Origin of the sequence: Magnetofaba australis IT-1 (assembly GCF_002109495.1) — a bacterium.
Lineage (GTDB): Bacteria > Pseudomonadota > Magnetococcia > Magnetococcales > Magnetococcaceae > Magnetofaba > Magnetofaba australis.
This window is the reverse complement of sequence record NZ_LVJN01000019.1, coordinates 230,687-461,372: the sequence shown is the minus strand read 5'-3', so window position 1 is coordinate 461,372 and position 230,686 is coordinate 230,687. Positions and strand designations below refer to the sequence as shown.

182 protein-coding genes, 1 tRNA gene, 1 other RNA gene and 7 pseudogenes (2 of these 191 cut by a window edge) are annotated in these 230,686 nt (G+C 61.3%); 114 read left to right on the top strand and 77 right to left on the bottom strand.

The features are described from left to right. Positions 1 to 2,034, top strand: partial view of an ATP-binding protein gene (locus MAIT1_RS11325; RefSeq protein ID WP_085442378.1) — the 3' portion only. 678 nt of this gene lie to the left of the window's left edge; the window shows 2,034 of its 2,712 coding nt (coding positions 679–2,712); its start codon lies beyond the left edge, outside the window; its stop codon occupies positions 2,032 to 2,034. 115 nt (positions 2,035 to 2,149) lie between these two features. On the opposite strand, the gene fur is transcribed toward MAIT1_RS11325, so the two are convergent. The 8 genes from fur to recA form a co-directional block, all read right to left on the bottom strand. Next, on the bottom strand, positions 2,150 to 2,584 hold the full coding sequence (gene fur / locus MAIT1_RS11320; protein ID WP_085442377.1) for a ferric iron uptake transcriptional regulator: 435 nt from the start codon (positions 2,582 to 2,584) through the stop codon (positions 2,150 to 2,152). Positions 2,585 to 2,729: 145 nt separating this feature from the next. Then, positions 2,730 to 4,118: a TRAP transporter large permease gene (locus tag MAIT1_RS11315; protein WP_085442376.1), complete on the bottom strand. Its 1,389-nt coding sequence runs from the start codon at positions 4,116 to 4,118 to the stop codon at positions 2,730 to 2,732. After that, complete coding sequence (locus MAIT1_RS11310) at positions 4,118 to 4,657, bottom strand: TRAP transporter small permease subunit (RefSeq protein ID WP_241893458.1); 540 nt, start codon at positions 4,655 to 4,657, stop codon at positions 4,118 to 4,120. The genes MAIT1_RS11315 and MAIT1_RS11310 overlap by 1 nt, the downstream gene beginning before the upstream one ends. 50 nt (positions 4,658 to 4,707) lie before the next feature. After that, complete coding sequence (locus tag MAIT1_RS11305; protein WP_158089445.1) at positions 4,708 to 8,154, bottom strand: SLBB domain-containing protein; 3,447 nt, start codon at positions 8,152 to 8,154, stop codon at positions 4,708 to 4,710. Positions 8,155 to 8,522: 368 nt separating this feature from the next. Then, a complete protein-coding gene (locus MAIT1_RS11300) occupies positions 8,523 to 9,632 on the bottom strand; it encodes a hypothetical protein (RefSeq protein ID WP_085442374.1) in 1,110 nt (369 codons plus the stop codon). 163 nt (positions 9,633 to 9,795) lie between these two features. After that, positions 9,796 to 11,652 carry a hypothetical protein gene (locus tag MAIT1_RS11295; RefSeq protein WP_085442373.1) on the bottom strand — a complete coding sequence of 619 codons (1,857 nt, stop codon included), beginning with the start codon at positions 11,650 to 11,652 and terminating at the stop codon, positions 9,796 to 9,798. A gap of 292 nt (positions 11,653 to 11,944) precedes the next feature. Further along, positions 11,945 to 14,215: a DNA topoisomerase IV subunit A gene (gene parC / locus MAIT1_RS11290; protein ID WP_085442372.1), complete on the bottom strand. Its 2,271-nt coding sequence runs from the start codon at positions 14,213 to 14,215 to the stop codon at positions 11,945 to 11,947. A gap of 125 nt (positions 14,216 to 14,340) precedes the next feature. Then, positions 14,341 to 15,378 (bottom strand): recombinase RecA, encoded by a 1,038-nt coding sequence (gene recA / locus MAIT1_RS11285; protein WP_085442574.1) that lies wholly within the window; start codon positions 15,376 to 15,378, stop codon positions 14,341 to 14,343. A gap of 259 nt (positions 15,379 to 15,637) precedes the next feature. On the opposite strand from recA, the gene MAIT1_RS11280 reads away from it, so the two are divergent. The 5 genes from MAIT1_RS11280 (at position 15,638) to MAIT1_RS11260 (ending at position 19,821) form a co-directional block, all read left to right on the top strand. Further along, positions 15,638 to 16,675 (top strand): type IV pilus twitching motility protein PilT, encoded by a 1,038-nt coding sequence (locus tag MAIT1_RS11280; protein ID WP_085442371.1) that lies wholly within the window; start codon positions 15,638 to 15,640, stop codon positions 16,673 to 16,675. A gap of 14 nt (positions 16,676 to 16,689) precedes the next feature. After that, the gene (locus MAIT1_RS11275) at positions 16,690 to 17,367 is read left to right on the top strand and encodes a FlgO family outer membrane protein (protein ID WP_085442370.1); all 678 of its coding nucleotides are present in this window, start codon (positions 16,690 to 16,692) and stop codon (positions 17,365 to 17,367) included. Next, positions 17,367 to 18,011 carry a FlgO family outer membrane protein gene (locus MAIT1_RS11270; RefSeq protein ID WP_085442369.1) on the top strand — a complete coding sequence of 215 codons (645 nt, stop codon included), beginning with the start codon at positions 17,367 to 17,369 and terminating at the stop codon, positions 18,009 to 18,011. Before MAIT1_RS11275 ends, MAIT1_RS11270 begins: the two co-directional genes overlap by 1 nt. 227 nt (positions 18,012 to 18,238) lie before the next feature. Further along, positions 18,239 to 19,384 (top strand): PilT/PilU family type 4a pilus ATPase, encoded by a 1,146-nt coding sequence (locus tag MAIT1_RS11265; RefSeq protein WP_085442368.1) that lies wholly within the window; start codon positions 18,239 to 18,241, stop codon positions 19,382 to 19,384. Positions 19,385 to 19,407: 23 nt separating this feature from the next. Beyond that, positions 19,408 to 19,821, top strand: coding sequence for a hypothetical protein (locus tag MAIT1_RS11260; protein WP_085442367.1), 414 nt, complete (start codon positions 19,408 to 19,410; stop codon positions 19,819 to 19,821). 355 nt (positions 19,822 to 20,176) lie between these two features. Here MAIT1_RS11260 and MAIT1_RS11255 read toward each other — a convergent pair whose 3' ends face one another. Next, positions 20,177 to 20,944, bottom strand: a complete 768-nt coding sequence (locus tag MAIT1_RS11255) for a PHP domain-containing protein (RefSeq protein ID WP_085442366.1) — start codon at positions 20,942 to 20,944, stop codon at positions 20,177 to 20,179. Between the two features lie 289 nt (positions 20,945 to 21,233). Between MAIT1_RS11255 and lsrF the strand changes: the two genes are divergently transcribed. The 10 genes from lsrF (at position 21,234) to MAIT1_RS11210 (ending at position 33,932) form a co-directional block, all read left to right on the top strand. Next, positions 21,234 to 22,115, top strand: a complete 882-nt coding sequence (gene lsrF, locus MAIT1_RS11250; protein WP_085442365.1) for a 3-hydroxy-5-phosphonooxypentane-2,4-dione thiolase — start codon at positions 21,234 to 21,236, stop codon at positions 22,113 to 22,115. A gap of 19 nt (positions 22,116 to 22,134) precedes the next feature. Then, positions 22,135 to 22,857: a ribulose-phosphate 3-epimerase gene (locus MAIT1_RS11245; protein ID WP_158089444.1), complete on the top strand. Its 723-nt coding sequence runs from the start codon at positions 22,135 to 22,137 to the stop codon at positions 22,855 to 22,857. 61 nt (positions 22,858 to 22,918) lie between these two features. Next, positions 22,919 to 23,359, top strand: coding sequence for a class II aldolase/adducin family protein (locus MAIT1_RS22470; RefSeq protein ID WP_275531630.1), 441 nt, complete (start codon positions 22,919 to 22,921; stop codon positions 23,357 to 23,359). Beyond that, positions 23,284 to 24,996: a bifunctional aldolase/short-chain dehydrogenase gene (locus MAIT1_RS11240; protein ID WP_275531635.1), complete on the top strand. Its 1,713-nt coding sequence runs from the start codon at positions 23,284 to 23,286 to the stop codon at positions 24,994 to 24,996. The genes MAIT1_RS22470 and MAIT1_RS11240 overlap by 76 nt, the downstream gene beginning before the upstream one ends. A 41-nt stretch (positions 24,997 to 25,037) precedes the next feature. Then, positions 25,038 to 25,658, top strand: a complete 621-nt coding sequence (locus MAIT1_RS11235; RefSeq protein WP_085442362.1) for a Uma2 family endonuclease — start codon at positions 25,038 to 25,040, stop codon at positions 25,656 to 25,658. A 65-nt stretch (positions 25,659 to 25,723) separates the two neighbouring features. Further along, on the top strand, positions 25,724 to 29,707 hold the full coding sequence (locus MAIT1_RS11230; RefSeq protein WP_085442361.1) for a helicase associated domain-containing protein: 3,984 nt from the start codon (positions 25,724 to 25,726) through the stop codon (positions 29,705 to 29,707). Between the two features lie 225 nt (positions 29,708 to 29,932). After that, positions 29,933 to 30,400 carry an ATP-dependent zinc protease family protein gene (locus MAIT1_RS11225; RefSeq protein WP_085442360.1) on the top strand — a complete coding sequence of 156 codons (468 nt, stop codon included), beginning with the start codon at positions 29,933 to 29,935 and terminating at the stop codon, positions 30,398 to 30,400. 18 nt (positions 30,401 to 30,418) lie between these two features. Further along, positions 30,419 to 31,351, top strand: a complete 933-nt coding sequence (gene rimK / locus MAIT1_RS11220) for a 30S ribosomal protein S6--L-glutamate ligase (RefSeq protein ID WP_085442359.1) — start codon at positions 30,419 to 30,421, stop codon at positions 31,349 to 31,351. Positions 31,352 to 31,426: 75 nt separating this feature from the next. Continuing rightward, entirely contained in the window at positions 31,427 to 32,395 is a 969-nt protein-coding gene (locus tag MAIT1_RS11215) for a succinylglutamate desuccinylase/aspartoacylase family protein (protein WP_198947866.1), read from the top strand. A 427-nt stretch (positions 32,396 to 32,822) separates the two neighbouring features. Further along, the gene (locus MAIT1_RS11210) at positions 32,823 to 33,932 is read left to right on the top strand and encodes a M20 family metallopeptidase (RefSeq protein ID WP_085442357.1); all 1,110 of its coding nucleotides are present in this window, start codon (positions 32,823 to 32,825) and stop codon (positions 33,930 to 33,932) included. Here MAIT1_RS11210 and MAIT1_RS11205 read toward each other — a convergent pair. From MAIT1_RS11205 to MAIT1_RS11160, 10 genes are all read right to left on the bottom strand, one after another. Beyond that, complete coding sequence (locus MAIT1_RS11205) at positions 33,924 to 34,823, bottom strand: formylglycine-generating enzyme family protein (RefSeq protein WP_085442356.1); 900 nt, start codon at positions 34,821 to 34,823, stop codon at positions 33,924 to 33,926. The genes MAIT1_RS11210 and MAIT1_RS11205 overlap by 9 nt on opposite strands. Before the next feature lie 42 nt (positions 34,824 to 34,865). Next, positions 34,866 to 35,975 carry a redox-regulated ATPase YchF gene (gene ychF, locus MAIT1_RS11200; RefSeq protein ID WP_085442355.1) on the bottom strand — a complete coding sequence of 370 codons (1,110 nt, stop codon included), beginning with the start codon at positions 35,973 to 35,975 and terminating at the stop codon, positions 34,866 to 34,868. A 446-nt stretch (positions 35,976 to 36,421) separates the two neighbouring features. Beyond that, positions 36,422 to 37,090: an aminoacyl-tRNA hydrolase gene (gene pth, locus MAIT1_RS11195; RefSeq protein ID WP_085442354.1), complete on the bottom strand. Its 669-nt coding sequence runs from the start codon at positions 37,088 to 37,090 to the stop codon at positions 36,422 to 36,424. Positions 37,091 to 37,163: 73 nt separating this feature from the next. Continuing rightward, the gene (locus MAIT1_RS11190) at positions 37,164 to 37,775 is read right to left on the bottom strand and encodes a 50S ribosomal protein L25/general stress protein Ctc (RefSeq protein ID WP_085442353.1); all 612 of its coding nucleotides are present in this window, start codon (positions 37,773 to 37,775) and stop codon (positions 37,164 to 37,166) included. A gap of 134 nt (positions 37,776 to 37,909) precedes the next feature. Then, positions 37,910 to 38,857, bottom strand: a complete 948-nt coding sequence (locus MAIT1_RS11185; RefSeq protein WP_143814788.1) for a ribose-phosphate pyrophosphokinase — start codon at positions 38,855 to 38,857, stop codon at positions 37,910 to 37,912. Positions 38,858 to 38,998: 141 nt separating this feature from the next. Continuing rightward, a tRNA-Gln gene (locus MAIT1_RS11180) sits at positions 38,999 to 39,074 on the bottom strand. 79 nt (positions 39,075 to 39,153) lie between these two features. Beyond that, the gene (locus MAIT1_RS11175; protein WP_158089443.1) at positions 39,154 to 40,029 is read right to left on the bottom strand and encodes a 4-(cytidine 5'-diphospho)-2-C-methyl-D-erythritol kinase; all 876 of its coding nucleotides are present in this window, start codon (positions 40,027 to 40,029) and stop codon (positions 39,154 to 39,156) included. A 4-nt stretch (positions 40,030 to 40,033) separates the two neighbouring features. Continuing rightward, positions 40,034 to 40,855, bottom strand: coding sequence for a hypothetical protein (locus tag MAIT1_RS11170; RefSeq protein WP_085442351.1), 822 nt, complete (start codon positions 40,853 to 40,855; stop codon positions 40,034 to 40,036). After that, complete coding sequence (locus tag MAIT1_RS11165) at positions 40,852 to 42,666, bottom strand: tetratricopeptide repeat protein (RefSeq protein ID WP_085442350.1); 1,815 nt, start codon at positions 42,664 to 42,666, stop codon at positions 40,852 to 40,854. Before MAIT1_RS11165 ends, MAIT1_RS11170 begins: the two co-directional genes overlap by 4 nt. Positions 42,667 to 42,744: 78 nt before the next feature. After that, positions 42,745 to 42,954 carry a DUF1858 domain-containing protein gene (locus MAIT1_RS11160; RefSeq protein WP_085442349.1) on the bottom strand — a complete coding sequence of 70 codons (210 nt, stop codon included), beginning with the start codon at positions 42,952 to 42,954 and terminating at the stop codon, positions 42,745 to 42,747. Between the two features lie 193 nt (positions 42,955 to 43,147). Between MAIT1_RS11160 and rpmB the strand changes: the two genes are divergently transcribed. Further along, the gene (rpmB, locus tag MAIT1_RS11155; RefSeq protein ID WP_158089442.1) at positions 43,148 to 43,429 is read left to right on the top strand and encodes a 50S ribosomal protein L28; all 282 of its coding nucleotides are present in this window, start codon (positions 43,148 to 43,150) and stop codon (positions 43,427 to 43,429) included. 218 nt (positions 43,430 to 43,647) lie between these two features. Further along, entirely contained in the window at positions 43,648 to 44,190 is a 543-nt protein-coding gene (locus tag MAIT1_RS11150; RefSeq protein WP_085442347.1) for a hypothetical protein, read from the top strand. A 14-nt stretch (positions 44,191 to 44,204) separates the two neighbouring features. Here the strand turns inward: MAIT1_RS11150 and queG are convergent, their stop codons facing one another. Continuing rightward, positions 44,205 to 45,491: a tRNA epoxyqueuosine(34) reductase QueG gene (gene queG / locus MAIT1_RS11145; protein WP_085442346.1), complete on the bottom strand. Its 1,287-nt coding sequence runs from the start codon at positions 45,489 to 45,491 to the stop codon at positions 44,205 to 44,207. Between the two features lie 257 nt (positions 45,492 to 45,748). Between queG and nadA the strand changes: the two genes are divergently transcribed. The 4 genes from nadA (at position 45,749) to MAIT1_RS11125 (ending at position 50,315) form a co-directional block, all read left to right on the top strand. Further along, positions 45,749 to 46,840, top strand: coding sequence for a quinolinate synthase NadA (nadA, locus tag MAIT1_RS11140; RefSeq protein WP_085442345.1), 1,092 nt, complete (start codon positions 45,749 to 45,751; stop codon positions 46,838 to 46,840). A gap of 9 nt (positions 46,841 to 46,849) precedes the next feature. Continuing rightward, complete coding sequence (locus MAIT1_RS11135; RefSeq protein WP_085442344.1) at positions 46,850 to 47,299, top strand: HD domain-containing protein; 450 nt, start codon at positions 46,850 to 46,852, stop codon at positions 47,297 to 47,299. Further along, a complete protein-coding gene (locus MAIT1_RS22705) occupies positions 47,296 to 48,828 on the top strand; it encodes an HD domain-containing protein (RefSeq protein WP_085442343.1) in 1,533 nt (510 codons plus the stop codon). The genes MAIT1_RS11135 and MAIT1_RS22705 overlap by 4 nt, the downstream gene beginning before the upstream one ends. A gap of 263 nt (positions 48,829 to 49,091) precedes the next feature. Then, complete coding sequence (locus tag MAIT1_RS11125) at positions 49,092 to 50,315, top strand: ChaN family lipoprotein (RefSeq protein WP_085442342.1); 1,224 nt, start codon at positions 49,092 to 49,094, stop codon at positions 50,313 to 50,315. Positions 50,316 to 50,382: 67 nt separating this feature from the next. Here the strand turns inward: MAIT1_RS11125 and MAIT1_RS22285 are convergent. Both MAIT1_RS22285 and MAIT1_RS11110 read right to left on the bottom strand, forming a co-directional pair. Next, positions 50,383 to 50,944: pseudogene (locus MAIT1_RS22285) on the bottom strand (IS3 family transposase); the annotation flags it as partial. Positions 50,945 to 51,420: 476 nt separating this feature from the next. Then, positions 51,421 to 52,201: pseudogene (locus MAIT1_RS11110) on the bottom strand (IS110 family RNA-guided transposase). 278 nt (positions 52,202 to 52,479) lie between these two features. Between MAIT1_RS11110 and MAIT1_RS11105 the strand changes: the two are divergent. Genes MAIT1_RS11105 through MAIT1_RS11095 form a run of 3 tightly spaced genes read left to right on the top strand, consistent with a single transcriptional unit; the run spans position 52,480 to position 54,327 of the window. After that, complete coding sequence (locus tag MAIT1_RS11105; protein ID WP_085440078.1) at positions 52,480 to 52,782, top strand: transposase; 303 nt, start codon at positions 52,480 to 52,482, stop codon at positions 52,780 to 52,782. 11 nt (positions 52,783 to 52,793) lie between these two features. Beyond that, entirely contained in the window at positions 52,794 to 53,777 is a 984-nt protein-coding gene (locus MAIT1_RS11100) for an IS3 family transposase (protein WP_198947757.1), read from the top strand. Between the two features lie 49 nt (positions 53,778 to 53,826). Next, entirely contained in the window at positions 53,827 to 54,327 is a 501-nt protein-coding gene (locus MAIT1_RS11095) for an integrase core domain-containing protein (protein ID WP_338038715.1), read from the top strand. A 375-nt stretch (positions 54,328 to 54,702) separates the two neighbouring features. Here the strand turns inward: MAIT1_RS11095 and MAIT1_RS22645 are convergent. The 7 genes and pseudogenes from MAIT1_RS22645 to MAIT1_RS11060 all read right to left on the bottom strand — a co-directional run. Continuing rightward, positions 54,703 to 54,936 (bottom strand): annotated as a pseudogene (locus MAIT1_RS22645) (transposase); the annotation flags it as partial. A gap of 362 nt (positions 54,937 to 55,298) precedes the next feature. Next, entirely contained in the window at positions 55,299 to 55,760 is a 462-nt protein-coding gene (locus MAIT1_RS11085) for a DsrE family protein (RefSeq protein ID WP_085442338.1), read from the bottom strand. A gap of 209 nt (positions 55,761 to 55,969) precedes the next feature. Beyond that, positions 55,970 to 56,467, bottom strand: a complete 498-nt coding sequence (locus tag MAIT1_RS11080) for a hydrogenase maturation protease (protein ID WP_085442337.1) — start codon at positions 56,465 to 56,467, stop codon at positions 55,970 to 55,972. Between the two features lie 180 nt (positions 56,468 to 56,647). Next, a complete protein-coding gene (locus MAIT1_RS11075) occupies positions 56,648 to 57,949 on the bottom strand; it encodes a Ni/Fe hydrogenase subunit alpha (RefSeq protein WP_085442336.1) in 1,302 nt (433 codons plus the stop codon). Next, on the bottom strand, positions 57,946 to 58,821 hold the full coding sequence (locus MAIT1_RS11070; RefSeq protein ID WP_085442335.1) for an NADH-quinone oxidoreductase subunit B family protein: 876 nt from the start codon (positions 58,819 to 58,821) through the stop codon (positions 57,946 to 57,948). The genes MAIT1_RS11075 and MAIT1_RS11070 overlap by 4 nt, the downstream gene beginning before the upstream one ends. Before the next feature lie 77 nt (positions 58,822 to 58,898). Beyond that, positions 58,899 to 59,777, bottom strand: coding sequence for an FAD/NAD(P)-binding protein (locus tag MAIT1_RS11065; RefSeq protein WP_085442334.1), 879 nt, complete (start codon positions 59,775 to 59,777; stop codon positions 58,899 to 58,901). After that, positions 59,774 to 60,838 carry a 4Fe-4S dicluster domain-containing protein gene (locus MAIT1_RS11060; protein WP_085442333.1) on the bottom strand — a complete coding sequence of 355 codons (1,065 nt, stop codon included), beginning with the start codon at positions 60,836 to 60,838 and terminating at the stop codon, positions 59,774 to 59,776. Before MAIT1_RS11060 ends, MAIT1_RS11065 begins: the two co-directional genes overlap by 4 nt. A gap of 209 nt (positions 60,839 to 61,047) precedes the next feature. Here MAIT1_RS11060 and MAIT1_RS11055 point away from each other — a divergent pair, with 209 nt between their 5' ends. From MAIT1_RS11055 to MAIT1_RS11030, 6 genes are all read left to right on the top strand, one after another. Further along, complete coding sequence (locus MAIT1_RS11055; RefSeq protein WP_085442332.1) at positions 61,048 to 61,917, top strand: class II glutamine amidotransferase; 870 nt, start codon at positions 61,048 to 61,050, stop codon at positions 61,915 to 61,917. A 102-nt stretch (positions 61,918 to 62,019) separates the two neighbouring features. Further along, positions 62,020 to 64,155 (top strand): efflux RND transporter permease subunit, encoded by a 2,136-nt coding sequence (locus MAIT1_RS11050; protein ID WP_085442331.1) that lies wholly within the window; start codon positions 62,020 to 62,022, stop codon positions 64,153 to 64,155. Next, positions 64,140 to 64,853 (top strand): MMPL family transporter, encoded by a 714-nt coding sequence (locus MAIT1_RS11045; RefSeq protein WP_143814784.1) that lies wholly within the window; start codon positions 64,140 to 64,142, stop codon positions 64,851 to 64,853. Before MAIT1_RS11050 ends, MAIT1_RS11045 begins: the two co-directional genes overlap by 16 nt. A 93-nt stretch (positions 64,854 to 64,946) precedes the next feature. Continuing rightward, complete coding sequence (locus MAIT1_RS11040; RefSeq protein ID WP_085442329.1) at positions 64,947 to 66,233, top strand: ABC transporter substrate-binding protein; 1,287 nt, start codon at positions 64,947 to 64,949, stop codon at positions 66,231 to 66,233. A gap of 8 nt (positions 66,234 to 66,241) precedes the next feature. Then, positions 66,242 to 69,100 carry a response regulator gene (locus MAIT1_RS11035; RefSeq protein ID WP_085442328.1) on the top strand — a complete coding sequence of 953 codons (2,859 nt, stop codon included), beginning with the start codon at positions 66,242 to 66,244 and terminating at the stop codon, positions 69,098 to 69,100. Between the two features lie 7 nt (positions 69,101 to 69,107). Next, positions 69,108 to 71,867 (top strand): PAS domain S-box protein, encoded by a 2,760-nt coding sequence (locus MAIT1_RS11030; RefSeq protein ID WP_158089439.1) that lies wholly within the window; start codon positions 69,108 to 69,110, stop codon positions 71,865 to 71,867. On the opposite strand, the gene MAIT1_RS11025 is transcribed toward MAIT1_RS11030, so the two are convergent. Continuing rightward, a complete protein-coding gene (locus MAIT1_RS11025) occupies positions 71,857 to 73,545 on the bottom strand; it encodes a hybrid sensor histidine kinase/response regulator (protein WP_085442326.1) in 1,689 nt (562 codons plus the stop codon). The genes MAIT1_RS11030 and MAIT1_RS11025 overlap by 11 nt on opposite strands. Further along, the gene (locus tag MAIT1_RS11020) at positions 73,538 to 76,900 is read right to left on the bottom strand and encodes a chemotaxis protein CheB (protein WP_085442325.1); all 3,363 of its coding nucleotides are present in this window, start codon (positions 76,898 to 76,900) and stop codon (positions 73,538 to 73,540) included. The genes MAIT1_RS11025 and MAIT1_RS11020 overlap by 8 nt, the downstream gene beginning before the upstream one ends. A 192-nt stretch (positions 76,901 to 77,092) precedes the next feature. Here MAIT1_RS11020 and MAIT1_RS11015 point away from each other — a divergent pair, with 192 nt between their 5' ends. From MAIT1_RS11015 to MAIT1_RS10975, 9 genes are all read left to right on the top strand, one after another. Further along, positions 77,093 to 77,728 carry a response regulator transcription factor gene (locus MAIT1_RS11015; protein WP_085442324.1) on the top strand — a complete coding sequence of 212 codons (636 nt, stop codon included), beginning with the start codon at positions 77,093 to 77,095 and terminating at the stop codon, positions 77,726 to 77,728. A 216-nt stretch (positions 77,729 to 77,944) separates the two neighbouring features. Beyond that, on the top strand, positions 77,945 to 79,312 hold the full coding sequence (purB, locus tag MAIT1_RS11010; RefSeq protein WP_085442572.1) for an adenylosuccinate lyase: 1,368 nt from the start codon (positions 77,945 to 77,947) through the stop codon (positions 79,310 to 79,312). 206 nt (positions 79,313 to 79,518) lie between these two features. After that, complete coding sequence (locus tag MAIT1_RS11005) at positions 79,519 to 80,646, top strand: radical SAM protein (protein WP_085442323.1); 1,128 nt, start codon at positions 79,519 to 79,521, stop codon at positions 80,644 to 80,646. A gap of 40 nt (positions 80,647 to 80,686) precedes the next feature. Next, positions 80,687 to 81,712, top strand: coding sequence for an SDR family oxidoreductase (locus MAIT1_RS11000; protein WP_085442322.1), 1,026 nt, complete (start codon positions 80,687 to 80,689; stop codon positions 81,710 to 81,712). Next, positions 81,709 to 83,235: a PfkB family carbohydrate kinase gene (locus MAIT1_RS10995; RefSeq protein ID WP_085442321.1), complete on the top strand. Its 1,527-nt coding sequence runs from the start codon at positions 81,709 to 81,711 to the stop codon at positions 83,233 to 83,235. The genes MAIT1_RS11000 and MAIT1_RS10995 overlap by 4 nt, the downstream gene beginning before the upstream one ends. 30 nt (positions 83,236 to 83,265) lie before the next feature. Then, on the top strand, positions 83,266 to 83,883 hold the full coding sequence (locus tag MAIT1_RS10990) for an HAD family hydrolase (RefSeq protein WP_085442320.1): 618 nt from the start codon (positions 83,266 to 83,268) through the stop codon (positions 83,881 to 83,883). After that, the gene (locus tag MAIT1_RS10985) at positions 83,855 to 84,949 is read left to right on the top strand and encodes an aminoglycoside phosphotransferase family protein (protein ID WP_085442319.1); all 1,095 of its coding nucleotides are present in this window, start codon (positions 83,855 to 83,857) and stop codon (positions 84,947 to 84,949) included. The genes MAIT1_RS10990 and MAIT1_RS10985 overlap by 29 nt, the downstream gene beginning before the upstream one ends. A gap of 304 nt (positions 84,950 to 85,253) precedes the next feature. Beyond that, a complete protein-coding gene (locus tag MAIT1_RS10980; protein WP_349678495.1) occupies positions 85,254 to 86,054 on the top strand; it encodes a transketolase in 801 nt (266 codons plus the stop codon). A gap of 218 nt (positions 86,055 to 86,272) precedes the next feature. Next, complete coding sequence (locus MAIT1_RS10975; protein WP_085442317.1) at positions 86,273 to 87,205, top strand: transketolase family protein; 933 nt, start codon at positions 86,273 to 86,275, stop codon at positions 87,203 to 87,205. A gap of 104 nt (positions 87,206 to 87,309) precedes the next feature. Here MAIT1_RS10975 and MAIT1_RS10970 read toward each other — a convergent pair whose 3' ends face one another. Further along, positions 87,310 to 89,874 (bottom strand): methyl-accepting chemotaxis protein, encoded by a 2,565-nt coding sequence (locus MAIT1_RS10970; RefSeq protein ID WP_158089438.1) that lies wholly within the window; start codon positions 89,872 to 89,874, stop codon positions 87,310 to 87,312. 91 nt (positions 89,875 to 89,965) lie between these two features. Further along, positions 89,966 to 90,445: a rhodanese-like domain-containing protein gene (locus MAIT1_RS10965; protein ID WP_085442315.1), complete on the bottom strand. Its 480-nt coding sequence runs from the start codon at positions 90,443 to 90,445 to the stop codon at positions 89,966 to 89,968. Positions 90,446 to 91,153: 708 nt separating this feature from the next. Between MAIT1_RS10965 and MAIT1_RS10960 the strand changes: the two genes are divergently transcribed. The 13 genes from MAIT1_RS10960 (at position 91,154) to MAIT1_RS10895 (ending at position 107,099) form a co-directional block, all read left to right on the top strand. Continuing rightward, positions 91,154 to 92,218 carry a radical SAM/SPASM domain-containing protein gene (locus MAIT1_RS10960; protein ID WP_085442314.1) on the top strand — a complete coding sequence of 355 codons (1,065 nt, stop codon included), beginning with the start codon at positions 91,154 to 91,156 and terminating at the stop codon, positions 92,216 to 92,218. Between the two features lie 261 nt (positions 92,219 to 92,479). Next, on the top strand, positions 92,480 to 93,142 hold the full coding sequence (locus MAIT1_RS10955; protein WP_085442571.1) for a class I SAM-dependent methyltransferase: 663 nt from the start codon (positions 92,480 to 92,482) through the stop codon (positions 93,140 to 93,142). A 118-nt stretch (positions 93,143 to 93,260) separates the two neighbouring features. Beyond that, a complete protein-coding gene (locus MAIT1_RS10950) occupies positions 93,261 to 95,114 on the top strand; it encodes a B12-binding domain-containing radical SAM protein (protein ID WP_085442313.1) in 1,854 nt (617 codons plus the stop codon). 4 nt (positions 95,115 to 95,118) lie between these two features. Further along, the gene (locus MAIT1_RS10945; RefSeq protein WP_085442312.1) at positions 95,119 to 96,267 is read left to right on the top strand and encodes a class I SAM-dependent methyltransferase; all 1,149 of its coding nucleotides are present in this window, start codon (positions 95,119 to 95,121) and stop codon (positions 96,265 to 96,267) included. After that, complete coding sequence (locus MAIT1_RS10940) at positions 96,264 to 97,181, top strand: SDR family oxidoreductase (RefSeq protein WP_085442311.1); 918 nt, start codon at positions 96,264 to 96,266, stop codon at positions 97,179 to 97,181. Before MAIT1_RS10945 ends, MAIT1_RS10940 begins: the two co-directional genes overlap by 4 nt. 100 nt (positions 97,182 to 97,281) lie before the next feature. Further along, a complete protein-coding gene (locus MAIT1_RS10935; protein ID WP_085442310.1) occupies positions 97,282 to 98,343 on the top strand; it encodes a radical SAM/SPASM domain-containing protein in 1,062 nt (353 codons plus the stop codon). Beyond that, complete coding sequence (locus tag MAIT1_RS10930; protein WP_085442309.1) at positions 98,340 to 99,437, top strand: DegT/DnrJ/EryC1/StrS family aminotransferase; 1,098 nt, start codon at positions 98,340 to 98,342, stop codon at positions 99,435 to 99,437. Before MAIT1_RS10935 ends, MAIT1_RS10930 begins: the two co-directional genes overlap by 4 nt. Positions 99,438 to 99,450: 13 nt before the next feature. After that, entirely contained in the window at positions 99,451 to 100,188 is a 738-nt protein-coding gene (locus MAIT1_RS10925) for a prolipoprotein diacylglyceryl transferase (protein ID WP_198947864.1), read from the top strand. Between the two features lie 177 nt (positions 100,189 to 100,365). Next, entirely contained in the window at positions 100,366 to 101,748 is a 1,383-nt protein-coding gene (locus MAIT1_RS10920; protein ID WP_085442308.1) for a radical SAM protein, read from the top strand. Between the two features lie 11 nt (positions 101,749 to 101,759). Continuing rightward, positions 101,760 to 102,008 (top strand): hypothetical protein, encoded by a 249-nt coding sequence (locus tag MAIT1_RS10915; protein WP_085442307.1) that lies wholly within the window; start codon positions 101,760 to 101,762, stop codon positions 102,006 to 102,008. A 493-nt stretch (positions 102,009 to 102,501) separates the two neighbouring features. Then, positions 102,502 to 105,210, top strand: a complete 2,709-nt coding sequence (locus tag MAIT1_RS10905) for an ABC transporter substrate binding protein (RefSeq protein ID WP_241893472.1) — start codon at positions 102,502 to 102,504, stop codon at positions 105,208 to 105,210. Between the two features lie 319 nt (positions 105,211 to 105,529). Beyond that, positions 105,530 to 106,195, top strand: coding sequence for a hypothetical protein (locus tag MAIT1_RS10900; protein WP_143814783.1), 666 nt, complete (start codon positions 105,530 to 105,532; stop codon positions 106,193 to 106,195). 175 nt (positions 106,196 to 106,370) lie between these two features. Next, positions 106,371 to 107,099: a hypothetical protein gene (locus MAIT1_RS10895; RefSeq protein ID WP_143814782.1), complete on the top strand. Its 729-nt coding sequence runs from the start codon at positions 106,371 to 106,373 to the stop codon at positions 107,097 to 107,099. Between the two features lie 78 nt (positions 107,100 to 107,177). Here MAIT1_RS10895 and MAIT1_RS10890 read toward each other — a convergent pair. Continuing rightward, positions 107,178 to 108,342: pseudogene (locus MAIT1_RS10890) on the bottom strand (IS3 family transposase). A gap of 319 nt (positions 108,343 to 108,661) precedes the next feature. Here MAIT1_RS10890 and cbiB point away from each other — a divergent pair. Together cbiB and msrA are read left to right on the top strand one after the other, a co-directional pair. After that, a complete protein-coding gene (gene cbiB, locus MAIT1_RS10885; RefSeq protein WP_085442302.1) occupies positions 108,662 to 109,576 on the top strand; it encodes an adenosylcobinamide-phosphate synthase CbiB in 915 nt (304 codons plus the stop codon). Positions 109,577 to 109,656: 80 nt separating this feature from the next. Next, positions 109,657 to 110,295, top strand: coding sequence for a peptide-methionine (S)-S-oxide reductase MsrA (gene msrA, locus MAIT1_RS10880; RefSeq protein ID WP_085442301.1), 639 nt, complete (start codon positions 109,657 to 109,659; stop codon positions 110,293 to 110,295). A 696-nt stretch (positions 110,296 to 110,991) separates the two neighbouring features. On the opposite strand, the gene MAIT1_RS10875 is transcribed toward msrA, so the two are convergent. Beyond that, positions 110,992 to 112,035 (bottom strand): IS110 family RNA-guided transposase, encoded by a 1,044-nt coding sequence (locus MAIT1_RS10875; protein WP_085442222.1) that lies wholly within the window; start codon positions 112,033 to 112,035, stop codon positions 110,992 to 110,994. A 333-nt stretch (positions 112,036 to 112,368) separates the two neighbouring features. After that, entirely contained in the window at positions 112,369 to 113,196 is an 828-nt protein-coding gene (locus tag MAIT1_RS10870; protein WP_085442300.1) for a VIT domain-containing protein, read from the bottom strand. Between the two features lie 141 nt (positions 113,197 to 113,337). Here MAIT1_RS10870 and MAIT1_RS10865 point away from each other — a divergent pair, with 141 nt between their 5' ends. Next, the gene (locus MAIT1_RS10865; protein ID WP_085442299.1) at positions 113,338 to 113,952 is read left to right on the top strand and encodes a TetR/AcrR family transcriptional regulator; all 615 of its coding nucleotides are present in this window, start codon (positions 113,338 to 113,340) and stop codon (positions 113,950 to 113,952) included. Positions 113,953 to 114,004: 52 nt separating this feature from the next. Beyond that, on the top strand, positions 114,005 to 114,859 hold the full coding sequence (locus MAIT1_RS10860) for an ATP-grasp domain-containing protein (protein ID WP_085442298.1): 855 nt from the start codon (positions 114,005 to 114,007) through the stop codon (positions 114,857 to 114,859). Positions 114,860 to 114,943: 84 nt separating this feature from the next. On the opposite strand, the gene MAIT1_RS10855 is transcribed toward MAIT1_RS10860, so the two are convergent. From MAIT1_RS10855 to murA, 7 genes are all read right to left on the bottom strand, one after another. Then, complete coding sequence (locus MAIT1_RS10855) at positions 114,944 to 115,159, bottom strand: hypothetical protein (protein WP_085442297.1); 216 nt, start codon at positions 115,157 to 115,159, stop codon at positions 114,944 to 114,946. Positions 115,160 to 115,323: 164 nt separating this feature from the next. Next, positions 115,324 to 115,815 (bottom strand): TIGR00645 family protein, encoded by a 492-nt coding sequence (locus MAIT1_RS10850; RefSeq protein ID WP_085442569.1) that lies wholly within the window; start codon positions 115,813 to 115,815, stop codon positions 115,324 to 115,326. A gap of 65 nt (positions 115,816 to 115,880) precedes the next feature. After that, entirely contained in the window at positions 115,881 to 116,642 is a 762-nt protein-coding gene (locus MAIT1_RS10845; RefSeq protein WP_158089436.1) for a DUF4197 domain-containing protein, read from the bottom strand. A 34-nt stretch (positions 116,643 to 116,676) separates the two neighbouring features. After that, positions 116,677 to 117,048 (bottom strand): TraR/DksA family transcriptional regulator, encoded by a 372-nt coding sequence (locus tag MAIT1_RS10840; RefSeq protein ID WP_085442295.1) that lies wholly within the window; start codon positions 117,046 to 117,048, stop codon positions 116,677 to 116,679. Next, on the bottom strand, positions 117,045 to 118,355 hold the full coding sequence (locus tag MAIT1_RS10835) for a GGDEF domain-containing protein (protein WP_085442294.1): 1,311 nt from the start codon (positions 118,353 to 118,355) through the stop codon (positions 117,045 to 117,047). Before MAIT1_RS10835 ends, MAIT1_RS10840 begins: the two co-directional genes overlap by 4 nt. Before the next feature lie 142 nt (positions 118,356 to 118,497). Next, a complete protein-coding gene (gene hisD / locus MAIT1_RS10830) occupies positions 118,498 to 119,814 on the bottom strand; it encodes a histidinol dehydrogenase (protein ID WP_085442293.1) in 1,317 nt (438 codons plus the stop codon). Between the two features lie 220 nt (positions 119,815 to 120,034). Continuing rightward, positions 120,035 to 121,288 carry a UDP-N-acetylglucosamine 1-carboxyvinyltransferase gene (gene murA / locus MAIT1_RS10825; protein WP_085442292.1) on the bottom strand — a complete coding sequence of 418 codons (1,254 nt, stop codon included), beginning with the start codon at positions 121,286 to 121,288 and terminating at the stop codon, positions 120,035 to 120,037. Between the two features lie 125 nt (positions 121,289 to 121,413). Between murA and ssrA the strand changes: the two genes are divergently transcribed. The 3 genes from ssrA (at position 121,414) to MAIT1_RS10805 (ending at position 126,364) form a co-directional block, all read left to right on the top strand. Next, positions 121,414 to 121,777: a transfer-messenger RNA gene (ssrA, locus tag MAIT1_RS10820) on the top strand. A gap of 605 nt (positions 121,778 to 122,382) precedes the next feature. After that, entirely contained in the window at positions 122,383 to 123,879 is a 1,497-nt protein-coding gene (gene xrtD, locus MAIT1_RS10810; protein WP_158089435.1) for a VPLPA-CTERM-specific exosortase XrtD, read from the top strand. After that, positions 123,869 to 126,364: a tetratricopeptide repeat protein gene (locus MAIT1_RS10805; RefSeq protein ID WP_085442289.1), complete on the top strand. Its 2,496-nt coding sequence runs from the start codon at positions 123,869 to 123,871 to the stop codon at positions 126,362 to 126,364. Before xrtD ends, MAIT1_RS10805 begins: the two co-directional genes overlap by 11 nt. Positions 126,365 to 126,408: 44 nt before the next feature. On the opposite strand, the gene MAIT1_RS10800 is transcribed toward MAIT1_RS10805, so the two are convergent. The 5 genes and pseudogenes from MAIT1_RS10800 to MAIT1_RS10775 form a co-directional block, all read right to left on the bottom strand. Continuing rightward, on the bottom strand, positions 126,409 to 127,596 hold the full coding sequence (locus MAIT1_RS10800) for an HAF repeat-containing protein (protein ID WP_158089434.1): 1,188 nt from the start codon (positions 127,594 to 127,596) through the stop codon (positions 126,409 to 126,411). 273 nt (positions 127,597 to 127,869) lie between these two features. Next, positions 127,870 to 128,268 (bottom strand): hypothetical protein, encoded by a 399-nt coding sequence (locus tag MAIT1_RS10795; protein WP_085442287.1) that lies wholly within the window; start codon positions 128,266 to 128,268, stop codon positions 127,870 to 127,872. A gap of 27 nt (positions 128,269 to 128,295) precedes the next feature. Further along, positions 128,296 to 129,621, bottom strand: a complete 1,326-nt coding sequence (locus tag MAIT1_RS10790) for a recombinase family protein (protein ID WP_085442286.1) — start codon at positions 129,619 to 129,621, stop codon at positions 128,296 to 128,298. Beyond that, positions 129,618 to 130,064, bottom strand: a complete 447-nt coding sequence (locus tag MAIT1_RS10785; protein WP_085442285.1) for a DUF2924 domain-containing protein — start codon at positions 130,062 to 130,064, stop codon at positions 129,618 to 129,620. Before MAIT1_RS10785 ends, MAIT1_RS10790 begins: the two co-directional genes overlap by 4 nt. Positions 130,065 to 130,281: 217 nt before the next feature. Next, positions 130,282 to 130,683: pseudogene (locus tag MAIT1_RS10775) on the bottom strand (TSCPD domain-containing protein); the annotation flags it as partial. Between the two features lie 189 nt (positions 130,684 to 130,872). Here MAIT1_RS10775 and lexA point away from each other — a divergent pair. The 3 genes from lexA to MAIT1_RS10760 are packed head-to-tail and all read left to right on the top strand — an operon-like array spanning position 130,873 to position 133,847. Next, the gene (lexA, locus tag MAIT1_RS10770) at positions 130,873 to 131,580 is read left to right on the top strand and encodes a transcriptional repressor LexA (RefSeq protein WP_085442283.1); all 708 of its coding nucleotides are present in this window, start codon (positions 130,873 to 130,875) and stop codon (positions 131,578 to 131,580) included. Positions 131,581 to 131,617: 37 nt separating this feature from the next. Beyond that, a complete protein-coding gene (locus MAIT1_RS10765) occupies positions 131,618 to 132,814 on the top strand; it encodes a hypothetical protein (RefSeq protein ID WP_143814781.1) in 1,197 nt (398 codons plus the stop codon). After that, positions 132,780 to 133,847: a hypothetical protein gene (locus MAIT1_RS10760; protein WP_085442281.1), complete on the top strand. Its 1,068-nt coding sequence runs from the start codon at positions 132,780 to 132,782 to the stop codon at positions 133,845 to 133,847. The genes MAIT1_RS10765 and MAIT1_RS10760 overlap by 35 nt, the downstream gene beginning before the upstream one ends. A gap of 3 nt (positions 133,848 to 133,850) precedes the next feature. On the opposite strand, the gene MAIT1_RS10755 is transcribed toward MAIT1_RS10760, so the two are convergent. Continuing rightward, a complete protein-coding gene (locus MAIT1_RS10755) occupies positions 133,851 to 134,555 on the bottom strand; it encodes an SOS response-associated peptidase (protein ID WP_085442280.1) in 705 nt (234 codons plus the stop codon). A gap of 240 nt (positions 134,556 to 134,795) precedes the next feature. Between MAIT1_RS10755 and MAIT1_RS10750 the strand changes: the two genes are divergently transcribed. From MAIT1_RS10750 to MAIT1_RS10670, 18 genes are all read left to right on the top strand, one after another. Next, a complete protein-coding gene (locus tag MAIT1_RS10750) occupies positions 134,796 to 135,362 on the top strand; it encodes a sigma factor (RefSeq protein WP_085442279.1) in 567 nt (188 codons plus the stop codon). A gap of 198 nt (positions 135,363 to 135,560) precedes the next feature. Beyond that, complete coding sequence (locus MAIT1_RS10745) at positions 135,561 to 136,535, top strand: ParB/RepB/Spo0J family partition protein (protein ID WP_158089433.1); 975 nt, start codon at positions 135,561 to 135,563, stop codon at positions 136,533 to 136,535. Positions 136,536 to 136,564: 29 nt separating this feature from the next. Continuing rightward, positions 136,565 to 137,389 (top strand): hypothetical protein, encoded by an 825-nt coding sequence (locus MAIT1_RS10740; RefSeq protein ID WP_085442277.1) that lies wholly within the window; start codon positions 136,565 to 136,567, stop codon positions 137,387 to 137,389. A gap of 11 nt (positions 137,390 to 137,400) precedes the next feature. Further along, positions 137,401 to 137,793: a hypothetical protein gene (locus MAIT1_RS10735; protein WP_085442276.1), complete on the top strand. Its 393-nt coding sequence runs from the start codon at positions 137,401 to 137,403 to the stop codon at positions 137,791 to 137,793. Positions 137,794 to 137,795: 2 nt separating this feature from the next. After that, positions 137,796 to 138,599, top strand: coding sequence for an ATP-binding protein (locus MAIT1_RS10730; RefSeq protein ID WP_085442275.1), 804 nt, complete (start codon positions 137,796 to 137,798; stop codon positions 138,597 to 138,599). Positions 138,600 to 138,601: 2 nt separating this feature from the next. After that, the gene (locus MAIT1_RS10725) at positions 138,602 to 139,198 is read left to right on the top strand and encodes a DUF669 domain-containing protein (RefSeq protein ID WP_158089432.1); all 597 of its coding nucleotides are present in this window, start codon (positions 138,602 to 138,604) and stop codon (positions 139,196 to 139,198) included. A 3-nt stretch (positions 139,199 to 139,201) separates the two neighbouring features. Then, entirely contained in the window at positions 139,202 to 140,881 is a 1,680-nt protein-coding gene (locus tag MAIT1_RS10720) for a DEAD/DEAH box helicase (RefSeq protein WP_085442273.1), read from the top strand. Continuing rightward, positions 140,878 to 141,990 (top strand): hypothetical protein, encoded by a 1,113-nt coding sequence (locus MAIT1_RS10715; protein ID WP_085442272.1) that lies wholly within the window; start codon positions 140,878 to 140,880, stop codon positions 141,988 to 141,990. Before MAIT1_RS10720 ends, MAIT1_RS10715 begins: the two co-directional genes overlap by 4 nt. Next, the gene (locus MAIT1_RS10710; RefSeq protein ID WP_085442271.1) at positions 141,990 to 143,975 is read left to right on the top strand and encodes an AAA family ATPase; all 1,986 of its coding nucleotides are present in this window, start codon (positions 141,990 to 141,992) and stop codon (positions 143,973 to 143,975) included. The genes MAIT1_RS10715 and MAIT1_RS10710 overlap by 1 nt, the downstream gene beginning before the upstream one ends. A 498-nt stretch (positions 143,976 to 144,473) precedes the next feature. Continuing rightward, on the top strand, positions 144,474 to 144,977 hold the full coding sequence (locus MAIT1_RS10705) for a crossover junction endodeoxyribonuclease RuvC (RefSeq protein ID WP_085442270.1): 504 nt from the start codon (positions 144,474 to 144,476) through the stop codon (positions 144,975 to 144,977). 38 nt (positions 144,978 to 145,015) lie between these two features. Next, the gene (locus MAIT1_RS21520; RefSeq protein WP_241893456.1) at positions 145,016 to 145,189 is read left to right on the top strand and encodes a hypothetical protein; all 174 of its coding nucleotides are present in this window, start codon (positions 145,016 to 145,018) and stop codon (positions 145,187 to 145,189) included. Then, positions 145,182 to 145,655 (top strand): DUF6362 family protein, encoded by a 474-nt coding sequence (locus MAIT1_RS10700; protein ID WP_198947862.1) that lies wholly within the window; start codon positions 145,182 to 145,184, stop codon positions 145,653 to 145,655. Before MAIT1_RS21520 ends, MAIT1_RS10700 begins: the two co-directional genes overlap by 8 nt. Positions 145,656 to 145,712: 57 nt before the next feature. Next, the gene (locus tag MAIT1_RS10695; protein WP_085442269.1) at positions 145,713 to 146,108 is read left to right on the top strand and encodes a D-Ala-D-Ala carboxypeptidase family metallohydrolase; all 396 of its coding nucleotides are present in this window, start codon (positions 145,713 to 145,715) and stop codon (positions 146,106 to 146,108) included. A 100-nt stretch (positions 146,109 to 146,208) separates the two neighbouring features. Further along, positions 146,209 to 146,604 carry a 3TM-type holin gene (locus tag MAIT1_RS10690; RefSeq protein ID WP_085442268.1) on the top strand — a complete coding sequence of 132 codons (396 nt, stop codon included), beginning with the start codon at positions 146,209 to 146,211 and terminating at the stop codon, positions 146,602 to 146,604. Beyond that, on the top strand, positions 146,601 to 146,849 hold the full coding sequence (locus MAIT1_RS10685) for a hypothetical protein (protein WP_085440266.1): 249 nt from the start codon (positions 146,601 to 146,603) through the stop codon (positions 146,847 to 146,849). Before MAIT1_RS10690 ends, MAIT1_RS10685 begins: the two co-directional genes overlap by 4 nt. A gap of 199 nt (positions 146,850 to 147,048) precedes the next feature. Beyond that, the gene (locus tag MAIT1_RS10680) at positions 147,049 to 147,603 is read left to right on the top strand and encodes a helix-turn-helix domain-containing protein (RefSeq protein WP_085442267.1); all 555 of its coding nucleotides are present in this window, start codon (positions 147,049 to 147,051) and stop codon (positions 147,601 to 147,603) included. Positions 147,604 to 147,609: 6 nt separating this feature from the next. Continuing rightward, entirely contained in the window at positions 147,610 to 148,965 is a 1,356-nt protein-coding gene (locus tag MAIT1_RS10675) for a DNA modification methylase (protein ID WP_085442266.1), read from the top strand. Between the two features lie 57 nt (positions 148,966 to 149,022). Continuing rightward, entirely contained in the window at positions 149,023 to 150,009 is a 987-nt protein-coding gene (locus MAIT1_RS10670; protein ID WP_085442265.1) for an HIT domain-containing protein, read from the top strand. A 98-nt stretch (positions 150,010 to 150,107) separates the two neighbouring features. Here the strand turns inward: MAIT1_RS10670 and MAIT1_RS10665 are convergent, their stop codons facing one another. Continuing rightward, positions 150,108 to 150,779 (bottom strand): DUF3489 domain-containing protein, encoded by a 672-nt coding sequence (locus tag MAIT1_RS10665; protein ID WP_085442264.1) that lies wholly within the window; start codon positions 150,777 to 150,779, stop codon positions 150,108 to 150,110. Positions 150,780 to 150,790: 11 nt separating this feature from the next. Then, entirely contained in the window at positions 150,791 to 150,988 is a 198-nt protein-coding gene (locus MAIT1_RS10660; protein WP_085442263.1) for a hypothetical protein, read from the bottom strand. Positions 150,989 to 151,087: 99 nt separating this feature from the next. Between MAIT1_RS10660 and MAIT1_RS10655 the strand changes: the two genes are divergently transcribed. After that, entirely contained in the window at positions 151,088 to 153,040 is a 1,953-nt protein-coding gene (locus tag MAIT1_RS10655; RefSeq protein WP_085442262.1) for a phage terminase large subunit family protein, read from the top strand. A gap of 6 nt (positions 153,041 to 153,046) precedes the next feature. On the opposite strand, the gene MAIT1_RS10650 is transcribed toward MAIT1_RS10655, so the two are convergent. Then, positions 153,047 to 153,322, bottom strand: coding sequence for an HU family DNA-binding protein (locus MAIT1_RS10650; RefSeq protein ID WP_085442568.1), 276 nt, complete (start codon positions 153,320 to 153,322; stop codon positions 153,047 to 153,049). A 47-nt stretch (positions 153,323 to 153,369) separates the two neighbouring features. On the opposite strand from MAIT1_RS10650, the gene MAIT1_RS10645 reads away from it, so the two are divergent. The 9 genes and pseudogenes from MAIT1_RS10645 to MAIT1_RS10605 all read left to right on the top strand — a co-directional run bounded on the left by MAIT1_RS10645 (position 153,370) and on the right by MAIT1_RS10605 (position 159,159). Further along, positions 153,370 to 153,585 (top strand): phage head-tail joining protein, encoded by a 216-nt coding sequence (locus MAIT1_RS10645; protein WP_085442261.1) that lies wholly within the window; start codon positions 153,370 to 153,372, stop codon positions 153,583 to 153,585. Positions 153,586 to 153,587: 2 nt separating this feature from the next. Then, positions 153,588 to 153,851 (top strand): annotated as a pseudogene (locus tag MAIT1_RS22580) (BRO-N domain-containing protein); the annotation flags it as partial. Between the two features lie 100 nt (positions 153,852 to 153,951). After that, positions 153,952 to 154,401, top strand: coding sequence for a hypothetical protein (locus tag MAIT1_RS22280; RefSeq protein WP_241893455.1), 450 nt, complete (start codon positions 153,952 to 153,954; stop codon positions 154,399 to 154,401). Between the two features lie 23 nt (positions 154,402 to 154,424). After that, a complete protein-coding gene (locus tag MAIT1_RS10630) occupies positions 154,425 to 155,909 on the top strand; it encodes a phage portal protein (protein ID WP_085442258.1) in 1,485 nt (494 codons plus the stop codon). Further along, the gene (locus MAIT1_RS10625) at positions 155,857 to 156,807 is read left to right on the top strand and encodes a head maturation protease, ClpP-related (protein ID WP_085442257.1); all 951 of its coding nucleotides are present in this window, start codon (positions 155,857 to 155,859) and stop codon (positions 156,805 to 156,807) included. The genes MAIT1_RS10630 and MAIT1_RS10625 overlap by 53 nt, the downstream gene beginning before the upstream one ends. After that, positions 156,807 to 157,172 (top strand): head decoration protein, encoded by a 366-nt coding sequence (locus MAIT1_RS10620; RefSeq protein WP_085442256.1) that lies wholly within the window; start codon positions 156,807 to 156,809, stop codon positions 157,170 to 157,172. Before MAIT1_RS10625 ends, MAIT1_RS10620 begins: the two co-directional genes overlap by 1 nt. Positions 157,173 to 157,184: 12 nt before the next feature. Further along, a complete protein-coding gene (locus MAIT1_RS10615) occupies positions 157,185 to 158,201 on the top strand; it encodes a major capsid protein (protein WP_085442255.1) in 1,017 nt (338 codons plus the stop codon). After that, positions 158,201 to 158,509, top strand: coding sequence for a head-tail joining protein (locus MAIT1_RS10610; protein WP_085442254.1), 309 nt, complete (start codon positions 158,201 to 158,203; stop codon positions 158,507 to 158,509). The genes MAIT1_RS10615 and MAIT1_RS10610 overlap by 1 nt, the downstream gene beginning before the upstream one ends. Further along, the gene (locus tag MAIT1_RS10605) at positions 158,506 to 159,159 is read left to right on the top strand and encodes a DUF6441 family protein (RefSeq protein WP_143814776.1); all 654 of its coding nucleotides are present in this window, start codon (positions 158,506 to 158,508) and stop codon (positions 159,157 to 159,159) included. Before MAIT1_RS10610 ends, MAIT1_RS10605 begins: the two co-directional genes overlap by 4 nt. A 2-nt stretch (positions 159,160 to 159,161) precedes the next feature. Here MAIT1_RS10605 and MAIT1_RS10600 read toward each other — a convergent pair whose 3' ends face one another. Genes MAIT1_RS10600 through MAIT1_RS10590 form a run of 3 tightly spaced genes read right to left on the bottom strand, consistent with a single transcriptional unit; the run spans position 159,162 to position 160,362 of the window. Beyond that, positions 159,162 to 159,668 (bottom strand): hypothetical protein, encoded by a 507-nt coding sequence (locus MAIT1_RS10600; protein WP_085442252.1) that lies wholly within the window; start codon positions 159,666 to 159,668, stop codon positions 159,162 to 159,164. 33 nt (positions 159,669 to 159,701) lie between these two features. Next, positions 159,702 to 159,980, bottom strand: a complete 279-nt coding sequence (locus MAIT1_RS10595) for a hypothetical protein (protein WP_085442251.1) — start codon at positions 159,978 to 159,980, stop codon at positions 159,702 to 159,704. A gap of 34 nt (positions 159,981 to 160,014) precedes the next feature. Continuing rightward, a complete protein-coding gene (locus MAIT1_RS10590) occupies positions 160,015 to 160,362 on the bottom strand; it encodes a hypothetical protein (RefSeq protein ID WP_085442250.1) in 348 nt (115 codons plus the stop codon). Positions 160,363 to 160,506: 144 nt separating this feature from the next. Between MAIT1_RS10590 and MAIT1_RS10585 the strand changes: the two genes are divergently transcribed. Genes MAIT1_RS10585 through MAIT1_RS10570 form a run of 4 tightly spaced genes read left to right on the top strand, consistent with a single transcriptional unit; the run spans position 160,507 to position 162,650 of the window. Beyond that, the gene (locus tag MAIT1_RS10585) at positions 160,507 to 160,941 is read left to right on the top strand and encodes a hypothetical protein (RefSeq protein WP_085442249.1); all 435 of its coding nucleotides are present in this window, start codon (positions 160,507 to 160,509) and stop codon (positions 160,939 to 160,941) included. Positions 160,942 to 160,972: 31 nt separating this feature from the next. Then, positions 160,973 to 161,920 carry a phage tail tube protein gene (locus tag MAIT1_RS10580; protein ID WP_085442248.1) on the top strand — a complete coding sequence of 316 codons (948 nt, stop codon included), beginning with the start codon at positions 160,973 to 160,975 and terminating at the stop codon, positions 161,918 to 161,920. Continuing rightward, positions 161,917 to 162,390, top strand: coding sequence for a hypothetical protein (locus MAIT1_RS10575; protein WP_085442247.1), 474 nt, complete (start codon positions 161,917 to 161,919; stop codon positions 162,388 to 162,390). The genes MAIT1_RS10580 and MAIT1_RS10575 overlap by 4 nt, the downstream gene beginning before the upstream one ends. Positions 162,391 to 162,446: 56 nt before the next feature. Then, a complete protein-coding gene (locus tag MAIT1_RS10570; RefSeq protein ID WP_085442246.1) occupies positions 162,447 to 162,650 on the top strand; it encodes a DUF7697 family protein in 204 nt (67 codons plus the stop codon). Here MAIT1_RS10570 and MAIT1_RS10565 read toward each other — a convergent pair. Both MAIT1_RS10565 and MAIT1_RS10560 read right to left on the bottom strand, forming a co-directional pair. Next, on the bottom strand, positions 162,626 to 162,868 hold the full coding sequence (locus MAIT1_RS10565; RefSeq protein ID WP_085442245.1) for a hypothetical protein: 243 nt from the start codon (positions 162,866 to 162,868) through the stop codon (positions 162,626 to 162,628). The genes MAIT1_RS10570 and MAIT1_RS10565 overlap by 25 nt on opposite strands. Then, complete coding sequence (locus MAIT1_RS10560) at positions 162,865 to 163,293, bottom strand: PIN domain-containing protein (RefSeq protein ID WP_085442244.1); 429 nt, start codon at positions 163,291 to 163,293, stop codon at positions 162,865 to 162,867. Before MAIT1_RS10560 ends, MAIT1_RS10565 begins: the two co-directional genes overlap by 4 nt. A 38-nt stretch (positions 163,294 to 163,331) precedes the next feature. Here MAIT1_RS10560 and MAIT1_RS10555 point away from each other — a divergent pair, with 38 nt between their 5' ends. Genes MAIT1_RS10555 through MAIT1_RS10540 form a run of 4 tightly spaced genes read left to right on the top strand, consistent with a single transcriptional unit; the run spans position 163,332 to position 171,687 of the window. Next, positions 163,332 to 167,621: a coiled-coil domain-containing protein gene (locus MAIT1_RS10555; protein WP_085442243.1), complete on the top strand. Its 4,290-nt coding sequence runs from the start codon at positions 163,332 to 163,334 to the stop codon at positions 167,619 to 167,621. A 2-nt stretch (positions 167,622 to 167,623) separates the two neighbouring features. After that, positions 167,624 to 169,099 carry a phage tail protein gene (locus MAIT1_RS10550; protein ID WP_085442242.1) on the top strand — a complete coding sequence of 492 codons (1,476 nt, stop codon included), beginning with the start codon at positions 167,624 to 167,626 and terminating at the stop codon, positions 169,097 to 169,099. After that, positions 169,096 to 169,932, top strand: coding sequence for a hypothetical protein (locus MAIT1_RS10545; RefSeq protein ID WP_085442241.1), 837 nt, complete (start codon positions 169,096 to 169,098; stop codon positions 169,930 to 169,932). The genes MAIT1_RS10550 and MAIT1_RS10545 overlap by 4 nt, the downstream gene beginning before the upstream one ends. Before the next feature lie 3 nt (positions 169,933 to 169,935). Continuing rightward, complete coding sequence (locus MAIT1_RS10540) at positions 169,936 to 171,687, top strand: peptidase G2 autoproteolytic cleavage domain-containing protein (RefSeq protein WP_085442240.1); 1,752 nt, start codon at positions 169,936 to 169,938, stop codon at positions 171,685 to 171,687. Positions 171,688 to 171,730: 43 nt separating this feature from the next. Here the strand turns inward: MAIT1_RS10540 and MAIT1_RS10535 are convergent, their stop codons facing one another. Together MAIT1_RS10535 and MAIT1_RS10530 are read right to left on the bottom strand one after the other, a co-directional pair. Then, positions 171,731 to 173,200, bottom strand: coding sequence for an ATP-binding protein (locus MAIT1_RS10535; protein ID WP_085442239.1), 1,470 nt, complete (start codon positions 173,198 to 173,200; stop codon positions 171,731 to 171,733). Beyond that, complete coding sequence (locus tag MAIT1_RS10530) at positions 173,197 to 173,928, bottom strand: response regulator (protein ID WP_085442238.1); 732 nt, start codon at positions 173,926 to 173,928, stop codon at positions 173,197 to 173,199. Before MAIT1_RS10530 ends, MAIT1_RS10535 begins: the two co-directional genes overlap by 4 nt. A gap of 466 nt (positions 173,929 to 174,394) precedes the next feature. Between MAIT1_RS10530 and MAIT1_RS10525 the strand changes: the two genes are divergently transcribed. The 10 genes from MAIT1_RS10525 (at position 174,395) to MAIT1_RS10485 (ending at position 182,091) form a co-directional block, all read left to right on the top strand. After that, positions 174,395 to 174,970, top strand: a complete 576-nt coding sequence (locus MAIT1_RS10525; RefSeq protein ID WP_085442237.1) for a Spy/CpxP family protein refolding chaperone — start codon at positions 174,395 to 174,397, stop codon at positions 174,968 to 174,970. Between the two features lie 43 nt (positions 174,971 to 175,013). Then, positions 175,014 to 175,355, top strand: coding sequence for a heavy-metal-associated domain-containing protein (locus MAIT1_RS10520; protein WP_085442236.1), 342 nt, complete (start codon positions 175,014 to 175,016; stop codon positions 175,353 to 175,355). A 22-nt stretch (positions 175,356 to 175,377) separates the two neighbouring features. Continuing rightward, positions 175,378 to 175,815, top strand: coding sequence for a DUF302 domain-containing protein (locus MAIT1_RS10515; RefSeq protein ID WP_085442235.1), 438 nt, complete (start codon positions 175,378 to 175,380; stop codon positions 175,813 to 175,815). After that, positions 175,812 to 176,042 (top strand): hypothetical protein, encoded by a 231-nt coding sequence (locus MAIT1_RS21835; RefSeq protein ID WP_158089431.1) that lies wholly within the window; start codon positions 175,812 to 175,814, stop codon positions 176,040 to 176,042. The genes MAIT1_RS10515 and MAIT1_RS21835 overlap by 4 nt, the downstream gene beginning before the upstream one ends. A gap of 61 nt (positions 176,043 to 176,103) precedes the next feature. Next, on the top strand, positions 176,104 to 176,550 hold the full coding sequence (locus tag MAIT1_RS10510) for a SoxR reducing system RseC family protein (RefSeq protein ID WP_158089430.1): 447 nt from the start codon (positions 176,104 to 176,106) through the stop codon (positions 176,548 to 176,550). 120 nt (positions 176,551 to 176,670) lie between these two features. Next, the gene (locus MAIT1_RS10505; protein WP_085442233.1) at positions 176,671 to 179,106 is read left to right on the top strand and encodes a heavy metal translocating P-type ATPase; all 2,436 of its coding nucleotides are present in this window, start codon (positions 176,671 to 176,673) and stop codon (positions 179,104 to 179,106) included. Between the two features lie 18 nt (positions 179,107 to 179,124). Further along, positions 179,125 to 179,640: a c-type cytochrome gene (locus tag MAIT1_RS10500; RefSeq protein WP_085442232.1), complete on the top strand. Its 516-nt coding sequence runs from the start codon at positions 179,125 to 179,127 to the stop codon at positions 179,638 to 179,640. 90 nt (positions 179,641 to 179,730) lie between these two features. Next, positions 179,731 to 181,149, top strand: a complete 1,419-nt coding sequence (locus tag MAIT1_RS10495) for an HD-GYP domain-containing protein (RefSeq protein WP_158089429.1) — start codon at positions 179,731 to 179,733, stop codon at positions 181,147 to 181,149. Positions 181,150 to 181,239: 90 nt separating this feature from the next. Then, positions 181,240 to 181,899, top strand: a complete 660-nt coding sequence (locus MAIT1_RS10490; RefSeq protein ID WP_085442230.1) for a DUF2231 domain-containing protein — start codon at positions 181,240 to 181,242, stop codon at positions 181,897 to 181,899. 27 nt (positions 181,900 to 181,926) lie between these two features. Then, positions 181,927 to 182,091: an efflux RND transporter periplasmic adaptor subunit gene (locus MAIT1_RS10485; RefSeq protein WP_158089428.1), complete on the top strand. Its 165-nt coding sequence runs from the start codon at positions 181,927 to 181,929 to the stop codon at positions 182,089 to 182,091. Here MAIT1_RS10485 and MAIT1_RS10480 read toward each other — a convergent pair. Together MAIT1_RS10480 and MAIT1_RS10475 are read right to left on the bottom strand one after the other, a co-directional pair. After that, entirely contained in the window at positions 182,049 to 183,026 is a 978-nt protein-coding gene (locus MAIT1_RS10480; protein WP_198947861.1) for a VTT domain-containing protein, read from the bottom strand. The genes MAIT1_RS10485 and MAIT1_RS10480 overlap by 43 nt on opposite strands. Before the next feature lie 2 nt (positions 183,027 to 183,028). Next, positions 183,029 to 183,865 (bottom strand): sterol desaturase family protein, encoded by an 837-nt coding sequence (locus MAIT1_RS10475; RefSeq protein WP_085442227.1) that lies wholly within the window; start codon positions 183,863 to 183,865, stop codon positions 183,029 to 183,031. 373 nt (positions 183,866 to 184,238) lie between these two features. Between MAIT1_RS10475 and MAIT1_RS10470 the strand changes: the two genes are divergently transcribed. Next, a complete protein-coding gene (locus MAIT1_RS10470; protein WP_085442226.1) occupies positions 184,239 to 184,919 on the top strand; it encodes an ArsR/SmtB family transcription factor in 681 nt (226 codons plus the stop codon). A gap of 852 nt (positions 184,920 to 185,771) precedes the next feature. Here the strand turns inward: MAIT1_RS10470 and MAIT1_RS10465 are convergent. The 3 genes from MAIT1_RS10465 to MAIT1_RS10455 form a co-directional block, all read right to left on the bottom strand. Next, positions 185,772 to 186,149 (bottom strand): hypothetical protein, encoded by a 378-nt coding sequence (locus MAIT1_RS10465; protein WP_143814775.1) that lies wholly within the window; start codon positions 186,147 to 186,149, stop codon positions 185,772 to 185,774. Between the two features lie 441 nt (positions 186,150 to 186,590). After that, positions 186,591 to 187,142 carry a flavodoxin gene (locus MAIT1_RS10460; RefSeq protein WP_085442224.1) on the bottom strand — a complete coding sequence of 184 codons (552 nt, stop codon included), beginning with the start codon at positions 187,140 to 187,142 and terminating at the stop codon, positions 186,591 to 186,593. Between the two features lie 68 nt (positions 187,143 to 187,210). After that, positions 187,211 to 187,723, bottom strand: coding sequence for a DUF4116 domain-containing protein (locus tag MAIT1_RS10455; RefSeq protein ID WP_085442223.1), 513 nt, complete (start codon positions 187,721 to 187,723; stop codon positions 187,211 to 187,213). A gap of 339 nt (positions 187,724 to 188,062) precedes the next feature. Between MAIT1_RS10455 and MAIT1_RS10450 the strand changes: the two genes are divergently transcribed. Then, positions 188,063 to 189,106, top strand: coding sequence for an IS110 family RNA-guided transposase (locus MAIT1_RS10450; protein WP_085442222.1), 1,044 nt, complete (start codon positions 188,063 to 188,065; stop codon positions 189,104 to 189,106). 429 nt (positions 189,107 to 189,535) lie between these two features. Beyond that, positions 189,536 to 190,639, top strand: a complete 1,104-nt coding sequence (locus MAIT1_RS10445; RefSeq protein WP_158089427.1) for a serine hydrolase domain-containing protein — start codon at positions 189,536 to 189,538, stop codon at positions 190,637 to 190,639. 7 nt (positions 190,640 to 190,646) lie between these two features. Here MAIT1_RS10445 and MAIT1_RS10440 read toward each other — a convergent pair whose 3' ends face one another. After that, positions 190,647 to 191,141: a hypothetical protein gene (locus MAIT1_RS10440; protein WP_085442567.1), complete on the bottom strand. Its 495-nt coding sequence runs from the start codon at positions 191,139 to 191,141 to the stop codon at positions 190,647 to 190,649. A gap of 416 nt (positions 191,142 to 191,557) precedes the next feature. Between MAIT1_RS10440 and MAIT1_RS10435 the strand changes: the two genes are divergently transcribed. Further along, positions 191,558 to 191,968, top strand: a complete 411-nt coding sequence (locus MAIT1_RS10435) for an HIT family protein (RefSeq protein WP_085442220.1) — start codon at positions 191,558 to 191,560, stop codon at positions 191,966 to 191,968. A 36-nt stretch (positions 191,969 to 192,004) separates the two neighbouring features. Here MAIT1_RS10435 and MAIT1_RS10430 read toward each other — a convergent pair whose 3' ends face one another. After that, entirely contained in the window at positions 192,005 to 194,224 is a 2,220-nt protein-coding gene (locus MAIT1_RS10430) for a mechanosensitive ion channel family protein (RefSeq protein WP_158089426.1), read from the bottom strand. Between the two features lie 313 nt (positions 194,225 to 194,537). Between MAIT1_RS10430 and MAIT1_RS10425 the strand changes: the two genes are divergently transcribed. Beyond that, positions 194,538 to 197,231 (top strand): CHAT domain-containing protein, encoded by a 2,694-nt coding sequence (locus tag MAIT1_RS10425; protein WP_085442218.1) that lies wholly within the window; start codon positions 194,538 to 194,540, stop codon positions 197,229 to 197,231. 696 nt (positions 197,232 to 197,927) lie between these two features. Here the strand turns inward: MAIT1_RS10425 and MAIT1_RS10420 are convergent. From MAIT1_RS10420 to MAIT1_RS10360, 11 genes and pseudogenes are all read right to left on the bottom strand, one after another. Further along, positions 197,928 to 198,708: pseudogene (locus MAIT1_RS10420) on the bottom strand (IS110 family RNA-guided transposase). 575 nt (positions 198,709 to 199,283) lie between these two features. Continuing rightward, positions 199,284 to 199,712, bottom strand: a complete 429-nt coding sequence (locus tag MAIT1_RS21515; RefSeq protein WP_158089425.1) for a helix-hairpin-helix domain-containing protein — start codon at positions 199,710 to 199,712, stop codon at positions 199,284 to 199,286. Positions 199,713 to 200,246: 534 nt separating this feature from the next. Then, entirely contained in the window at positions 200,247 to 201,188 is a 942-nt protein-coding gene (locus tag MAIT1_RS10400; protein WP_085442565.1) for an NAD-dependent epimerase/dehydratase family protein, read from the bottom strand. A 143-nt stretch (positions 201,189 to 201,331) separates the two neighbouring features. Then, positions 201,332 to 207,550: a transporter substrate-binding domain-containing protein gene (locus MAIT1_RS10395; protein ID WP_158089424.1), complete on the bottom strand. Its 6,219-nt coding sequence runs from the start codon at positions 207,548 to 207,550 to the stop codon at positions 201,332 to 201,334. A gap of 244 nt (positions 207,551 to 207,794) precedes the next feature. Further along, positions 207,795 to 208,046, bottom strand: a complete 252-nt coding sequence (locus MAIT1_RS10390; RefSeq protein ID WP_085442214.1) for a hypothetical protein — start codon at positions 208,044 to 208,046, stop codon at positions 207,795 to 207,797. 60 nt (positions 208,047 to 208,106) lie between these two features. Next, positions 208,107 to 208,940 (bottom strand): efflux RND transporter periplasmic adaptor subunit, encoded by an 834-nt coding sequence (locus MAIT1_RS10385; RefSeq protein WP_085442213.1) that lies wholly within the window; start codon positions 208,938 to 208,940, stop codon positions 208,107 to 208,109. Next, positions 208,933 to 210,633: a TolC family protein gene (locus tag MAIT1_RS10380; protein WP_085442212.1), complete on the bottom strand. Its 1,701-nt coding sequence runs from the start codon at positions 210,631 to 210,633 to the stop codon at positions 208,933 to 208,935. Before MAIT1_RS10380 ends, MAIT1_RS10385 begins: the two co-directional genes overlap by 8 nt. Positions 210,634 to 210,679: 46 nt before the next feature. Then, positions 210,680 to 212,587: a hypothetical protein gene (locus MAIT1_RS10375; RefSeq protein WP_085442211.1), complete on the bottom strand. Its 1,908-nt coding sequence runs from the start codon at positions 212,585 to 212,587 to the stop codon at positions 210,680 to 210,682. Then, positions 212,584 to 214,749: a site-2 protease family protein gene (locus tag MAIT1_RS10370; protein ID WP_085442210.1), complete on the bottom strand. Its 2,166-nt coding sequence runs from the start codon at positions 214,747 to 214,749 to the stop codon at positions 212,584 to 212,586. The genes MAIT1_RS10375 and MAIT1_RS10370 overlap by 4 nt, the downstream gene beginning before the upstream one ends. 2 nt (positions 214,750 to 214,751) lie before the next feature. Then, positions 214,752 to 216,605, bottom strand: a complete 1,854-nt coding sequence (locus MAIT1_RS10365; protein ID WP_085442209.1) for a GAF domain-containing protein — start codon at positions 216,603 to 216,605, stop codon at positions 214,752 to 214,754. Positions 216,606 to 216,639: 34 nt separating this feature from the next. Then, a protein-coding gene (locus MAIT1_RS10360; RefSeq protein ID WP_085442208.1) for a hypothetical protein crosses the window boundary here: on the bottom strand, positions 216,640 to 230,686 show its 3' portion. The gene runs 11,138 nt beyond the window's last position; the window shows 14,047 of its 25,185 coding nt (coding positions 11,139–25,185); the start codon falls outside the window, past its right edge — the gene reads right to left on this strand; its stop codon occupies positions 216,640 to 216,642.

The window sequence follows — 230,686 nt, the reverse complement described above, 5'->3', positions numbered from 1 at the left end:
GATCCGGCCCGGGTGGTGGCCAGCAACCAGCCGCAATTGGCCCCGCCGGGCATGCTGCTCTCCAAGCTTGAAGAGCGTTTCATCATCGCCGGCAAATCGTTCCTGGAGGCGGGCTCCACCGATCTGACCCTGCAACTGGCGTCGCTGGTGGAGATTCGCGAATTCGAGAATCTCAACAGCTCGATCCTGGTCACCGAACGCCAGCAGCGCGCCATCACCGCGTTTGTGCTGATCCTCTCCAGCATCATCATGATGTTCTGGGTCACTCGCACCATTCGCGCCGTGACCCGTCGCATCACCAGCTTTGTGATGGAGAATCTGGGCGCCAAGCCGCAGGATGTAGAGGACCGTGACGAGTTAGGCATTCTGGAAGCCCAGTTCGAACATCTGATGCATGAGGTGACCCGCACCCGCGACGACCTGCAGGCGGAGATGGGCGAGCGCTCCAAGGCCGAGACCGAACTGCGCAAACTTTCCCAAGCGGTGGAGCAGAGCGCCACCGCGGTGGTGATCACCGACGTCGACGGTCGCATCAACTACGTTAATCCGGAGTTCACCCGTCTGACCGGCTATCGCGCCGACGAGGTGATCGGACGCACGCCGCGCATTCTCAAATCCGGCGAGACCCCGCGCGAGACCTTCAACGATCTGTGGGAGAACATCTCCGCCGGGCGCACCTGGCAGGGCATTCTGCGCAACCAGAAGAAAAACGGCCAACGCTATTGGGAAAAGAACACCATCTCCGTCATCCGCGACGGCGACGGCGCCATCACCCACTACCTCTCAGTCAAAGAGGATATCACCCCGCGCATTCAGATGGAGCGCGAACTGCAGCGCGCCCATGAGGCGGCGGAGGCGGCCAATCTGGTCAAGAACCGCTTCCTGGCCAATATCAGCCATGAACTGCGCACCCCCATCAACGTGATTCGCGCCAGCACGCAGCTAATTCAGCAGCAGTGCCAGGAGAGCGCCCCCGACAAGCTCAGCCATCTGCAGAACATCCAGAGCAGCGCCACACGACTGGCGAGTATGATCGATGATCTGGTCAACCTGTCGCGGGTGGAGACCAAGCAGTTCATTCTGCACAAAGCGCCGTTCGAGATTCGCCCCTTCCTGGAGTCGCTCAAACTCGCCTATGACGACACCGCCACCGAGAAGGGACTGACCCTGCATGTGGACGCCGACGGCTCGCTGCCGGTCTCGATTCTGGCCGATGAGGGGCATCTGCGTCAGGCGTTGGAGAGTCTGCTCTCCAACGCCATTCAGTTTACCGCCCAAGGCGGCGTCGCCATCACCGCCACCATGGACCCCGACCCTTCGGCGGCGCGCATCGTCCGCTTCTCCATCTCCGACACCGGCGATGGCATCCCCTCAGAAAAACTCGAAGGGATCTTCGACGCCTTCAACCAGGGCGGCGTCACCTCCCAGGAAGGCGAGCGCAACGCCATTCACGGCGGCATGGGGTTGGGGCTCACCTTCACCAAACAGTTGGTGGAGTTGATGGGCGGACGCATCAGCGTCCACAGCGAACCGGAGCGCGGCAGCGTATTCCACTTGCACATCCCCCTGGAGACCACTGACGGCATTATGGGCCCCGCCCCCGCCGACGAGGCGCCGCCGCAGCAACCCCATATGGTGGTGGCCAGCCACAACCCGGTGGTGCGCATGATCCTCAAGCGCATTCTCGACGAGCATCACATTCAGGTGGTGGAGTTGGATGGCTGTCAGGCTACCGGCGCCTTCCTCGAGAATGCTCAGGCGGCGCGGTATGTGGCGTTGGTGCTGGACTGCTCGCACCTGCCCGACGGCGGTTGCAGTGAGATCGAACGCATTCGCAGCGGCGAAACGGTCAACACCGACACCCCCATCGTACTGCTGGGCGGCCCATCGGATTCCGACGCGGTTTCACGACTCAATGCCCTGAGCGGATTGAGTATTTTGGATAAGCCGTTGCAACGTGATCAGGTGGTGGAAGCGGTAGTGGCTGCAGTGAATCAGTGGAATCGCTGGAAGCGCAGCGCCAATCAGATCTGATTCGGTCACCACGCCTTGTCATACGCAGGCGGGATCAGTCCGCTGTCGGCGACAAAAACGGAGAAGAGAGACGCAGCGGTCTGCGCCAAAGGCGCCAGTAGAGGAACTGCGCGCGTCAGGAGCGTCGATTGGGGCAGTTTTCCCGCTTGCACTCCACATACAGATAGAGTGCGTGGGCGCTCACCGTAAATCCGCGCTCACGGGCGATGGCGTCCTGCCGTTTCTCGATGGTTTCATCACAAAACTCCTCCACATGACCGCACTCCATGCACACCAGATGGTCATGGTGGCCGCCCTGTGAGAGTTCAAAAATCGCTTTGCCGCTATCGAAATGGTGCCGCGTGAGCAATCCGGCCTGCTCAAACTGGGTCAAGACGCGATACACCGTCGCCAGTCCAATATCATCGCCCTGATCCATCAAGAGCTTATAGACGTCTTCCGCGCTCATATGCGCGCCGTCCGCCAGCTCTCGGAACAGTTGCAACACGCGCAACCGCGGCGCGGTAGCCTTCAAACCGGCGTCTTTAATGTCTTGCGTCAGATTATTCATAACCCCCTGCTCAATTCAATATTGAGATCAGCTAATATTATATATACCTGACATACGCGCAGCGGTCTAACTTCTTTTGTATGAAACACAGTTTTACTCAATGCAGAGGGGACGCTATGTTAGTGCGCAGCGACATAAAATTCATTCATTGCCCATAAACGCGCATAGGCAACCAGATCGCCAATTGCGGCCAATAGGCCAATAGCGCCAGCACCAATCCTTGAATCAAGATATAGGGCATCACCCCCTGATAAATACGCCCAGTGGCAATGGATTCCGGGGCCACGCCACGCAAATAAAACAGCGAAAAACCAAACGGAGGGGTCAAGAAAGAGGTTTGCAAATTAATGGCGATCATCACCCCAAGCCACACCGGATCGAACCCCATGGCCAGCAATACAGGGCCGATAATGGGCACCACCACAAAGGTGATCTCGATAAAGTCGATAAAGAATCCCAACACGAACATCAGCAGCATCACCGCCGCCATGGCGCCCACCTTACCGCCGGGCAGATCACTGAGCAGATCCGTCACCAGCTCATCGCCGCCAAAGCCCCGAAACACCAGTGAGAAGATGGTCGCGCCAATAAAGATGAGAAACACCATACTGGTGACTTCGGTGGTGGAGCGCATGGTCTGCCGCAGCGTCTGCAACGACAGTTGGCCACGCAGCGCGGCCAGAACCATTGCGCCAACCGCGCCAACCGAAGCCGCTTCCGTCGGGGTGGCGATTCCAGCCAAAATCGAGCCCAGCACCGCCAAAATCATCGCCAACGGCGGCAACAGCACCCGCAGCGCGCGCGACCACAACTGCGTCCGCGTCAACTCGCCACGCTCAGCAGCGGGGATCGCCGGGGCGCGATGCGGCGACCAGATCGCCACGCCAATCATGTAGGCCAAATAGAACGCCACCAGGATTAAACCCGGAATCAACGCGCCGACGAACAGATCGCCCACCGACACCGTGCGCGGCTGAAACACCCCCATGTCCAACTGCGCTTGTTGGTAGGCGGAGCCGATGACATCGCCGAGCAGAATCAAAACAATCGAAGGCGGAATGATCTGGCCCAGCGTGCCCGAGGCGCAGATGGTTCCGGTGGCCAACGCCGGATCATACCCGCGGCGCATCATGGTGGGCAGAGAGAGAAGCCCCATGGTCACCACCGTGGCTCCTACAATACCGGTGCTGGCGGCCATCAACATACCCACCACAATCACCGATAGACCGAGGCCGCCACGCACCCCGCCAAATAGCAGCGCCATGGTGTCGAGCAACTCCTCAGCCACCCGCGACCGCTCCAGCATCACCCCCATAAAGATGAACAGCGGCGCCGCCACCAGGGTCTGGTTGGTCATCACGCCATAGATACGATTGGGGATAAACTCAAGGTCAGTCAGATCAAACAGATCCAGTCCGCTGCCGATGTAGGCCGCCGCCAGCGCGCTGCCCGCCAAAGAGAGCGCCACCGGATACCCGGCCAGCAGCGCCAGGCAGACCAGCACAAACAGCCACAGCGCGGCATACTCCTCCATCACGCCTCCTCCGAGTGCGCATCGGCGGAGGCGTCGGCGTCCGACTCCACCGCGCCAAACCGAATCACCCGCCACGCCTTACGCATCTGCGCCACACCTTGCAGGGCGACCAGCACAGGCATGATCAGCAACAGGGTTTTAAACGCCCACACGCCATTGAGCCCACCGGCGTCTGGAGAGCCCTCCATCACGCGCCAGGCGGCGGCGACATATTCGAAGCAGATATACAGCAGGAAGCCCATGGTGGGGAGTAGGAGCAGCAGCGTCCCCAGCAGATCGACCCAGGCGCGACCGCGTGGGCTCAGAAGGCGGTAGATCAGATCCACCCGCACATGCGCGTCCTGCTTGAGGGCGTAGGAGGCCCCCAGCATGAACAACGCGCCGTGCATGTAGATAACCGACTCCTGCAGCGCAATGGAGCCGAAATCAAACTGGTAGCGCAGCACCACGATGACAAACGCGGTCAACGTCATGCCCAACGTCAACCAGGAGGCGGCTTGTCCGATGCGTTGCGACAAACCATCCAACCAATCTGTCACACTCGCTCCCTTCCGGCCCCGGCGCGACACAGCGCGGGCCGATCCCCTCTTTACAGCGCCGAAACTGTTCGCAATGCCGCCGCGGTGACGCTGAGATTATACAAAATACTGGAGGCCTCCTTGAGGTACTCCATAATGCCCATGCGCGGTTTGGCGTCGATAGGCACCACCAAGGTATCCCCAGGGCCCAGCTCCAGGTCGCTGACCGCAAACCACGCCGAGCCGAATGCGCCAACGTGGCGCTTGGTCTGCACCTGACCATTGGCGCGCACCACATACATCGCCTTCTTGTCGGCGAAGCTGTTCAGACCGCCGGAGAGATCCAAATAATCATCTGCAGTCAGATCCTTGCGGAACTGGTGCGAGGTGGGATAGACCACTTCACCCAGAACGGTCACCTCATCGCTACGCGACGGGATAATCAGCTTATCCCCGTCCCGCAGGACAATATCCAAACTCCGGGATCCATCATCACCCAACAGGGCGTCGACAACATCGGGGCGCTCGCTGCGTTTGGCCTCAAGAATCGCGGGCAGGTCAATGGCCAGACGCCCTTGGGGCGTGGCGCCGCGCAGACGTTCGATCACGCTTTTGAGAAGTCCCAAATCGGCAATCTTATCAGACTCAGCCGCCGACAGAACCGTCTTCGTCAGCATCGACTCCAAGCGCTGGGCCATGGCTTGGATCTCCTGCGCTTCACGCGCACGCAGGGTCTCACGCAGGAATACCGCGCCTTGCGGATAGGCAAACTCGGTCATACCGCCAACACGCGCCAGCAGCTGGGTCAGCGTCTCACCTTTGCGCACGGTATAGACGCCCGGGAACATCACTTCGCCTTTCACCGAGACAAAGCGCGCCTCCTCCCAGTTGGGGATCGGCTTGATGTTCAACGTATCGTAAGGGGAGAGTTGAATGTTCGCGGCTGAATCCCCATCGAGAATCGAAGCCAGATCCACTTTGGTGTGGACCATCTCCCGCTCCGCGCCGCCTTTGGAGCTCAGACGCGTGATCTCCGCTTCCAGTGTATAGGCCGGTTCCGCCAGCCATCCGCTGGCGCGAATCAAGTCCGCCACACGCATGCCTTTTTCCAGCGGATAGCGACCGGGGAAACGCACCATACCACTGACATTGACCAATTGCGCAGGCTCGGAATAGGTCGCCTGAGCCACCAATCTTTCCAGCACGGGCGAGAGTAAGCCCTCGCGGGTTTTGTTGCTCCACTGATCGTAGTAGCGCTCCAACTCCTCGGATTTGCCGGGAATCAGCAAAAAGTTGAACTGCGCGCGATCGGGTTTGGCTAAGCGACCGGTCATAAACGCGGGCAGATCCGTCATGGAGGAGCGGAAATTCTTAAAGCGTTCCCGTTCATTATAGCGCTCAAAATCTGAAAGCACTTGACCTTCACGGCTGGCTGGAACCACACCGCCAACGCTCCCATCCCCATCTGTGTTGGTGGTTTCAGGAACCTGCTCGTTGTTGGCCGCGCTGGAGCCGAGCAAACCGGAGGTCGCCGCCACTTGAGAGAGGACTTCGGCGCTGTTGATCGTGTTGGATCCCAACTGACCTTGAGCAAAAGATTTAAAGGATTGCCGTGCGGCGTCCTCTTCAGAGGTGGGCGTGGATGCCGCTTTCACCTGAGTGGAGCCGGCGCTGGAGATGCCGAAAGCGACCTCCTGCAAAGAGGGCTGATCCTCTACTTTTTCAACTCCTGTAGACTCAATCAGAATTTTCTTCTCCGCAGAGCGGAACTGACGCAAAAACTCCTGACGCATCGCTTCGCCTTGCCCTGGGAAACTCAGACGCCGGGTATAGGTTTGGTTATCTGTTTCAAGGGCGGTGGTGTTTTCAAAGTAGGCGCTGCTGGTAAACACCAACAGGCGATCTTCGCGGCGAAGGGGAAAATCGCTGGGTGACCCAGGATTATTCATCACATCGCGCAAACGGAAGGACATCGGCTCTATCCGGCCATCCTTATCCAGCGTGCGCACCAGCAACGCATAATCGAGATCTGTGCCTGGCAGGGCCTCCACCGCAGCATCCAGTAGTTGAGACACCCGCATCCCATCGCTATAGGGATAGAGACCCGGGAAACGGACATTGCCGTGAATCGCCACAAAAGGCTCCAACTCATTGGAGCCTTTCTGTTGCAACAGCGTCTGAACGATGGGCGCGACGGATTTGGCGCGGTTCTCATTGAGGCCAAAGAGATAGATCTTGTCACGCGCTTGCAGCACAGGGTCGCTGGCGCCGCCAACATTTTTCCAGACATCCGACAAACTGTAGCTCAGCGCGCTCCAATTTTGTGACCGCTTATCCAGACGCAAAATCAAGACATAGCCAAGATCGGGATGCCCCTTCAAAAAGGAGACGTCCGGGATCAACTCGCTCAGGCGCAACCCCTCGCTCCACTGGCGGATTCCAGGGCGTTCGACATGCCCGGTAATGTCCACGGTATTGAGCGTTTTATCGAGCACTTTATGTACATGAACCGTATCGCCATTGTGCACGCGATGATTCATGTTCCGGGGATTATCCAGCGAAAAGGAGTTCAAACTCCGGCTGTTTTTATCGCCGCGAGAACGCAGAATATCCACACGCTTCTTATAGGCGTTGGGCAGGAGGCCGCCAGCCAGTGAGAGGACGTCACGAATATTGCGCTCGCCCTTGAGCTCATAGATTGCAGGCCGTTTGACAGCCCCGGACAATCCCACCGTCGGGCCGATCGGCGGGATAAAGATGACATCGCCTTCCTGAATCCGCAGATCTTTGCGCATGTCGCCTTTGAGCAACAGATCATACAGATCCAGTTTGCCAATCACCTTCCCGTCGCGCTTGAGTTGAATGTTACGCAATGAGCCCATCGATGACACGCCGCCGCAGGCAAGCAAAGCATTGGTCATCGTGGTGAGGCCGCTGACCAGATAGGAGCCTGGTTGGGTGGCGGAGCCCAGCACAAAGATGCGGACATTGCGCATTTTGCCCAAGGTGATATGCCGCACTTCAACGCCAATAAAAGAGGACTCAAAGTGGTCTTTGAGCACTTCAGAGGCTTGCGCAAAAGTCAGACCGGCGATGGGTACGGCGCCCACCCCTGCAATGTTGACCGCCCCTTCACGATCGATGCTGAGGCTTTGCGAGGTGAACTCTTTACCCGCTAGATTCACAATCAACGAATCATAGGGCCCCAGCACATAATCGGGCGGAATCGGGAAATTCGTGACGGGAGCAAACGTTGACGCCGTGCTTGAGAACACATCATAGCCGAACTGCTTCAGCAGAGAGGAGTTGGTCTGGATCAGGCGGATACGCTGGAGTTGTGACAGATCATTGGGCATCTCGCCCAAGCTAATTATGGTCTCCTCTGGGTCGCTGGGGAGCGGCGCGTGCAGATTAATAATCGATTTGGGTTGCGGAATCGCGCGGGTAGGTTGCGGTGGCGTCACATTGGAGACCGCATTGTCGCCGGTATCGAAAGCGTCCTGGGCTCCACCATTCAACAGGTTCTCTGTTGAGGGCGCGCCAGATGCTGCACTGTTATTCGCGGAGTTGACTTGATTCAGCTGGTTTAGGAGCGTAGCAGCATTCGACAGGCTCTGAAGCGTGCTGACGCCTTGCGCCCATGACATCGACGGCGCCCAAATGGCGACAAGCAGAAACAGCGCAACGCATAGGAACCGGCGCAATTGCGCGCCAGGCCAACGTTGACAGGTGGTGGTAAGGGGACTGCTGCTCAAGTTAACGCTCCGAACTTCGCATTTTTTCCAGTGGGCAAAATACCATTTCACGACCGCGGCGTCATTGGCGCATCTGATCAAACGCTGCATCCCCCTGCCCGATCAGCATGCGGCAAGGTTGCCGTCGGCGCCTAAAACCCTGTGACCAAACCAAAGCTCAACAGACCGTATTTCTTATCAAATCGGTGTGCTGTAAAAACATTATAGGCAAATGGCATTTCACCCAGCAGTTGATTTTTATAGAAGGTCGCCCGCGCAAACAGCGCCCAATAGCGACTCAGTTTAAACCCCACTTCGCTGGTGATAATGTGATTACTGCTCACCACGCTCACATCATTGGCGGCCACTTCAGCATCGACACTGCGTTGGTGACTTTGGAAGCGATAGCCCAGTCGGAAGCGCCAGTTCTCATCGAATGTTTGGTACATGCCGCCGAAGTGGAAATAGGTTCCGCTATACGCCATGCCAAACCCTTCGCCAGGATAGACAGCATCATTGCTGTTGAGATTAAAATCGAGAAGTTCACAAACCAACGGATCCCCGGAATAGAGCTGCCCTGTCAATTGATTTTTAGACGGTGATTGCAGGGAGTAGACACAATCATTGCTGAAGCTGGCCAGCAACTGATTATAACTGACGGTGCTCTTCCCATACCCAAAGAAGGCGGTAAACGACTCCATATCATCCACAAACCAGCTGCCGATGATATCGCCCTGCCACTGCTCATCGGCCGGGGATGTCACGCGCACACTACTGATATTGAAGTCTCTTAAAACGGAGTTGGTGCTCCGGTCAACATCTTCAGAGTCAGTGCCCCAGCGAGAGAGTCTCAACGACACTGCAGGCAGCCAATCCAGGTTGACTGTGGCTTGGTACTGCGCGGCCAAACTCCAGGAGGTTCCTGAGATATCTTCCTGTGTTGCCGTTAACGTACGCCACCAATAGGAGCCATCAATCCACAGACGGCGCGTTAAAGCGATTCCGCCTGAGACGTGATAGCCTGTATAGTCACCGACTTCCGTGCCAGCAAACTCGTTGTCCTGGCCTCGGATATTGAAAATATCCAGTGCGGTGTTCACCGCATCCCGGGAGAACTCAATCTCGCCGCTCCAGGGCGGGTAGCCGTGCTGAGCGATCAGGAACTCATCCATCGGAGCGCTCTGCGCCACAGTGGCGCCCTGCCAGAAGGCCGCGACTCCCAAGCCGAAAACTGCGGACCATTTGGCAACCTTGTTGAACACTGCAGAATCCCAACTTAAGACCAAAGCCCATCAAAAGGTAACCATTGATAGTATTTCCTCAACCCGATTTTGGGAAGGATCTTAAGCAGTCAAAACACCATAAAAAATGGGCGCGCCGTATGGCGCGCCCATTGAGAGCAAATCAACTTCTCAGGCGAACGTCTTACTTGACGTAGAAGGTGCCGGAGATGCTGGAGATGCTGTTGCCGCTGGTATCGGAGAGGCTGATACCGCTGAAGCTGATTTTGTAGTAGTACTGACCGATGGGCGAAGGCGAGGTCATCGCAGCGCCCAGGGTGCTGTTGATGTCAAACAGAGACGCGATGCGGAAGGCCAAAGCGTTCTTGGTGGCGGTCTCGGATTGAGTGCTGCCCTTCTTGTAGACGATCAGGCTCTCAGCCGCGGAGTTGGTCAGAGTCGCGGTGGAGGCCGAGGTATCGGTCTGCTTATAGAAGGTCACGCTCGCGGTGGAGGCGGCATCGGAGGTCAGGGTCAGCTGGCTGGAGGTAGAGCTGTAAACCAGCGGGAAGGAGACCTTGATGTAGCGCTCGGAACCAGCGGTGTGGGTCGAGTCGGAACCGTCGATCAACTCCATGGTCACCGTGGCGGTGCTGCTGCTGCTGGTGGCCGGAATGTTGTTCAGTTCAACATACAGCTCGGGCGGCATGTTGCTGCTGCTGTAGCCGGTCAGCGTGGACAGGTTGTTGGCGTACAGGTGCTCATTGGAAGGCAGAGTCACGGTCAACGCGCCGCTGCTCAGAGACGGCGTGTCGGGGGTCAGAGTGACGGTCTTCGACAGGCCGGTGTCATAGTCATAGACACGAATGGTGCTGGTGTCGACCACGTAGGTGGAGGTGGTCGCGGCGGCCGAAGAAGCGGAGCTGGCGGCGGCGGCGGCGGCGGTGTCAGTCTGCGCAGCCAGGGAGGTCAGCGCGGTGGAGACGCCAGCCTTGGCGTTGGTCAGCGCGGTGCTGTTGTTGGTGACGATGGTGGACAGCGTGCTCAGGGATTGGCCATTGAAGGCGGTGCCCAGAGTCGAGAACGCGGTGGCGGCGGTGCCGGTGGTCAACGTCGCAGCGGCGTTGAACAGGGTGGTGGCCGCAGACATGAAGGTGCTCGAAGAGCTGCTCGCCAACAGGGTGGTGGAGAGCGTGCTCGGGGTCGCACCGAAAGCGGAGAAGCTGCTGGTGCTGAAGGTGGTGCCCGCGGTGGTGCTGGTCAGGCTGCTGCCGACGGTCAGACCGCCTTGAACCACTTCCAGCATGACGCCGGCGGCGGCCACGGTCAGGGTGTTCATCAGCTGGGCGGCGCCGGTGCCGGAGGTGCTGGAGTCAACGTCCAGGTTACCGTCAGCCAGTTCGGCGGCCACGCGGGTGAAGAAGTTGCTCACCGAGGTGGGCGCCACGCCGGACACGGTGGAGGCGGACAGCGACGCATAGGAACGACGCATCGCTTCAGCGGCGGCTTCAATGCCGGTGGCGATCAGGCCGGCGTTGTCGGCGCTGGTCACGCTGGAGAAGCTGGAGGTGCGCGGATCGAAGGAGCCGGTGTCGGCGCCGAAACCAAACAGGGTCAGCACGGTGTTCAGAGCGGCGGAGACGTTGCTCGCAGAGACAGAGCTGGTGCCCGCGGCAGCGGAAGCGATGCTGGCCTGCAGGGTGGTGATGGCGTTCGTATTAACTGTGGTCTCCGTGCTCAGGAACAGCGAGCTGGTGTCCATCCACGGGGTGCCGCTGGTCACGGTGTCGGTACCGCCCGAGCAGGTGATGGTGGTGTAGGTGCTGCTCGACACGCCCGAGGCGGTGCCGGAGTAAGCGCCGGTGGAGCTGGTGGTGCCAACGGTGACGCCGCCAACCGAGCAGGTCGCGCCGCTCATGGGACCCTTGGTGGCGGTGCCGCTGACGGAACTGCTGGTGGTCGAATCGCTACCACCGCCGCAGGCGCTTACGCCAAGAGACAGGGCGCCGGCCAACGCCAACAGAGTAGTCCGTTTATTCATCATCTTCCCCCACTGCTTCATGGTTATTAACTCCTTAAACTCTTATCAGAGCGTCCTGGTGATATCCAGTTTACCGCAACACGACGCAAACATCCCGCGCGCGTTACTCCCTTGGGCTGTATTCATGAGATGTGCCACACGGTTTTCCGTGATTTGACGTGTGTTTTATTGACACAACAGCCCAACGCCAATATGGGCGCAATGGCGCCCGGGACGCGGCAAACTTTGCCAAAGGAGCCCTGTCGTGTCAAATAAAAACTGTGTTAACCCCAAAAAAAACGCCTGTTACGCGCGCCTTTTTCATAATTTGTTATCACAATTCGTCATCGAACAGTTCGCCGGTCAACCCTTTCCCGGCTCGGACTAGGGAAGCGCCTGTTCCGGTAAACACCGCGCCACTGAGAAAGCCATGTGGCAATTGCGCGCCGCGACCAGCGCGCTTGCCGCTCCACATGGTCAAATCCACAATGCGGCGCGTGCGTTTTCCCGAGTCCAACTCCACGCCATCTTCGGCTTTAAAGGTGCAAACGTCCACTAAAATCTCGCCTTTCAGCAGTTTTTGCACCCGCACGCCCTTACCGCGCGCCAATTGCGGAAACTCCTCCAGATCACACACCAACATGCGCCGCGAGTGCCCAATGGCGGCTACGCGCTCGCCCCTGACAGGCAGGATATGCAAAATGGCGTCGCCTGCGTTCAGCATCACCACCTGCTTGCCTTTTCTGAGATTGGAGAGCAGATCTTCGCCGCGAATGCGGAATCCCTGCGCCATCCGCGTGGAGACAAAGTACTCCGCCTCGGCTTCTACCGCGTTCATCCACTTCACCGTGTCGCCGCCCTCCAGATCGAAGATCACCGTCACCGGCTCGCCGAACCCTTTCCCCGGCGGCAGCTTGCCCACCAGAATGGAGAAGGTCTTGCCACTCTGGGAGAGGAACGCCACATGCTCATTGGTGTGGGTCTCCACGGTAGCGCGCAGGGTATCCTCGCCCTTGAAACGTACGCTCTCCAGATTGACATCATGGCCTTTGACCGTTTTGATCCACCCCATGCGCGAGAGGATCACCGTCACCGCTTCGCGTTCGACGAAATCCTCTGGCTTAACCTCAATCTCCTCCGGCGCGCCCGCCAGTTCGGTGCGGCGGTCGTCGGCGAACTCCTTGCGGGTGGCGCGGATCTCATCGCGAATGGCGCTCCACATGAGGGAGTCGTCGCCCAGCATCGCCTCCAGCTCGGCGGCGCGGCGCTCCTTCTCCTCCATCTCTTCGCGGATTTTCATCTCTTCGAGCTTGCGCAGATTGCGCAGCCGCATATTGAGGATCGCCTCGGCTTGAATCTCATCCAGATGGAAGCGCTGCATGAGCACCGGCGCAGGCTCGTCATACTCTTTAATTATAGCGATCACCTCATCGATGTTCAGATGGGCGATGAGAAAGGCCGCCAGCAGATGCAACCGCTCGCGGATTTTGTTGAGTTCATATCGGGCGCGCCGGGTGTGCACCTCAAAGCGATGCTCCAGCCACGCCAGCAGCAGCCCTTTCAGGTCCAGCACCTCGGGGCGATTGCCTGCGGTGATGACGTTGAGATTGACGGTGACGCGGCTCTCCAGATCGCTATTGCGATAGAGAAACGCCATGATGATTTCCGGCTCGTCATTGCGTGAGCGCGGCTCCAGCACGATGCGCAGGGATTCGTCGGACTCATCGCGCACCGTGCTGAGAAACGGGCACTTGCGATCCATGATCAGCGCGGCGATGCGTTCAATCAGCTTGGCCTTCTGCACCTGATAGGGAATTTCGGTGATCACGATGCGCCACAGACCGCGCCCCAGATCCTCCTTCTCCCAGCGCGCGCGGAGACGCAGACTGCCGCGCCCCTCCTGATACACCTCGCGAATCTCATGGGCTTCGGAGACCAGCAAACCGCCGGTGGGGAAATCGGGCCCCGGCAGCTTGGTCATCAACTCGGCCACGTCCACTTGCGGCTTGCGGATCAGCATCAAGCAGGCGTCGAGGATCTCGCCGACGTTGTGCGGCGGCACCGAGGTGGCCATACCCACGGCGATGCCGGCCGCGCCATTGGCCAACAGGTTGGGGAACCGCCCCGGCAGCACCACCGGCTCCTCGCCGGAGCCGTCGTAGGTGGGGCGGAAGTCCACCGTATCCATCTCCAGATCTTCCAGCAGCGCCCGCGCCACGGCGGTCAGACGCGCTTCGGTGTAACGCATGGCGGCGGCGCCGTCGCCGTCGATGTTGCCGAAGTTGCCCTGCCCGTCCACCAGCGGATAGCGCACGGCGAAGTCCTGCGCCAGACGCACCATGGCGTCATAGGCGGCCTGGTCGCCGTGGGGGTGGAATTTACCGATCACGTCGCCCACCACGCGGGCGGATTTCTTATATGCTGAATTGGGATCCAGCCGCAGCGCGCGCATGGCGAAGAGGATGCGCCGATGCACCGGCTTCAGGCCGTCGCGGGCGTCGGGCAGCGCGCGGCCGACGATGGTGGAGAGCGCGTAGGCCAGATAGCGTTGCTCCAGCTCCTCGCGGAGAGAGGCGTCCTGAACGGAAGGGTCGGTATCGCGCATGGGGTCTCGTGGGGACGGAGTTACAGAGCAGAAGATCGTCAAACTCACGACGCGCGCCGCCAGAGCGTTGGCGGCGCGCGTCGCATCAGCGCAGCGTCATGCTTCCTCTATATATAAGGAAGGCGTCACTCTTCGTCGGCGGCGGCGCTTTCAGCCGGAGCCGAGCCATGCTTGGGCGCCAAACCGTTCTGCACGCGGATCTGATCTTCCAACGCGTGCAGGGAGGCGGGATTCTCGGTCATATAGCGTTTGGCGTTCTCGCGCCCCTGACCGATGCGCTCGCCATTATAGGAGTACCAGGCGCCGGACTTCTCCACCAAGCCGGCGTCCACCGCCATATCCAGAATCTCGCCGGAGAGCGACACCCCCTCGCCATAGGTGATGTCGAATTCGCACTGGCGGAACGGCGGGGCCATTTTGTTCTTCACCACCTTCACCCGGGTGCGCGAGCCCACCACCTCATCCTTATCCTTAATCGCCGAGATGCGACGGATATCCAGACGCACCGAGCTGTAGAACTTCAGCGCGTTGCCGCCGGTGGTGGTCTCGGGGTTGCCGAACATCACGCCGATTTTCATGCGAATCTGGTTGATAAACAGCACGATGCCGTTGGTGCGGGAGATGCTGCCGGTGAGTTTGCGCAGCGCCTGGGACATCAGGCGCGCCTGCAGACCCACGTGGGAGTCGCCCATCTCGCCTTCGATCTCGGCGCGCGGGGTGAGCGCGGCCACCGAGTCCACCACCACCAGATCCACCGCGCCACTGCGCACCAGCATATCGGTGATCTCCAGCGCCTGCTCGCCGGTGTCGGGCTGGGAGATCAGCAGCGCGTCCACATTCACCCCCAGTTTGCGGGCGTAGGTGGGGTCGAGGGCATGCTCGGCGTCGACGAAGGCGGCCACGCCGCCCGCCTTTTGGATCTCCGCCGCCGCATGCAGCGCCAGGGTGGTCTTACCGGAGGATTCCGGGCCGAAGATCTCCACCACGCGCCCACGCGGCAGGCCGCCGATGCCCAGCGCCAGATCCAGCCCCAACGAGCCGGTGGAGACGGCGGGGGCGTCCACCACGGCGTCCTCGCTCATGCGCATGATGGAGCCCTTGCCGAACTGACGTTCGATTTGGGAGATGGCGGCGTCAAGCGCTTTGGCTTTCTCTTTATCCATGGACATGCGGACTCCTCGACAGGCGAATATCGGGTTATGTGAGACGATCAGGTTGTATGAAAAGGCGCGCGCTCGACCACAAGCGGGAGCGCGCAGCCCGCCTGTTATACCAAGCTGCGGGCCCCGACCCCAAGGGGCGTTGTTCGCAGCGCGCCATTCCGGGCGTTGCCCGCCTTGCGCCCGGCGGTATACTCTGGCCGGGCCATCGTCGATGGCGCCGGACAAATCATTGACCCATATGAGGGGATTGGATAACGCCATGGACATTTCCGAACTGCTCGCGTTTAGCGTCAACAATAAAGCCTCCGACCTGCACCTGTCCGCCGGCATGCCGCCGCTAATCCGCGTGGATGGCGACATCCGCCGCATCGACGTGCCGCCTCTGGATCACGACACCGTGCACGGCATGGTGTACGACATCATGAACGACAAGCAGCGTCGCGACTACGAGCAGGAGCTGGAGGCGGACTTCTCCTTTGAAGTGCCCAATCTGGCCCGTTTCCGCGTCAACGCCTTCGTGCAGAATCGCGGCGCCGGCGCGGTGTTCCGCACCATCCCCTCGGAGATCCTCACCCTCGAACAGCTCAATTGTCCGGAGATCTTCAAAGAGTTCGCCGCCACCCCGCGCGGCCTGGTGCTGGTGACTGGCCCCACTGGCTCGGGTAAGTCCACCACCCTGGCGGCCATGGTCGACTATAAGAACAAGACCGAGTATGGCCACATCCTCACCATTGAGGACCCCATCGAATTTGTGCACCAGTCGCAAAAGTGCCTGATGAACCAACGTGAGGTGCATCGCGACACCAAGAGCTTCAACAACGCCCTGCGCTCGGCTCTGCGCGAAGACCCCGACGTGATTCTGGTGGGCGAGATGCGCGACCTGGAGACCATCCGTTTGGCGCTGTCGGCGGCGGAGACCGGTCACTTGGTGTTCGGCACCCTGCACACCACCTCGGCGGCCAAGACCATCGACCGTATCGTCGACGTGTTCCCGGCGGCGGAGAAGGATATGATCCGCACCATGATCTCCGAATCCCTTAAAGCGGTGGTGTCGCAAACCCTGCTGAAGAAAAAAGGCGGCGGTCGCGTGGCGGCCCACGAGATTCTGATCGGCACCCCGGCGATCAAAAACCTGATCCGCGAGAACAAGGTGGCGCAGATGTATTCGGCCATGCAGACCGGCAAACAGTTCGGCATGCAAACCTTGGAACAGTCCTTGCTTAACTATGTGCAAGCCGGTCTGATCGACAAAGCTGCTGCGCACGAGAAGGCCAATATCAAGGATCAGTTTAAATAAAGGGATCCGTTCCCATGAAGAAGCGAAACATCGGCGCCACAGGCGCACTGTGCAAACGGTTCGCGCCTCGCGCGTTGGCTCTGGCCCTGGCCTCCGGCGCGCTGAGCGGCTGCATGATGGTTCCCGTGCTCGAACCGGTTCCGGCCCCCGCGCCGGAACCGGTTCCCATGCCCGCCTCGGTGGAGGTGACCATTCCGCAACCCAAAGAGGTGGACTTGGTGAGCATGAGCCACCAGATCGCCGACGCCCTGGTGATGGAGCTGCGTAAGAACCACCCCTCCTACCACCGCGCCAAACCGATCATGGTGACCAGTTTCGTCAACCGGTCCAACCTCGACAGCACCAGCGAGCTGGGGCTGCTCATCGCCGACCACGTCTCCTCGCGCATCACCCAACAGGGTTATGCGGTGATTGAGCCGCGTCTGCGCAAGAACCTAGCGGTGCGCGTGCAGGAGGGTGAATTCATCCTCTCGCGGGATATCAAGAAATTGACTGACGAATACCGCGCCTATGCGGTGGTCACCGGCAGCTACACCCGCACCAGTGACATGCTGCACTTCACCACCCGCATGATCCGCATCAACAACAAGCAGACCTTGGCCTCGGTGGACGCCAAACTGCCGCTGGGCCCCACCACCCGCGAACTGTTGGCGGAAACCGGCGGTCCCACCCTGACTCTGGTGAATCAGTGATGAACGCCGCCCAACCGCACCCCAAGGCGCGCGCCGCCGGACGCGGCGCGGTTTTGACGCCGCTCGTCGTCACGCTTTTGGCGCTGACCACTCTGACCGGCTGCGCGCCGGCCCAGACCGAAACCAGCTACCCGCTGATCTCGCAGCCCAGCGCGGCGGGTTCGGCGGCGATGCAGGGCGAGGTGCTCGGCGCTTCCTACGCCGCCGCCGACGCCATGATCGCCAACATGGGCAAGCGCTTTCCGCTCTACTCCCCCATCATCGCCTCCAGCTTCGTCAACATGGACGATCTGGCCGACACTTCGGCGCTGGGGCGACTGGTGGGACGGCAGATGTCGGCGCGTTTCACCCAAAGCGGTTTCGCCATGGTGGAGTCCAATCTGCGCACCAACATGCTGATCCAACCCGGCGTGGGTGAGTTGGCGTTGACCCGCGAGTTGGATAAGATCCGCAAAGAGCATCGCGCCGACGCCATCCTGGCTGGCAGCTATAGCTTGGCGCGCAACCGCGTCTACTTCCACGCCCAGCTGATCCGCTTCAAGGACAGCAAGGTGATGGCGGCGCAGGATTTCAGCCTGCCCATCGGCGGCAACATTCGCGAGCTGCTGCGCAAAGGCGCCGCGACACTGCCGCCGCGCACCTAATATAATAACAAGAACACGCTTTCCTGCGACGCAGCCCCCGACTCCCTGGAGTCGGGGGTTTTGCATTTTCAGGGCCTGATTTACCCCTGTGGGTTTTTGCGACTTGTCATTGCGCCCCTGAATGGCGACAATCTCAAGCGTTTAAATAAGATGACCGCGCGTGCGGGCCACGCCCTGACGCGCTGCATTTTTTTGTCCATTCCACCGGAGTTTGAAGAGGATCCTCCATGAGCGTCTCCGACCCCCAAAAGGCGATGTACGATCTGCTCTCGCAACTGCTGCGCGATGGCGGCTCTGACCTCTTCATCACCGCGGGCTTCCCTGCGGCGATGAAACAGCACGGCAAGATGACCCCCATGAACGATCAGGTCCTCACCGCCGATGACACCGCCGCCATGTGCCGCGCCATCATGAATGAGCAACAGCAGAAGGAGTTCGCCGACTCCAACGAATGCAACTGGGCCATCAGCCCCGACAACATCGGCCGCTTCCGCTGCAACGCCTTCGTTCAGCAAGGCCGGGTGGGCATGGTGCTGCGCGTCATCACCACCGAGGTGCCCGATTTTGACAAGCTCGGCCTGCCGCCGGTGCTTAAAGACGTCATCATGGCCAAAACCGGTCTGGTTCTGATGGTGGGCGGCACCGGCTCCGGTAAGTCGACCTCGCTGGCGGCGATGATCAACCATCGCAACATGAACAGCGCCGGTCACATCATCTCCATTGAAGACCCCATCGAGTATGTGCATCCGCACAAACAGTGCTTGATCACCCAGCGCGAAGTGGGCGTGGACACCAACGACTGGCACGCGGCGCTGAAGAACACCCTGCGTCAGGCCCCGGATGTGATCCTCATCGGCGAGATCCGCGACCGCGAGACCATGGAGCACGCCATCAACTTCGCCGAAACCGGCCACCTGGCGCTCTCCACCCTGCACGCCAACAACGCCAACCAGGCGCTGGACCGCATCATCAACATGTTCCCCCATGAGAAGCGCGAACAGCTGCTGATGGATCTGTCGCTGAATCTGCGCGCAGTGATCTCCCAGCGCCTGCTGCCCCGCGCCGGCGGCGGCCGCGTCGCCGCCATCGAGATTCTGCTCAAATCGCCGCTGGTCTCCGAATTGATCTTCAAGGGCGAAGTGCACCAGCTCAAAGAGGTGATGGCCAACTCCAACGAGATGGGCATGAACACCTTCGACCAAGCCCTGTTCTATCTCTACCAGCAGGACAAAATCACCTACGAAGACGCCCTGCGCTTCGCTGACTCGGCCAACGAAATCCGCTTGAAGATCAAACTGGAGGGCAAGTCCCCCGACGGCGGCGCCTCGACCGGCGGCGGCTTGAGCGGCTTGAGTCTGGTGGATAAGGACTAACCCTGACCAATCAGGAGAGACCCATGCGAATTTCCACGCTTTCCGCGCTGGCCCTGGCCGCCATGATGCTGGGCGCCTCAGTGCAATCGGCCCAAGCCGCTTGTGACAGCAGCGAATGCTATAAGACTGACGCCAACCGCTACTTCACCCGCTACAAGGCCGATCAAACCACCCTGGAGCAGGAGAAGAAGCAGTTTGAAGAGGAGTTGCAGCGCAAAACTCTGCGGCTGCAAGCTATGGAGCGCACCATCGCCCTGTTCCGCAGCGTGGCGGAGATCTATGACAAGTGCAGCGAAAAGGGCAAAGTCGATCTATTGGACATGAATAACCAGATCCGCCTTATGCGCTTCAAATCGCTGCGCGACGCACAACTGAGCCAACGCTACATCAGCAACGCCGAAGCGGCGTTCAAACGCGCCCAAGCGGAGTGCCGCTAAACGCCTCTTGAGACATGCGCAACACAACAAAAAAGCGCGCCCGAAAACTACGTCGTCGTCGTCGTACGTACGTACGTACGTACGTACGGTACGTACGGTACGGACGGTCCGGTACGGTACGGTACGTACGTACGTACGTACGTACGTACGTACGTACGTACGTACGTAACGTTACGTAGTTAGTACGTACGTACGTACGTACGTACGTAACGTACGTACGTACGTACGTACGTACGTACGTACGTACGACGACACGACGAACGAACGAACGAACGAACGAACGACCGACGACGACGCGCGCGCTTTTTTGGTTGAGAGATTCCAAACGCGCGGGCGGCCAATGGAGGAAGAGCCCTTAGCGCAGAGGCGAATCCACACTGGCCAACAGCGCTTCGCGGGCTTGACGCAAGCCTGCGCGGGCGCCGCCCATGCCTTTGGGCGCATGGGCGTTGGAGCCCGGCGCCACACGCGCATCATGCTTGGCGCACATCAGCAAAAAGCGCTCGGCGTCGTCGTGGTAGGCGGGATTCCACTCCAGCGCGATCTCATGCCGGGCCGCCTCGGCGATCACTTCGTCGAGCAACGCGTCCGGGAACGGTTTGCGATAGCGATTGCTCAATCCGCCCGGATGGGCGATGGCGTCCAGTTGCGGGTTGCGCGCCAGCCCCATCAAAGCGCGATACTCCAGTTCAATCACGCGATACGGGTCCAGCTCCAGCCCCATGTCATACAGCCAGCCCACATCAGGGAACACATGCACCGCGCCAAGAATGAAGTCACACGCCTCAGGCTGCGACTCGCCCCAATCCAGGCCGCCATCATAGTCGGCCGCCGGGACCTCCACGCCAACGCCCAGCTGCAGACGCCCGGCGCAGACCCTCTTCAGATGCGACATCTCGTCACAATAGCGCGCAAACCAACCGGGCCCAGCGGTCAGATCGGTCTCGGTGTGCTCGGTCACCGCCACGTGGGTTAAGCCAATTTGCAGCGCGCGCTCAACAATCGCCGTCAAGTCGCTCTTGCCATCGGAGTAGTCAGAGTGGACATGGCACTCCCAGTCGGGAACGCCATGACTTAACAGCTCTTCAACCGTGGGAAAACGCCATTTATGGGTGCTTTTCATAGACTGACTCGATACTGGATATTTTTCGGAATAATTCTCATTACAGTGAGTTTTTCGACCCCATCATAGAACACGCCCCGAATAATCTGAAGTTGAAAATGGAAAAATCACCCAATTGGCGCCCTGATGCTACCGGCCCGACAACGGTTTCAGGACGCTCCAACGATTGTGCGCGCTGCCGCGCTTTGCTAGGATGCGCAGCGAATGAAAAAACTGAATCGTGCGAGATAACCGCCAATCCGGCGCCGCTCGCCGCATCCCGCGTCATCATTTTCAAGGAGACCCCCCCATGGCGGATACCGATGGCATCCAGGCGAGTAAGGAGTACTATCTGGATCGTCCCCAAACCAATCCCACGTTCGGCCTGAAAGGGTGTGGCGCGCTGGATTGGGGCATGCAGAATCGCCTCTCCAACATTTTCCGCCCGGAGACCGGCCGCACGGTGATGCTGGCGGTGGACCACGGCTACTTCATGGGTCCCACCACCGGTTTGGAGCGCATCGACCAGACGATCGTTCCGCTGCTGCCCTACTCCGACACGCTGATGTGCACCCGCGGCGTGCTGCGCAGCATGACCCCTTCGACTTATAGTAAAGGCGTGGTGATGCGCGCCAGCGGCGGCCCCAGCATCCTCAAGGAGCTCTCCAACGAGCAGATCGCCGTGAATGTGGAAGACGCGCTGCGCATGAACTGCTCGGCCATGGCGGTGCAGGTGTTCATCGGCGGCGAGTTCGAGAGCCAGTCGATCCACAACCTGACCCGTCTGATCGACGAAGGCATGCGCTACGGCATGCCGGTGCTGGGCGTGACCGCAGTGGGCAAAGAGCTGACCCGCGATGCGCAATACATGCGTCTGGCCACCCGCATCATCGCCGAGCTGGGCGCCGCCTATGTGAAGACCTACTTCGTTGAGAAGGACTTCGAGTCGGTGACCGCCTCCTGCCCGGTGCCCATCGTCATCGCCGGCGGCAAGAAGCAGCCGGAAAAAGACGCCTTGGCCATGGCCGCCAAAGCGATCAAACAGGGCGCCTCGGGGGTGGACATGGGCCGCAACATCTTCCAGTCCGAAGCCCCCAAAGCGATGATCCAGGCGGTCAACAAGGTGGTGCATGAGAACATGTCCGCCAAGCACGCCTACGAGCTGTACAAAGACCTCAAAGCGCAAGGCTAACCCCAGACGGAGCGCCGTCATGCACAACAACTGGGCCTTTTCTCAATTGAAGCAGGCGGCGCCCAATATCAGCGCCGGCATCGTCTCCGCCGATTTCATGCATTTGGCGGAGGCGACGTCGGAACTGTCGGCGGCGGGCGTAGCGGCTTTGCACTTTGATGTGATGGATGGCTGCTTCACCCCGCAGATGACCGGCGGTCCGCCGTGGGTCAAAGGGATCCGTCACGAAAATATGGTCAAGGACGTCCACCTGATGATCCGCGACCCCCTCACCCGCCTGCCAGAGTATGTCGCCGCAGGCGCCGACGTCATTACCCTGCATGCAGAGATGAATGGCGACCTGGGCTCGGCGCTGGATTTCATCCACGGCGCGCAAAACGCCAACGATTCGCAGCGCGGCGTGATGTGCGGCCTGGCGCTGTTCCCGGAGACGCCGCTCACCGCGCTGGAGAAGCATCTGGACCAGTGCCAGATGCTGGTGTTGCTGGCGGTGGACCCCCGCGCCGGAGCCAAACAGCCGCCGTTGGAGATGATCGCCGAACGCGCCCGCGCAGCGCGACAGCTGCTCAACAGCGCCGACCATGAAACGCTGCTGTGCGTGGATGGCGGGGTCAAGGTGGAGAACATTGACGCCTTTGCCGCCATGCAGCCGGACCTGGTGGTCAGCGGCAGCGCCCTGTTCAAAGGCGGCGCTCCACAGCAGACCGCGCAAACCATGCTCAAAGGCTTGGCCCGCGCGTAAGCGTTTTCCATGCCTATCTTTCTTGATTGATTGATTGACTTTTTTGCCAGGACCCTCCCGTATGAAGAATCTTTGGAACGAGACCGACGCCGCTCAGGTTGTCACCGAGTATGGCGCGACCTATGGGGAGTCCCTGGCCCTGTGCGTTTACGGCAGCCGCCTGCTGGGCGCAGACCCGCAGCTGGTGCTGCATGGCGGCGGCAACACCTCCGTGAAAGGCAAGCGCGACGACCTGTTGGGACGCAGCGTGCAAACACTGTTTGTCAAAGGCTCCGGCTGCGATCTGGCCACCATCGCGCCGGCGCAAATGTCACCGCTGGAGCTGGCCCCGCTGCGCGAGTTGATTCAACTGGACGCGCTGGACGACGGCGCCATGGCGGATTTTCTGCGCAGCAAACTGCTGGACGCCAACGCCCCCGCCCCTCCATCGAGACCCTGCTACACGCCTTCATTCCGCAACCGTGCCTGTTCCACAGCCACGCCGATGCGATTCTGGCGTTGAGCAACCGCCCCGACGGCGAAGAGCAGATCCGCAAAGCCCTGGGCGACGATGTGATCATTCTGCCTTACGTGCATCCAGGTTTTGCGCTCTCCAAGGCCGCCGCCGAGGCCTTCGTCGAGCACTCCACCGCGCGCGGCATGGTGCTGCTGCGCCATGGTTTGATCACTTGGGGCCCCAGCGCCAAGGCCGCCTACAACACCCACATCGAGTTCGTCAATCTGGCCGAAGGGTATCTTGAGCGCACGCGCCCGGCAACGCCGACAGGCGCCGCCCCCAGCGTCGAACAGGCGCAAGCCGCCTACCGCGCCTGGGCCCCGACCCTGCGCGGCAAACTGGCGACGCCGTCGGGCCGTGACGACATCGCCTGGAAGCGGGCGATTCTGCGCCCGATCATCGACGACGCCACCCTGGCGCTGCTCAACAGCCCGGTCGCCCGCGAACTGCTGGTCACCCCGCCGCTGACCTCGGATCACTTGATCCGCACCAAAATGCTGCCGCTGTGGGTGGATACGCCGGATCAACTGGATGCGGCGCTGGACAACTACATCGCCGCCTATGGCGACTATTGCGACGCCAACTGGGGCCGCACCGCCGCCGATACGCCGCGCTTCGACCCTCTGCCCCGCGTCATCCTCTGCCCCAGCATCGGCGCCGTGTGCGTGGGCCCCGACGCCCCGGCGGCGGACATCGCCCGCGACATCACCGCGCAGACTCTGGCGGTGAAGGCGACCATCGGCGAACCGGCTGAGTACGAAGGTCTGAGCGCCGAGCAGTGCTTCGACATGGAGTACTTCCCGCTGCAACTGGCCAAGCTGCGCAAACAGAGCGAATCGCCGTTACGTCGCCATGTGGCGGTGATCACCGGCGCAGCGGGGGCCATTGGCGCGGGCATTTGCCGCTATCTGCTGGAGCAGGGCTGCCATGTGGCCGCCACCGATCTGCCAGGCGACGGACTGGACTCCCTCACCGCCGAATTGGCCGGACGCTTCGGCGCCCGCGCGCTGGGCGTGCCACTGGACGTGACCAGCCCCGAGGGCATCGCCGAGGCGTACGGTCAGATTATCGACGCCTGGGGCGGCATCGATCTGGTGATCATCAACGCCGGTCTGGCCCACGTCTCCACCCTCAAGGAGATGGATCTGGCGCGCTTTCAGTTATTGGAGAAGGTCAATGTGGAGGGCACGCTGAATCTGCTCACCGCCTCGGCCAAACTGTTCGAGCAGCAGAACACCGGCGGCGACGTGGTGCTGATCTCCACCAAGAACGTGTTTGCGCCGGGCGCCGGGTTTGGCGCCTACAGCGCCACCAAGGCCGCTTCGCACCAGTTGGCGCGCATTGCGGTGGTGGAGATGGCGGGCATGGACGTGCGGGTGAATATGGTGGCGCCCGACGCGGTGTTCTCCGATGGCGCGCGCAAATCGGGTCTGTGGCAGGAGGTGGGGCCGGATCGCATGAAAGCGCGCGGCTTGACCGAGGATGGGTTGGAGGAGTATTACCGCAATCGCAACCTGCTCAAAGCGCGGGTGACGGCGGACCATGTGGCCCATGGGGTGTATTACTTCGCCACCCGTCAGTCGCCCACCACGGGGGCGACGATTCCGGTGGATGGCGGCCTGCCCGACGCCACGCCGCGTTGATGGCTCAAGGCCAAGCGCTCACCGCTTAAAGGAGGCTTCCGATGGCTGTGACAAAGCGAAGAGAACACGCGCTGATCAGCGAATCGGAGTACCTGGAAGGCGAGCAGGTGAGTGACATTCGGCATGAGTATGTCGCCGGCGAGGTCTACGCCATGGTGGGCGGCAAAGTGAACCACGTGCTCATTGCCGGTAATGTATCCGGTGAGTTGCGCGCGCGGCTGAAAGATCAGGACTGTATGGTTTTCCAGTCTGATATGAAGCTGCGCACCGCAGAGGGGAGTTTTCGCTACCCGGATGTGATGGTGGTGTGTGAGGACGACACACAGAGCGATCTCTACCGCCAGGCGCCGGTGATCATCGTGGAGGTGCTCTCCAGCGCCACCCGAAAAGTAGACCAAACCAGCAAACTGCGTGAATACACGCAGATTCCCTCGCTGCAAGCGTATCTGCTCATTGAGCAGGATTGCGTGGATGTGGAGGTGATGCGGCGCAGCAACGGCTGGCGCTCGGAGCACTTCTTCCTGGGCGACGCGGTCGAGTTTCCCTCCCTGGGGGTGTCGGTCCCGGTGGAGGAGATCTATGCGCGGGTGCAAAACGCCGATGTTGACGCCTATCTCAAAGCGCAGCAGGACGCCGAACAGAGCGAGCAAGAACAAGAATAGACCATTTGGGCGCAGCGTACGCGCCATGACGCCGTGATCAATCGCGCTGAAGGAATCGCGCCTCTATGGGACCGGACATCCCACAACGCCTACGCCCCTATCTTGACCAGGGGCTCCTCCACAAACTGGGAAGCTTTTCCCAGTTCGAACAGCGCCTTGCGGCCATCGAAGACCAACGCGACCGGGATGAGTTGCTGGCGCTGATGGCGCAAGGGTGGTGGGCCACCCGCCGCCTGACCTTCTTCAAGCACTATTATCCCGCCGCCAATCTACCGGAACACGTGGCGCGCCGTTACGGGCTGGATCCGCGCGACCCGCTCCCCTGTGACGGCATCCTGGAGACCGTGGCCCACGGCGCGTTTGGCGTTCAAGTTCTGTTTCAGCCGGAGCGCAAAGCCCTGACGCCGAAGATGCTGGCGGGACGCTTCGACGCGCCCCTGCCCGGCGGCCTGCGCCCGCTGCTCATCAGCAATGCGCCAACGCCCAACAAACTGGGCGAGTTCGCCCCGGCGTGCGGCCTGCGCGCGGCGCAATTCGATGCGCTGACAGAAGCCGATTTCAACGCCCTGCGCGCCTGGATTCTCACCGGCGCGCCGCCGCCGCCCATGCGCTATCAGCCGCCTGCAGCGCTGTCGGCGGCGTGGCGCGCGGTGGGCGAGAGCCTGCCGCCGTGCGAGCAGTTCACCCTCACCCTGCCGCCGGGCGCCTGCGAAACGCTGCTGTTGCCGACGCTGATCGAAGGCGCGGGGGCGCAATCCACCGTGCTGCTCGCCGCGCCTTCGGTGGGGCGTCTGGCCAGCGCGCTGGAGCACTGGAGTCGTCACGCCAGCAGCGCCGCCTTCGGCTGCCTGCTGTTCGATGACCAACAGAGCCCCAAACCGGCGTCGGATCACCCCCAACTCCGCCCCTGGGAGCTGCCCTATCCCACCACAGGGGATGGCGAAGAGATCGCCCACTTTACCCAGTGGCGTTTCCACGGCGTCAAAGTGCTGCTCGCCGCCCACAGCGCCCTGCCTGCGCTGCTACCCCTATTGGGCGCAAGCCGCATTGATCGCGCCATCGTGCTGGAGGCGCACAAAGCTGCGGGCAAACGCGGCGAGTGGCTGCAAGCGCTGCGGGATGACGAGCTGTGGCGCCCCCGCCGCACCATTCATCTGACCCAATCGCCCACCCTCAGCGACATCGCCCGCCACGACCCGTTTGGCGACCCCAAGCCGGTGTATGACATCACCGAGGAGCCGGAGCGCTTCGGCCCGGTGCGGCCCCTGATGGAGATCAAGGACGCCGTGGCCGCCAAACTGGCGCGCAAACCGCGCATCTGCGTTGCGGTGCTGGTGGCGCCTGCGCGACAGCCGGATCAAGATCCTGACCAGCGCATTCGTCAGGGGTTGTGGCGCGCCGCGGCGCATCTGCTCAAACGCGCCGCGCCGCAGCGGACGATCAGCTATCACCCGGCGCCCAATCAGGCGCAGGCGTTCTTCAGCGACGCCGACGGCAACCCGCAGAGTCAGCGCGACGGCTTCGCCATCCATGTTGTGCAAGGGCGTTGGCCTGCGGCAAAGCGCGAAGAGAGCTGGCAAGCGTTTCACCGCTTCGCCCCGGCGCTGATGGCGGGCGCCCGCGCGCCGCTTAAGGGCGAGCCCACCCCGCCCATGGATGCGGCGCTGATTCTGCCCGACTGTCGCGGTAAGCTGGATATGCGTCACGCGCTGGGACCGCTGATGGCCCCACACCCGCTGGACCCGTCGCCGCAAGTGGTGATTCCCCTGCTGTTCCATGAAGGTTTTGGCCCCGACGGCCTGCCTGCAGGCGAACCGCTGGGGCTGATGGAGCTGGCGGAGATGATTCAATCCCTGCGCGGCCTACTGCCGGAGGTGGACGCCGCCCTGCGCGAGATTCGCCTGCGCCAGGGCTTGCGCCCCGCCGTTTCTGACAAGCCATTGGATTGCGCGCCGCTGTGGCGGGTCATCGAACTGACCGTCATCGCCCAGGAGGACGCCCCCATCCGCCAACGCATCGGCAAAATGCTGATGGATCTGTTGGGCGGCGAGTGGGATCGCCTGTTCGGCCTGCTGGCGGCCTACCGCAAACACAGCGGCAGTTGGGACCCGCCCGACGACTGGGAACCGGCGCCGGAACTGGCGGCGTGGGTGAAGAAACAGCGCAAGGCCCACGACAATGGCGTGCTGCCGCCGGAGCGCCTGCGCGCCCTGGACGCCCTGGGCTTCGATTGGGACCCCGCCGAAACGCAATGGTGGGCGCACTACGCCCAGTTGCAGGCGTTCAAAACGCAATTTGGCCATGATGAAACGCCCGATGAGTGGCCGCAAAATCCCGATCTGCCCGCCTGGGTGCGCGCCCAGCGCCGCGCCGGCATGCTGGACAAGCTGCCCGAGACGCATCGGCAAGCGCTGGACGCCATCGACTTTGTATGGGATCTGAAGGCCGCCTACTGGAACGCCAGTTGTGATCAACTGGGGCGGATTCACGCCCAGTTCGGCGCCGAAGAGCCCCCCATTTCGCCGCATCAGAACGCCGACCTGTTCGCCTGGATCACCCAGCAGCGCCGCGACTTCGCCCGTGGCAAGCTCAACCCGGAGCAGATTGCGCGCCTGGACGCCATCGGCTTCATTTGGGATCCCGAGGAGCACGCCTGGCAGAAGATGTTCGACGCCCTGGCGCGCAACGCCGCGCTGACCCGCGCCACCGAACCCGACCCACAGCGCCAGCCGCAATTGGCGCAGTGGGTGGACGCGCAGCGCAAACTGCATGACCGCGACAAACTGGCCCCGCAGCGCAAGGCGCAACTGGATCTGCTGTGCCTGGACTGGGATCCCGAAGAGACCGCCTGGCAGGGCATGTTCGAAGCGCTGGCCAAAAACGCCGCCCTCACCCGCGCCGCCGAGCCCGACCCGGAGCAACAGCCGCAACTGGCGCAGTGGGCCGAAGAGCAGCGCAAACTGCACAATCGCGGCAAACTCCCCGAGGCGCGCAAACAGCAACTGGATCTGCTCTGTTTCGATTGGGACCCCGAACAGAGCGCGTGGCGCGCCCAGTACGCCGCCGCTCAGGCTCTGGTCAACGCCACTGGCGCGCTGCTGCCCGACGCGAGCGACCCCGCACAGGCGGAACTGGCGCAGTGGCTTGACGCCCAACGCAAACTCTTTGCCCGCGGCAAACTGGCCGAGGAGCGCGCCGCCGCCCTGGGCGCCCTGGGGATCATTTGGGACGCCAAAGAGGCCGAGTGGCGCCGCCAGTTCGAGTCGCTGCGCCGCTTCCAGGCCACCCATCAGCACTGTCACGTCCCCACCGACTGGGCCGAAGACCCGGAACTGGCCAAGTGGGTCGCCGGCCAACGCCGTCTGCACAAGCGCGAGGCGCTGCCTCAGGAGCACTTTGACGCGCTCACGGCCATCGGCTTCCTGTGGGACGCCCAGGCGGTCTACTGGGAGGAGATGTTCCTGCAACTGGCTGAGTACAAACTGCGCCATGGCCACTGCAACGTCTCCGAGGAGGATCCCGACCACGGCGAACTGGGTTGGTGGGTGGAAGCCCAGCGCAAGAGCCATCGCAACGGCTCCCTCGGGGAAGATCGCGGCAAACGTCTGCACGCCATGGGCTTTGTGTGGGATCCCATGCAGGTGGTGTGGGAGGAGCGCTTCGCCGATTTGGAGCGGTTCCGCGCCCGCTTCGGACACTGCATCGTGCCCAATAACTGGGGCGAAGACGCCGAACTGGCCCGCTGGGTGCAGATTCAGCGCAACGCCGCGGCCAAGAATCTCCTCGCCCCAGCCAACCGCGAGCGATTGGCCGCCATCGGCTTTGAGTTCGACCCCCAAGCCGCCCAGGCCGAAGAGTGGTTCTTCCACCTGGCCCAGTTCCAGTTCCGCTTCGGCCACTGCAACGTGCCGGTGAACTGGCCGGAGAACCCGCAGTTGGGCTTGTGGGTGCAGTTCCAGCGCCAGACCTTCGCCCAGGGCCGTATGGAGCCGCAACGGGCGCAGCGGTTGCAAAACATGGGCTTCAATTGGCAGGATCCGGGCGCGTAAACGTCGCCTCTGCGCCCACACCGGCCCCTCATCCACCCGCTCTGCGTCAATTTCCTCTCTTGTATTCAAGCGTGCAACATGAGACCGTTTTTTCAGGGGGTTTCTGGGATGCCAGAGTGAGTCAAGCGCGCCGAGGCGCCACGACGACGCGCAAATTGAGACGCATCCCCTGGGAGTCTCCCTCTCTGCTTCAAGCGGCTGTACGGTGTGAAAACGAGGGAACCCATGGCCTCAGGCAAAAAGAAAAAGTATAGCAAACGGCTCATTATCGGTTGGCGGGAGTGGGTCACTCTGCCTGAGTTCGGCGGGCTGCAGATGAAAGCCAAAATCGACTCCGGCGCGCGCACCTCCTCCCTGCATGCGTTTCACATTCGTGAAATGCTCATCGATGGCGCGCCTTGGGTCAGTTTTGATATCCACCCCTTCCAGAATAATCGCCACCATGCCCACGCCTGTCTGGCGCAGGTGATCGACCGTCGCAAGGTGCGCAGCTCCAATGGCAAACAGGAGATGCGCTACGTCATCGAATCCACCCTCTCCCTCGGCGGCGACAGCTGGCCGGTGGAGATCACCCTGGCCAACCGGGATGAGATGGGCTTCCGCCTGCTGCTGGGGCGCACCGCCCTGCGCAAACGCTTTTTAATTCATTGCGGCCGATCCTATCTGGTCAGCGTACCACCCGCCTCTCATTGACGCCCAGGAGCCGTCGTTATGAAAATCATCATGCTCGCCCGCAATCCCAGCCTCTACAGCCACGAGCGTCTGGTGGAAGCCGCCGAGGCCCGTGGCCACACCATCGATGTGGTCAACACGCTGCGCTGCTTCGTCAATATCACCTCCCACCGCCCCACCGTCTACTTTGGCGAACGTGCGCTAACCGGGTATGACGCCGTTATTCCCCGCATTGGCGCCTCCATCACCTTCTATGGATCCGCCATTTTGCGCCAATTCGAAATGATGGGCGTGTACCCATTGAATGAATCGGTCTCCATCGGCCGCTCGCGCGACAAACTGCGCTCGCTGCAACTGATGGCGCGCGATGGCATCGGCCTGCCGGTGACCGCATTCGCCCACGACAGCAAAATGACCGAAGAGATCATCGCAAGCGTGGGCGGCGCGCCGGTGGTAATCAAGCTCCTGGAGGGCACCCAAGGCATTGGCGTGGTGCTGGGCGAGACCCATAAGTCCGCCAAATCGGTGATTGAGGCGTTCCGCGGCGCCAACGTCAACATCATGGTGCAGGAGTTCATCAAGGAGGCCGGCTCCACCGACATCCGCGCGCTGGTGATCGACGGCAAAGTGGTCGCCGCCATGAAACGCACCGGCGCAGAGGGGGAGTTCCGCTCCAATCTGCATCGCGGCGGCAGCGCCCTGCCCATCAAGATCACCCCCGAAGAGCGCAGCACCGCCATTCGCGCCGCCAAGTGCATGGGACTCAATGTCTGTGGCGTGGATATGCTGCGCTCCAATCACGGTCCGGTGGTGATGGAGGTCAACTCCTCACCCGGCCTGGAAGGCGTGGAGAAGGCGACCAATATTGATGTCGCTGGCAAAATCATAGAATTTCTCGAAAAGAAGGTAATTACCAGCGAAGACAAGAGCACCGCCAAGCGCTCGGCCACACGCACCAAAGGCAAAGGCTAACCCATGGCCGCCCCTCCGTTCCACATCAACGGACTTGACATTGCGCCTGGAACATCGCAAACCGTTGAGTTGCCAATGGGGGCCTTCTCCGACCATACCCGCGCCACATTGCCGGTGCATGTGGCCCATGGCCGCACGCCGGGCCCGGCCATGTTTCTCACCGCCGCCGTGCATGGCAATGAGATCATCGGCGTCGAGGTGATTCGCCGTGTGCTGCGCTTAAAAGGGCTCAAACGTCTGCGCGGCACGCTGCTCTGCGTGCCCATTGTGAATATCTTCGGCTTCATCAGTCAGAACCGCTATCTGCCCGACCGTCGCGATCTCAACCGCAGCTTCCCCGGCAGCCCCACAGGATCCTTGGCCGGGCAGATGGCCCACCTCCTCCTCAATGAGGTGATTACCCGCTGCGACTATGGCATCGACCTGCACTCCGCTGCGATTCATCGCTCCAACCTGCCGCAAATCCGCATGGCCGAGGGCGACCCGGAGTTGATCGAATTGGCCAAAGCGTTCTCTCCGCCTCTGATCATGCAGGCCAAATTGCGCAAAGGCTCCATGCGCGAGGCCGCCCAGGAGAAGGGGGTGAAGGTTCTGCTCTATGAGGCGGGCGAAGCGCTGCGTTTTGATGAATTCAGCGTACGGGTCGGTCTGCGCGGCGTCCTCGGCGTCATGCGCCATCTGGGCATGCTGCCGCAACAGAAAAGCGCGCCCAAGCGCACGCCCCCCCTGGTTTCTCACAAGAGCATCTGGGTGCGCGCGCCATCGGCGGGACTGCTGCGGGCGTACCGCACCCGCGGCGAGGTCATTGAGGCGGGCCAACTGCTGGGAATTATATCCGATCCTCTGGGCGACTCCGAGTGGGAGGTGATTAGCCCTCAGGCTGGAATTATCATTGGCCGCAGTGAGTTGCCAGTGATCAACCAGGGCGATGCGCTGTTCCACGTAGCCGAGATTGCGCGCCCCGTGGCCGCAGAGGGCGCGGTGGAGAATTTGGAGAGTGAAATCAGCAGCGACCCGCTGTTCGATGAGGACGAAATCCTTTAACTAGGCGCCCCCTTCCCCCCGTCAGCAAGGTGCTCTCGGCGACCAAGTTGGCCTGACTCCGAGCCTGCTTTGTGTCTCGTGCGGAAGCTGCTGGATTCGGCGCAAAGAGTCAACGCAATCCAAAATTGTACAGAGCGCCAAATGTTTGCATGACGCTGTTTGAGCGAGCGCTGACTCTTGGCCTCCGGCTGGCCGGAGGCGGGATTCTTAAGGGTCTGTGACCCTTAAGCGGGGTGTGGGGCAGCGCCCCACGATTCGGCAGGATTGCCGAATCGGACTCGCGCAGCGAGCCTGAAGGGTGAGGGCCATGGATGGCCCGAATCACGGTTTGGTTGTTGATCTGAGGGGAGTTTGAGGGCGCAGCCCTCAATATCTTCTCCCTTCAACTGTCACTTTCTATTTTGCGGCGACTATAGAGCCTTACATTATGAAATCCTGGCTTACTCTGCTGCGTGAACTGGTGCTAATCAACTCCCACAGCCATAACCCCACAGGGGTGAATCGTGTGGGCGAACGCATTCGTGAACAGCTCGCTCCTCTCGGCTACATCGAACAACGCTTCCCGCGCCAACATCTGGGCGACCACCTGCTGCTGCGGGCCCCGTCCGGTCCCGGCCAGAAGATCCTCCTGTTGGGGCATCTGGACACCGTGTTCGCACCAGGAACCTTCGAGGAGTTTGCCGAGGATGGCCCCTGGCTGCGCGGCCCCGGCGTGTGCGATATGAAAGGCGGCCTGGTGGTGGCCATCCAAGCATTAAAACAGGTCCACGCCCAGTGCGGCGGCCTGTTTGGCGTCGATCTGTTTCTCACCGCCGATGAGGAGATCAACAGCGAGGATTCGCGCCCTGTCACCACCGCTCTGGCCCATGACTATGCCGCCTGTCTGACCCTGGAGTGCGCCGGAGAGAATTTTGAATTGGTCACCGCGCGCAAAGGGGTGGCGGCGTGGACGCTGGAGATCCAAGGCGTCGCCGCCCACGCGGGCAATGACTGGGACAAAGGCGCCAGCGCGGTGTTGGAAGCGGCGCATCTGACTATTGCGTTGATGGCGTTGGCGCGGCCTGAACAGGGAACTACGGTCAATGTGGGCAAACTCTCCGGCGGCATCGGCGTCAACACCATCGCCCCCGCCGCCGAGATGCTGGTGGAGGCGCGCTTTCGCACAGTGGCCGAGCGCAACCGCGTGGTGAGCGCGCTGGAGCAGTTAATCGCCGCGCCCCGCATCAACGGCTGCGCCATTCACCCCAGCGGCGGCGTGCTGCGGGAGGTGATGGAGCCCAATGCCGACCAGGCGCGCTTGCTGGAGTCTATTCAGCGTCTTGCCCCGGAGCCACTGTCCACCGAGGCGCGTGGCGGAACCAGTGACGCCAACCATGTGCATGGCGCCGGGACGCCGACCTTGGATGGCTTCGGCCCTATCGGTTTTGATGACCATACCGCCAACGAACGCGCCCTGACCGCCAGCTTTGCCCCGCGAATCGATCTGCTCACGCGCATTCTGGCGCATCACCAAACCCACCAAGGGCGGCTATTCTGACTCTTCCTCCACCGGACGCACGATGCGCAAACCGGTCCGACGCGGGATATACCCTGCCGGTTGATGCCAGCGGGTATTGGCATGCATTTGGGTTCTCGGGTCGCCCGCTGAGGCGCCGCGAATCACCCGCTCGTTACCAACAACGCCAGAGTCGCCATAGTGTGGTCCCTGCGGGTTGTCTCGTGGACTGACTGCGTAATAGTGCGGCGCAAACCGATCCCACACCCACTCAGCGACGTTGCCACTCATGTCGAACAGCCCCAGAGCGTTCGGCTTTTTGCCGCCAACCCGCTGCACGATTCCGTGGGATTCGCCGATAGACCAAGCGACCGTATCCGCCTCGTCGCCGCCACAGTAGCGTTCATCCCGACCACCGGAGCGACAAGCGTACTCCCACTCCGACTCGGTGGGGAAGCGCGCCGACCATCCTGTCATCTTATTGAGTTTCTGAATGAATTTATATGCTTCCAGCCAGCTGACAGAAGCCGCCGGATGGTTGGGAGCGGCCAGCGCCTGCTCGGGATGCTCCCGCCCCATCACGGCGAACCATTGATGCCGCGTCACCTCATAGCGACTCATACGAAACGCAGAGACGCACACCTCATGGGCCGGCTTGGCGCTGATGACGGCGATGGTGTCTAGACCTTGAGTAAAACAGCCGCCGGGAACCGTAACGAAATCCCACGCCAGCGGTACTTCGGGCGGGTAGTGCAGGAGAAGTTCGGCATTGGGCGTGGAGAGCGCCACTCTGGGAATGGGTGGCTTTTTGTCGCGAAATTCAACCGTGATGAGCAGAAACGCCAACAGCGCCTGCGCGGGGATGGTAAACACAGCGGCGACAATGATCCCAATCCAGTTGGGCTTGTCTGGATTGGGATCATCGGCATTCATCACAAGCTCCTATGATGCCGTTGGCTGCATGGACCTCGCAGACTATACGTTGAAGCGGAAGTGCATTACGTCACCGTCGATGACGCGATACTCCTTGCCCTCCAGGCGTAGCTTGCCCGCCTCTTTGGCCCCGGATTCGCCATTACAGGCGATGAAGTCGTCGTAACCGATCACCTCGGCGCGGATGAAGCCCTTCATGAAGTCGGTATGGATCACACCGGCAGCCTGGCAGGCGTTGTCGCCGTCGTGCACGGTCCAGGCGCGCACCTCTTTGACCCCGGCGGTGAAGTAGGTGATCAGACCCAAAAGCTTGTAGGCGGCGCGAATCAGACGGTTCAAACCCGGCTCCTCCAACCCCAGATCCTCCAGGAAGGCGGCCTTCTCCTCGCCCTCCAACTCAGCGATCTCCGATTCGATGGCCCCACACAGCGCCACCACCTCGGCGCCCTCCTGGGCCGCATGTTCGCGCACTTTGTCCACCAGCGGGTGCTGACCGGGAATCTGCGCATCGGCCACCGCATCTTCGGCCACGTTGCACACATACAGCACCGGCTTGGCGGTGATCAGGAACAGATCCGCCAGCCCCTCCTGCTCCTCTTTGGTGAACTCCTGGGAGCGCAGCGGCACGCCGTTGTTGAACCCCTCAATGGCGCGCTCGTAGATGCCCGCGAGGAACTTGGCGTCCTTCTCACCGCTCTTGGCCTTCTTGGCCACCCCCGCCAGTCGCTTCTCCACACTGACCATGTCCGCCAGAATCAGCTCAGTGTCGATCACCTCGATATCGGCCAGCGGATCGATGGTCCCATGCACGTGGGTGATGTCGTCATCCTCAAAGCAGCGCACCACGTGGGTCACCGCGTCCACCTGTCGGATGTGGCCCAGGAACTGGTTACCCAACCCCTCGCCCTTGCTGGCGCCCTTCACCAATCCGGCGATGTCGAGAAACTCCATGGTGGTGGGCAGCGTCTGCTTGGGATTGACGATCTTGGCCAACGCATCCAGGCGCGGATCCGGCACCATCACCACCCCCTGATTGGGCTCGATGGTGCAGAACGGGTAGTTCGCCATCTCCGCACCGGCGGCGGTGAGCGCGTTAAAGGTGGTGGATTTGCCCACATTGGGCAGGCCGACAATGCCGCATTTGAGCGCCATGGCGTCTCTTCCTTCAGGCTGATTCTCAAATCTTTGATGGATGATTGAAGAGACTGGGGCTTCGCCCCAGACCCCATGAGGGCGCCGCCCTCAACCCGCCAGGAGGCCAACCTCCTGGACCTCTTGGACCACACGCTCCTGCGCAGTGCTTGTCACACTGTGCTGGCGTCTTCTCCTGCGCGCTCATCGTTGTGCCGCACACAGAATGACTGCTCTGCCAGATAGGATACTGGGGCTTTGCCCCAGACCCCATGAGGGCTCCGCCGATTTATACAGATGGCTTCGCCTATGGCCGCCAGGAGGCCAGCCTCCTGGACCTCTTGGACCACACGCTCCTGCGCAGTGCTTGGCACACTGTGCTGGCGTCTCTTTCTGCGCGTTCATCGTTGGGCTGAAACGCAAAACAGGCGGCTCATTGGCCGCCTGGGACACTCTTGAACGCGACGTTACGACGCGCCGTCCGCACTCTCCTGGGCGGCCTTTTCCGCCGCCAAGCGCTTTTCGCGCTTCTCTTTTTTCGACTCGCCCCGCTCCGGTTTCGGATTCAGCTTCAGGCTTAATCGATTCATCGCCCCAGGCAGATCACCCGCCAGCAACGGCGGCAAAGCATCGAAGCTCAGCGCCTCCAGCAGCGGCTCGCTAATCTTGCGTTCGTCGCTAGTGAACGGAGCCAGCACAAAGCGCTTAGGATCCCAGCGCTCCGGCGGACGCCCAATACCTAAGCGAATGCGGGTGAAATCCGCCGTGCCCAAATGCTGCTGAATGGATTTGAGTCCATTGTGGCCGCCGTTGCCGCCGCCCACTTTCATCTTCACTTTGCCCAGCGGCAGATCCATGTCGTCATGGAATACGATCACCTGCTCAGGCTCAATTTTATAAAACCGCGCCGCCTCGCCCACCGACTCACCGGAGAGATTCATATAGGTCTCCGGCAACAGCCAGTAGACCCGCTCCCCGCTGATGGAGCCATCGCCAAACAGCCCTTTGAAGCGCTGCGACGGGCCGCTCAGGTGGTGGTCTCGGGCCATGGCCTGCACTGCGTCCCACCCCAAATTGTGGCGGGTGTTGGCGTATTGGGCGCCGGGATTGCCCAGCCCCACCAGCAGAACGGCCATGACAACAAACCTCTTGAGATAAAATTCAAAAAACAAAACGGGGGACGCGCAAAGCGTCCCCCGTCCGCACCTCTTACTCGGCGGCTTCGCCTTCGTCCTCGCCCTCATCGGCGGCGGCCTCTTCACCCTTCACGCCGACCATGGCGGCGATGGTGAAGTTGGCGGTGGTGAACACCTTGACGCCCTCAGGCAGGGTGATGTCGTTGATGTGCACCGATTCGCCGATATCCAGCGCGCCCACGGAGACGTCGATGCTCTCGGGGATGCTGCCAGCGGGACACTGCACTTCCAGCTCGTGGCGCACGGTCTGTACGATACCGCCGCGCTTGAGACCCGGCGCGCCCTCTTCGTCGACGATGTGCACCGGCACCTTCACGAAGATGCGCTTAGTGGCGTTGAAGCGCAGGAAGTCCACATGCTCCCAGGCATCGGTAACAGGGTGCTTTTGCAGACCACGCACCAGCACCTTCTCGGAGGCGCCGTCGATCACCAGATCGTGGATGTGGGTCAGCAGGTTTTCCCCCTCGCCGATCAGCGTCATGGTGAAGTCTTTACGGTTGAGGATCAGATTCTTGTTCTCCTGACCCGCGCCATACACCACACCAGGGATTTCGCCGGTCACGCGCATCTTACGGGCCACCCCCTTGCCGGTTCCCGTACGCAACTGCGCTTCAAAAGTCGCCATGATAGTTCTCCATTGCAATGGCGTGAAAGATAAGACGCGAACGCCGGGTGCGGGAGCGGCCTCCAGGGGTGCCGATCTCCCAGGCGCGCGCGCCGGAAAAGACCAATTTATGCGACTAATAAACGCCGTAGGCGTTACACGAACAGCGAGCTGACCGATTCGGCGTCAGAGATGCGACGGATCGCCTCGCCGAGCAGATTGGCCACGGTGTGCTGTTCGATCTTGTTGCTGGCGGAGGCGCGCTCAGACAGGCGGATGGTGTCGGCCACCACCAGCGAGTCGAACTGCGAATCCTCGATGCGATCGATGGCCGGGCCCGACAGCACGCCATGGGTCACCGCCGCATGCACCGAATTGGCGCCCTGCTCCATCAACGCATTGGCCGCCGCGCACATGGTGCCTGCGGTGTCCACCATATCGTCGACGATGAGACAATCCTTGCCTTTGATGTCGCCGATGATGTGGTGAATCTCCGCCTTGTTGGGCTCCGGGCGGCGCTTGTCGATGATCGCCAAGTCCACATTCAGACGCTTGGCGAAACCGCGCGCGCGCACCACCCCGCCGACGTCGGGCGAGACCACAATGGTGTTATCCAGCTTCTTCTTGCGCACCGCTTCGAGCAGCACCGGCGAGGCGTAGAGGTTATCCACCGGAATATTGAAGAAGCCCTGAATCTGACCGGCGTGCAGATCCATGGTCAGCACCCGCTGGATGCCGCTGGCCTCCAGCAGATCCGCCACCAGTTTGGCGGTGATGGGGGTGCGGCCCTGCTCCTTGCGATCCTGTCGGGCGTAGCCGAAATAGGGGATCACCGCCGTAATCCGTCCCGCCGAGGCGCGCCGGAAGGCGTCGGCCATGATCAACAACTCCATGAGATTTGCGTTGGTGGGGGCGGAGGTGGGCTGGATGATGAAAACGTCGCGGCCACGCACGTTTTCGTTGATCTGCACGAAGATCTCGCCGTCGGAGAAGCGTCGCACGGTGATATCTCCCAGAGTAACCGAGAGATAGTCGGCGATGCGTTCAGACAGTTCGGGGTTGGCCGTGCCGGAGAAGAGGCGCATTTTCTGATGCAGAGTCATGGGGCGATCACCGCGTGGCAGCCGTCGACGCCGCCGGAGAGCGGCCATCGACATCGGGCGCGCTTGGTCGGGATGTCGGCGCCCAAAAAACAAAGAGAGCGTCGCCTTTATGGGGCAGACACTCCCTTAGTATTGGCAAAATGGCTGGGCCGCCAGGACTCGAACCTGGGAATGCCGGAATCAAAATCCGGTGCCTTACCAACTTGGCGACGGCCCAATAATGATATCCCGTTTCACTGAGCCCCGAAAAATGCCATAGTCCCGTTTTCAGGTCAACCCAGAACTTTCACACAGCGTCATTTTTCTTTCTTAATGGCGTTCATGCTCGTTGTGGCGCGCACCCACCACTGCGGATGACGCGCTGCAATCGCCTCAGCGGCGCGCTGCGCGGCGTCAGCGTCGGCGAACACCCCAAAGAAGGTGGCCCCACTGCCAGACATCAACGCCCCCTGCGCCCCCGCTTGCAACAGCGCCGCGCGCATCTCGGTCAATTGCGGGGCCAGTTGCAGCGCCGCAGGCTCCAGATGGTTCTCCAGCAGCCCCAGCGCCGATTCCCCGCGCCGGGCATCGGGAATCGCCAACGCCGCCGCTGTTTCCGGCGCATGCCCGCCGTGGATTTTGAACACTTCGCCAGTGGAGAGGGGGAAGCCGGGATTGACCAACACCAGGTGAACCAGCGGCAGATGCGGCAGCGGCTGCAGCTCCTCGCCGATGCCCCCCGCCAGCGCCGCTTGGCCCAGCACGAACAGCGGCACATCAGCGCCCAGGGTGACGCCGATATCGATCAGCTCCTGGATGGAGAGCCCCAGCCCCCACAGATCGTTCAGCGCGCGCAAGGTCACACCGCAATCCGACGAGCCGCCGCCCATCCCGGCGGCGCTGGGGATGCGTTTCTCGATGTGGATCTCGGCGCCCACCGAGCGTCCCGCCCGCGCGGCCAGCGCGGCGGCGGCCTGATACACCAGATTCTCCTCGGGGCGCCCGGTCACCGGCGGATCGCAGCTCACCACGATGGGGCCATAGGTGGGGGTGATATGCAACGTATCGCACAGATCGACGAAGACCATCACCGTATCGAGCAGATGATAGCCGTCGGCGCGACGCCCCAACACCCGCAGCGCCAGGTTGATCTTGGCCGGGGCCGAATAGATGTGCGCAGCCGCGTCGCTCATACGCTCAACGCCGACGCAGCGGCATGACGTGGTTGAACTTGGCCTTTTTGCCGTAGGCGGCGCGCCAGTCGGCGGGCAGATCATCGGCGTGGGGGTTCCACGATTTGGGAATCAGGGTCAGTGTGGTCTTTTCGCCCAGCTTGACCACGATGCGTTCCGGCAGAATGCCGCGCTCGGAACCCCATTCGTAGTAGGCGTGGTACTGCATGCCGGGGCGCGCCTCGCCCTGGCGTCGCAGCGGGCGCCCGGTCTCGGGAGTGACCAGCAGCATCTCGCCGGCGGCGGTCTTGAGGAACAGGCCGCCCGGTTGCTGCTGCACCTGCACCGGGTCGCGCAGATCCACCACCCCCAGCAGGATGTTGATCAGCACCCGGGGGTGCAGCTCCAGCCCCGTCAGATAGGCCAGGCCAAAGGCGTCGGCGGGGACCGAAGTGACGGTGGCGTTGCCCGCATCCACCCGATCCACCCACTGATCGCCCAGCCACACCTCCAGCGCCACCTGTCGGAATGGTCCGTAGACGATCATGCGCAGCCGCTCGGAGCTGTGGCCGTGCAACATGACGCTGTTGCGGCGACCATTCTCCGGGTGGTCGATATCCAGCACGCCCTTGAGAATCCAATATTCGGGCAGTTCGCGGTCGCGATTGACCTGCCAAGCGCGCGCCTGCTCCAACAACTGATCGGGCGAAGCGCCCGGTTTGGCAGCGCGGAAAGAGTCGTTGATGCTGGCCACCGGCGCACACGCGGCCAGCCCCAGCAGAACCATCAGCGCCAGCGCCAAACGCGCTGCGCGGGGCATGCGCACAATCCGCTTTTCACCACTCATTGGGCCGATCCATGCTGTTTGAGTTTGTCGCGCAGCGCCGCGTTATCCTCATCCAGTTCCAGCGCGCGACGCCAGGCTCCCACCGCCTCCTTGCGCCGATTGAGCGCCATCAGCACATCGCCCAGATGCTCGACGATGGCCGGATCCTGCGGCTCCAAGCGCACCGCCTCGCGCAACAGGTGCAACGACTCCTCATAGCGGTTCATACGATACAGCACCCAACCCAGGGAGTCGGTGATGTAGCCATCGCCGGGCGCCAGGGCGGCGGCGCGTTTGAGCATATCATGGGCTTCGCCCAGACGCTCGCCGCGTTCGGCCCAGGTGTAGCCCAGATAGTTGAGGGCGTGGGCGTCGTCGGGCGAAAGTTTGATATAGGCTTGCAGATCGCTCTCCGCCTCGGCCCATTTGCCCAGCTTGTCATAGGCCATGGCGCGGTTGAACAGAAAGCGCCCCTCTTCGGGCTTGACCGACAACCCCTCGGCGGAGCTCTGCAGCACCGCATCGTAGCGCTTGGCCTGCAGTTGCAGATAGTTGAGCGCAAGCAGACCGTCCAGGCGCTTGGGGTAGAGCTTATTGAGCGCGGTGATGGCGGCCAGCGCCTCTTCATGCTTCTCCTGGTCGGAGAGCATATAGGCCAAGCGGATGCGCGCCTCCGGATAGAAGGGCTGTCCCTGACTGATTTTGGCGTATTCGGCGGCGGCCTCGTCGAGGCTCTCCAGATACTCCAGCGCCTGCCCCAGATAGTAGCGAATACTGGCGCTGTCGGGCTGCATCGCCTCGGCCAGACGCAGATCCGAGAGCGCCTCCTGATACTTGCCCTGACTGAGCAGAATAAACGCAGTGGTCAAGCGCGCCTGCACGCTGTTGGGCTGCAAGCGGGTCAGTTCGCGAAACTCGGTGAGGGCGGCGTTGCGGTCGTCGCGATTGAGCAGCAGTCGGCCCAGTGAATTATGGATTACGCGATTATTGGGGTGCTCCTTGAGGAAGGCGCGATAGAGCTTCTCGGCATCCGGGCCGCGACCCAAATCCTGATACACCGCGCCCAGCGCCATCACCGGCTCGATCTGCCCTTCGCCCAGCTCCACCGCCTTCTGGAACGGTCCCACCGCCTTTTCCGCATCGCCCTGATTCACATAGGCGCGCCCCAGCGCCAGATGCGCGCCCCAGGCGGTCTCCTCATCCAGAAACAGCGGCGCCAGCGCCAGACGCGCCTCATCGGCGCGCTTGAGCTTGCCGTAGAGCTGCGCCAGCATCAGCCGCGCCTGCACGTGGCCCGGCTCAATCTCCAACAGGGCGTTGTACTCCTTGGCCGCCGCTTCATACTGCTTGGTGGCGTTGAGAATACCCGCCAGCAGCAGGCGCGCGTCGGCATGATCCGGGCTCTGCGCCACCACCGCGCGGGCGTGTTTTTCGGCTTTTTTCAGATTGCCGCGCTGAGTCGCCAACTTGGCCACCAGCAGATGCACCTCCGCCGCCGAAGGGTCGGCCTCGGCGGCGCGGGAAAGCGCCTCTTCGGCTTCGGCCCACGCGCGCTCGCGCAGCAGCAATTGGCCGATGACGTAGTAGTAGGCCGCCTGCCGATTGGCCAGGGACTCACGAATCCGCGTCAAGCGCGCCTGATCCCCCTTGGCGGGACCGATCTGCGATGCCGAGGCCAGCGTCAGGGGCACATCGCTCTTGGATTGCGCAGAGGCTTTGACGTCGTTTTGCGCCACCTGGGAGGGGGCGACATTGGCGCACCCCCCCACCGCAGCCATGGACCACAAGCCCGCCACGCCGACCGCAACCATCACTCCCAGCGATTTCATCATACTCACTTTGACCGCACTCTCTTCACTGATCGACGCCCCGCCCCGTCTCCTGATTCAGGACGGCGGCGAACCGACCACTCACTCCGCTTGATTGCGGACGCTCTCCTCTACTTCGGCAAGAAGCGCGTCCAAGTCAAGCTTATACATACGCCCCACATCGCTGAGCGTGTCCACCTGGGCGGCCAGACAGCTGGCGCACTCGATGCCGCGCCGCTCCAGAGCCACACACAGCTCCGGGTACTCCGCCAGCAACTCCTTCATGTTGCGATTGCGATCAATCACCATCATTAGTTCGACTCTCCCCAGTTGCTGCGACAAAACGGCGCTGACGAAAAACGGCGCAAGTTGACCTGTAGTTTCGATAGGGGCTTGCCAAGTTGCAAGGGAGTCCCTATAATGCCCGGCTTTCCGTGGGCTGTTTACGCCCGATATTGTGTACCGAGATTAAAGAAGTCTCAAGGAGACTCTGAGGAGAGGCGTCGTGGCCAGGAAATTTACCTTGGGGAACAAGACCCCGCAGACCGGTTTCAAAGTATCCCACTCGCACCGCAAGACGAAGCGCACCTGGATGCCCAACATCCAGCAGAAGGCCTTCTTCAGCATGGCGCTGGGCAAACATGTGCGCGTAACTCTGAGCACGTCGGAAATGCGCACCGTGGACCGCCGCGGCGGCCTCGACGAGTACCTGCTGGCCTCCAAGCCTGAAGCGCTGTCGGCCACCATGTTGAAGCTGCGTCAGCAGATCGCCGCCCGCGCCGCCTGATCATACGCGCGTCGCCACGGCATTCCGTCGCCCCTCTAACAAGTGTTTAGAGGGCTGCGAAGGCAAAACGCTCCAGCCACTTCCCCCGGCTGGAGCGTTTTTTTATTCCCGCACGACTCTTTCCCAACAAGCGTCGATCACGCGCCGACTTTTGCAAAAAAGACTTATCGTTTGTTTTTGGCGAGCCGATACGCACCCCAGGGAAGGAGTGTTTTGGGATGATTAACCCCATTCAGAACGTGCTGGTGTTTGGCGTTGCTTCGACCATCTCCAAAGATGTGACGAAGGATCGCGACCTGCGCGACATCGAAACCGACGACGGCGACGTGGAGGAGAATCACCACGTTGAGAAGAGCGGCAACGGGCGCCAACCGCGCACCGTGCGCCCCCAGGGTCGGCGTCGCGGCGGACGCCCGCGCGTGGGACATACGCCGGTGGAGGGCGTCTACGCCGGCGCCACCGAAGAGCAGCAGGAGCAGCGCGTCAAACGTCTGCGCCAGGAGATGGAGCCCGCCAACGAGGAGCGCACCGAGCCGCCGCTGCACGAAATCGCCGCCGACGCGCAGTTCCGTGGTCAACTGGCGAAAAACGATGATCCTTTGCGCGGCATGCAGGGACCGGCCCCGCGCCCGTCGCCGGACGCCCGTGACCATATGACCAACAATCAGCGTCGCAAGGCGCTGGCGCGCGCCACACACTTTCTCATGAGCGCCATGGCCAACAACCAGATGCCTGACGAAGACGTCGACGTCGAAGCCTGACCCTCGCCCCTGCGTTACGGCGCCGCCCCATCCGGGGCCGCACCATCCAGCCCCAGCTCCACCTCCACCAGCGGCTCTGACTGCATCAACGCCCGCGCGCCATTGCGCGCCGCCAGCAGATAGAGCGCCGAGCGCATCTCTTCACGGGCCTGCGCATCAGGCTCCTGCGCCAGCTTCTGACGCAGCGCGGCCATCCCCTCTTCGGCATAGGCGACACACTCACCCACCCCCCAGGCGGCGTGAGCCCGCGCCATGGGCGATTCATGATCCAGTAGCGCCAGCAGCAGGTCAAAGGCGGAGCGCTCGCCGGACTCCCGTCCCCAATTGCCCAGACCAATGGCTAAATTGCGTATAAATTTAGAGAAACCCAACCGCTTAATGGGCGTTTTCCGCAATGCTTCGCGAAAATCTGCGTCTCTCGCGAACATTAATGAGATCATCTCTCTATCTTTCAGCGCGTCCCGCGCAACAAAATCGCTCTCCCTTGTCATATCTGCGAAGCGATTGAATGGGCAGACAACGATACAGTCGTCGCAACCGTAGATTCGGTTACCCATCAAGCGACGAAACTTTTGTGGAATCACGCCACTGCTCTCAATGCTCCAATAGGCCAGGCACTGGCGCGCATCCATGCGGTAGGGATCATCCAGCGCGCCGGTGGGACAAGCCCGCTGACACCGATCACACTCCCCGCAATGGTCCTCCTCTACCTGGTCCGGCGGCAATGGCAAAGCGATAAAGTACTCCGCCAGAAACAGCCAGCAGCCAAATTTTCGCGACGCCAACATGGTGTTCTTTCCCTGCCAGCCGATGCCCGACTGCGCCGCCAGCGGGCGCTCCAGCACCGGCGCGGTATCCACGAACACGCGCCCATCCATTGGTTGCCCCAAACGCTCGGCAAGCCAGCGCGCCAACGCCTTTGTGCGTTTTTTTAGGATATCGTGGTAATCATTATTTCGCGCGTAAGCTGATATATACGCATTTTCTCCATGAGACAACTCCTCCATGAGATCGCCGTCAGGTTTGTAATTCACCCCCAGCACCATCACCACGCCGAGATTGTCCATCAGCAGGCGCGGATCGGCGCGACGTTCGGCATGATTGGCCATCCACGCCATATCGCCATGGGCGCCGCTGGCCAGCCAGGGAGCGAGATAATGCGCGGTGGGAGCCGGTTGCGGCGGCGCGAAGCCCACGGCGTCGAACCCCAGGGCGAGCGCCTGGGAGCGCAGCGCCTCTTTGAGGGCGAGCCAGTCGGATTGCGTGGGCGATTCCGGCCAATGCTGGGATTTGGAGGTCATTGTGGTATAGTAACGTGCTTTCAAACAGCTTACTGGGATGCAAACTCGCCCGGCCAAGCACAAACGTAAAGTCGAAAATCCAGACATTTATGGCCGGATTTTCGGGGGCCTGGGGGCCGCGCCCCCAGCGGGGCGTGGGGCAGAGCCCCACGGTTTGGCTGTTGAATTTCGGGAGTTTGAGGGCAGAGCCCTCAATATCTTTCACCATCCAACCCACCAAAACCCTAAAGACAAACCGCAGCAAGGAACGAGCGAAGATGAACACGCCTGTGGCCCTGGAGCCTCTGTACGAACTGGATGACGCGCAACTGGACGCCCGAATTGAAGCGGCCAAGGAGAAGCTGGGCGAGAGCTGCGTGATTCTGGGCCACCACTATCAGCGCGAAGAGGTGTACAAGTTCGCCGATCTGACCGGCGACTCGCTGAAGCTGGCGCGCCTGGCGTCACAACGCCCCAACGCCAAACACATCGTCTTCTGCGGCGTGCACTTCATGGCTGAAGTGGCGGATATTCTCTCTTCGCCGGAGCAGATCGCCATTCTGCCGGACCTCAACGCGGGCTGCTCCATGGCCGACATGGCCGACCTGCCCGCCGTGGAAGAGTGTTGGAAGCAACTGGCCACGGTGATCGACCCGGAAGCCTCCGTCACCCCCATCACCTATGTGAACTCGGCGGCGGACCTGAAGGCGTTCTGCGGCGACCACAACGGCACGGTGTGCACCTCCTCCAACGCCGAGCATATCCTCACCTGGGCTTTCGACCAACGGGAAAAGGTGCTGTTCTTCCCCGACCAACATCTGGGCCGCAACGCCAGCGCCAAACTGGGCGTTCCCCTGGAGAAAATGGTGGTGTGGGATCCCAACGAGGAGATGGGCGGGCTCACCGCCGAGCAGATCAAAGAGGCCAAAGTGATCCTGTGGCACGGCTTCTGTTCGGTGCACCAGATGTTCCAGCCGCAGCACATCGACATGTGGCGCGAGCGCATCCCCGGGGTCAATGTGATGTGCCACCCCGAGTGCAGCTACGAAGTGTGCCAGAAGGCCGATGCACTGGGCTCCACCGAGGGGATTCAAGCCGCCGTGCGCGCGGGCGCGCCGGGCTCCAAGTGGGTCATCGGCACCGAGCTGAATCTGGTTAATCGTCTCAAGCATGAGATGCCCGACAAAGAGATTCACTTCCTGTCGCCGAGCATCTGCATGTGCTCCACCATGTTCCGCATCGACCCGCAGCACCTGTGCTGGACCCTGGAGAATCTGCTGGAGGGGCATGTGGTCAACCCCATCACCGTGCCAGCGCGCGAAGCGGCTTCGGCCAAAATCGCCTTGGAGCGCATGCTGGCCATCGTCTAAGGAAGCGGAATGAGCGACCTGCAAGCCGCCATCGCCATCGCCGTGGAGGCCCATGCCGGGCAGCTGTGCAAATCCGGTCGCCCCTATATTCTGCATCCGCTGCGGGTGATGTTCGCGTTGGATCGCCCGGACGATGATGATGAGATGCGCTGCGCGGCGGTGCTGCACGATGTGGTTGAAGACACCGACGTGACGCTGGAGGATCTGCGCGAGCGCGGCTTCTCCGCCCGCGTTGTGGCGCTGCTGGATCTCCTCACCCACCGTGAGGAGGAGTCCTACAGCGCCTATATCGCCCGCCTGGCGCCGGACCCGGCGGCGCGGCGCATCAAACGCGCCGACCTGCGCGACAATATGGACATCACCCGTTTAAACGCCGCCTTAAGCGAACGCGACCATGCGCGTCTGGATCGCTACCAGCGCGCTTGGAATCAGTTGATGGAAGCGGAGCGCGGCCCATGAGCCACAAGGTGTTTCGCGACGCCATTCACGATATGATCGCGCTGCACCGCGAGCCCCACGGCCCCGCGCCGGAGTTGGCCGACTGGGGCGACGCCCTGCTGCTGGAGTTGATCAACACCCCGGAGATGCAGCGGCTGCGGCGCATTCGTCAATTGGGCACAGCCTATTGGGTCTACCCTTCGGCGGAGCACTCGCGCTTCTCCCACGCCCTGGGGGTGATGCATCTGGCCAAGCAGATCGTCGCCGCCCTGGGCCAGCGCCATCCCGGACTGCTGCGCAACCAGACCGCTCTGGCCATTCGCGTCGCCGCCCTGGTTCACGATGTCGGCCACGGCCCCTACTCCCACGCCTTTGAGAGCCTGAACGACGGCGGCCCGCGCCATGAGATCTGGAGTTGGCGCATTCTCTCGCGCCCCAACTCCGGGCTGCGTCGCGCCATCAGCGCCCACGCCAGCCGTCTGTATCTCAATGAAGAGGAGTTCCTCACCGACGTCGGCCAGATTCTCGGCGCACTGCCCGCCGAAGGGCTCAATCGCCTGGGACGGCAGATCATCGCCAGTCAACTGGACGCTGACCGCATGGACTATCTGCTGCGCGACGCCCACTTCACCGGCGTCTCCTATGGTCGCTACGATCTGGCGTGGCTGCTGCACAGCCTGCGCGCGGCGCAAGTGGAGGGGCAATGGCGGCTGTGCGTGGATCTGAGCAAGGGGCCGGCGGCGCTGGAGAGCCATATTGAAGCGCGTGACCACATGTACCGGCAGGTCTACGACCACAAGAGCGTGCGCGGCTTCGATATTCAGTTGATCCATCTGTTCCGCATTCTGCGCGCCCACATCGACCAACACGGCGCGCCGCCGCCGGAGACCCCCAGCGCATTGCAACGCTTTCTGCTGCGCGATCCCAAACAGGATGACAATGGCGCGGTGGCGGATTATCTCAATCTGGACGACAGCGTCATCGCCTGCGCCATCGGTCAATGGGCGGCATTGCCCGACGCCGACTGCGCCAGCGATCTGATGGCCGAACTGCGCCACCGCAGCCGCTCGCTGCGGGATCGCGCCGGACTCTACAAGCGACTGCATTGGCGCGAGGGCGACAGCGACGGCCTGTGGCCGGAGGATCGCCCCGCCGCCGAGGCGGTCATTCGCGACGCCGACGCCGCCTGCGCCCTGGCGCTGTTCATTCAACAGCAGGCGCACACGCCCCTCAGCGTCACCGGCAACGACGGAAAATCACGCAACTTACCGTTGGCTCTGTTGGTCTATGTGGATCAGTTGGAGCGCGCGCCCTACGCCCATCTGCGCTATCAAGCGGGCCATGCGGAGCCGGTCTACGCCATCGATGGCGCCGGACGCGCCATGGCGGCGGAACGGATCTCCGAGCGCATCGACTTTCTCGGTCGCGAGAAGCGCCGCATGGCCCGGGTGTATGTGGATCCCCGCGCGGTGAAGGCGATAACCGCGCTATTACAACGCCAATTCAGACACCCGCAATTACGTCTGGCTACGCGGGATCATGATGGATAATGGAAGATATCGAGGGCTGCCCCCTCGAGCTCCCCTGAAAATGGTGATGAAAAACACCAGCATAATGGAAGATATCGAGGGCTGCGCCCTCGAGCTCCCCAAAAGACAAAACCTTGGGGCGCCGCCCCAAACCCCGCTTAAGGGTCACGGACCCTTAAGAATCCCGACAAATTTTCTGCGAAAATTTGTCCAATAGTCAGCGCTAGCGTCTGGTTGGTCACGCAAACACTTTTGCCTCGGCGCTTGAATAAGGAGATCGCATCATGCCCGCAGCGGCCCTCATCGGCGGCGTCCTGCTCCTGGTGCAACTCATTACCATGACCCCCATCCAACTCACCCCCGAACAGACGGTGCGTCTGAATGACCGCGCCTCTTTGACCCATGACGCCCTGTTCGACGAGCTGGCGCAAAAACGCTTCGTGCTGGTGGGCGAATCCCACGACGACGCCGAACACCACCGCGTGCAACTGGCCGTCATCCAAGCCCTGCACCAACGTCGTGGCGACATCGCCATCGGCATGGAGATGTTCCCCCGCCATCTGCAACCACAACTGGATCGCTGGGTGGCGGGAGAGCTCGATGAATCGGCCTTCCTCGACGCGGTGGAGTGGTACTTCACCTGGGGCTTCGAGGCCGAACTCTACCTGCCCATTCTGCGCTACGCCCGCGACAACCACATCCCCGTCATCGCGCTGAACGTCAAACGCGAACTGATCTCCAGCGTGCGCAAACAGGGCTTGGAGAACCTCGACCCCGAGATCGCCAAACAACTTCCGCCCGTGGAGCCGCCCAACGCCGCATATCGCGCGCTGCTGAATGATTTCTTCAGCCAGCACGGACGCGCCATGGGCGGCATGCTGGCCGCGCCGCAAGCCTTCGACCGTTTCATGGAGGCGCAATCCACCTGGGACGCCGTGTTCGCCAACGGCCTCATTGGCTGGACAGAACAGCATCCCAACGGCGCCATTGTGGGCGTTATGGGCATGGGCCACCTGCGCGGCAAACAGGGGGTCACCCGGCAGCTGGATGCGCGCGGCTTCTCCGATCACGCCATCGTGCTGCCGTGGACGGTGACGGCGGAATGGATCAACCCCAACGACGCCGACTACGCCTGGGGAACCCCCGAAGCGCCCGAGGGCAAAGAGCCGGTGCGCCTGGGCATCCTGCTGGCCGAGCCCGCCGCGCCCACAGAGGGCGCCGCCGCCAAACCTGACGCCGCGCCTCCAGCGCCGCAAGCGGGCGTGGGCGTGGAGAAGGTCACCCCCTACAGCATCGCTGAACAGTCTGGTTTCAAAGATGGCGACCGCATCACAGCGATCAACGCTCAGAACGTCGCATCCCGCCATGCTTTGGTGCGGATGATTCGCGCGCTGAACTGGGGCGACGCCGCCACAATCACGATTCTGCGCGACGGCGCCGAACAGTCGTTAGCGGTCACTCTGCCCAAAGAGCCACCGCCGCCCATGGGACCTCACGGCAAAAAATAGACTGTGCGGTCATAGGGGCTTCGGGCAGAGCCCCAACTGATCCTGCCCGCCAAGATTGGACACGTCATTAAGCGACTTGTTGAGCCTCAAACGCTGTTGGGCTGAAATAGCCGTTGGCGCCATGCGGCGGACTCGGTGGTAGTCCATCTCGATGTACTCAAACACTGTTTGACGCATCTGCTCTCTGGTGTGAAATCTTTCTCTGTGAATGGCCTCAACCAACAGCGAGTGAAAGAAACTCTCTGCGCAGGCGTTGTCGTAACAGTTTCCCTTGGCGCTCATACTGCACAGCAAATCATGCTGTTTGATCAGTTTTGATGGGCTCCTGAGCAGTACTGGCTACCGCGATCTGAATACACGACGACGCCTGTCGCTATTCTTCTTTTCCACAGCGCCATTTGCAGTGCGTCACATGTGAGTTTGGCGTTGATCCGCTTGGACATGGACCACCTGATCACCGTGCGTGAGAACAGGTCGATTACTACCGCTAGGTAAAGCCAGACTTCATCTGTCCATAGATAGGTGATGTCACTGACATATTTTTGGTTGGTCGCAGTGGCCGTAAAATTCTGCTGAAGGAGGTTTTGGGGCACTGGCAACTGGTGTGTCGAACCCGTGGTGACCTTGTATAGTTGCTAGCATTCAATAGTGAACATTTGGGCGCTGGAAGATATCGAGGGCTGCGCCCTCGAGCTCCCAAGGTCAAAATCCAAACCGTGATTCGGGCCATCCATGGCCCTCACCCTTCGGGCTCGCTGCGCGAGTCCGATTCGGCAATCCTGCCGAATCGTGGGCTCCGCCCATGTATGGTCCGCTCCGCCACGGCAAGAGAAAATGTCCACTGATGTGTGAGGCTTAGTCGCGCCCATGTATCCGGCCTGTTGATGAGGGGCTTGTCGCCCTCTGGCCCTGATGGAATTTGCGCGTGGCCCTCCTCAACACACCCTCGGCCTCTATGGGCCCTTGGGCGAAACAGGTTCTTGACCACGCAGGGCTATGCCGTTTCACGCCATCAATCTCGACTCTCTCTCGCAACCTGGCTGGTGGGATCTCTTTCTCTTTCCTTATCGGCCTGTTTTTCTTTTAGAGTTGTATTGCGCTCTCTCTACACAGCGGCGCTGGCCCCATAGGCCTCCTGCTTCACCAGCATCGCCCACGCGCTGCGCGCCATGCGGTTGGCCAGCGCCACCACTGCTCTATTTGCGCCGCGACGTTCCGACACCGACACTGCCCACTGGCTGCGGCGATCCGGCTTGTTTTCACACACGCGCAACGCCGCCCGCGCCCCATGAATCAACAGGGTGCGAAGATAACCGTTTCCCCGCTTGCTGATCCCCGTCAGCCACGCCTTGCCCCCTGTGGAGTTCACTCAAAATCAGCACAATCGCCCGCCGCGCCTGTTTGATGCTCTTGGGAAAGACAATCCCATACTCGGCAAGCAGTCCGCGAATCTGGTTCACCAACGCCGTGCGGTTCTTCACCGCCAGACTGCGTATCCGATGCAGCGACAATATCTCTTGCTGGGCAACGCTTTTGATCCCCACAAAACGCATATTCGGACGCTGTACCGCTTCACATATCGCCTCAGCGTCCACGCTGTCGTTCTTGTGCCGCTTCACGTAGGGCTTCACATATTGCGGCGCCATCAAACGCACATCATGCCCATATCCCTGAAATTTCCGCGCCCAGTGATGCGCGCCGCTACTGGCTTCCATCCCCACCAGGCACGGCGGCAGTTGCGCCATGAACTCCAGTAACTTATCTCGTTTCAAGCGCTGTTTCAGAACGCTCTTGCCGCGCGCATCCACGCCATGCAACTGAAACACGCTCTTGCCCAGATCAATCCCCAGTACCCGTACCTGTCCGTTTTCGATATGATTGCTCATGGTCCGCTCCGACTCCGTTTAGATGGAAAAACACACCACCATCTTGGCCCATTGCGAGGCCGTTTGGGTAGCGGAGCGGACCATTCCATTACACCCGCTTAAGGGTCACAGCCCCTTAAGAATCCCGACAAATTTCCTGTGGAAATTTGTCACATAGTCAGCGCAAGCTGAACCAACGTCACGCAAACAATAAGCGCTTTGGATTCGTGTTGTTTCGGTTCAGATGGAAAATGACAAACCAATCGTTCATAATGTAGAGATATTGAGCGGAGGTTTGTATGGAACGGAAGAAGCGGAGATTTACGGCTGAGCAGAAGGTAGGCTATGTGCGCCGTCACCTGGTCGAGAAGGTGGTTCTCTCGGATCTGTGCGACGAGGCGGGCATTCAGCCCAGCCAGTACTATCGCTGGCAAAAGGCTTTGTTTGAGAACGGCGAAGCGGCCTTGTCTGACAAACGCGGCCAAAAGGCTTGTGACCGACAGATTGCCGAACTAGAAGCGAAGTTGGCAACCAAAAATGAAGTTATGTCCGAGCTTCTTGAGGCGCATGTTGCGCTAAAAAAAAGTCTTGGGGTGAGCTGAACGGCTGCTGGGTGGAGCCGGACATACGGGATTCGGTGGTGGATTTCGTGGCGTTTTGGTCAGACAAGAGCGAAATCGACACGAGCCGAATTATCAACTGGATAGGCGTGCAAAGGGGCAAGTTCTATTCATGGCGCAAGCGCTATGGAATGGTTAACGACCACAATGGCCGTATTCCCCGAGATTTTTGGCTGGACGATTGGGAAAGGGAAGCGATTGTCGCCTTTTTCCATGAACATCCGTCAGAGGGCTATCGGCGCCTGACCTACATGATGCTGGATGCAGGCGTGGTGGCGGTCAGCCCCTCTTCAGTGCTGCGTGTGCTCAGAACTGCCGGGCTGATGCGTCGTTGGAGCCCACCGCCCTCGCAGAAGGGCACAGGGTTCAAACAGCCTTCGGAACCGCATAAACACTGGCATGTGGACATCTCCTATCTGAATATCCAGGGGACGTTCTACTATCTGTGCAGTGTCCTGGATGGATGTAGCAGGTTTATCCTCCACTGGGAGATTCGTGAGTCGATGAAGGAAGATGAGGTTGAAGTGGTCCTGCTCCGAGCTCAGGAGGCCTATCCGGAAGCTAAGCCGCGGCTGATCTCAGACAATGGGCCGCAGTTCGTTGCCAACGATTTTAAGGCGTTCATCCGGGAATCCGGCATGACGCATGTGAGGACTTCGCCTTACTATCCGCAGAGCAACGGAAAGCTGGAGCGTTTTCACGGTAGTTTGAAGCGTGAGTGCATTCGGCCTCAGACGCCATTATCGCTGGAAGATGCCCAGCGGGTTGTGGGAAAGTACGTCGAGCATTACAACACCCGGCGGCTCCATAGCGCCATCGACTACGTCACCCCACAGGATCGCCTGGAAGGGCGGCATGTGCAGATCCTGGCCGAACGAGATCAAAAGCTTGAGGCGGCCAGAGAACGGCGTCGGACGACGTACCAAAAGCAGTCTTTTCAGCCATCCCAAAAAATGGCTGAAAAGGCGAACGGCTAACTGATATTTTGGCTTAGGCGGTTGTCATGTTTCCGCTGAACCAGCACATATCCTCCACTGGGAGATTCGTGAGTCGATGAAGGAAGATGAGGTTGAAGTGGTCCTGCTCCGAGCTCAGGAGGCCTATCCGGAAGCTAAGCCGCGGCTGATCTCAGACAATGGGCCGCAGTTCGTTGCCAACGATTTTAAGGCGTTCATCCGGGAATCCGGCATGACGCATGTGAGGACTTCGCCTTACTATACGCAGAGCAACGGAAAGCTGGAGCGTTTTCACGGTAGTTTGAAGCGTGAGTGCATTCGGCCTCAGACGCCATTATCGCTGGAAGATGCCCAGCGGGTTGTGGGAAAGTACGTCGAGCATTACAACACCCGGCGGCTCCATAGCGCCATCGACTACGTCACCCCACAGGATCGCCTGGAAGGGCGGCATGTGCAGATCCTGGCCGAACGAGATCAAAAGCTTGAGGCGGCCAGAGAACGGCGTCGGACGACGTACCAAAAGCAGTCTTTTCAGCCATCCCAAAAAATGGCTGAAAAGGCGAACGGCTAACTGATATTTTGGCTTAGGCGGTTGTCATGTTTCCGCTGAACCAGCACAGTGTCATTCTGGATTCAAGCGACTATACTTTCTGGCCGCCTTTGCACGTAAGCCCTGCCTGTGCATGCTGTTCGCCACCATTCTACGCTCATAATCGTGCCTGGCGCGATAAGTCACGCGGAAGGCGCGGTGAACCTGACCGCCCCTTACACGCCTTAAAGGCTTGCTCCACCAAATTGTCCAGATGACTCTGGCGCAACGCCCGTGGAAGAGCGCCTGCTGAACGGCGCTGCCGCCAGGCGTAATAGCCGCTCCTGGATAAACCCAGGATTCGGCACATCGCTCTTACCCCAAATGAGCCTGCATGTTGGGCCATAAACGCGTACTTCACTTCAGGCTCCTCGCAAAGTACACTGCGAACTTTTTTGCAATGGCCAACTCTTCCGCCTGTTCGGCTAACTGACGCTTAAGCCTAACAATCTCTGACTCTTTCTCCCTCTCCAATTCACTACGATTGCGCTCTGACCGCGCTTTGGCCATCCATGTATAAAGCTGCGAATCGTGCAGTCCTAACTCTTTTGCCGCTGATAGAACACCTAACTTCTCCGCCAATTTGATCGCTTCGGTCCGGACTGTTCAGAATATCTCCGGCGGCCCTTTCCGCCCTTGGTATGCACTGCCAAAGATTACCTCTGTCGCGCAGTATACTCGCTTAATAGGGTGTCCATCATCAGCGGGCAGGATCAATTTTGAAGGAGTCCGGCCACCTGCTGCCGCCAAACCTGTTTCAGAAGGTCACACAGTTTTTGCGGGAGTTTGAATTCGACTTGGCCTACAACGCGGTCACGGAGACGATTTCCAACATACAAGCTGGCCACAAAAAGATTTGAGGCCAGCCATACAAGCTTGCAGAAAAACGCCCCTCTCGCTTAGCGAAAAGGGGCGTGTAAATTCCTCCTAATCCGCGCGCATCCGGCGACGACTCAGTAACTCAGCACCACCGCGCCGGGGGCAAACAGCGGCGGCCATGTGGCGTCCGGACCGCCCAGGGTCACCCCTTCGATCAAATCATCCGCCGTCATGCCGCCCACTTGGGTCATGCACATGGGGCAGACGATCACCACGCCGCCATCTTGCATAAAAGAGCGCAACATGGCGTGAATATCGGCGCCGCCGGAGCGCGCATGGGCGGGGATATTCTTATTGAGCAGTCGCACCGCCTCAGCGTTGAAGAAGAGCGTCACCGGGATCTTCTTCATTTGCAGAACCTTATGCGGCATGCCAATGGCCATCACCGCACGATTCAGATCATCGCTGGCGATATTGACAAACAGGCTTTGCCCCGACGCCGCAGCGCCATGACCGCCATGGGATGAAGCCCAAAGCGGCGTCGCCAGCGTCAACGCCAGCAGCAGAGATTGCACCATCAACCACAATTTCTTCATCACAAATCCCCTACAATTGAGACGACCATCCCCCCACAGGTTGGTCCGCTCAGTATAGCGATGGCGGGGCGTGACGACCTATGTGTTATTTGCCCTGACGACATGGGTGCTTTGCCGCACTCTGCTGCGCCTCCCTACGCGCAGCCGCCCGCAGGGAGAGCGTAAGCGACGCAAACGGGGCGAGGAGATTTTCTTTCCAACCGCAGACCTCAGCCTCTGGGCTCAGCGAGCGCGGCTTCCGCCTCTTGACTGAGTTGCTCAATCACTCCCGCCGCCGCCGCCGCAACCGTAGGCGAGAGTTCCGTTTGCAGCCGCACCGGCTCATCGCCAACGCCGATGGCGACCAAACGCCAATCAATCGCGGCGAAATCGGCGTCGGTGGCCATCAGCAGCTTGAGCGCCTGCGCCATGCTCAGATGGTGCCCCCACCCCAACGCCGCCTCCGGCCCTTGCCGCCACTGCTCGGCGGTGAGGATCTCCACCTGACCCGCCGCCACGCCGCGCGCAGCGTCCACAATCCACAATTTGCGCGGATAGGGCGCATGGGTCTGCAGGGTCAGCAGATCGGAGCCCAGTTCGCGCACCCACGCGCCCGGCGCGCGCGCAGCCACGGCGATGGCCACCGCCACGCCGACGCCATCGTCGCCAAACAGCGGGTTGCCCAGACCAACCAGGCCCCAGGAGGGAAGAGAAGAGGAAGCGTTCATAAGGAAATTGGACAACACGCGTGGGCAAAGAGTCACAGGGGAGGAGAGTTTGCCGCGCCGCAACGCTCAGACTCTTGTGCTGGCGTCAGGGCAAGGGCGTTCAAAGCCGCACAGAGGGCGCGCGAACGCCCTCTGGGAAGCTCAAGGAATTCAAAGCTAAACGCCCACTTTTATACGCGATCAGGCGCTCCGCCGCCACGTCAAATCCACCAGATGGGTGGCGCAGGAGATACAGGGATCATAGGCGCGCGCCATGAACTCCAATCGCCCGCGCATCTCCGCCTCCTCCACCCCGCGCTGCAGACCATAGGCGGCCAGATGGTGGAAATCCTGCTCGATGTTGGCCAGATTCTGCGCCGTGGGGGTGATGACGTCGGCGTCAGCGATGAGCCCCTCAGCATTACACAAATAGGCGTGATAGAGCGTCCCGCGGGGAACCTCCAGCGCCGCCACCCCCTGATGGGTGGTCGGCTCCCGCTCAATGGGGGCATTGACGATGGGCGGCCCCTCGATCAACTCCCGCGCCAACACACAGGCGCGCTCAATGGCCCACACCAGTTCCACATACTGCGCCAGAGTGTTGTGGCTGGTGAGGATGGGACGCGGCATCCACTGGGCAAACAGCCGCCCCGCCTCGCCGGTGAGGCGCTCGCCATTGTGGAACAGACGCGCCGCCGCCCCCACCATGAAGGGGCGATTGGCGAAGCGCGACTGTTTGGCGGTGGAGTGGCGCACCACCGACTCATGCACGCGGGCGCGGAACTGCGCCACCGGCAGCTCCTCATAGCCGCGTGCGGCGATGGTTGAGCCGGTCAGGGCGAAGGCGTCGCCATCGGGACGCAGCGCCACATAGAGCGGCTCCTCCAGACCCAACTCCGGGGTCTTCCACCCCACCACCAGCGACTCCAGCGACAGCGCCTGCTCCAACGCCCCATCCAACTCATCGGCCAGAGGGCGCATCTGCTCGGCGCTGGGACGCTTGCCCAGACCGCCCACCACCACGTTCATGGGGTGGATGGCGCGCCCGCCGACGATCTCCTGAATGCGATTGCCCACCCGTTTGAGCGCCAGCCCTTTGCCCACCTCGTCGGGGAACTTCTCCAGCATCCCCAACACGCTGGCGAACCCCTCGTAGTCCGGCGCGGCCAGACAGAACAGATGCAAGGCGTGGCTCTCGATAAACTGGCCCAGATTGAGCAGTTCGCGAAAGCGCAGGGCGTCGGCGCTGGGGGTAATGCTCAGGGCGTTCTCAATGGCCCCCACCGAACACAGCGTATGTCCGGCGGCGCAGATGGCGCACACCCGACAGATGATGCCGGGAACCTCCCGCGCCGACTTGCCGCGCAGCAGTGCCTCGTAGAAACGCGCGCCTTCGAAGATATCCATCTCACAGCGCTGCACGCCGCGATCGTCCATCACCACACGGATGCCGCCATGCCCCTCCACCCGATACACATGATTGATTTCGATGGTGCGCGTCATGAGATCGACTCCGTTGTCCAGCGCGGCGGTTTCGGCTTGCGCCCCACGCCCAGATGCCGAGGATCCTCTTCAAACGCCCCCGCCAGCCGCTCGCCTGTCCAGGCTGGAGCCGAGAAGCGCTGCATGGCCGCGATGGCCTGCTCCTTACCCAACCCCTGGCTCATGAGCGACAGCGCCACGCGATCGAAGGCGGGATCGTCCACCGGTCCGCGACAACCGCGACACGCCTGCCCAAAGCCCACACAGCGCGCCCCGCAGCCGCCGCGGGTGAGCGGGCCGCAACACACATCGCCGCGCTGCGCCAGACAGACGTTCTCCGCCAAACGGCAGTCGGCGCACACCGGCGCGTCGTGACGCAGCGGCTCGCCGCCCGCCAGAATGCGCGCCAGGGCGTCGGCCAGTTCGCGGGTTTCGATAGGGCAACCGGGGATGGCGTAATCCACCATCACATAGTCGCTCAATGGCGCGGCGGGCAGGGATTCGTCCAGCGACGCCGACGGCGCATTGCCATACACCGCCAAACGACGCATGGCCAACGGGGTCTGCGCGTCCATGGCGGGCAAGCCGCCAAACAGCGCGCAACTGCCCAGCGCCATCAGGCGGGTGGCGCGGGCGCGAATGGCGCGCAGCACGCGCAGGTCGCGTTTTGAACAGACCGCGCCCTCCACAATGGCCAGATCCAGCGGCGCGTCATCCACGCCCGCCTCGGAGCTGGCCATGCCAAAATCCACAATGTGGGTCAATTGCGCCAAAGAGAGCAGCAGCGCCTCATCATTGAGAATCGCCAACTGGTCGCCTGCGCAGCCGGTGAGGCCATAGATGCCCACTCGCACCCGTCCATCGCTATTCGGCATTGGCGCCTGGGAAGCCATAACGCTCTCCTTTTTCTCCCCTCGAGGCCTGTTTTCAGAGTGTTTTTATCATCAAACAGGCGCAACTCCCGTTGCGATTATCGCAGCCCTTCGCCCAACTCCCGCGCCGCCGCGGCGGAGAAGACCGGACCATCCACGCACACATAACGCCGCCCCATGGCGCAGTGGCCGCAATGGCCCACGCCACAACTCATGCGCCGTTCAAAGGTGATGAAGATATCCTCTGCGCTCACCCCACGCGCCTCCAACCCTCGCACCACCGGCTCCAGCATCACCGGCGGGCCGCACAGCGCCACTTTCACACGGTTCGGATCCAGCGCCACTTGCGCCAGCGCCATGCCCACATGCCCTGTAATCAGCGGCTCCACCCGCGCCCCGCTGGGATCATCCAGCGCAAACAGCCGCTCCACATCCGCAGGCAGCGCCGCCAGCTCCGGCCAGAAGATCAGATCGGCCATGGTGCGGGCGCCGTCGATGAGGATCAGCCGGTCGATCTCACGCCGCCGCGTCAACGCCGCCTGCAGCACCGAGCGCAGGGGCGCCATACCCATGCCGCCAGCGATGAGCAGCAGGTCGCCGCCCACCAGATCATCCATCTCAAAACCGCTGCCCAGCGGTCCACGCAGCCCCAACAACGCCCCTTCAGGCAGGTCGAACAGACGCGCGGTGACCTCGCCCACGCGGCGGATGCACAGCTCCACCCCATCCTCATGGGTGCTGGCGGCGTGGCACAGACAGAAGGGGGCTTCGCCCACCCCCGGCGCCGACAGCATGACAAACTGTCCCGGCTGATGGTTGGCGCCCGTGGGACCGCCCATTTCAGGCTGCTCTAAAGTGACGGTGAACAGCGCCACATCGTCGCTCAGGCGCTCGCGTCGTCGCAGGCGCGCAGCCAGCGGCATTAACGGATCCAGCGGCGCGGCCTCAGGGGTCGACACTCTCAGCGGCGCGTTCATGACTCCTCTCCTCCCGGATTGGCGGCGGCGGCTTTGATCGCTTGCGCCCGTTGCAAATTCCCCGCAGCGCGCTCCAGCGCCTCACCCAGCGGCAGTTGCGCCGGGCAGTTGACCACACAGCGTCCGCAGCCGACGCACTTGACCCCCTCTTCACCCACGCCGCAGCCGAGCATTTTGTGTTCAAAGCGGTTGCGCGCGCGCTCCATGCGTTCGTTGCGGAAGTGGTGTTCGCCCGCGGCGCGGTCGTAGTTCTGGTAGAGGCAGGCCGACCAGCGCCGCACCCGCTCGCCGCTGGCGCCATCCAGACTGGGATGCTCCTCCTGTGTGGTGCACACGCAGGTGGGGCAGACCATGGCGCAGGCGCCGCAGGTGAAGCAGGCCGCGCTCCACTCCCGCCAGCTCCACTGCGCATCGCCGCGCGCCTGTCGCCGCGCGCGTCCATTCTCCAGCATGCGCGCGCGCAGTTGCTGGCGTCGTTGCAGCGCCAGGCGATCCGCCGGGCGCGGATGACGGAAGCGTTTGCGATCCAGATCGATCAACGCCGCCCCCGACTCGCCATTGACCGTCACCCAGAAGCGATCCTCCAAACTCCACAGGAACAGATCATACACGGCGTCACGGGGCTCCGAGGCCACTACCGAGTGGCAGAAGCAGGCGTCGTCAGGCAGACAGTCGGCACCGATCAGGCGGGTGGCGGCGCGGCGTTGAACATAGCGCTGGTCGGCGATGCGCGCGCCAAAGAAGCGGTCCAACAGGCTGATGGCGCGCAGATCGCACGGATGCAGCCCGAACAGCACCGTGGGCGCATCATCCACCGGCGCCGGATGGTAGCCTTCGGCGTCAAAGGTGAAGAGGGTTTCGTTGTTGGGCAGAAGCAGTTTTTTTGGCGGCAGCATGGTGCGCCGCGCCTCGGTGTCGGGCGGTCCGATGGCGCCGTTTAAGGGGCGCAATGCGCACAGCCCCTCCGCCTCCACCGCAGTGGGGGCAAACACCTGCATCTGTTCGCGCACGGTTTGCAGGAACGGTCCCAATTCAGCCTGTGGCAGAATCCACCCGCTCATGACGCCCTCCCAGGAGCCACACCCTGTTACACACACTTTTTATTATCGGCCCATCAACACAGTTTTTCAATTCAGATCGACACTCTGAATCCCGATTTCACAGAGGGTTTTCACGCACAGAGCGCGCGGTCCAAAACTTTACAATTGCGTCATAATTGTATAGCGTCTTACGACATATTTTCATTCGTTTGGAGCTGCGATACCCGACCATGTGCGAACTGTTCGGCATGTCCGCGCGCCTGCCCACCACGGTGCGCCTCTCCCTGGAGCGTTTCGCCCGGCATGGCGGCGCCGAAGGACCACACAAGGATGGCTGGGGCATCGCCTACTATGAGGATGGCGACGCCCTGCTGCTGCGCGAAGCGCAGTCGGCCAGCAGCAGCGGCTTTGCGCGTTTCGTGGAAGATTACGAAATGCACAGCGAGTTGGTGATTTCGCACATCCGCAAGGCCACCCAGGGCGGCATCGCCCTGCGCAACACCCAGCCGTTCGCCCGCGAGATGGCCGCCCATCGCCACATCTTCGCCCACAATGGCGAGTTGCCCGGCATCGAGCAGGTGGGCTGCTTCCACCTGGAGCGCTTCTTCCCGGTGGGCGACACCGACTCCGAATACGCCTTTTGCAGCTTGATGGAGCGCATGCGCAAACTGTGGCAGGGCCACGGCGACGCCCCAGGCCCCATCCCGTCGCTACAGGCCCGCCTGGATGTGGTGCGTCAGTTCGCCGAAGATATCTCCCCCCTGGGACAGGCCAATTTTCTCTACAGCGACGGTTATGTGCTGTTCGCCCACAGCCACATCCGGCGACAGGACAGCGGCGAGATCAGCGCGCCGGGACTGCACCTGCTCTGCCGGGTCTGCGATGGCCGCCCCAGCCAGCACGGCAAACAGAGCAAACTCACGGGGTTGGAGCTGGGCCCCGGGGTCAGCGGACGCCCCAACCGCATCGAAAAACAGGCCGCCGCGCTGGTCGCCAGCGTGCCGCTCAGCGACGAACGCTGGCGTCCGCTGCCTGAGGGGGAGGTGATCGCCCTCTCCAAGGGACGACTCATCGCCCGCGCCAACGCGCAACCCACCTGACTTTTGCAGCCTTCGCGCACGCACGTAAAGCCATGACCTGTCTGGCCGGAGTGTGCTAAAAAACCAGGATTTCCCGATCCTGCGTCGGCTGTGGACCTATTCATGAAAAAAACACTGCTCTCCCTCTACGACAAAGCCATTCTCGCCCGCCCCATCCTGACGCTGCTGATTATAGCCGCGTGCGTGGCTTGGCTGGGCATCCAGGCGCAAGCTTTGCGCATCGACATCTCCGCCGACTCCCTGGTGCTGGAGAACGACGCCGATCTCAACTACTACCGCTCCATGAGCGGCCGCTATGCGGGCGACGACTTCCTCATCGTCACCTACACCCCCAAAGCGGACCTGTTCACCCAGGAAACCCTCGCCGACCTCAAGCAACTGCGCGATGAACTGGCGGCCATGGAGCGGGTTTCGTCGGTGACCAGCGCGCTGGACGCGCCGCTGCTGCAGAGCCCGCCGGTGACCCTGGCTGACATCCAGAAGGAGACCCGCACCCTGCTCACCCCCGGGCTCGACCTGGAGATGGCGCGGCGCGAGCTGACCAGCAGCCCGCTCTACAGCAATCTGCTGGTGGGCAAATCAGGCAAGACCACCGCCATCCAGCTCAATTTCAAGCGCGACCCCATCTATGTGTCGCTGCTCACCGAGCGCGATCAGCTGCGCTCCAAACGTCTGGAGCCCGGCTTCAGCGCCCAGGAGCAGCAGCGCCTGGACTCGGTGACCCTGCGCTTCAAGGAGCACTCTGACGCCCTGGCCGACCAGGAGGAGCGCGACATCGCCGCCATCCGCGCCATCATGGCGCGCCACGCCGATAAAGCCACCCTGCACCTGGGCGGCGCGCCGATGATCGTCAATGACATGATCCACTTCGTGCGCCACGACATCCGCACCTTCGGGCTGGCGGTGTTGGGCATGCTGGCGCTGCTGCTGTGGATCGCCTTCCGCAGCGCGCTGTGGGTGATTCTGCCGATGATTACGGCGGTGGCCGCCAGCGTCAGCGCGGTGGGGCTGTTCGCCCTGTTCGGCTGGAAGATCACCATCGTCTCCTCCAACTTCCCGGCGCTGCTGCTGATCTTCATCCTCTCGCTGTCGATCCATCTGGCGGTGCGCCATCGTGAACTGCATCGCCTGCACCCCGACGCCGACCAACGCTTTCTGGTGCTGGAGACGGTCAAAAGCAAATTCACCGCCTGCCTGTACATGGTGCTGACCACGGCGGTGGCGTTCGGCTCGCTGGTGGTCAGCGGGGTGCGCCCGGTGATCGACTTCGGCTGGATGATGAGCGTCAGTCTGGCGGTGGCGCTGCTGCTGGCGTTCACCCTGCTGCCCGCCGCGCTGATGCTGATCAAACCCGGCAGGCCGCAGGAGGAGCGCGACTACACCGCGGTGGTGTCGGCATGGCTGCCGCGGGTGATTGAGCGTCGCGGCGGCGCCATCATGCTCGCCGCCGCGCTGTTCACCGTGCTCGGCGCGTTGGGACTGCGCCAATTAACGGTGGAGAACCGCTTCATCGACAACTTCAAGGAGTCCACCGAGATTCACCAGGGCATGCTGCTCATCGACCGCGAACTGGGCGGCACCATCTCGTTGGATGTGATCGTCAATCCACCGCCCAAACGCGCGGCGGCGCCGGTTGAAACAGCCCCTGAGGAGACTGCGAAGACTGCCCCCGCAGCGGCTAACGACCCCTTGGCGGTGGTGGGGCTGGCGCCCGCGACGACCTCTGCGCAACCCGCGCCGGAAGATCCGCTGGCGGTGGTGGGGCTCGCTCCCGCGTCCAAGCCCGCCCAGCCCGCGCTGGAAGATCCTCTGGCGGTGGTGGGACTGGCGCCCTCGACGACACCCAAACCGGCGCAATCGGCGCCGCAGGACCCTCTCGCCGTGGTCGGCCTGGCCCCGGCCCCTGCGTCGCAAGATCCGCTGGCGGTGGTCGGGCTCACCCAGCCGCCCCCCGCCGAAGCCGATCCGCTGGCGGTGGTGGGCTTGAGCGCCAAGACCCTGGCCGCCGAAGCGCCGTTGGCCACCGACCCCGGCATCACCGGCCGCAGCTACTGGTTCAACAGCTTCATGGCCGAGGACGTACGCCGCATCCATGACTACCTGGACGGCATCCCCGAGGTGGGCAAAGTGCTGTCGCTGGCCACCACCATGGAGATCCTCAAGCAGATCAATGGCGGCCAGATGCTCGACGACGTCACCTTGTCGATCCTCTACGAGCGCCTGTGCCCGCGCACATGAAGCGCACCCTGTTCAGCCCCTATCTGTCGCCCGACGGCAACCAACTGCGCTTCTCGGCGCGGGTGTTCGAGACCGACGCCAATCTCAAGCGCGACGAGCTGCTGAAAAAGATCCGCGCCGAGTTGCCCAGCGAACTGGGCTTGGCCCCGGAGCAGTTCCAATTGAGCGGCATGCTGGTGCTGTATAACAATCTTCTGCAGAGCCTGTTCCAGTCGCAGATCCTCTCTCTGGGCGCGGTGTTCGGCGCGATTCTGGTGATGTTCATCATCCTGTTCCGCTCCATCAAACTGGCTCTTGTCGCCATCGCCCCTAATCTCATCGCCGCGCCCATGGTGCTGGGGCTGATGGGCTTTTTGGGCATCCCGCTGGACATCATGACCATCACCATCGCCGCCATCAGCATCGGCATCGGGGTGGACAACACCATCCACTACGTGCTGCGCTTCCGCGATGAACTCCCCGCCGATGGCGACTACGGTAACGCCATGCATCGCGCCCACGGCGCCATCGGCCTGGCGCTCTACTACACCACCCTGACCATCGCCCTGGGCTTCTCCATCATGACCCTGTCGGAGTTCATGCCCACCATCTACTTCGGTCTACTCACCGCGCTGGCCATGACCATCGCGCTGCTGGCCAACCTGATGGTGCTGCCAATTCTACTCAAATCTTTCAAACCGTTTGGCGCGCAGGCCTAGCACAGGTGTAACAAAGAGTCAGGGTGTCGACGGATGCAGTGTAATTCGATATAATTTTCACTCTCATCTCCCTTTTGCAGCCGGAGAGGCCTTGTGAGCGAAGACGCCCCGACGTCCGGGTTATCCCGCCGTCAACTCCTCAAGCATTCAATCAGCGCCGCCGCCGCCACAGCAGCCTCTGTCTCCTGCGGCCCGTTTGTGCACGCCTCCCACAAGGCCCCGCTGCGGGTGTTGGGCACCCATGTGACCCTGCGTGAGGCGATCCGCCGCAAAGCCGAAGCCGACCTGGGCTTTCCCATCCTGTTCGAAGCCGGCGGCAGCGCGCGGGTGCAGCAGAAGGCCTCCGCCCGCCCCGAGGCGTTCGATATCTACGAGCAGTGGTCCAACAGCATCAACATCCTGTGGCGCGCCGGCTCGATTCAGCCCATCGACATCGATCGCATTCAATACTGGAACGAGATCAACAATCTCACCAAAACCGGCCGCCTCACCCAAAGCGCCAAGGTCGGCCTGGGCGACGCTCCCTACCGCCTGCTCAACGTGCAGGCCGATGGCGGACTTGGCCCGCAGCAGACCGGACGCATCAGCTTCCTGCCCTACGTGCACAATGTCGACGCCTTCGGCTACGACACCCGCGTGGTCCCCAGAGGCAAAGCCTACGACAGCGAAAGCTGGGGCTGGCTGCTGGACGAGCGCTGGCACGGCCGCGTGGCCATCGTCAACGAGCCCACCATCGGCATCTTCGACCTCGCCCTGGCGGTGGAGGCGCAGGGGCTGATGCGCTTTGAGAACATGGGCGACATGACCGAAGCGGAGGTCGACCGCCTGTTCGACATTCTCATCCCGCTCAAGCGCCAGGGCCACTTCAGCGGCTTTTGGAACTCGGTGCCGGATTCCGCGCGCATGCTGGCCAATGGACGCGCCGTGATCGCCAGCATGTTCTCGCCGGCGGTGGCGGACCTGAACGAACATGGCATCCCCGCCGTCTATGCCGCGCCCCGCGAGGGGTATCGCGCCTGGCATGGGGTGATGTGTCTCTCCTCCCAGGCCAAGGGTCATGTCAAGGATATGGCCTATGAGTTCATGAACTGGTGGCTCTCCGGCTGGGCCGGGGCGTTTGTGGCCAGACAGGGCTACTACATCTCCAACCCGGAGCGTTCGCGCCCATTCCTCAGCGAGCAGGAGTGGGACTACTGGTACGAGGGCAAACCCGCGGCCAAGGATCTGCCCGGCCCCGACGGCAAGATCTCCATCCATCGGGGCGCGGTGCGCAACGGCGGCTCCTACTGGAAACGCTTCAGCAACGTGGCGGTGTGGAACACAGTGATGCGCTCCTATGAGTACAGCCTGCCGCGCTGGCACGAATTCCTGCTCTCCTAACGCCCGCCATGACTGAACTCACCCCCCTGTTTCGCATGACCATCGGCGCCCGCATTTTCCTCGGCTTTAGCGCCATCATGGCGCTGCTCGTAGCCCAAGCCATGGTGGGCAATCTGGGGTTTGACGCCGCCGTGGAGCAGTTTGGCCAATACAACGCCGCCACCGAGCGGGTGCGCCGCATGCTGCGCATTGAACGCAACGTCATCGACTTGCAGCGCGTGGCGCTAGCCTACACCTACTCCGGTTACGACGGCGTGGCCGATCGCGCCAAAGAGTTGCAACGACGTCTGCAGCGGCAAGTCACAGAGGCCCTGGCGCAAAACAGCGATGCGCCCACCGCCGAAACCCTGGAGCAGATGCGCCACCATCTGAAGCTCTACTTTGACAACTTCGACGCCGCCATTGAGGAGCGCACCGAACAGGAGCGCATGATCAAACGCCTGAAGTCGCTCAGTGACTGGGCCGCCGGAGTGATTGACAAGGCGCGCCACGACGCCCGCGTGCGCGACAATTCCGCCGCGCAGACTCTCGCTGAACAGGCGCAAACGCAACTTCTGACCGTGCAAAAGGATGCGCTGCTGTTTCTGCGCAGTCCCACCTCAACCCTGGTGGAGCAGACCAAACTCGAGTTGAACGCGTTAACCTCGGTCCTACGCCGCTTGCAGAGCGCCCTGAACACCCATGCGCCCACAGCGCCCAGCGAAAACGCCATCCATCTGATGTCCACACAGCTGGAGCAGGCCTTTTTCGCCATGGTGCGCGCCACCCGCGCCTATATGCACTTGGTCTATGTGGTGATGGGCGGAGAAGCCGCTGAAATCGCCTACCACGCGCGTCAACTCAAAGAGTTGGCGCTGTCTGATCAGAGCCGCGTGGAAACTGCGTTGCGGACCGGCGTGGGCAAATCACAAAGCTATACCGAATTCGCCACCATCGCTGCGCTGTTGCTGGGTCTGTCGCTGGCGTGGTGGATCAGCCGCAACATCGCCGAACCCGTGCGGCGCATGACCCTGGCCCTGACCAACTTGGCGCGCGGACGTCAAGATACGCAAATTCCCGGCAAAGGCCGCAGCGATGAAATTGGCGCCATGGCCATGGCCGCCGATGTGTTCAAAGAGAAAGCCTACGCGCTGGAGAACGCCAGTCGCTATAAATCCGAGTTCCTGGCCAACATGTCCCATGAGCTGCGCACGCCGCTCAACAGCCTGCTGGTGCTCTCCAAAGCTCTGGGGGAAAACCCGCAGGGCAATCTCCACACCGATCAAGTGGAAGCCCTGAACGTTATCTACGAGAGCGGCAGCGACCTGCTGCATTTGATCAACGATATCCTTGACCTCTCCAAGGTCGAGGCCGGGCGCATGGAGCTCTATATTGAGTCCAAACCGTTTGACGACCTGACCGGCGCCTTGGAGCGCCTGTTCCGCCCCATGGCGACGCAAAAGGGGTTGTCGTTGGAGATCTCTGTGAGCGAAAACGCCCCGCCGATAATCGCCACCGACTGGGGCAAAGCTGAACAGATTGTGCGCAACTTCCTGTCCAACGCCATCAAGTTCACCTCCCACGGCGGCGTCACGGTGCGCATCGCCCGCCCGCCACGCAATCAGCTGTTCCTGAACGCGGATTTGAGCCATGCCGATTGCGTGGCCATCAGCGTCGCCGACAGCGGCATCGGCATTCCCGATGACAAACGCGAACAGATTTTCGAAGCGTGCCACCAGGCTGATGGCTCCACCAGCCGCAAATTCGGCGGCACTGGTCTGGGCCTGTCCATCTCACGCCGTTTTGCCGATCTGCTCAATGGCGAGATTCAAGTGGAAAGTCACGAGGGCAAGGGGTCAACGTTCACCCTGTTCCTGCCAATTCATTTGAAACGGAGGGAATCCACGCCCATTCGTTTGAGCAACCAACGACAGCACTCCAGGGCGTCCGAAGCGCCTCTTTTCCAAGATCTCAGCCGCACGCTGTTGCTGGTGGATGATGACCGGCGCAATCTGTTCGCCATGAAATCCCTGTTGGGCGCCCGAGTGGGGCGCATACTGAGCGCCCAAAATGGCGTGCAAGCGCTGGAACTGCTGGATGAACACCCGGATATCGACCTGGTGTTGATGGATATCATGATGCCGGAGATGAACGGCTTTGAGGCCATGGAGAGAATCCGCCGCCAGCAGCGTTTCGCCAAGCTGCCCATCATCGCCCTGACCGCCAAAGCGATGCCGGGCGACCGGGAGCTGTGCCTGGCTGCTGGGGCGACGGAGTATCTGCCCAAGCCGGTGGACAATGACGCGCTGATGCAGCTGCTTGGCGAGCTGCTGGGAAAAACCAAACCGGCGCTGCCCAGCGCGCAGTTCTCAACGTCAGGACACGCCACACTGCCCAAAATCCAAGCGCTGGTGGATCCGCCGCAAGAGGGGAGGCCGCTGGAGATTGAACCGCCGCTCTGCTCCGGCCCATTGACGGTGCTGGTGGTGGATGACGACATGCGCAACACCTTCTCCCTGGCGCACGCTTTGCAGGATAAAGCCACCTGCGTGCTGATGGCGCGAGATGGGGAAAAGGCGCTACAAGCCATCGAACAGAATCCCGATATCGACATCATTTTGATGGACGTCATGATGCCCAATATGGACGGCATCGAAGCCACACGGCGTATTCGCAGCCTGATGACGCGCCGACAGCCGCCCATCATCGCCCTGACCGCCCGCAATGAAGAGAGCGACCGACAAGCGTGTCTGCAGGCCGGGGCCAACGACTATCTCTCCAAACCAGTGGAGCTGCGCACCCTGTTCGACAAACTGCGCTTCTGGATTGGCGCCAACCAACAAAACCTCGCTGAGACCAACCAAAATGACGCCTCCAGCGACTCCTGACACTGGCATGGGCGCGACCCTCGCCCCGCCAAAGATTTTGATCGTTGACGACCAGCCCGCCAATCTGGTCGCCCTGCGGCTGCTATTGGAGCGCATCTCCGCCACCGTGCTGGAGGCGCAATCCGGTAATGAAGCGTTGGGGCTTCTCTCCGAGCATGACTTCGCCCTGATTCTGCTGGATGTGGATATGCCGGGCATGGATGGCTACGAAGTGGCCGCCATCGCGCGTTCCGTGCGCGCCACCCAAGAGATCCCCATTCTATTTCTCACCGCCGCCTATCATGACGAACGCCATCGGCTGAAAGGCTATGAGGCCGGCGCGGTCGATTACATTGAAAAACCCATCAACGACCATATTCTGCTGGCCAAAACGCGGATTTTTCTCGATCTTTACCGCGCCCATGCGCAAACGCGACAGGCCAACGCCCAACTGCGCGCGGAGATCTCCCGCCGCCAAGCCGCCGAAGCGCGTCTGCTGCTCACCCGCCACATTGTTGACCACATGGGCGACATTGGACTGCTGCTCGACGCGGCGGGACACATCCAGGACGTCAACGACACCGCCTGCGCGCAGCTGGGGATGGATCGCTATGAACTGCTGCGTCTGACCATATTCGATCTGTACGAACAACTCCTGCCCAACCTGGCGGTCAAGCTATGGCGTCTGACGCGGCGCAAACGCACGCTGGTCCTCAGAGGCGCTCTGCGCTCCCCCTTGGGAGCCAATTTCCTCAGCGAGATACAACTCAGCTTTATCACTTTCCAAGGGCAGGAATTCCTGTTTGCCTTTATCCGCAACATCTCTCAGCGCGCTGAGGTGGAGAAGCGCCTGCAGCTGCTCTCGCGCACCGTGGAGGAGAGCCCCGCCTCCATCATCATCACCGACGCCGAAGGCGTCATTCAGTACGTCAATCCGATGTTCGAGAAGATCACCGGTTACAGCAGCGACGAGGCGGTGGGTCAGAACCCGCGTCTGCTCAAATCCGGCGAAAATGATGACGCAACCTACCAGGAGCTCTGGAAGCGCATCTCCTCAGGCCACACCTGGCGCGGCGAACTGCTCAACAAACGCAAGGATGGGACCCTCTATTGGGAGCAAGCCAGCATCAGCCCTGTGGCCAACAGCGACACCGGGCGCATCACCCACTACGTTGGCGTCAAGCTGGACATCACCGAGAAGAAACAGACGGAGATGGCCATCAATCAGGAGCGCCAGCGCCTGAATAACATCCTCGAGGGGACCCAGGCGGGCGCCTGGGAGTGGCGCATTCCCGAACGCCAGATCACCTATAATGATCGTTGGGCGCAGATGATGGGCTACGCCTCCGTTGAGTTGGGAGATATCACCCCCGAAGCCTGGGAGCGGTTTATCCATCCAGATGATCTGCCTCTCTTCCAACGTCGTCTCGAGCGCCACTTTGCCGGTCAGAGTCCCGCTTTCGCCACCGAAATGCGCGTCAAGCATCGCCATGGGCAGTGGATTTGGGTCAACAATCGCGCCAAGGTGCTGGCCCGCGCCAGTGACGGCGCGCCCCTGCTGATGGCGGGCGCCATGCAGGACATCACCGCCAGCAAACGCGCCGAACAGGCGCTGCGCGAAGCCAAAGCCCAAGCGGAACAGGCGAGTCAGGCCAAAAGCGAGTTCCTGGCCAATATGAGCCATGAGATTCGCACCCCCATGAACGCTATTCTGGGCATGACCGAACTGCTGGCGGAGCGGGATCTGGATCCCAATGCGCAACGCTTTGTGGACGTAGCGCATAATGCGGGCGAAACGCTGCTCTCCATCATCAATGATATTCTGGATCTGTCCAAAATCGAGGCGGGCAAAGCCCAGGTGGAGAGTACGCCATTTGACCTGCCTGCGCTGTTATCTCACGCCATGGAGATCTTTGCCCCGCAGATCCAGGCCAAAAAGCTCAGCTTCACCCACAGCGTGGATACACATCTGCCGCAGTGGGTCAAAGGCGACCCGCTGCGGGTGCGGCAAATTCTCTTCAATTTGCTCAGCAATGCGCTCAAATTCACTGAAGTCGGCTCCATTACCTTAAGCGCCAAACTGCTGCGCGCTGGTTGGGTCTCTCTGGCCGTCGAGGACACCGGCATCGGCATCTCCCCGCAGCGGCAGAGCCAGATCTTCGAAAGCTTCTCCCAAGAGGACGCCTCCATTACCCGGCGCTATGGCGGCACCGGTTTGGGGCTGACCATCTCCAGTCGCCTGGCGCAGTTGATGGGCGGCGAATTACAGGTCTCCAGTTCAGTGGGCAACGGAAGTTGTTTTACTCTGCAGTTGCCTCTGCCACAAACCACTGCGGAGCAGGCGCCCACGCCCCAGGAGCATCCCGAACTGGATGCGCGCAAGCAGTTGCGCATCCTGATTGCGGAGGACTCTGCAGACAATCAATTGCTGCTGCGTGAATTCCTCAAGCAGTCGCCCCATACTTTGGCGTTTGCGGAAAATGGTCGTATCGCCGTGGAGATGTTCCAGCGCGAAGGACCGTTTGATCTGGTGCTGATGGACATGCAGATGCCGCAGATGGACGGCATGACCGCCACCCGCAAAATCCGCCATTGGGAGCACGCCCATGACAAGCCGCATACGCCGATCATCGCGCTGACCGCCTACGCGCTGACTGAAGAGATCCAGCGCGTTCTCCAAGCTGGCTGCGATGACCACGTCTCCAAACCGGTCAAGAAGCGTCAATTACTGGATATGATTGCGCGCTGGCGGCGCCAGGAGAGCGAGCCGCAGCCGCCTACCAGATAATCCGACGCACCCGAGGAATCAGCGCCTCCGAACTCACCGGCTTGGTCATCACGTCGAATGCGCCCAGACGCAGCAATCGCTCCTGTGTGGCCACCGTCTTATCGCACGTCACCATAATCATGGGGGTGCGCTGCAAACACGCCTCCTCACGCATGCGGCGCAGCAGATGGAAACCATCCATCACCGGCATGTAGAGATCACACAGCACCAGATCCGGCGCCTGCTCCCGAATCAGCACCATGGCGTCCTGGCCATTGTTGGCGTAGGAGAGTTGAATCCCATTGATCGGAGCAAGCGCATGACGCATCAACTCCAGGGAGCTTTCATCATCGTCCACCAACAGAATGCGCGGCTCAACAATGGGCAAAGAGAGGGTGAAACAGCTGCCAACACCCTCCTGAGACCAGGTATGGATGCGCCCGCCATGGCTTTCGATTATCTTGGCGCAGAACGGCAACGCAAACCCTGCTCCCCGCTCGCCGGCGGTTCCCAGCTCGCTGGTTTTCACCCCCGGGTCAAACAGGTGGGCCTGAACCTCCGGCGCCATGCCCACGCCGCTATCCCGGATCATCAGACTGGCCGCTTCGTCCGGCGCGCCTTCAATGCTGATCCCCCCCCCAGGATGGCTAAATTTGATGGCGTTGGAGAGGATGTTTTGCAGCACTTCACTATACAGAACCGGATCCACATACAGCCGCATGCCCGCCGCAACCAGATTGTCGATGCGCAGGCTCTTTTGGCGCCGCAGAAAATCCAACCTCGGCAGGCACTCCTCCACCAACATATGGGCGTCGACGAACTCCTGATTGAGGGTGATGGCGCCGGTGCTTAACCGGCTGATATTCAGAATCTCTTCACTCAGGCGAATCAATCCTTCGCCGCTGGAGCGCGCCGTGGCCACCAACTGTGACTGCTCTGCATCAAAGCGATGGTCCGTCTCATTGAGCAGATAGTCCAGCAAACCGACGATGGAGCTTAACGGGCTGCGCAGATCATGCGCCACCAGGGCGATGAATTTATCCTTCACCCGGGTCGCCTCTTCGGCCTCCTCCTTGGCCTGGCGCATCGCTTCGCGCATGCTCACCAGTTCAGAGATATCGTGCACCAGAATCAGCAGGTGGTCGGAATCCGCCTTGCACGCGCCAAATGCTGAGGGGCGCCAACGCGAGCGCCGCCCTTCCAGCCGCGCATGAAACGGCTCCCCATCCAGGGGTATCAGGCGCAACATCAAACTCTTGTCCTGAGGGTTTTGATAAAACCCATTATAGCGGCTGAGAAACTCCTGACGATCGCGGGAATCCACCCAGCGCTGCGCCGGCGACCCCACCAGCGCGCGCACCTCCACATTGAGCATGTCGGCGATGGTCTGGTTGCACATCTGGATCATGCCCACGCGGTCCATCACCAGATAGCCGGTGGGCGCTTCATGGAACAGACGCGAAAAGCAGTCGCGCAGATCCTCGGCGTTGCGGCGCGACTGCTCCAGATGCAGCTGCGACTCGCGCAGCTCCTCATTCTGCATCTCCAGCTCAATCTGGTAGACGCGCAGATCATGCGCCAGGGCGCGCAGATCGTGGATCTCCAGATCGTGCAGTTCGACATCTTTTTGTTCCAGCGCGATCTCCGCACGACGCTTCAAACGCGACAGATAGGCCTCCTTGTCCATATGGTCACTCATTGAAACGATCCTGCATCGCCAGTTCGGGAAATTCGCTCAGATTGGTCAAATCCAGCACCATGAAGGTCACGCCTTTGTCCAGATTGCGTTTATCCACCGGCGACGAACTCATCAGGATATCGACCACGTCGCCATCCTTGCGCAGCCAGCGGCTTTTCACCGTGCCTGTCCCATTCACGAGAACCTGCCGATATTTCTCTTTCCCAACAAACTCATACTCTTCATCAGACGGATAGAGCATGCGCGCATCCTGTCCCACCAATTCGCTCTGTTCATAGCCGCTGATGCGGCAAACCTGCGGATTGACCCACAGCAGATTGCGCTCACTGACCATGCCGATACCGATAGGCGCGGTGCGGTAGATGCTGGCCAGCAGCGCGTTTTTCTCCTGCACCTGCTCTTCGAGCTCTTTACTGGCGGAGATATCGCGGATAATGCCCACCATGCGTTGCGGTCGGCCATGCTCGTCATAGATCACCTTGCCGGTCAGCGCCATCCAGCGCACCGCCTCATCGGGAGTCATGATGCGGTGGTCGATATCAAACACGCCGTGTTCAGTAACGGCTTTATCCGCCATTTCGCTGACAAACACGCGATCATCGGAATGAAGAATCTTCAAGAACGCATCGAAATCCCCCTCCAGATCGGCGCTGCTCTGGAGACCAAACATCTCCGCCACGTTCTCCGACCAGATCATACGGCCGCTGGCGATATCCCACTCCCAACTGCCGATCTGGGCGGTATGGCGAATCAGCCCTTCAGTCAGGGAGACCCGGTTCAGCTCCTGTTGCGCGTGTTGCAAGGTGTTGATGTTGACAAAGACCACCACCACCCCCTGGTAGGCGTCGGGGGCGATGCGGTAAGGCAAAACGCGCAATTGATAGAAATCGCCGCCCACTGACCGCACCACCCGCTCCTCGCTCTTGTGGGTGCGATTGACCCGCCCAATGAGCGGAATCAGGTCCACATCCCGCAGATTGTGCGACAGATGCGCCAGAGGGCGCCCGATGTCGGAATCGAGAATGTTGAACAGCTGCGCCGCGCTGGTGGTGAAGCGGCGCACATCCAGATTGTCGTCGAGGAACAGTGAAATCACCTGGGTGCTGTTCATCAGGTTGTCCAGGTCGTTGTTAACCTCGGTCAACTCCAGGATCTTGTTCTGCAACTCAGCGTTGACGGTGTACAGCTCTTCGTTAACCGACTGCAGCTCCTCGTTGGTGGATTGCAGCTCTTCGTTACTGGCCAACAGCTCCTCGTTGGTGGCCTGCAACTCCTCGTTGGAGGTCTCCAGCTCTTCAATGGTGGCTTGCAGGTTCTCCCGCGTCAGTTGCAGCTCATGCTCCAAATCATTGATGCGCTGCAGCGTCTCCTGATTGAAATCGTAGGATTCGCCGCTCTTGACGCCCGCTCCTTCATTACTCTGCTCTTGAATGAACAGCGCCGCCAAAGGCGGTTGGTTCTTGCGCCCCTTGAGAGGCATGATGCGCACGTTCACATAGCGCGGCGAATGGGCGTCGGGGTCCTGCATGCGGATATTGCTGAAGGAGACCTCCTCGCCGCTGCGGAACACCTTGGCCACGCCGGTGGAGACCGGGATGTAGAGATCCTCCACCATGAGTTTGGAGATATCGGTAATGGGCGAACCAAACGGAATGCGCATGTAGTCGCGGGATTCGCCCAGAACCTGGAGGAGTTGCATCTGCTCGTTGACCACCAGAGCAAACGGCAAGTAGGCGCCGGAGACAGTTTCCACAAAGCGCGCCAGCACCCGCTCCTCTTCCAGCATTTTTGCTGGACTGGTCGTATCAGGCCGCCCCAATCCGCCAACGCCGCCCCAGGATTTGTGCTCGTACTTGCCCACCACGTGGCTTTCGCCCACCACCCGACGCTTGCCTTTACAGCGGTAGATCTTCCACTTGGGATGCAGCGAGGTGAAGTAGCTCTCCATCTCGCCCGGGGTTTCACTGGTGCCCAAAAACAGCAGGCCATCGGTGGTGAGGGAGAAGTTAAACCCTTCAAGCACCCGCTGCTGTAACACCGGCTGGAAGTAGATCAGCAGGTTGCGGCAGGAGACGAAATTGATGTTGGTGAACGGCGGATCCTTGATCAGATTGTGCTGGGCGAACACCACCATCTCGCGAATCTGGCGGCTGATATGGTAGTTGTCGCCCTTGTGCAGAAAGTACTTGTTGAGCAGCGCCGGGGGCACGTCGGCGACGATGCTCTTGGGATAGGCGCCCTGACTGGCGTGGAAGATGGCGTCCTGATCCACATCGGTGGCGAAGATCTTCACATCCACCGCCACGTCGTTGTTCTGAATCGCCTCCATGAACAGAATCGCCAGGGAGTAGGCCTCCTCGCCAGTGGAGCAACTGGCCACCCACACCCGCAACTGCTTGCCGCTATTGTTGCGAATCAGCTCGGGGATATATTTCTCACGCAACAACTGAAACGCTTCGGCGTCGCGAAAGAAGCTGGTGACGCCAATGAGCAACTCCCGGAATAGCACCGTCTGTTCGCGCGGCGAACTCTCCAAAAACCGCACATACTCATCCAGATCCTCATAGCGGTTGATGGTCATGCGGCGCTCGATGCGGCGCATGACGGTGGAGGTTTTGTAGAAGGTGAAGTCGATGCCGCTGTTATCACGCAACAATGAATAGATGCGGGTCAGGCCGGTGCCCTTCTCGGCCAGTTTGCGCGCGATGCCTTCGCGGGTGGCGTAGGGGTGTTTGAGAAACGCCATCAACTGCTCGGGCATCTCTTCGGGGGGCAGAACAAAGTCCGGCAGATGCGTGGAGATGGCGCTCTTTGGCATACTGTCGAACTTGGCGCTGGCCTCGGCCTGCGCCATCACCATGCCGCCCTTCTCCTTGATGCTTTTGATGCCGCGGGTGCCGTCGCTGCCCGCGCCGGAGAGGATCACCGCCACCCCTTTATCGCCTTGATCCTCAGCCAGGGAGGTGAAGAAGATGTCGATGGGCAGGTTGATGCCCAAGGCGTTATGGTCCTGGTCAGTCAGAACCAAGCGGCCATGGAAGATCTTGACGTTCTTTTTGGGCGGAATGAGATAGACCGTATCGGCCTCCACCGGGATGCCGTCAGTGATGCGCTTGACCGGCATCTGCGTCTGCTTGGAGAGCAGCTCCACCATCAAGCTTTTGTAGTCGGGCGACAGGTGCTGCACCACCACAAAGGCTGCGCCGCTGGTGGCGGGCATCTTTTGGAAAAACGACTGGATCGCCTCCAAACCGCCTGCGGAAGCGCCGATGCCCACCACATGTGTTGGCGGGTTGGCGATAGTGGGCGCCAAGCGCGCTTTCGCATCGTTGGTGGGTTGTGCGGAGTCGTTCATCTAAGACAGGCCTGTAAATTAAATGGGAGAATGTGGCGCTCACGCCAAAACCGCCTTGCGCACAGCAATCAAGAAGGGGCGCGCGACAATTGGCGGCGCAACAAAGATACGCTGCGCGCCTTGAGCCTCAAAGCGGATTTCTGCATAATTTCATTTTGAATAGGTAAAAATGCGTATAATGGATAGGTAAATATGCGTACTCTTGGCCAGCTGCACGTGTTAAACAGCGACCCCCTCTCCACCACGCTCTACAACCGCATGCTCGAGCCCAGCGGCATCACGCCAACCCCTCACAGCACCATCCAGACATTGTTCGCCTGCGAACCCACAGGCTCCCCAGCCGTCATTCTAGCGGACATGCTGTTCCCTGACTGGGCCCCTTTACGCCTACTCAGCGCCCTGCGCAGCCGCGAAATCCTGCACCCGGTCATTTTCATGTCACACCGGGTCGAAACCGAAACTTTGCAGGAGATCCTGGAAGCCAACGCCTTTGCGTTCATCAAAAAACCGATCAATCAGGTCAAACTGCTGGAGCTGACCAGCCGCGCCCTGGCTTGGGATGAACCACGCCAGGCCCACCTTTTGCGCACACAACAAACCCGACGTGCGCTGCGCGCCATGGGGGCGCGTGAGCGCGAAGCGCTGCAGATGTCCGTCGGCGGCCTCTCAGCGCGCCAGATCGCTGAACGCCTGGGCGTCAGTCCACGCACGGTGGAAAAACAGAAAACGGCGGCGCTGCGCAAGCTGGACGTCGGCTCCATGGCGGAGGCCGCCGCATTGATGGCCCAACGCGAAGTCTCCTGCGCCCTTCTGGGCGTACCCGGATGAAGGGAGTTAGACAATGACGGGAAATTCCTCGCCACGCCTCGCGCCACATTGAAGCGCCGGGCGCGCGCCGTTAGAATGTCGCGATCAGAATGAACGATGCGCAGGCGCCGCAGGATTCCGCGCGCCCGCCCGCATGCCGCCAATCGATATGGCTCCCGTCACGAACCTGCGGAGCCGCTGACCTGCAGAGCAAATTGAGGAACCCCTGTCATGCCCCTGCCCTTGTCGGAACTGACCGCCGTTTCCCCCATTGATGGCCGCTACGGCTCCAAGTCGGACGCCCTGCGCGATATCTTTTCCGAATATGGTCTGATCCGTTTCCGCGTCGAGGTTGAGGTGCGCTGGCTGCAAGCCCTGGCCGCCGAGCCCGCCATTATCGAAGTCCCCGCCTTCAGCGCCGCCGCCAATGCGCTGCTGGATGGCGTCGTGGCCAATTTCAGCGAGGCCGACGCGCGCCGGGTCAAAGAGATCGAAGCCACCACCAACCACGACGTCAAGGCGGTGGAGTATCTGCTCAAAGAGAAGGTCGCGGGCACCGAAGTGGGGCCGGTGAGCGAATTCATCCACTTCGCCTGCACCTCCGAGGATATCAACAATCTGGCCCATGCGTTGATGCTCAAGGCCGCTCGCGATGAAGTGATTCTGCCCGCCATGAACGCGGTGTGCGGCGACATCCAGGCGCTGGCGCAGACCCATCGCGACCTGCCCATGCTTTCGCGCACCCACGGTCAACCCGCCTCGCCCTCCACCCTGGGCAAGGAGATGGCCAACGTCTACGTGCGCCTGTGCGGCGCCCGCGATCAGTTCGCCGCCGTCGCCCTGCCGGGCAAGATCAACGGCGCGGTGGGCAACTTCAACGCCCACGTGGCCGCCTACCCGGAAGTGGACTGGCCCGCCTTCTCGCGCAACTTCATCGCCAGCCTGGGGCTGGAGCCCAATCTGATGACCACCCAGATCGAGCCTCACGACGGCATGGCGCAGCTGTTCCACGCCGCCATGCGCTACAACGTGGTGCTGATCGACTACTGCCGCGACGTGTGGGGCTACATCTCCTGGGGCTATTTCAAACAGAAGACCAAAGCCGGCGAAGTGGGCTCCTCCACCATGCCGCACAAGGTCAACCCCATCGACTTTGAAAACGCCGAGGGCAACATCGGTCTGGCCAACGCGGTGCTGGGCCACTTGGCCGAAAAACTGCCGGTCTCCCGCTTCCAGCGCGATCTCACCGACTCCACCGCCCTGCGCAACATGGGCGTGGGTCTGGCCTACAGCCTCATCGCCTACAGCTCGGCGCGCCGCGGCATTGGCAAGCTGGAAGCCAATCCCGAGCGTCTGGCCGCCGACCTGGACGCCAACTGGGAGGTGCTGGGCGAAGCGGTGCAGACGGTGATGCGCCGCTATGGCATTGAACAGCCGTATGAGAAGCTCAAGGAGCTGACCCGGGGCAAGCGCGTGGATGCGGCGGGCATGGCCGCCTTCATCGAGAAGCTGGAGATCCCCGCCGAGGCCAAATCGCGCCTGCTGGAGATGACCCCGGGCTCCTATGTGGGTCTGGCGCGGGAATTGACGGACGGAATCTCCTGATCGATGCGGCAAACGCTGCCGCCCGGTCGCTGACGGATGCCTGGCGCACACGCTCAAACCATTGAGTTAACTGAATAACCGGCACTGGCGCCGCGCTTGCTCAAGAGGTTGCTCAACGGATTCAACATAATGAGACGTCGGCGCAGACCGACGCCGACGCAGCGGCGCTTCACCCCGCGCCGCGCCAGCGGGAGCCAACGGGGACAATGAGCGATAAGTTCGGCATAGACAGCCACAAGCTGATGCACCACCCCGAGCGGGTGGCGCAGCTGATGGCGGCGGGCGACGACTGGGAGCTGGCCAAATCGGTCTATCCCATCTATATGGAGGTGTCGCCGGTTGGCGCGTGCAACCATCGCTGCGGCTTCTGTGCAGTGGACTACATCGGCTACCCCTCCCATAATCGCCTGGACGCAGAGGTGATGAGCAAACGGCTGGCGGAGATGGGGCGTCTGGGGGTCAAGAGCATCATGTACGCCGGCGAGGGCGAGCCGCTGCTGCACAAGCAGATGGCGCGCATCATCGGCAACACCCACGCGGCGGGCATCGATTCGGCCCTCACCACCAACGCCACCGTGCTGCCGCCGGGATTCGTCGACGAAGCGCTGCCGCTGATCTGTTGGATCAAAGCCTCCATCAATGCAGGCTCCGCCGACAACTACGCCAAAATCCATCAAACCAAAGCCGAGGACTTCGATATCGCCTTGGCCAATCTGCAACGTCTGACCGAGGCGCGCAAACGCGGCAATCTGGGCGTCACGCTGGGCGCACAGTGTCTGCTGCTGCCCGACAACGCCCATGAAGTGGCGCAACTGGCCAAGATCTGCCGCGATCAAGTCGGGCTGGACTACCTGGTGGTCAAACCCTACTCCCAGCATCTGTTCAGCGAAACGCGTCAGTATGAAGATCTGACCTACGAGGACTACCTCTCGTTGGACGCCGAACTGGCCGCGCTGAACAGCGATAGCTTCCAGGTGGTGTTCCGGCGTCAAACCATGGAGAAGTATCAGTCCGCCGAGCGCTATGACATGTGCCGCGCCACACCGTTTCTGTGGGCCTATATCATGTCCAACGGAACCGTCTCCGGGTGCAGCGCCTTCCTGCTGGACAAACGCTTTGAGTACGGCAATATCAATGAGATGGATTTCCAGCAGATCTGGGAGGGAGAAGGGCGCCGCGCCGGGTTTGAATTCGTGCGTCACGGGCTGGATATCAGCGCCTGCCGCAGCAACTGCCGTATGGATGCGGTGAATCGCTATTTAACTCAATTGGAGGCGGCCCCGGCACACCGCAGCGCCGTCGGGCGCAAGCCGCCTCATGTTAACTTTATCTAAGAACGACTGGGCGCCAGATCCAGCCTGACGGGGGAGCGTTATGATTGCATTGGTGACGGGGGGAGCCGGTTTTATCGGTAGCCATCTGTGTGAACGACTGCTGACGGCGGGCCATCAGGTGCGCTGCCTGGACAACTTCTCCACCGGGCGTCAATCCAACATCGCCACACTACAGAATAATCCTGCGTTCTCGCTGTTCGAAGGCGACATCCGCGACGCCGAAAGCCTGGAAGAGGCCTTTAACGGCGGCGTGGACTGGGTGTTCCATCTGGCGGGGCTGGCCGATATCGTACCCTCCATCGAGAGCCCGGAGACCTATTTCGAAGTCAATGTGCAGGGCACGTTGAATGTGCTGCAGCAGTCCCGCCGCGCCGGGGTCAAGCGACTGGTCTACGCCGCCTCCTCCTCCTCCTACGGCTTCCCCGAGAAGTTCCCCACCCCGGAGGAGTCGCCCATCGACCCGCAATATCCCTATGCGCTGACCAAATACATGGGCGAGGAGTTGGTTCTGCACTGGGCCAAGGTCTACAACATGCCCGCCATGTCGCTGCGCCTGTTCAATGTCTACGGCACGCGCTCGCGCACCACCGGCGCTTATGGCGCGGTGTTCGGCGTGTTTCTGGCGCAGAAGCTCAATGGCAAGCCCTACACCGTGGTGGGCGATGGTGAGCAGACCCGTGACTTCACCTACGTAACCGATGTGGCTTCCGCCTTCCACGCCGCCGCCGAATCCGGCATCGTCGGCGAGGCCCTCAACGTGGGCAGCGGCGATCATCAGAGCATCAATCGTCTGGTGCAGCTGCTGGGCGGGGAGATCACCTACATCCCCAAACGCCCCGGCGAACCCGACTGCACCTTCGCCGACACCACCAAAATTCTGGCCAAGCTGGATTGGCGCCCCACCATCTCATTCGAAGAGGGGGTGGGCAAAATGCTGGCGGCCATTGAGGATTGGCGCGACGCCCCGCTGTGGGAGCCCGCCTCCATCGCCAAGGCCACCAAAACCTGGTTCGACTGCCTGGGCGACGACGAGCAGGCCCAGTCCACTGCTGGCGACGCCTCATGAGCGCCGCCGAACATGTGGTGAGCCTTGAGCGACTGTCGGAGATTACCGAACAGGCCAAGCGCAACGGCAAACGGGTGGTGCAGTGTCACGGCACCTTCGACCTCCTGCACCCGGGCCACATGCGCCATTTGGAGCGCGCCGCCTCCGAGGGCGATATGCTGGTGGTGACCATCACCGCCGACCGCTTTGTCAACAAGGGGCCCAACCGCCCCGCCTTCCCCGAACAGCTGCGCGCCGAGAGTCTGGCGCAGCTGGCCTGTGTGGATTGGGTGGCGGTCAATCACGACTTCACCGCCGTGCCCGCCATCACCAAAGTACGGCCGGATATCTACGTCAAAGGGCAGGACTATAAAGTCGCCGAATCCGACATCACCGGCAACATTCTGCTGGAGAAGAATGCGGTGGAGGCCCACGGCGGACGCATCCTCTTCACCGAGGAGATCGTGTTCAGCTCCAGCTCCCTCATCAATGAGCATTTGAGCCTGTTTCCGCCGCGCACCAAAGCCTACCTGGACAATCTGAAAAAACTCTACAACGCCGAGCAGATCATCGAGCAGGTGCAGGCGCTGTCCGACATGCGCGTGCTGGTGGTGGGCGAAGCGATCATCGACGAGTACTGCTACGCCTCCCCCATGGGTCTGACCGGCAAGGGCGGCAACATCATCGCCGCCCGCTATGAGAGCAAGGAGCAGTTCGCCGGCGGCTCCCTGGCCATCGCCAACCACCTCTCCGGCTTCGTCAAGGAGGTAGGGCTGCTCACCGGTCTGGGGCGCAACTGCCCCCATGAAAGCTTCATCCACAAACATCTACAAGATAACATCACCCCGCACTTCTTCCACTACGAAGAGGCGCCCACGCTGGTGAAACGGCGCTATGTGGATGGCAATGTGAAGATGTTCGAGATCTACTTCTACGATCCCGAGCCCCTCACTCCCACCGTGGACGCCGCCTTCATCAGTTGGATCGAGGAGCACGCCGCCGACTACGACATGGTGATCGTGCCCGACTACGGCAACGGCCTGCTCAGCCCCGGCATCGTCGATGCGCTGTGCCGCAAATCGCGCTATCTGGCGGTCAATACGCAGATCAACAGCGGCAATCGCGGCTACCATGTGATCAATCGCTACGCCCGCGCCGATTTCGTCTCCCTCAACGAGCCGGAGGTGCGCCTGGCCGCCCACGATCGGGTACAGGATCTCGAAGCGGTGGCCGCGCAGGTGGGCCAAGGGGTCAACGCCAAGCAGATGGCCATCACCATGGGCCCCAGCGGCGCCCTGCTGCTGGATATCGAGCGCGGCGAAGCGTTCCGCACGCCCGCTTTGACCACTCAGGTGGTGGACATCATCGGCGCCGGAGACGCCTTTTTGACGCTGGCGGCGCTGGCCTCCGGGGCAAAACTCTCCCCCGACATCGCGGTGTTCCTGGGCAGCGCGGCGGCGGCGCTGGATGTGCAGATCGTCTGCAATCGCGAGCATATCACCCCGGTTTCGCTGTACAAATTCATCACCGCGCTGTTTAAATAGAGAACGCAACGACGCAAAGGGCGCGCCGCGATGCGCATCGGCATCGATTTTGATAACACACTGGCGGGCTACGACCAGTTGTTCGCTCAGTGCGCGCGCGAACGCGGCTGGATTGACCCAGCGCAGAACACGCGCTGGGACAAGAGCGCGGTGCGCGCCGCCACCCGCGCCCTGCCCGACGGCGAGGCGCTGTGGCAGACCTTGCAAGCGCAGGTCTACGCCCATCGCATGAGCGAAGCGGAGCCCATGCCCGGCTCGCGCGATTTTTTGCTCACCGCCAGAGCCGCTGGCGCCGAAATCTATGTGGTGAGCCACAAAACGCAGTTCGCCAAGCGCGATCCCCAACGGGTGGATATGCGTCGCGCCGCCTACGCTTGGCTGGCGCAGCAGGGATACTTTGAGGATCCAGCCATTGGACTGGATCCGGGACGGGTGATCTTTCGCGGAACCCGGCGCGAGAAGATCCGCATGATTGCGCATCTGGATTGCGCAGTCTTTATTGACGATCTGGAAGAGGTTTTGACCGATCCGGCGTTTCCGCAGACGACCCGCCGTCTGCTCTATACCCCGGGATCTGGCGCGCGCGCGCCTATTGGAGTGGAGCGTTTTCGGAGCTGGAATGACATTCGCCAAGCCCTCTTCGCCTGAAGCGACGCCCAGCGCCGCCGCCCCGCCAGCCGACGCCCCCGAGGCGCTGGCTGCGCGTCTGCTTGCGCGCGCGGACATCCGCATCAAACCCATCCGCGGACGTGGGCGCAATAACCGCCTGTATAAAGTCCAGACCAGCGACGGCCAGCTTTACGCCCTCAAGCGCTATCCCAGCTTGGCCGACGATCCGCGCAACCGCATGGGGCGCGAAACCTCGGCGCTGTGGTTCCTGGCCGAACATCAGCAATCCGCCTTCCCCACTCTGCTGGCCGCCGATCCGGTGGCGCGCGCGGCGCTGCTCTCCTGGGCCCCGGGCGATCCCGCCAACAACGGCGTGGCCACCGGCGCCGACATCCAGACCATGCTGGCCATCATGGAGCGCATGCACACCCTGCGCGACGCCGTCGGCGCCGACGCCCTGGTGGCGGCCTCCGATGCTGTGTTCTCGCTGGAGAGCGCGCATCGTCAGGTGACCCGCCGCATTGAGCGATTGTGGGAGGCGGCGGGGGACTACCCCGAACTGGACGACTTCATCCGCGCCCGGCTGGAGCCGCTCAGGGATCGGATTTTCAAACGCGCCGAGCAGCACATTCCACGTGAATCGGTGCTGCCGATCCGTTTTCGCACCTTGAGCCTGTCGGACTTCGGGCTGCACAACGCCATGCGCGACGCCGATGGCCGTCTGACCTTCCTCGATCTGGAGTATTTCGGCTGGGATGACCCGGTCAAAGCGCTGTCTGATCTACTGTGGCAACCGGCCATGGCGCTGCGCGGCGGTTTGCGCGCCACCCTGTGTGAAGAGGCGATCCAGCTCTATGAGGCTGGCGGCGACCAGACCTTCCTGCGCCGTTTTGCCGCCTATCACCCCATCATGGGGCTAATCTGGTCCATGATCATCCTCAATCCGTTTCTGCCCGGCGGCGCCAACGCCCTGCGTGCGGCGGGCCACACCGAGGATATCGGCAAGATCCGCCGTACGCGCCTGCTGCGCGCCAATCGCTACGCCGACGTGCTGCTCACCGGCTGCGCGGGCAATGATCACCCGGCTTTGGCCGAGTGTGATTGATCACACGAAAGTCAGTTCTGCAATGGATGAGGAAAGATACTGGGGCTTCGCCCCAGACCCCAACCAGGGCTCCGCCCTGGACCCGCAAGGGCTCTGCCCTTGACCCGGCAGGGCTTTGCCCTGCACCCACCAGGGGAATGATTCCCCTGGACCCCCGTTAGTTGGCGGCTTTTGGCGCACATTTGAAGAGCGTGTGCGTTCAACTCTGATTGTCGCGACAACAGGGAAACGACATTACCGGCAACACGGAGCCCCTATGCCGCTCAATCCCCAGATCGCCCGTCCCGTGTTCGACACCCCGCCCCTGGACGCCCGCTCCCGCGCCCTGCGCAAACTGGTGCTGCGCGCCCTGGACAAGGGCGGACGCGGCCACCCCGGCTCGGCCATGTCGCTGATGGAGATCGTGCGCGTGCTGTATGACGACGTGCTCGCCTTTCGCGCCCATGAGCCCAACTGGGACGCACGCGACCGTTGCATCCTCAGCAAAGGCCACGGCTGTCTGGCTCTCTACGCCATCCTCGCCGACAAAGGCTTCTTCCCCGCCGAGGAGTTGGACGGCTTCTGCAAAATCGACAGCCGTCTAGGCGGCCACCCGGAACATGGCCCCTGCCCCGGCGTGGAGGCCTCCACCGGCGCCCTGGGCCACGGTCTGTCCATCGGCGCAGGCATGGCCCTGGCGGCCAAAATGGCGGGCAAATCCCACCGCGTGTTCGTCATGCTGGGCGATGGCGAAATCAACGAAGGCTCGGTGTGGGAGGCGGCGCTGTTCGCCGCCAAGCACAAGCTGGACAACCTCACCGCCATCGTCGACTACAACAAGCTGCAATCCTACGCCCCGGTGGCGCAGGTGCAGGAGTTGGAGCCGCTGGCCGACAAGTGGACCGCGTTCGGCTTTGCCGCGCGCCAGTGCGATGGTCACGATGTGGCCGCGCTACGGGAGAATCTGACCGCCTTGCCGTTCACCGCCGGGCAACCCAGCGTGTTGATCGCGCATACGGTCAAAGGCAAGGGCATCCCCGAGGCCGAGGACAACCCCAAATGGCACCACAAATCCTACCTCAAGGAGGAGGAGATGCGGGTGCTGTATGCGGCCTTGGATGGGTAAGCTTGTCAAATAATAACGCTCAAAGACGCTGACAGCTCTGGGCGCTATAAGATATTGGGGCTTCGCCCCAAACCCCACAAGGGCTCTGCCCTTGACCCGCCAGGGCGCCGCCCTGGACCCGCCAGGAGGGACGCCCTCCTGGACCTCGGTGAGTTTGACACTGTGCGCGCAGGCACTCTCTTGCGTTATCTCCCGCACTGTTAGAATGGATGCTTCACATGCGCAAAACCTGCCTGAACATGGTCCACGAACTGGCTCGCGCCGATAAACGCATCGTCTTTGTCGGCTCCGACCTGGGCGCCGGGACGCTGGACGCCATGCGCGAAGAGCTGCCCGATCAGTTCTTCATGGAGGGGATCGCCGAACAGAATCTCATCGGCGTGGCCGCCGGTCTGGCGCTGGAGGGTTATATTCCCTACGTCAACACCATCGCCACCTTTCTCACCCGCCGCTGTCTGGAGCAGATCGCCATCGATCTGTGCCTGCACAAACTACCGGTGCGCCTCATCGGCAATGGCGGCGGTCTGGTCTACGCGCCATTGGGCCCCACCCACACCACCCTGGAGGATGTGGCGCTGATGTCGGCGCTGCCCAACATGGGCGTGTGCGCGGTCACCGATGCCGAGGAGATGCGCCGCATGATGCCGCAAACCGTGGATTGGACCGGCCCCCTCTACATCCGCCTGGCCAAAGGCGGCGATCCGGTGGTCTCCAGCTCGGAGGACGATTTCCAGTTGGGCAGCGCGTTGGAGCGCCGTCGCGGCGGCGATGTGCTGATTCTGGCTTACGGGGTGATGGTGGAGCGCGCCCTGCAGGTGGCGGAGATGTTGGAGCAGAGTCATAATCTGAGCGCCACGGTGCTGAATGTGCATACCATCAAACCGTTGGACAGCGCATCCATCCTCAACCATGCGCGGGGCAAACGGTTGGTGATCGCCATGGAGGAGCATGGCCCCCATGGCGGCTTGTCCGCGGCGGTTGCGCTCTTATTGGCGCAGAGCGATATGTTAGGAGGTGTGGAGGCCCCACGCTTCCGCGCCTTTGCCGCGCCGGACGCCTACGCCGAAGGGTATGGCTCACAGAATCAGCAGATCGCCCGTATGGAGCTGGATGCCGAGTCCATTACCCAGAGAATTCGTACGATGCTCTAGCGCCAGGCAAACCGCCTGCACCACACAGCATAAATGATGAAAAGCCCGGCCAAAAATGGCCGGGCTTTTCCAATTTACGAGATCGTATCCGACATCAGAAACGGCTAGCTCATCGCCTCTTCCGGCATGCGGATGCCCGCTTCGTAGAGCTTCTCCAACGCCACAAACAGCGTCTGGCGCGAGGCGTTGAGTTGATCCAGGAAGGTTCCTTTCAGCTCCGGCGCGCGGCGCGCCACCGCCATAAAAGCGCGATGGGCGGCGCGCGCGTCGTCACACTGCGCCTCATCGACTCCCCCCTGAGCGCAGGCGGGACCAATGACATGACTCTGCAACACGCTATCCAGCTGTGACAACATCCCCTCGGCATCGCCCGCAAAACGCCCTTCGCAGAGCTGCTGCAACGCCATCAGTTGATCCAGATAGGCGGCCTTGGCCGCGCGGATGTCAAACGGCGGCTGGCCGGACTCAAACCCGGACTGCGCCTCCTGCAAGGTATCGGAGACCTGTTGCGCATCCCGGGTCATCAAGGCAAAAGCGTGGGCCGAATGGCCCAGATACTCGTTGATGCTGCGCGCCCCTTGCAGGGTCTTGGCGGACTCTTCGGAGAGTTCGATGGTGTGGCTCACAGACGCCATGGCCTCGGCCACGGTTTTGATCGCCATACGGCTCTGCTCCGCCACTGAAGCGGCAAAACCGGCGGACTCTTCGGAGTTGTGCGCAATCTCGTTGGCGCCGTTGGCCGACTCCATGGTGGTGCGCGCCACCTCCTGGGCGGCGGCGTCCAGTTCGTGTGCGTTGCGCATCACCCCCTGGCTGGCCTCAGCCACCTGATCCATATGCGCCACCAACTGTTCACTGCGGCCCTGCTGCTCGGCCACGTTGTCGATGATCTCCTGAATGCTGGATTGCACCCCGATCACCTGCTCGGCCATCTCCCGCGCCGAGCGCGACGCCTCGCGGGTATTGGCCTGGATGTCGCCGATCTGTTTGGAGATCATCGCGGTGGCGTCGCCGGTCTGCTGCGCCAACCCTTTGACTTCGTTGGCCACCACCGCAAACCCTTTGCCCGCCTCGCCAGCGCCCGCCGCTTCGATGGAGGCGTTGAGCGCCAGCATATTGGTCTGGTCGGCGATATTCTTGATCACCCCCACCACCTTCCCAATCTCTTCGGCGGAGGCGTCCAAACGGCTGATCACGCTATCGGCGTTGCGCGCCCGCTCGCTGGCCTGGCCCACCTCTTCTCCCGCCATCACGCACATGTCGCGCATCTGCGTCATGCCCTCAGCCATGTGGCTCAGGTCGGTCTGCGCGCCGCCCACCGCCTCGTTGACCCGCTCCAAGTTGGCGCGCACTTCGCTCACATTGCCGTGCATCTGTTCGGAAGCGGCGGCCACGGTATTGACGCCTCCACTCACCTGCCCGGCGGCGGCGGCGATGGAGCGAATGTTCTCATGCAGCGACCCGGCGGCGTCGGCGGACTCCTGCACGGTATCGGCCACCCGCTCCATGTTGGAACGGATCTCTTCGAACGCGTTCATCATTTTGCCATTGGCGGAGGCGACATCCTCAATGCAATGATTGGCTGCCGTGGCGTCGCTCTCCAGCGCGCCGCGCACGCGCCCTAGGCCCGCCACACAGGCGCTCATGGCGTCGGACTGCTGGCCCACCACGCGGATGTTGCTGCGCAGCCCCATCACCATGCCGTTGACGCCGCCGGCCACTGAGTCCAGCTCATCGCGCCCCTCCACCGGCAACATATGCGTCACCACGCCGCGCCCCACTTCATCCAGCGCGGCGTTGATGCGGCGCACGCGGCGCACCAGATCCCGCGATAGGCGCCAGGAGATCAGCGCCGCAATCAGAATCACCAGACCCAAGGCGATGCCGATTTTACGGTTGATGGAGGAGAATTGATCATCAATGGCGGAGAAATCCTCACGCACTTTGACTGCGCCAATCACCTTCCCCGCCACGTTGCGCAGCAGCAGGTCATAGTCCAGCTCGCCGCCGTCGATCATGACGCGATCTTCACTCAAGCCCGCTTCCGGGGCGATTGGTTTGATCGACGTCACCCCCAACAGACTCTTCATCTGCGCCAGCACGGGGTCCAACTCCGCCCCGATCACCGCCATGTTATAGGGCGCTTTGCGCTTATTGTAAAAAGGGGTGACCTGCATGATGCCCAAACGACCATTGGGCATGATCTCCAGACCGAAGCCGGCGGTCTTTTTCTCGGCACCGTCGATCTGCAGCAACAAAGCGGCCTCATAATTGGGGTCTGCTGCGTTGCTGCCAGTAGAGACGTGGTGAATCAGGCGCTCTTTACGCCCGGCGTTCCAGAAAAACAGGCTGGTAATCTGCTCTTGACCGGAGAGACGATTCCAGACGCTGGTGCCCTCCTCGGCGATGGCTTTTTTATCATCGCCCTTGACCAGCTTGAGCAGTTTGCGCTGGGAGCGGAACGCCCCGGCGATGCGCTGCATCTCAGCGCCGCGCCCCTCCCACAGGCTCTGCAGGGTTTTGCCATAGGCGGCTTTGCGCGCATCGGCCAGGGTGGTCAGCGTGGTCTGTTTCAAATCGATTAAGAAGAGGGTCATCATCACGAAGATGATGAGGAGGGGGATCAAATTTGACGCGGAAAGTTTAATGCTCAGAGACAAATTACGCATGGCGCCCATCACCGTCCGTCACAGAGGATCCAACTTGCGCCGCGCCCGTTGGCGTGCAACGGGCGCGGCGATGCGACTCAATCAAGCGGGATTACTCCAGCGGCAGCGATTGCGCTTTCCAGTCGTTCATGCCCAAGCGGTACCACTTGACGTTGGTGAAGCCCAGCTTCACCAGCGCCAACGCGGCTTTGGGGCTGCGCCAGCAGTTCAGGCCATTGCAGAAGGTGACGATGGGCTTGGCTTTGTCCAAACCGCCCAGATCCGCGCACTCGGCTTTGAGCTTGTCGGCGGTGGCGGCCACTTCGGCGTCGCCCACATCGGCCTTGCCGGAGGAGACCTGACAGTTGAACGAGGTCGGCACGGCGCCATCGCTGCTCACCGCATTGGCCTTGCGGCAATCCAGGATATTGGCCGAACCGCTCTCCATGGCGTCCAGAACGAAGTCGGAGCCAACGATCTCCACCCCCGCCAGCGACTCGGGAACCGGGGGTTTGGAGCCGGCTTGCGCCGTCGCCGCCATGCCCATGCCCAACGCCACAACCGCCGTCAACGCCAATTTATGCCATTTCATGTTGCATCATCCTCCACCGGTTTGCTGAATTGGGAGTTTCCTCACCCGCAAAGGCGCCTGTCTATCGATTGCAGACGTCTTGTCACCGCAGCTCTCTGCCGACACAAGGTGGCCAGAGACAGAGTGATATGGGGAAAAGTTCCCAGAGTTTGAGCTTCTATTGTTAACGAAACCGTCACGCGATTTTCAATGTCATTCAGCATTTGCTAATGCGCTTTTTGCCAATAAAAAAACCATATAGGCCAAATATTCCCTGCATAAGTCGCCATTTCACAAGTAAACCAGGCCCTTGGTTATTCACACCTTCTGTATGGAAAATTTACACTCTTAACATGTTTGTATCATCTCCAGCTTGATCCGCCCGCGCATGCAGCTTTCTCCCTTCCCCCTTGGGGTGGAAAACCGCACACTGACGATGATCATTTGACCATTTTTGCCTGGGAGGGGGGAAAAATTGGCTGTCGGCAACAGGGCTTCACGCCCCACGGCCCCGCCCTATCGGGTCAATCCCCTTATAAAAGCCGGTGAATTTTCCTCAAACCCCAACCTGTTCCCGCAGTTGGCCGAAGGTATGCATGGGAATCATTCGCATACTCGAAAATCACCCGGCATCACACGCCGCCACCACCCGCGGCGCGATTCACACACGGCGTTCGCAATCACCCGCCGCCGCGCGGATCTGATTCCGGACGATGGAAGGAGCCCCCCGTGGCCAAGCTGTACAGCAATCTGAAATTCCTTCGCTTTCAAGATCATCTGCGGGCGCTTGAGGAGAAGACGGTGCGCGCGCCGGTGCACATGCGCATCAAGCCCACCAACGTCTGCAACCAGGACTGCTGGTACTGCGCCTATAAGGTCAGTCACCTGCAACTGGGCGAAAACATGGTCGAACGCGACCAGATCCCCGAAGCCAAGATGTTTGAGATCGTCGATGACGTGCTGGAGATGGGGGTCCGTGCGATCACCTTCTCCGGCGGCGGCGAGCCAACGGTGTACAAACCGCTGCCCGAGGTGGTGGAGAAGCTGGCCCAGGGCGGCGTCAAGGTCGCCACCCTCACCAACGGGGCCAACCTGAAGGGGCGCGTGGCCGACGCCTTTGCCGAGTACGGAACCTGGGTGCGCATCAGCATCGACGCCTGGGACGGTCCCAGTTACGTAAAGGCGCGCGGGGTCAAGGATGACGACTTTGATAAAGTGGTGCAGAACATGCGCGATTTCAGCGCGCGCAACAGCCGCTGCGTGCTGGGGATCAGCTTTATCATCACCGCCGACAACGCTGACCACATTGTCGATGCGGTCCGCACCTTCAAGAGCGCCGGGGTCAACCACGTCAAATTGTCGGGAACCGTCATCTCCAACAGCGGCGCGGAGAACAACGACTACCATCGTCCCTTGATGCAGAAGGTCACCGCGCAGATTGAGGAGGCGAAAAAGCTCGCCAGCGCCGACTTTGCCGTCATCGACCACTATCACGAGCTGGAAGAGCGCTTTAACAAGAGCTACACCACCTGCCCCTTCCTGCAATTTCTCACCGTGATCGGCGGTGATCAGAAGGTCTACACCTGCCAGGACAAGGCCTATACCGACCTGGGGCTGTTGGGGGATATCTCCAACCAACGCTTCAAGGATTTCTGGTTCTCCGAGGCCAACCGTCAGCGCCTGTTCGCGTTCGACCCATCGCAGAACTGCGCCCACCACTGTGTGGCGCATACGAAAAATCTGGCCATCCTCGACTATTTGGCCATGGACAAAGAGCATGGGATGTTCGTCTAATCGATCTCAGCGTCATCGCGAGCGATCATCCGATTGGTTTTGTGAGATGTAAGATATTGGGGCTTCGCCCCAAACCCCACCAGGGCTTTGCCCTGGACCCGCAGGGCTCCGCCCTCAACCCGCTGGGGGCAGCGGCCCCCAGACCCCGGAAAAGTCGGCCATGAATGTCCGACTTTTCCCCCTGTGTAGACTGTGCAGCCGATCAACTTGGGCGCTGGCTTCAAGTTAACGGACGATAATAAAAAAAATGGGAACAATACCATGGCGCGATTGGATTTTCTGGCCGAACTGCACACCCGCACCAAGCGCAACTACGTGCAGCGGGTCATCGACCACGATAAAGCGCAGTGCGCCGACATCGCCAAACAGTGGGGTTACGACTACTGGGATGGCGAACGCCAATACGGTTACGGCGGCTATAAATACGATGGCCGCTGGCTGGTGCTGGCCGACAAACTGGCCAAACAGTACAACCTCCAACCCGGCGACAAGATTCTTGACGTCGGCTGCGGCAAAGGCTTTCTGATGCACGAGTTCACCCGCGCCGTTCCCGGCGTGGAGGTGCAGGGGCTCGACATCTCCAGCTACGCCATCGAACACGCCAAAGAGGAGGTCAAACCCTTCTTGGTTGAAGGCAACGCCACCTCTCTGCCCTTTCCCGACGACCACTTTGACCTGGTGGTCTCCATCACCACGCTGCACAACCTGCGCTTGCCTGAACTGCACCAGGCGGTCAAGGAGATCCAGCGCGTGGGGAAAAAACACCGCTTCATCAGCGTGGAGTCCTATCGCAACGAAGCGGAAAAGGTCAATCTGCTCTATTGGCAGCTAACTTGCGAATCGTTCTTCACGCCCGAAGAGTGGGTGTGGATTTATCAACAGTGCGGCTATGAGGGCGACTGGGATTTCATCTTTTTCGAATGATCGAGGCGCATTTCTGGGAACAATTCGTCAACATAACCCGGAAAAATTCGCCGCTCTTCAGAAAAACCTGCCCGCCCCGGCTCAGGACAAACGCATTTTCTCCCAATGAGGTCATCGCATGAATGCGCCGATCCCGCAAAAACAGTTTATTCCCATCAGCGCCAAGAACCCGCCCGGCCAAAGCGGCGGCGGCTGTAGCGGCGGCAACCCCGCCCCGCCCCTGAACCTGACCCTGGAGGACCATGAGCCTCTCAAAGGGCTGCCGATCCCCGAGTTCGCCATGATCAACGTGGTGCTGGATGGCGACTACCAGTATGAACAGGAGATCCCCCTGGGGGTGGGCTATCTGGTGTCGTTCCTGCGCTCGCGCGGGGCGCCGGTGCAGCTGCAGCAGTGCATTGGCGAGCGCGATGAGGATATCGCCGCCGCCATGGAGGTGGACGCCGATCTCTACGGCTTCCAGCTCAACATGGTCAACTACCTGAAAGTCCGTGAAGTGGCGCGGGGCATCAAAGCGCGCCGCCCGCAGGCGCAGATTATTCTGGGCGGGCCGTTCCTCTCCTCCCTGGCCGAAGGGATTATTGAAGGCGAGCCCTGCTTCGACGCCATCGTCATCGGCGAAGGCGAGTTGACCCTGCTGGGCATTATCAAAGCCTACGCCGAAGGCGACCTAAACTACGCCCGCCTGCCCGGCGTGGTGTTTCGCGACGCCGAGGGGCGCGCGGTCAAAAACGCGCCGCCGCCGCTGATTCCCGACCTGGACCTGCTGCCGCCGCCGGCGCGGGACAATCTGGAGACCCTGCACCGCGATCCCGGCGATGGCGGTCTGCTGGGCTCGGTGCGCATCATCTCCTCGCGCGGCTGCATCGCCAACTGCACCTTCTGCTCGGTAAACTTCTACACCAAGTTGCAAAAGGGCAAGATCTGGCGCGGCCACTCCGCCAAGCACATGGTGGATGAGCTGGAGACGCTGAACAAAGAGTACGGCGCCAAGATCTTCAACTTCTCCGACAGCTCGTTTGAGGACCCGGGCAACAAGGGCAAGCGCCGCACCCGCGAGATGTGCAACGACATCATCGATCGCGGCCTGGAGCTCTCCATCAAGGTCTACATGCGCGGCGACACCATGCTGGCCGATGATGACGACGAGCTGCTGCGCCTGTGGAAACAGGCCGGCGTGGACGTGGTGATTGTGGGCGTGGAGGCCGGTTCCGACCACGAGTTGGACTACTACGGCAAACGCGCCTCGGTGCAGCAGAATATCGACACCATCCGCCGTCTGCAGAAGCTCGACCTGTTCTACATCGTCATGGGTTATCTGATGTTCGGACCCAACTCCACCCTGGAGACCCTGCGCACCAACATCGACCTGCTCAAGGAGTTGGATATCGTCGACAACCCCAACCAGGTCAGCAACGTGCTGATGCTGGTGCAGGATTCGGCGCTCTACGACACCCTGCGCCAAGAGGGCCGGGTGATTGAGCCGGAGAACTGCTGGGAGCTGCCCAAATACACCTTCCTCGACCCCCGCGCCGAGCGCGCCGCCAAGCACTGGGACGGCCTGTTTGGCAAATTCCCGGCGACGCTGCAGGTGAACAACAATCAGATCAATTTCGAGAACCTCATCTCGCGCATGAAGAACCCCATGAACGCCGCCATGCGCGAACGCATCGGCGACTGGTTCGATGCGCGCACCGCCGAGTATCTCGACATCAAAAAGCAGTTCGGAACCCTGCAACACGCCTACTTCCACCGCGTGCTGGACGCCATCGAACGCGACTGCGCCGACAGCGAACTCGAAGAGATGGCGCAGGGCTACTTCGGCGACGTATATGACGAGTACCTGCCCAAATACCGTGATCTGTATGAGGGCGCGGTGAGCAAAATGGAGGAGACCGGTCTGGGGCTGTCGGGACTGATGTTCCGTAACTTCTACTCCCACGCCGTCAACAAGGGCATCAAACGGACCTGATCCCATGAACGAAGGGCATTGTCGACTGTGCGGCCACGAGCGTTTGACGCTGCTGGAGGATTTTCCCCGCACCCATCGGGTCACCTCCGACTGCCGCCCCTGGAGTCCGGGCGGTCAGTTGGGGGTCTGCCCCCACTGCGGAACCGTGCAGAAGCCAGACGATCCGCAGTGGCGCGCCGACTCCCAGGCGATCTACGAAAGCTATCACATCTACGCCGCCAGCGGCGGCCGCGAGCAGGGCATGGCCAATGCCGACGGCGCCACCGTGGCGCGCTCGTCCCTGGTCATTGAACGGCTGCTCAAAACCCTCAAACTGCCGGAATCGGCCCGCCTGCTGGACATCGGCTGCGGCAACGGCGCGTTTTTACGCGTGTTCAACGACAAGCGCCCCGGCTGGGATCTGACCGGCTCGGAGTTTGATGATCGTCATCAACCGGCGGTGCTGGCCATTGGCGACAACGTCGCCTTCACCACCGAGCCGGTGGCGCGCATCGCGGGCGAATTCGACCTGGTGACCCTCAACCATGTGTTTGAACACGCCCCGGATCCGATTCTGTTTCTCACCGCGCTGAAGATGCGCATCGCCCCGGGCGGGGTGGTGATGATTCAGGTGCCAGACCTGGAGCACAGCCCGTTTGACCTGCTGGTGGCCGACCACGGCGCGCACTATCATCGCGAAGCCCTGCTCTACGCCCTGCGCCGAGCGGGCTATGAGATTCTCTATTGCGAACAGGGGTGGTACCCCAAGGAGATGACCCTCATCGCCCGCCCCCGCGATGAGCGCGTCAACGCCCCCACCCCCGCGCCGGAGTGGGGCGCGCAGCTGCTCAATGACCAGTGGCGCTGGCTGTCGCTCACGGCGCAGCAGTTCAGCCAATACGCCGAGCGCGAACTCTATCTGTTCGGCACCGCCATCGCCGCCACCTGGCTCTATGCGCAACTGGGCGAAACCGCGCGCGGCTTTGTGGTGGACGACCCGGCGCAGATCGGCGGCAGCCACTGCGGCAAACCGGTGCTGGCGGCCAAGGATCTGCCCGCCCGCGCGGTGCTGCTGATGGCGTTTCCGCCCGGCGTGGGCGAAACCATCGCCGCGCGCATCGTCCGTCCCGACATCCTCATTGTCCAAGCCCCGCAAGCGGAAAGGGCCTCATGAACAATCGCTACTTGATCATCGGCGGCTCCGGCTTTATCGGGCGTCATCTGGCGGCCCATCTGGGGCCGGAACGCTGTGTGGCCACCTACTACAATCGCGCCCACGAGGGGATGTTCCAGTTTGCGCCGCCGCTGGACCAGTTGGACGACTTCATCGATGAGCACGGGCCCTTCACCCACGCCTATGTGCTCATGGCCATGAGCAATCTGCTGCGCTGCATTCAGGACAAATTGGGCTCCAATCTCATCAATGTCATCACCACCAAGGAGCTGATCGACACCCTGCTGGCGCGGGGCATTACGCCGATCTTCAGCTCCTCGGACTCCATCTTCGACGGCGAAAAGGGCGACTATGTGGAGAGCGACGCGCCCAACCCGCTGGTCACCTATGGTCAGCAGAAGTTGGCGGTGGAGGAGTATCTGCGCGACAAAGCGCCGGACAACCACATCATCGTGCGGCTCTCCAAGACCTACGGCACAGACCCACTCAAATCCACCTTGATCACCGCCTGGCTGTTCGATTGGTACAAAGGCAGTCAAATCAACTGCGCCACCGACCAGCGCTTCTGCCCCATCCATGTGGATGACGCCGCCCAAGGGTTGGCGCTGCTGGCCGACAACGGGCTCACCGGCACGTTCCATCTGGGCGGCCCCAAGCCGTGGACCCGCGCGCAGCTGCTGGAGGGGCTCAAACAGGCCTATGAAGCGAACATCGGCCCGGTTCCCAGTTGGAACGTCAACTTCTGCCACATCAATGATTTCGGCTTCACCGAGCGCTGGCCGGTGGATATCACCATGAAGATCGACAAATTCGTGCAGGCCACAGGCTTTACCCCACGGGATGCGGATGGCGCCATCGACGAGATCATTCAGCGGCTGGCGCAAGCCATCGCGCAAGAAGAGCAGGCAAACTAAGCGAGGTCCGGGAGCAGCGCCCTGACCGGGGTTGCGCCACAGACCAGCCTCTTTCATCGCCCACGACGCCTCCAGGCGCTGGCGAGCAGGAGCAAACACCATGTCGGTGATGCAGAAGATCAAGATCGGCGGCGGCAAGCTGGCCGACCACCCGGAGCGGGTGCAGACCTGGCTGGCGGGCGGCAACCCCGGCCCGCTGGCCATCGAAGTGGCCATCGTACATGGCTGCAACCACAACTGCGCCCACTGCGGCCCGCAGCAGTTCGACCCGTACGATCCCAAGAAAACCTTCATGGATCGCGACGTATTCCTGAAATTCCTGGAGGATTTCCGCGCCGAAGGCGGCGCCGAAGTCTACTTCGCCGGCTCCGGCGAGCCGACGCTGCACCCGGATTTCCCCGAATTCGTCCAGCGCGGCCATGAACTGGGGCTGGCCATGACCCTGAGCAGCAACGGTCTGCCGCTGGTCCCCAAGCGGGCGGAGAAGATCCTGCCCTATCTCACCTGGGCGCGTTTCTCCATCAATGGCGGCAACGCCCCAGCCCATGCGCGGGTGCACCAGGTTCCTGAACGCGACTTCCACAAACTGGTGGAGAATCTCACCTTCATGGATCAGTTGCGGCGCGCGCAGGATCTGCCGTTTCAACTGGCCATGCAGATGGTCACCTATGACCTGAACTGGGACTCCCTGCCCGACATGACCGATCTGTTCCAGCGCGTGGGCGGAGATCGTTTGATCATCCGCAACAAGATCAACAAGGATGGCCAGCTCAACGCCGCGCCCGCCGAACTCTTCCCGCTGCTGGAAGCCGCCGACCGAATCCCGGGCGTGGAGATTCGCTGGCCCAGCTTCCCGCGTCCCGGCGAGTCGCTGGAGGCCCCGCCCGCCGACTGGCGCACCTGCCACGGCGTGCGTTTTCGCACCAACATGGATTTCCAGGGCAATCTCCACGCCTGCTTCCGCCACTGGTACAAAGCCAGCGATTTCGGCAATATCTATCAACAGTCGTTTACCGACATCTGGCGCAGCGAACGCAAACGCGCGCTGTTTGATGAGATCGCCTCCGGCGCGGACATCCCCCTGTGCGCCAAGTGGTGCCAGGTGTCGTTCGACAATCGTGAATTGGACCGGATTCTGGCCCAGCAGGAGAGCCATTCATGAGCACAAAGCCTGAGCCGGTGAACGTCTGGCGCATCGATGTGGGCGAAGAGGAGATCGCTCGCATCGCTGAAGCCATGCGCAACGGACGCATCAGCCAGGGCGCCATCACCGACGATTTCGAACGCGAACTCTCCGCGCGTCTGGACGTCCCCCACGCCGTATGCGTGCCCAACGGCACCAGCGCCTTGATGATGGCCTATCTCTGCTTGGGCATCGGCCCCGGCGATGAGGTGATTCTGCCTGCGCGCACCTGGGTGGCCACCGCCAACGCCGCGCTGCTGCTGGGCGCCACCGTGCGTCTGGTGGACCTGGAAGAGAAGCGCCCGGTGCTGGATCCGGCCAAGCTGGAGCGCGCCATCAGCGAACGCACCCGCGCCATTGTGCCGGTGCACCTGAACGGCATCGCCGCCGATATGGAGGCGATCCTCGCCATCGCCGAACAGCGTGATATCCCGGTGGTGGAGGACGCCTGCCAAGCGCTCTTCTCCCGCCACAAAGGACAATACCTCGGCGGGTTTGGCCGCTTTGGAGCCTTCAGCTTAGGGCTGGCCAAACTGCTCACCACCGGCCAGGGCGGCGTGCTGGTTTGCCAAAATGACCGTGACGCCGAGATCGCCCGCCAGATGCGCAATCAGGGGCAAGTGGGCGGCGTCATGGGCGAGAAGATCGCCCGCCTGGGCGGCAACTTTAAATTCACCGACATGCAGGCGGCCATGGGGTTGGCGCAGTTGGATCGCATCCCCGCCCGGCTGGAGCGCCAGCGGGCGATTCAGCGCGCCTATCTGGCGGGTCTGGGCGACTTCCCCGGCCTGACGCCATTGGCGGCCAATCTGGACGCAGGCGAGATCCCCCTGCGCGCCGAGTGGCTGGCCGACGACCGCAATGCGCTGATCGCCAAACTGGCGGAAAAGAACATTCAGTGCGCCGCGCAGGGCGTCGGACTGCATCGCCTGCCGCACATCGCCAACGATCCCAACGCCTACCCCATTGCCGACCACATCGATGGTCGATTGGTCACCCTGCCGTCGGGTCCGGAGCAGCCATTGATCAACGTTGAACGCGCCATCTCCGCCATCACCGGACGCTACGTCTGACCCACTTGACGCCATGACGCTCCCCCTGCCGATCAACGGCGTACACACGCTGTTCGACCTGTTGGCGCTCAGTGTCGCTGCGGCTTCCGGGTATGGCGTCTATCGCTGGCGCTTTGTCGCCGCCTATGCCCAGACCTCGCAGCGAGCGGGGAAACACTATCTGCTGGCGCTGCTCATCGGCAGCAGCTTCGGCGCGCATCTCTTCGGCACGTGGAATCTGATCCTCTCCGACATTCCCGGCGTGGGACGCAGCATCCTGGGCGCCCTGGTGGGCGCCATCCTCACCGTGGAGCTATATAAGCTCATGCGCGGCGTGCGCGGCTCCACCGGCTACATCTACGCCCTGCCCTTCTGCGTGGTGGTCGCCCTGGGTCGGCTCGGCTGCTTCCTCTCCGGCCTGGATGACCACACCCACGGCCTGCCCACCGATCTGCCCTGGGGCTGGGATTATGGCGACGGGACTCCCCGCCATCCGGTGCAACTCTACGAGTCCGCCGCCATGGCGGCTACCGCGCTGTTTCTGCTGTGGCGTCTTTGGCGCGCGCCGGAGTGGGTCATTCACTATGGGTTTTATGGCGTGGTAGGCATCTACGGCGCGCAACGTTTTGTGTGGGAGTTCCACAAACCCTATGGCCCACTGGCGGGGGGGCTGAACCTGTTCCACTGGCTCTGTCTGGGGCTGATGGCGTACAGTTTGTGGATGGTCTGGCGACAAGCAAAAAATACTGTACGGGAAGATGAAAGATATTGAGGGCTGCGCCCTCAAACTCCCCTAACGGCCACACCGTGGGCTCCGCCCACACCCGCTGGGGCCACAGGCCCCAGACCCCGCCGCCGACCAGTCGGCGGCCAATAGTCAGCGCAAGCCAGGCCTATGGCACACAAACATTTTTACATTTGAGCTTATTGGAAACATTCGGAGAGCTTTGTGGCGCTTGATTCCACCCCTTATGTCTACTACGGCCAGACCACCGCCCTGTGCGAAACCTGTCTGCAACTGATCCCCGCCAAAATTCTCTTCGAAGATGACGCGGTCTATCACCTCAAACGCTGCCCCGAGCATGGCGCGCAGAAAACCCGCGTCGCCGCCGACATCGACTTCTTTCATCAGAGTAAACAACTGATCAAGCCCGGTGACAAACCCCTCACCCGGCAGACGGAAATCGTCCACGGCTGCCCCCACGACTGCGGCCTCTGCCCCGACCACGAACAGCACAGCTGCGTCGCCCTCATCGAGATCAACGACGCCTGCGCCTGGAACTGCCCGGTCTGCTTCGCCGACGCCTCGCCCAGCAAGCGCACCCATCTTCCGCTGGCGCAGGTAGAGGCGATGATAGACGCCCTCATCGACAGCGAGGGCGAGCCCGACGTGGTGCAGATCACCGGCGGCGAACCCACTGAACACCCGAATATTTTAGAGATTCTGCGCCTTGCCAAGCGCAAACCCATTCGCCACCTGATGCTCAACACCAACGGCGCGCGCATCGCCGGGGACGCCGACTTCGTGGCGCAACTGGCCGAATTGCGCCCGGGGTTTGAGGTCTACTTGCAATTCGATGCGGTGAGCCCCGCCGCCGTGGCCGCGCTGCGCGGCTCGGACGTCACCGACGTGCGCCAGCGGGCGCTGGAGAACCTGGAGCACGCAGGGATCTCCACCACCCTGGTGGCGACGGTGAAGAACGGCGTCAACTCAGACGAACTGGGGGCCATCATCGACCATGCGCTGTCCTGGCGCTGTGTGCGCGGAGTCACCTTTCAGCCGATCCAGGACGCCGGACGCAACCCCAATTTCGATAAACAGCGCGACCGCATGCTGTTGGGAGACATCCGCAACGGCATCGCCCAGCAGTCGCGCCATTTTGAGAAGGCCGACATCATCCCGCTGCCGTGCAACCCCGAGGGGATCGCCATCGCCTACGGCCTGCGCAACGGCGATGAATTGGTCCCGGTGACACGCATGATCCCGTTGCAGGAGTTGGTCGCCGCCGCCCCCAACAGCATCTCATTCGAAAAGAACGCCGAGTTGCGCGCGCGCCTAATGCAGACCTGCTCGCTGTCCAGCGAGGAGCTCAACGCCGCCGAGCGCATGGAGTCGCTGCTGTGCTGCCTGCCGCGCATCCCCGCGCCGGAGAACCTGGGCTATGCGGACATCTTCCGCATCGCCATCGTGCAGTTCCTCGACCGCTACAACTTCTGCCTGGGGGCGGTCAAACGCTCCTGCATCCACTTCGTGACGCCGGATTTGAAGATCGTCCCGTTCGACACCTATAATCTGTTCCATCGCCAGCCTCTCACTCCTGGCAACGCGTAGAGGAATCCGCCATGCAACGCTTCCTAATCCTCACCGGACTCTACCTGCTGGGCCTGCTGCTGCTCCTGCTGGCGCTGATTCTGCTGTTTGTCGGCGGTTGCTTCGCCTTTATTGGTTTCCATGAGCGCTTCGATATTCAAGTGGCGCTGTTGGTGACAGGCGGCATCGCCCTGGGCATCGGAGCGTTCTACTTGGCCATCCGGGTGTTCAAAATCGCCCGCAGACGGCAAAAGGGCGATAACGCCGTCTCAGCAACCTAACACATTCCCCGCGCGCACTTGACGGACCTGGTACATGATCAGGATTCTCTTTTACCTCCTTGGCGTGGCGTGCGCCATCGCATGTCTCGAAGTTTTGTTTAGCGGGGGATGTACGATTCTCACCAGCCTCATCGGGAAAGATCTGAAAGAGGCTGTGATCTCCCTGATTCTCACTCTTGGCGGCGGTATTGGCCTTTTCCTCCTAGGCTCATACTTCTTATAAACCGCTGACAAACTCAAGCCGCCCCCAGCTCGCAAAAAGCCGCCAGCGAACGCCTCAGAACCAACCGATGACAATTCGCCACAGCAAACGACCGACACACGTGAGCACAACAACGAACGTGCGTGACGCCCCCCTACAAACATGTTAATTTCACTGGGACAATAGCCTGTATTTGCAGTTTTTATGGGGATCGCGCCCATGAGATGCGGCGCACGTGCTTTCGATCATAACGTCTTTTATATCGCCGCAGGGTGGACGCTCCGCCTTGTGATGCTGACCTGCGCCCTGCTGATAGGCCTGCAAATCGCTCCCGTCAGGGCGGCGGAAAAACATCGCATTCTCTATTTGAACTCCTATCATCCCGGCTACTTCTGGTCCGATAACATCACCACCGGCATTCGCGAACTCCTGGACGAGCGCTCCGACGTGGAGCTGTTTGTGGAGTACATGGACACCAAGCGCCACGCCAACCCGGCGCACATGGCGCGGTTGGCGGAGCTGTATATCGCCAAATATCGCCACCTGAATATCGATTACGTCATCACCTCCGATGACAATGCATTCGACTTCTTCAAAGCCTATCGCGCGCAGATTGCGCCGGACGCGCCGTGGGTCTTCTGCGGCCTGGACAATGTCCAACCCACCCGCATCGCCGGATTGGAAAACGTCTATGGCGTGGAGGAGAACCTTGGGGTGGAGGACACCCTGAAACTGGCCATGCGCCTGCACCCGGACCTCAAGGAGGTGTTTTTCATCTCCGACGCCACCAAATCCGGCCTCTCCTACGCGGAAAAAGCGCATCGGCTGGAACAGAAATACAAACACAAACTGCGCTTTTTTCACCTCAACATCTTGAGCATCGAAGAGCTCAAAACCGCCCTGGCCAACATGCCGGAAAACGCAGTGGTGATCTATATGAGCTTCATCCGTGACCGCAACGGAGAGGTGCTCACCCTCAAAGAGAGCCATACGCTGGCGGCCACCCACGCCGCGCTCCCCGTCTATGTCACCTGGGGCTTCCGCCCGGGTTTGGGCATCGTCGGCGGCGCCGTCACCAGCGGCCAGACCCAGGGAGAACGCGCAGCAAAGATCGTCGAAGCTTTGCTCAATGGCGTAAACGCGGACGCCATCCCCAAGCTGCAGAAAGCGCCCCACGTCACCCAACTGGACAGTCAGGCGCTCAAACGCTTCAATATTTCCATCAAAAACCTGCCCAAACCGCATCAACTGTACAACCAGCCCCACTCGCCAATGCATCAGTTCCCGCTGCAAAGCGCTCTTGTCCTGCTCATCATCACTCTGCTGCTCATCGCCGTGGGTTTCCTGATCGTCTACGTGCGCAGACTGAGCGCCGCGCGCAATAAACTGCTGGAGAGCGAGCGCTACAACCGCATGCTGTTTGAACACTCCCCCACCGGTTTGGCGTTGTGCCGCATGAATGGGGAGTTGGTGGACGTCAACCCAGCCTATGGCAAGATCATCGGACAAAGCGTGGAAGAGGCCAAGTCCCTCAGCTATTGGGAGATCACCCCGCAGGAGTACGCCGAACAGGAGGCCGAACAGCTCAAAGCGTTGGAGCGCACCGGTCAATATGGTCCCTACGAAAAAGAGTATCTGCACAAATCCGGCGAACGCATTCCAGTCAGTCTGTCGGGCCGGTTGGTGGAGTTGGGCGGGGAGAAGTTCATCTGGTCCAGCGTCGAGGACACCAGCCTGCGGCGTCAGGCTGAGACCTTGCGCCTGCAGTACCAGCAGCAGTTGGAGTTGAAGGTGCAGGAGCGCACCCGCGAGTTGGTGCGCGCCAAAGAGGCCGCGCAGCGCGCCGATCAGGCCAAAAGCGAGTTCCTCGCCGTGATGAGCCACGAGGTCCGCACGCCCATCAACACCATTCTGGGTATGGGCGAACTCCTGGCCGAGTCCAAGCTCAATGAGGCGCAGCGGGAGGATTTGAACATTCTGCGCCTGGCCAGCGAGAACCTGCTCTCTCTCATCAACAACGTGCTGGACCTCTCCAAAATAGAAGCCAAACAGTTGGCCCTGGAGGAAGCGCCCACCAATTTGCAAGAGACTATTGAGGACGTCATTCAGATGTTTGCGCCGCAATCGGCCAGCAAAGGGGTCGCGTTGACCAGCCGCATCGCCCCGCAACTGACTCAGCCTGTTCTCATTGACGTGCAGCGGCTCAAGCAGGTGCTGATCAATCTCACCGGCAACGCCATCAAATTCACCGACCATGGCGAAGTGACCATTACCGCCTCCACGCCGAACCCAGAGCAACTCCTGCTCGAGGTCGCTGATAGCGGAATCGGCATCAGCAGCGACCACTTGGATTCGATCTTTCAGCCATTTCAGCAGTGTGACGGCTCTGTCACCCGGCGCTATGGCGGCACCGGCCTGGGTTTAACCATCTGCCGACAACTGCTGCACGCCATGGATGGCTCCATTGAAGCGCGCAGCGAACTGGGCAAAGGCTCCAGCTTCCTGTGTACGCTACCCTTAAGACCCGCGCCCATAAGCCTTGCGCCCCCCTCTTCTGAACCGAGCCCCTCATCGACTCGCACACACGCCCTCGGCGCGCCGAAGCGCATCCTTCTGGTGGACGATGCGCCGGACAATCTCCGATTGGCGCACGCCTTTCTCCATAGTGACGCCTATGAAACCAGCGAGGCGTTCAATGGCGCCGAGGCGCTGGAGCGTTTCACCCATGAGCGCTTCGATCTGGTGGTGATGGATATCCAGATGCCGGTGATGGATGGCGTCACCGCCACGCGGGAGATTCGCCGTTGGGAAGCGCGTAACAGACCTGGTCAACCGCCGACGCCCATCATCGCGCTGACCGCCCACGCCATGCGCGAAGACGCAGAGCGCTCCCAAAAAGCCGGATGCAATATGCATCTGACCAAACCCGTGCGCAAAGCGCGTCTGCTGGAGGTGGTGGAGCAGTTCCTCTACCCGCAACCTCTGGCAAAAGAGAGCTGACCGGGCGCCCAACACACGCCATGCGCCACACCGATGCAATAACATTAATAATTCACAGAACAACAACAAACAGACAGAACGCCCCCTCTCCAATAGATGATAAAAACGATTCCCTTCTGCATTTTACGTATGAAATAAAATCATATTAACAATAATTATCTTATATCACCTCAAAACATGAGCATACATTGATATTTTTTACCCTTAATATTATATTTGTTGAACTCTCCAGTTCTGTGGGTTAGATTTTTCTCAGCCCAGACTTTATTACCAGAAGGAGCAAACCATGGGGAAACCCGCAATTTCATTGACAGCATCCATGCTTTTGGTTATTTCACTTTCCGCATGCGGGGGCGGGGGCGGCGGCTCCAGCTCCTCCAGCAGCAGCAGCGCAACCAGCGTCACCACCAGCACCGGCATCTTCACCGACGCGCCGGTGGATGGGCTCTACTACACCACCACCAGCGGTCAGAGCGGTTTCACCAGCAACGGCGGCCAATACACCTATGTGGATGGCGATACGGTCACCTTCTATCTGGGAGAGGATAGCGGCGGCATCCTGCTGGGCTCGGCCACCGCTTCGGGCACGGTGACGCCGCTGACCATGGCGGGCGTGGCGGATTCCACCGATCAACGCGTGGTCAATATGGCGCGCCTGCTGCAATCGCTGGACGACGCCACCGACGGCAACATCGCCATTACCGCCAACATGCGCGCCCAGGCCTCGATTCTGTCGCGCAGCGGCATGACGCTGGATTTCAACGTCAGCACTTCCGCGTTCGACAACTACACCTCTTCGGGCATCACCATCAGCAGCATGATTCAAACCGTCAGCAGCGCCGACGGCGGAAGCGCGCGCTCGCTGCAGAGCGCCACCGCCGCCCAAGAGCATCTGCAAGACACCCTGGGGACGCGCTCGGTGAGCACCGCGTCGCTGTCGGGAACCTTCAACGGGGGGGGCCGTTTACTACTCCAACGCCTATAACATCGGCGTCCTGGTCGGATACAGCGAAACCTATGACGGCTCCGGCAACCAGACCAACAGCGTCTCCCTCTCACTGGGCTCCACATCACTGTCAGCCAGCGGTAGCGGCGTCGCTTCTGTGGACTCGACGGGCAAATATTTCGAAAAGGGCGATAACGCAGACGGTATCGGCGCCATGACCAATGACGGCGAGGTCATCGTCATGGTCAACACCTCCAGCGGCAACCCCGCCCTGGCGATGTCGGTGCGCGCCCCCAGTGGATTGAGCTTGGCGGACAGCGCCGGAACCTACCACTACGTCTGGGCTGAAAACGTCCCCGCCACCAGTTATGGAACCATCACGTTGGATGGCGCCGGCTCCGGCACATGGAGCCAATCGGTGAGCTCCACCGGCTCGCTCTCAAGCGGCACGCTCACTTACTCCCTCTCCAGCGACGGCGTCTTCACCGCCACCCAGAGCAATGGCTATGAACTCAAAGGGGCGTTTAATTCAGACCTCAGCGTACTCACGTACTACTCCAGCGCGCTGCTCAACAACACCTACAAAGGCTTCGGCGTGGCGGGCAAACAGGGCAGCAGCCTGAGCGCCTCCAATGTCTTGGGCGACTACTACTACATGGGGTATGTCAAATCCCCGGCCTCCATTTTCGGGCAATTCACCGCAGATGGGAAAGGCGGCTACTCCGGCTTGAGCAAGCTGGAGGGCACGAGTTCTTCGGCCTTCGCCACCACCAGCGGCTCTTACACGATTTCAAGCAGCGGCAAATTCACCTCCACCACGATGATCAGCGGCTACAACGGCGTCGGCTTTATCACCCCGGACGGCAGCTTCATGGCCATGGTGGACACCGACATCAGCGACAACTCCATCAGCATCAGCACCGCCATCCGCAAAAGCCAGTAATCCCCGACCCAAAACCCAACAGGGCGCCCCAAGGGGCGCCCTGTTGGGTTTGATGGGGCAACCCTTTTGTGGACAGTTTTAAGCGGGAATTTTGGCCGCTTGATCATACTGAGCAGGTGTCATATAGCCGATTGTTGAATGCTTCCTCTGTCGGTTGTAGAAAACCTCGATGTACTCAAAAATCGCCTGCATGGCCTCTTGGCGAGAATCGTAGACACGATTTGTGATCAACTCAGTTTTGAGCGTGCCGAAGAAGCTCTCGGCAGGCGCATTATCCCAGCAATCCCTGGATCGGCTCATGCTTTGGATGAAGCCCTTCTCCCGCAACAGCTTTCTGAACAGGTTGGAGGCGTATTGACTGCCTCGGTCGCTATGAACCAATAGGCCTGACAAGGGCTTGCGCTTGAAGCAGGCCATCATCAAGGCGTCGGTCACCAGCGAAGCTTTCATGTGATCGGCCATAGACCAGCCGACCACGCAGCGAGAATAGAGATCGATTCACACCGCCAGATAGAGCCACCCCTCTTTGGTCGCCACATAGGTGATGTCGCCAACGTAGGCGCGATCTGGGTGGGACGCCGTAAACTCTCTGTTCAGGCGGTTTGGCGCAACAGGCAGAGCGTGATCTGAGTCCGTTGTCACCACTTTGAAGCGGCGCTGCGCCTTGCAAACCAAACCCAAGCCCCTTTTGATCCGAGCGATGCGACGACGACTGACGCGCACGCCATGCTCAATCAGGCTTTGGCGGATGCGCCGTGAGCCATACGTATCTCGACTCTCATGGAATATCTCCGCTATCCATTCACCCAGAAGCCGAGTCTCTTCCACTCGTGGAGATTCCAGGCGCTGAAGCCATGCATAATATCCGCTTCTGGACATCCAATACACGGCAAAGCGCATCTATGGCGTGATACGCATTCTGCCGCTTGATGAAGGCGCACCTACCTCACGGGATGTCCTTGGCGAAGTACGCACACGCCTTTTTTAGAATCGTCTGTTCCTCTTTCAGGCGCGCCAGCTCTTTGCGTAAACGCTTGTTCTCCTGCTCTAAATCCTTCTGGCTAGAGGAGCTCTTCCCAGAGATTGGGCTCGTCCTCTCGGCTGTGCGCCAGTTGTAGAGCGTCTTGGGGCTGAGATCCAACTGCCTGGCGACCTCAGCTACCGACAAATCGGAGCTCTCAACCAGATCCAATGCGCGGCGCTTGAACTCCGCCGGATATCTCTTGCTGCGACTTTGACTCATCGGACACCTCATTTTTGGGGAGTCTCATTCTCCCTCAAATTTGGCGTCCACAAAAGTGTAGCCCCCTCAGAGGCGCTTGGCGCTCCTGCTGTTGGCGGGAACTGTGGCCAAACTCTCGGCGGAGTGGTTGGCGGGCGACTCCCTGTTGCTGGAGGGGGGTGGAGCGCCGCCACCGGCGTGCACCGGGCGGGGTTCGCCGCGGGGTTGGCGTTTGGGTGCTTAGGCGTCGATGCCTGCAAGAGGTTGGGCTGAGATTGGACCAAAAACTGGGGCGCTGCTAATCTATATCGCCATGTCCCGTAATATTTTCTGGAGAGTAATGGGATTGCAGAATTTCTTTGATCTCTTGCCTTGGTGCGTACTGGGGTTGGCGTTGGACGCCCTGCTGGGGGAGCCGACGCGCTGGCATCCGCTGGTGGGGTTCGGGCGTGCGGCGGCGGGACTGGAGCAGCGCGCCAATGGCGGTACACCCTGGCGACGGCGACTGCTGGGCGCGGCGGCGTGGCTACTGCTGATTGCGCCGCTGGTGGGCGTTGCTGCGCTGCTTCAGTCCTGGCTTGGCGTGTGGGTGGCTGCGCCGCTGCTCTATCTGGCGTTGGGCGGACGCAGCTTGATTGAGCATGGTCAGGCGGTGGCGCAGGCGTTTACCGCGTCGGGGCTGGAGTCGGCGCAGGAGCGCGTGGGCTATATGGTCAGTCGCGATGTGACGGAGATGTCCGAAGCCCAGGTGATTCGCGCCACTTTGGAATCTCTGCTGGAGAACGGCGCCGACGCCATCTTCGGCGCGCTGTTTTGGACCTTGCTGCTGGGCGCGCCCGGTGCGGTGCTGTATCGATTGGCCAATACCCTGGACGCCATGTGGGGCTATCGCTCCGCGCGTTTTGCCGCCTTTGGCTGGGCGGCGGCGCGGGCCGACGACGCGCTGAACCTGATTCCCGCCCGCTTGACTGCGCTGACTTACGCCCTGTGCGGCGATCTGCGCGCCGGTCTGCGCGCCTGGCGGGAGAATCGTAACGGGAAGAGTCCCAACAGCGGCGTGGTGATGGCTGCTGGGGCGGGTGCTTTGGGCTTGCGTCTGGGCGGGCTGACTCGCTATGGCGACGCGGTGGTCAATACGCCGGCCATGGGCCATGGCCGCGCGCCGCAGTGGGGGGATATCCCCCGCGCCGCCGCCTTGCTGCGACGCGGCATGGCGTTGTGGGGCGTCGTCATCTCCTTGGCGTGGCTGGCTTAATCGTCGGAGTGGGGAACCGTGCAGCGTCTGGGCTGTCTGACGCAGACAACCCCGTTTTTTAAAACATCTGGAGCAAGCCCATGTTTTTCATGACCAAGAAAGTGATTATGCCGAACCCGGAAGACGCCTTGCCCGGTCGCGAGGAGGCGATGTCCGTTCCCGCGCGTCACCATGTGTTGAACACTCCCATGAAGCCGCCGTTCCCCGATGGTGTGGAGCAACTGCTGGTGGGAATGGGCTGTTTCTGGGGCGCCGAGCGTCGGTTTTGGGAGTTGCCTGGGGTGCACGTCACCGCCGTGGGGTATGCGGCGGGCTATACCCCTAACCCCACTTATGAAGAGGTGTGCAGCAGCAAGACCGGCCATAATGAGGTGGTGCTGGTGGCGTTCGACCCGGATAAAGTCTCGCTGGAGCGCGTGCTGACCACCTTCTGGGAGGCTCATGACCCCACCCAGGGCATGCGTCAGGGCAACGATGTGGGCACGCAGTATCGCTCCGGGATCTACTATTATACGGACGCCCAGCGCGCGGCGGCGGAGGCGACCAAAGCGCGTTTTCAAACCGCGCTCACCAAGGCGGGGCTGCCGGAGATCACCACCGAGATCAAGCCAGCCGGGACGTTCTACTACGCCGAGGGTTACCATCAGCAATACCTGGCCAAGAACCCTGGCGGCTACTGCGGTCTGGGCGGTACCTGCGTGAGCATGCCGACGGGGTGAGCGGCGGCCAACGCGCACTGTGGTGCAGCAACCGGGCTGCCCACGGGGGCTCTGGGTGAATAGAATAAATCAAAACCAACACGGCACAGAACGGCCAATGTTTGCGTAACGTCGGTCCGGCTTGCGCTGACTATTGGCCGCCGACTGGTCGGCGGCGGGGTCTGGGGGCCGCGCCCCCAGCGGGGTGTGGGGCGGAGCCACACGGTTTGGTCGTTGGGAGTTCGAGGGCAAAGCCCTCGATATCTTTCATTATCCAAAAACCGAGCATGTCCGATTCTCGGTTCGACTAGCTATAGTCGCTAGCATTCAAAAGTGCACATATGGGCGCTGAAAGATATCGAGGGCTTCGCCCTCGAGTTCCCAAGATCAACAACCACACCGTGGGCTCCGCCCATGTATGGTCCGCTCCGCCACGGCAAGAGAAAATGTCCACTGATGTGTGAGACTTAGTCGCGCCCATGTATCCGGCCTGTTGATGAGGGGCTTGTCGCCCTCTGGCCCTGATGGAATTTGCGCGTGGCCCTCCTCAACACACCCTCGGCCTCAATGGGCCCTTGGGCAGAACAGGTTTTTGGCCACGCAGGGCTATGCCGTTTCATGCCATCAATCTCGACTCTCTCTCGCAACCTGGCTGGTGGGATCTCTTTCTCTTTCCTTATCGGCCTGTTTTTCTTTTAGAGTTGTATTGCGCTCTCTCTACACAGCGGCGCTGGCCCCATAGGCCTCCTGCTTCACCAGCATCGCCCACGCGCTGCGCGCCATGCGGTTGGCCAGCGCCACCACCGCTTTATTCGCGCCGCGGCGTTCCGACACCGACACCACCCATTGGCTGCGGCGATCCGGCTTGTTTTCACACACGCGCAAAGCCGCCCGCGCCCCATGAATCAACAGGGTGCGAAGATAACCGTTTCCCCGCTTGCTGATCCCCGTCAGCCACGCCTTGCCCCCTGTGGAGTGCTGATTCGGAACCAACCCTATCCATGCCGACAGCTCCCGGCCATTCTTAAACGCCCGCACATCCCCCACCGACGCCAACAGCGCCGTCGCCGTGATCGGTCCCACTCCCGGGATCGTCATCAGCAATCGACACTGCGGCTCCGCCTTGGCCAGCGCCTCAATCTCACGCTCATATTTGCCGATGCGCTCATCCAAATGCGCCAGCTCATCGCGCTCATCCTCCAGAATTACGCGAAAATTGGCGCTCATTTCCGAGCTCTCATCACTCAAAATCAGCACAATCGCCCGCCGCGCCTGCTTGATGCTCTTGGGAAAGACAATCCCATACTCGGCAAGCAGTCCGCGAATCTGGTTCACCAACGCCGTGCGGTTCTTCACCGCCAGACTGCGCACCCGATGCAACGCTAGAATTTCTTGCTGGGCAACGCTTTTGATCCCCACAAAACGCATATTCGGACGCTGTACCGCTTCACATATCGCCTCAGCGTCCACGCTGTCGTTCTTGTGCCGCTTCACGTAGGGCTTCACATATTGCGGCGCCATCAAACGCACTTCATGCCCATATCCCTGAAATTTCCGCGCCCAGTGATGCGCGCCGCTACTGGCTTCCATCCCCACCAGGCACGGCGGCAGTTGCGCCATGAACTCCAGTAACTTATCTCGTTTCAAGCGCTGTTTCAGAACGCTCTTGCCGCGCGCATCGACGCCATGCAACTGAAACACGCTCTTGCCCAGATCAATCCCCAGTACCCGTACCTGTCCGTTTTCGATATGATTGCTCATGGTCCGCTCCGACTCCGTTTAGATGGAAAAACACACCACCATCTTGGCCCATTGCGAGGCCGTTTGGGTAGCGGAGCGGACCATTCCATTACACCCGCTTAAGGGTCACAGACCCTATGACGATTTGGCAGGATTGCCAAATCGGACTCGCGCAGCGAGCCCGCAGGGTGAGGGCCATGGATGGCCCGAATCAATCCCGCCTCCGGCCAGTCGGCGGCCAATAGTCAGCGCAAGCCGGGCCTACGTCACGCAAACATTTAAGTGTTTGGATGTGAGCCATTCTGAATTCAAGCGACTATAGGTGACCAGATCGATGGCGCCGGGCAGCCCCGTCTATTGCCGCCTGTAGAGCGCCACATCGGTATCCAGCCGCACGGATGACGCCGAGACCGCGGCCATGGCTTCTGCCGTCGCCGCCTCCTCTACCGCCGTTGAAGCTGCGGTGCCTTTGTCCATATGCGCGCGCCAACCGCCGTCCGCCTGCCGGGTGAACCGCATGCCCGGATGCGCCGGGGCCCGCAGCGCAGTGACCGGATAGCCATCGCGCAGCGTCACATCGAAACTGAAATAGCCGCTCACGGCGTCATTCTGACTCCAAAAGCGCATCTGCGCATCGTCCACCCCACCCGTCTCCATGGGGTAGAGATAGCGCCCCACCCCCGCATCCATCTCCACCGGCTGCATATAGGTCAGACGCACGCGCACGGCGTCGTTGGCGCGCACCGGCCACACCCGGGTCTCGAAGCGCTTGAACCCCTCCTGCTGCGCCAGTGCGGTCTCGCGCCCGGCGGATTTTTCACGCTCATACAGCGCGCGCGCCTGCTGCTTGCGCATCACCTCGCCGGTCACCGGCTGGCCGTTGATCCAGTAGGTAAACTCCGCCAACGCCCCGTGCTTGGGCAGCGGAAACGCATACAGCGCCTCCAGATCCTGACTGTGGGGGTTGTGGAAGGTCTGCTCCACCGTGGTGACGGCAAAGCCGCCGTCGATCACCACCGAGACCTTGTGCTCGCCTATGGCCAGTTGCGGCAGATTGACCCCGTTGGGGGTTATCAATCCCGCCGCCTGGGCATCGCCTGCCGCTGTGTGCAGCGCCGCCGCCAACGCCGCCGTTGCCAGCGCGGTTTTGGCCCACCGTTTCGCCTGCTGAGAAATTTTCATCGTCGGCCCCTATATGACCATTGTTCAATTTTGCGCCGCATGCCGCCACGACACGTTTGTATACAGAGATAGCTTGACAATGAACAGCGTTCAATATAAAAATGAACTCAGTTCACATTTTTTTCTGACACAGGCGCGCACATGGGCAGACGATCCGATCACAATCGGGAAGAACTCATTGAAATGGCGTTGCAAGAGAGCCGACGCATCGTCGCCAAGGAGGGTCTGGAGGGGCTCACCGCGCGGCGCGTGGCCGGGGCCATGGGCTACTCGGTGGGCACGCTGTACAATCTGTTTGGCAATCTGGACGGGCTGATCATGGCGCTCAATGCGCGCACGGTGGCGGAGCTGCAACTGGCGCTGGCGCAGACCCGCGCCGAGGCCGCCGACGCCGATGTCGCAGAGGTGGTGGAGCGCATGGCGCAGCTCTATCAGCTCCATGTGCGCGATAACGCTGGTGTCTGGCGCGCGGTGTTTGATCACCACCTGGGCAAACAGCGCGAGGTGAGCGCGGAGTATCGCCACAGCATCGCCGCAGCCCTGGCCGAGCTGGAGCAGGCGCTCGCCCCGCTCTATGGCGCCGACCACGCCGCCTGCGCCACCGCGGCGCGCACCTTGTGGAGCGCGCTGCACGGCATCTGTTCGCTGGCGCTGGAGGATCGCTTGACGGTGGTGGGGGCGCCGGAGGATCCGCAGGAGATGGCGCGTCTGCTGGTGCGCAACTTCCTGCGGGGCGCACGCAGGCAAGCGCCCTAAATTCGCCGCGCTTTTTCACCGCGCCACGCCAACAACAGAGCGCCTTAACGCCATGAACAACAATCTCAAAGCTCTGATCGCCGCCTGTGACGCGTTGGGCGTCCCCTATACGCGCCATCACGCCAGTCAAAATTTGGTTCTCGTTGACGCAGGCGGCGCGCGACACCCCTTCGTCAATTGGAGCACGCCGCTCAACTCCCACGCCATCGCCCGACTGTGCGAAGACAAGGAGTACTTCCAAACCCTCTTCGGCGCAGTCGTGCGCATGCCGCGCGCCAAGGGGTATCTCACCCCCTACTGCGCAGAGCGTTTCGCGCCCTATCTGCAGCACCAGACTCTGCACGACATCATCGATGACATGGAGCGTCAATTCCCCTACCCGTTTATCGTCAAGAAGAACCGTGGCGCCAGCGGCGACAAGGTGTTTCTGGTCAGAGACAGACGCCAATTGGAGAGCAGCCTGATGGCGATCTTCAATCCGGCGGATGCGGGCTCAGACTATCTCTGTCTGGCCCAGGAGCGCATCGACATCGTCCAGGAGTATCGTGCGGTGTTTGTGGATGGGGAGCTGGTTCTATGCTACCGCAAGGCGCTGGACGACGCAGCGTATGCGGGCAATCTGAGCCCGCTGCACTGGAGCGGCGCGCGCGCGATTGTGGAGGAGGATGCGGCAACGGTTGCCCGCATTGGCGCCTTCTGCCGCCCACTGTTTGAGACGCTGATGATTCCGTTCTGCGGGCTGGATATCGCCCTGGCCAGAAGCGGCGAGTTGGTTTTGATCGAGACCAACGCTTCGCCCGGCTTTGACAAGGTGATGGACGATTGTGGAATGGAGCCGGTCAAGCGGGTCTACCTGCAGATTCTGGCTCACTTAACGGGCGGAGAAACGCAGGATCGCTTCGCCTAAAAAAAACAGCGACGCGCCATATGGCGCGTCGCTGTTTCCTCATGCCAACCAGAACGCCGGACCCGCAGGCCCCGGCGCAGAGCCTTAGTAGGTGGACGGCTCTTTGGCGCTTTTACGGCGGTTCAACCAGACGTCCCCGGCAGCCAGCGCGCCGCCGCTCACCACCAACGCCACCAACACGTTGAGGGTGTCATTGCCGACGCCCGAGCGCACCAGGAAGATCAGCCCAATCAGGCCAACCAGAGTCAGGGCGACCAGCGCCGCCAACGGAACGATAGAACGGGTGCGATGCATAAACATGGCGATTCTCCTGCTTTGGCAGAGCCCCCTCCCTTATATTCAAGAGGCTCCTTTTGTGACGACTTTATATTAGCAAGAGACTCGCCACTCCCCTAGCAGTGTTGCACACTTTTTACATTTTTTAATGGATGATTCATTCACAGAAAGTATGCCATACAACATTTTCAATCATGCGCAAACATTTTGTCGATAGCCGCCATTAACACAGCGGAAACCACAAAGGTCAGATGGATAATCACCATCCACATGAGCTTGTCGTTGGCGATATTCTGTGAGCCCATGAACGCTTTGAGCAGATGAATAGAGGAGATGGCCACAATGGATGCTGACAGCTTCACCTTCAGCGAACCGGCGTCCAGCTTACCGAGCCAGGAGAGACGCTCCTGCCCCTCATCCAAATCCAGACTGGAGACGTGATTCTCATAGCCGGAGAGGATGACCATGATCAGCAGATTGGCCACCAGCACCATATCGATGAGGGCCAACGCCGCCAACACCACATCGGTCTCCTTCATGCTCCAGAGCATCGGCGCCAAGTGTAACGCCTCCTGGAAGAATTTCAGGCCCAAGGCGATAAACAGCAGGGTCAAGCCCACATACAGGGGCATGAGCAGCCAACGACTGGCGAACAGCCAGCGCTCAATGACACGTTCCAACGTTTTGAAAGACATGACGGCAGGTCTCGACAACGGCAGAGAGAGGGGAAGAGTTTCGGAAAGGCTCAAGAGGGGTCGGATGAACCGAACACCCGTTGCAGAATCTCGCCTGCGCGGGCGGCGGGATCGGTGCGGATGCGCGCCTCCTCCTGGGCCATCATGACAAACAGGCCATCCACGGCCTTCTCGGTCACATAGGCGTCCAGATCGCGATCCAGGTCGATCCAACTGGCGGCCAACCCACCCTGTTGACGAATGGCGCCGATCAGGGATTTATACGCCCCAGAGACCCCCGCCTGACGGGTGTGGCGAGCGATGATGGGGGCAAACGCCTTCTCCAGCTCGCCGCGCGCATTCAGTTGCAGATACTGCGTGGCCGCATCCTGGCCGCCCAGCAGCAGATTGCGCGCATCGGCGATACTCATTTTGCTGATGGCGCGGGCGAATATCTCCAACGCCGCTGGAACCGCCTTTTCGGCGGCGCTGTTCATACTGGCGACAAAGGACTCCTCGATCTCCTCCTTGCCGATGGCGTGCAACAACTTGACCAGCGGTTTGAGGGTGGCGGGGGTTTCAATGCGAATCTGCGGACGCGAGGAGAAGCCCCCCTGCCGTCCCAGCTCGGCAATGGCGCGCTTGGCGCCCAATTGCAGCGCCGCCTTCAGGCCATTGCCCATCTCGGTTTCGGTGAGCCCCTCCAGATCAGGCTTGGCGTCGGTGGAGTTCGCTCCGCCGCCAAACAAGCGCGCGGCCTCATCCAGTAGTCCGCCCCACGACTGCGCCTGCGCCGGAGCAGCGCCGCACAACAGGAGCGCAACCAGCGCCAAAAGAGCGCTTCCTCCAGTCACAAATCGTCGCTGCTCACTCATCGCTATTCTGCTCCGCTTGACGCGCACACCCCACACAGGTGGGCAATGAGGGGTCTAGCTCCAGCCGCCCCGTTTCGATAAATCCGCCGCACGTTACGCAGCAGCCGAACTCGTCCTCTTCCACGCGCGCCAGCGCGCTGGCGATACGGCGCAGCTCCTGCGCGCGCTGCCTGGCGCTCTGCTGCGCCATGGCCTGAACCTGCAGGGCGTCCATGCGGCTCAGGCGCCCCACCCGGCTCTGGTCCAGCTCCACCGCCGCTGCGGTCTCGGCGCTGCTGGCGGCGTCGGCCTGCAACTCAGCGCGCCGCGCCAACAAGCGCGCGCGGATCGCATCCAAATCCCACTGCGGTTCGGCGTCGCTCATGAGGCGCCGGTGGTCACATGGTGCGACTCAATCACCGGCGCAGCGTTGAGGCCGCGAATCACCGCTTCCGGGCTCTCTTTGCGCTCGGCCAGATGCGACGCCTCCTGGGCGATCACCAGCATCTCGCGCAGATCGTCATGCAGCTCCATGCATACGCCGATATGAAAACGCGCGTGAATGCGCCGCCCCTGGAAGGTGGCTTCGATACTCTCCAGACGCTCCTTCACCGCGGCAAAAAAGGTCTTGGCGGAATCAGGCTTCATGCCCACCATCAACACCATGAACTCGTCGGGGCCGAACTGGCCCACCACATCGTTGTTGCGGAAGTTGCGCTGCATCTCCTGCGCCAGCCGTTTGCGCAGCAGCTCAGCGGCCATGGGCGCATGCAGACGACGCATCCTGCCAAACCCCTCCACCCGGAACATGGCGGTGGAGAGCCCCAGGTTACCGCGTTTGGCGTTGGCGTGGAGCGCCAGACCGCGCTCAAGGAAACCGCGCCGATTGACCAGGCCGGTCACCCGATCCACGGTGGCGGCGCGTTTATAGCCTTGATTATATTCAAACAGCGCCATGGCGCGGTCGATCTGGCGCAGAAACAGCGTGCGGCCCAGCGGCTGGCGAATCAGATCATCGGCGCCGCTCTTGACCAGCAGCAAGCCAATCTCATCGCACGCGGTGGAGGCGCAGGAGTCTACGCAGGCCAGCACCACCAGCTCATTGCGGGTCCACTGCAGCCGCACTTGGGCGACCAACGCCGCCGCCTCCTTTTCACTCATCCCCTGCACGATGAGCAGACGCACCCCCACATCAGCCTGCAAGGCGCCGAACATCCCCTGGGCGTCATCGGCCTCCATGATGCGGAAGCGGCGCAGACGCAACATGTCGTTCAAGCGCGTGCGCAGTTCGCCTCGGGGCCCCACCAGCAGGGCGTGCATCCCCTGATTCCACAACAGACGGTCGGCCAGCAGCAGCAGACGCTCCATGGCGTCGGCGGAGTCGGCGCTGAAAAAGTCGGTCACATATTCGGGAAACGCCTTGAGCGCTTGGCCGCCCTCTTCAATGGAGTCGGCCAGCGCCAGCACCGGCACGCCGCGTTTGCCCAGGGCTTCAATCAACGAGGCGCATTCGCTGTCGCCTGGCAGATACTGCACCACCCCCAAACGCCACGCTTGCTCGCTGCGCGCCAGTTTACGCGCAGCCACCAGATCCCGACTCTCCGTCACGCGACAGCCGCCATCCCGCTGCAAGTTTTGCGACAGAATGGAACAGAGCAGCGGGCTAGCGTGGCACAGGAGAATCTGATTCATAACAGCGGGTCCCTCAACGAAATTGGCGCGACGGCAAAAGCCTTAGCTTACGCCATCACACGGAAAAACGCCCTGCAAAAAACGTTCTCCACACAATTTATTGGGAATGTCCCATGACGCCTTTTCGATTGCGCCACTGCTCTTAATCGGCCTCGCGCAGACGCAGATCCACGCTCAATTGGTGCGCCGTCAACCCCTCGGAGGCGGCCAAAACCGACGCCCCCGGACCGATGCATCGCAACGCCTCGGGGGAGCAATCGATCAAGCTGGTGCGGGTGATAAAGTCATGCACCCCCAAAGGGTTGGAGAAGCGCGCGGTGCCATTGGTGGGCAGCACGTGATTGGGACCCGCCACATAGTCGCCCACCGCCTCGGGGGTGTAACGACCCAGGAAGATCGCGCCGGCATTGCGGATCAGCGGCAACAGCGCGCGTGGGTCGGCCACCGCCAACTCCAAGTGCTCCGGCGCCACGCGGGAGGCGATGCGCGCGCCCTCCTCCAGATCCGGCACAATAATCACGCCGCCGCGCTCATTGAGGGATTGCAGGCAGATTTCGGTGCGGCTCAGACTGAGCAGATGCGCCTCGATGGCCGCCTCCACGCGGTCGGCGAAGTCGGCGTCATCGGTGATCAGGATCGACTGCGCATCGGGATCGTGTTCGGCCTGGGACAGCAGATCGGCGGCGATCCAACGGGGATCGTTCTGATTATCCGCCACCACCAGGATCTCCGACGGTCCGGCGATCATGTCGATGCCCACCTGACCAAACACCTGGCGCTTGGCCATGGCCACATAGATGTTGCCCGGGCCGACGATCTTATCCACCCCCGGGACGCTCTGCGTGCCATAAGCCATGGCCGCCACCGCCTGGGCCCCGCCCATGCGGAAGGCGCGATCCACCCCGGCGATGCGCGCGGCGGCCAGGATCAGCGGGTTGACCTCGCCATTGGGCGTGGGCACCGCCATGATCAGCTCCTCCACCCCGGCGACTTTGGCCGGAATAGCGTTCATCAGCACCGACGAGGGGTAGCTGGCGCGCCCGCCCGGCACGTAGAGTCCGGCCCGTTGCAGCGGGGCCACGCGCTGACCCAGCATGGCCCCAGCGGCGTCGCGGAACTCATGATTGCCCAGCTGCGGCAGTTGCCACTGGTGATAGGCGCGGATGCGCTCGGCGGCCTCTTTGAGGGCCTCCAGTTCGGCGGGGGGAACTTCGGCGATGGCGGCGTCGATATCGGCCTCGGTGAACTCCAGACCCAGCGCGTGGACGTCGATCTTGTCGAAGCGTTGGGTGTAGTCGGCCACGGCGGCGTCGCCGTGGGCGCGCACATCGGCGATGATGTCGGCCACGGTCTTTTCGATCTGCGCCATATCGCCGGCGTCCCAGGTCACCAGTTGGGCGAAGCGGGCGTCGAAATCGGCGTCCTGGCTGTTGAGTCGGGTAATGGCCAGATCAGCCATGAGAGCTCTCCATCAGTCTTTTATAGGGGTCAATTCTCGCAAGATTCGTCGAGTCCAGGAGCAAATCTTGACGCAGGCGCGGAGTCAAACTAACGGGGGTCAAGGGGAATCATTCCCCTTGCGGGTCGAGGGCAGAGCCCTCGCGGGTCCAGGGCGGCGCCCTGGCGGGGTTTGGGGCAGCGCCCCAACATCTTTCATCTTCCAACCAGCGTTTTACATATCAAGAAAGCCGCTGAATGTCCGCCCCGAGCATGAGAAACTTCTCTTCGATGCGCTCATAGCCGCGATCGATGTGATAGACGCGATTGATCTGGGTTTCGCCCTCGGCGCAGAGCCCGGCGATGACCAGACTGGCCGAAGCGCGCAGATCGGTGGCCATCACCGGCGCGCCCGCCATGGGCTTGCCGCCGCGCACCAGCGCCGCATTGCCGTGTACGGTGATGTCGGCGCCCATGCGCTGCAACTCGGAGACGTGCATAAAGCGGTTTTCAAAAATGGTCTCTGTCACCTGTCCGGCGCCTTGGGCCACACAGTTGAGCACCATGATCTGCGCCTGCAGGTCGGTGGGGAAGCCGGGATAGGGCTGGGTGGTCACATCCACGCCGCGCAGCGGCTTCTCCACCCGGGTGCGAATGTAGTCGGGCCCCTCTTCGATGATGCAGCCCATCTCGCGCATCTTCTCAATGGGAGACTCCAGCATGGCGCCGTTGAGGCCGGTCACAGTGACATCGCCGCCAGTGGCCGCGCCCGCCATCATGAAGGTGCCCGCCTCGATGCGGTCGGGCAGCACCGGATGGGTGGCGCCGTGAAGGGAGTCGACCCCTTCAATGGTCATGGTCGGCGTGCCTGCACCGTGGATCTTGGCGCCCATGGCGTTGAGCATATTGGCCAGGTCCACCACCTCCGGTTCGCAGGCGGCGTTCTCCAGCACAGTGGTCCCTTTGGCCAGGGCTGCGGCCATCATCAGGTTTTCGCAACCGGTGACAGTGACGATATCGAACACAATGCGCGCGCCTTTGAGGCGATTGGCCTTCACTCGCACATAGCCGGACTCCAGCTGCACCTCGGCGCCCATCTTCTCCAGCCCCATCAGGTGCAGATTGATGGGGCGCGAGCCAATGGCGCAGCCGCCGGGCAGGGAGATCTCCGCATGGCCGTGGGCGGCCACCAGCGGCCCCATCACCAGCACCGAGGCGCGCATGGTGCGCACCAGGTCGTAGGGAGCCATGGTGTTATTGATTTTGGACGACTCGATGCCCACGCCGAGCTTCTCATCCACGGTGATGGACGCCCCATGCTGTCCTAATAGGTTCAGCATGGTGGTCACATCGCGCAGATGCGGCAGATTGGTGAGGGTGAGCGTATCCGCAGTCAGCAGCGCCGCCGCCAGCTCGGGCAGAGCGGCGTTTTTGGCCCCACTGATGGGCACGTTGCCATGTAGCGGCTTGCCGCCGCGAACGAGGATCTTATCCATAGTGCGGCTACTGTACTGTTCACACGCACGCCTGGGCAAGGCTCGGCGAATGCGGGCGCGATGAAATTTCATAGCAATCCCCGACCGCTTGGGGCATACTGAAGGACAGTCTGATGACATCATGTGGGGGCGAAACGGCTTCGACGGGGTGTGGAACGGACGCTGAGGCGACTAGGCATTGGGGACCGCCTTAATGGGCCCAAATTCACAATTGCCAACGACGAGCACTACGCTCCGGCTCTTGCTGCGGCCTAAACCGCAGTAATAGCGGGGCCCCGACCTGGGCCCGGCAACAGAAGTCTTCGGATAGGGTCAAGCCGGAATTCGCAGGCCGGTTGAAATCCAAGGGCGACCAGTTCTCCGAGGTTACGGGGGCGCGCCGACACCCGGCTGAAACGTTCGCGCGCAGCTATGCCGGAAGAATAGTCGTAACTCCTCACGCCTTATTACGCATTGCGGACCCGGGTTCGACTCCCGGCGCCTCCACCAATCAGGTTCCAGAGAACCTATCTCTGGCCAAAAGCCGCCCTCCGAGGCGGCTTTTGTGTGTCTGGAATTTGGCAATGATTCCAATGCTTAGCGACCAGCGCGTCGTGAATGTCGTGATCGCAAGGTTCGGACCTCACAAGCCCAGAAAGCAGGGAATCTCCCCGCTTTTGCTCTCTGTCTCTGGCAAGTTCGGACCGGGTCCGCACTTGAAGTTCGGACTGGCTCGTAAAATCATGAGTGAAAACAGCGCCTAACAAATATGGCAATTTCGGACCTTTGCCACGAAATATTGGGTGGCGCGTGATGTCCACAACGAAATCAAACTCTCAAGCAAAAGAGAGCGAGATCACTTAGCCTTAGTAGTGCGGCAATCCAGAAGCATTTGAGATAATGCTTAAACCGGATAAACTGAGTTTCACACTGATTATCGCCAGACACAAAAACATACAAATACATATACTTATTATCAAAGAGATCAAATTGACCTTGCTCCCTCCCAGCACAAAAAGATGAGTTCCCCTACAAAAAAACTCAATCGCTCAGTCATCTTTTGGCTCTGCTCCGGTCTGCTCTTCGGTGTCGGATTCCACGATGACCTGCTGCGAATGGAGCAAATCTGGCGCACCTCGGCAGAGTACGAGTACGGATTCCTGATTCCGCTCGCCGTGGCGTGGATGGTTTGGCGTAAACGCGACGCGCTTCAGCATGCACCTCCCGCAGGCTCTTGGTGGGGCGTCCTCATCCTGATTATTGCGCTGGCCGCATCCACATTAGGGAATATGCTGCTTAGTCGCACAATGATTCTCTACGGCTTTATGCTTGCGCTATTTGGGACAGCATGGGCGAGTATGGGCTGGTGCCGTTTCAAGCATATAGCGATGCCACTCGTGTTCCTGCTGTTCATGGTGCCTCTGCCGTGGTTCATCTATGACTGGCTATCGCTTTCGCTACAGTTCATTTCGTCAGAATGGGGCGTGGCATTCATTCGCGCCTGCGATGTTGATGTTTACCTCAATGGAAACGTCATCGACCTTGGCGAACACAAACTGGAAGTTGCGGAAGCCTGCAACGGTTTGCGCTATCTTTTCCCTCTCACGGTCATCTCCTCGTTAGCCGCGTATCTGTTCCCAGCCCCCCTGTGGAAGCGCGCCATCATTCTCCTCTCAAGCATCCCCATTGCGGTTGTCATGAACAGCCTGCGCATTGGAGTGACTGGCGTTCTGGTGGATCGCTGGGGAATTGAAATGGCGGAAGGACTGTTCCACGATCTTGAGGGATGGGTGATCTACGGAATCAGCATCGGACTGTTATTGCTTGAAATTCGCATTCTGGGGGGATTCGTTCTGGCCCAAGATTTGACAAGCCGAAAGTCTGGATCGCTCACGCTGTCACATTCCGGTAGGAGAAAGGCCCAGCCTCAAGCGTTAGTGACGCTAACCCTACTTAGCGTATTTGCCGTGTATATGCACACAGCGCATTACGAAAAACAGCAGAGCGGCATCCACGCTACGGTATCGAAACATCTTGAAAGGACTCGGTTCGCGTTCTTTCCTGAGGAGGTCGGAGACTGGCAAGGAGTTCTCCGCCAATTGCCTGACAGAACCTTACGATCACTCAACCCTGAAGACTATTTGTTAATGGACTTCCACAACTCATCCGGCGATATCGTCAACCTCCACATGGCCTACTATGTGGACAAAACATCTGGATCATGGATTCACTCTCCCCAGTATTGCCTTCCTGCTCACGGATCGAAGCAACTCCTAATGGAGCAGGTTTCTCTTAAGTTAGGAGATGGTCGCTCATTGACCCTAAACAGGCTGGAGTCCCTAGAGGGAACAGAGAAAGTCATAGCCTATTTTTGGTTTAGGCTTCAGGGCTTGGACACACCAGTGGATAGCAGCACTGACTTTTTGACGCGTGTACGCTATTTACGTGATCAATACAGCCAGAAACGAACAGATGGCGCGCTCATCCGTATTATGGGGGCAGTCGCTCCTGCCGAAGCAGTCGCGGCTGCGGATAGTCGCATTCTTGGTTTCATTAAGAATATTTACCCACTAATTGAAGTACACATTCCGAGGAAACCACATGGCCGATAAACGCCGATCGGCTGAAGACAGGGCCGCCAGGAAAAGGGGAAAGCTTCGCAACAAGGTACTTTTTTTTGCTAAGAGGCATCACCTTGCTATCAGCGGTGTATTCTTCGTTCTCGTTTGTGCGGCGATCGTTACAGGGTATCTTTTCAAAGCAGAGCTAAAGTGGGTTGCCAAAGATAGCGTCTATAGAGTTGGGCAAATCTATCAACGAATACTCCATGGAGACCCCAAAGCCAGGCAGGACGAGCACTTTGCGCGCGGCAAAGAGCACCTCACCGCTGGGAGAGAAGAGAAGGCCCGAGTAGCCTTCCAGAATGTATTACAGATCAATCCCAGGCATGTGGACGCCAACTTCACGCTGGCGTCGATCTACTTGCGCAAGCGAGACTTGAATGATGCCGTCCAGCATCTTCAGAGGATTCTTCGTCTCGAGCCAAAGCATTTTCATGCGCTCATGCTCATGGGGCACATCAATCTGCTTGTGGGGAACCCCCACGAAGCTTTGAGGTTGACCCAAAGCGCTCTGAGTGTTTCTGCTGCAAATGTAAGAGCGCGCGTTCAAAAGGCTCAGATTCTGGCAGGGCTGAGGGAGACACAAAAAGCTATTGATCTAAGTCACCTTCTCATTTCTGAAGACCCCAAGAATCTCGATGCTATCCTTCTTCTGGGCGCGCTATACGCAAAAGAGCAGAAGCTAGATGAGGCAGCACGCGTTTTTGAGGCTGCCCTTTCACACCAGCCTGAGCACTCCCTACTGACATACCAGCTCGCCAGAGTTTACGAGTCACTTGATCAGAAAAAGAGAAGCGTTCATCTGTTAGAGTCTCTAGCTGAGAACCGACCTGAAAGTGCGCTCCATTGGATTTGGTTGTCGAATGCGCTCTTAGCCCAATCAAATGATAAGCTTGCTGTAGACACGTTGAAGGAGGGTATCAAACGGGCATCCAAGAATCCCCTGCTGCGCATGTCTCTGGCCTTACTTCACAAGCAACTTGGCGATGACAGGGAGGCTGAGAGCATTTTCACAAATCTAATTGGGAGCACAGGCCAGTCAATAATTGGTGCAAGCGCCCGCATTGAACTCGCTGGCCTCTTTATCAAGAGAAAAGAACTCACACGGGCACAAGAAATACTCCAGGAGGTGGAAACATGGACGGAGGGCGGCAGAGGTTTGATCAATCTTCAAGCCATAGCTGCTCTTCGCCAGGGGCAAATTGCATTACTCCAGAAACGCCATAGAGAATCCATTGCCGCATTTGAACGCGCCACAAAATTGAACCCTGTTTACGCTGAGGCTTATTCAGCCCTGGGAAAAGTCCAGCTTGCTACTGGGAGCAGGGACAAAGCGATTGGCAATCTCAAGTCTGCTGTCCGTCTTAATAATCTTGATATCCCAACTCGAATGCTGCTGGCAGCGCAATACTCGAAAATTCAGAAGTGGGAACCAGCTGGAAAACTTTACCTGGATGTGCTGAAGATCGATAATCAAAACCTTGCAGCGCTATTTGAGCTAGCCCGCGTACAACATTTGACCGGTCAAACGATGGAGGCTATCCAGACCGCAGGCCAGATTCGAAAGCTTCATCCAGAGAACCCAATTGGGCACATGCTACAGGGTGAACTCTACTTCAATATGAAGATGTTCACCAAAAGCGTTTACGCGCTTCGGGATGCCCTGGCAAAATCGCAAGACAAAATCAAACCGCTTATGCTTCTGACAAGAAGCTATCTTGTTCTTGGCCAGCCGGAACTAGTAGTAAAACTTGTACAAAATGAACTACAAAAATCGCCGAAGAACGCTTCCCTGCAGACCCTGTTGGGAGAGGTGTTTTCAGCGACCAAGCAATACGATAAGGCGATTGTGCATTTTGAAGCAGCATCCAAACTCAAACCCGGGTGGGAACGCCCAACGGTGCATCTGGCGCGAGTACGTGAACTGAAGGGAGATGCCGCCAGTGCAATCGGGCTACTGGAGAAAAGCAGAGATGAAAAGCCAGATAAGCTGGCTGTGAAGTTGGCGCTGGCATTTTTGTACCAAAAAGCCGAGCGATACGGTGATGCGATACGAGAGTATGAAGGGCTCTTGGAGGCGAAGCCGCAAAACAAGGTGATCGCGAACAATCTTGCGATGCTTCTGATGCGTCATGCCCCAACTGAGGCATCACTGCGGAAAGCACTTCAGGTTGCGTCGATATTGGACGGGAGCAATCAACCAGCGTTTCTGGATACTCTCGGCTGGGCTTACTACCTCAATGGCCGCAATAATGAGGCAATTACAATCTTGGAGAAGGCCGTTGCCAAGGCCCCTGAAGTCGCTGAGCACCACTACCATTTGGGTGTGGCGTATCTGAGTGCTGGTCAACACCAAGAGGCTAAACAGCACCTTAAAGTTGCACTAAAAAATAAAGAGCACTTTTATGGGGTAGAAGATGCTATCGGAGCACTGAATGCAGCTACCACCAAATCTAGTAGCGCCCATAATCCGTGAGCCCGTCTTGATGAAGATAGCTGCAACTGGTCTTGCTGCTACTGTTAAGCAGGAACACTCCGTGATGAGCGTGTCCTAACCCCCCAAAAAAATACGGCGATTCCTATTCCAAGAAAACCCAGAGTGCCTGGCAGTGGAGTTACAGAAGTTGACTCAAGCATAAAAGCACGCTTCGGCCCTCCTGATGTACTGTATGCTCCTACGATCTCTCCGCTATCATTGATCGCATATGCTGCGTTGTTTGAGTAATCATAGTCTCCGTAACCACTTATGCTGCCAATATCCTGAATTCCCGAGCTTTCTGTCCACAGAAATGCATGGGATATACTTGAACTTACTGGTGATTCGCCAACAATATCCCCTGAATTGTTTATGTCGTATGCAACACTGGTGTTGCCTATTTTAGCCCCCCCCAATGTGCCCAAACTCTGCATCCCTCCATCTGCAGTCCATAAGAAGGGTTGAGAGTAGACGTCATCCGAAGCTACGTATGATGAACCAACTATGTCCCCATTATCATTAATTCCATACGCATAGCTATTTGCCCCGCCTAAGGTCCCCAGGTCTTGCATGCCATCAGCTTCAGTCCATAAAAAGGCATGCATATCTCCAGACGCAGTTTCATAAGTTCCAACTACTTGACCGCTATTGTTAATATCATTAGCTTGAGCATCTCTAAGAGAGCCTCCCAAACTTGTCAACTCTTGCATGCCACCTGACGACGTCCATAAAAAAGCACGATCCACTCCACTTACATCTGAAACCCCAACAACATCGCCACTATCATTAATTCCATATGATGTGCTCGATGACCCCCCTAGTGTCCCTAAGCTTTGAATTCCATTTGATGACGACCATGTAAAAGCTTCATATTGAGCGCCGCTGGTATGAGCGCGACCGGCTACTTCGCCGTTGGTATTTATTGCAAACCCATGACTGTGTGAACCACCAAGTGTACCTAAATCTTGCATGCCAGTAGAACTACTCCATGAAAAAGCTCGGCTTTCACTTGAGCTGTTGTAAGAGTAGCCTGTGACTATACCTGAATTGTTTATGCCTCTTGCTGATGTGTGTTCCGTACTCAGAGATCCGCCACCTAATGTACCAAGATCAGTGACTGTGTAGAGAGAAGCATTTGCAGAAGGAGTTAAAGCAAGAGAAGCGCATGCTAAAAATGTCGTAAATAGAGTGCCTATAAGCGGTGGTGAGAAATATTTTGTAATCACATTCATGAATTTGCTATCCATTGTGGCCTTTTATTGGCACGCAATTTAGTGAATCAAATCTAAGTGCATTCAGTCAAAATACGCAATCAGTAAATGGTAGCGCTAGAAAATTTCATGATCATGCAGGCTACACCCTAACACAGGAGTGGATCGCTGAGGGAAAATATTTTCAATTGTTAATGGAGTGCCTCATCCCGCTTCGAACTGTATTGACGTGATGCACGGTGGAAAATCCAATAAAATTCAGACAGTAAAAAACCGAAAGTTATTTTAAATTCATCACATCCACAGCTCTCGCTGCCTCTCCCACTCCACCGGAAACGGCTTGGACAGGACCTTCCAGGTCAGCCCCTCTGGCTGCATTCCGTTGATGATGGCCGCCACGATCTCCGGGGCCAACAGAGTGAGTCGCAGAATCCTGGTCACGTATGAGTCATCAAGCTCTTCCTGCGCAGCCAGAGCCTTGATGGACCCCACCTCACCGTTTTCCAGCATCTCCAACCAGCGGTGGGCGCGCCCCAGCGCCTTCAGCAACACCTTGTCAGCCCGGTGACTGTGCCGGAACGGGCTATTGCTCCCTTCAGGTGGAATAATGGCTTTACGCCCTCCCATCCGTTTCATGTTCAAGGGGATGCGGATAATGATATTCTGCCCATCAGGGCTCAACGTGGCTTGCATGGTTAATCTCCTCGCTTCTATATGGGGTCAGGCGGCAAGCTCACCCGCCAGATGATCGATCCCCTCTCTGCGCAGGTGGACCTCCATCTGATCCGTCGTGATCATCACCCGGTCAAGCAGCAGGTTCAGCAGACGGGATTGCTCCAGGGGGAAGAGCTCTTGCCAGATGGGCTCCAAATTGCGCAGCGCCTCGGTGGCTTCCAACTCGGTCAGAAAGCCGCCTTCCTGTCGCGCCGATTTCCAGATATTCACCACCATCTCCGGACTGGCCAGGATCCCTTGAATCTGGTCCAGCACCAGTTGCTCCACTTCACCTGCGGCGACTGTTTTGACTGGGCAGGAGTCGTGACCTCGCTTGAGCGCCTGCTGGCAGGTGTAGTATCGGTACTGCTTACCCTTTTTGCGGGTGTGGCTGGGCTTCATAGCCCGATTGCAGTGGCCACAGCGGAGAATCCCCTTCAGAGGAGCGGGTGACTGGGACCGGCTTTGGTTGGCGCGCTGATGGGCATTCTCAGCCAGAATGCTCTCGACTCTCTGCCATTGCTGCGGTTGAATGATGGCCACATGTTCGCCAGGAAAGGATTCCTCCTTGTGAACGATCTCTCCCAGGTAGATGCGGTTTTTCAGCATCCGGTAGAGGCTGTTTTTGTCAAACTTTCCACCTTCACGCACCCGCCCGCTCTGAGTTGTCCAGCTTTTGGTGCGGCGTCCTGCATCATTGAGCTCCTGCACCAGGGAGGTGACTGATCCAACTTGGGTGAAGCGCTTGAAAATGTGCTGGACCAGTTGCGCTTCCTCCTCGTTAATCACCAGTTTGCGGTCAACTACATCGTACCCCAGGGGCGGTACGCCCCCCATCCACATCCCCTTGCGCTTGGAGGCGGCCACCTTGTCTCGGATCCGCTCGGCGATTACCTCACGCTCATACTGGGCAAAGCTGAGCAGCATGTTCAGCGTCAGCCGCCCCATAGATGTGGTTGTGGAGAATTGCTGGGTGATGGAGACAAAGCTGGCCCCATGGCGCTCAAACACCTCAATCAGCTGTGAGAAATCCAGCAAAGAGCGCGATAGCCGGTCCACCTTGTAGCAGACCACAATGTCCACTTGCCCCGCCTCAATGTCCGCCATCAAGCGTTTCAGGGCGGGGCGCTCCATGTTGCCGCCAGAGAAGCCGCCGTCGTCATATCGGTCAGGAAGCGGATGCCAGCCATTGGATTTCTGGCTGGTGATGTAAGCGGCGCATGCCTCGCGCTGGGCATCCAAGGAGTTAAACTCCATTTCCAGCCCTTCGTCGGTACTCTTGCGCGTGTAGATGGCGCAGCGCACCTTGGGTGTTAAGGATTTGCGACTCATTTGGGGGCTCCAGCTGTTTTAAGGCCAAAGAACCGAGGGCCAGACCAGCGGGTCCCAGTGATCTCACGGGCAATGGGTGAGAGGCTTTTGAAGGTCCGCCCTTGCCATGAGAAGCCTTCCTCCATCACCACCACCTGGTGAGTCACCCCCCGCCACTCCCGGATAAGGCGGGCGCCAACCGCAGGCATCCCATCGGCGCGCTGATTCGCTGGGTGACGGGACTGCAGTTGATCATCTTCCGCCAGCGCCTTGAGTTGCGCTTTGGTCTCCTCCGAGTGCCCTCCATAGGCCAACTCCTGAATACGAAAGGCCAGCCGTTTGACCATGAATCGCCGGTCGTAACCCGGTGGATCCTTGTCGAACAGGTCCTTCCAAAGCGCCTTTAGCTGTGGCGTAGTCATTTTCGGCAGCGCCGCCAGGCGTTGCATCACGTTGTTTGTCATTGGGTTCTCCTATTCAGTTTGTTCCCAGTGACATGAACGCTCTTCATGGCCGGTTTATCCAGGCAAATAGTCTCTGCCTTTTCAGAGTGCTGACGCTTTCTGGAGAGCATCCGCAGAAGCCCCCTGGCAACGATCTGCGCCACCTCGTCCAAACGCTCTTCAGCTGTCAGCATGTTGGGGTCGCAGCCAGTCATGAGCCCACACCGTTCAAGCGTTGAAGATGCGCCTCCAGGCAATCGCCAATCTCCGCCACCACGCTGTTCATGCGCCGCCCGCCGGGTTTGAAGTACCCGCCCTGGGGATCAAAAATGGCGCGCAGCTCTTCCACCAGAAACGTGGGATCCTCCTCACGGCGCAGCACCGCCGACACCACCCGAGTCAGCGCCACCACCCAGGCAAAGTGATCCATGCTCTTGGAGTTGATAAAGATCTCAAAGGGCCGCCGCCCGCCATCGGTTTCGATGTCGTTGATGGTCAGGTATAAGGCGTGTTCAGAGAGCGGCGTGGTAATCTTATAGGTTGATCCAGTCAGGCGGCTGGGGCGTTGGGGCAACGCACACCCTGTACAGACATCGTTTCCCTCTCTCGCCTCTGTAGATGTGCTTTGCGCATTCACGATCTTTCCTCCACTCCCTGTCGTAGCTGGCGTTTAAGCTCCCCTGTTCCGTTCTCTACCGGGAATGGAGAAAAATCGTCACGAATTTCCGCTTAGGTGAAATTTGTTGACGCCGATATATAGCCTAACTAGAATCAGGTCAGTCGCCGAGAAAATCCCGGAGAGACGTCTCCGGAGCTCAAGGAGGATCAGATGGCGCTGACAAAAGAGAGCAGAAAACGGCCCGGGCCCAAGCCAGCGGAAGGGCTGACGCCTGCCCAAGAACGCATCATGGAGGTAATCCGTGACGCATTCGAACGGGAGGGGATGCCGCCCACGGTGCAGGAGATCGCCGAAGCCCTGGGCATGAAGACCCCCAGCGCCCATGAACAGGTCAAGAAGATGGAGCAAAAGGGGTTCCTTCAGCGCACGCCCCGAAAGCCACGCTCCATCAAGATCGTCGAGCGTCCGGCGGTGGATGATGCTTCAGGAAAGCTGGCATCGCCCAGAAAAGGAAAGCCTGGCGTGCCGAAGCTGAAGCCCATCCCCATCATCGGCGAAGTAGCGGCGGGCGTGCCCATCCTGGCGGTGGAAAACCAGGTTGGCGAACTGCTGATCGAGTCCTCTCTGGCTTCTGGTCCCTGCTTTGCGCTCAAGGTGCGCGGCGACAGCATGATCGATGCGGAGATCAACGATGGCGACATCGTCATCGTGCGTCAGCAGGCGCTGGCGGAGAACGGCGACATCGTGGTGGCGATGCTCGAAGGCGAAGCCACCGTCAAGCGGCTCCATATATCGGAGTCAGTCATTCAACTCAGACCGGAGAACCGGTCTTACAAACCCATAGAAGTGCCGCCAGACGGTAACATCCGCATTCTGGGTAAGGTGTTGGCGGTGCGGGGCTGGGAGGCCGGCCCATGAGTAGACAATCAGATTACTGACGAAATGGAGAATCCCCATGGCGACATTCAATCCGCGACGTTTTGCACAGCCTGAGCTCCTTCGGACCATTGAACCCGCACGTTTGCGGCAACTTCTCTCTCCCTATCGGGATTATCTGGATGGTCTGGGCGCTGGTATTTTAAGGCGTGAGGACGACGGATTGGATTACGGGGAACTCTCCCGAGCGATTATGAACCTGGACGAAAAGGCCCCCATGGAATTGCTGGAGGCGCTGTATCTGATCCACGAGATGTCCACCGAGAGCGGCATGGATCGTTTGCTGGCGGCGATTCGGGACCAGCAGTTGGCGATTGATGTGCCGGTGACGGCAACGCCCATGGATGTGGCGGTGCTGGTCTATCTGGAGAATCGTGAACTGCTGGAGAGGCAGCACGCCATGGTTTTCATCCAGCGGGCGCGCTCTTACTACTGCTTTGACGGATCCGAATCGTGGCGCGGGGAATTCACCTTACCCGACGAGGAGAAGCTGCGTGCGCTTGAGCAGCAGATGGATGATTGGTTTGATGCGCACCATCGAGGGCGTGGCTGTCGGGTGATGCTGTTTGATCACGGTCCACGCATGATCCTGGTGGTGCGCCATGGCAAATCCTATCGGCGCGACAGCGCAGTAAAAAAGGACGGCGAGTCCGCCAGCGTTTTCTATCGTCCCGAGTGTTTCGATTTGGTGGTCTACGACCGTGAATTCAATGAACTGAGCATTCGCACGGACAATGTGCGTGAGCGCGCCATGTACGCCACAACGGTTGGCCTGCATCTGTTCGGCGACGCGCAGTTCTTCCGGCTTCGTGAGAAATACACCTTAAAGCCGTTGCTCGACAGGAATCAGGCATCCTTGTCCTGTGGCGATCTGGACGAGTTGGATTGGGTCCGCCTGACCGCGGTCGCATTCCAATCCCCTGATGAGGGTGAAGATGTTGAGATCCAAAAGGGCAAAGATCTGATCGAGAGCTTTGCGCGCAAAGGATTTTCCTTCCCCCATGACGCAAACTTGGTGAATGCGAGCTTTAACGCAAAGTTCCGGGGAGCGCCGAGGCCACGCTCATTCACCATCTCCAACGCCAATAAGGCCTGTTTCACCCGGGATGGCGACAGCGTCGTGATTGAGAAGTGGATGCGCCGTCGCGGCTTCATGAATGGGCCCATACGGAATCGGAACCATGCGCGACCTGAACCGCCTTTGGCGTCACATTGAAGTCAGCCCTGGCAAGTCGGGCATGCGGGCGCAGTGGGAGACGTGGTTGGGCGAGGATTTCGCCATTGCCGAGTCCCTTCTGCGCCCGACCGACCGGCGCAGTGATATCTGGCCCTGCCCCTATCCGGCGGGGCCAGGTTGCCCCAGGCGCGTGGTGGATTGTGGCGATGGGCAAATCGTGGCGGTCTGTGGCAATGAGGTGGAGACCGAGTGCGAGGACATCTCCCTGTCGCCCTCTGATCTGGTGATCCATGAGCTGGATCGGCGCAGGCTCTGTCAGCTCTCGGCGCTGGCGCTGGGCGTGGAACCGGCGTTCTTACCGGTAGAGGGAATCTACGAGACCTTTCATGTGGGCACATTGGCGGATGTGGCGTGGCGCAGGCGCTCAATCTACCTGTCACTGGAGCACCGCGCCGACAGAAGGCTGGATATGGCGGCGCGCTTGAGTCAGCGGGAGAGCGGATCATTTATTCTGCTGGCGCCTACACCCCGGTTTGTCACGCTTCCTATTTCAGAGACACTTCAGCGTTCAGAGGGCGTGTTCCTGGCACTGACGGATCTGCTGGTGGCGGGCGGCAATGGCGAGTTCGCCATCGGCCCGGCGGTGCAGCCGTTTCTGGAGTCGCTTCAGCCTCCGGAGCCGGATAGCGTTGATGCGGGTCTGGAGAGGTTCCCCACCCCCAGTAACGCCAAGTGGGGCGATTTGCGCATGCAATTTCTTGACGGAGCACGGCTCACGGTATTGTGCCGCACGGGCGCCAACGAGCAACAGCGCACCGTCAACTACACCCAGATGGGCATGGCCAATCGCACCAACAGCGAGCCAACCAAGATCTGGCGACTGCTGGAGGACTTCGCGGATGGCTATGGGCGCATAGAGGTCGGCAGTTCCCGTGACGATCCACAAAACCGCAAACGGGTGCAGCGGCTCAATGAGAAGTTGCGCGCCTATTTCGGCATGGAGGGGCAACCGGTCTATTGGGACAGGCAGGATTCTGCTTATCGCTGCCGGTTTCAGATTGAGCAACAGTGATCGTCAGTTAGGCCAATCCGAAAAAAGTGACGGCGTCGGCGCCACGGGCTGCATGCACGCGGCGCTGTCGTTGCGTGGGCTGTTCACTATGTCATCCACCCTGTCCATGGCCATGTCGCTGGCAAAGTAAGGGCGCATGATTGGTTGCAGCATCTCCAGACGTTGTTCGCCGCCATCGAGCCAGAGCGCGTAATCGTCCCGCTTTACGATGACTGGCATGCGGTTATGGATCTCCTCCACCAGTTCATTGGGCCCGGTGGTAAGAACGCTGAAGCTGTCAATCCGATCCCCATCTGGCGAGCGCCAGGACTCCCACACCCCCGCCATGGCGAACGGCTCACGGCTCGCCATGCAAATCAGATACGGCGTTTTCTTCTTTCCTTCCCGTTTCCACTCATAGAATCCATCACTGGGCACAAGGCATCGGCGCGCTCTGAACGCCGATCGAAACGCCGGTTTCTCTGCAATCGTTTCAGCTCGGGCGTTGATCATCTTCGCGCCGATGGCGCTCTCCTTGGCCCACTCGGGAATCAATCCCCAGCGTAGCGCCGATAACTCCGCGTCCCCATCCTTTCCAGAAGATCTCACCACTGCCGCCTGCTGCGCCGGCGCGATGTTGTAGCGCGGCGCAAAATCCGTCGAGACATGCAGCTTCAGGCTCCCCTGAAACGCCGCTTGCGCATCCAGTTGGGCAAATCTCCCGCACATCGACGATTCCCCCTACCCCTACCCCTTTGACACGCCCTGCTCCGTGACATGTCACGGAGCTCAGCAGGACTTTCTTTGCCCATTTTGCATTTTTATTTTCCGGGTAACACGTTGACTTTGCGTGCTTATCCGTAACTTCCAGCCGTGACGCGAGCCTTTGTCCCACCCCTTCCGTGACATGTCGCCAGTAGCGGGCGTCAGGGCGCACATCGCCCTTCACCCGAAAAACGAGGCGACATCATGGAATCACTCAATCGGTATGAATGCATCCATCCATATGCGGCATCCACCATCCGCTTTCATGCGCGGAAACTGGCGCAGAGCGGCATCTGCCGGAGCGCGGACCAGGAGGACATCGAGCAGGAGCTCATGCTCGACCTGCACAGACGCCTGCCACGCTACAACCCGGAGCGCGCGCGGATCAAGACTTTCATCGCCGACATTGTCGACAAACGGGCGGCCACCCTGGTGGAGCACGCTCGGGCGTCAAAACGGGGCGGCGCCATGCAGATGATCTCCCTTCACACACCGGTTGCCCAGGATGACGGCCACGCCGTGGAGCTTGGGGACACCCTCTCCACCGACCAGGGACTGTGGGCCGATCACGGCATGCCCTGGCATGAGCGCGCGGAGTGGCGCGTGGACCTGCAACGGGAGCTCTCCCAGCTGCCTGCCACGCTTCAGGCTACTGCCGCAGCGGTGTCTGTTGCATCCATCACCGAAGTCGCCGCTGCGCGCAAGGTCTCCAGGGCGCTGATTCACAAGGAGCTTTCCCAGATCGGGCAGCGACTGCGGAAAGTTTTTTAAGAAAAGCGCGACGAAATTTCGCGGTTCCCGGTAGAGAACGGAATAAGGGGGCGCGCAAACAGCGCCGGGGCCTGATGGGAATGCAAGACCCTACCGGGAAACACCATCACCGCTTTCCTCCATGTGCGGCGTCAGCCCTGGCGCTTCTGCCCCTGGAAACGGCGCGACGACATGGTTGGTGACGATAGGAGAAGCCTAATGAACGAACGCTACCAGATTGTCCCGCCGCTGAGCGACGACGAATTTGAATATCTCAAGAATGACATCGCTGAGCGCGGTGTGCAGGTACCGGTGGAATATGACGAAGATGGCCACATTCTCGATGGCCATCACCGTGTGCGCGCCTGCCAGCTGCTTGGCCTGACCAGTTGGCCTCGCGTTGTTCGCAAGGGGTTGAGCGAAGAGCAGAAGCGCGCCCATGCGCGCAGCCTGAATCTGGCGCGCCGTCAGCTGAACCGAGCACAGAAACAAGAGTTAATCCGCCAGCAGTTGAAAGAAACCCCGGAGCTCTCAGACCGCCAGATCGCCCAAGCGATGGGAGTCTCGGATAAAACGGTTAGCTCGCGGCGTGGCGAAATGGAATCAACTGCGGAAATTCCGAAGTTGGATAAAACGACCGGTGCTGATGGCAAAACCCGCACTCGTCAACGCAACACGCACCAACATAGGGTGGAATCAAAACCTGAAGAGAAGAAGGGCCCTTCAGAACAGACCATCAATAACGCCATCGCAGCCATTTCTGAAAGCGCAGTTCCCGAACTGACCGAAGCGCTCAAAAATGGCGTGATCCCACCAGCGACCGCCAAACGGATCGCCCGTTTGACCGATATCGAGCAACGCTATTTTGCCGATTATGCCAAACGCGGAGGTTTGACCTGCCTGGACAGCCCTAAGTTGGCGTCAGAGCACTGCGCCATGGGTTATGTAGCCTATGACCGTCAGGGCAATCGCCATGTGCCTGAGGGGCACCCCCTTCAAGAAGCTGAGTTCGATCTGGAGCGCGACTATCGCCTGATTCTGGAGGCGCAAGCGATCCTCGCCCAAGTCGTCACGCCCGGCATCATCTTGCGCTTCGCCACACGGATGCGTGAGAGCCACCCCGAACACATTCAGACCCTCATCGATCAACTGAACGCAAACGCCCGCCGCCAGAACGTGCGCGTTGACCTCTGATCCGGCCTACCAAACGAAAGGAACTGACCATGACCACGATGCCCACCACCCGCGCCATCTCTCTTGAAGAGTGGCTCACCGTTCCCGACAACCCGATCCAGCGCAATACCGCGCGCCATGCGGAAGCAGCGAACAACAAGCATTTGAAGGAAGCCGCCAGCACCCACAGCGTGGTGCACATGGCGACGCTGCCCGATGGAAGGTGCTTCAAACTCGATGGCCACACCCGCGCGCTGTTGTGGGAGGAGCAGAAGCTGACGCCGCCCGAGCAGATCATCGTCATTGACCATCCCTGCTCATCCGTAGCAGAGGCGCAGGACCTGTACACCCACTTCGACAACCACCTGACTGTGGAGATGGCGCCCGACAAGGTCTATGGCGCATATCGCCTCCACGGGATCATCCCCGTCAGCACGCTGCTCAAGACCTGCCGCCTGACCACAGTGATGAAAGTCCTGCCAGGCGCGGGAAACGACATCTATGAAGACATCGGCAATTGGAAATCAGAGATCGAGGAATTTGATGCCGTTGATCCGGTGAGTGGCGCGCACTTCCTCTCAGGCGTCATTGCTGGCGCCCTGATCACCTTCCGTCGTTATCCCGAAGATGCAGCGAAATTCTGGCTGAAATACCAACAGGACGCTGGTTGGAAACATGGCCAGGAGCGCGATGGCGTGCAGGCGCTGCGTGAGTATGTGCCACAACGCAAAAACCAAGGCCAACGCGAGAATGCCTCCAGCGCAACGGAGTTGGCGGAAAGGGTCATCTCCGCCTTCGAGAACTGGCGAGTGCGTCGCTACTACAAGTCCCTGCGCATCGGTCGCACCGATCTGCGCAAATTCCTCGGTGAATAGGAGATCAGATCATGACCATTACATCGGCGCCCACCATCGACGAACTGACCCAGGCCTGGGAGCTTGCCAAGCACGCTGAGAATCAGGCCAAACAGGTGCGCCTGGAGGTGGAGCGGCAGCTTCTGGAGAAAACCGATCTGAAGGCGGCGCTGATCCCAGAAGGGACCAGCACCTTTGGTCGCCTCAAGGTCGTCACCGGCTACACCCGCGACTGGGACCAACAGCGTCTGGCGGAGATTCAGCGCGGCATCGAACCCAACTTCTGGCCCTTCAAGGCCAAGCTTGAAGAGATCCGTGCAGGGTCACGCTTTTTGGAGGAGGAGCGTCCTGATTTGTGGGCGCAGATCTCCCCGGCGCTGACCCTCAAGCCGAAGAAACCGGCCTTCACCGTGAAAGGATACTAATCATGGGCAAACGCATGTTGTTGGAAAACATCATATCCGGCGTGCAGCCACAGATGCCGCGCATCGTGTCGTACGGAGTTGACGGCGCAGGAAAGACCACCTTTGGGTCCAAGGCGCCTCTTCCCATCTTTTTGGGGGTTGAGGATGGTTCCGCGCATCTGGATGTGGCGCGTTTTCCACAACCAAAAACGTGGGAAGAAGTTCTGGACGCCATTCAGGCGCTGTTCCAGGAGGAGCACAACTTCAAAACTCTGGTGCTCGACAGCATAGATTGGGCGGAAAGGCTTGCAGCCGAATCCGTCTGCAAAGAGCACGGTGTTAAAACGCTTGAAGACATCCCGTATGGCAAGTGGAAGGGATATCTATTGAGCCGCTTCACTGATCTGCTGAGAGCCCTGGATGCTCTCCACCAAGCGCGAGGGATGATCATCCTGCTCATCGGTCATGCGGAGATTCGCACCTTTAACGACCCGGAAAACGAGCCCTACGACCGCTACGTGATGAAGTGTCAAGACAAGGTATCCGCCATGATCCGGGAGTGGTGCGACATCAACCTCTTCGCCAATTTCGACACCTGTACTCGGGTCGTTGGCCAGGGTTTCAACGCCAAGGCGAAAGGCGTCTCCTACGGGAAACGTTTTATCTACAGCCAGCGCCGCGCCGCCTTTGACGCCAAATCCCGCTTCCCCATCCCCGACCGGCTGCCGCTGGAATGGGATACGTTCTGGAACGCCTATCAGGCTGCGGTCAATCCGCAAGAGCATGCCACCACCACTGATTCCGTCACCGCACAGCAAGGAGAATGACCATGGGCGACTTTGCCTACGACGAGATGCGCTACAACAGCTACGACAACTACGATGCCGACGAGGACTTCGGCGTCGATATGGCCAGCGTGGAGGACTCCTTCACGCCGATTCCCGAGGGCGATTATGTGCTGCGCGCCATCGACCAGAAGCTGAAGGGCACCAAGGACGGCAACGGGCAGTTGGTCTCGGTGACCTTTGAGGTGGTGGATGGCCCCCACGCCAAGCGCCAAGTCTACGAGAACTTCAACGTGCGCAACAGCAACACGCAGACGGTGCAGATCGCGTTGCGCGCCATCAAGGGCTGGATCAAGGCCACCGGCGGCAGTGGCGATGAGCGCCTGACCATGGGGCTGATCCGCTCGCTGGAGGGGCGGGAGTTCCTGGGCCATGTCTATGTGGAGCCCGCCAAGGGCCAGTGGGACGCCAAGAACCGTATCCGCTTCGGCAAGTGCAAGCCGGTTCAAAACAGTGCGGCGCCCGCGCAGCAGCCCATGGCGCCGCAGTCGGCGCCACAACAACCGGCGCAGGCGCCACAGCCGCAGCAGTCGGCGCCCAATCTGGCTGGTCAGCAGCAGAAGCGGCCCTGGGAGCGGTAAACCGTGGAACTGCGCGGCTATCAACAGGAGGCCATCGACGCCCTGTTCGCCTGGTGGGCGGAGCGGCGCGGGGAGAACCCCGTGCTCGTTCTGCCTACCGGGGCCGGCAAGACGGTGATCTTTTCGGCCCTGATCCAGCGACTGGTGAGCGACTACCCTGGCACCCGCATTCTGGTGCTGGCCCACCGCAAGGAGTTGATCGCCCAGGCCGAGGCCAAACTCCTCACCGTCTGGCCGGAGGCTCCCGTAGGCGTGTTGGCTGCTTCGCTGGGGCGTCGGGAGATGGCCCCTGTCACCATTGCCAGCCGAGACACCATTGCGGGCATCGTTGAGCAGGTTGGTTGGTTCGATCTGGTGTTCGTCGACGAGGCCCACAACATCGCGCCCGGGGAGAACACACGCTATCGCAAAATCATCAACGCGCTCAAGCAGCGCAATCCCAATCTGCATGTGATCGGCTTCTCCGCCACGCCGTTTCGCACCGGTCAGGGCTACATCTACGGCGATGAGGAGAAACACCTGTTCCAGGGCGTCGCCTACGAGGCGCGCATCAAACGCCTCATCGATGAGGGGTGGCTCTGTCCGGTGACGGCGCGCGCTGTCTCTGACGATTCTGTGGCGGACACCTCGGCGGTGAAGACCACCGCCGGAGACTTCAACCAGGGGCAACTGGAACAGGTGGTCTCCGACAATGCGCTGATCAACGCCGCCGTCACCGAATGGGAGCGTTTGGCATATCAGCATGGGCGGCGCTCTTCGGTTTTCTTCTGCGTCTCAGTGCTGCACGCTCACCTGGTCAGCGATGCCCTCAGCCACATGGGGCACGATGTCCCCGTTGTGTCTGGAACCACACCTCAGGAGGAGCGTGACGAGATCTTGGAGAAATTTGATGCCGGGGATCTGATCGGCATCGCCAACGTCGGCGTGCTCACCGAAGGGTGGGATTCGCCCCGCTTGGATTGTATCTGTCTGCTCCGCCCCACTAAGAGTCTGGGGCTCTACATGCAGATGGTGGGGCGCGGTCTACGCCTCTTTCCCGGCAAGGAGAACTGCCTGGTTTTGGACTTCGGCGAGTGCATCGAACGTTTCGGTCCCATCGATATCGCGCGACCAGCGAACAAGCGGCGTGAAGAGGATCCGCGCACCAAGACCTGCCCGGTCTGCCAGACCATTCACGGCTATCTCAAACGCAAATGTCCCTGCGGCAACCGTTTTCAGGAGGAGCCCGCCAAAGAGTGCGAGAAGTGCGGCGAACCCAATCCCATCGCCGCCAAACTCTGCATGGCGTGCGCTGCGCCTTTCGTCACGCATGGCAAACGCGCGCGCAATGGCGGCATCCTCTCCGGCGAGCCTGCGCCACAGCGTTATGAGGTCGAGGGCGTCACCTGCTCGGTGCGCCACTCCAAGACCTCAGGCCGACCCTACCTCCAGATCCGCTACCACCACGACCTGACCACCGCCTTCACCCAGAACCTGATGCTGGGTTACCCCGGCTTTGCCGGAGAGAGAGCCGCTGCGCAGTGGCGAAACCTCTCCTACTCCGGATCCCCCATTCCTGAGCACCCCCAGCAGGCGCTGTCACGCTGCGCCGATGACCTTAAGCCGGTGATCAGCGTAGTGGTGGACATGAACAGCCGCTGGAAAGAGGTGCTGGAGATTGAATTCGAGGAGGTGATGTCATGAGCGTCATGATTGCCGAAAACGCCGACCTGGTGGAGAACGCCACCCTTACCGCGCTGGACCAGGCGACATTGAGCGCGCGCGCCGAGGAGAAGCGCCGGGGCCATCTGGGCATGTCCCAGATCGGCCATGAGGACGCGCGCACGCTGTGGCTGCGGTTTCGCTGGTCGCTGCCCGATGACTTCAGCGCCAAGCTGCTGCGGGTGTTTCGCATGGGCCATGTGGTGGAAAGCGAGACCGCTGCGTTGTTGCGCCGCATCCCGGGCGTGGAGATGCACACCGATGCCGATGGCAGTCAATTCAGTTTCCATGAGTTGGGCGGCCACTTCTCCGGCTCAATGGATGGCTGCATCCGCGGCGTGCCCGAGGCTCCGTCCACTTGGCATGTGTGGGAGTGCAAAAGCGCCAAGAAGGCGGGCTTTCGCGAACTGCTCAAGGCGGGCTCCATTGCCAAGTGGAACGAGACCTACTGGGTGCAGGCGCAGTGCTACATGGGGGCCAGCGGCATGAGCCGCGCGCTGTTCACCGTCTACAACAAGGACAGTTCCGAGATCTTTGCTGAGCGGCTACGCATCGACAAAACCATCTGGCCCGCCATGATCGCGCGCGCCGAGCGCATTATCACCGCCGATGAGCCGCCGGAGAGCGTTTGGCCCAATCGGGAGTTCTACAAAGTCCGCTTCATGAGCGAGCGGCAACAGGCGATCTACTGGGGCGACCAACTCCCTGAACCCAATTGCCGTAACTGCCGATTTGCGAGCCCTTTGCTCAATCAAGAGGGCGCAGTCTGGTCATGCCGCAAGCACCGCTCATCACTCTCTCTGGAGCGACAGCAGAAAGGCTGCCCCAACCATAACTGGCTACCCGCCTTCATTCCCGGAAAGGTGCTGGAGGCGCACGCCGATTTCGTCACCTACAAATTGCCCGATGGCTTCTCCTTCAGCAACGTGGAGGACGATGCGGCGGCTTCGGATTCACACCATGTCTACTCCAGTTGGGATCTGGCGCACCTCAGCCAGTGGGACTTCAAAAAGGAGACCTTTGAAAACGCCATGGCGGCGATGACCGCTCCAGCCAAAGGACCCATCCGCAGCGAGGAGATCCCGTTTTAATGAACGCAACGATCTCCCCATTCGCCAGTGTAGCGGCCAACTACTGGGAGCATGGCATCCCGGTGCTGCCCATCATCCCCGGTACCAAGCGACCCGGTTTCTTCGACTCCGATCGGCAGCGCTGGGAAGGGCTGCGCAAATGGCAGCAATATTGTGCGCAGATGCCCACAGAAGAGCAGATCGTTCCCTGGCTGGACTGGCCCGAGGCGGGGATCTGCATTCCTTTGGGCAAGGCGTCCGGGATCATTGCCCTGGATCGTGATACGGAGCGTCCAGATATCGTCGCCGCCTTGGACCGGATCATTCCCCTGAGTCCCTGCGCCAAGCGCGGCAAAAAGGGTTGGACGGCGTTCTACCGCTACAATGGCGAGCGGCCGCACCGCTGGAAGCTCTCCCGAGATAGCGCGCCGGTTCTGGAGTTGCTCTCCCACGGGACCCAGACGGTGATCCCGCCCACCATTCATCCAGACACCGGCATGGCCTACGACTGGGTGAGTCCGGACACGCTGCTCGATGTCGCGTTGGATGAACTGCCGATTCTGCCCGCCGATTTTGTCTCGTGCGTCGAGGAGGCTCTGAATCCGTTTCGAGTCCCAGAAGAGCGCGTGGCGGCGACCATACCATCACATGTGGAGGTTGACGCCGATGATCCATTCCAAAGCATAAACGGCATCGCCCTGTCCAACTTGGACACGTGGGTTCCAAAACTGATCACCGATGCCCACCGTACGCCGGATGGCGCCTACCGCTGCGTCGCCTTTTGGCGCGGCGGTGATGGTCTCAATGTCGGCATCACCGCCGAGGGCATTCGTGATTGGGCGCGCGGCACAGGCATGACGCCGATTGATCTGGTGATGGCGGTCACGAATCAGAGCGCTGGGCAGGCGCTGACCTGGCTACAGCATACCATGGGCGTCGCGCCGCCTGTGCAAGAGCAACTTGTGTGGGAGGACGAAGCCACCACGGAGTCAGCTTCAGAGGATGACAACGGCCCATTCTTCTCCTACGGGGAGATCACCGGCAATCCGCCACCGAAGCCGGAATCCTTCTGGCGGGAGGCGGCCTTCTTCCGCGGCGCGCGCGTGCTCATCGCGGGTGGGCCCAAGATCGGTAAATCCAACTTCTTCCTCAATCTGGCCATGCAGGCCTCGGTCGGCGGTGCGTTCCTGGGCGACCGTTTTACCGCGCCGCTGAGAACCATGTGGGTGCAGGCGGAGATCCACAAGAGCTTTCTGATGCCCAGGCTTGAACGTTATGCCCGGCACATGACGCCAGCCGAGATCGCGCTGCTCAAGGCCAACTTTATACTCACCGGGCGGCTCTCCTGGGATCTGACAAACTACAGAGACTTGGTGAAACTGCACAAAGGCGTGGACCAGCACCGCCCGGACATCCTCTGCCTGGACCCGGTGATCAACTTCTCCACCGCCAATGAGAACGACAACGTGGAGGTGAAAAAACTGCTGACCAACGTAGAGACCATCGGCGAGATGTACGGTTGCATGGTGGTGCTGCTGCACCACACCAACAAGAGCGTGCCGACCAATGATCCATTCAACTCCATTCGCGGGGCCAGCGCATTTCGGGGCTGGTTCGACACCGGCATTCTGCTCACCGGCAGACCCGATGAACTGACCGTCAGCTATGAGCTGCGCAACGCCAAATCGCCCGCCGCCCATGGCTGCCAGTTTGATGATCGAACGGGGGAATATGTTGCCGTCTTGGATGATGAGTTTGAGTTGGAAGAGCAACACGAAGAGATGGATGAAGGGCTTCTCCAAAGCGCTTATCAGATCCTTGCGGGTCATCCGGATGGGCTCACCTACTCGGCTTTCCTGGAGACCATCAAGGCGGTCATGCAGCTTGGGAAAAACAGGGCCAAAAAGGTCATCACAGAGCTCCGTGATCGTGGCTTGGCGAGCACCCACGGAGATTGGAAGAAAGTGATTTACCGCGCTGAGCTCATTCAGGGAGTGGAAAAGTGACTTTCAACAAAAACAGTATGTTGCTCATGGTCCGGCAGGCCGCCCGGACCATGAGAAATAGTAAAATGGTGATTTGCATAAAATCAATCACTTACTCATGGTCCGGGCAGGGGCCGGACCAGGTCCGGACCATGAGAGGGCCGGACCATGACAAACCCGCATGGATACTGGGCTCGTCATGGTCCGGGGGCATCATGGTCCGGCCCGGACCATGAGAGGGCCGGACCATGAGAAAACCCGCATGGATACTGGGCTCGTCATGGTCCGGGCAGGTTTTCTTCAACCCTACGACCCCCTCTCTACGGGGGGGGTATAAATACCCCCCCCGAGAGGGGTCAAAAAAGGGGAGGGAAAAAAGGCGACGACTCAAACACCGACCAACCGACCTGACTGACCGACCCACCTACTCACCGACCGACCACCGCAAAAATCGGGTGGCGGATTGATCTGCGGATTGCTCCACCACCTCCGACAAAATTCACTTTCGGAGGTCGATAGATGACGAATCAAAATTTGCCCGCTGAGGGCTGGAATGAAAAACGCGTGCTGCTGGCGCTGGACCTGGGCTCACAGACAGGCTGGGCGGTGCGCCACCCGGATGGCAACATCACCAGCGGCACGCTGGCGTTCAAGAACAATCGCTTCGAAGGCGGTGGTATGCGCTATCTACGCTTTCGCCAGTGGCTCGACGAGTTGAACGCGTTGGTGGGGGGCGTCGGCGCCGTGGCCGTGGAGGAGGTGCGTCGGCATGCCGGGGTGGACGCCGCCCACGTCTACGGCGGGTTTCTGGCCGTGGTGACCAGTTGGTGCGAAGCGCGCGGCATTCCCTACCAGGGCGTGCCGGTGGGGACGATAAAAAAACACGCCACAGGCAAGGGCAACGCCTCCAAGGCGCAGGTGATTCACGCCATGAAGCGGCTGGGCTTCAAGCCTGAAGACGATAATCAGGCGGATGCGTTGGCGCTGCTGCATTGGGCCATCGCTCAGGAGGTGGGGTTATGATTGGCGGCCCGAAGTCTCCGATAAGCTCCCTTGGGCCGATGCAGCCACGCACCATCAACGCCGAGGGGACCAAAGCCTATGGCTGGAAGGCCCACGGCATTCTGGTGGTCAACGCCGCTGACCCGCGCCTGACCTGGCCCGAGCGGGAACTGGTCAAGCAGCTTGGCGAGAAGCTCTACGGGCGTGCGCGCCAGGAGGTGGGCCATGGCTGAGCCGCACTGGACGCCGCAGATGGTGGTTGACCGCCTGGAAGAAGCGGCAATGACGCTGCATCGGCTGCCGGACTCTGGCCCCCAAAACCTCAGATCCGCCTGGCCCGATGTGATTCACGAATACTGGGAGGCGTATGGACGTGACCAACCAAAGGTCAGGCTGGGGCCGCCGACGCCTGACGCCATCGACCGCATGGACGAATGCATGGAGTGGTTGCGCTGGTTGGAGCCCAATCACCTCAGACTGGTCTGGCTCAGGGCTGAGCGTGTACGGTGGAAGATCATCATGCGGCGGTTTGGGCGCGCACGGTCGACGCTGGCGGCGCACTGGCAGGCGGCGATATTTCAGATCGTGGCGGTTCTCAACCGAGGAAAGAAGTGTCCGGACACCTTTGTTCCGGACAAACGTCCAGGGATTTGCGATAATCTAAACCATCATCGCACGAGGCGCGAACGAGAGCGCTGAAGATAGAGCCCGCCCCAGGGAAACTTGGTGGCGGGCTTTCTGTTTTGGGAGCACGTTATGTCCGATACCCAATGGCCGCACTTCACTGCCGCCGAACTGACCTGCCGTTGCGGCTGTGGTCGTCTTGAGATGGACGGCAGGTTTATGGCGCTGCTGGAGGACCTTCGCGTCGCCTTCGGCAAACCGCTGCCGGTGACCTCCGGGTATCGCTGCTCCGAGCATAACGCCGCCATCTCCATCACCGGCCCCAACGGCCCGCACACCTCCGGTGCGGCGGTGGACGTAGCCGTGAGTGGTGAGGACGCCTACGACTTGGTCGCTCTCGCAAAAGCAGCGGGCATGAGCGGCGTCGGCATCAAACAGCATGGACCGCACCACACCCGATTCATCCACTTGGACACGCTGCCGCGCGCCGCTGGTCAGCCTCGCCCCACGATTTGGAGCTACAAATGATTCAAGATCCCAAATGGGGCGACATCATCGTCGGGCTGTTTGGCTCGCTGATGATAGTGGTCTGCGCCATCATGCCGCTCTACATCACGGGTGTGCTCTGATGGGCCTGCTTGAAAAAATCATCGGCGGCGCGGCGACACAGCCCATCGAGGCGGTGGGCAAGGCCCTGGATGGGCTGTTCACCTCCGACGAAGAGCGCTTGGACAAACAGGCGCTGCTGACCCGCCTGGCGCAGCAACCAGCGGCTCTGCAAGTTGAACTGAACAAAATCGAAGCGGCGCATCGCTCCACCTTTGTGGCGGGGTGGCGTCCGTTCCTGGGCTGGGTGTGCGGCGTTGGTCTCTCCTTCGCCTACGTGATCAACCCCATCATCCAGTGGGTGACGGGGCAGCCCGGACCGCAACTGCCGCTGAACTTCATGCAGGAGTTGGTGGTGGCAATGCTGGGGCTGGCGGGTCTACGAACCTGGGAAAAGCAAACCGGGAGGGCGAAATGAGCGGCAACTGCGAGAAGGAGTGCCCGTACTCGGCGGAGATGGCCACCCTGGCCAACGAGCTCAAGCACATCAACCAGCGCCTCGCCATTGGTCAGCAGAAGTTTGACCGCATGGAAGCGACGCTGGACCGACTGGACGCGGCTGAACAGCGTCTGGTAGGCGGCTACAAGCTCTTCCGTCAGATCCTGGCGCTGTTGGCGCTCATCGCGGCGTTCATGGCTGTGCCGTGGATCAATAAGCCGTAGACCTTCAGTTCAACACCGAAACTTGGTAAGCAAATGAAACTGAAAACGTTCTCTGTTTCGGAGAGACTGCCTGTAAGTCTTTGTATTCTTGGTTCCTTCTGTGCCGATATCTGATGCCGCGCGCAATGGCCCGAGAGCTCGCTAGCGACAGAGGCGTTTTATTGGTTCGCGGGTTCGCGTTCGCGGTGAATGAGATCTCATGAAAGTCCCCAGCAATCGGCGTCTGGCCAAGCATCTGGGCGTGTCAGAGACAGCGGTGCGCAAGGCCGAAAAGGCGGGTCGCATTCACCGCGAACCGGATGGTTCGTGGGATCTGGACACCGTGCTGGCCAACTGGTCGGCCAACACCGACGACGTCAATCAGCGTAGCGCCCACCCCAAGGGCATGAAGCCGACGCCGACAGCGGCGGTGAACAGCGTCCGTGAGACATTGCAGCAGAGCGGACAGAGTGCTGGCGCTGGCGGCATGACCTTCATGCAGGCCAAGACGGCGGACATGGTGCTGCGCGCGCAGTTGCGCAAGATCGAACTTGAAGAGAAGAAGGGCTCCCTGATCGATCGGGAGCAGACCCTGGCGCGGGTGTATCACCGGGCCAGAGAGGTTCGTGACTCCTGGCAGAACTGGCCAGCGCGGGTCTCCTCGCGTATGGCGGCGGAACTGGGCGTCGACGACCACACCATGCACATCTGCCTGGAGCAATACGTGCGCGAACATTTGGAAGAGCTCTCCGAAGCCAAACTCTCTCTGGAATGATGGACAATGCAGATTGCTGATTTGACGCTGGAGCAGTGGCCTCTGGAGCGGTTGATCCCCTATGCCCGGAATCCAAGGCGCAACGATGACGTGGTGGATCGCATGTGCGCGGCGATTCAGGAGTTCGGCTTCCGAATTCCGGTGGTGGCCCGTAGCGATGGCCAGGTGGTCGATGGCCACCTCCGTCTGAAGGCCGCCAAGCGGCTGGGACTGGAGTCGGTGCCGGTGGCGCTGGCCGATGACCTGAGCGAGACGCAGATCAAGGCGTTCCGGCTGCTTGCCAATCAATCCGCCAACTGGGCGGAGTGGGACAACGAACTGTTGAGCTTGGAGTTGAACGAGCTTCAGGACGCCGATTATGACATCGACATCATCGGCTTTTCCGAGGAGCAGCTTTCAGATCTGCTGGAGAGCCTGGAGGACGACGCTGATGGCGGCGGTGGCGCCGTAGCCCAAAACGATGTCATCCCCGAGCCGCCTGCCAATCCGGTCACTCGTCCTGGCGACATGTGGATTCTCGGCGACCATCGCCTTCTGTGTGGCAGCAGCCTCAACGACGATGATGTGATTCGGTTGATGAACGGCGAGCGTGCGATTCTCTTTGCCACCGATCCGCCCTACTTGGTCGACTACGATGGGACCAACCACCCGCAGAACAGTGCGCGCAAAGCCAAGGTCGCCAAAGGAGAGACCAGCGGCACGGACGGCAACAAGGATTGGTCAGCCAGCTATGGCGTGACCTGGGACGACTCCTCCCAGGGCCCAGAGCTCTACGAGGGCTTCATCAAAGCCGCCATTGAGCATGCCATCGAGCCCAACGCCGCTTGGTACTGCTGGCACGCATCCAAGCGCCAGGCGATGCTGGAAGCGGTGTGGGAGAAGATGGGCGCGTTTCAGCACCAGCAGATCATCTGGAACAAGGAGAAAGGTGTCCTCACACGCTCGAAGTATCTGTGGAAACACGAGCCCTGCCTGATGGGCTGGATCAAGGGCAACATGCCGCCGAAGATCGATGGCGCGGAATTCCTCTCTACTGTCTGGGACATTCGTGGACTCTCCGGTGAAGAGCGCCCCGATCACCCCACACCGAAACCCCTGGACTGCTTTGCCATCCCCATGCGCCAGCATGTGGAACGGGGCGGCCTGTGCTACGAACCCTTCAGCGGCTCCGGCTCCCAGATCATGGCTGGTGAGATGACAGGGCGGCGGGTGTTCGCCATGGAGATTTCACCGGTCTACGTGGACGTGGCGGTGAAGCGCTTCATCCAGGCTACCGGCAAGATTGCCTACTTGGATGGGGCTGGCGGGAAGAGTTTTGAGGAAGTGGCGGCGGAGAGAGACATATCCAGTTCAACCGCTTGACTTGAGATCTAAAATGAAACGGAATACCCCCATTATCCTTTCTATAGGGGGCATTCCATGACATCAGCCTATGAGTCACTCAAAGAGTATTTAAGCAACCGGATGCGGATGAGCCACATCTACCAGCCGGTTATGATTCGTCAGATTCTTTTGAACGGTGATCAGATCACTCGGAGGGAGGCGGCCCAAGCTTTCTTGGCCGAGGATCAAAGTCAGATTGAGTATTATGAAAAAGTGACCGCGCAAATGCCGGGTCGCGTTCTGGCTAACAACGGGGTGATAATAAAAACTGGTCAGAAATACGAATTTGCGGAGTTGTATCGAGGAGTTACGCCAGAGGAAAGAGCTGAGCTGATAGACCTTTGCACGCAAAAGCTTCAGGAGTATCTCGAGGGCCGCCCTGACCCTTGGAACCACCGGAGAAAAGGGAGTGGTTATATTCCAGGCAGCCTTCGCTACGACGTACTTGCCAGGGCAAAAGGGCGCTGCGAAGCGTGTGGCGTGTCAGCAATGGAAAAAGCTCTGGAAGTTGATCACATTATCCCCCGAAATCATGGCGGAAAGGATGATCCAGATAATTTGCAGGCGCTCTGCTACACCTGTAATGCGCAAAAACGGGACAGAGATCAGACCGATTTCAGAGAGGTTGCCCAATCTCTTCACCATCGGGATGAAAGCTGTATATTTTGCGAGTTGGAAAGAATGCAGGAGGTTGATGGAGAGGGTTTGGCGTTTGTCTTAGAAGACAGTTTCCCTGTATCGATTGGCCATACATTGATTTTGCCCAGACGTCATGTCGCTGATTATTTTGATCTTTACCAACCTGAACGAAATGCTATGGAGCGGCTCCTGAAAGTTGCTAAGCAACGCCTCTCAGACAAGGATCCAATGATTAGTGGCTTCAACATTGGAGTCAATGTGGGGCAATCAGCCGGTCAAAGTGTTTTCCACGTTCATATGCATTTGATCCCTCGGCGAGATGGCGATCACCCTCAGCCCCGAGGGGGCGTGCGATCTGTAATTCCAGGCAAAGCAGACTATTGAAGTGTGATGTGTACGATCTCAGCATCATTTTAACCCATCTATCACCAGCACAACCCGGTCAATTGGCCGGGTTGTCTGCTTTTAGGTGCGTGGAAGGGTCAGTCTTCAACGATGCGGTAGATCGTCCGTTTCCCTTGCTCATCGGTGACGCGCTCGCTGGTGACGTTGAGTCCAAGGCGTTTGCGCAGGGCGCCGGAAATAGCCCCGCGCAGAGTATTTCGATTCCACGAAGTAGCGGCCTCAAGCTGTTCAATCGTTGCGCCTTCAGGGCGTTTCATCAGGGCGATCATGGTCGCCTGCTTTGAGTTCTCTCGGGGCTTTGGCGTGCGCTGTTTGGCAGCGACCATCCCGGCTTGGTAGGCGGCTTCCAGGGCGCTCTTGATGGCCCAGACAGCGCAGTCATGAAAATCCAAATCGTCTAAGCGCCGAGTCTCTAGCGTGTCGATGTCCAGGTGCTTAGAGGCGATCTCTTCGAAAAGCGCATCCGGCGCAATCGAAGAGCTGTCCGTTTGCGGCTCTGCGGGCTCTTCAGCTTGAGTCTGAGGCAGGAGCCGTTCTGGCGGCGTTTCGCCGATGGCCGCGTAGCCCGCAGCGTTGAGACGCCATTGTCCGTCATCCTCCTGCGTGATGACACCGTGCTTGGCCAAGGCGTTCACGATCTTGATCGCTGCGCCGCCCTTCATACGGTTGGGCAGGGGGTGGACCGCGCCATCTTCGCGCAGCGCGGCGTTGACGAGTACGGTGAGTTGGGGGCTGGTCATTTTGTTCATGATGGTCTCCTTCAAATCCATTCGTTGCCGATGCGGGGCAGCAGGTCGCCGTCATTCCCAGTGAAGTATTCGAGTTCAGCGAAAGCCTCTGGAGAGTCGATGATGACGCCGCCGGTGACGCGCAGCGCGACGCCGTGCTTGCGGGTTAGTTCGGCCAGCTCTTCAGCAAAGGCTTCCAACTGTTGCTCAGTGGTAGGTTTCTTGTTCAATTTCAATCTCCTGGAGTGTGTTGCGCCGTTGATGACATGTAGCCATTAACCCGCGCATACATCCAGTCAAATAGATGAAAATTAAGAGAGATAAGCGATGTGGCGGAGTTTGATGGCGCACTGGCGATTGACCTGGCATGGCGGGGCGGTCTCAAGCCTGATCCGCTGCTCACGGTCTCGCAGTGGTCGGACAAGCACCGCATCCTCTCGCAACGCGCCTCCTCGGAGCCGGGAAAGTGGCGCACCAGCCGCACGCCCTACCTGAAGGAGATCATGGATTGCCTGTCACCGGCCTCGCCGGTGCGGAGGGTGGTGTTCATGAAGGGCGCACAGATCGGCGGCACCGAGGCAGGCAACTGTCTCATCGGCTATGTGATCCATCAGGCTCCAGGTCCCATGATGGCGGTCTCGCCCACGGTGGAGTTGGCCAAGCGCAATTCCAAACAGCGCATCGACCCCCTCATCGAGGAGAGCGAGGCGCTCAAAGAGCTGGTCAAACCGGCGCGCAGCCGGGACTCTGGCAACACGGTTCTCTCAAAGGAGTTCCCCGGCGGCGTGCTGATCCTCACCGGGGCTAACAGCGCGGTAGGGCTGCGCTCCATGCCTGCGCGGTATCTGTTTCTGGACGAAGTGGACGGCTATCCCGGCGATGTGGAGGGCGAAGGCGATCCCATCCTGCTGGCGGAGCGCCGCTCGGCGACCTTTCAGCGCCGCAAGATCTTTCTGGTCAGCACGCCCAATCGAAAGGGGCTGTCGCGCATTGAGCGGGAGTACTTGGCCAGCGACCAGCGCAAGTTTCATGTGCCCTGTCCGGAGTGCGGCGAACGCCAACCGCTGGAGTTCGGCAACCTGACCTGGGATGAGGGCAAGCCGGATACGGCGCGCTACCGCTGCGCGCACTGCGACGCGCTCATCTGGGAGCACCACAAGACCCACATGCTGGAGAATGGTGAGTGGGTTGCTACCGCCGAGGCGGAGAGCCGCCAGACGGTCGGCTTCCATCTCAACAGCCTCTACTCCCCGGTGGGGTGGTTCTCCTGGGCGGATGCGGTGGAGATGTATGAGCAGGCGCAGAAGAATCCGGATTTAATGAAAGGCTTTGTCAACACGGTGCTGGGCGAGCCGTTTGAGGAGGCGTTTGAAGCGCCGGATTGGACGCGGCTGTACGATCGGCGTGAAACCTACCGTATAGGTGAGGTTCCTGACGGCGGGCTATTTCTTACCGCTGGCGTTGATGTGCAGAAGGATCGCCTCGAATGCGAGGTGATGGCGTGGGGCCGGGAGAAACGCTCCTGGTCTATCGACTACTTCGTGCTCGATGGCGACACCGCGCGACCCGAGGTGTGGGGGCAATTGGATCGCGTTCTGGCCAAGGATTGGAAACACGCCTGCGGCCAGCGGTTGCCGATCCGGGTGATGTGCGTGGACTCAGGCTATGCCACTCAGGATGTTTACGCTTGGGTGAGAAAGCATCCCCAAGCGACCTGGGGTCCAGCTGGTGCGGTTGCGCGCCAACAAAGGACAGTCGTCGCCATCAAAGGTCGTGATCGCGACACGGCGCTGTTGCTGACTGTCTCTAAAGCTGACGCGGGTCATCGCAAACGAGGGCTCAAGGTCTGGTCCATCGGCACGCCGGTGGCTAAGGGCGAACTCTACCGCTGGTTGAAGCTGCCCCGGCCCACGGACGAGGGGCTTGAATCTGGCGAGTCGTATCCGCCTGGCTACTGCCACTTCCCGCAATACAACGAGGAGTTCTTCAAGCAGCTCACTGCGGAGCGGCTGATCACCCGCATGGTGAAGGGATTCCCCCAGGCGAGTTGGGAGAAGGAGCCGGGCAAGCGCAACGAGGCGCTGGATTGCCGGGTATATGCGCGCGCGGCGGCGTCGATTTATGGGCTTGATCGTTTTGAGGAGAAGCACTGGCGGCGTCTGGAAGAACCGCTGCGGATTGCTGACATGTCAGAGGATGAGACGATAAGCGCGCCGCAGCAGCAGGCTGGTTCAACCCGTCAGCATCGCCGAGTGATTCAGTCGGGGTATATGCGGCGATGAGCGGCATCAGTTGTCGACTCGAGCTTTGAGGGCTTTCCCCGCTTTGAAATGGACGGCTAGTTTTTCAGGAACCTGAACGGCATCACCCGTCCTGGGGTTCCTGGCGTCGCGCGCACGCCGGTGTCGCACTTCAAACACGCCGAAGTCTCGTAACTCAACGCGCTCCCCATCGGCCAAGGCCGTGCTGATTCTGCCCAGGACGATGTTGACGGCCTCTTCAGCTTGGTCTTTCGACAATGCAAACTGCTCAGCAATGCGTTCGGTCAGTTGGCTCTTGGTCATAGCGGTCACCGTCAACAGGAAGTTCTGCATAACTGATTGAAATAGCGATGGCTGATCTTACCGAACTTGAACAACGACTGGAAGCCCTGAAAGCGCAGGCGCATAGCCCGGTGGCGCGCGTCTCCTACGAGGGGCGAACGGTAGAATATCGCGGTCACGCCGAGATCCAGAGCGCCATCGCGGATCTGGAGCGGCAGATCAACACGGCGCAGGGCAACAAGCCGGTGCGTCAGATCCGCGTGCATACGTCTAAAGGCTACTGACAATGAGGAGTTCAGGAATGAATGATCTTGTCCCTTTCCAGTTTGAAGGCCAACAGGTCCGCATCATTGAGCGGCTTGGTGAGCCGTGGTTTGTCGCGGCGGATGTTTGCCGCGTGTTGGAAATCGGCAACCCCAGCGATGCGGTTGCGCGTTTGGACTCGGATGAGCGAATGACCCTCGATAGTATCGAGGGTCAAAGTCCTGGGCGCGGCGGCGCGCGTTCGCTCAACTTGGTCAGCGAGTCCGGGATGTACAATCTGATTTTCACCAGCCGCAAGGAGAGCGCCAAGCGCTTTAAGAAATGGGTGACTGCTGAAGTGCTGCCGAGCATTCGCCGCACCGGGGGGCTATGGCACCTCCGCGCCGATGCCGTTTACCGGCGACCCTGCGCTGATCGCGGATTTGACCATTGCGCGCTTTACCATGGATGCGCTGCGCATCAGCGATGCAGGCCGGGTGCTGATGTTCAGCCGGGTGGCCAAACTGCACGGGCGCCCTACGGAGTTCCTGCCCGAGTATACCGATGAGACAGTGACGCGTTCGCTCAGCGACCTGCTTAAGGAGCAGGGCAGTCAGTTAACGGCGCGGCATGCGAATCTTGTGCTGGTTGAATTGGGCATCCTTGAAGTGCGGACACGGGATAGCGCCAACGGCAAGATCAAACGCTTCAAGGCGCTCACGGAAGAGGGGTTGGCGTTTGGTAAGAATTTGATCTCGCCGCACAACGAGCGGGAAACGCAACCCCACTATTACGCGGCGCGTTTTCCTGAGTTGCTGGACCGAATCAACGCGTGGCTCCAGCGCGACGCCGCCTGACCCTATTTACCCTCTGACCAGTCATGAATCTCTTTCAACGGTTGCGCTATGCGCTAACCGGCGATCTCCCATTGCCGCGCGCACAACTGGAGGCGGCGCGCGCCGCTCGGCGTTTGGCCTCCTGGCGTGGCGGTAATGAGAGCCTGAACAGTCTGATCCTACAGGGCGGAGGATTGCTCCGGAGTCGCGCTAGGGAGTTGGCCCGCTCCAACCCCTACGCATCCAACGCCGCCTCCTCATTCACCGCCCACGCGGTGGGCGCCGGGATCAAGCCCTCTTCGCTGGTGGAGGACGCCGGGCTTAAGGATCAGCTTCAGCGCCTATGGCTGGATTGGACCGATGAAGCCGACGCCGATGGCGTGACTGACTTCTACGGTCTGCAAGCGATGGTGGCGCGCGCCCTGTTTGAAGCGGGCGAATGTTTTATCAGGTTCAGGGTTCGGCGTGTAGAGGACGGCCTTTCGGTCCCGCTGCAATTGCAGTTGCTCCCCGCCGAGCAACTACCGCTGGAGAAGAGCGCCACGCTGCCCTATGGCCGGGAAGTGCTCATGGGCATCGAGTTCGACGCCCGGGGGCAGCGCCGAGCCTATCACTTCCTGAAAAATCACCCTGGCGATATTCGCCAGTTGGGGCGTGGAGAGACGGTCCGGATTCCGGCCTCGGAGATCATCCACATCTTCCAGCCCTTGCAGGAGGGGCAGATCCGGGGGCTGCCCTGGATCGCTCCAGCGCTGCCCAAGCTGTGGTTGCTGGATCAGTACGACGATGCCGAGTTGGATCGCAAGAAGGTGGCGGCCATGTTCGCGGCGTTCATCACCCGGCCCCAGGCCGAGGATGTGATGGGCGAGGATGACGCGCCGCGCGATGACGATGGCGCCGCCTTGCTGGGACTCCAGCCCGGAACCATGCAACTGCTCCTGCCCGGCGAGGATATCAAGTTCTCCGATCCGGCGGATGTGGGCGGCTCCTATGAGGCGTTCCAGTATCGCACGCTGCTGGCGTGTTGCTCAGCCATGGGTGTGCCCTACACCAACGTCACCGGCGATCTGCGCCAGGCCAACTACTCCTCTCTGCGCGAGGGCAAACTGGAGTTCCGCCGCCGCATGGAGCAGTTCCAGCACAACACGCTGATCTTTCAACTCTGCCGCCCGGTGTGGAATCGCTGGGTAAGAGAGGCGGCGTTGAGCGGCGCGATCCCCAACCATTACCAGCTCAAGCAAGTGAAGTGGATTCCACCCAAGTGGGATTGGGTCGATCCGCTCAAAGATCGCAAGGCCGAGATCGAGGCCATCAAAGCCGGGCTCAAGAGCCGCTCCGACGTCATTGAGAGCGAAGGCTATGACGCCGAGGAGGTGGATCGGCGTATCGCGGCGGATCAGCAGCGGGAAAGAGAGCTCGGATTGTCCTTTGAAACCACGCAATCAGCCCCAGCAGCAGAACAGAGGGAAGATATCGATGAAGAAATCCTGGTACCGGATGCGCGCGAAAGCGGCGGATCAGCCGCCTGAGATCGCCATCTATGACGAAATCGGCGCGTACGGCGTCTCCGCCAAAGCCTTTCTGGAGGATCTGAAATCTGCCGATGGAGCCGAATCCATCACTGTGCGCATCAACAGCCCCGGTGGTTCGGTATTCGATGGCTTGGCCATTCACAACGCCCTCAAGCGTCTGGACGCCCGTGTCACCGTATTCGTGGACGGTATCGCCGCCTCCATCGCCTCGGTAATCGCCATGGCGGGGGATGAAGTGATCATGCCGGAGAACGCCATGCTGATGATCCATGACCCTTCTGGCATCGTCATGGGCACCGCCAGCGACATGCGCTCCATGGCGGAGGCGTTGGAGAAGACCAAAGCCGGTTTGGTGACGGCGTATCGGGAGAAGTCCGGTCTCTCCGACGCCGAGATCGAACAGATCATGGCCAATGAGACCTGGCTCACTGCCAACGAGGCGGTGGAGAAGGGCTTCGCCGATCGTCTGGAAGAGCCAGTGAAGATGGCGGCCTATTTCGATCTCTCCCAATACGACAACGCGCCAGAGCAACTCATCGCCAAGCTGCCTGCTCAGGGCGAGGCGCACAACGAGCCCAACAACGTGGTCGACTTGATGGCCATTCGCTCCCAAGTGCGCGGCGCGACGCTGGCCTATGTCAACGAGATCCACGAGATCTGCAATCTGGCGGGCGTTCCCGATCGCGCGCTCCCCTTCATCAACAAGGAGATGTCGGCGGTGGCGGTGCGCCAGGCTTTGATCAAAGAGCGCGCCGACAATGACGAGGCGCTCATCATCAATCACCGCCATGGCGCGGATTTGAGCCGCTCTACTGAGGAATCGGCTCGCCCCACCATCAACACCCAGGCGATCTACGCCGCCCGCAATGCTCAGCCCGGTAAAGGAGAGTCCTGATGGCTGCAATCACAGAAGGCCGCCACAGCGGCGAATTCCTCGTCTCCGAGGGTAATGGTTCAATCAGCAGGGAGACGGTCACCATCCTCTCGGGCCAGAACCTGGAAGCAGGCGCAGTGCTGGGCATGGTCACCGCCAGCAGCAAATATCAGGCGGTTGATCCCGCCGGTATCGATGGCTCGGAAACGGCGGTGGCGGTGCTCTACGAGAACGTCGACGCCTCCGCTGGCGACGCCACAGGAGTGGTCATCAGCCGATTGGCTGAGGTGAATGAAAACCGCCTGGTGTTCGACGCCGTCGTAACCGAACCCGAGAAAGCTGCCGCCATCTCCCAACTGGCGGATCAACTCATCATTGCGCGATAAGGAGAGTTCCCCATGGGAGCCTTGGATGTATTCAATAGCAACGCCTTTTCCCTGGTCTCGCTCACCGACGCCATCAACAAAATGCCCTTTGTCCCGGGCCGTATCGGCCAGATGGGGCTGTTCCACGAACAGGGGGTGGCCACCACTACGGTGCTCATCGAAGAGCGCGAAGGCTCGCTCAATCTGGTGGAGACCACCGCGCGCGGCGCGCCCGCCATTCAAAATACCAACAACAAGCGCAAAGCGCGCTCTCTGACCGTTCCGCATATCGCCCTGGAGGACACCATCCTTGCCGATGAGGTGCAGAACCTGCGAGCTTTTGGCTCCGAGAGCAATCTGGAGGGGGTACAGACGGTGGTCAACAACCGCCTGGAGGAGATGGCGCGGAAGATCGACGCCACGCTGGAGCACCTGCGCATCGGCGCCATCAAGGGACAGATCCTCGACGCCGATGGCGCCACCGTCCTGTATGACCTCTTCACCGAGTTTGGCGTCAGCCAGCACACCGAGATCGACTTTGATCTGGATAACGCCAGCCCGGTGCCCGGCGCGGTGAAGAAGAAGTGTCACGACATCCGGCGCAAGATCGAGGATGAGTTGGGCGCGCAGCCCTACGACCATATCCACGCCATCTGCGGGGCGGACTTCTTCGATGACCTGATCACCCACAGCGAAGTCAAAGAGGCCTACGAACGCTACGCCGATGGGCTGTTCCTGCGTCAAGGCCAGGCGCGCGGCTCCTTTGAGTACGCCGGGATCGTGTGGGAGGAGTATCGCGGCAAGGTGGGCTCCGTGGATTTCAACGACGCCGCCAAGGCGCGTTTCTTCCCGGTGGGCGTGCCCGGTCTGTTTCGGCAGTACAACGCCCCGGCGGACTTTGTGGAGACGGTCAATACCATTGGCCTGCCGCGCTACGCCAAACAGGCCATTGATCAGCAGTTCCAGCGTTGGGTGATGCTGCATGTGCAGTCCAACCCGCTGCCCATTTGCACGCGCCCGCGTGTGCTGATCAAAGCGAAACGGACCTGATGAACCCTTTTGAGATGGCGGTGGACGCCGTATTTGCTTCATTCGGCGTCGCCGCCACTTACACTCCAGCTAATGGCGATCCTGCCACCGAAATCACGGTTCTGGCTAAGCGCCCGGACGAGGTGGTGGGCTTTGGAGAAACGCGTATTGCGGCGGAGATCTCTCTGTTTGAGATTCGGGCATCTGACATCGCGAACCCTCAAGGCGGTGATGTGATCACCCTCAACAGTATCGACTATACCGTCCAGGGAGCGCCGACGCGAGGTACCGAGCGGCTCGTGTGGGTGGTGGATGCGTTCGTCTCATGAGAATGGCGACCACCATCCTCGGTTCCATCCGGCGCGATATGGAGCAGGATCTGCGCAATCTCAATCGCGCCGTTGTGGATGGAACCCGTGATGCGGGGCGCGGGCTGAAGCAGGACCTTCGACAGCAGGTGGTCTACGCCGGGTTGGGCAACCGGCTTGCGCGCACCTGGCGCGATCGCAGCTACCCCAACCAGGGGCTCAATGCCGCCTCACTGGTCTGGTCCAAGGCCCCGCACATTGTGCAGGCGTTTGACCGGGGCGTGGTGATTCGGGGGCGCAATAGCCGATGGTTGGCGATTCCCACGCCGCAGGCGCCAAAGCTGGGTATTGATGGCAAACGGATCCACCCCGGTAACTTCCCCGAGTCCAGATTCGGCAAACTCCGATTCGTCTATCGCCCTGGGCGCTCTTCCCTGCTGGTGGTGGATGGGGTGCGCATTAGCGCCAAGACGGGTCGTGTGGGCCGACAAGCCAAGGGCGACATCTACACCAAATCTGGCAGGCTCAAATCCGGCATGACCACGGTGGTGATGTTTGTGATGGTTCCGCAGGTGCGGCTGCGCAAACGTCTTGAGGTGAAACGGGCGGCCTCATTGAGCGCCGCCCGTATGGTCGGGCAAATTGACAGTGCATGGATCAATCGTCAGTAAGTTCAGGCGGTGGCCCAATCTTCATCGTGATCAGCGTGTTGAGAACGTTGTGCGAGCATCTGCTTGAGCGTTTTGAGCTGTCCGGAGGTTTCGCTGTCGTAGGATGACCCATCAACCAGTGTGATTGGCTGATGGTGCTGTGCTGCGTCCACTTTGCTGACCGTTTTGTGCAATGAAACGGTTTCGACGCCATTACGGTAGGTTTGCAGGCCCAGAGCAGCGTAACGGCCACAGATCATGAGGGCGTCCATGCTGAGATGGGTCAGCCATTCCAGACTATGGGCGTTTGTTTTCTGCTCCCGTGGTTTGGCCTTCATTATGGACTCGCGTTCGATACGCTGAATGCGCGAATCGTTGCGTCGAAGGACGGTTTGCGTGGAAAGCGCAGCGGGGCTTCTTGTTTTCTGAAAACGTGCGGCGGATTTCATCCCGCCCTTGATCGCCAGTGTTGCGTTACGACTGGATCCGCCTTCAAACAACTCGGCTAACCGTAGTGTCGTCGGCTTCATGTCATCTCCCCCAGATGTGAAACGGCGTGGTGGTCACGAATCGGATAAGTAACCGGCAACATTTCGCCACCAGGATTCATCCTCTGGCTCCTGACAGCGTTTGGCGTTCTTGAGCGCCAATAGAGCCGCCTGGATTTTTCCATGCTTGGCTCGAAACGCCGAGGCGGCGTCCTGTGGGTCACGCGGCAAGTCCGCTGCGCCAAAAGCGTGCTGGACTCCGCGAAACATGTTCATTTGATCAGAGCGAAAGTCAAAAAGACCCAGTTGGGGGCCTTCAAACAGGCTTCCCTGTCGTGGGTTGCTTCGTTTCATCTGTTCATCCTTGAACAAGTATCGGTTTTACGTTTTAGCGGCTGGGCTGAGTCCCAATATTGTGCGCGCCATTGCGTATAAAAGTGGGAATGTCTACGTGAGAGCCTGAACCGGAAGTGCGCGCTTCTTCCAGTATCGTGTCCAGCCATTGGCCTCGGGATGCCGGGACGCCTTTGGCTCCGAAAACGCGTTCCTGCTCAATCGTGATGATCTGCTCGATGTCGCGCTTTGTAGCTTTTCCACTCTTCATGGCCATCAACATCATGCCATGGATAACACCGCGATCGAATTCGGAGCTTTCGCCGGTGGCTTTGAGGGTGAGGTAAAGGTCTGACAGGCGATCTGAAATGGACGCAAGAATGGCGTTGGACTTTCTGTTCATGTGCTCCCTCCCGGTATATGTAGCGCGATCTTTGCCGCGTATATTTATGAAGGATGGCGACTCAGGACAGCGATGTCAACGCAGATGTTTGACGCCATCGACTTTGTTGGATCAACCGCATGAAATGGCGATGGGATAATTTTTGTGGCCAGTAAGACCGAGCAGATTCTACAGGCGCTCCAGACTCTGCTGGGAACCATCCCCAGCGCCACAGTGTTGCGCAACACTGCTTTGCCCACGCGCATCCCCGCAGAGGGCCTGATTATCCTGCGCGACGGTGACCCCGGCGAACCGGAGCAATCCCTTGGTGGCGTTGGCGGCTGCTACTACCATCATCGTGTGGAAATAGAGGTAATCATTCAGCATGGCGACGCTGATCAGCGACAGAGCCGATTTGATAATCTGCTTTTAGCCGTTGCAGAAAAGTTGGCCGCATCCCCTACCCTCGACGGCTTGATATTCGGCATAACCTATGGCCGTCCGGCTATCCAGTTGGAACACGAAGAGGGCGCTACGCCCATTCTCGGCGGGGTAATGGAACTCACTCTTGAGTATGAAACCCCCTCCCCCATAGCCTGACAATTCCTATCGAACAGATGAGGTTTACTCCATGGCCCGCTCATACGGTTCAAACGCTACCCTATTGCTCAAACGGGAGGGCAGCTACGGCGCCATCCCCACGGGCGACTACATCCAGATGCCCTTCAACCGTTGCACCCTGAGCAGCGAACAGGGTTTGATTGCCGACCCCGTGCTGGGTCAGGGGCGCGACCCCCTGTCGCCGCTCCAGGATGTCATCAACGACGAAGGCGACATCGTCGTGCCCATGGATGTGCGCTATCTCGGCCTGTGGCTGACGGCGCTGCTGGGCAATCCAGTGACGACCGGAGTGGGGCCGTACACGCATGAATTCCACTCGGGCGGCGCTTCTATCCCCAGTTACAGCATCGAGATGGGGCTCTCCCAGGCCTCCTCCTTCTTCATGCACCAAGGCGTAAAGGTCAACACCCTGGCCCTGGAGTTTCAGCGCTCCGGCGCGGCGGCGGCCACGTTGGGTGTCATCGCCCAGGGCGAAACCCGCAATGGAACATCCCAAGGCGGCACGCCTACTACGCTCACCTTCAATCGCATCAGCCAGTTTCAGGGCAGTATCAAACGCAGCGGGTCGCTTATCGCCAATCTCACGGCGGGTTCGCTGACCTACTCCAACAATCTGGAGAAGATCGAAACCATCCGCAATGACGGTCTCATTGATGGCGCCGATCCCACCATCGCCGCGCTCACCGGCAAGATCGATGTGCGCTTTGCCGACACCACGCTTGTTGATCTGGCATCAAACGGTACGCCGGTGGATCTACAGTTCGCCTACACCATCGACGCCGACAACAGCGTGGTGTTCGATTGCCACGAGGTCTATCTGCCCAAGCCCAAGCTCACTGTGGATGGTCCCGGTGGAGTGCAGGCCAGTTTCGATTTCCAAGGGGCCAAGAACGCCACGGCGGGGCGCATGCTCACCGTGACGCTGACCAATGATTTGGATGGGAGTGACTACCTGTGATTTCTCTGAGCCAACCCAAAGAGCCATTTGATCTGGATCTGCCCTATGGTGTGACGGTGACGGTCAAACCCCTCACCACCGCTGCCATGTCGCTGTGTCAGACCGCCGCTCGCCGCCGGTTGGAGCGGGAGTATCCCGAAGCCGAGGAAGGAGAGCAGCGCGAGGGGCTGTTCCACGCTTATCTGATTCAGGAGCTGGCGGTGAATCACATCACTGCGTGGAACGGCGTTGGCTATGACAATGGAAGCGATGCATCAGTCAATCGCCAGAACGTCGTGGCGCTGATGGATCGCTATCCCATGGGTGAACGGTTCTATCAGCTTTTTACCTTCCACCAGGTGATGCTCAACGCCGCAAAAAACGGATCCGCGCCCTCTGCCAATGGCATTTCCAGCCCGGCGGAGGGCCAGGGTACTGCCGAGAGTGTGCTGATCGCGGCGAGCCCTGCGCCCGAGGGCAGTCCGGATTGAACGGTGAGCTCTGTCCCAGCCGAGAGCACGCGCCGCAAACTATCGAGGAGCAGCAGGTGTTTGATGTCGTTCTGGCGTGTCAGAGCCAACTCCGCGTCGCACCATCGGGACAGGTTCTTGGGCTCGACATGAGCGTGGCGTTGCAGATGGCGGATGCCATGGGATTGGAAAGGGGTGCGGCGGCTGAGTTGCTGCCGTGGGCGGAGGTGGGTTTGCGCGAGGCGCTCAAGGAAGCTCAGTCCAGCCTATCTTCTTCATAAATGGGCGGAACGTCAGGAACTTTTTTCAGGACCTCTAGGTATTTGGCTTCATCCGCTCGTGCGGCTCTCTCTTTGAGCAACTTCTCGGTTTCCAACGCCGAAAGCTTCTCTGCTATTGCCGTCACAAATAGCTGATTCATGGAAGAGTGGTCTTCCTTGGAAACACGGCGCGCCGCTTCCATGAGGGATTCAGGAAGACGCAGGGCATATTGGCTCATGTCGGTGTCCTTTGAAGAATGCGCCAAAATTCACGGGGCGTCAGAATTGGGATGCCAAACCGTTTGGATCCTTCGGCAAAGTCCCTTGTATTGAACGTCACGATCGCAGCAGCGTTTCCGCCAATGGCCAACTCCAGCACCATGTCATCCCCCGGATCAGGGAGAACTGGTCGCCATAGATAATAGAGCCTGACAGCTTCCGCATGTCTAAGCACCATGTCCAGAAAAATTTCCACATCCTGATGGGCAAGTGGAACTCCAGTCTCTGAACGTTTCAGAACCGCTTCATATTCCAAAAACAGCGGAACTGACAATAGCGGAGTGAAGCGCTGCCCCAGGTTTTCCAGCAGAAGCAACTGGTGCGATACGCCTTGAGTCGAGCGCAATCCAGCGACCAGCACATTGGTGTCCAAGACAGCTTTCATATCTTATTCAATATCAAATAATCTGAGAGCATGCAATCATGACCCGCACCCAGCACAGCTACAGCATCCGCCTGTCCGTTGAGCAGGGCGGCAAGGTCAAAGCCGAACTGGCCGATATCGGTGCCAGCGGCGAGAGCTCTTTCAAGCGCATCCGCACGGCCAGCAATGATGCCTCCCGTGGTCTAGAATCCCTCACCAGCCGCGCCACCTCCCTACATACCAATATCTCCCGCCTCACCGGCATTATCGCCGGACTTACCGCAGCAGGGGGACTCACTGCCCTCGCCAATCGCGCCATCACCGCCGCAGACGCCATCGGCAAAACCGCAGACCGGATTGGCGTGGGCGTGGAGTCGCTCCAGGCGCTGCGCTATGCCGCCGACTCGGCGGGCGTCTCCCAGCAAACTCTCGAAATGGCGTTGCAGCGTTTTGGACGTAGAGCCGCTGAGGCCGCCCAGGGAACCGGGGAAGCCAAAGCTGCGCTCAAAGAGTTGGGCATCTCTGTCAGGGATGCGGGCGGTCATGTGCGCAGCACCGAGGAATTGCTGCTGGAGGCCGCCGATGCGCTCAAAGGAGTCGAGAACCAATCTGACCGGGTCCGTCTGGCGTTTAAGCTGTTCGACTCCGAAGGCGTAAAACTTCTCCAGATGTTGCAGAACGGCTCCGAGGCGATGCGTGAGACCATGCAGCGCGCGCGGGATCTGGGCATCGTGCTGGAAGAGGAACTGATTCGCAACGCCGAGGATGCGCGCAATGAACTGGATACCCTGGCCAAGGTTCTCGACGCCAATCTCTCTCGCGCCCTGCTGAATCTGGCTCCGGCCATCAGCGACGCCTCCACCTGGCTGTCAGACCTAGCCAGCGATGCCGGGGTCGCGTATGAGAAATTCAAAGCCATCGTCACCGGCGACACCAACTTCGAGAATCTCAGCATGCGCGCGGTGGCGGCCACGGTGCGGGAGTACCGAGAGGAGGTGGAGTCGCTCCAAAAGGTCATCCAGAGCAACGAGACCTATCGTGAGATGTTCCCCCATGCGCCGGACCGCATGAGCGAGGGGGCGTTGGACGGATTGCGCGCGCAGTTGGCGGAGAAAGAGCGTATTCTCGCCCAATGGTCGGCCAAGCTGGCAATGATGAAGGCGAAGAATGAAGGTGTCGCCAACGACATCGCCAATGTGCCCATCGGTCCCGATCCTGATGTGGCCAAAGATGCCGCGCGGGAGTTGGCGCGCATTGAGAGCGCGTTACAGGATGATCTGGAAAAACTCCGCTCCGCCGGCCTGTCCAAACGACAACTTCTGGAGGAGAGCCACACCGAGGCGCTGCTCAAACTGCGTGATCTGCGCGACAAGGCGCTCACCGACGCCGAGAGGACGCGCATTGATCAGGCAATGGAGGATGAATATGAGCGCTATCGCCTGGAGCGCGCCAAGCTGGTGGGTGTTGAGCGCGAGTATCTCGCTGAACTCAAGAATGAGATCGCCCTTCATCAGCAAGTAATCGACGGCAAGATCCCCCTGGAAGAGTTGACCCGACGCCTTGCTGAGGCAGAGCGCGAAGCGGCGATCCAGAAAGAGCTTCACAACAAGCTCGCCGAGTCCGGCATTCAGCTTGGCTCCGAGCAGGCGCGCGAACTGGAGCGGCTCATCCGCGCCAAGGAACAGGCGACGCGCACCACTGAGGAGATGACTGAGGCTGAGGAGAAAGCCGCCAAAGCCGCCAAGAAGGCGGCAGACGAACACAAGAAGGCTCTGGAAGCCTACGAGAAGAGCCTTAACGCCCCCTTTGAGCGCGCCGCAGAGGGCATTCAGAACGTTTTGACCGACGCCTTTGAGTCAGCGTTTGATGGATCACTGCGCAGCGCCGACGATGTGGCGGATGCGATGAAGCGCATCTTCATCCGCGCCGCGGCGGAGATTGCGGCGGCCATGGTAATCCGGCCTGTGATCGGTTCAGTGATGGGATCTGTGGGGCTGGGCGGTGTGGCGCAGTCCATGGGACTGTCCGCTCCTGGCATCACCGGGGTCAGTGGGGGTGGTGTAGGAGGTCTGTTCAATATCGCCTCCACGGGCAGCGACCTGTTCTCCGCCTTTGGCGGCAGCTTCGGTCTGCAAACCAGTGGTATTGGTGGCGCCATCAACGCATTTGGGGCGTCCAACCTCGGCATGGCCTCGCTGACGCCACAGTTCTATGTTCCCTCCATGGGCATGACGGTGACAGGCTCGGAACTGGCCGCCATTCAGTCAGGGTTGGGCTTTGAGCTCCCCGCCACCCAGGTGGGCACGGCGGTAACGCCGGGTTCCAGTTTTCTAGGCGCTGGCACCGCCATGGGCTATCTGGGCGCTGCGGGGTTGGGCTATGGCGTGGGCTCCATGGTGTTTGGCTCCCAGGAGGCGGGCATCGGCGGTGCGCTGGGCTCTGCTGCGGGATACGGCATCGGCTCCTCCATGGGCACCATCCTGGGGATGGCTGGCGGTCCCGTGGGGATGGTGCTGGGGACGCTCGCCGGGAGTTTCATCGGCGACCTGTTTGGCGATGACGAACCCTCACCGCCTGCCATTACAGTATTCTTCAATGGCATGGAGCATCCCTGGGCGGGAAGCAACCATGTCAACATCGGCAACCTGACCAGCACCCGTAATGCCGATACGCCGGTAGATGCCGTCATCGCCATGAGTGAGGGGCTGCGCGGTTTGATCACCCAGGGCGGGTTTACCCTGGGCGAAGATTACACGGTTCACGAACTGGGACATGTGGGATGGCACGCTGAGAAGGGCTACTCCGACAGCGCCACCGGTTTCGGTTGGACGGCGGAGAACTTTGGTCAGGCGATGTTGGGGCTGTTCGGCGGCAACTTGGCCAATGGAACAATTCAAGGCGCGGCTCCCGCGCTTAAGCACGCCCTGAACAACGCCAGCGACTACACGGAGATGGAGCGCATTCTCACCGAGTGGTCCGCCGGGCGAGATCAGATGTTGGCGGTTTTGGAGGGCGTGTGGGCGGAGCCGGTTCAGTCCGTGACCACTGCCGAAGCCGCAGTACAGGCGCTCTCCACTCAGTTTGACCAGATGGCGGCCAACGCCGATCTCTACAATATCGCCCTGGAGGAGGTAGACGCCGCGGAAGCGCATGCAAAGGAGCAGATGCGTAGCCAGTGGCGGGACGAGATCGCCGACCAGCTTCTGCAACTGACTGACCCCTACGGCTTTGCCCTCAAACAGCTGCAAGAGCAGCAAGCTGGCCAGATCAAAGCCGCTGAAGCGGTGGGGATGGGCGCTCAGGCGCTGGCGGATCTGCACACCGCGCAACTGGAGGCGCTCCGAGAACAGTATCGCATCATCCCGGAAGTGGCCTCGGAGGATGTCACCGCAGCAGAGCGCGCGGCGTTGCAGTGGGCGGAAGGAATCCGCCGGGAACTGCTGGGGGTGATGGACCCCATGGCGTTGGCGTTTGAGGAGTTGGACGACTGGTATACCGAGCAGTTGGCCCAGGCGGAGCAGTATCAACAACAAACCAAGGACCTGACGGCGCTCTATCGCGCCAGACAGCAGGCCATTCGGGAGGAGTATGCGCAGATCGCTCCCGTGTTGGATGAAGAGGCGCTCGATTCTCTGGACGCTCAGCAGCGGCAGGCGTTGCAGTGGTCGGAGTCAATCCGGCGCGAATTGTTGGGGATGACCGATCCCAGGGCCCTGGCGCTGGAAGAACTGGAGCGGTGGTATGCAGAGCAGCAATCTCTTGCTGAACAGCATCAACAACAGACCCTGGAGCTGACGGAGCTCTACCTGACCAAAAAGCAGGCCATTGAGGAGCAGTACGCCGAGCAGGCTGTGGCCACCGCCAATGGCGTGAGCGTGAGAATGCAGAGCGCCCTACAGGGAATCAACAACACGCTGCTGGGGCTGGAAACGGGGAATCTCTCTACCCTGACACAGGCCGAGCAGTTGGATCTGGCCCGGACCGCATACAATGGCGTGGTGCAGCGGGCCTACAATGGCGACATTGACGCCATCAGCCAACTGCCCAACTTGGCGCAGGGCTACCTCACCGAGGCCCGTGATCAATACGCCAGTGGCGCGGGGTATAAGAGCATCTTCGACTCGGTGCGCCAGGATCTGAGCGGATTGCTGCCGACAGGCTCCACCACCAACCAATCCAATGAAGCCGACGCCCTGCGCAACGAAGTCTCCGAGTTGCGCGCGGATGTGGCGTTTCTCACTCAAACGGTGGAACGCCAAACCCAGCAGCTCATCGCTGCCGGTAAAGAGCAGGCGGCATCCGCCACAACCGCATCTCTCGCCCAACTGCGCGCATCGCAACTCTCATAGCCATGACCATCTCAGACGCGGACTACCAAGCGTGGCTGGAAGATCCGGCTGCGGCGCGGGAGCTATTGCTCGAAGCCCAGGCTTATCGTAACGGGACCATCGACACTCTGCGCCTGTCACACATGGGCTATATCAGCCATGCATCGGACACTCCGTCCCATACCACCTATGACGGGCTCATCATCGAGCCGGTCACCATCACCCGCCAGTTGAACGGCCTCGCAGGCCAAAGTTCGTGCGCCTGGGGCGATATCGTGTTCGCCAACCCTGAGGGGCTGATGGACGCCTGGCTCACCGATGCCACCTTTGCGGGGCACCTGGTATCGCTAAAACTAGGAGACCCCGCATGGTCTCTGGCAGATTTCCGTGCCGTGCTCACCGGCGTGGGTGGACGCTTGAGCTACGCTGGCGCGGCGCTGCGTTTGGAGGTGCATGACCACGGCGCGACGCTGGATCGGCCCGTGCAGTCCAATCTGCTCACCAGCGGTCCAGAAACGGACAACCCAAAACCTCTCCTTTACGGCAGAGTTTATAACGCCAGCCCGGTGCTCATCGATGCCGCCGCGCGTGTCTATCAACTCCACGATGGAACACTACAGTCTGTGGATGCGGTGCGCGACAACGGCGTTTTGCTGACGACAGGTACGGATTACAGCGTCGATTTGGCCAATGGGACGATCACGCTGGTTTCTGAACCAGCCGGTCAGATCACTTGCGACGCTACAACCGCCACACAAACTGCCGCCGACATCATTGATGCCCTGGTGACGCGCGACGCGCTCACCTATGGTGACTTGGACGCCGACGCCTTCACTGCGTTCAACACGCTCTGCTCCCAGTCTCTGGGGCTCTACATTCGACAGCGCCGCAATCTGGTGGAAACCATCCAGGAAGTGGCCGCCAGCGTGGGGGCGTGGTGGGGCTTTACGCGACTCGGCAAGTTCACCGTGGGTCGCATGCCTGATCTGTCGGCGCCGGGCGATCCGTTGTTGGATCTGGGCCCGGACGACCTGCATGCCGAGATCCCTCGTCATGAGCCACTCGACGCGCCGCCGTGGCGAATCCGGCTTGGCTACCACCGGCATTGGACTGTTCAGGATGCTGATGGACTGGCGGGGGCGGTGTCTGCTGAGCAGCGTTCAGCTTTCTCAACCGAATACCAAACGACATCGGCGTCAGATACCGCCATTCAGACTCAATGGCCGCTGGCGTCCGATCCAGACCAAGCTCCCACATTGTTAGCAGATGAAGCTGATGCCAACGCAGAGGCGTCACGTCGTCTGACGCAGAACCAATCCGCGCGCCACAAGTGGACCTTTCGCACCCAGGCCGGGGCTCTGGCCGCCGATCTGGGCGACGTGGTGCGCATCACTCATCCCCACATTCCTGGCTGGGAGAGTGGTCGCAGCGGCATCGTCACCGCCCTGCGTGAAACGCCTTCTGACAACCGCATCGACATTACGCTGATTACGTCATGAGAATCGTACCCGAAAATCTCGCCGATCACGCCACGCTGACCTGCGCGCCCATGCCGTTGTCAGAGCAGCCCGTGACTCATCTCCAGGATCTGCGTCGGCAGCGTATGATGCGCACCGTGGATGCGGCGGGCCATGTCATCACAGCTACTTGGTCGGCGCCACAGCGCATCTCCTGCATCGGTCTGTTTGGCCACAACATGCGCAAATCCAATGCGCGTTGGCGCGTGGAGCTGTTTTCAGATGCGGCATGGACCACCAGCGTCTACGACTCCGGATTGGTTCCGCTCTGCCAGGCAAAGGGCTTTCGCGCGCTTACCTGGCGTGTCGACGCTTGGCGCGCCACCATCTTTTCCGATCGGGATGCCGCTTTCTCGGTTCAGTGGCTTGAGGAGAGCTTTGCCATCCAGTCCCTGCACATCACCCTTTCCGATGCTGCCAACCCGGATGGCTATCTGGAGGCGTATCGACTGCTGGCCGGTTTGCACTGGCAGCCGACTCAAGGCCCCGCCTATGGCGCGACGCTCCAGGTTGATGACCCAACCGAACTCACTCAAACCGCTGGCGGGACCCTGGCGGCCGTGTCGCGCGGCGCACCGACACGGCGTCTCTCCCTGGAATTGCGCTGGATGACCCGTGATGCCGACGCACGGCGGCTGGTCGAAATGCTCACCAACCAGGGTAAACGCAAACAGATGCTGCTCTCCTTGTTTCCCGGAGCCGGGAGTGGTGAAGAGATCGACCACACCATCCTGGGGCGACTTAGCGACTCTCCTCAGATCGCCATTGTGCATCCCCAGCGCGCCCGCGCCAAACTGACCTTCACCGAGGGCTAAATCATGAGCAATCAGATTCCCAGCAACATCACCGATGACGCCTACGCCAATGAGATTGAGGGCGGATTCCGCGCCATGCTGGTTGGCCATAACGCCGATGGCAGCCATAAGGCCGACATCGATGCTGCTATCGGGGCCATCTACGCCGAAACCGCTTCCGTGGCCTATGTGTCGGCCACGCAGTTCACCGTCGCTGGTGATGTGACCGCTACCTACACCGCTGGGCGGGCCATCAACGCAGTCTCCTCGGGCGCCAATGTCTGGAGTCATGTGGTCAGCGCCAGTTTTGATGGCGGTAGCGGGCTGACCACAGTGACCGTCAGTGATGCCGTGATTCCATCCGGCTTGCAGCAAATCCTCTACGGCATCATCACCGATGAGCGACAGTTGCCGGAGATGGGGTTCCTCAAATCTGATGGATCTGTGGTCTCCACAGGCTTGCAGGGCTTCACAGGCGGGATTCAGTGTTCCGCCTACAAGGGCTACAGTGCAACGCTGTCATTTAGCAATGATCAGGATCAGCAACTCCTGGATCTCAACCGCACGACAACCATTCTTCACGGAGCGAATCTGTCTGTTGAGGATGGCGGCATTACCGTGCCCACTGCGGGCAAGGGAATCTCCGCCGGAGGTGCGACAATCCACAATAACCCCAACGGAGGCCATACGGATGATCCAGGATACTGCCCGACGCTGACACTGGGTGATGGACCGGACGATGCTCCCTACGGCTCCTGGTATGGCGGAGAAGGCTCGACACATGGTCTGTTCATCCGCTGCGTGCGCTGGGCAGGGGCGACTTGGTGGCGTGGCGTCATTGGCAGCAAGCGGGATTCGAGCCGAATTGAAGTCTTCGACATGTGGACAAGTCCCAACTGGGAGTTCCACGCCGCCAACGGCGGCAGCACAGAAGGATTTCGCTTCCACTCCGGCTCACACGGCACCTACGGAGAGCAGAACGGCCACGCCCTGGTGCAGATCGAAACCGGACGTCCAAACGGAGGCTGCCGCGCCTTTGGCGTCAAGGACGACAGTAACGGCAACCTGTTCCGCATCGAATCGGGCGGCAACGTCTACGCCAAAGGCTCTATCAACGCCAACACGGCGGACTTCGGGGAGCTGATGGAGTGGGAGGACGGCAATCCCGACAATGAGGACCGCATCGGCCTGCCTGTGGTGCGCGCCAAGGACGCCGATGGCCAGCCCAATGGCAAAGTACGCATCGCCACCCATGATGACGACCCCAACGAGATTTTTGGCGTCATGTCCGGCACCGCCATTCTGGTGGGTAATACCTTTGAGGACGAATGGGCGGAGAAAGATCTGCGCGACGCCTACGGGCGCATCCTCACCGAGCCTTGCGTCCAACTCTCTTGGCTGGACGAGAACGGAGAGCGTGTCTTCTACCATGAAGACCGCATCCTCGAGGGTGTATCCATCCCGGATCTGATCATTGATCAGGACGATCCAAAGCCCACCGTGACCGACCCGGAAATGGGGCAAACTGTCAACATGAGCGAGCAACTCTACGCAGTGCGGCGCACGCGCAATAGCGACGGCCAGCCCCTCATGCGCAATGTGCAGAATCCGGGCTATGACCCCAACCGCGCCTACGTTGGTCGCCAATACCGTCCCGAGTGGGATGTGATCGGGTTTCTGGGGCAGATTCACCTGCGCGCTGGCGCGCCGGTCAATCCCCGTTGGCTGAAGCTGCATGAGGCAGGAGATGGGGTGGAGTTGTTGCTGATCCGGTAAATGGCGCCCACCCGCGTCAGGAGACGCGGCAACATTCAAAGTTCTACCGGATATGCTGATCTGGCTCCGCCAGAAAATCGCTTTTGGCGATAGTGACAATCACTTCCAATCCCCCCTCAGGCCGATTGCGCAGATGCAGCGCGCCACCGTGGGCGCGGATGATACTGTCAGCGATAGAGAGGCCCAACCCGCTCCCACCCGTCTTACTGTTGCGGGAGGCGTCCAATCGTTTGAATGGGCGCAGCACCGACTCCATCTCCGCCTCGAGAATTCCCGGACCATCGTCGGACACTGCTATCCGTAGACGATCGCGGTGCATCGTGGCTTTCAACCGGGCGCGTTGACCGTATTTGACCGCATTCTGGATGAGGTTGGAGATGGCTCGACGGAAACTTCGCTGCATCAACGGGAACGGCTCCATCTCCCCATATTCCACCGCCACATCATGGCCCAACTCCCGCCAGTTCTCCTCCAACCCTTCCAATAGTGAAGGGATATCGGCCAGGCGCACCTCCTCCATCCCTTCGGCGCCCTGAATAAAATCCATGGCGGACGCTGTCATCCCTTCCATTTCAGCCAGATTCGCCAACAGGGCGCCGCGCGTGGAGTCGTCATTCAGCATCTCCACACGCAGGCGCATGCGGGTCAATGGTGTGTGCAGGTCATGCGAGATCGCAGCCAGCATGGCGCTGCGCTCCTGGATCTGTTGAATGATGCGCGCTTGCATGGCGTTGAAGGCTTGAATCACTGCGCGCACCTCACGGGAACCGGACTTTTCAATCGGCGCGCCACGCAGATCATGCCCCAGCGCCCGAGCCGCGCCCGCCAGCCGGGCCAGCGGACGCGTCACCAGCCGCACCGCCAGGAAGGAGAGCGCCGTGACCACCGCGATGAGGATCAACAGTGACCACAGCAGATGCCAGGGCCAGACAAAAGCCTCCTCAGGCAAGTGGTTATGATATTCCAGCCAGGTTCCATCGCTGAGCCGGGTGCGGGCCATATAGGAGAATTGTGACGCGCTCATGGGATGGAGCATCCCCATGGCGGGGGCATGATTGCCCATCATCATCCCCTCCATCATGGGGTGGAGAGCAGGCTCGCCGGATTGCGCTCCGCGTCCGCCCCGTAGCGCTGCGGGCTGAGAGACCATTTGGATCTGAAGCGGATAACGCGTCTCCAAATAGCGCTGCATCAGACTTTTGAGGTGAGCGGCGTGGGCATTGATCTGCGCATGGTCCCGCGTCGGGTCGGCATCATTGGAAAAGCGCACGAATTGCAAAGGCGTATTCAAAATGCCGACGATTTTGAGCCGTTCCGCAGGCGCCAACGGATCCAACACGTGCACGATGGAGGCAAAGCGTTGCGCCGCTTGAATGCCGCCCATGGTGACCATCGCCTCCTTGCGGTCATACAGGTGAATCGCGGCGCTGGAAATCAGCGCCAGGGTGACCCCGCCAAACAGAATCCACACCAACTGTCCCGCCAGTGAACGAGGCCATGGCAGCCACTTCATGAGACGTCCACCCGGCAGTCAAGGATGTAGCCTTTACCCCAAACGGTCTTGATGATTTTCGGCTCCTTGGGGTCATCCTGCAAGCGACGGCGCACCCGTCCCACCTGCACATCAATGCTGCGTTCGAATATCGATGACTCACGGTTGCGATACGCCTCCATGATCTGGTCGCGATTGAGCACTTCGCTGGGGTGTTTGAGGAAGGCGAGCAGCATGATGAATTCGCCGCTGGTTAGCGTCACGTCCACGCCGCCCGGCGAAGTCAGGCGCTGCGCTTTCACATCCAGTTTCCAACCAGCAAAGCGGTACTCCCGAGGCTCGCGTGGGTGGTTGTCACGCGGCATGGCTCGCGACCGGCGCAGCACGCTGTGAATCCGCGCCAGCAGCTCGCGCGGGCTGAACGGTTTGGTCAGATAGTCGTCGGCGCCCATCTCCAAACCAATGATGCGGTCGGTTTCGCCGCGGCGGGCGGTGAGCATGATCACGGGAATATCCTGGGTGGCTGGATCAATACTCAGGCGCTTGCACAGGGTCAGCCCATCCTCCCCAGGCAACATCAGATCCAGCACGATCACGTCAACGCGATCATCCTCCCGCAATGCCGCCCACATCCCCTGACCATCGGCAAAATCACGCACATGGCACTGATTTTCGCACAGATACTCACGCAGAAGCGTGCGGATTTCATCATCGTCCTCCACCACCACAATTCGGTCCTGATCCGACATGGCGCCCCTCTCTCTACTCGATTTTCATTCAGGATGCGCATATCCGCATCCAGTGAAGCAAAAAAAGTGCGACTTAATTGTGACAAACGCGCCAAACGGCGACCAGACTGCGACTGATATTGGGTTTTCCAGCGCGGTGCAACAGTCGCGGGAAAGTCCAATACAATGCGAACAGAAAAACAGTCAAGTCATTGATAAATTACATTAAAATAATTTTATTTTCAGCCTCTTTTCGGCATCATGGTTTCCAACAAAGGCCAATTGATTATGACCTTCATGGCGATGCCGGAGAGCGCGGGTCGGTCACATTGATCCCCCTCCCAACCGATCCGCTTCCACGGCCCCCGGCATCGCCCATTCTTTAAGGAACCGGCTTGTGAGGCAAGCCATTGGCGCAATGGTTCGAGAGAAGAGTTGGATCACTCCGTTTGGAGGACCGCTCTCGACCCCTTAATAGGAGTGAGTCATGAACACGAAACGCAGTGGTCTTCTGAGTGTGGCGGCCGGTTTGGCTCTGGCGGCAAGCGTCGCTGTGGTCGCCATTAATGGTTACGCCCATGGTCCCGGTTTCGGTATGGGCAACGGCGGCTATCCGGGGATGATGGGTGGCCAAACGGGCATGGGTGGACCGGGGATGATGGGTGGTCAAACGGGCATGAGGGGCCCGGGCATGATGATGGGCCAGCAAGGCATGGGCGGCATGATGTTCCAGGATGAGGAGGCGCAAACGCTTTATCTGACCGAGTTCAAGCAGCGTTTGCAGATCACTGCGGATCAGGAGAAGCCCTGGACGGCCTACGTTGACGCGCTGACCGACGTCACCGCCACCCATAGCGCCATGTTCGCGCAGATGCATGACCCCTCGATCAGCGGCTACGAACGCAGTGAAGCGCACATCGCGTTGATGGAGCAGATGCTGCCGCGCCAACGCACGCTGCTGACGGCCACGCGCACGCTGCGCCAAACCCTGACGCCGACCCAACGGACGCAGTTCGACCAAGGGAGCGTTTGGTTCCACGGCGGCTACATGAACGCTCAGTAACCAACGGCACACTGCACGATCCCAAACTCAAGGGAGAAGCGCTATGACCACACGACACGAACCGCACATCGTCACGCGAACCCTGACAGTTTTGGAGATGGTTTGCCCGGAGTGTGAAAACATCATCGCCGAAGGGCTGTCGGCTCTGGACGGGGTGTCCACGGTGAAGGCGCAGTGGGAAAAGGGTCTGGTGGAGATCTCCTACGATCTGAACCAGACACGCTTTGAAGAGGTGGAGGCGCTGCTGTCGGAGATCGGTTATCCGCCCGACGATGGCTTTATTGCGCGCAAAAAACGCGACTGGACGCGCTTTACCGAACAGAACGAAGTGGACAACCTCAAGCACGTCGGTCACTGCTGTAGCAAACCCCCGGTGGGGGCCTGAATACACCGTACTGGAGGCGATCATGACGGACACTGGCATCACTTTGAATGCGACATTTCCCGGCACATTCGACAGCGCGTTGCGCGCAACCCGCGCTGCGCTGGCGGAACAGGGGTTTGGCACCCTCACAGAGATCGACGTCCAGGCCACGCTAAAGAAGAAGTTGGATGTGGCGCACCCGCCGACGGTGATACTCGGCGCCTGCAATCCGCCACTGGCGCATCGGGCTTTAAGCGCCGCACCAGACGTGGCGACGCTGCTGCCCTGCAACGTGGTGGTGCGGGAGCTACCGGAGCATGGGGTGGAAGTGGCCGCCATGGATCCCCTGGCGATGACCCGATTGCTCCATGACCCCGCCATCGCCGAGGTGGCGCGCGAGGCGGCGGAAAGATTAACGCGTGCGTTGGCGGCGATCGCATCTCGCAGGGAAGCGGGGACAGAGCTGGAGGAGAGATCATGATGAACGGATTGGGGTTTGGTTTGGGACACGGCGTGTTCGGCGGTTTGGGCATGATCCTGGTTTGGCTGCTGCCCCTTCTGCTTCTGGCCTGGGCGATCAAAAGGTTTACCGAGCGGGACGATACGCGCACCCAAACAACGCGTGCGTTGTTGCAACAGAGCTATGCCCGCTGTGCGCACAGACGTGAAGAGCATCAACGCAATCTGGCGGAGATTCGTAAATCATAATCAAGGGACAGCCTGCGTAGAGGACTGTCGCCCAGCACAGCATAACGGGAAGGAGGACGCCATGTTTTGCAAGGAAGTCTTGCTCATCGCAACGCAAGGTGATGTGGCCACGGTCACAGCAGGACGGCAAACGGCTTGTTCCAGTTGTCAATCCCGCACAAGGTGCGAAGGCCAATCCTGTGGCCAAGGCCAGCAGGGGATTCTGTTGCAAGCCAATAACCCCAAACGGATTCCGCAGGGACGCCGGGTGGTGCTGGCGCTGTCTGAACGGCAAGTTCTGAAGTCGGCTTTCCTGGTCTACATCCTGCCGGTGGCGGCTTTCCTGACGACTGCGTTGTTGGCGAACGCTTGGTTGGGCGCCGACAATTCGATTGATCGGGGCGCGCTGATCACGGCTCTGGCCGGAGTTGCGGGCATGGCGGGGAGCTTTCTGTGGTTGCGACGCCACGATCGGCGCATGCGCCGAGATTCCCGTTCGCGCCCAACCATCATTGGCGTCGTGGGGTAAATCTGGTTATGGGCGTCATATCCAGACGTTCCCGACAGCATCGCCAATAGGGACTTTCGACATCCGCAAGCTGCGATGACGATTATGATAATCTGATTGTTCTCCGGGAGGATCTTCTCCATGGACAAAACGACCGCCACCACGACCCTACCGATTTCCGGCATGAGCTGCGCCTCCTGCGCAACCCGAGTGGAACAAAAGCTGGCGGGGCTGCCGAAGGTTCAGCAGGCCGCCGTCAACCTGGCCACCGCCAAAGCCACGGTCACCGGTTCCGTCCCGGTGCAAGAGTTGGTTGAAGCGGTGGAGGCTGCGGGGTATGCGGTGGCCACCGCCACGGAGACATTTACCGTGCAGGGACTTTCCTGTGCCTCCTGCGTCAGCCGTACGGAAAAGGCGCTGGCGGCGCTGCCAGGGGTGAACGCGGCGGAGGTGAATCTGGCCAACCTCACCGCTACGGTGCGTTTTATTCCCGGCGTGGTCTCATTTGAGGCGATGCGTGATGCGGTGAACCGATCCGGCTATCAATTGGCGCGCATCGGCGGCGATGCGGAACCTGAGGATGTGGCGGAACAGGAACGCGAGCGCGAACATCGAGACATCCTGCGGCGTCTGCGGTTGGGTGCGGTGTTGGTTGCGGCCTGTTTTGTCCTGGTGCATTGGCATCATCTGGGGCTGGACGCTCTCGCCACCCTGTCTGATAACCACAATCACTGGTTGCAGTTCCTGCTCATTGCGCCGGTGCAGTTGTGGGTTGGTTGGCATTTTCACAAGAGCGCCCTGGCCACCGCGCGCCATGGCGCCGCCAATATGCACACGCTGGTTACGGTCGGCACCTTCAGCGCCTTTCTCTACTCCCTGCTGGTGCTGTTGGCCCCGCAACTGTTTGTCGCGCCAGGCGTGGCCGCAGAGGTCTACTTCGACACCTCCGGGGCCATCATCGTGCTGATTCTGTTGGGCCGCTTTCTGGAGTTGCGGGCCAAGGGACGCACCTCCCAGGCGATCCGCAAGCTCATGGGATTGGCTCCCAAAACCGCGCGGGTGATTCGCGATGGAGAGGAACGGGACATCCCGTTGGCCGAGGTGGCGGTCGGTGACCATGTGGTGGTGCGCCCCGGGGAGAAGATCCCGGTGGATGGGGTGATCCTGGAGGGGCAATCGACGTTGGATGAGTCCCTGCTGACCGGGGAGTCGATTCCGGTCGCTCGGGGAGCAGGCGATACGGTGATCGGCGGCGCTCTCAACAAGTCGGGGGCGTTTACATTTGAGGCTGCCAAGGTGGGGCGGGAGACCGCCCTGGCGCGCATTGTGGACATGGTGCAGCAGGCGCAAGGAGCCAAGCCGCCCATCGCCCGGCTGGCGGACAAAATCGCGGCGGTGTTTGTGCCGGTGGTGATGGGCGTGGCCGCCGTGACCTTCGTTGTATGGTGGCTGTTCGGGCCGCAACCGGCGTTGACCTATGCGCTGTTGAACTTCGTCTCGGTGTTGATTATCGCCTGCCCCTGCGCCCTGGGGTTGGCCACCCCCACCTCCATCATGGTGGGAACCGGCAAGGGCGCCGAGCGTGGCGTTCTGATCCGCGGCGGCGAAGCCCTGGAGAGCGCCCATAAGTTGGATGTGGTGGTGTTCGACAAAACCGGCACGTTGACCCGAGGAGAGCCGCACATGACCGATTGGAGCGGCGGGCGGGAGCATCTGGCGCTGATCGCCAGCGCCGAGGCGCGTTCAGAGCATCCCATTGCCGAAGCCATCGTCGCCCATGCGCGCGAACAGGGACTTAAGCTGAGCGATCCCGAGACCTTTGATGGCGTGGCCGGTTTGGGGATCAAAGCCCGAGTGGCGGGGCATGACGTGGTGGTGGGAACCCGGCGCCTGATGGCGCAGTCCGGCGTGGCGTTGGAAGAGACGACGCTGGCGACTCTGGAGGCGCTGGAACAGGAAGGCAAGAGCGCCATGCTGGCGGCGGTGGATGGCCAGTTGGCGGGAGTGCTGGCGGTGGCCGATGTGGTCAAGCCCGAAAGCCGGGAGGCGATCGACCGCTTGCGCGCTCTGGGCGTGGAGGTGGCGCTGCTTACTGGAGACAACCAACGCACCGCCCAGGCCATCGCCGCGCAACTGGGTATAGAACGGGTGTTGGCCGAGGTGTTGCCCGCCAATAAATTCGAGGAGATTCAACGTCTCCAAGAAGCCGGCAAGCGCGTGGCCATGGTCGGCGACGGCGTCAATGACGCCCCGGCGTTGGCCCGCGCTGATGTGGGCATGGCCATCGGCGCCGGCGCGGATGTGGCCATGGAGGCCGCCGACATCACGCTCATGTCCGGCGATCCCCGTGGCGTGGCCACCGCGATTCAACTATCGCGCGCCACCATGGCCAACATCAAACAGAACCTGTTCTGGGCGTTTGCCTACAACATTGTGCTGATTCCTCTGGCGGCGGGGGTGTGGTTCCCACTGTTCGGGGTGCTGCTGTCGCCGATTTTTGCGGCGGCGGCCATGGGGCTCTCCAGCGTGACGGTGGTGAGTAATGCGCTGCGCCTGCGCCACGCCAAACTGCAATGACAACAAACGGAGAAGATCTTGGAACGACACAAGCGAAAGCGCAAGCAACCCGGTGAACGCAAACCCACCGCGCCGGAGTCCCTGACCGCGCGCGTGAAAAAAAACTGGAAGGCCATTGGCGTGGGAGTGGGAATCGTGGGCTTTGTCGCCGCCATGAACGCCCTGACCCCAAAACAGGGCGACTCCATGACCGCCATGTCCCATGGACCAGCGGGTCCCAGCCCCATCGCATTGGCCCCGCCACAAGCGGTTCCTGCTGAGCATCAGGCCGGGGTCACGGCGTTCCAGTCGGTGTGTGCGGAGTGTCATGGTCAATGGGGGCAAGGGACGGATCACGGGCCGCCATTGGTGCACGACTATTACAAACCCAGCCACCATGCTGACTACGCCTTCCATCAGGCGCTGCGGCGCGGGGTGCGCGCGCACCATTGGCGCTTTGGCAACATGCCGCCGCAACCCAAGGTCACCATGCAGCAGGCCAATGACATCGTCGGCTTTGTGCGTTGGTGGCAACGGGAGAACGGCATTCTGTAATGACAGCGTGTTGGTTGGTCAGACAGGCGCGCGTAAAGCGCAGACGATGGGGCTGTTTGAACAATGCGGAAACGATTTCAATTCAATTTGATGGTGGAAATTACCTGCTGGCTGGGCGCGATCATTCTATTAAGCGCCTGGCTGATCGTCCGCTACGCAGAGAACCGCCACCACGAAGGGGTCTTTGATCAGACCAAAAAACAGGCTCTGGTCTATTTGTGGGGGATTGAAAAGTCGGTGGCGGAATTGCCGGAGTGGGAGAATTGGCCCCGTGTGAGCACAACGCTCTCTGTGGGACTACAGGAACAGAGTCGCCCTGAGTTCGACTTTGTCATCCGTTCTCTCACACTGTTTGACGCTCAAGGCGAAATGCGTGTTCAGGTAAGCTCTGCCGGAGAGACCATCCGCGCTGACGGCGTCACCGATATGGCGCGCTCGGGGATGATGCGCAGCGGCATGCAGAGCGCCAACGAGAGCATGGCGACTCTGTTGTCTGGGCGTTACTCCCATATGGCGGGAGAGATGGAGCAAGGCGTTGATCCGGTCACCGGCGAAGCGTTCGTCAAAACCCATCTTTCGATTCCCATTCGTCGAGGGGGGCGGATCGTCGGCGCGCTGGAGGCGGAGTTGGACCTGGTCAAAACCCTGGCTCTGCTCGACAGCCGCGATGACGCCTTCGAGCAAGGCATTCTGCTGATCGTCGGCGGCTTCACGTTGGTGGCGTTCATCGCCATCTGGGCGGTGACCCACTTCCGTCTGATCCAGCCCATCCGCTGCTTTAGCCAAGTCTCACAACGGATTGCAGGCGGAGATCTCACCCACCGCACCCGCTATGTCAGTCTCAATGAAATCGGCCTGCTCGGCCAGGCCATCGACAACATGGCCGACAGCATCCAGCGCCTGATCCAGGAGGAGGAGGAGGCCTACCTGCAAGCGCTGCAATCCCTGACCAAGGCGCTGGAGTCCAAGGACGCCTATACCGCCCGGCACTCGGCCCGGGTGTCGAAATATTCGGCTTTACTGGGCAAACAGGTCGGCATCACCGGTCAGGAACTGGAGCTGTTGCAACGCGGGGCCATGATGCACGACCTGGGCAAGATCGGCATTCCCGATGGCGTGCTCAACAAACCCAGCGCGTTATCGGATGAGGAGTTCGCCATCATGAAATCCCATCCGATGATGACCGCCACCATCATGCGCCCGCTCAAACGCTTCAAAGCCTTCGCCGAAATCGCCGCCTGGCACCATGAGCGCTGGGATGGGCGGGGCTATCCCGATGGGCTGAAAGGGGAAGAGATTCCCCTGTTGGCGCGCATTGTGTGCATTGCTGACACCTGGGACGCCATGACTGGCGACCGCGTCTACCGCAAAGGAATGCCGCAGGAGAAAGCGTTGGCCATTTTTGAGAATGAACGCGACGGCGGCCAGTGGGATCCCGCTCTGGTGGACGCTTTCGTCAACCTGATGAGAGCACAGCGGGGTCAAACGGTCGCCCCCGCCGTGGCCTGACTCTCCCCGGGCGTTTGAATCGGCCTGCGCGGGATAGATCACTTGTTAGCGCACGGCGCGGACTAACTGATAAAGATTTGGAGGTATGTCATGGAGGATTTGCTCCCCCTTGTGGAATCACAGGGCTTGTTTGTCACACTGCACCCGATGGTGGTGCATTTTCCCATCGCCTACGTGGCGACCGCCATTTTCTCTGAGGCGGCTTGGTTAATTACTCGCAAAGAAGGGTTTCGCCTGACGGCGCAATGGTTGGTGTTTTTAGGGGCTGGATCCGCGTTGATAGCGGCGGGCGCCGGGTGGGTGGCGGCGGAAACCCTGGGCCACGACTCCCCTGGTCACGATCTGGTGCATGATCACAGGGACGTCATGCTGACCTTTACCGCGCTACTGACAGTCGTTGCGCTGGCGTTGACGGCTTTCAAAGGGTTCCGGCGCGGTGCCGGACGAAAGTGGCTGGCGCCGTTGCTAGTGGCGCTGGTCGGCGTCATGGGCTATGGCGCCGACAAAGGCGGCAATTTGGTCTATCGCCACGGCGTCGGGGGGGCCGCTATGGCTGGCCAGGCAACGCAACCCGCTCATCATTCTCACGGCTCTGACCACGACCATACAGAAGCCGGGATGCCCTTTCCCCATCATGATGATGCAGTCCATCAGCCATTACCGACCAACCAAATGGAGACGATTCCCCAGCAGGTGGAGACGCCGCACACGGATAACCATCACCATCAGGATAGTCACACCCATGAATAACGCACCACAATGCCGGAGATGGAGATCATGAGTCTGGCCGATCTCTCCAAGGTGTGGCTGCAGACCGAGGTGTTTGAGCGGCAGTCCGATTGGGTCAAGTTCGGCGGGCGCGCCAAGGCGACGCTGGCCTATCTGAAATCCCTGGAGGGTCACCGCTGCTCCAGGGGCCAACCACGCCCCTTCCACGCCTGAACGCCGCCGATCACCAGAATGGCGTTATCGAGACCGGCTCGCTGCAGTTGCTGGACTGCCTTGGCGGAGCGTTTATCGGTATTGCAGACAACCGCCAGGGCATGGCCGTCGGCGCGGAGCTCCTCCAAACGCGCCGCCAGCTCCGGTAGAGGGATGTTCAGGGAGCCGGGGATATGTCCCAATTTACCGTTGAAATCCTTGGCGTCGCGTACATCCAGCAGGGTCATGGTTTCGCCTTCCTCTCGACGACGATGAAGGTCGTCAATAGACCAGTGCGGTCCCTGCCCTTCCTTCCAACGCTTCACCAGTCGGGGCAGAAAGGCCACAGCCACCAGCAGCCCCATGGCCAGAAGCCCCTTCCGGATGAGATCCTCTCCTCCCGCCGCCGCCTCCCGGCCCACATAGCCCAGCCAAGTGTAAGCTATCGCGCCAGGCAGCATGCAGATCCAGGTGGCCAGCAGATAGGGCAACAGCGAGATGCGAGTCAGGCCAAGGGCGTAGTTGAGCAGGTTGAACGGAAACAGCGGCGTCAACCGCACAAAGGCGACGAATCGCCACCCTTCCGCCTCCACGCCATCCAGAATTGCGCCTAGCCGGGCCCCAGCTCGGGCGCGCACCCAGTCCGCACCCAGATAGCGGGCTGCCAGAAAGGCCAGGACGGCCCCCAGAGTGGCCCCCGTCAAATTAACAAAGGTTCCCAGCACCGGTCCGAACAGCGCCCCACCCGCCAGGGTGAGTAGAGATCCGGGTAAAAATGCGACTGTGGCCACAGCGTAGAGCACGATGAAGGCCAGCCAAGCCAGGGGACCGAGCCCGTCAATCCATTGCATGAGCTGCTGAGGATCCAGGGAACGCCCCTGCCACAGACCGATCCCCACCAGTGCGAGCAATCCGATCAGGCCGATGCGTTTCAGATGGGTTTGTCGCATTGCCATTGTCACCACCGCCGGTTGATGGCGTACTCGCCGATATGGCGGGCGAAAGGCAGCTTCAACATGCCGATGAAGCCGTTGACCTGCTTCGGGTCACGGAAATGATCCAGACCCAACTCCATCTCTTCATGCCCCTCCGGCGGCTGGGCGAAGTAGGTGCCGAACAGGTGGTCCCACCAGGGCAGGTTGAAACCGAAGTTGGAATTGGCCAGGGGCGCATGGACCGAGTGATGAACCCGGTGCATGTCCGGGGTGACCACAAACCAGCGCAAAACCCGGTCGATCCCCTCGGGAAGGCGGATGTTGCCATGGTTGAACATGGCGGTGGCGTTGAGCAGCACCTCAAATATCATGACCGCCACGGCGGGGGGCCCCAGGACCATTACCACTGCTAGTTTGATCAACATCGACAGGACGATCTCGATGGGATGGAAGCGCGCTCCGGTGGTGACGTCGTAATCCAAATCAGCATGGTGCATGCGGTGCAGCCGCCACAGGACGGGGACGGCGTGGACCATTACATGTTGCAGGTAGATAGCGAAGTCCATCACCGCCACGGAGATGAAGGCGGCGAGCCACGTCGGGATTTCGAGGATGTTGACCAGGCCCCAGCCCTTTTCCTCTCCGGCCAGGGCCAAACCCACGGCTGCCATAGGAAAGAGCAGGCGCAACAGGACGGTATTGAAAACCACTATTCCCAGGTTGGCGCCCCAGCGTCCGGCCTTGGGAACCGTCAACCTGCGCCGGGGCGCTGCCAGCTCCCACAGGGCCACCAGGGCGAATACCCCGAAGAAAAACCCAAGGCGGATGAACTTCTCCTGCTCCAGCAGCATCTGCTCCACGGCGCACTCCTTTCAAGGCATGTATTCAATAGATCATTTGAATACATGAAGATTGAAGAGCCGTCAATCGTCATAATCCTTTGCGGAACCGAGGATGGCCAGAAAGCCAACCCATGTCAGATACTTGGAGAGACAGAGATCGTCGCTCAGTCAAGTGGACAAAACAGACACAGGGCCAATATCATCGGAGCCAAACCACCAAAAAAACAGGGGTTCCCACTCAACGGACCTGGAAACCCGCGACGTCCGACGTCAACCTGCGTCGTCTTTTGCTGAGTTTATAGGGGACACAAGAGCGGATGGAACAGGTTGGCGACCGGCCAGGGGTGTGATAGATTTATTCAATAAATTAGTTGAAAGCTTGAGACGCAACATGGGCACGACGAAACCTTTCAAATCCCTCATCTTCGAGCAGTTGGCCCGGGTCGGCAAAGCGCTGGCCCATGGCAATCGCCTGGAACTGCTGGAGTTCCTGGCCCAGGGCGAACGCTCTGTGGAAGCCCTGGCCCAAGTATCCAAGCTCACCGTGGCCAACACCTCTCAGCATCTTCAGATCCTGCGTCAGGCGGGGCTGGTTGAAACCCGCCGGGAGGGGCAACGGATCCATTACCGGTTGGCGGACGGTCGTGTGGTGGCGCTGCTGGCGGTGATGCGGGAACTGGCCGAAGATCATGTGGCCGACATCGAAAAACTGATCACCCTCTATCTGACCAGCCGGGACGGCATGGATCCCATCCCCGCCCGGGAACTGCTGGAGTTGGCGCGGGCGGGTTCGGTGACCGTACTGGACGTGCGTCCCGGGGAGGAGTACGCCGCCGGACACCTGCCGGGGGCGATCAACATCCCGCTGAAGGATTTGGAAGCCAACCTGGCCCGTTTTCCCGCCGGGCAGGAGGTTGTGGCTTACTGCCGGGGACCGTGGTGTGTGCTGGCGTTTGACGCCGTTGCGCAACTCCGCGCCCGCGGCGTCAAAGCGCGTCGGCTTCAGGACGGATTACCGGAATGGCGGCTGGCTGGGTTGCCTGTGGAGTTGGGCTTTAACTCAAACGAGTAACCATTCCGCTTCTCCAGTAGTAGGATCCGACGATCCCTCCGTGGTCCGTCTGGCTCCGGATCGCCCCTGCCCCACCCAAAAACGCCATCTGAGAATGAACAGGAGAGATCAACCCGGATGAAATATGCTGAACCGACCTTGGTCCTGACCATGATTTAGAGTTTTTCTGGGAAATCGGCGTGATCAGTGACGCTTCGATTGCCGATTACAGATTATGGTCTTTTTTCGTTCCGGGATCAGTTTGCAATGACAAGATGTTCGTTTCATGTAAATCACAAAGATGTGTTATAGCATTGTTTATAATAATCTTATCACTAACCGAGCATGTTTCACTTCTTCTGGACCCATCATTTTTGGTTTCCAATCTCGTGTCAAACCCCTCTCCATTGCAGGCGCAACATTCTCCAGAGACGGTTTGTTTCGGGAGTCGAATCCTCCACCAAGATTCCGCGCAAGCGGCGAAGCCCAAGCCATTGATTTGGCTTGGGCTTTTTCGTGAGTTGAGGATGGATGTGAAAACCGCCCAATTGGTCTGAAATGGTCTGGTTTGGGCTGCGTTTGGTCACAACTGGGTCACAAAGTATTTTTTATGGAAACACAATCTGTTTTGGTCTGACATAATAGGCGGTAGGCGTCTCGCAGCCAGCCGGAAGCACATAGGAGAAACCTCAATTTCGTACGGGGGAAATCAGCCATGCACAACCCAACAATTAAAATCCTTTCAGTCCTAATAGTTTCCATTTTTTTATTATTATCAAGTGGGTGCTCCTCAATTGATAAAGGAATGATGTCATTAAGCGTAAAATCCCGGATGATTCCATAAGCGTGCCACCAGACCGCCAATGTAAAGCGTCAGCGAATTTTCTCCGAGCAGATGTCGTATCGCGCCATTGGCGACTGGATAAGACCGAGAAAGGGCAGATTCATCTGGCGGCACTTCTGCCCCGGCGAAAGGGTATAGACGATATGGGTCTTGCCGTAGTCGCTGCCATTGAGCGAACTGCACAGAGACGCGGCCCCGCTGCTACACGTTTTCCTGTTGCCAAACGACACATAGCGCCAAAGATATTTATGGCTTGCAGGGCAACGCACTTTTTCACAAGGGACTGAAGTTTGCCACCTATTGGCTGTTGACATGCCCGCCACCACAAAATTGTCCGCCATGGCGCCGCCAACCCCCATTGCGAAGATCAAAACCACGCCCAGACCACCGACTTGAAACCTCTTCACACCACCCCCCATTTGCCTTGCAAACCAAGCGGAATCGTTTGTGAACGCCCACCCAAGCACGCCGTCATCCTCTGATGAGTCGCCAATTCTTAGAAAAGGTAGCCGTTTTGCCTGAAGCCAACAAAAACCTGATGCGGAAAACAACACTTGAAATATTGATACTACGCCTATAATCAATGAAAGTAAAAATCGTACATAAGCGATTTCGAAAATGAAAGATATCGAGGGCTGCGCCCTCGAGCTCCCAACAACCACACCGTGGGGCGCTGCCCCACACCCTGCTGGGGGCCGGCCCCCAGACCCCGCTGCCGACCAGTCGGCGGCCAATAGTCAGCACAAGCCCGGCCTGCGTCACGCAAATATTGGCGGATGTGTGCAATCCCCAGTAAAAAAGCCAACAGGGACTCTCTGTTGGCTTTTTTTGCTGGCGCGGATTGTGGATCACACAGACGGCAAACCCAGCTCCGGGGTGATGAGCTTGAGCCATTCATTCAATCGCTCATCGGTCTTCATGTGCTCCACATCGTTATCCAGGGCCAGCCCGACAAACTGACCGTCCGGCCCAATCGCTTTGGATTCGTTGAACACATAGCCGTCACTGGGCCACTGGCCGATGCACTTGGCGCCGCGCGCGGCGATGAACTCATGCAGAATGCCCAAGCCATTGCAGAACGTATCCGGATACTTCTCCTGACACCCCAGGCCATACAGCGCCACGGTTTTGCCGGTGAAGTCCGCATTGGCCGCTTCCAACTTGGGCAGAAACTCCAACCACCCCTCCATCTGCGCGGTGCTGGCCAAGCCCGGCAAACGCCCATCCCGCAACGTCGACGTACCGAGAATCAAGCGGTCATACGCCAGCATATCCTCGGGGGTGATACGATTGACGTTGAGGGGCTTGTCGATGGCGTCGGGGTAGCGTTTTTGGATCATTTTCGCAATTTTGCGGGTACTGCCGGTGTCGGTGCCAAAAAACAGACCAATGGAAGACATGAAACACACTCCTGAAAGGGGAGAAAAACTGAATTTCAAAATAGCATTTTGCCCAGCCGCCTCAAACCCTATTCCGGATTGCTGGGCGACTCCCGCACAAACCGCGCGGCGCGTTCATCCTGCGCCAGTGCAGCGCGACAGATCTCTGGCGTCTGCTGTTTGACAAACGCCAGCGCCAACCCATCCTGTCGCACTGCGGCCAGGCATAGCTCTGGCGTCTGCTGGCGCACGAAACGCAACGCCAATCCATTGCGCTGAACAGCGATTAAGCACAGTTCCGGCGTCTGCTCGCGCACCGCCTCCAGCGCCCGCCCATCCTGACTCACCGCCGCCTCACAGAGCGCAGGCGTCTGCTGGCGCACAAACCGCAACGCCCGCCCATCCTGCCGCACCGCCGCTTCACAGAGTTCCAGCGTCTGCTCGCGCACATGCTCCAGCGCCCAGCCGTTCTGCCCCACGGCGGCCAGACAGAGCGCGAGCGTCTGCTCCCGCACAAACTCCAACGCCAAACCGTAACGTTGCACAGCGGCCAGATGATCCGCGTCAGTGGGATACTCCTCGTCGAATTCATCCTGATCCATGCCGACTTCTCCTCCTGCGCCAATGAGATTATTCCAGACTTTATCCCTATGATTGCGCAACTGTTCGGCGGAATATGGTTCGCATTGATAGCAAACCGGAAAATCTTAATCTGAATTCATCGTGTATAACCATGCGAAACCAATACGGCACAAAATGGCAATGTTTGCGTGACACATTTCGGTCTGCGCTGACTATTGGCCGCCGACTGGTCGGCGGCGGGGTCTGGGGGCCGCGCCCCCAGCGGGTGTAATGGAATGGTCCGCTCCGCTACCCAAACGGCCTCGCAATGGGCCAAGATGGTGATGTGTTTTTCCATCTAAACGGAGTCGGAGCGGACCATGAGCAATCATATCGAAAACGGACAGGTACGGGTACTGGGGATTGATCTGGGCAAGAGCGTGTTTCAGTTGCATGGCGTCGATGCGCGCGGCAAGAGCGTTCTGAAACAGCGCTTGAAACGAGATAAGTTACTGGAGTTCATGGCGCAACTGCCGCCGTGCCTGGTGGGGATGGAAGCCAGTAGCGGCGCGCATCACTGGGCGCGGAAATTTCAGGGATATGGGCATGAAGTGCGTTTGATGGCGCCGCAATATGTGAAGCCCTACGTGAAGCGGCACAAGAACGACAGCGTGGACGCTGAGGCGATATGTGAAGCGGTACAGCGTCCGAATATGCGTTTTGTGGGGATCAAAAGCGTTGCCCAGCAAGAAATTCTAGCGTTGCATCGGGTGCGCAGTCTGGCGGTGAAGAACCGCACGGCGTTGGTGAACCAGATTCGCGGACTGCTTGCCGAGTATGGGATTGTCTTTCCCAAGAGCATCAAGCAGGCGCGGCGGGCGATTGTGCTGATTTTGAGTGATGAGAGCTCGGAAATGAGCGCCAATTTTCGCGTAATTCTGGAGGATGAGCGCGATGAGCTGGCGCATTTGGATGAGCGCATCGGCAAATATGAGCGTGAGATTGAGGCGCTGGCCAAGGCGGAGCCGCAGTGTCGATTGCTGATGACGATCCCGGGAGTGGGACCGATCACGGCGACGGCGCTGTTGGCGTCGGTGGGGGATGTGCGGGCGTTTAAGAATGGCCGGGAGCTGTCGGCATGGATAGGGTTGGTTCCAAATCAGCACTCCACAGGGGGCAAGGCGTGGCTGACGGGGATCAGCAAGCGGGGAAACGGTTATCTTCGCACCCTGTTGATTCATGGGGCGCGGGCGGCTTTGCGCGTGTGTGAAAACAAGCCGGATCGCCGCAGCCAATGGGTGGTGTCGGTGTCGGAACGCCGCGGCGCGAATAAAGCGGTGGTGGCGCTGGCCAACCGCATGGCGCGCAGCGCGTGGGCGATGCTGGTGAAGCAGGAGGCCTATGGGGCCAGCGCCGCTGTGTAGAGAGAGCGCAATACAACTCTAAAAGAAAAACAGGCCGATAAGGAAAGAGAAAGAGATCCCACCAGCCAGGTTGCGAGAGAGAGTCGAGATTGATGGCGTGAAACGGCATAGCCCTGCGTGGTCAAGAACCTGTTTCGCCCAAGGGCCCATAGAGGCCGAGGGTGTGTTGAGGAGGGCCACGCGCAAATTCCATCAGGGCCAGAGGGCGACAAGCCCCTCATCAACAGGCCGGATACATGGGCGCGACTAAGCCTCACACATCAGTGGACATTTTCTCTTGCCGTGGCGGAGCGGACCATACATGGGCAGCGCCCACGGTGTGGCTGTTGATCTTAGGAGCTCGAGGGCAGAGCCCTCGATATCTTCCATGTTCCCGTCAATGAAATGTGCGATTTTGTCTTCCCCTGTCTCAAAGGACCGTCCTGCAGCATGAACAGACGTCAATTTCTCGCTTCCACCGCCTCGTTGGCCGCCCTGCCCGTCATCACGCCAACGCCTGCCATCGCTGCTAGCCGCAGCGCCAAAATCGCGCAATATGTGGAGGCGTATCGGCGTGAATTCTCGGTGGTTGGCGTGGCCATGGCGATTTCGCGCAAGTCTGAGCTGATCTTCGCCCAAGGCTTCGGTCACGCGGACAGGGAGGCGCAAATCCCCATGCAGCCGCACCACCGCATGCGCATCGCCAGCGTCTCCAAACCCTTCACCTCGGCGGCAATCTTCTCGCTGATTCAGGCGGGCCGTCTCGGCCAGCACGACCGCGTCTTCGGCGCCAACGGTCTACTCCCCCAATACCGCTCTTTTGAAGATCCCCGGGTGGAGCGCATCACCGTCGACCATCTGCTCACCCACACCTGCGGCGGTTGGTCCAACCGGTCCAAGGACCCGATGTTCCGCAACAAGGCGCTTTCGACTCAAGAGTTGATTCGCCATACCCTCAAGACCCGAGCATTGGACGCCGACCCCGGCGCGCAATACGCCTATTCGAACTTTGGCTTCTGCGTGCTGGGGCGCGTCATTGAAGCGATCACCAGCGCTCCCTACGATCACTATGTGAAAGAGCGCTTCTTTGGTCCCATCGGCGCCTACTCGCTGGAGATCAGCGGCAACACCGAGACTGAGCGCCTACCCGGCGAAGCCAAATACTACACCGGCGCCGGGGAGTTCTCCCCCTATGCAATGAATGTGCGCCGCATGGACGCCCATGGCGGCTGGGTCGCCTCGCCCACGGACCTGATTCGCTTTTTGAATCATGTGGATGGATTTCCCACGCCGCCGGACCTGCTGTCGGCGCAATCGATTCAAGCGATGACCACGCCCAACCCTGTGAGCCGGAACTACGCCCGCGGCTGGCGGGTGAACAAGCACAACAACTGGTGGCACTCCGGCTCACTGCCTGGGACGACCTCCTTCATGGCGCGCATCGCCAATGGCGATTGCTTTGCCGCCATCACCAACTCACGCCTCACCGAGCAGAAGCGGGAGATGGCCTCAAAACTGGACCGCTTGATGTGGAAAGTGGCGCGCGCGCTGTGACCTGCCGTCAGCCAGAGGATGGGGCCTCGCCAATCTTTGCCAACAATGTGGAGAGGTCTCTGCGCACCGAGGCGTGGGTATACTCATCCTCCGGGTGGGCGGGCTGATCGGGCTGCTGAAAATGGGGCCGCTCGTGATAGCGTTGCCCCCAGTAGACATCCACCTGCCGCACGAACTCCTGCAACGCGCTCTCGTCGGCCAGAATGGTCTGGATGATCGCCTCCAGAGCGCGCAGCGGTTGCGACTCAAAACGGTGCAGCAGGGCAGCGCTCTCCTTGACGCGGCGACGCAGCAGCGCCGTGAGCGCGCCGGACGAATCGGTCAGGTGATGCTCTACAAAGTGGTCGATCTCCGTCGCCGCCTGCACCGCGCGCGGCACCGGAGAGGCCCCCTTCATCAGGCCCCCCGCCTGCCGCCCAATGGCGGCATTCAGGCTGAACTTCTGGTTGGCCGAGAGCTCCCGTTGGATCGCCTCTTCATCGGATTTTTTATCCTGCGCCATGGTCTCCTCTTTCGCGCTGGGGCGTCTGGCCAGAGCATCAGCGAAAACGACGCCCGCATCAGACATAGAGCCTGCGATGCAGATTTGATACAACACTCGCAATAATATAACCGGTCAAAATCAAAATCTGACAAAGAGGCAAAGGCGTTGGGGCGCTTCAAGAGGCTGGGGCGTTGCCCCAGACCCCACGAGGGCTCCGCCCTCGACCCGCCAGGGCGTTGCCCTGGACCCACCAGGGAAATGATTTCCCTGGACCCTCGTTAGTTTTGCTTCCTCATCTGAATGAAGCTTGTTCCTTGTCTGATTTTGGTTTTGATTGGCTATATTCCCGAATGAAAGCGCGGCGCCGCAGACGCAGCAATCTACGCCGATTCGCGCCAAGCCGCCGCCGATCACCTCTGCCAGAAGGAGCCCCCATGTCCAACGATCCCAACAACCCCTGCCTCTTCTGCCGCCCGGAGAAGAAGGCCGACTGGCTCATCGCCGAGAACGAACTGGCCATGCTATGGGCCGACTCCAACGCCGTGAGCGAAGGCCACTGCCTGGCCCTGCCGCAGCGCCATGTGGGCGACTTCTTCGAACTCACCCCCGAGGAGCTGCTGGCCATCAACGAACTCCTACAGCAGCGCCGCGCCGAGCTGCTGCAGAAGGATCCCACCATCGACGGCTTCAACGTGGGCATTAATGTGGGCAAGGCCGCTGGGCAGAGCATCTTCCACGTCCACGTGCACCTGATCCCGCGCCGCTTCGGCGACCACCCCAACCCCCAGGGCGGCGTGCGCCACGTCATCCACGGCAAAGGCCACTACCCGCAGCCGAAAAAGTAACGCGGCGCCAGACGCGCCAACGCGCGTCCGGCGGCGTCAGCGTTTGGAGCGCGGCCGGGTGGGAATGGTCACCGGCGGCGGCGGCGCGGCGGTGTGGGGGCGGATCGACTGGAACAGCTCCGCCGCCTCGTTCACCGCCACCCACTCCGGCGTCTCCTCGCGGTTCACAAACGGGTCGGGCTGTGCCTCGGACTTGGCGTCACGCTGGATGTGCAGCGTCTGGGTGGGGAAGGCGAAGCTCACCCCCAGCCGATGGGCCAGACGAATGATGTCCAAAAACAGATTGTGCCGCTCGCGCAGCTCCGTGCTCCAGTCCGGCGCGTCGAAGAACATATACAGCAGAATATCCAGCGACGAGGCGCTGAACTGGTTGAGATAGACGTGGTAGTAGTCCTTGCGCGTATAGGGGTGCAGGCGAATCAATTCGCGCACCCCTTCGCAAAAGGCGTCGATCTTATCCGGCGGCGTATCATAGGTGACCGACAGCACGGTTTTGGCGCGCCGGTAACGCCGCTCGCCCAGGTTGTCCACATGGGTGTCCACCAGGCGACTGTTGGGGATGGTGATCAGGGAGTTGTAGAAGGTGCGCACACGGGTGGAGCGGAACCCCACATGCTCCACCGTGCCCTCCACGTTGCCGATGACGATCCAGTCGCCGATGCCGAAGGGGCGGTCGGCGATCACCGTGAGCGAACCGAAGAAGTTGCCCAGGGTGTTCTGCGCCGCCAAGGCCAAGGCCACACCACCGATGCCCAAGGCGCCGATGATGGTGGAGGGCGGCTGATTGAACCAGAACTCCAGAATAAACAAGACCACGATCAGGATGACGAACATCCTGAGCATCTTGCGCAACATGGGCACCAGCAGCTCATCGAAGCGGGTCAGGCGGAAGTTGTTGTTGGCGATCAACTGCTGGCCCAGCACATCGACGATGCGATAGCCGGTCAGGACGATGCTCAGCGAGATCAAAAACTTGAGAACCGGCAGCAGGACCGAGACATACTCGTCGGGCAGTTGCAGATAGCGCAGGGCCAAAAACCACAGCAGGAACACGGTCAGATAGCCGGTGGAGCCGAACGCCTGTCGCAGGGTCACTTTGTCGGCCTGGATGCGGCGGCGCAGATAGGGCCCCAGCAGCAGGCGGAACAGCCACGGCAGGATGATGCGCAGCAGGCCGCTGACAACCAGCAACAGACCCAGCGCCACCCACTGCCAGCCGATCAACAGGGCGTACTTCTTCTTCATCCACTGGGGCATGCGCCGCTCCAGGCGCATCTCCCAGGTCAGGGTCTCATCCACCCCCTGCAGGCGCAGCTCCTCAATGATGGGGCGATCGGCAAAGTGCTCGTAGAGTTCGCCGATGGCGTCTATGGTTTTCTGATTAAAGCGCCACTCGCCTTTGTGTTTGCCCTGCTCGATGCGCTCGACGACGATATTGCCCTCTTCGCTGTTGTACCAGACGTAGGGCTCGCCCTCGGGGGTATCGGGGATCTCGCTCAAAACCACGCGACGAATCTTGTTCATCACGTTCATCAGCTCAACAGCGCGCCGCTCCGCCACCGCCTTCCACACCATGGGATCCTGCCCGGTGGGCTCCAGGGTTTGAATGGCGGTGGCCAGATCGGCGTTATCGCCGCCCATCGCTTCCAGGAAGGTGGCCATGGTCGCCCGCGGCGTGGCGCGGGAGGCCGCCACTCCGGCCTGCGCCTGAGGGCGATCCTTCTCCTGCTCCTCGATCAGCTCCTCCAGCTGTGGCACCGAGGTCAGGGTGCGCGCGGTAAACAGCCAACCATCGGCCTCCGAACTCTTGTACAGAGCGATCTCCGGGCGGGTCGACCACTCAGGCCGCTTCTCCGGGTGATAGAAGTACCACAGCCGCTTGGGGCCCACGTCGGGGATATCGGCCAGATTGACGCCGACTTTGTCGATCACCACCGCCAGACGCCGCGCCAAGCCCCGCGCGCGCTCCTGAATCTTCTCCTCTTCGTCCCCTTTCAGACGGGTCAGATCCAGGCAGAGCAGGGCGTCATTGATGCGTTGTGGCAGATTGCTGTCGGCGTCCTGGATCGCCACCAGGAAGCTGCGCATGGTCTGTTGCGGGCTGCTCAGATCCATCAACGGCTTGACCGCCGCCGCATCGGAGGCCGCCGCGCTGTTCTTCCCCGGCGGAGGCGGCTCCGCTGCGGCAATGGCGGCGAGCGGGATCGACAGAGCCAAAACCAACAGGCTCAACCACAGGCGGGACAATCGAATCATGTGAATTTTATCCAGTAATAAGAGCGGCAGACGCCCCTCCAAATGGCGCAGAAATAGCTGCCTGAAGGGTCGCATTCAGAAACGGGCCAAAACCGAGCCCCAAACCGAAAATAAAATGCCATGAATAGAGGCGTCGCCCCAATGGATTTTCGCGCACAACAGCACGCATAAAGCGAATGGCCGTGGCGCGCCATCAGCGCGCAAAAAAAGCGCGCCGCCCCTGCCCCGCCGACGCGCAGTTGGTTATGCTGAAAAGGTCATAAACAATTCCAATGGGCTGGCGCCCGCGCGCCAGACGCGAAGGAGCAGGCGCATGAGCGTGAATTGTGCAAGCAAACGGCGGGGAATCGTGCTGGCGGGGTTGATCCTGTTGAGCGGCTGCGCCGCGCCGGTGACGCTGCCGCCGGTGGCGGTGCTGCCCGACGCCCAACCCGCCACCAGCGTTGCGCAAACCCTGCAACGGGCCAACGCCGCCGCCAACGAAGGCGCCGCCAGCCGCGCCATCGCCCGACTGCAGCGGGGCTTGGCCCTGGCGCAGAGCAAACCCGCCCGCAACCAGTCTGCGCCTGCCGCCCTGACGCCCCCAGCCTACGCCTTTCACAATTTGCCCTATGTGCCGCCACCGCTGGATAAAGCGCGCATCCAAAAGGCCGGTGAGCAGCATATCCATGGTTTTACCATCACCCCCCAATGGGAGCAGGCGAGCCGCGCCCACTACGCCGGACGGCCACAGGAGGCGCTGCGCATCCTCGAGAAAATTCGCCACACAGCGGCCTCCCCCAACGCCATGGTGTGGCGCGCGACGCATCTGTCCATCCGACTGCACATGGCTCAGGGCGAGATTCCCCAGGCCGAAGCGCTGCTGGACGAGTTGGCCAAACTGGAGATCGCCCACACCGGAACCAACGCGGGCAGCCGCGCGCTGCGCGCGGAGTTGAAGATGTGGGCGGGGGATCTGGACGGCGCCATCGCCGACGCCGTGCAGGTGGCGCAGAGCATTGGAACCTGGAGCCTGCCGGTGAGCTATGGCGGCCCCCCGGCCAACATGTCGCCTTTGGTCAATCTCACCGAGGCGCAGCAGCGCGCCCTGACGGTGGTGGGGGCCAGCGACATGCTGCAGGGCCGCTACGACACCGCCATCCCGTGGCTGGAGGCGGCGGCGGAGTTGGCCAACGACGCCTTCCATGTGTTCTCCCACGGCCTCTACGGCATGTTCATCAAACCCTTCCCTGAGGCGTTCTATGGTCGCGCCAACGCCCTGGCGCTGCTGGCGACCTGCCGTCTGGCCAGCGGCGCAGAGCCGAGCGCGGTTGCGCCCCTGTATGAGCGCGCACGCGCCTATTTCGCCGCCATTCACTATCAACCCGGCCCGGCGCTGACGCAGATGCTCACCGCCAAGGGGTTGCTGGCGGGCAAACGCTATGCGGCGGCGGTGGCGGCGGCGCAGGAGGCGGTAGTTCTGGCGGAACAGGCGCAGTTGCGCGACTACGTGTGGCGCATCGAGTCCCTGCGCGGCTGGGCGCTGTGGCGCGACGGCCGCAAAGCCGACGCCGAAGCGGCGGCGCGCCGGGCGCAGAGCGTGGTGGAGGAGATCTCCGGCGGCATGACTGCAGATGAGGACAAGATCCGCTTCGGCGGCGGCAAGGAGGAGATCACCCGCCTGCTCATCGCCATCGACCGCGACAAGGGAGACTACGCCGCCCTGTTCGATGATGTGGAGCGCAGCCGCGCGCGGGCGTTTGTGGATATGCTGGCGCAACGCAGCGTGGCCAGCGGTCGGCAGTCTGCCATCACCACGCAGATTCGCCGCCTGGATGGCGAGATCCGCCAACTGCGCCGGGCGCGCTTCAGCATGCTGGCCGATGCGCAAAGCGGCGATGAGGCCGCGCTGCTGGCCGAGCGCCGCCAATGGCTGGACAAACTCAGCGCCGCAGACCCGGAGTTGGCGCAGGCGTTTGGCGTCTCCACCAGCTCCCTGGCGGATGTGCAGTCCCGCCTGCACGCGGGACAGGCCATGGCCTACTTCCTGCCCACGGCGGAGGCCGAGCCGCTGGCGTGGCTGTGGATCACCCCGCAGGAGGTCACGCTGCAGCAGGCCGCGCTCACCGCCGATCAGACCCAAGCGGCCCTGGCGCTGTTCAATACAGCGCGGCTGATGGATGAGAGCGGCTACGAGGATCAAGCCGACGCGTTGGGCGTCGACGCCGATGATGACGACCCCATGTGGCGTGAGGAACAAGCGCTGAGGTTGATTGCGCAGGGGCTAAATCTGGCGGCGTGGCAAGCGCCCGAGGGGCTGCTGGCGGTTCCCAGCGGGGTGGCGCACTTTCTGCCGTGGGGGGCGCTGGATGTCGCCTTCCCCGTGGCCGTTCTGCCCACCGGCGGCTGGATCGTCCGCACGACGGAATCCCCCACCGCAACCGGCGCCGCCGCCATTGTCGGCGACCCGGAGTTCGGCGGTCTGCTCACCCCCCTGCCCGGCGCCCGACGCGAGGCGGGTCAATTGGGCGAACTCTACCACAGCGCGCCGCTGATCGGCCCCGCCGCCACCGAAGCGGCCCTGCGCGCCAAACTGCAATCCGGCGTGGAGACGCTGCATCTGGCCACCCACGCGCTGTTTGACAGCGCCGCGCCATTGGAGTCGGCCCTAATCCTCAGCGACGGCAAACAGGCCGACCCACTCAGCGCAGCCGACCTCTATGCAAATCCGCTCAAAGCGCGCATCGTCGCGCTATCGGCGTGTGAAACCGGCTTGGGCCGCATCGCCGCCGGGGAGGATCTGCTGGGGCTGGCGCGCAGTTTCTACCTGGGCGGAACCCGCGCTTTGCTCAGTTCCTTGTGGACGGTGGAGGATCAGGCCACGGCGCTGTTCATGCAGACTTTCCATCAACGCCGCTTGGCTGGGGAGGCTCTGGGGGCCTCGTGGCTGGCCGCCGTGCAGGCGGTGAAAGCGGCGGGCCATCCGCCGTCGGCTTACGGGGCCTTCATCCTGGGCGGCGCGCTGTAGCCATAAGAGACCAGATCAGCACAGAACGCCCAATGTTTGCGTGACGCAGGTGAAGCTCGCGCTGACGATTGGCCGCCGACTGGTCGGCGGCGGGGCCTGGGGGCCGCGCCCCCAGCGGGTCGAGGGCGGAGCCCCGTGGGTCCAGGGCAAAGCCCTGGTGGGGTTTGGGGCGAAGCCCCAATATCTTTCATCTTCAAAATTATATCGTTGCTATTGTCAGTTGAAACCAGAATCGGACAGTTTGGGTATTGGTCATGAAAGATATCGAGGGCTTCGCCCTCGAGCTCCCAAAGTCAAAATCCAAACCGTGATTCGGGCCATCCCTGGCCCTCACCCTTCGGGCTCGCTATGCGAGTCCGATTCGGCAGTCCTGCCGAATCGTGGGCTCCGCCCATGTATGGTCCGCTCCGCCACGGCAAGAGAAAATGTCCACTGATGTGTGAGGCTTAGTCGCGCCCATGTATCCGGCCTGTTGATGAGGGGCTTGTCGCCCTCTGGCCCTGATGGAATTTGCGCGTGGCCCTCCTCAACACACCCTCGGCCTCTATGGGCCCTTGGGCGAAACAGGTTCTTGACCACGCAGGGCTATGCCGTTTCACGCCATCAATCTCGACTCTCTCTCGCAACCTGGCTGGTGGGATCTCTTTCTCTTTCCTTATCGGCCTGTTTTTCTTTTAGAGTTGTATTGCGCTCTCTCTACACAGCGGCGCTGGCCCCATAGGCCTCCTGCTTCACCAGCATCGCCCACGCGCTGCGCGCCATGCAGTTGGCCAGCGCCACCACTGCTCTATTTGCGCCGCGACGTTCCGACACCGACACTGCCCACTGGCTGCGGCGATCCGGCTTGTTTTCACACACGCGCAACGCCGCCCGCGCCCCATGAATCAACAGGGTGCGAAGATAACCGTTTCCCCGCTTGCTGATCCCCGTCAGCCACGCCTTGCCCCCTGTGGAGTTCACTCAAAATCAGCACAATCGCCCGCCGCGCCTGTTTGATGCTCTTGGGAAAGACAATCCCATACTCGGCAAGCAGTCCGCGAATCTGGTTCACCAACGCCGTGCGGTTCTTCACCGCCAGACTGCGTATCCGATGCAACGCTAGAATTTCTTGCTGGGCAACGCTTTTGATCCCCACAAAACGCATATTCGGACGCTGTACCGCTTCACATATCGCCTCAGCGTCCACGCTGTCGTTCTTGTGCCGCTTCACGTAGGGCTTCACATATTGCGGCGCCATCAAACGCACATCATGCCCATATCCCTGAAATTTCCGCGCCCAATGGTGGGCGCCGCTACTGGCTTCCATCCCCACCAGGCACGGCGTCAGTTGCGCCATGTACTCCAGGAGCTCGTCTCGTTTCAGTCGCTTCTTGAGAACGCTTTTGCCGCTCGCATCGACGCCATGCAACGGAAACACGCTCTTGCCCAGATCAATACCCAGTACCCGTACCTGTCCGTTTTCGATATGATTGCTCATGGTCCGCTCCGACTCCGTTTAGATGGAAAAACACACCACCATCTTGGCCCATTGCGAGGCCGTTTGGGTAGCGGAGCGGACCATTCCATTACACCCGCTGGGGGCGCGGCCCCCAGACGATTCGGCAGGATTGCCGAATCGGACTCGCGCAGCGAGCCCGAAGGGTGAGGGCCATGGATGGCCCGAATCACCCCGCCGCCGACCAGTCGGCGGCCAATCGTCAGCGCGAGCTTCACCTGCGTCACGCAAACATTGAGCGCTTTGGATTTGTGTCATTCTGGATTCAAGCGACTATAGCACTCAAAAGTGACCACATGGCGCTGGAAGATATCGAGGGCTATGCCCTCGAGCTCCCAAGGTCTAAATCCAAACCATGGGCTCCGCCCATACCCGCTTAAGGGTCACAGACCCTTAAGAATCCCCGAAAAATCGCCCCTGGCGATTTTTCGCATAGTCAGCGCTAGCTCGACCAACGTCAAGCAAACATTGTGCGCTTTGGATGTGTGTCACTCTGGATTCAAGCGACTCTCGCCAATTCTGAATTCGACAGAATGGACACAGCGGACACAGCGGACTCAGCGCCCTGGGGACGCCTCATCCACGCGCGCCTGTCCGCGCATGGGCGTCCAGAACCACCATTGTCGCTGCTCTTCGGGGAGCTCGGGATTCTGCGCCTGGGCCACCGCGCAGCGGAACACATCCTCCACACACGGATCCACCCGTTGCCCCACAAGCTCGCAGAATTGCGTATACATCTGCGCAGGATTCTCGCCGCACAGATTCTCGACGTCGGCATAGCCCAGCCGCCACAGGTCCGCCGCCAGACTCGGCCCCACCGAACCCAGACGCTGAAAACGCGCCAGCGCCGTCAGCTCGGCGCAGCGCGCTGGGGCAATCCCCGTGGCTTGCCCCAGCGCGTCCGCGCCCAGATCCGCCACATCGCCTAACCGCACCCGCGCGCCGCGCAGGGCGCGGCGCTCGTCATCATGCAAAGGAAGCTTCACTGTTTTCGCTCTATATATACGCGACAGACTTAATATTAATATAGTGACTCGCGTATTTTAATTTCGTGCAGACTAACCTCGAGCATTGAATCAACGGGAAATTGGAAGATATCGAGGGCTGCGCCCTCGAGCTCCCAACAACCACACCGTGGGGCTCCGCCCCACGCCCCGCTGGGGTCGCGGACCCCAGACCCCGAAAAATCGGGCCAATATAGCAAGTCAAACTGAGAATCGGACATGCTCGGGTTTTGGATAATGAAAGATATCGAGGGCTCCGCCCTCGAGCTCCCAAGATCAACAGCCACACCATGGGGCTCCGCCCCACACCCCGCTGGGGTCGCAGACCCCAGACCCCGCCGTCGGCCAGCCGGCGGCCAATAGTTAGCGCAAGCTGGACCTACGTCACGCAAACATTGGACATTCTGTGCAGTTTTGGTTTTGACTCACTATAAATGTCCCGATTTTCCACATTTTCGTATCGCGCAAAGTGTCCAGTTTTGATTTCGATTTACTAGAGATTCGCACACTGGTCATTTAGCCGCCCTGCGCCGCCACCCATGCCACCAACTGCTTCAGCCCCTCATCCAACGGCGTCTGCGCCTTCACTTCCAAGGTGGCGACGGCGTTTTGCGGATTGCCCTGGGAGTGGCGGATATCACCCTCACGAGCCGGGCCGTGGTTGATGGTCACGCTCTGACCCATGGCGGCGATCAACTGCTCGCCCAGGGTCACAATGGAGGTGGCTTGCCCAGTGCAGACATTGAACGCCTGGGGCTTTGGCGTCGCCTTCTGCATGGCCGCCAGCAGGTGGTTGACCACATCGAACACGAAGATGAAATCGCGGGTCTGGCCGCCATCGCCGAATACCGTAGGCGACTGCGCCTTGGCGATGCGATCCACGAAGATGGAGATCACCCCCGAGTAGGGCGAACTGGGATCCTGACGCGGACCGTACACATTGAAAAAGCGCAACCCCACAGTGGGCACGCCATGGGCGCGCCCAGCCACCGCCGCATGCAGCTCCGAGCCCAGCTTATCGGCCCCGTAGGCGGTCAGCGGATCCTTGCCTGCGCTCTCGACGATGGGCAGTTGATCGCAATTGCCATACACCGCCGCCGAGGAGGCGTAGACCACGGGAATCGGCCCTGCGGGGTTGGCGAAGCGAGCGGCGTTGAAGACGTTGACCGAGCCGGTTTGATTGGCCGCATGGGTCCCGGCCCAATCCTCATTGGAGCGCTGCACCGAGGCGATGGCGGCCAGATGGAAACAGCCATCCATCCCCTCCATGGCGCGATCCACGGCGTTTTTGTCCTCCACCGAACCGATGAAGATCTCGCACTTGTCCTGCTGCACATTGCTCAGGTGGCCGGTGGAGAGATCATCCAAAATGCGCACGTGATGGCCCTGCGCCAACAACGCATCGCCCAGATGCGAGCCAATGAACCCCAAACCACCGGTAATCAGATATTTTTTCACATCAAACTCCAAATAAATGTGTTTTGAATGGCGCCGCACCACAGCGGCTCCCCGCTCTACGCCGCGACAAATCAGACGCCGCCGAGAGTCTTATGCGCTTATAAACGAATTGTTGCACGGTGGACAAGTCACAAACAGCGACGTCACGCCCCTGTCGCCGAGCGTTCACGCAGACGGGCCAACTCCTCGGCGGCCTGTTCAAACTCATAGGCGTCCACCAGCTGCGAGACCTTGCGCAGACAGTCGTGGCAATCGCCATCGCGCCAATGGGACTGCAACTCGCCAATGACCTCCTGCGCCTCCACATCGTTATCCGCCAGCAGCGCTTCGAGCCGTTGGATCATCTCGGCGACTTGTTCTGGATCGGCAGGCTCGGAAAAGGCCGTCGCAGGAGGCGCGGACGACTCGGCGGGGCGTCTCTGCGCCAACGCCGCCAGCAACGGCTGCAGCGCCGCATCAGTCTGCTGCAAGCACGCCTGAGCGACGGCGGCGTCCTGTGCGCGACACGCCTCATCCAACGCCCGCGCACACGCTTGCACCGTCTTTGCGCCCAGGTTCCCCGCCACCCCTTTGAGGGTGTGCGCATGGCGCTGGGCGGTCTCCCAGTCTGCGCCATCCAAAGCCGCTTGGCAGCGCGCCACAAAGTCGCCCTGATTGTCGGCGAATTTGAGTAGTAGACGCTCATACAGCGCCATATTGCCATTGGCCACCTGGAGTCCGGCCTTGGCGTCCACTCCCGGCAGATCGACAAAGCTTGCTTGCGCAGCCCCCTCCGTTGGCGACTCCGTTAAGGGCGGCGCACCGACGCTCACCGGATGAACGCCCGCCGCCAATGGCTGCGACGGCTCGATCCAGCGCGCCATCACGGTGAACAACTGATGCAGATTGATGGGCTTGGCGATGTGATCGTCCACCCCCGCCGCCTGCGCCCGCTCCAGATCCTCTGCCATAACATTGGCGGTCATGGCGATAATAGGCAGCCCTTCACAGCCAGCAATTTCGCGAATAGCGCGGGTGGCGGCGTAGCCATCCATAATCGGCATCTGCATGTCCATCAACACGCCATCAAAGCTCTCCGCCCGCACCCGATCCACCGCCTCCTGGCCATTGTCGGCCACGGTCACCGCAATCCCACGCGTCTGCAACAGCTCCAGCGCCAACTCCTGGTTGACGGCGTTGTCCTCGGCCAGCAACACCCGCGCGCCGCGCAACGCGGCGTAGGCGGCCTCCATTTCGCTATCGACCTTATCCTCCGAACGCTGCGCGGCGACGGCGCGTCCCATGGCCACCAGAATCGCCTGCCGCAATGCGGTGGGCAGAATCGGTTTGCTCAACAGACCCCAGCCGCGCATCTCCGCCACCTCCACAGCGCCTTCGTAATCATCGGCCTGCGCCATCAGCGCCACATGTTCGCCCGCACAGTCGAGCTGCATCCACTGCTGCGCCGCCGGTCGATCCGAGGCGGGTTTTGAGCGCCAATCCAGCAGACACAAGCTCTCGGGCGGCGCCTCCTCTGACGGCTCCAGCAGGGTCAACTGCAACCCTTTGAGCTGCTCAATCAGGATCCGCCGCGCGACCTCATCCCGCTCCACCACTCGCACCGGCGTCCCCGCCAAGTCCGCTGGCAGCGCAACCGCGCTGTCGGCGTGTTCCGGATCCCGCGCCAGCCACGCCGAAAAATAGAATCGACTGCCCTGCCCGGCCTCGCTCTGCACGCCGATATGCCCGCCCATCAACTCCACCAACTTGCGCGAGATCGCCAGCCCCAGCCCAGTGCCGCCAAAACGGCGCGTAGTGGAGGCGTCGGCCTGACTGAAGGATTGGAACAGACGCCCCTGCTGCTCTGGGGTCAAGCCGATGCCGGTGTCGATCACGTCAAAGCTCAGTTGCGCGCGCTGGGCGTCGCCGTCGGTTCTGCGTACGCGCACGGTGACGCTGCCCGACTCGGTGAACTTGATGGCGTTGTTGCCCAGGTTGATCAGAACCTGCCCCAGACGCAGCGGATCGCCGATCAATCGCGTGGGCAGATCCCAGGGAAAATCGAAGTGCAGCGCCAGCCCCTTCTCCCGCGCTTTCAAACCCAGTAGGCTGGCCAGATTATCGAAGGTCTCCTCCAGGTCGAACGCAGTCGACTCCATGGCCAGCTTGCCCGCCTCGATTTTGGAGAAGTCCAAAATATCATTGAGAATCCGCAGCAACGACTCGGCGGAGCGGTGCACCTTCTGGATATAGTTGCGCTGGCGCGGCGTCAATTCGGTCTGCAGCGCCAAATGGCTCATACCGATGATGGCGTTCATAGGGGTGCGGATCTCATGGCTCATATTGGCCAGGAAATCGCTCTTGGCGCGGTTGGCCGCTTCAGCCTCCTCCTTGGAGCGCGCCAACTCCATCTCCATATTCTTACGGTCGGTAAAGTCCGCCACCGTCCCCACCATGCGGCGCGCCTGTCCCGTCTCATCCCACTCCACCGCCGCGCCATTGGTCACCACCCAGCGCACCTCGTCGCCCAACAGCGCGCGGTGTTCCAGATGGTAAACAGGGATCTCGCCTGCGCGATAGGCGCGCCCGGCCTCCAGCACCCGATCCCGATCCTCCGGGTGCAGTTTGGCCAACCACAGGTTGCGATCCTTGATCAGTTCCGCCACCTCTTCGCCCTCTGGCAGAGGTTCGCCAAAGATCTCCGCATAGCGCGCATTAACAATGGTGCGGCCGGAGCGCAGATCCACATCCCAAAAGCCGAGGTTGCCCCCCTGCAGCGCCAGCTTCAGACGTTTCTCCCGCTCGCGCACCTGCTGCGCCGCCTCTTCCAATTCGGCGGTGCGGGCGCGCACCTTCTCCTCCAGCTCATCACGGGCCCGCGCCAACGAACGGTTGGCGCGCTCGCCCATCCACACCGCCACCCCCATCAGCACCAGGGAGAGCAGCAGGGTAAAACCCAACACCGTGGTGACCATGCGCCCCACGGCGTGGTAGAGCGAGAGCGCGTCATCCCGGCGCGCCTCGGCCACAATGCCCAGCGACAGCGCGCTATTCCAGCGCCAAGATCCCACCGCCATGCCGCCGCGATAATCGGTGTAGCCCTGAATATCCAAACCATTGACGTTGCTCACCGCATCCGCCACGGCGCGGGTCAGCGGCGCGTCGGACTCCCCACTCACGCCCAGACGCATACCGATGCTACTGTTGGCCTCGGCGGGCAGTCGCCCCCGCCACTTCAGATCATCAAGGAAGCGCGACTCGGTAACCAGACGCCCGGCGCGATCAAATAGATAGGTTTCGGCGCTGGCCAACCCGCGGGACTGCGCGGCGATGCGGTTGAGCGACTGCGCCGGATCCAACGCGACCGCCAGAATACCCAGCGGAGCGCCCGCCGCATCGCGCACCGCCATGCTCAGAAAGATCACATGGGATTGCCCCCCTTGCCCGCTCTGTGCGCCGCTGGAGCGCCAGGCAATCGGCGAGGAGAGCGCCGTTTTGCGTTTCAACGCCATCTGTGCTGAGGTCCAGGCCGGGCCATCGCGGGAGACCAGAGCAGCCAGTCCGCTGGCGCCATCCACGGCCCAACTCTCGCCGCTGGGCGAGAGCGCCACAAACCCCAACGCGCCCTGCCGATGACCCGCCAGGAATTGGCTCAAACTCTGCGCTGGCGCGAAGGCGTCCGGCTGCTGACTCAAACTGAGCAGCGCGGCGCGGAGTTCCGGCTGCTGGGTGAGGGATTGCAGATGCGCCGAGCGCCCTTCGAACCACAGCGTAAGCGCATCCTCCGCCGAATCCGCCAACGCCTGCAGGGCGCCGCCCAGGCGCTCCATGCTCTGCTTCTCCAGGTTTTTCAGGCCCCACCAGGAGAGCGCCACCGCAGCGGCCAGAAAGCTGGCCATAATCAGCATGCCCACCATGCGCATGCGCCGCGACTGCATCAGCGGCGCGCCTTTGACCTCGCCGCCCTGACGCACCACCCAAGTCAGCATCGCCCCCAGCAGCGCCAGAATCGCCAACAGCGCCATGGCGAAGCGCAGCAGCGGAACCAACGCCACGCCATTGCCGCCCGCCGGCAGAGCGGCGGGTTGGGCGTCGCCCACCCATTGGCGCAGAATGGCGTTGCGCTCGCGCTGGGAGGTCTGGTCCAGCGCTTTTTGCAGAATGTCGCGCAGCTGCGGCCAATCTTTCCGCACGCCGATGGTGAGCACCGAGCTAGGCTTCTGCGTGCGCCCCACCACCGACAGATTGCTCAGCAGGTGTTGCGCAATGAGATAGCGCGCCACCACCTGATTGCCCACATAGGCGTCCGCCTCGCCGCGGGCGACCGCTTCGAGTGCGGCGACGGTGTTGGGATACTCCTTCACCGTGGTCTGCGGTTGGCTCTGGTGGAAGTAGCGCACACTGCCGTAGCCCTTCTCCAGAGCCAGCGTGCGTCCACGCAGATCCGCCTCATTTTGCAAATCCAAACGCCTGCCCGCGCCCACAATCACATGGGGAATGTCCAGATAAGGCATGGTGAAGCTGAAATGGGACTCACGAGCTGGATTGGGGGTGATATCCAGGACGCCGTCGAGCTTGCGCTGTTTGACCGCTTCGAGCATCTCGCTCCACTGACCAGGAACCAGCGTAATACGCCCGCCCAGTCGTTGATTGAGGGTCTCCACAATCTGTGCGGAGATGCCGCTGGGACCACGCCCGGGCTCCACAAAACTGATGGGCGCCCAACCGGTCATGATGCCGAGACGGATTTTGGGGTGCTGGGTCAGCCACGCCCGTTCGGTATCGCTCAGGTTCAGCCCAGAGGTGGCGGGCGCCTTGCCCGCATCGGCCACCACCACCCAGCGGCTGCGGATGGTCTGGTGTTCGGCTGGCGTAATGTCGGCCAGCGCCTGGTGCAGAATCTCCTGCAACTCCGGCCAGTCCTGTCGCACCCCCATGGACAGAGCGCCGCCGCCAATGGGCGATGGCGCCGCCACCTGTAAGTTGAACAAGCTGTGTTTTTGGATCAGATGGCTGATGACGCCCAAATTGTCCTGCGCCACATCGGCCTGTCCGGTGGCCACCATGCGCAGCATCTCCAGCGGCGTGGCGGCCAACTTGATGCTCTGGTCGGGCAGCGCCGCGCGGGTCTGCTCCACGGTGGCGCACCCCTCTGGCAGCACCAGGGTGCGCCCGGCCAGATCCGCCGGTTTGGCGATGGCTGGACTGCCCATGCGGGTGATATAGACCTGGGGGAAATCCAGATAGGGCTGAGTAAAGCGCAGAAATTCGCGCCGCTCAGGGGTGTCGGTCACCACTGGCGCCAGATCCACCGCGCCCTCTTTGACGCCGTCGAGGACCTGCTTCCAGCTCAGATTGGGCACGGTTTCAAAACGCACCCCCAAGCGTTTGGAGAGCAGTTTCAGATAGTCGGCGGAGATGCCCTGGTGGCGCCCAGCCTCATTGATGAAGTCGAAGGGGGGATACGCCGGGTCCACGCCAATGCGGATGATGGGGTGGTCGCGCAACCAGCGTTTGAGTTCCGGTTTGAGGCTCAGGCGGCGGTTTTGCGCCTCACGTCGCGGGGCGGGCAACGCCCCCAACCAACGCTGGCGCAAGCGCGTGGTTTCGGTGCGGGGAATCGCCTCCAAACCGAGATTCAGCACCGCCGCCAACTGCGCGGCGCGCTTGTGCACGGCGATGTGCAACTTGGTTTCATCCGGGTGCTTGAGCCACGTTTCGCCGACGATTTTCAGGCCGGGAATGGCGTGCTCCTGCATCAAATGATTGATGACCGGATAGCTCTCCACAAACGCGTCGGCGCGATCGAACGCCACCGCCTTGAGCCCCTCCAGCGCATCCTTAACCGGAACCAGGTCAATTTTGGGATATCGCTGCTTAACCATCCGCGTGGTGGAGTAGCCCGACACCACCGCCAGACGCAGCCCGGCCATGCCTTGCAGACCCTCGAAGCGCGACTCGTCGCGACGAGTCGTCAAAACCGAGGGGTTTGCAGCATAGCTACTTGTAAATATGTATTTTTTCTGTCGCTCTTCGGTGAGATAAATCGCCGGAAGGATATCCAGCAATCCGGCGTCGAACTCCGCCAGCAGAGACTCCCAGCTCTCGCCCAGAACGAACTCCAAGCGCAACCCGGTCTGCCGCGCCGCCGCTTTCAGCAACTCGATAGCGTATCCAGTCGCCTCGCCATCCTGCACATAGTCAAACGGAGGCCAATCGGGCTCTACGCCCACACGGATGGGGCGGTCCAAACCGGCGACCCAGGCGCGCAGCTCGGCAGGGAGAATTTCGGTGGCGGATGGTGGGGAGTCGGGAGTATTTGCGCTCAACGCCTCACCAAAAGGCAACCCCAGGAAAAGGCCGAGCCACAGCAACAGCGCCATGAACAGGCGCATCCTCTGGGGCGCATGCGCCGGATGTGCGGAGTGAGTCACCATGTACGCCCAAACTGCCTGATAATTAAGCGTCGCAAACCAGCGCGCAACAAAATGTGCAAACAGCCTAGCATGGCTCAGGCACATTGCCATAGCCGCCAAACATCAGAATCGGGCGTAATACGAGTAATTTCTCAATTTTTCACAGCGCGCGCCGCCGCGCGTTGCAGCGGCGCGCGAATGGAAGAGCGGATCAGGCGGGTTTGACCCCTTCGCCCTCTTTGCGCTTGAGCACGCCGGCCTCCACCAGTTTGTCGGCCATATCCTGCATCGCCGCCAACGACACCAGGAAACCGCGCAGAGACATCACCATGCGCTGCTGGGTCTCCGGCTTGAGGTTGCCCTGCTCGTCCTTCTCATCGGACAGGCCCACCAGGTTCATGCGCACCATGCCCAGATTGAAATTCATCTCGCCGATGCCTTCGGTGTAGATATCATCACGCATAACGATTTCCTTTGAACAAAGGTTGGTTGGAATCATCAGAAAAACGCTGCTCTCCGCCGCTCAGGGCGTGACGCCGTCAATGGCGGCCGGCGCTCCGAGGATAACGGCGTTATCGGTGTTTTCAAAGGCGATTTTCACACGACGCAAACCGCTGGAGGGATCCATCAACGGCGCCGCAAAGATCACCTCGCCGCGCCGCATGACCGGCGCGCCGGACAAAATCCGCAAAGAGACCTGGGCGCCCACGGGCAGACGTCGCGCCAATTGATCCTCCACATGGCACACCGCCACGCCGCTGCGCACATCCACCAGGTGCGCGGCCAACTGGTTGGCGTCGATCATCTCGCCGGGCTCGAACTTCAGCGACGCCGCCACGCCGTCGATGGGCGCGCTCAACGCGCGCAGACGCAGACTCTCCGCCGCCAAGGCGTGATCCACCTTCTGCCGCCGCTTCTCATTGACCAGTCGGGCGTGCTCCTGCAGCGCCAGTTCATGCTCCAGAATCAATTTGTCCAGCTCTTCGCGGCTGATGGATTGATTGCGCTCAAACAGCCGACGGTTGATGGTGAGCTGTTTGCCCAGCATCTGTTCGCGGGCGCGGGCGCCGTTCAGCGCCGAGCGATCCTCCAACAGCAGCTTGGCGCGCTTCTCCTCCAACTGCTCGCGACGCCGCTCCAGCAGATAGATCACCTCGCCGCGCTTGACGCGCTGCCCCTCTTTGACGCGCTTTTCCGCCACCCGCCCGCTGATGGGAAACGCCAGTTTGGCTTGGCGCAGCGGTTCGGTCACGCAGTTAGATGCGGACTCCAACCCCGACTCCAGCGCCATGGCGGCAGCGGGAAAAACGAATACCCACAACGCTGCAAGAACCGTGAATAATCGCCCTTTAGCCATCGGTGCGGGCCTCCCGCTTCTGTCGCGACATCTCGTTCAGATCCTGCATCAGTTGCTCCTGCTCATCGCGATCCTCGCCCTGCTGGAAGTCGCGCAACTGCTCCATGGCGCGGGCGTAGGCGCTCTCCTCCTCCACCCCCAGACGGGTCAGCAGGGCGCCTTCGGCCAGCATCAACCCCAACACCGCCTGGCGATAGCGCAACTGATGCTGCAACGCGTTTTCGCGGGCGTTGATCAACAGCGCCTCCTGCTCCAGCAGGCGCGCGTAGTCGCTCATGCCCGCCGCGTGCTCGGCCAGATCCGCCCGCCACTGCTTCTCATGGCTGGTTTCGATGCGGCGCATCAAGCGCAACTGTTCGGCGGCGCTCTGAACCTGCCGCGCCATGGCGTGGATCTCCGAGGTGATCTCCACCTCGGTGGCGCGCAGCTCCAGCAGCGCCTTGCGCTTGGTGATGCGACCACTGGCCAGGGCGCTCTTCTCCTCAATGCCGCCATATAGCGGGGTGGAGAAGGTCACTCCCAGGGTCCACGCTTCATTGCCGTCGTGAAAGGCGGTGTTGTAGGAGCGCTCCGAGGAGTAGCCCAGACCGTTGACGCCGAAACTGGCGCTCAGGTCCAACTGCGGCAGATCCTGATTCTTCAGATAGACCACGCGAATCTTTTCACGGTCGATCACATGGCGCGCCGAAAGGATCTCCGGGCGGTGGCTGAGCGCCTTCTCCAAACTGATGCGGACGTTGGGCTTTTCGCTTTTGCTTAAATCCAACGGTTCGGTGGCGACCACCTGCGGCGGCTCGCCACCCTCAAACGGCAGGAACAGCGCGGCGGCCACTTCGCTGCGCGCCGCCGCCAACGCCTGTTCGGCCACGCTCTGCTGCGCCTGACGTTGGGACACCCCCACCAGCAGCGGCAGCAGGCCGGTATGGGCCAGCTTGCCCGACTCGCTGCGCGCGCGGCCATCGGCCAGCAGCTTGCGCGCCAGCACGGTGGAGGCCTGACGCAGGGCCAAAGCGTCCTGCGCGTGGCGCAGTTTCCAGTAGGCGGTGATCGCCTTGTGCAGAATCCCCATCATGCGCAAGCGGAACTTCTGATAGGCGATTTTGGCGTCCTGCTTGGCGATGCGCTCGGAAGAGAGGGTGGCGTCGGGCCCGGCCCCTTTGAGCAGCGGCTGGGTAAAAGTGATGCCCAGAAAGGTCTCATACTCGCCGTCGGCGTCGGCCGAGCCGTCGGTCTGCAGATTGTTGTGGACCTGATCCAGCGTACTCTCCACGCTCACTTCGGCGCCGCTGGGGAGCGTGGTCGCCACCTCCGCCGAGAGCTTTTTGTAGCGCTCATAGTAGTGGGTCAGATAGGAGCGATAGGTGGCCTGCTCCACATTATTGGGGGTCATGCTCTCCTCTAAGCTGCCCTCCATGGTCAGCGTGGGTTCGAATCGCCCCCGCGTGCTGGTCACCGCCTCGTCGGCCAAACGCCGATCCAGCGCCTCGATGGAGAGCTTCTTGTTGCGCCGCATCGCCTCCTGGACAAAGCGCGCCAGATCGTACGACAGGGAAGCGCCCGGCTCCTGACCAGACATTTCCGCTGAGGTCAACGCCTGCGCGGACGACTCCGCCTGCGCCCAACCTGCGCCCAGAGGCGTCATCACCAGCCATAACGCGGCGCCTGCGGCTGCTCTTGCGCTCAGTTTTCCCATCACCGCATCACGCTCCTCATCGCTTCACTCTCCGACATTTTCCGCTTCACTGGTCCCACTCGTGGCCCGCCATGCGACTGTGCGCGGCGCGCGCCTCGGTCTCCAGGATCATCCAGACGCGGCGCCGCAACCGTTGTTGGGCGCGATATTGCCCCCAGCGCAGCAGCCAACGCCAGGGTTTGCCGCCCAAACCAGCGGGCGGCGCACTGCTGATGACCGCATCCTGCGGGCAGGCGAGTTGGATCACCCGCGCCGCGCATCCGGCGCGCCGCATCCATGACTGAACCCGCACCGCGCCATGGAGCATCGGCGGCGGTTCCGTCAGCGCCAGCGCCGCTCGGCTCCCGCGCCACGCGCCGCCCAGCAGGGTGGAGAGCGCCGCCCACGGATCGCGCCCGGCGATCAGGTAGACGCCCCGCGCCTCCGCCTCCGGCCTGCGTCCGGCCTCGGCGTCCAGCGGCGTCAGATCCGGCATCGCGGCGCGCAGGGCGTCCAATATCGGCGCATCGGGCGGCTGCAGCGGAAACAGCAGCAGCGCCGCCTCCCCCTGCCCCCAGGCGCTCTGGATGAACGCCGCCAGCGCGGCGATCTTCTCCGCCTGCCCCGCAACCGGGACAAACGCCCAACTCGGCGGCGACGCCCCCTGGACAACGCGCTCGGCGCCCATGCCGTAGAGCCGCCACAACCACGGCGCGGCGGCGGCATCGCTCCCCAAGCCGCCGACGATGCGGCGTTGGGCGACAAAACGACGCCGCCGCAACAGCGGTCCCGGCGCGCGCGGCGGCGTTTGCGTCAGCCCCAGCATCGCCTCCAAAAGCTGCTGCATCCCCTCGGAGCGCTTGATCTCGCCCAAAGGATCGCTTTCGTCCCCCATCTGCAACGCCACGCCGCTGGCGCTCATCTGATAATCCCGCTGCGGCTGAAAGAAACAGCGCGCCATCAACGCCGCATGAACCAGCGCCCCCAGACGTTGGGCATCGGCCCAGCCGGAGGGCGCCGTGGACACCCCATGGCGCACCGCCTCTTCGCCCGCCGCCAGCAGCGTCAAATCATGACCGGCGGAGTCGGCGTGAAAGTGGCGCGCGGGAATCATCTCCCCGGCCAATTGCGCCGCCAGCCGCGTCGCCGCCAGCAGCGCCGGATCATGCTGAGGGACCAGAATCTGACTCGGCGCATCGGCCTGCTCGCCCAGCAGCAGATCGGCGTCCTCCACCAGCAATCCCGGCGCGCCGGTGGGGAGCGCGCTGATCTCCATCGCATCAGCGGGACGCGCCCAATCCCGCAGCAACCGTTCACGCAGCGCCGGTTGCTGCGGCGCGCCGCCCGCCAGGGCGCGCAGATGATCGCGAATGGCGCACATCGGCGTCACATGAACCACCTGCGCCGCATAGGCGCAGCGTTTGACCTCCAGCGCATCGGCCACACGCGTAGACGCGGCGCCCACCTCCGCCAGCGCATACAGCGGCGTTGCGTGATCCAATACGTGTGCGGCGCGCGCTTCGCTCACATGCCACACCGCACAGGCAACGCCGCGCCACGCCAGCAGCACAGCGGCCAGCGCCAACGCCTCGCCATGGGGCGATTCGCCAACGTCGGAAACCACATAACGCCCCGCCGCCAGCGCCCAGACGACGCGCAACGTCTCTCGCTCCGGCGGTTTGCCCCAGGCGCGACGCGCCGCCTCCGCCAGCCACGGCAGAATATCCACACTGTTCGCATCGCCCCGCCGCCAGCGCCGCGCCGCCTCCTGCAGCTGCCCGGCAAAGCGCGCATCGTCCATCTCCCGCCACGCAGAGCGCGGCTGCAAACGCTCTGCATCAAGTTGTGCGGCGCCGCCTCGCCAGCGCCGTTGCAGCCAGCCCGCCAGCGCATGAGCGACGCCATCCAGCCCGGTATACAGGGGCCGCACCCGCGTCTGCTGCGCCAACAGGCGCTCCCGGGCAAGCGGATTCACCAACGCAGCCGTTGTTGCAGAAAAGCGCGCGTCGACTCCTCCCACTGGGTGGCCAGAGTGCGCGAAGCCAAGCGCAAACGCGCCCGCCCGGTGCGACCATGCAGCAGCAGCGGCATGGATTCATCCGTCTGCAACGCCGCGCGCAGCAGAAAGAAGGGAGCCGCCGCCTCCACGCCGCCGGGGGAGTCGGGCTTGACCGCCACCGAGCCGCCGCCGCGCCAGCCCAGCGCGGCGGTGGGCAGTTGCGTCATCTCCTGCGGCGAGATCGTGATCTCCTCGGCGCGCAGCACGATCCCCGCCTGCCCGTGCAACCGCACCTGGGCCCCGCTCACCGGCTGCTCCACCAACTCCGGCGCCTGCTGTTGATCAATCACGGCGGTAAAGCGGAACGCGCTGGGGTCGACGATCCAGCCCACCCGCGCCCCACGCGGCAGCCACGCGCCCAACTCGGCGCTGTCGCGGTCCGGCGCCCACACCCCCGCCTGTTTGGCGCGGATGGTCATCGCCTGGCGACGGCGCTGCAACTCCGTCAACTGCTCGTCCACCGCCTGCCGCTGCCGCCGCAGCGGCGTCAGATCCGCCGCGCCATCAGCGCGCGCCTGGGCGATCAGCGCCTCGATCTGATCCAACCCCGCCTGCGCCGCTTCGATCTCCCAGGCCATCTTGGGGTCCGACAATTGCGCCAATTCATCCCCGACCGCCACCCGCTGCCCGGCCTGGGCGCGCCACGCCAGCAGGCGACCGGCGGAGTCGGTCACCGTCTCGGCGAAGCGTTCAGCCTCCACCACGCCGGGCGCATAGAGGGTCTGTCCCACCGGCGCGCCGCCGATCACCGCCGCCGCGCCCAGGATCAACCCAGCGCTCACCGTCACCGCGCGCATGCGCCGCCCCTGGAGCCGGGGACTGGAACGCAGATAGCGCAGCAGTTTGATCAATGGCATGACGGTCCAGGCCAGCGCCAGGGAGAGACCCATCAGCAACCCGAGAATCAGGTACTGGTTGACCACATAGAAGAACAGCCCGACGAACAGCAGCACTCGATAGCACGCCCCGGCCACGCCATAGAGGGTCAGCTGCCACGCCTCGCGGGCGTCATGGGCCACCGGCTCGCCCGCCTCCACACCAAACAGCAGGCGCTCGGCCAACCCATAAACCTGCTTTTGCGCGCGCTGATAGAGGTTGGGGATATCCAGCAGGTCCGAGAGGATGAAGTAGCCGTCGAACTTCATCAGCGGATTGGCGTTGAACAGCAGAGTGGTCACCGTGGCCACCAGCATGACGTTGTAAGCCAGCGCGTGGATCAGCGACCCCGGCGCGCTGTGGGCCCACAGCATGGCCGCCAGCGCGCCCACGAACAGTTCGCATAGCATTCCCGCCGAGGCCACCAGTATGCGCTGCCAGCGCGAGTCGAAACGCCAACTGTCGGTGGCGTCCACAAACGGCATGGGGGCCAGCGCCAGCAGCAGCACGCCCACGCTCTTGACCTCGCCGCCGAAGCGCTGACAGGCCAGCGCATGGCCCAATTCATGGACCAGTTTGACGCCGAAAAACGCCGCATAGAGCAGCGCCAGATTGCCCGGCGCAATGGCGCCCTGGGCCTGATCCACAGCCAGATCCACCTGCTCGATGACGCTGCGCGCGCCATTCAGACACACCAACGCCCACAGCAGCGCCATGGGCCAGCTGAACAGGATGCGCCCCAGCGGCTCCAACGCGCGCAGCGCGCGGGCCGGATTGAGCAGCGGTAGGCGCATGGCCGCCAGACTCATGAAGCGGGCGCCGCCCTTCTGCTGCTGTTTACGGCGCCAGCGCGCAAACAGCAACTCGCCCTGGGCCGGATCGTCCAGACGCAGCATATTAACCTGATGCAGCAGCGCCAGCAGGCGCGCCACCTCGTCGCGGGAGGGGGTCTGCTGCGGCGCGATGCGCTGGCGCTCGGCCCAGATTTCGCCCACGCTACGGCGTCCATCCAAACGCGCGACAAACTCCCACGCCTGGGCGGTAAGGCGCAAATATTGATCGCCGAACGGATCGCTGAGAATGCGCCAGCGGCGACCGCGAATCAGACGGCGCTCGGCGCGTACGGTGGGATTGAGTGCGCAACGCACCCCGGCGATGCGGCGCCACCCTTCGGAGACCGGTTCGGGCTGCTGCGCGCTCATGCTCACCACCACAGCGCCAGGCGCAGATACTCCACCGTGCGGTGGGTGAGAATCCACAACAGCGAGCGTTGCCCCACGGTGATGCGCGCCGCGCCGGTCATGCCGGGGCGCTTCCAGCTCGCCGCCGCGCCGCTGGCGGCCACGCCGGTCAACTCCGCCCGCGCGCCGAACACATTGGCCCCATCGCGCACCCGCGCCACCGGGTCGATGCGGGCGATGCGCAGCGGCAGCGGATCCTGCGGCCGCCCCAGAAACGCCAGCTCCCCGCTCTGCTCCAGCGCCAATTCGTGGATGTCGCGCTCATTGACCGCCAACTCGGCGTGCAGCGACTCCAGCGCCGCCACCTTGAGCAGCGTCTCCCCCTCGCGCACCGGCGCGCCCAACTGTTTGTGCAACTCGCCAGCCACCACCACGCCGTCGAAGGGGGCGACGATGCGCGCCTCGTCCAGCAGATAGCGGATCTTCTCCAATTTGGCCTCGGCCTGCCGCCACTGCGCCTGAGCGATGCGCAGGTCGGCCATGGCTGCGCGCGCCTTGGCCTTCTCCATCTCCCGCTCGCGCTGCGCCACCTGCGCCAAGGCGGCGGTCTGCTCCAGTTGCAGCCCCTTGCGATCCAGCGTGGCCAGCAGCTGCCCCGCCGTCACCACATCGCCCAAGCGCACGTAGGCGGCGTCGATATAGCCGTCGAACGGCGCGGGCAGAATGCGCAGATTGTCCGCGCGCAGAGTGAAATCCGCCTCCACCCGATAGGGCGCGCGCGCCAGCGCCAGCAGCGCCACAAGCGCGACCAACAGCAGCAGAAGCAGCTTGCTCAGGGTTCGTTGCGGCCCCAGCCACGGCGCCAGCATGCGCCGCAGCGCCAACTTGGCGCGCTCCCCAAGCCACAACTCCCGCTGCGCCAACTCCTGCAACCGCGCCGTAGTCAACTCCGCCAGCAGGGCGAACAGGCGCGACTCCTCTTCGTCAAACGGACGCGCGGCGCGCTCGGCGGTGATGGCGCCCAGCCACGCGGGGTCCTGCCCCAAGGGCAGCGTCAGCATATGCGCCACATGCTGCGCGTGGGCGTATTCAGCGTGGTCGTGGGTGAGAACGTCGTCGCCTTCGACTGGCGGAAAGCGCACCTCAACGCTTTGATCCAGCGCCTCATCCATGGCGCGCTCCAGCCCCTTGACCGCCAACGCGCCGGGTTGAAAGCCGTCACGATGACTGATGGCGTGCAGCCGCATCGACTGTTTGTCGCGCCAGCCCAGCGCCACCCGTTCGGCGTCAAACCGCGCCGCCAGCTCATTGCACAGGGTCATGGCCGCTTGTTGGAAGTCGTCACAGGCCAGAATGCGCGCGGTGAGCCCCAGCGCCTCCTCCAGCCGCTGCGCCGATTGCGCCTGCTGCTGGCCGCGCCACTGGCTCAAATAGAGGGCCGGCACGTCCACCGCCATGTAGAGACGTCTGCGCGCCGCCTGCAGGGTGGCGTCATCGGGCGCATTGACCAGCAGCGTCGCCGCAGCGGTCACCGGCGGCTGCGTCTCATCGCCGTCCCACCACTCCAGACGCGCCGCCATCATCAGCCCCGCCTCGCCGCGCTCCTCCTGGGCAAAACCGCTCTGCAGCGCCGCCTGCGCCACCCGCTCCATACGCGCTGCAGCGTCGGGAAAGCGGTCGATGGCGTCCACCCCACCCGGCCACATGCTGAGGACGCGCCAAGGCGGATTATTGCGCGCATCGGGCAGCAGAATCGCGCCCACCCGCGCCGCGCACGACTCACCGAGGCGCGCCAGGTAGATGGGCCAAAAGCCGCCCGGCGCTCCGCCAAATCGGCGCAGAGCGCGCAACTTCTCCCAGGAGATTCGACTATCCATCAATCTGCGTCACCATCCGCCGCGCCGCGCGGCTCTACTCCGCCAAGCCCGCATCCAACCCCAGGTTGACCAGAATCGTCAGGAACGCCTCTTTACTCAGCCCCTCATCACCGCCGTTGATCTCCTGATAGCGGCTGAACGCCTCATCCAGGGTCATGTTGGCGTAGCCTTCGGAGAACAGCGTGGAGACGGTGTTGATCACCTGCCGGGTCAAGCGCTCCTGGGCGGTGTTGGGCTGCGTTCCCGCATCACTCTGACCGCCGCTGCTCTGCCTGCCCGCAGCGGCTTCGCCAGAGGCCGCTGGCTGCGCGCCACCGGAAGCGGTGTTTGCGCTCTGCCCGCCGCCCGCATCGCCGCCGCTGGGCGCGCCAGCCCATTGCGCCGCGCGCGAACCCGAGCCCGCATCCGCTCCTGCGCCAGCGTCGCTGGCCGTCGTTTCACCCGCCGCAACGACACCGCCGCTGGTGGTGGCGTCGCCACTCTGGGTCTGACCGCCGAGCAAACCGCTGCTCCCGGTTCCCAGGACGCCGCCCGTTAAGCTATTGATTCCTGTTGCGCCACCGCCCAGGTCGCCGTTCTGAGTCCCACCCACAGCGCCGCCCAGCGTTCCGATGCCCGCATCGCCGCCAGCAGCCGCGCCGCCAAGGAACGGCGACAGCGCGCCGGAGAGTTGTGACAGCGACTGCCCGCCGCTGGCCGCGCCGCCCGGATTCAGCGGGTTGAGCCCACCGCCCGCGCCACCGCTGTCCGCACCAGAGCCAGACAGCGTCCCGGTGGGGGTCAGGCCGCTGAGAGTGTTGGTTGTTCCACCCGTCGCAGCCGCGCCGGTCGCGGTATTGCCAGCAGTGGTCCCGCCCGTGTTGCTGGAGCCAGCCAGACTACCGAGGCTGGAGCCGCCAAACACCGGCAGATAGCCGCCTGTATGGGTGCTGGAGGCCACCGCATGATCCAGCACGATCTGGCCGCCATGGCGCACCGCCACGTTGCCTGCGGCGGTGATCGTTCCGCCCGCCTTCAGATCGAAAGTGTCCGCCAGATTGCGCAGCGCCGCTGAACCCACATCCACATGCAGGAAGGTGAGGGTCACATCATCCTGCTCCAGCAGATGGATCTGCCCGCTCCCCACATTGGTCAATGAGAGATCGGCGGCGTTGATGGCGATGGGGGCGTCCGCTGAAACGCCAATGCCCGCCCCCGCGCTCAGAGTCAGAGTGGCGGCTTCCAGGTGGTTAAACGCGCCGCTGGCCGCCGCCTGGATGGCGCCGCCCGCGCTCAGAGTGAGCGTGTTGGCCGCCGTGATGTGGGTCAGGTCGGCATCGCCGCCCACCACCATGGCGACGTTCCCTTGTCCGCTGATGGCGACGCTGGAGTCGCCGCTCATGGCCAGACTCCCCGTCACATTGATCTGCGCATCGCCGACGCTATCGATGCTGCCGGTCAGGGTCAGGCCGTTGGCTCCGGCGATGCTGCGCGCGCTGCTCACTGCGTTCACGCCGACGTTGAACAGAGTGGATCCACCCACGCTGATGGAGCCGCTCAGGTCCGCGCCGCCGCCCACCGTAAGCGCCAAATCGCCGCCCACACTCAGCGCGCCTGCATGGCTCAGGTCACCGCCCACATCGCTGGTCATGGCCCCGCTCACGCTGAGGCTGCCGCTGTCGCTCCAGTTGCCGGCGACGTTGGCGGTCATGGCGCCGCTGATCTGCATCTGGCTGCTGTGGCTCCAGTCGCCGCTGATGGTGAAGTCGGCATCGCCGCTCACAGAAAGCGCGTTGGCGAAGCTGGCGCTGGCCGCATGCAGAGTCAAACCGCCGCCCACGCTCACCGCGCTGCTCATGGCGAACGCTTGTTGCGTCGAAATCGCGGCATCAGCGCCGACGCTCAACGCCGCATTCACGTTCAGCGCGCCGCCTGCCGCAAGATCCAGCGCGCCGCTCACCGCCATGGCGCCCGTCACGCTCACCGCGCCGCCCGCCTGTACACTGGCGGTGGCGCCGTCAAAGGCGGCCTGACCACTGTGGCTCCAAGCGCCCAGAGTGGAAAGCGACGCCGCGCCGCCTACACTCAACGTTCCGGAGGTAGCGACATCGCCGCCGATTTTGGCGTTCAGCGCGCCGCCAATCGTGGTCACGCCACTATCGGTATAGCCGCCCTTCACATTCATCACGGCGTCGCCGCCGCTGGTCAGCGTTCCCGATTGGGCCAATTCCGCGCCAATGGTCAGCGTGGCGTTGGCGCCTGCTTTGACCACCCCCGACAGCGTTGCGGCATCACCGGCGCGCAACGTGAGCGCCCCCTGCGTCGCCGCCTCGCCGCTGATGGCCATGGCCGCGCCCGCCGTAACGCTGGCGTCGCCGCCCGCACGGAGCATGCCGCTAATCTGCATCCCGGCGCCGCTGGTCAGGGCGGCGTCACCGCCGCTCTCCACTGCGCCGATGATATTGACCGCGCCCTGCGCCGCCATCTCCACTGCGCCCGCGCTGGCCACGGCGCCATCCACCAGAATGCCGCCCGCCGCCTGAATGAAGAGGCCATCGCGGGCGTCCAGCGCGTTATGGATCTCCACCCTCTGTTGGCTGGCGATGTGGGTCGCGCCCTGCTGGCTCTGCACCGCGCCATTGAGGTTCACCGAACCACCGCCCAGCGTTTGCAAACGGAAATTGGCCGCCGCGCCCGGCGCCGATTGCAACGCGCCATCCACCACCAGATTATCCTGGGTCTGCATCAACAGATCCCCGCCCACCAGAACCGTCGCGCCCACATGGGCGCCGCCGCCGAAGATGCGGGTGACGTGATGCAGATGGCTGGCGCCCAGCTCCACATGGGATTGCGCCGCGTTGGCGGTGGTCAGGGTGAGCTGTTTCACGCCCGCGCCCAGGGCGTCCAGGTCCGCTTGAGCGATGTGCAGATCGCCGCCCGCAACCGCGCCCACATCGCCGACGCTCAGATTGGTCTGCGCGTTATGGGCGCTGAAGGTGACGCCCGCGCTGGCCTGCAGGCTGCCTGCCCCGCCCAGCAGATTGATGGAATCCGATTGCAGATGGATATCCCCTGCGCTCACCGCCAAACCGGCGTGGAATTGGACGCTCTGCGCCGCCTGCACCGAGACCCGCGCCGTGCTGGGCAGCGTCCGGTCCGCGCCGGTGATCACCACGTCGCCATGCCAGTCCGCCTGCTGGCCGCCGCTCACTTGCAGCGCCCCGGCCACGCTCACGCTATTGTGCGTTTGCAACGCGCCCACCTGTCTGAGGGAGGCGTCGCCGCCGCTGACGAAACCGTTCTGGAACGCCGCCGTTTGGATACGCTCCAGGGTGAGATTTCCAGCCGTGGTCAGGGTTTGCGCTGCATCCAAAGAGGCCAGATCGCTCAAGCTGGCCGCACCCAAGGTCAGCGCGCCATCCAAGGTCACCGCCTGCGCCTGCGCGATGGTGAGTTCACTCGCCGCCACCGTCTGCGACAGGGTCAACGCGCCGCTCAACTGATTCAGGTTCAGTGCGCCGCCCACCTGCACGCCGCCAGAGAAGCCGACGACGCCGGCGCCGCTGATGGACACATCCTGACTGGCGGCCACATCGCCACCCACGGTGAGATCGGATACGCTGCTGATCCGTGCGTTCCCTACAGTGAGGTGGGAGCCCAGCGTCACGCTCTGAGCATTGGCCACGGCGAATCGAGCCGCGTCCACCGCGCCGGAGAGACGCATTGAGCCCTCCACATTGATCATGCTGAACAACCCACCCACGCTGGCGGCGTCGGTGATGGCGATGGCTCCGGTGTCCGTGACGGTCAGGTCGTTGTTCACCAACAGAGTCGAGCCCAGGGTGACGTCGCCCACGCTGGCAATGGAGCCCGCGCCCAAGGTCGTTGCGCCGCTCACGCCAATGGCTTGGGCTGTATCGATGCTCAAACCGCCCGCGCTCAGAGCGTCGGCGAATCGCATGGCGCCGCTGATGTTGCTTAGACCAAACGCACCGCCCACGCTGGCCGCGCCGGTGACGTCGATGGCCTGAGTGGAATCAACGATCAAATCGTTGGTCACCGTGAGGGTTGAACCCAGGGTGATATCGCCCACACTGGCAATGGAGCCCGCGCCCAAGGTCATGGCGCCGCTTACGCCGATTGCCTGGGCCGTGCTGATGCTCAAGCCGCCCGCGCTCAGGGCGTCGGCAAAGCTCATGGCGCCGCTGATGTTGGAGAGGCCAAACGCACCGCCCACGCTGGCGGCGCCGGTGACATCAATCGCGCCAGAGCCGTCCACAGTCAGGTCATTGGTCACCGTGAGCGTCGAGCCCAGGGTGATGTCGCCGACGCTGGCAATGGAGCCCGCGCCCAGGGTCATGGCGCTGCTCACGCCAATAGCCTGGGCTGTGCTGATGCTCAAGCCGCCCGCGCTCAGGGCGTCGGCAAAGCTCATCGCTCCATTGATGTTGGAGAGGCCAAACGCCCCGCCCACGCTGGCCGCGCCGGTGACATCAATCGCGCCAGAGCCGTCCACAGTCAGGTCATTGGTCACCGCGAGCGTCGAGCCCAGGGTGATGTCGCCCACGCTGGTCAGGGAGCCCGCGCCCAGGGTCACGGCGCCGCTCACGCCAATAGCCTGGGCTGTGCTGATGCTCAATCCACCCGCGCTCAGAGCGTCGGCAAAGCTCATCGCTCCATTGATGTTGGAGAGGCCAAACGCCCCGCCCACGCTGGCCGCGCCGGTGACGTCGATGGCCTGAGTGGAATCAACGATCAAATCGTTGGTCACCGTGAGGGTTGAACCCAGGGTGATATCGCCCACACTGGCAATGGAGCCCGCGCCCAAGGTCATGGCGCCGCTTACGCCGATTGCCTGGGCCGTGGTGATGCTCAATCCGCCCGCGCTCAGGGCGTCACTGAAGTTCATCGCGCCGATGATGTTGGAGAGGCCAAACGCACCGCCCAAGCTGGCGGCGCCGGTGACATTAATCGCGCCAGAGCCGTCCACGGTCAGGTCATTGGTCACCGTGAGGGTTGAACCCAGGGTGATGTCGCCCACGCTGGTCAGGGAGCCCGCGCCCAGGGTCGTTGCGCCGCTCACGCCAATGGCCTGGGCGGTGCTGATGCTCAAGCCGCCCGCGCTCAGGGCGTCGGCGAAGCTCATGGCGCCGCTGATGTTGGAGAGGCCAAACGCACCGCCCACGCTGGCCGCGCCGGTGACATCAATCGCGCCTGAGTCATTCACGGTCAAGTCATTGGTCACCGTCAGGGTCGACCCCAGGGTGACGTCGCCCGCACTGAAAATCGAGCCCGCGCCCAGGGTGGTCGCGCCGGTCACCGAAAGCGCGCCGCCGGTGGTCAGACTCAGGGCGCCGCCGACGCCCAACGCGCCGGTCACGGACAGATCGCCCAGATTATCCAAACTCACCCCTTGTGCGGCGGTCAAACCGGCGTCAAAGTTCACCGCGCCCAGTTGACTCCCGCTCACCGAGCCCACACTCACCGCGCTGGCGAAGGCGGTGGCGCCGCTCACGTTCTGCAGCGTCAACGCGCCGCTGAGGCTCACCGCGTCGGCCACGCTCACCGAGGTCGCTCCCAGCACCGTGAGGGCATCCACGCTATCGGCGGTGGCCCCGGTCAGAGAGAGCGCGCCGCTGGCGGTCAGAGTCAGACTATCGGCCTCGCCCACGCCATCGCCTGTGAGCAGGTCGAGCCCAGCGTTGCTCAGGGTGAGCGCTCCGCCTGCGCTGATGGCCCGCGCGCCGCTCAGGTGAATCTTGTCGCTAATCTCCACCGCGCCCGCAGCGCTGATATCCGCCGCCAGATCGTAGGTGGCCCCGGAGCCCTGCACGGTGAGCCCGGCGCCGTCGATGAGGCTCAAATCAGCGTTTTGCGTGATGTGACCGCCGGTGGCGGAAGCGCGCAGCGTGGTGGAATCCCGCAGCGTCACCGCGCCGCCACTCTGGCCGATGGTGATCAGGTGCGCGCTGTCGGCGCGGCCAAAGGTGAGCGAGGCGAAGCCGTTGGTCAGCAGATCCAACTCCGTCTGGGTCAGGTTCAGATCGCCCGCCGCGCCGTCGCCGAGGCCGATGCTGCGATCGGTGGCCTCGGACTGAATGGTGAGCGCGCCGGAACCGCTCACCGCCGCATTCAGCGCCATGGCGTCGGCGGTGAGGGTCACCGCGCCAGACTCGGCGCTGATCGCCGTATCCGCCGTGAGCAGCGCCCCGGCGCCGGAGGCCAGCAGGGTCAGATCGCCAGCGCCCAGCACAGCGACGCCAGCGCCGTCGGCGCTGAGGGTCATATTGCCCGCGCTGGTCAGCGTGACGGATTGCCCGGCGCTCTGCTGAATGGCCCGCGTGATGTTCAGATCACCGCTATTGCTCAGATTGACCGCGCCCACACCGCTATTGATCAGACCCAGCCCACCGCCGATGACGGCGTCAATGGCGTTGCCATCAGACCCCACGCCGGTAGCGGTGCGCAGAATCACGCCCCCCGCCGCATCGATGTCGGTGTGGGCGTCGCCGCTGTCCAGAATCGCGCCGCTGTGGCTGGTAATGGTGATGGCGTCGGCGTCGCTATTGGCGCTGCTCAACCCGCCCAGAGTGATATCCGCCGCCGTGGTGATGGCGATTTTGCCCGCGCCGCTGTTGACCAGCGCGCCGTCGGCCATGTTCAGGCCACCGGCGTCATTGGCGTTGGAATCCGCGCGCAAGGTGACGTCGGCATTGGCGGCGATAGAGCCCCCTGCGCCGAACTGCACATTGCCCCCCGCGCTCAGGCTCACCACGCCGCCACTGCTGGCGATGGCGCTGTTCACCACCAGATCCGCCTCGCCGTCCACCGCCAGGGTGACGGCGTCCTGCACGTCGATGGCCGCGCCCGCGCCGCTGTTCTGCACGGTGAGGCCGGTGGCGGCGGTGATGCTCACCGCCCCCGCAAACCCATTGGCGATGGCGTCGATGGTGACCTCGTCGCTGTCGCTCAGTGTGATCGCCCCCGCCGCGCTCTGGGTGACGGAGAGCGTATTCACATCGCCGGTGAGGCTCACCGCGCCGCCCGCCTGGAGAGTCGCCACATCGCCGGTGATGGCGGAAGCCGCCACGCCGCCGCTAGCGGTCAGAGCGATATCGCCCTGCGTCCCGGCGTTGAGGGTCGTGGCGCTGATGGCGCCCTCAGTGGCGGTGAGGGTGATGTCGTTGGCGTCGCTATCGGTGTGGGAGACGATGCTCTCCACGCTGATGTCGCCGCCCGCCGTGAGGCTGAACGCGCCATTGGCGGTGGAGCCGGAGGTGATGGTGATATCGTCCTCTTCGGTGACCACCGCATCGCCTGCGCCGGTGAGGCTCAGGCTCAAGGTATCGACGCTGGTGTTGAGCGGGGTCACCGTGGCGCCGCTCAGGTCCAGATCCGCCGCATAGATGGTGTTGCTGTTTAGCGTGAGCGCGCCGCCCGCCTGCAACTGGATGTCGCCGCCGTCGGCGTCCAGCACGATGTCGGAGCCCAGAATCAGATCGCCGCCCGCCAGCAGGGTCAGGGTGGCGCCCGCCTGCATGCTCAGTTCGCTAATGGTGAGGGTTCCGGTGACATCCACGGTGATGTCGCCCTCCCACAGCGGCAGAATCAGGGTCAGATCTCCGATCACCTGCCCAGTGGGCACGCCCAGAGTAAGCTGCTCCACCGCCGTGGTGGATTGCACCTCCAGCGCCTCGCTGGCGCTGAAACTCACCGGATTATTGACCCGCAGACTCACTTCATAAGCGGTCACATCGGCGTTCAGGTCGATGGCCGAGGCGATCTCGGCGGCGGAGCCCAGCGCATTGAGCACCACCCGCCCGGCATTGGCCCCGGCGGCGACGTAGTCCAGATAGAGCGTGTCCGTGGTCTGCAGGGTGACGTCGTTGCCCGCCGCATCGGTGAGGGACTGCGCCAGCCACACGGTGAGATCGCCGCCATTGGCGTAGGCGAAGGCCGAACCGTTCCAGGCGGTCATTTCGCTCACCGTCAGGGCGCCAACGTTCTCAATGGCGATATCGCCCGCCCCCGTGTTTTCGGCGCTGAGGGTGGCGGCCTGAGTCAGCAGGTCAATGCCGCTGACCGCCGTGATGTCGATATTGCCCGCGCTCAGGGAGGAGAGGCGATCGCCTTGCACCGATGCGCCCTGCAGGCTCAACTGCGTCCCCGCCTCCAGGGTAGCCTCAACAAAGTTCAACGCGCCGCCCGCGCGCAGGGACATCTGCTCCACCCCCGCGCCGTCAGTGAGCCCGCCAAGGAAGCCGGAGATCTGCGCATCGCCGCTGGCGGTGAAGTCCATGGAAAGGGCCGCGCGCAGTTCGACCTGGGCCGCATCCAACGCCTGCACGTCCATGACGATTTTGCCGGTGGGGATGGCGTCAAAGCGCGCGGTCAAATCCGCCGGATTCACCGCCGTTTGGCTATACGTTCCCCCCGACTCGGTGTAGTAGAGGCCGGTGGATTCGTTGTGGTAGATGCTCTGTCCGCCGCCATCGGTATAGATGCGCATGGCGGAAACCGGATCATAGGCGGCGGTGGAGACGGCGCGACCGCCGCGAGCGGTGATCTCCAGCTGCTCGATAGGCGCGCCGCCCACCCCCTGCACCACGCCGTTGACGTAGACATTGGCGTCGGAGGTGAGGCTCATCAGGGAGGCCGCGCTGAGCGTCCCATCCACTTTGAGGGATTCGCCGGTCTCCAGAATCAGGGTGTCGGCGGTCAGATTCAGGGTCTGGCCGTCGGGCACGCTCAGATGCATGGCGTTGGCCGCGCGCAACTCCAGGGTTCCGGTGGCCTGATAGCTCTCCTCCACGGAGAGATTATCGCCTGCGCTCAGATGCAGATCGGTGCCAAACGCCAGGGCGTCGCCGCCCACCAGATCCTTCACCGTCAGGTTGCCGCTGGTGGTGGTGAGCGACAGCGCGCTGTCGACCCCGCCCGCCGTGACCTGCAGCACCTCCATGTAGCCATCGGACTGCAAGGTCACCGACCCGGCATCAGCGGCAACATGCGCTGCCGTCACACCGGGGCGCGCCTCGCCGTAGCCGTCCAGATCGCTCAATTGGATATCGCCGCTGGCCGCTGTAATCGAGATCCAGGCGTTGACCGCCGTGTGCAGGCCGCCGATGGCTCCGTCTGCGGTGAGGGTGAGCCCATCACCGATGAGGTCGGGCTCGGCGTCATCGACAGCGCTGATGGCGCCGCCTGCGGTCAGGCTGATGTCGCTTTCCGCCGAGAGCGTGCGCGTCTCGCCCGCATCGGTGGAGAAGATCCCCGCCTGCACGCGGCCCACGCTGATGGCCCCGGCGGCAGTGACCATCACATCCAGATCGTCGCGGCTGGTGAACAGGGTGACCGCCTCCAGCGCCACATCGCCGTCGTGGGTCAGGCTGAAGGCGCCTTCACGCACATCGGCCTGATGCACGGTGAGGGTTCCGCCGCCGCTGTTGCTCACCGACACATCCCCCGCCACCCGCGAAGCCAGGGTCAGGGCGCTGGCGTGGGTGGTGAGGGTCAGGGCGGTGTTGGCGCGCACGGTGATGTGGTCGGCGCTCAAGGCGCCGTCGCCGCTGGCGACAATGGCGCCGTCGGCGTCCAGGGTCAGATCGCCCAGCCCGGCCACGGAGACCGTATCATACAGAATGTCGCCGCCATGGGTGGTGAGCCCCACGCCGCTGGCGTCGGATCCGCCAAGGGATTGGGCGTTGGTCACGCTCAACTGGCCCACCACGTCCACGCTGATGACGCCGTCGGCGGTGACCGCGTTGGTCAGGATCAGATCCGCCGTGCTGGTAATGGTGATATCGCCCGCGCCGCTGGTTTCGGCGTCCACGCCGCCGCCCGCCAGATTGGCGCTCACGCCGCTCACCGCCCGCGCGGTGAGCGTATCAGCGCTGATTTGACCCAAGGCGTGATCGATGGCTCCGGCATCACTGGTGAGCGCAATGGTGGTCCCGGTCATATTGACCTGATCCAGCCCCATATCGCCCGCACTGTGCAGGGTGAGGCTCTCGGCCTGCAGATAACTCTGGCTCAGGGTGATGGAAGCGCCGTTGATAGTCAGGGTTCCGCCCGCATCGGCGACTTGCAGGTCGCCGGTCAGGTTGCCGGTGACCGCGCCCACGGCGTCCACAGTGAGGCTCTGTCCGGTGTGGATGGCGCCATCCAGCGCCAGCGCGCCGCCTGCGTCCAGATCGATGCTCTTCAGGCTGGAGAGCGCCCCGGCCACGCTCAGATCGCCGCCCGCAGTGAGGGTAATGGCGCTGGTGGAGCCGACGCCGCCATCATCAACCGTGATAGCGGCCGAATCGGCGATGGTGATGGCGCCCACGGCGCTGAAGCTGACCGCCGAGTCCGCCGTAATGGTGGAGATCGCGGCGATGGCGCTGGGGTCGCTGGCCACCCCCAACCCCTGCTGGGTGATGGCGCCGCCCGCATTCACGCTGAGGGCGCCGACGTCGATCAGCGCGCTGAAATCGGCGTCGCCGCCGCTCTGAATGGCGACCGCGCCGCCCGCGATAAGGGATTCGCTATCGAATTCGGCAAACGTACTGGGCGGATCATTGCTGTACTGGCGCACCGCCTGCAGCGAAGTCTGCTCCGCGGTGATGGGCGCGGTGATCCACTGGGTCACCTGCTGGCTGGTGACCACCTCGGTCTCCACTTCGCGGGTCTCGTAGACCGGCTGGGTTCCCCAGATGGCTTCGGTGTTGCCGCTCCAGTCGTAAGTGAGGGTCAGGCGCGTATCGGCGATGTCGCGCCACACCGAGGTCCAGTCGTAGTTGTAGTCGTATTGGGTTTCGTAGATGTTCTGATAGGAGCCGTTCCAACGCGGATCCCACTGCACCGCATAGCCGCCTGAATCATGTCCGGCCCAGAAGTCATTCCATTTGTTGGCCAAAATTCCAGTGCCGCTACCGCCAATGACTACGCCATGCTCGCCGATTCCGCCGGTTATATGAGTCGGTTCGCCTGTGGCCCAATTCGCCCACACCACGCTGTCATAGACGTCATCCCCCTTCTGCGGCGATACGGTATGCGGGTCCGACGCCCAGATAAAGTTATTGACGACGCCATCGGTCCCCACCATGTATTCATGATGCCACTCTTCGTTATAAGCGCCATCGTAAACACCGATCCAGGTCAACCCCCAGGCGTCAGCGTTACTGGTTCCCGTCAGTTCCGGGATCTCCGCTATCAACGATACGATCTTATCGTGCTGCGCCTGCGTCATGGGCTCGGCCAGCTTGCCGCCCAGACTGAGCGCCTGATCGTGCGCCTCCTTAAGCGTCAGCCCCTCCGCAGTATTGGCCGGGTTGCCTTTATAGACGGCGATGGTGCGATCGTCATAGCTGTAGTGCAGCTCCTGCCCCACCAGAATATTGCTGTGGGTGGCGATGGTGGACTGGCCGCTGAGCAACGCAGTAGATGAGACGAAGCCGCTTTGGGCGTTCACCCGCGCGCCCAGTATGTCGCTCTCGGCGCCGTTGCCGCTTTCCAGGGCGTAGGCGCCGGTGGTGAACAGCGGATTCTCGTTGTACCGCACCGAGGCGCCGGAGCCCGCATCACGGCCATCGTTAATGGAGTATTCGCGCTCGCCGCTGCCGCCGATGTAGTCCACCCGCCAGCGCCCCGGGGAGTACTCCTGCGCGCCATTGGTGGGCATCACCCCGCTGACGTCGTAGTCGATGGAGTAGGTGGTCTTGGTGGGGTTGCTGGACTCGCCAGGGTTGGGCAGCGCCTCGTAGCCGCTGGAGACAATGGCCTTGGAGGTGTAGTAGGAGCGGTCCTGAATGTAATTGACGTCGGCGTGTTCGCGCCACTGCCCCACGCTCTCCTGCCAAGTCACCGGCGCGCCGGTGGAGACCACGTTGAGCACATCCAGCAATTCGCTCTGCACGCCATTGGGCACGCGCAGATACTTATCCGCCCAGTTGCTGGTCTGAATATTGATCACTGCCGACTGGCCGCCGCCAACCGCTGTATTCCATTGATTGTCCCAATCGCTCCAACCGGTTTCCGAAACGATGCCGTATTCGGTGGTGCGTTCGATGGCGTTGGCGTAGCTCAGATCGAACACCGGCATGTAGCCCAACTGCGCCAACAGCACGTCGCGCTGCTGGTCGTTGAGTTCGCCAAAGCTGGCGCTGCTCACCGGCGCGGTGGTCCCGCTCCAGTTGATGGCGCTGTTGTGATAGTCCACCCCCTCCACGAAGTACTCGCGGAATTTGTCCGCCTCGGTGGCGGCGTTGGGGTTGTAGTAGCCATCCTGGGTCAGGGTGATGCTCATGAAGTGGGCGATGTTGCCGGTCTTCACCGACACCTGCCCCACCTCTTCGGTCACCTCGGTGGTGACCCACTGGATCTCGGGGATCTCGATGTAGCCGTTCTCCACCTCCTGGTAGCCGGTGACGATCTCCACCGTGACCGGCTGCATCACCACCACCGGTTTGGCCAGGGCGATGGTCCCGTCGCCCAGCGCCGGGGCGGCGGAGATGGAGACCTGATCACCCGCCGTTAAGGTGATGGCCCCGGCGGCGTTGAGTTGCCCGGCGGACTGCACCCAGATGTCGCCCGTCGTATTCAGCTCCGCCACCGCCAGCTCGCCGGTGAGAACCGCCTCGCTCCAGGTCAGGTCCACGCCGCTGCGCGCCAGAATGTCCGCCGCGCCATCCACCTGCCCGGTGACGGCGACCAGGGTGGCGGCATTGAGGATAATTTGGCCGCCCGCGGCGTCGTGGTTGAGTAGATGGCCGTCCACCTGCACCGTGGTCGCCGCCAGATGCAGCAGCGACCCCGCCTCGGCGGTCCCCGCCTCCAGCCCGCCGCCCTCGGCGGCCAGATAGATCGCATTGTCGGCGCGTAAGGTCACCGACGAATCGGCGGCAAAGCTCTTGACCACGCCGCCGGGCAGAATGTTGACGTCCAGCGCCTGCAAGCGCGCGCTGGCTTCGGCATACACGCCGCCGCCCACGGTGATCTCGCCCGTGGCCGTCACAGTCACGGCGGCGGTGTCGGTGACGGAGACGCCATCGACCACGTCCAACTGCCCCACCACGCCGCCGATCACCATGTCGCCATCAGCGCTGACGGTAATCTGACCACCTGCGCCGGAATCCAGCACGCCGCCGCTGGTGAGGACCGCCGCGCCCTGGTCATCGGTCCCCCACACCAGGGAGGAGACCACCAGCGATGCGCCGGAAGCCACGCTTCCCGCCTCCACGGTGAGCGCGCCCTCGGCGCTGACCACACCGTTGACCAGAATCATCTTGTCGCTGCTCACCCGGGCGGTGGAATCGGCGTCCAACGCTTGAATGCGGCCCTGAATCTGAATATTGCGGTCGGCGTCGATGGCGATATCACTGCCCGCCTCGATGGCCGACAGACTGTTCATGGCCAGCGCCGTGGTCGCCACGCCATCGGCGATATCCAGATCCACGCCGCTCAGGCCCTTGAGCAGACCGCCGCGGGTAACCGCCGCACCGGTTTCATCCACGTTTTGGCCGCCCAACACCACCGATTCGCGGATATTGACGTCGGCCACCGCGCCGCTTCCACTCCACACCAGGGCGTCATTGGCGTCCACATCGGCGCCCGCATAGATCCCGCCGATGAGGTTCAGATTGGCGGCGTTGATCTGCGCCACCGAATCCACGCCCGCGCTCATCACCCGGGCGCCGGACTGGATCTCCACCAAATCGGCAGCGGTAAGGGTGACGCCCGCCTCGGCGCGTAGGGTGGCGCCCTGCTGGATGTCCTGGCCCTGGTCCCCGGCGCCCGCAGCGATTTGGCCCAACTGAATATCGTTGGCGCTGGTGACCAGCAGTCGCGCGCCCGTTGCCATGGCGGCGATGTCGGTGTTGTAGATGAGGACTTTGTTGTCCGCATGCACGGACATCGACCCGGCCAGTTCGAAGTCGCCGTGCAGCTCGGCAACGCCGGAGACTGCGATGCTCACTTCAAAATCATCCGGGTCGGCGGTGGCGCCGCTGGACTTCACCACCCCGGCGATATCCACGTCCAGGCCGGTAAAGCGGATCGCCGCGTCGGTCTGAATCCAGCCCGACTCCTGGGTCACGGTGAGAGTTCCGCTGGTCGAGCCC

Excerpts from the sequence above, each read along its gene's own strand:
- MAIT1_RS10955 (WP_085442571.1), top strand. The coding sequence starts at position 92,480 with ATGGCGCGATTGGATTTTCTGGCCGAACTGCACACCCGCACCAAGCGC.
- MAIT1_RS10560 (WP_085442244.1), bottom strand. The coding sequence starts at position 163,293 with ATGAAAGCTGTCTTGGACACCAATGTGCTGGTCGCTGGATTGCGCTCG.
- MAIT1_RS10365 (WP_085442209.1), bottom strand. The coding sequence starts at position 216,605 with ATGGATAGTCGAATCTCCTGGGAGAAGTTGCGCGCTCTGCGCCGATTT.
- MAIT1_RS11170 (WP_085442351.1), bottom strand. The coding sequence starts at position 40,855 with ATGAGTGGTGAAAAGCGGATTGTGCGCATGCCCCGCGCAGCGCGTTTG.
- MAIT1_RS10670 (WP_085442265.1), top strand. The coding sequence starts at position 149,023 with ATGACATCAGCCTATGAGTCACTCAAAGAGTATTTAAGCAACCGGATG.
- MAIT1_RS10725 (WP_158089432.1), top strand. The coding sequence starts at position 138,602 with ATGGGCGACTTTGCCTACGACGAGATGCGCTACAACAGCTACGACAAC.
- MAIT1_RS10925 (WP_198947864.1), top strand. The coding sequence starts at position 99,451 with ATGACGCTCCCCCTGCCGATCAACGGCGTACACACGCTGTTCGACCTG.
- rimK (WP_085442359.1), top strand. The coding sequence starts at position 30,419 with ATGAAAATCATCATGCTCGCCCGCAATCCCAGCCTCTACAGCCACGAG.
- MAIT1_RS10525 (WP_085442237.1), top strand. The coding sequence starts at position 174,395 with ATGAACACGAAACGCAGTGGTCTTCTGAGTGTGGCGGCCGGTTTGGCT.
- MAIT1_RS11005 (WP_085442323.1), top strand. The coding sequence starts at position 79,519 with ATGAGCGATAAGTTCGGCATAGACAGCCACAAGCTGATGCACCACCCC.
- MAIT1_RS10505 (WP_085442233.1), top strand. The coding sequence starts at position 176,671 with ATGGACAAAACGACCGCCACCACGACCCTACCGATTTCCGGCATGAGC.
- MAIT1_RS10385 (WP_085442213.1), bottom strand. The coding sequence starts at position 208,940 with ATGGCTAAAGGGCGATTATTCACGGTTCTTGCAGCGTTGTGGGTATTC.
- MAIT1_RS10875 (WP_085442222.1), bottom strand. The coding sequence starts at position 112,035 with ATGAGCAATCATATCGAAAACGGACAGGTACGGGTACTGGGGATTGAT.
- MAIT1_RS11280 (WP_085442371.1), top strand. The coding sequence starts at position 15,638 with ATGGACATTTCCGAACTGCTCGCGTTTAGCGTCAACAATAAAGCCTCC.
- MAIT1_RS10800 (WP_158089434.1), bottom strand. The coding sequence starts at position 127,596 with ATGAATGTGATTACAAAATATTTCTCACCACCGCTTATAGGCACTCTA.
- MAIT1_RS11275 (WP_085442370.1), top strand. The coding sequence starts at position 16,690 with ATGAAGAAGCGAAACATCGGCGCCACAGGCGCACTGTGCAAACGGTTC.
- MAIT1_RS10975 (WP_085442317.1), top strand. The coding sequence starts at position 86,273 with ATGCGCAAAACCTGCCTGAACATGGTCCACGAACTGGCTCGCGCCGAT.
- MAIT1_RS10555 (WP_085442243.1), top strand. The coding sequence starts at position 163,332 with ATGACCCGCACCCAGCACAGCTACAGCATCCGCCTGTCCGTTGAGCAG.
- MAIT1_RS10930 (WP_085442309.1), top strand. The coding sequence starts at position 98,340 with ATGAGCACAAAGCCTGAGCCGGTGAACGTCTGGCGCATCGATGTGGGC.
- MAIT1_RS10610 (WP_085442254.1), top strand. The coding sequence starts at position 158,201 with ATGAACCCTTTTGAGATGGCGGTGGACGCCGTATTTGCTTCATTCGGC.
- MAIT1_RS10580 (WP_085442248.1), top strand. The coding sequence starts at position 160,973 with ATGGCCCGCTCATACGGTTCAAACGCTACCCTATTGCTCAAACGGGAG.
- MAIT1_RS10370 (WP_085442210.1), bottom strand. The coding sequence starts at position 214,749 with ATGAGCGCGCAGCAGCCCGAACCGGTCTCCGAAGGGTGGCGCCGCATC.
- MAIT1_RS10795 (WP_085442287.1), bottom strand. The coding sequence starts at position 128,268 with ATGCAAGCCACGTTGAGCCCTGATGGGCAGAATATCATTATCCGCATC.
- MAIT1_RS10480 (WP_198947861.1), bottom strand. The coding sequence starts at position 183,026 with ATGGCAATGCGACAAACCCATCTGAAACGCATCGGCCTGATCGGATTG.
- MAIT1_RS10740 (WP_085442277.1), top strand. The coding sequence starts at position 136,565 with ATGACCACGATGCCCACCACCCGCGCCATCTCTCTTGAAGAGTGGCTC.
- MAIT1_RS10805 (WP_085442289.1), top strand. The coding sequence starts at position 123,869 with ATGGCCGATAAACGCCGATCGGCTGAAGACAGGGCCGCCAGGAAAAGG.
- MAIT1_RS10935 (WP_085442310.1), top strand. The coding sequence starts at position 97,282 with ATGTCGGTGATGCAGAAGATCAAGATCGGCGGCGGCAAGCTGGCCGAC.
- MAIT1_RS10435 (WP_085442220.1), top strand. The coding sequence starts at position 191,558 with ATGTCCAACGATCCCAACAACCCCTGCCTCTTCTGCCGCCCGGAGAAG.
- MAIT1_RS11085 (WP_085442338.1), bottom strand. The coding sequence starts at position 55,760 with ATGAAGAAATTGTGGTTGATGGTGCAATCTCTGCTGCTGGCGTTGACG.
- MAIT1_RS10680 (WP_085442267.1), top strand. The coding sequence starts at position 147,049 with ATGAAAGTCCCCAGCAATCGGCGTCTGGCCAAGCATCTGGGCGTGTCA.
- MAIT1_RS11060 (WP_085442333.1), bottom strand. The coding sequence starts at position 60,838 with ATGAGCGGGTGGATTCTGCCACAGGCTGAATTGGGACCGTTCCTGCAA.
- MAIT1_RS11175 (WP_158089443.1), bottom strand. The coding sequence starts at position 40,029 with ATGAGCGACGCGGCTGCGCACATCTATTCGGCCCCGGCCAAGATCAAC.
- MAIT1_RS10840 (WP_085442295.1), bottom strand. The coding sequence starts at position 117,048 with ATGAGCGACGCCGAACCGCAGTGGGATTTGGATGCGATCCGCGCGCGC.
- MAIT1_RS11255 (WP_085442366.1), bottom strand. The coding sequence starts at position 20,944 with ATGAAAAGCACCCATAAATGGCGTTTTCCCACGGTTGAAGAGCTGTTA.
- MAIT1_RS11000 (WP_085442322.1), top strand. The coding sequence starts at position 80,687 with ATGATTGCATTGGTGACGGGGGGAGCCGGTTTTATCGGTAGCCATCTG.
- MAIT1_RS11105 (WP_085440078.1), top strand. The coding sequence starts at position 52,480 with ATGGAACGGAAGAAGCGGAGATTTACGGCTGAGCAGAAGGTAGGCTAT.
- MAIT1_RS10870 (WP_085442300.1), bottom strand. The coding sequence starts at position 113,196 with ATGAAAATTTCTCAGCAGGCGAAACGGTGGGCCAAAACCGCGCTGGCA.
- MAIT1_RS10600 (WP_085442252.1), bottom strand. The coding sequence starts at position 159,668 with ATGAAGCCGACGACACTACGGTTAGCCGAGTTGTTTGAAGGCGGATCC.
- MAIT1_RS10545 (WP_085442241.1), top strand. The coding sequence starts at position 169,096 with ATGAGAATCGTACCCGAAAATCTCGCCGATCACGCCACGCTGACCTGC.
- MAIT1_RS10595 (WP_085442251.1), bottom strand. The coding sequence starts at position 159,980 with ATGAAACGAAGCAACCCACGACAGGGAAGCCTGTTTGAAGGCCCCCAA.
- MAIT1_RS11245 (WP_158089444.1), top strand. The coding sequence starts at position 22,135 with ATGCACAACAACTGGGCCTTTTCTCAATTGAAGCAGGCGGCGCCCAAT.
- MAIT1_RS10705 (WP_085442270.1), top strand. The coding sequence starts at position 144,474 with ATGACGAATCAAAATTTGCCCGCTGAGGGCTGGAATGAAAAACGCGTG.
- MAIT1_RS10495 (WP_158089429.1), top strand. The coding sequence starts at position 179,731 with ATGGTGGAAATTACCTGCTGGCTGGGCGCGATCATTCTATTAAGCGCC.
- MAIT1_RS10690 (WP_085442268.1), top strand. The coding sequence starts at position 146,209 with ATGGGCCTGCTTGAAAAAATCATCGGCGGCGCGGCGACACAGCCCATC.
- MAIT1_RS22470 (WP_275531630.1), top strand. The coding sequence starts at position 22,919 with ATGAAGAATCTTTGGAACGAGACCGACGCCGCTCAGGTTGTCACCGAG.
- MAIT1_RS11020 (WP_085442325.1), bottom strand. The coding sequence starts at position 76,900 with ATGAACGACTCCGCACAACCCACCAACGATGCGAAAGCGCGCTTGGCG.
- MAIT1_RS10460 (WP_085442224.1), bottom strand. The coding sequence starts at position 187,142 with ATGTCTTCCATTGGTCTGTTTTTTGGCACCGACACCGGCAGTACCCGC.
- MAIT1_RS10755 (WP_085442280.1), bottom strand. The coding sequence starts at position 134,555 with ATGTGCGGGAGATTTGCCCAACTGGATGCGCAAGCGGCGTTTCAGGGG.
- MAIT1_RS11315 (WP_085442376.1), bottom strand. The coding sequence starts at position 4,118 with ATGGAGGAGTATGCCGCGCTGTGGCTGTTTGTGCTGGTCTGCCTGGCG.
- MAIT1_RS10950 (WP_085442313.1), top strand. The coding sequence starts at position 93,261 with ATGAATGCGCCGATCCCGCAAAAACAGTTTATTCCCATCAGCGCCAAG.
- MAIT1_RS10745 (WP_158089433.1), top strand. The coding sequence starts at position 135,561 with ATGAACGAACGCTACCAGATTGTCCCGCCGCTGAGCGACGACGAATTT.
- MAIT1_RS10515 (WP_085442235.1), top strand. The coding sequence starts at position 175,378 with ATGACGGACACTGGCATCACTTTGAATGCGACATTTCCCGGCACATTC.
- MAIT1_RS11295 (WP_085442373.1), bottom strand. The coding sequence starts at position 11,652 with ATGAAGCAGTGGGGGAAGATGATGAATAAACGGACTACTCTGTTGGCG.
- MAIT1_RS11210 (WP_085442357.1), top strand. The coding sequence starts at position 32,823 with ATGAAATCCTGGCTTACTCTGCTGCGTGAACTGGTGCTAATCAACTCC.
- MAIT1_RS10395 (WP_158089424.1), bottom strand. The coding sequence starts at position 207,550 with ATGGCGCTGTTGCTGTGGCTCGGCCTTTTCCTGGGGTTGCCTTTTGGT.
- MAIT1_RS11265 (WP_085442368.1), top strand. The coding sequence starts at position 18,239 with ATGAGCGTCTCCGACCCCCAAAAGGCGATGTACGATCTGCTCTCGCAA.
- MAIT1_RS10985 (WP_085442319.1), top strand. The coding sequence starts at position 83,855 with ATGACATTCGCCAAGCCCTCTTCGCCTGAAGCGACGCCCAGCGCCGCC.
- MAIT1_RS10700 (WP_198947862.1), top strand. The coding sequence starts at position 145,182 with ATGGCTGAGCCGCACTGGACGCCGCAGATGGTGGTTGACCGCCTGGAA.
- MAIT1_RS10645 (WP_085442261.1), top strand. The coding sequence starts at position 153,370 with ATGGCTGATCTTACCGAACTTGAACAACGACTGGAAGCCCTGAAAGCG.
- ychF (WP_085442355.1), bottom strand. The coding sequence starts at position 35,975 with ATGGCGCTCAAATGCGGCATTGTCGGCCTGCCCAATGTGGGCAAATCC.
- murA (WP_085442292.1), bottom strand. The coding sequence starts at position 121,288 with ATGGATAAGATCCTCGTTCGCGGCGGCAAGCCGCTACATGGCAACGTG.
- MAIT1_RS10695 (WP_085442269.1), top strand. The coding sequence starts at position 145,713 with ATGTCCGATACCCAATGGCCGCACTTCACTGCCGCCGAACTGACCTGC.
- MAIT1_RS11230 (WP_085442361.1), top strand. The coding sequence starts at position 25,724 with ATGGGACCGGACATCCCACAACGCCTACGCCCCTATCTTGACCAGGGG.
- MAIT1_RS10650 (WP_085442568.1), bottom strand. The coding sequence starts at position 153,322 with ATGACCAAGAGCCAACTGACCGAACGCATTGCTGAGCAGTTTGCATTG.
- MAIT1_RS10380 (WP_085442212.1), bottom strand. The coding sequence starts at position 210,633 with ATGGGAAAACTGAGCGCAAGAGCAGCCGCAGGCGCCGCGTTATGGCTG.
- MAIT1_RS11190 (WP_085442353.1), bottom strand. The coding sequence starts at position 37,775 with ATGGCGACTTTTGAAGCGCAGTTGCGTACGGGAACCGGCAAGGGGGTG.
- MAIT1_RS10735 (WP_085442276.1), top strand. The coding sequence starts at position 137,401 with ATGACCATTACATCGGCGCCCACCATCGACGAACTGACCCAGGCCTGG.
- MAIT1_RS11215 (WP_198947866.1), top strand. The coding sequence starts at position 31,427 with ATGGGGGCCTTCTCCGACCATACCCGCGCCACATTGCCGGTGCATGTG.
- MAIT1_RS10440 (WP_085442567.1), bottom strand. The coding sequence starts at position 191,141 with ATGGCGCAGGATAAAAAATCCGATGAAGAGGCGATCCAACGGGAGCTC.
- MAIT1_RS10550 (WP_085442242.1), top strand. The coding sequence starts at position 167,624 with ATGACCATCTCAGACGCGGACTACCAAGCGTGGCTGGAAGATCCGGCT.
- MAIT1_RS11070 (WP_085442335.1), bottom strand. The coding sequence starts at position 58,821 with ATGGCTTCCCAGGCGCCAATGCCGAATAGCGATGGACGGGTGCGAGTG.
- MAIT1_RS11135 (WP_085442344.1), top strand. The coding sequence starts at position 46,850 with ATGAGCGACCTGCAAGCCGCCATCGCCATCGCCGTGGAGGCCCATGCC.
- recA (WP_085442574.1), bottom strand. The coding sequence starts at position 15,378 with ATGGATAAAGAGAAAGCCAAAGCGCTTGACGCCGCCATCTCCCAAATC.
- MAIT1_RS11055 (WP_085442332.1), top strand. The coding sequence starts at position 61,048 with ATGTGCGAACTGTTCGGCATGTCCGCGCGCCTGCCCACCACGGTGCGC.
- MAIT1_RS11150 (WP_085442347.1), top strand. The coding sequence starts at position 43,648 with ATGATTAACCCCATTCAGAACGTGCTGGTGTTTGGCGTTGCTTCGACC.
- MAIT1_RS10990 (WP_085442320.1), top strand. The coding sequence starts at position 83,266 with ATGCGCATCGGCATCGATTTTGATAACACACTGGCGGGCTACGACCAG.
- MAIT1_RS10900 (WP_143814783.1), top strand. The coding sequence starts at position 105,530 with ATGCTTTTGGTTATTTCACTTTCCGCATGCGGGGGCGGGGGCGGCGGC.
- MAIT1_RS11075 (WP_085442336.1), bottom strand. The coding sequence starts at position 57,949 with ATGACGCGCACCATCGAAATCAATCATGTGTATCGGGTGGAGGGGCAT.
- MAIT1_RS10970 (WP_158089438.1), bottom strand. The coding sequence starts at position 89,874 with ATGCGTAATTTGTCTCTGAGCATTAAACTTTCCGCGTCAAATTTGATC.
- MAIT1_RS22280 (WP_241893455.1), top strand. The coding sequence starts at position 153,952 with ATGCCGTTTACCGGCGACCCTGCGCTGATCGCGGATTTGACCATTGCG.
- MAIT1_RS10445 (WP_158089427.1), top strand. The coding sequence starts at position 189,536 with ATGAACAGACGTCAATTTCTCGCTTCCACCGCCTCGTTGGCCGCCCTG.
- MAIT1_RS10455 (WP_085442223.1), bottom strand. The coding sequence starts at position 187,723 with ATGGATCAGGATGAATTCGACGAGGAGTATCCCACTGACGCGGATCAT.
- MAIT1_RS10860 (WP_085442298.1), top strand. The coding sequence starts at position 114,005 with ATGAACAACAATCTCAAAGCTCTGATCGCCGCCTGTGACGCGTTGGGC.
- MAIT1_RS10790 (WP_085442286.1), bottom strand. The coding sequence starts at position 129,621 with ATGAGTCGCAAATCCTTAACACCCAAGGTGCGCTGCGCCATCTACACG.
- MAIT1_RS11225 (WP_085442360.1), top strand. The coding sequence starts at position 29,933 with ATGGCCTCAGGCAAAAAGAAAAAGTATAGCAAACGGCTCATTATCGGT.
- lexA (WP_085442283.1), top strand. The coding sequence starts at position 130,873 with ATGGCGCTGACAAAAGAGAGCAGAAAACGGCCCGGGCCCAAGCCAGCG.
- MAIT1_RS10710 (WP_085442271.1), top strand. The coding sequence starts at position 141,990 with ATGAACGCAACGATCTCCCCATTCGCCAGTGTAGCGGCCAACTACTGG.
- MAIT1_RS10540 (WP_085442240.1), top strand. The coding sequence starts at position 169,936 with ATGAGCAATCAGATTCCCAGCAACATCACCGATGACGCCTACGCCAAT.
- MAIT1_RS10605 (WP_143814776.1), top strand. The coding sequence starts at position 158,506 with ATGAGAATGGCGACCACCATCCTCGGTTCCATCCGGCGCGATATGGAG.
- MAIT1_RS10995 (WP_085442321.1), top strand. The coding sequence starts at position 81,709 with ATGAGCGCCGCCGAACATGTGGTGAGCCTTGAGCGACTGTCGGAGATT.
- MAIT1_RS11025 (WP_085442326.1), bottom strand. The coding sequence starts at position 73,545 with ATGAGTGACCATATGGACAAGGAGGCCTATCTGTCGCGTTTGAAGCGT.
- cbiB (WP_085442302.1), top strand. The coding sequence starts at position 108,662 with ATGGGATTGCAGAATTTCTTTGATCTCTTGCCTTGGTGCGTACTGGGG.
- MAIT1_RS10490 (WP_085442230.1), top strand. The coding sequence starts at position 181,240 with ATGGAGGATTTGCTCCCCCTTGTGGAATCACAGGGCTTGTTTGTCACA.
- MAIT1_RS10520 (WP_085442236.1), top strand. The coding sequence starts at position 175,014 with ATGACCACACGACACGAACCGCACATCGTCACGCGAACCCTGACAGTT.
- MAIT1_RS11185 (WP_143814788.1), bottom strand. The coding sequence starts at position 38,857 with ATGACTCTGCATCAGAAAATGCGCCTCTTCTCCGGCACGGCCAACCCC.
- MAIT1_RS10945 (WP_085442312.1), top strand. The coding sequence starts at position 95,119 with ATGAACGAAGGGCATTGTCGACTGTGCGGCCACGAGCGTTTGACGCTG.
- MAIT1_RS10940 (WP_085442311.1), top strand. The coding sequence starts at position 96,264 with ATGAACAATCGCTACTTGATCATCGGCGGCTCCGGCTTTATCGGGCGT.
- MAIT1_RS10390 (WP_085442214.1), bottom strand. The coding sequence starts at position 208,046 with ATGCGTGATGATATCTACACCGAAGGCATCGGCGAGATGAATTTCAAT.
- MAIT1_RS10685 (WP_085440266.1), top strand. The coding sequence starts at position 146,601 with ATGAGCGGCAACTGCGAGAAGGAGTGCCCGTACTCGGCGGAGATGGCC.
- MAIT1_RS21520 (WP_241893456.1), top strand. The coding sequence starts at position 145,016 with ATGCAGCCACGCACCATCAACGCCGAGGGGACCAAAGCCTATGGCTGG.
- MAIT1_RS11270 (WP_085442369.1), top strand. The coding sequence starts at position 17,367 with ATGAACGCCGCCCAACCGCACCCCAAGGCGCGCGCCGCCGGACGCGGC.
- MAIT1_RS10760 (WP_085442281.1), top strand. The coding sequence starts at position 132,780 with ATGCGCGACCTGAACCGCCTTTGGCGTCACATTGAAGTCAGCCCTGGC.
- MAIT1_RS10785 (WP_085442285.1), bottom strand. The coding sequence starts at position 130,064 with ATGACAAACAACGTGATGCAACGCCTGGCGGCGCTGCCGAAAATGACT.
- MAIT1_RS11125 (WP_085442342.1), top strand. The coding sequence starts at position 49,092 with ATGCCCGCAGCGGCCCTCATCGGCGGCGTCCTGCTCCTGGTGCAACTC.
- nadA (WP_085442345.1), top strand. The coding sequence starts at position 45,749 with ATGAACACGCCTGTGGCCCTGGAGCCTCTGTACGAACTGGATGACGCG.
- hisD (WP_085442293.1), bottom strand. The coding sequence starts at position 119,814 with ATGGCTGATCTGGCCATTACCCGACTCAACAGCCAGGACGCCGATTTC.
- MAIT1_RS10530 (WP_085442238.1), bottom strand. The coding sequence starts at position 173,928 with ATGTCGGATCAGGACCGAATTGTGGTGGTGGAGGACGATGATGAAATC.
- pth (WP_085442354.1), bottom strand. The coding sequence starts at position 37,090 with ATGGCCGTTCTGCTGGTGGGGCTGGGCAATCCCGGCGCCCAATACGCC.
- MAIT1_RS10730 (WP_085442275.1), top strand. The coding sequence starts at position 137,796 with ATGGGCAAACGCATGTTGTTGGAAAACATCATATCCGGCGTGCAGCCA.
- MAIT1_RS10630 (WP_085442258.1), top strand. The coding sequence starts at position 154,425 with ATGAATCTCTTTCAACGGTTGCGCTATGCGCTAACCGGCGATCTCCCA.
- queG (WP_085442346.1), bottom strand. The coding sequence starts at position 45,491 with ATGACCTCCAAATCCCAGCATTGGCCGGAATCGCCCACGCAATCCGAC.
- MAIT1_RS11065 (WP_085442334.1), bottom strand. The coding sequence starts at position 59,777 with ATGAACGCGCCGCTGAGAGTGTCGACCCCTGAGGCCGCGCCGCTGGAT.
- MAIT1_RS10965 (WP_085442315.1), bottom strand. The coding sequence starts at position 90,445 with ATGAAATGGCATAAATTGGCGTTGACGGCGGTTGTGGCGTTGGGCATG.
- MAIT1_RS10750 (WP_085442279.1), top strand. The coding sequence starts at position 134,796 with ATGGAATCACTCAATCGGTATGAATGCATCCATCCATATGCGGCATCC.
- MAIT1_RS11205 (WP_085442356.1), bottom strand. The coding sequence starts at position 34,823 with ATGAATGCCGATGATCCCAATCCAGACAAGCCCAACTGGATTGGGATC.
- MAIT1_RS10715 (WP_085442272.1), top strand. The coding sequence starts at position 140,878 with ATGAGCGTCATGATTGCCGAAAACGCCGACCTGGTGGAGAACGCCACC.
- MAIT1_RS10765 (WP_143814781.1), top strand. The coding sequence starts at position 131,618 with ATGGCGACATTCAATCCGCGACGTTTTGCACAGCCTGAGCTCCTTCGG.
- MAIT1_RS11030 (WP_158089439.1), top strand. The coding sequence starts at position 69,108 with ATGGGCGCGACCCTCGCCCCGCCAAAGATTTTGATCGTTGACGACCAG.
- MAIT1_RS10865 (WP_085442299.1), top strand. The coding sequence starts at position 113,338 with ATGGGCAGACGATCCGATCACAATCGGGAAGAACTCATTGAAATGGCG.
- MAIT1_RS11035 (WP_085442328.1), top strand. The coding sequence starts at position 66,242 with ATGACTGAACTCACCCCCCTGTTTCGCATGACCATCGGCGCCCGCATT.
- MAIT1_RS10905 (WP_241893472.1), top strand. The coding sequence starts at position 102,502 with ATGCTGACCTGCGCCCTGCTGATAGGCCTGCAAATCGCTCCCGTCAGG.
- MAIT1_RS10675 (WP_085442266.1), top strand. The coding sequence starts at position 147,610 with ATGCAGATTGCTGATTTGACGCTGGAGCAGTGGCCTCTGGAGCGGTTG.
- MAIT1_RS10620 (WP_085442256.1), top strand. The coding sequence starts at position 156,807 with ATGGCTGCAATCACAGAAGGCCGCCACAGCGGCGAATTCCTCGTCTCC.
- MAIT1_RS11260 (WP_085442367.1), top strand. The coding sequence starts at position 19,408 with ATGCGAATTTCCACGCTTTCCGCGCTGGCCCTGGCCGCCATGATGCTG.
- MAIT1_RS10450 (WP_085442222.1), top strand. The coding sequence starts at position 188,063 with ATGAGCAATCATATCGAAAACGGACAGGTACGGGTACTGGGGATTGAT.
- MAIT1_RS11050 (WP_085442331.1), top strand. The coding sequence starts at position 62,020 with ATGAAAAAAACACTGCTCTCCCTCTACGACAAAGCCATTCTCGCCCGC.
- msrA (WP_085442301.1), top strand. The coding sequence starts at position 109,657 with ATGTTTTTCATGACCAAGAAAGTGATTATGCCGAACCCGGAAGACGCC.
- MAIT1_RS10430 (WP_158089426.1), bottom strand. The coding sequence starts at position 194,224 with ATGATTCGATTGTCCCGCCTGTGGTTGAGCCTGTTGGTTTTGGCTCTG.
- MAIT1_RS22705 (WP_085442343.1), top strand. The coding sequence starts at position 47,296 with ATGAGCCACAAGGTGTTTCGCGACGCCATTCACGATATGATCGCGCTG.
- MAIT1_RS11235 (WP_085442362.1), top strand. The coding sequence starts at position 25,038 with ATGGCTGTGACAAAGCGAAGAGAACACGCGCTGATCAGCGAATCGGAG.
- MAIT1_RS11165 (WP_085442350.1), bottom strand. The coding sequence starts at position 42,666 with ATGATGAAATCGCTGGGAGTGATGGTTGCGGTCGGCGTGGCGGGCTTG.
- MAIT1_RS11080 (WP_085442337.1), bottom strand. The coding sequence starts at position 56,467 with ATGAACGCTTCCTCTTCTCTTCCCTCCTGGGGCCTGGTTGGTCTGGGC.
- lsrF (WP_085442365.1), top strand. The coding sequence starts at position 21,234 with ATGGCGGATACCGATGGCATCCAGGCGAGTAAGGAGTACTATCTGGAT.
- MAIT1_RS11015 (WP_085442324.1), top strand. The coding sequence starts at position 77,093 with ATGCGTACTCTTGGCCAGCTGCACGTGTTAAACAGCGACCCCCTCTCC.
- MAIT1_RS10915 (WP_085442307.1), top strand. The coding sequence starts at position 101,760 with ATGCAACGCTTCCTAATCCTCACCGGACTCTACCTGCTGGGCCTGCTG.
- MAIT1_RS10615 (WP_085442255.1), top strand. The coding sequence starts at position 157,185 with ATGGGAGCCTTGGATGTATTCAATAGCAACGCCTTTTCCCTGGTCTCG.
- xrtD (WP_158089435.1), top strand. The coding sequence starts at position 122,383 with ATGGAGCAAATCTGGCGCACCTCGGCAGAGTACGAGTACGGATTCCTG.
- MAIT1_RS10625 (WP_085442257.1), top strand. The coding sequence starts at position 155,857 with ATGAAGAAATCCTGGTACCGGATGCGCGCGAAAGCGGCGGATCAGCCG.
- MAIT1_RS10590 (WP_085442250.1), bottom strand. The coding sequence starts at position 160,362 with ATGAACAGAAAGTCCAACGCCATTCTTGCGTCCATTTCAGATCGCCTG.
- MAIT1_RS10895 (WP_143814782.1), top strand. The coding sequence starts at position 106,371 with ATGACCAATGACGGCGAGGTCATCGTCATGGTCAACACCTCCAGCGGC.
- MAIT1_RS10470 (WP_085442226.1), top strand. The coding sequence starts at position 184,239 with ATGGGCACGACGAAACCTTTCAAATCCCTCATCTTCGAGCAGTTGGCC.
- MAIT1_RS11160 (WP_085442349.1), bottom strand. The coding sequence starts at position 42,954 with ATGATGGTGATTGATCGCAATCGCAACATGAAGGAGTTGCTGGCGGAG.
- MAIT1_RS10565 (WP_085442245.1), bottom strand. The coding sequence starts at position 162,868 with ATGAGCCAATATGCCCTGCGTCTTCCTGAATCCCTCATGGAAGCGGCG.
- MAIT1_RS10855 (WP_085442297.1), bottom strand. The coding sequence starts at position 115,159 with ATGTTTATGCATCGCACCCGTTCTATCGTTCCGTTGGCGGCGCTGGTC.
- MAIT1_RS10425 (WP_085442218.1), top strand. The coding sequence starts at position 194,538 with ATGAGCGTGAATTGTGCAAGCAAACGGCGGGGAATCGTGCTGGCGGGG.
- MAIT1_RS10535 (WP_085442239.1), bottom strand. The coding sequence starts at position 173,200 with ATGAAGTGGCTGCCATGGCCTCGTTCACTGGCGGGACAGTTGGTGTGG.
- parC (WP_085442372.1), bottom strand. The coding sequence starts at position 14,215 with ATGCGCGATACCGACCCTTCCGTTCAGGACGCCTCTCTCCGCGAGGAG.
- MAIT1_RS10835 (WP_085442294.1), bottom strand. The coding sequence starts at position 118,355 with ATGAATCAGATTCTCCTGTGCCACGCTAGCCCGCTGCTCTGTTCCATT.
- MAIT1_RS10510 (WP_158089430.1), top strand. The coding sequence starts at position 176,104 with ATGTTTTGCAAGGAAGTCTTGCTCATCGCAACGCAAGGTGATGTGGCC.
- MAIT1_RS10485 (WP_158089428.1), top strand. The coding sequence starts at position 181,927 with ATGAGTCTGGCCGATCTCTCCAAGGTGTGGCTGCAGACCGAGGTGTTT.
- MAIT1_RS21835 (WP_158089431.1), top strand. The coding sequence starts at position 175,812 with ATGATGAACGGATTGGGGTTTGGTTTGGGACACGGCGTGTTCGGCGGT.
- MAIT1_RS10665 (WP_085442264.1), bottom strand. The coding sequence starts at position 150,779 with ATGAACAAAATGACCAGCCCCCAACTCACCGTACTCGTCAACGCCGCG.
- fur (WP_085442377.1), bottom strand. The coding sequence starts at position 2,584 with ATGAATAATCTGACGCAAGACATTAAAGACGCCGGTTTGAAGGCTACC.